Origin of the sequence: Pandoraea commovens, assembly GCF_902459615.1 — a bacterium.
Classification (GTDB): domain Bacteria; phylum Pseudomonadota; class Gammaproteobacteria; order Burkholderiales; family Burkholderiaceae; genus Pandoraea; species Pandoraea commovens.
In genome coordinates, this window is the sequence record NZ_CABPSA010000008.1 from 1 (window position 1) to 230,686 (window position 230,686).

A 230,686-nucleotide genomic window follows, 5' to 3' on the forward strand; every position below is an offset into this window, starting at 1 on the left:
CTCCACGCCGATGATAGTGCGGATACCCGTGTGAAAGTAGGTAATCGTCAGGCTCCCCTTAAAAACCCCTTGCTACAGCAGTAGCAAGGGGTTTTTGCTTTGCGTTGACGTCTTTCATTGGCTGCTCGTGCGCCGAATTCGACGGGGCGTCCACCTAAACCGCGCTGAGATAGTCGCGCAAGAGGACGAGGATAGCGGCCTATTCTCTATTAATAATCGACGCAGTTCCCCGTAAGTCGGTCAATTGGGTTGGCAACGTTTCTTGTAGACCACGACCCGTTCCATTTCTGTGAACCCGAGTGCTTGGTGGATCGTATGGGCGTCGGTATTGTTGATGTCCGCATCGGACGCGAACTCCGCACATCCGTGTGACAGGCCCCATTGCTCGGTCGATGCGCACAAGACTCTTGCCACATCCTTACGGCGTGCAGAAGGAACGACATAGATACCCTCAAGGAAAACGACAGGGGATGTGTCGCAACCATTGACGTAGTCGTGCCGTATCGATGCCTCGGCGAATCCGACGGCGTCTCCCGCCGCTGATTCGGCGATGAGCACTAGATGTCGTTCCGGCTGCGACAAAATGCCCTTCGTTTCCTGCTCATGCTCCTCAGCAGTCGCTTGAGGCCATAGCTTTTCCCTCAGCGAACGCCAAGACGTCACGTCTTCCGAGGCGATCCTTTTGATGTTGAACTGTGTGCGTGCCATCGCTTAAGTACCCGTTGATACAAACGACTAAGCGTACACCCACGAGCGACACCCTTTCGCCCAAAACAAAACGCGCTACCCATTGGGCAGCGCGTTTTTTATTTCGACGAAGAACTAACGTACCAGCGTCTTAAACCGCCGCTCCCGTCTCCGGGAACACCGGTTCGCCCAAATTCAGCATCAGACGGTTGGCCCACGCGAAGATGGCGATGGAGTGGATCAGGTCGAGAATCTCGGCATCGGTCAGGCCGACGTCGCGCAATGCCTGCAATTGGGCCGGACGTACATCGCCAGGCGTCTCTGTCAGCGCGATCGAGAACTGCGCAATCGCCTTTTCGCGATCCGTCGTCCCCGCAGTGCGCGGTTCGTCGAACACTTCACGGATGACGTCGTTACGTTTCGCCAGCTGCTCGAATCGCTGCGCATGCACCGATGCGCAATAGACGCATCCATTGATACGCGAGACGACCGTCGTTGACAGCTCGCGCTCAGCGCGCGGCATACCGCCCGGCGCGTACATGATGGCGTTAAACGCCGAAGAACGTTGACGAAGGATCTCGGGTTGATGCACGAGGAAGAGGTAATAATCCGACGTCTTAGCCTTCGGATGACTCTCTTCCAGCACGGCTACCTGCTCTGGCGTCGCCTTATCGAGTTCGACCACGTCGAGCCATGCGTCCCAGTCCAGCGACTCGTTGGTAAATCCATGCGAACGGATGATCTCGCTCATGCCGTCACCTCCTGCGGAGCCAGTTGTTTGAGTGCTTGCAGTCCTGCAACCAGACGCGTCTGATACGACAGGAACGCAATCAGCTGCGCCAGCGCAACGACGGCCGGTGTCGTCAATCCCGCCGCCGGCAGCTTGTGAAGGGCTTCCTTATCCCCCGCTACCGGGTTCTCGATCAGCGTACGTGTGAACGTCAGAATCGCACGCAGACGTGCTTCCGCCACATCATCCGGCGATCCCGACTCTGCGGCCTTCAACTGCGCCGCATCGACATCATGCTTGCTCAACTCGGCGCGATAGTGTGCCGCGAGCGCAGGCGAGGGCGTCAAGCGGCTCGCGTACAGTCCGACGAGCAAGCGCTCCACAAGCGAGATGCCTTCGAGCGCCGGATCGAACAGCCCGTCGTAGCTACCCTGCGTGGCGACGGCCACCTTGTCGCGCGCATGACGCAGCGTATGCGTAGCCGTCCCCTGTGTCAGACCCGCGACGCGGTCGACGAGATCGTTAGCGATGTCGTATTGAGTGTTGACGGTCATGATTGTCCTTGTGAATGAGCGCGCTCGGCCACAGCCTGCGCGAGGAACGCTTGCACCGCGGCCCACGAACGCTCGTCGGCGATCGCATTGGCGTCCGGCTCGCCACCGCCGGTGCTGATCTTGCCTGAGACGGGATGGGCGTACACGAGCTGCGTGGTCGGTACGAACGGGAACACGATGGCGTGCCCCGCCCGGTCGAAATCGAGATGCTTGACGACATGCGGATGCGCATGCGCTGCGAGCCGCTCCGTCACCATCCGCGAATAGAGACTCGACGGCCACGAGCCATCGTCCTCTGCCGACAGCAACATCACCGGTCCGAGAATCTTCTCGACGGGGATGCGCGCCCGCTCGACGGCATTCGCATCGTCAAGCGCGGTCAGCATGGCCCTGGCGTGACGATGGGGCGGCGGGCCTTCGTCGAAGGGCGCCCACGACGCCGTCCGGTTGTTTTCCCAGATGTGCGGCAACGGCTTGCCGTCGAGCAGCCAGGTCGGACCTTCGCGACCGATGGCCGGATCGCAAGCGTTCTGCGCACTGTGGATCAGTGCGCTCGGCACATAACCGATAACAGCCGAAACCGCTTCGGGGAACGTCGCACCGAGCAATAGCACCAGCTCGCCACCCCGCGATTGCCCCGAGAGGGCGACGAAGTCATGGGCCGGGCGCACCGTCCGGCGCAACCAGTCCATACCCTGCTTGAAGTATTCGAGCGGCGTATTGGAGATGTAGTCGGGCAGCCCCGGTCCCTTGAAGTAACCGAGGGCGAATGCCGCATAACCATGCGACGCATACAACGCAGCGCGCGGCTCGTTGATCCCGCCACCGGACCCGTTGAGGATCATGACGGCAGGATGCGGCCCATCACCCGGCGGCAGATACAGCGTGCCGACGAGTCCGTCCTCGCGCACATCGCGTCGCGTCACGCCTTCGGCGGCGAGCCGTTGCGTGAACGATACCGACGAGTGCCGTGAGGTTTGCGCCTGCGCGGATTGTGCGTCGGCAGTGGAGGCAGCCGATGCCGGGGGAGATCCGTCCGCATGTTGCGCTGCCTCGCCCGAGGCCGACGTCGCGTGCGTAGAGCCCATCGACGCCGCGCCATCGACGTCGACTTCCTGCGCAACCACCGTCGTCACCAGCGGTGCGATGACAGGTTGCGGAAAGACGTCGCGACTCTTGCCGTCTTCCGGCACTTGCGACCAGACAAGGCCCATCGCGGACACGCCCTGATAGCTGCCGCTGACGGGGGCATTGCGCGATACGTCGACCGTGCCGTCGGCATCGGCCACGAACGTTGCCTGCGCATGCCACACCACGCCGCCCGCCCGCGCGGTGCGGGCGGTAAGCGTGACCTGAGCGCCGGGCGTCGCGCCGCGCACCACCAGGTGACGCGGCACGTCGATCAGCGCGTCAGCGGGCGTCGCCGTCAGCATGAGAGATGAGGTCATCGATGACGTCATAACGCGTCGACGCCTTACTTCGCGGCCTTGGTCACTTGCATCGCGACGGTGCGATCGCTCGTGAACGGCGTGACCTTCAGGCCCTTACGGGCAGCCCAGATGTTCTGGTAGTGGTACAGCGGGATCGTGCCGACGTCGTCCGTCTCGACCTTCACCGACTGACGCAGGATCGCTTCACGCTTGCCTTCGTCGAACTCGGCCGTCGAGGCGTCGAGCGCCTTGTCGATGGCCGGGTTGCTGTAGTGACCCCAGTTCGAAGCGCCCAGACCCTTCTTTGCGTCGACCGTCGCCAGCACGTTCACGAGCGCGTAGCTCGCTTCGCCCGTGCCGTTACCCCATGCCAGCATCGTCATGGCGTACTCGTTCTTGTTCGCACGGCTCGAATACACGGCCCAGGGCACCACTTCCACTTGCGTCTTCACGCCGATACGCGTCCAGAACTGCGCCACGGCCTGCGCCGTCTCCGGCCCTTGCGGGTAGCGGTCGTTCGGCACGTGCATGGTCAGCTTGAATCCCTCCGGGAAACCCGCTTCGGCCAGCAGCTTCTTGGCTTGCGCGGCATCGAACGGAATGTCCTTCACGTCCGGGTTGTAGCCGAAGGTGTCCTTCGGCATCCACTGGTTGGCCACGCTGGCCGTGCCTTGCATGATGCGCGAGACGATCGCTTCGCGGCTGATGGCGAGCGACAGCGCGCGACGCACACGCACATCGAGCAACGGGTTCTTCGCGAGCGGCTTGCCAGCGTTATCGGTGATGTACTGGTTGGTACCTTCACGGAACGACGGTTGCAGCAGCATTACGCGCAGACCCGGATACGGGTACACCGTCACGTTCGGCGCTTTCTTCAGGCGCGGAATGTCCGACGCCGAGACCTTGTCTATCACGTCGACGTCACCGGCCAGCAGTGCGGCAGTACGTGCCGCACCATTGTTGATGTAGCGATAGTCGACCTTCTCCCACTCCGACTTACCGGCCCAGTAGTTGTCGTTGCGCACCATCTCCACGCGGTCGCCCGGCGTGTACGAGACGTATTTGAACGGGCCGGTGCCGACCATGGCGCGTCCTGCGTTGTAGTCGTCGGTGTTCGACTTCTCGCCCACGTGCTTGCTGACGATGTGCACCGACGCGAGATTGAGCGGCAGGTCCGGGTTCGGGATCTTGGTCTTGACGACCAGCGTGAGCGGGTCCGGTGCGCTCATCGTGTCGATGGTGCGCAGGTAGCCCGCGAAGGTCGCCACGCTGCCCGGCACGTTACGGGCGCGTTGGTACGAGTAGATGACGTCGGCGGCCGTGAACGGCTGACCGTCGTGCCACTTCACGTTCGGACGCAGCTTGAACTCCCACGTCTTCGAGTCGAGCGCTTTCCACGACACGGCGAGGCCCGGCTGGAGCTTGTTCCACTTGTTCTCGACGAGCAGATCCCAGAAATGCAGATCCACCGAGCGGTCACCCGCGTGGTTGTTCAACTGCGGGTCGAGCGACGAGAGCGGGTCGGCAAAGGCGATACGCAGCGTCGAATTGCTTTGCGCGGAGGCCGCTGCGCTCGTCACGAGCAGGGCAGCCGCCAGAGAGGACAACAAGAAGCGTTTCATTATCAATCGATCCTGGTCGTTGGTGATTCGTTAAAGAGAGCTTTCGGTGATCTGTCGGTGATCTGCGGGTCAGTTGTCGTTCAGATGACACGCACTGACGTGATTGATGGCCACCCCGCGCAGCGTCGGCACTTCCGTGCGGCAACGCGGCATGGCGTGCGGACATCGCGGATGAAAGTGACAGCCGCTCGGCGGCGCAATCGGGCTCGGGATTTCGCCGCGAATCGCGGAGAACGTCTTGTGGCGCACATCGATGCGCGGAATCTCGGCGAGCAGCGCCTGCGTGTACGGATGGTTCGGGCGGCGGAAGACTTCTTCGACCGGCGCGCTCTCGACGATGCGTCCGAGGTACATGATCACCACGCGATCCGAGAGATGCTCAACCACGCCGAGGTCATGGCTGATGAACACGTACGTAAGACGCAGTTGCTCGCGCAGGTCCATGAACAGATTCAGAATCTGCGCCTGAATCGAGACGTCGAGCGCGGCGACTGCTTCGTCGCACACGAGCAGATCGGGATTCACCGCCAACGCACGGGCGATGCCGATACGCTGACGCTGTCCGCCGCTGAACTGGTGTGGATAACGATGACGCAGCGCAGGATCGAGACCGGCGCGTTGCAGCTGCGCGCTCACGTAATCGTCGAACCCGGCGCGATCCGTCAGCCCATGCACGAGCGCGCCTTCGCCGACGATGCGGTCGATGCGCAGTCGCGGGTTCAGGCTCGCGTACGGATCCTGAAAGATCATCTGAATCTTCAGACGCGCATCGCGTTGCTCGTCCGCCGACAATGCTTCGGCGGGCCGTCCGTGAATCTGCACTTCGCCCGAAGACGGCTTGAGCAAGCCCGCGAGCATGCGTCCGAGCGTGGATTTGCCGCAGCCCGACTCGCCCACGAGGCCGACCACTTCACCGGGCTTGACGATGAGATCGACGTTATCGACCGCACGCACGACGGCAGGCGGATGCGCGAGACCGGCGCGCTCCAGCAGGCGTCCGGCAGGGCCGACGTGACGCTCACCGAAACGCTTGCTTACTCCGCGCAGCGCCACGATAGGCGCAGGCAGGGTGGCGCTGGGACTGACCGATTTGCCGAAACCGGCGGTGGCCGGCTGACTTTGCGGCAGCGGCGTGTTCATACCATCTCCTTTTGCAGCGCAGCGCCCGGGTGGAAGCAACGCACGAGGCGACCCGGCGACGTCTGCGTCATCTCGGGACGCTCGCCACAGACCGCCGTGGCGTAGGCGCAGCGCGACGCGAAGGCGCATCCCGCTGGCATGTTCATCAGGTTCGGCGTCATGCCGGGGATCTGCCGCAGACGCTGACCACGCTTGTTCAGACTCGGCAAGCTGCCGATGAGGCCTGCGGTGTACGGGTGTTGAGGTGCGTCGAGGACCGCGTCGACCGCGCCCTGTTCGACGATGCGTCCCGCGTACATCACGGCGAGCGTATCGGCCAGACCTGCTACGACCGACAGATCGTGTGTAATCCAGATGAGAGCGGTGCCGTTCTGACGCGCCAGCTTCTGCACTTCGGAGAGGATCTGCGCCTGAATCGTGACGTCGAGCGCCGTGGTCGGTTCGTCCGCAATGATCAGATCCGGACGGTGCAGCATGGCGATGGCAATCGCCACACGTTGGCGCATGCCGCCCGAGAGTTGATGCGGATACGCGCGCAGACGCTCGTCCGGGCTGGGAATGCCCATCATGCCGAGCGTGTCGCGTGCGAGATCGCGCGCCTGCGATTTAGACATCTTCTGATGCGCGCGCACCGCCTCGATCATCTGCACGTCGACGCGCAGCACGGGGTTGAGCGTCATCATCGGGTCCTGAAAGATCATCGCGATGCGATTGCCTTGCAGGTGACGCAATTCGGCGGCCGACATCTTCGTGAGGTCACGCCCCTGGAATAGCACTTCGCCGCCGACGATGCGGCCCGGTGCATCGACCAGTCCCATGATCGAGAAGCCGGTCACCGACTTGCCCGAGCCGGACTCGCCGACGAGCCCCATGATGTGACCCGGCGGCAGCGAGAACGAGACGTCGTCCACGGCGGGAAGCGTACCGGCGCGCGTGATGAATTGCGTGCGCAGGTTGCGCACTTCCAGCGTGAGCGGTGCGCTGGTGGACGAGGGGGAGGAAGTCACTGCGCCGCTCATTTCTGCAACCTTGGATTGAACACGTCGCGCAGGCGGTCGCCCACGAGATTGATGGCGACGACGGTGATCAGCAACGCCAGCCCCGGATACAAGCTGATCCAGTAGTCGCCGGAGAGCATCGTCTGATAGCCGTTGGCGATGAGCAGGCCGAGCGACGGCTCCGTCACCGGCACACCGAGTCCGAGGAACGACAGCGTGGCTTCGAGCGTGATGGCGCGCGCGACTTGCAACGAGCCGACGACGATCAGCGGCGGCAGGCAGTTCGGCAGGATGTGCCCGAGCACGATGCGCCAGTTCGGAATCGCCTGGCAACGCGCGGCTTCGACATACTCGCGACGTGACTCGACCAACGCCTGCCCGCGCGCAGTTCGCGCGAAGTAGGCCCATTCGAGGACGACGAGTGTGAGCACCACATTACCGATGCCCTTGCCCACGTACGCGAGGATCATCAGTGCGACGAGAATCGACGGGAACGACAGCAGCAGGTCGACCAGACGCATGATGAACGCGTCCACGCGACCGCCTGCATAGGCGGCGACCAGACCGAGGATCGTGCCGAGAATCCCGGCGACGAGTGCCGAGCCGATGCCTACGCCCAGGCTGATACGCAGCCCGTAGATGATGCCGGAGAGCAGGTCGCGTCCCTGACCGTCGGTGCCGAGCCAGTAGGTGTAGTGCGCGTCGACATTTTCCGAGCCCGGCGGCAGACGGTTGTCCAGCACGTTGAGCTGCCCCAGATCATACGGATTCTGCGGGGAGATCCACGGGGCGGTCAGCGCGGCGACGATCAGTACCACAAGCACGACGAGACCGAGTACAGCGCTCTTTGAGCGCAGCAGCTCGCGCAGCCCTTGCTGCCAAGGCGATTCGCGACGCACCGGCACCGGCTCGACTGTGAGCGCTGGCGTTGGCGCGTTATTGGGGGATGGGGTCAGCGACATCAGGCAGCGGCCTCCACGCGCACACGCGGATCGAGCCACTTGTAGAGCACGTCCACGATCAGGTTGAGCGATACGAACAGGCACACCACGACGATGAGATACGCCACGATCACAGGGCGGTCGAGCGCGTTGATGCTGTCGAGAATGAGCTTGCCCGCGCCGGGCCATGCGAACACGCTTTCCGTCACGACGGCGAAGGCGATGGTCGAACCGAATTCGAGACCCAGCACCGTCACCAGCGGAATCAGCGTATTACGCAGCACGTGCACGAGCACGACACGCAGCGGCGACAAGCCCTTGGCACGCGCGAATTTCACGTAGTCCTGCGGCAGCACTTCGGACACGCCGGCGCGCGTCAGACGCAACACCAGCGAAATTTTGAACAGCGCCAGATTGAGCGCAGGCAGGATCAGGTGACGAAGCCCGTCGACGGTGAGGAACGACCATTCCACGCCGAACAGGCGCGCCGTCTCGCCGCGACCGCTCGCAGGCAACACGCCCAGATGCACGGAGAAGAACATGATGAGCATCAGGCCGACCCAGAACGTCGGCAGCGAGAAGCCCACGATGCTGCCCGTCATCAGCAGTTTCGAGATCGGGTTGCGCGGGTAGAGACCGGCGAACAGGCCCAGCGGAATGCCGATGAACACCGCGAGGATGAGGGCGGCGAACGCGAGTTCGAGCGTTGCGGGCAGGCGTTGCAGAATCAGTTGGATAGCCGGGACGTTGTAGACGTAGCTATTACCCAACTCGCCGTGCAGCGCACCGGCGATGAACGACAGGTACTGACGCCACAACGGCTGGTCGAGGCCGAGCTGCGCGATGATGCGGGCGCGGTCGATCTGGTCGACGTCCTGACCGATCAGGATGTCGATCGGATTGCCGATTGCGTGCAGACCGACGAACACGATCAGCGTCATCAGCCACACCACTAACACCGCTTGCAATACGCGGCGCAGAATCCATGCGGTCATGATGCGAGACGCTCCTTGTCGGCAGACGCGGTAGCCGTATCAATCACTGCCGCCGGCGGCGGCGCAGGCGTCCATTCGTCGCCGTAGACTTCGGGCTCCTCATACGCCTCCATGTTGGCGTAGTGGTGCTCGACGTCCTCGCGATAGAACGTGCCCGCCAGTCCTTGTGCGAGACGCTTCGCGCCTTCGCTCACGGCCGGGATGTCGCCTGACAGCGCGCCGTGCGAGAGCGTCGCCGGTGCGCAGAAACAATGGATGCGCTCCAGACCCGGGCACGTGCCCGGCGTCTTCTCCTGAAACTCGAACGTCGGGCCGAGGTCCGGTGAATCCGACAGTTCGACGTCTTCATCACCCGCTGCGGGCGTGTAGCGGTCGCTCCACTTGCGCACGAACTTCGAGAAGGCGGCGAACTCGGGGCGACTGTCGATATCGATGCGGAACCCTGTAGCGAAGACGAGGAAGTCAAGCACGAACGTGCCCTTGGCCGTGCGTACGTGCAGTTCGTCGCCCACCGGGGTGACGTCGAGAATCGGTGCACCGAGGTTGAAGCGTGCGTTGTCGTGACGCGAGACGCGCAAGGTGCTGCCGCGCGGCGGCGGCACCTGCTGCACGTTGACGTAGTGACGGATGCGCCACTTCCAGTCGTCCGGCAGATTGACGTGTCCGTGCGTGAGGCCGGGATTGCCTGCGCCCTTGCCCTTGTTGACGCGCGGAATGTCCGCACGGCGAATCAGCATGTCGACGCTGGCGGCACCCGCTTCGAGCGCGGTGGCGGCGCTGTCCATGGCCGAGGCCCCGGCACCGATCACGCCGACGCGCTTGCCGCGCAACGCTGCGTAATCCATCACGTCGGACGAATGCGCGTAGAAGCGGCGCGGCAATTCGCGTGCGAACGCGGGGACGGTCGGGCCACCGAGGCCATCGCGTCCCGTGGCGAGCACCACGTGACGCGCGTAGACCTTGCGATCGCCTTCGGGTGACGTCACCGACAGCTCGACCAGACCGTCTTCACCACGCGGCGTGATGGCGGTAATGCGATGGTCGTTACGCACGTCGATGGCGAGTACGTCGCGGTACCAGCGCAGATAGTCCATCCATTGCAGACGCGGGATTTTGTCGAGAGCGTCCCAGGCGTCGATGCCGAACTGCGCTTCGAACCATGCGCGGAAGGTGAGCGCGGGCAAGCCGAGCGCCGGGCCGGTGAGCTGCTTGGGCGAGCGCAGGGTTTCCATGCGCGCGGTCGTGGCCCACGGACCTTCGAAGCCGCGCGGCGACTGATCGAAGATCACGGCACCCACGCCGAGGTGCGTGAGCGATGTCGCGGCCGCCAGTCCGGCCATGCCGCCGCCGATGATGGCGACGTCGAGTACGGGCTGACTGTTGTACGAGCGCTCGGGTACCCAGCGTTTGGCAGGCAATTCGAGCCAGGCAAGATCCTGACGCAGACGCGCTTCGAGCGCGGACAGGCCGGTGGCGGAGGTCGGGGTGGTCGTGGACAGGGTCATGACGACTGAGCTTCCTTGGGAGCGGGCAAGTCGCCGTAGAGCGACTGCAAGACTTGAGCGTGTTCGGTGGCGGCGCGTTGTACGAAATCGGGCAACAGCGCACGGGCGGCGTCGGCCAGCGCATCGACGAGGGCGAGGGCGGCGGGGGACGGCGCACGGGCGTCGCGCGTGATGACGCCAAAGAAGAACGGGATGTCGGCGTCGATGGGGCGCACAGCGACGTCGGCCAGCGGCAGACCGTAGGCCGTCACCGGTTCGAGAACGGCCACGCCGAGCCCAGCGCGCACGGCGGTCATCGCATTGATCGACGCATTCGTCTCAATGAGACTGGCCGGTGCGACACCTGCTTGTGAGAACGCCTGATCGAGGCGACGGCGCAGACGATACGGATTCTGCATGGTGATGATGCGACGCCCGGCGCACTCGGCCAGCGGAAGACGGTCATGACGGGCCAGCGGGTCGTCGCTGCGCACGGCTGCCACGCAGGCCGATTCGCCGATCCAGTGCACGACGATGCCGCGATGCTCCAGCGGCAGGCTGGTCACGCCGATATCGGCTGCACCGGTCAGCACGGCATGTACGACCTGCTCGGGCGACGTGCTGCGCATCTGAATCTGCTGGGCGTCGTGGGCGAGGCCGGGCAGCGCGAGCGCGGCGGGCAACAGCCCGGCGGCCAGCGCCGAGGTGGCGGCCACGTGCAACGGACGGGTCTGGCCGCGCGCGATCTCGTCGGCGCGGGCGCGAATCTGCTGCAAACCGGCGAGTACGTGCTCGACGTCTTCAAACAGGAGAAAGCCTTGTTCCGTGGGCGTGACGCGGGGGCCGCTGCGCGTGAACAGGGCGTAGCCGATCTCGGCTTCGAGCTCCTGAATCATGCGGGTGATGGCAGGCTGCGAGCGCCCGAGCAGACGCCCGGCTGCAGTGATGCTGCCGGTCGACATGACTGCCGCAAAGGCTTCGAGTTGGCGTAATTCCATCTGGCTCGGTGTGGGGACGAGAACGGGGCGCGTACCCCTACGCGCCCCATCTCCGGTCATCGACGACGCCAGGGCCGTCGATACCGCAACCTGTTGTATTCGGATTGCGTATTCTTCGACCTACAGCATGCGTCTTGCAAATACTTAATATTTATATGCTCATGACCCGAAGTGGAAAGGAGGGTTTTGCCTAGGTGACGCAAGGGGGAAAAGAAATTGAGTGGGCCGGAAGGCCCTGGGAAGCGTCTCGCCGGGTGAGACGACAGCGTGTCGCTTCAGGCGATTGGGCATGCAGAACGTGGGGTTTTTCGTCTCATGGCCTAAGACGAGAGGTGCGTCGGACTTCCGGCGAGGATGCCGCGTATGCGACGCGTGGGGGGAGCTACCGGACGTCGAACGGCAGCCGAAGCTGGTCGGGATCTTCAGGACGCGGCTGACGGCGACGCAAAAGCGCCACACTTCGCGGTTTCTGGGGCGCGGCGTCGGGTTGCTCGACGTGGCTAAGACGAAACGCAGGTCGGGTGAGGTGCAGCACCGTCAATGCGGCGGGTGCCGTGGATTCTGCATCCCGTGAGGCAGCGAGACGTCGACCCAGCAAGCGGTAGATGTCGGGGTCGAAGCCGGTCGCGGCAGGCATGTTGTCGACCAGCGCGTCCAATGCATCGCGCGACGCAACGCTGCCCAGATACTGCCACCGGTCGATGACGTGGTACTCGACGTTGTTGTCGCCATGCTCTTCGATGGCGATAGGGCCGTCGTAGGGCCACGTTTCGAGTCGCAGCGTCGCGAGAGCTTCGCGCGTGCGCGCTGTGTGGACTGACAGCAGCGCGTCGCCCACGCACACGCCGTCGCAACGTTTGACCTGATAGCCGAAGCAAGGACGCCCCTTCGCGACCTTCTCCAACCCCAGTTGTGCACAGCACAGACGATGTTCGTCGGCCAGCGCACGCAATGCGCTCTCTGCACCGTTGCGCGACGAGAACGTGCCGTACAGCGATTCGGCACCGGAAAAGTCCACCGCCTTTGCGCTCACGAGCTGCGGTGTGTCGCTTTCCTGCGTCAACTGCCAACTGTAAAGACTTGCGGAGCGGCGCAGCATCCGGTTGTGCACCGGTTGCAACTGTTTGACCAACTGCGATTCAAGCAACAGCGCACCGAGTTCTCCGACCGTGCGCCGCACTTCGACGCGCCGGATTTCCTGCGAGATGCGCAGATCCTTGGCGACCTGATGATCGCTGGAGAAGTGCGAACGCACGCGCGCACGGACGTCTACGCTCTTGCCGACGTATAACAGCGTGTCGCCTTCGCCATAGAAGAGATAGACGCCAGGACTGGCGGGCAGCGCGTCGATGGCTTCGTCCGGCAATTGCGGCGGCTGGCTCGACCGCTTCGTCACGCGTTGCACCGCTTGTCCGATCAGGTCGGGCGTATAGAGCGTGTGGAGTTTTTGCCAGAACTGCCAGAGCAGGTCGGCGTCGGCCAGAGCGCGGTGACGGCCTTGCGGTGCGAGGCCGAAGCGCGCGATCAGCGCGTCTAGCCCGTGCCGTGCGGCCGACGGAAACAGCAAGCGCGACAGACGCACCGTACACAGGACATCCGCCTGAAAACCGATACCTGCGCGGCGGAATTCGTTCTTGAGAAAGCCGTAATCGAAGCGGGCGTTGTGGGCGACGAACAGCTTGCCGTGCAGACGCTCGGCAAGCCCTTGCGCGAGCGTGTCGAACGAGGGCTGCCCGCGCACCATCTCGTTGGTGATGCCCGTCAGCTTCTGAATGAAGGGCGGGATCGGCTCGGCAGGATCGAGTAGCGTGCTCCACTGTTCGATGCCGTGGGGGCCGACTTCGACCACGCCGATTTCGGTGATGCGATCCTCAAGCGCATTGCCCCCGGTCGTCTCCAGATCGACGAAGACCATCGGTGCGGGCAGCGAACGGGCGAGCGCGTCCGGATCGATCCCTTCAGGCGGGATGAACACGGCATTGGCGTCTTCGACCACGTTCTCGAACACTTGCAGGACCTCGTTTCCGGTGCGTGCTATTCGCCGCTCAGGCCGGACACGCCGAACCACCGGCGGGGGCCGTGGACATCAGCGCCGACGCACCGGCCATGAACGACGAGGTATCAGCCTCGTCTGCCGCCGGTTCGTCGTCCGCGAGCGCGGTGAATGTGGCTACGATGGCGCGAAAGACGGCAGGCGCCGGGGCGTCAGGCCATTGCAGATCGACGGCCGCGTCGAGCGACGGCAACTCGCCATCGCGGCGCAGAGCTTCGTCGCCGGGCAGACGCAGCAGGCGTGCCAGCACCCACGGCTCGTGACGTGCCTGAAGTCCGATATCCGCTTCCGCTTCGTCGGCAATCGCGACCAGCGTACGCCAGTCGAGCGATATTGTGTCGATGTGGATGTCCCCAGGCACGACGGCCGTCAGACGTTGCTGCGCATAGCGCGCGGCGATCTCGCGGACGATGCCCGCAAGGTCGCGTTCGGCGGCGCTCAGCGCCAGTTGATCCCAGTCGATGGTTTCCATGAGATGTTCCTCGATTGGAGGACATCATACTGTATAAAATCACAGTGTGCACAGCACGTATCCGGAGGGTGAACGCAGTGAAGACAGTGAGGGCTGGGGACAGGCTCGTCGCGGCGGTTCCGTCGTGTAATACTCTGCGCCATTCTTCTCGCACAGGAGCACGCCTCCGATGTTGACTCTGTACACCTTCGGCCCGGCATTCGGGCTGCCCGATGCAAGTCCGTTCGTCGTCAAGGCGGAGATGCTGCTCAAGCTCGCCGGGGTGCCGTACCGCACCGACCGTGGTGGCTTTCGGCGCGCGCCGAAGGGCAAGTTGCCCTATATCGAGGACGACGGCGAGATCATCGCGGACTCGACGCTGATCCGGTTGCACATCGAGCAGAAGTACGGGTTCGACTTCGACGCGAGTCTGACGCCCGAGCAGCGAGGTGCGGCGTGGATGTTCGAGAAGGCGCTCGAGGATCACTTCTACTGGTATGTCGTGCAGGCACGCTGGTGCGACGACGAGAACTTCGCCATCGGACCGGCGTCGTTCTTCCGTTCGATTCCGTGGCCGGTGCGTCCTGTCGCGCAGGCGGTGATCCGTCGCAAGATCCGCAACACGCTACATGGGCAGGGCACCGGGCGTTACAAGCCTGAGGAAGCGAGCCGGATATTGGCGCGGGGTTCGCTGGCGGCCGCGCAGATGCTGGGCGACAAGCCCTATTTCTTCGGCGACAAACCGTGTGGTGCCGACGCCACCGCGTTCGCCTTTATCTCAGGCGCGATGTCGCCGGCGTTCCGTATGCCGTTGCGCGATGAGATCGAGCACCATCCGAATCTGACGGCCTACGTCGCGCGTATGCGTGGTGAGTTTTTCCCTGAGCTTGCCTGAGCGGCACCTGAATGGGGCGGGGGCTGCATCGACGGACCCCGCGCCGTCAGCCCGCTTCGGACGCCGTCTCGTCGCTCGGCAGCACGTCGGATAGCACGAGATTGCGCCCGGAAATTTTCGCGGCGTAAAGCGCCCGGTCGGCGCGCATGCACAGGGCTTCGAGGCTTTCGCGTTCGAGCCAAGTCGCCACGCCGCCGCTCAGCGTGTAATGGCAGACCCCGAAGGGGCCCGCCACCAGATGACGGCTCGCCTGCGTGCGAAGCCGCTCCGCAATACGAATCGCTCCCGGTGTGTCGGTGCCCGGCAAGAGCACCGCGAACTCCTCGCCGCCGAGCCGTCCGAAGACGTCGCCCTCGCGCAGACTGTCGCGCACCAGCTTCACGAACTCGCGCAACACCGTGTCGCCACCCGCATGGCCGTGGGTGTCGTTGATCGACTTGAAGTGATCCAGATCGATGACGACGATGGACAGCGGCCAGCCGCGCGCCACCGCCCGCACCATCTCCTGACGCGCGAGCAGATCGAAGTGCTTGCGTGATAGCGCGCCCGTCAGATAGTCGCGGTTGGCGGCTTCTTCGGCCGTGGCGAGCATCGCATCGTGAATCATCAGCACGGCGCCCATCGTCATCGCGGGCATCACGATGGTGCCGATGGTCAGCATGATGGTGTTGAACAGCGTCGGCGCGAACACGTCCGGACCGGGCGCGGGCGTCCATCCGAAGATCGCGCCCCGCACGATGTGTGCCACGGCAAACGCGGCTGCCATAGCGGCCGTCAGCCAGTAGTTATAACGATGACGGCGCGGTGGCACGTGACGCAGGATCATCACCGACACGGCAAGCAGCCAGATCGCGTGATACGCCGAGACGATCACCACGCGTAGCTGCGGATTGTCGATACCGTAGTAGAAGAAGAGGATTGCCGCCGCGAGTATGCCGAGCGAGGCTCCCAGCGCGTGCCAGTGCGGCCGCTGGCCGAGAAAGCGCGCGCATCCGGCGAAGTAGAGCAGCAAGCCGCCCGCCAGCGTCAGGTTCGCGACGGGGATCGACAGGAAATCGGGAACGACGCCGCGCAGTGCAAACAGCGGTAGCGCGACGAGAACGGCGACATTGGCGAGCGACCATTCCCGAACACCGGCCACGCGCGAGCGTAGCAGGGAACCCACGATCAGCAACATCATGAAGCTGAGCAGTGAGGTGATCGCGAGCAGGGACGTCGTCAACATGGCAATGGCCAATGCGTGGGGGCTGACATGTGTTGAGCATTGTAATGTACGCCGCGACGCGCGTTACATTCCATTAAGGGCGACGCCAGTAGAATGACCGGGTTAGTCATTTCTGCTTCGAGGAATTTTCGTCCATGCCGACGACCCGATTCAACGTATCCCGTCCTTCCCTCCTTTCCCTCGTTTCCCGCCACCGCGTGGTGATTCGCGCGACCGCGCTTGTCCTCGGTGTGTCCGCCGGACTCAGCGCAGTTTCGGTGCACGCGCAGCAGGAGCCGATGCGACGCCGTGCCGCGCAACCACCGTTATTCTCCACGCCAGCGAGCGGTGCCGAGGCAGGCACCGCGCCGGCGGCCGACATCAATCGCGACGTGCGCCCGGCGCTCGAAGCGGCCAACCTGTGGTTGGGGCTTGCCGACATCAACCGTGGGCAACAGAGCTGGGATCAGGCCGCGCCGGTGTTTCAGCGGGCGATTTCGGCCGAGGACTGGACCGCGAATCTGCAAGCCGCCCGTGGGCCGTTGGGGAAAGTGAAGTCACGCAAGACGCTGGACGCGGTCTTTACCCGCACGCTGCCCGGGCAGCCGGATGGGGAGTACGTTGTGATTCAGTACGGGACGGTGTTCGAGCACAAAGCCGAAGCGCATGAGATGGTCACGATGGTCTTCGGTCTGGACGGTCGCTGGCGCGTCGCTGGCTATCTGGTGCGTTGAGTTCAGCGACTGAGCCACTACTCAGCGCGGCAGCGCTGGCTCGACGATGTCCATCGTCGTCTCGACGTGGGTGCGGGCGATCTGCTCGGCAAGCGCTTCGTCATGTGCGCGCAGGGCCGCGACCAGTTCGCGGTGCTGCTGATTGGTGGCGCGCAGTTGCTCGTCCGAGAACATGACGGGCACGCGCAGCGCCCAGTAATAGAACTGCGTACGTTCGTGAAACTGCGCGATCACGACGTTATCTGCCGCCTTCACGATCAGGTCGTGGAATTCCGTATTGAGACGATTGAGCGCCAGACGCGGCAGATTGGCCGTCGGCTCCATCTGTTCGATGAGGGCATCGAGCGCGTCGCACATCTCGGGCGAGATTTTGCGGGCCGCCAGCCGGGCGGTCTCGGATTCGATGGCGATGCGGCTCTCGAAGATGGCGCGCACGGGCAGATGATCGGCCCCCTGGACTTCCCAGCCGCGGTTGCGGGCGATAAAGCCTTCACCTTGCAGGATCAGCAACGCTTCGCGCACAGGCGTGCGGCCAACGCCCAGCAATTGAATCAGATCGTCCTCGATGAGGCGCTGCCCCGGCTTGAGCTCCGAAGCGAGAATCATTCCGCGGATCTTGCTCCGCACTTCACCGGTAATCAGGTTGCTGGGCGCTTTCATCTGATGCTTGTGTCTTCCCTAGAGCCGGCGCGTGCGCCGTGTACTTCGACTTCGGTGAGCGTTGCCGGTCTCGCCGGACCGCTCATGCATGAGGCTGCATGATGTAGGTGTCATGCATGCATCCGGGCGCGTCGTGCGCCCCATCCCCCATGCCGCTGCGGATTTTACCGAGTTTCTTTCCGCACCCCGAAAACCATTCCCAAAAGGTCAAAGTCATGCCGGTTATGGGCGACAGGCATGACGCCGGTCCGGTTTTGCACAATTCTTTTGGTTTCCGAAGCGAGGACTCGCTTATACGCACGTTTGAAGCGTCGGAAAAATACCATAACGCCAGACGTAGCGGGGGTTCGCGCTTACTCACTTGTGGTGTGAGCGCCCACCGTCATAGCGTTGCGGGTGCCGAAACATGCGAGGCGCAGTCGCTTTGGAAAATTGCTAAAGATGTGAAGCAAGCGCCTCGAATAACCCCTCAAAAATGATGGGTATTCGGCAGCCGGTTCGTCCGGGCTTCCGTCCGCGTTTGCCCGTTTTCGTCTGTATTTCCCAGCATGCGGGATCTGGCCGACGCCGCATGCGCTCGATCAGCGAGCAATGACGGCGATTTGTTTGTGAAAACGGGCAAATGAGAGTAATTCAGGGTGATTGTTGGTGGAATCGGTGCAAACCCCGCCGAACATGCGGGTGCCCGATTGCCCTTGACCCCGCCTGTCGCACCACGCCAGCGCTGCCCTTCGGGAAATGGCGTCGCATGGCAGAATCGACGCAGCCGCATTCGTCTTCTTCGTTTTCCTGTCTCGTTGACTCATCGACTCATGCCCTCATCGCTTTCCCAGTGCATGCACCGCCTGTCGCGTCTGTCGCGATATGCCGTTGCGACCCTGCGCGCCGGTGCGCTCGTCAGTTTCGTTTCGCTCGTCGCAACGAGTGGGGCGAGTGCTGCGAGTCCGGACAGCAACGCCGGTCCCGCTTACGGTCCGGAATTGCAGGGCTTCGACTATCCGTATCCGGTCAACCGCTTCGACTTCACGTCGCAGCGCACGCCGCTGCACATGGCCTATCTCGACGTGAAGCCGTCGCAGCCGAATGGCCGGACCGTCGTGCTGCTGCATGGCAAGAACTTCTGCGCTGCGACCTGGCAGGAGACGATCGACACGCTGTCGGGCGCAGGCTATCGCGTCATCGCGCCGGATCAGATCGGCTTCTGCAAATCGAGCAAGCCCGCGCAGTACCAGTACAGCTTCCAGCAACTGGCGAACAATACGCATGCGTTGCTCGCGTCGCTAGGTATCAAGACGGCGACCATCGTCGGCCATTCCACCGGCGGCATGCTGGCTGCGCGCTACGCGCTGATGTACCCGGGCGAGACGCAGCAACTGGTGCTCGTCAATCCGATCGGTTTGGAAGACTGGAAAGCGCTGGGCGTGCCGTCGAAGACGGTAGACGAGTGGTTCGACCGCGAGTTGCGCACGAGCGCACCGGGCATCCGTCGCTATGAACAGGCGACGTACTACGCCGGGCAATGGAGCGAGCGCTACGAGCCGTGGGTGCAGATGCTCGCGGGCATGTATCGCGGCCCGGGCAAGCGCATCGTCGCATGGAATTCGGCGTTGCTCTACGACATGATCTATACGCAGCCGGTCGTGTACGAACTCGGACAGATTCGCGTGCCGACGTTGCTGATGATCGGCGACAAGGACACCACCGCCATCGGCAAGGATTTTTCGCCGCCCGAGGTGCAGGCGCGCATCGGGCACTACGCCGAGCTGGCCAAAACCACGCATGCCCGCATTCCCGGTTCCACGCTCGTCGAATTCCCCGATCTGGGGCACGCCCCGCAGATGCAAGACCCGGCGGCGTTCCACAAGGCACTGCTCGCCGGGCTGGCGGCGCTGCACTGATCGACGCGTAACTGGCGGGCGGCGTCAGAGGTGCTTGTAATAGAACGTAGTTGCGCAGAAGCCGCCGTCAGGCATGAGAGCGAACTTCGGCACGTCGCCCGCGCGCTGCCAGCCGCTGCGCTGGTAAAGACGCTCGGCATCGCCGCCGGTGACGGTGTCGAGCACCAACACGTGGCGCTCAAAGGCACGTGCGACGTCGTCCAACGCTGCCATCAGTTGCGCCGCCACGCCCTGGCGTCGTGCCGAACGGTGCACTAGCATCTTGGCGACGTCGGCGCGGTGCGGCTGATTCTCAGGCAGATCGAGGATCAGTTGCACCGTCCCCACGATGACGCCGTCGTCTTGCTCACCGGGCGCACCGTGTGCTTTGTGACGCGCCACGAGCAAGACCCGTTCTCCACGGTCGACGCTTGCTGCCACCTTGCGCCAGAACGCGGTCGCGCGCTCACGCGTGAGCGGCAACATGAAGCTCACCGACGCGCCGCCTTCGACGCAATCGATCAGCACGTCGGTCAGCGCATCGACGGCGGCCAGCGCCCGATTGCCATCGAGTCGTTCGATAACGAGACTTGCAGGAAGGGGGAGCGGGGCGGCGTCGTTGGACATCAGGGCGTTCTCCGGGGAGCGACGAACGGCAGCGTCACGAGCCCGACGAGATAGCGGGCGGTGGCTGACGTAGGGTTGTGAAAGCCGATCGGTTGATCGAGACGCATCGCAAGGCAATCGCCGGTATCGAGTCGCCACGTGGTGTCGCCGAGCGTGATTTCGATGGTGCCGTCGACGACCCAGATCTGCTGCCAGACTTCGTTGTCCCGCGTGCCGGTGTCGTAAGCGACACGCTCGCCCGGCGGGAACTGCACTTCCACGAACTGGAGCGGCGACGGTTGCGCTGGCGAAAGATTGCGTCTCACATAGCCGGAATCCGGATCGGTCCAAACCGGCTGGTCCGCATGACGGGCGAGCGGCGAGGGCGGCGCGTCGTCCTGCGACTGATCGTCGAAGAGCGATGCCAGCGTGACGTCGAGCGCAGTGGCGAGCTTGTCCAGCACGTTGGCGGTGGGGCTCGTTTGTGCACGCTCGATGAGCGAGATGCTTGAGCGACTCACGCCGCTGCGCTCAGCCAGCGTATCGAGGGAATAGCCGCGCTCGCTGCGCAGATCGCGCACCCGACGGGCAATGCGTTCGTTAATATCCATGCTGTCCAGTTTACTGGAAATTAATTTCTAGTAAAATGGATGTCACTTGATGCGTTGCCCACCTTGCTTGCAGGACCACTGACATGACTTCCCCGACGCCGCTCACGCCGCTGACAATACGCGACGCCCTCGATGCCGATCTTCCGGTGATTCGCGACATCTACAACGACGCCGTCGAGCACACGACGGCCATCTGGAACGAGATCCTGGTGGATCTGGACAATCGTCGTGAGTGGCTGGCTGCGCGTCTGAAGCGCGGGTATCCGGTGATCGTCGCCGAGCGCGACGGCAAGACGGTCGGCTATGCATCGTTCGGCGACTGGAGAGCGTTCGACGGCTATCGTCATACCGTCGAACATTCGATCTATATCGACAAGAACGCGCGCGGCGGCGGCATCGGCGAGGCACTCATGCGTGCACTGATCGAGCGCGCCCGTGCCCTCGACATCCACGTGATGATTGCGGCTATCGAAGCGCAGAACGCACCGTCGATTCGTCTGCATGAGAAGCTGGGCTTTCGGATGGTCGGCACCTTCAGCGAAGTGGGCACGAAGTTCGGCCGCTGGCTCGATCTGACGTGCATGGAATTGCGCATCGCCTGAGAAAAAAATCTGCACCGCACCATCGATTCAATGCCGCTGTGTCCCGTCGGATATAGCGGCATTTCTCATTGGGCATAGGCAACATCACGCCAAGCAAATATCGCCCGTACGCGCCCGTCGCACGGTGTTCCGTACGTTGCGAAGCGCAGGCGTTCTCATGCAGCGCGTCATGTCCAATCTTGTCAATCTCAGAGGTGGCGTGTAGCCTTGGAGCGTCCGGTGTCACTCATGAAGCGTGTTCTTATAGAACTTCACGAGCGCATCACGGCACGCGAATGTCACGCATTGTGAACATGCATCGTGGGTCAGCGGCGTCGTGTTTTTCGTCGTGACCGCGTGAATCGTTGCAGTGCCGTTTTGTCGTTCGGGAGTTGCAGGGCCGCAATCGTGATCGTGGCACGTCCCCCCAAAACAAGACGGACGGAACGCATATGCCGCGCCTGCCAAGAAAACACTGTCCGACAGCGGCTGTGTCGAGCGATGACGCTCGTCATGACGCTGCTTCCGCAACACCCCAAACACTCCCGAATTCCGCCAATCCCGAAGCGTCTGCTGGCTTCGCGATGACGCGTCGCGGCTTTCTCAAGGCGTCGGTCGTTGCGGGCATCTCCGTGTACATCGCGCCGATGGGAAGTCGCGCGTTCGCGGCGCTCTTCGAGGACAAGAACCTCACGCCTGTGGCGTGGGACGCCGCGAAGGGACAAGCCAAATTCCGTATCGACGGTACGGCCAAAGTCACCGGCAGCAAGATCTTCGCGCGTGACGTACGCGCACGCGACATGCCGGGCTGGCCCGCGCAGCAGGCGCATGCGTTCGTGCTGCGCACGACGCTCGCCGACCGTCCGTATCTCGGCTTCGATCTCTCGCGTCTGGACGACGGTCTGCAACCCGACCGCGTGGTGACGGCGGAGGATCTCGCCCGCGACGGCGTCGCGTTCCCCGAGTTCTACGGCGACGACATGCTGCTGCCTGTCGGCAAGACGCCCGCGTATCTCGGCCACGCGGTCGCGATCCTCATCTATCGCGACTTCGCGCGTTTTCGCTTCGCCAAAGACAAACTCAAGTTCCACGACGAAATCATTCGCTACGGCGACGTCACGGGGCCGCTGGAGCGCGACCCGTGGGGCAGCTTCCGCTACGTGCGCGTAGGCGGCAAGACCGCGTATGACGATGACGTCTACTCCAGTCTCAAGGACGCGCCGATCTTCCCGAGCATGATGCGCAAGCACTTGCCGGTGTGGCCCGACGGTAACGATCACGGCAAGCTCGACGAGCAGGGCATGGCGTACGCGGGCAAGATCGGCGAATCGCTCGCGCACCCGCCGGGGAACTGGCTGGTGATGTCGCGCGAGTACCGCACGCAGTCCGTCGACACGGCGGCGCTCGAACCCGATAACGCCAACTGCTGGTACGACGCCGCCACGCAAACGCTGCACATGGTGGTGCCCACGCAGTCGCCGTCCGAAGTCGCGGAGAACGCCGCAGCGATGGCCGCAAAGGGGCATTTCCCCGTGAAGCGGTTGATTGTCTATCCGTGCTACACGGTGGGCTACGGCTCGAAGGACCACTACAACATGCCGTTCTACGGGCTGGCTGCTGCGATGTACGGCGACGGCCTGCCGGTGCGCCTCGCCAACGATCGCTATGAGCAGTTCCAGACGTCGCTCAAGCGTCACGCTTTCACGATGCGCTATCGCATCGGCGTCGACAAAGAGAGCGGCATGCTGCAAGCGTTCACGGCCGACATGGAGTGCAACGGCGGCGGACGCATGAACTTCTCGCCGTCGGTGGCGATGGTGGGCGCGACGGCGGCCCAGTCGATTTACTACTTCCCGCAGAGCGATCTGGCGAGCGTGGCGATTGCGTCGCGCGCCATCGACGCGGGGTCGGCGCGTGGCTACGGCACGTTGCAGTCGATGGCCGCGACCGAAATGATGATCGACGAGATGGCGGCGCAACTCGGCGTCGACCCGATCGACTTCCGTCTCAAGAATGCGCTGCGCTCGGGCATGAAAAACACGCAGGGCGCGATTCCTGCGGGCGCTGTGCGCGTGGACGAAGTGCTCGCCCGTGCGAAGACGCATCCCTTGTGGACGCAGCGCGACAAGAAAAAGGCCGAGTACGAAGCGGCGCATCCGGGCCGTCGCTACGGCGTGGGTTTCGCTTGCGTGCAGAAGGACTTCGGCACGGGCGCGGAGACGTCGTTCGCGCGCGTGGAGTTCGACGAAACCGGCAAGATTTCGCTGCATCACACGGCGGCCGAAATTGGCACGGGTACGTCCACGTCGCAGGCCGTGGCCGTGGCGAAATGGCTCGGCATGCCCGCCACCGAGGTGCATATCGCCATCACCGACTGGCCCGAATTGCCGGTGGTGACCAGCGGCGATCCGTATCTGATGTCGCAGGCCGATCAGGACAAACTCGCGGCCAATCCGCGTTGGTCGCCGGGGTATGCGTCGCCGTCGAGCGCGACGAACTCGGCGTTCTACTTCACGCACAGCACGCGCGAAGCGGCGCGTCTGTTGTTCCTGCAAGGGCTGTGGCCAGCGGCGCTGTCGATCTGGCGTCGCGGACTGGGTGGCGGGCAGGCCGCGCCGCTCGTCGTGCGTGCGGAAGATGCTCGCTGGGTCGACGGCAAGCTCTCGGCCGCCGGACTCGAAGCGTTGCCGCTCGGCATGCTGGCGAAGACGGCCTATGAGCAGGGCTTTGTGACGGGCGCGACGGTGCACGTCTTCAACCGCTGGCAGTGGGCCGAAGCGGACTGGGATCTGGGGGATGGCGTGACGCAGCGTCTGCCGGTGGACGGTATCGCCCTGCGTTTCGGCAAGGGCGGGGCCAACCCGGCGGCTGCCGCTGCGCAAGCGCCTGCCACACAGGCTCCGGCTACCAAGAGCGCGCTTCGCAGCGCGCCCTTCGGAAATGCGCCAGCGAAGTCGGCGTCACCAAAGGGCGCGCCGCAGCCAAACGCCGCAGCGGGGCAGCAAGTGGCCGCCCCCGTGCCCGCGACCGGCTATCGCACGATGGACCGCAAGCGCGTGTATTACCCGCCGGTGCAGCGCAACAATGCGGCCGTCACGTATTACAGCGCCGTGGGCACGCTGGTGGAGCTGTCGGTACACGAAGCGTCGGGCAAGGTCGAATTGCTCACGCACCACTCCATCATGGAGTGCGGCAATCAGATCTCGCCGCAACTCGTTTCAGGCCAGTTGCAGGGCGGTCTGGCAATGGGCATCGGTCATGCCCTTCACGAGTATCTGCCGTTGTATGAAGACGGCCCCGGCAATGGCACGTGGAACTTCAATCGCTATCACCTGCCGCGCGCGGTGGACGTCGCCGTGTGGACGCAGACAGGTGAAGTCCTGCCCCCGATCTCCGAGACGGACGTGCCCAAGGGCATAGCCGAAGTCGTGATGATCCCCGTGGTGGGTGCGATTGTGAACGGCCTCGCACACGCGATCGGCCATCGATTTACAGAGTTGCCGGTGACGCCGGAGAAAATCCAGGAGGTACTGGCATGACGGATACGAGTAGCGCACCGCAGGCCGCGTCGAATGCGAACGCGGATGCAGGTGCCCAAGCCCCAATGAACAACGCCAGCGCGGCGAGTGCCGCTGCCGCAGCGGCACCGGTCGCTCCCGTCGCATCGCCAGCGTCCGCCAACGGGAAGAAGCCGTGGGAGACGCTGCCCGTCACGGTCAAGGTCAACGGCGAGTCGCACGGCCCGATGGACGTGCCTGCCGGTCTCATGATGATCGACTTCCTGCACGAGACGCTGGGCCTGACCGGCTCGCGTCTGGGCTGCGGGCAGGGCATTTGCCACGCCTGCGTGGTGATCGTCGATCACGCCGACGGCACCAGCGAAACGGTGCGCACCTGCATTACCGGCGCGAACTATTTCGACGGCAAGACCGTACGTACGGTGGAAGGCCACGCGACACGCGACACCGACGGCAAGGTCACGCTCGCCCCCATCCAGCAGGCATTCCTCGATCACTTCAGCTTTCAGTGCGGCTACTGCACGCCGGGCTTCGTGAACGCGGCAACGGTGCTGATCGAGCGACTCAAGCGCAACCCGATTGCGCGCGCCGATCTGGAAGCCGCGATCACCGAAGGGCTGAACGATCAGATCTGCCGGTGCACGGGCTATGTGCGCTATTACGAGGCCGTGCGCGACGTCGTGCTGAGGACGCCCGGTTGCATCAAGGACTCGAAGTGAGGGGCGCGAAATGAGGGAAACTGCCATGCACCTGACGCGGGTCGCCCGATGGAGCGTTCGCGCGGCGTGTCTCGCCGCCGTGATGCTCGTGAGCGCGTGCAACGACTCCACGACACCGAAGCCGCCCGAGCCGGGCCAGCCACCGCAGCCGAAGACGTCGATGGTGCCGTCGCTCGTGACGAGCGCGATGGCGGCAGACGCGCCTGCTGCGGCATCGGCGACGGCCGCCGCGACCACGCCCGCCACGACACCGGCCGCGCCGTCCGAGCTGATCGCTCGCGGCAAGTATCTGACGCGCGCGGCCGACTGCGCGGCGTGCCATACGAGTGCGGACGGTGCGCCGTTCGCCGGTGGTGTGCCGCTCAAGTCGCCGTTCGGCACGTTCTACGGCACGAACATCACACCGGACAAGACGAACGGCATCGGCGGCTGGACAGCCGAAGAGTTCTATCGCGCGCTGCACGACGGCGTCGCGCCGGACAAGGCCTTGTACCCGGCCATGCCTTACACGTCCTACCGGCAGATGACGCGCGCGGACAGCGACGCCATCTACGCTTACCTGATGTCGGTGAAACCGGCCGCCGTGCCGAACCGCAAGCACGACCTTTCGTTCCCGTACAACGTCCGCATGGCCATGCGCGCTTGGGACTGGATGTTCCTCAAGGACACGCTGCCCGATGCGGCGAAAGGCCAGTCGGCGGACTGGCTGCGCGGGCGTTATCTCGCCAACGCGCTGGGCCACTGCGCGGAATGCCACACGCCGCGCGGCACGTTCGGTCAACTGGACAAAGCGAAGCCGCTCGGCGGCGCTGCGCTCGCGCGTATCGCGGCCCCCGATCTGACGCCTGAGGCGTTGGCCGCGCGCGGCTGGACGGTGAAGGATCTGCAAACGTTCTTCGGCACGGGCATTGCGCCGCAAGGCTCGGCGTTTGGCGAGATGTATCCGGTGGTGCATCTGAGCACGCAGTACCTGACGCCGGACGACCTTCGGTCGCTTTCGACGTATCTGCTCGGCGACGCGCCGCCCGCACCGAAGCCGCTGCCGGAGAGCCCCGACACGAGCAAGCTGATGGCGGGACGCAATATGTACCTGGCGGTGTGCGCCGGATGCCACGCAGCGGACGGCACCGGCAAGCCCCACGTGGCGGTCTCGATGCTGGGCAATTCGACCGTGCGTCAGAAGGATCCGCGTAATCTCATCGTCACGATTCTCGATGGCGTGGAAGCGCAGAAATTCCCGGGACTGGAAGCGATGCAGGACATGCCGGGCTTCGACAAACGTCTGACCGATGCGCAGATCTCCGAGCTGACCAACTACTTGCGCGTGGCCTACGGCGGGCAGGCAGGCGACGTGAACTCCGAGATTGTCAAACAACTGCGTCAGAAGTAATGCGGGTGGTGTAAGGCGGACGCCGTTCCGACGCACCGCACCGCACCGCACCGCGCGGCATCGCATCAAACGGGACATGGCGCATAATGACGCGCCATGTCCCGCACACAACGTCTCTTCTCCCTCATGCAATTGCTGCGCCGTCACCGCTATCCGGTGCCGGGGGCCGCGCTCGCCAGTTCGCTGGGCGTGAGCCTGCGCACGCTCTATCGCGACATCGCCGAATTGCAGTCGCAGGGCGCGCATATCGAGGGGGCGCCGGGGCTGGGGTACGTCCTCAAGCCGGGCTTCATGCTGCCGCCGCTGATGTTCTCGGAAGAGGAAATCGAAGCGATCGTGCTCGGCTCACGCTGGGTCGCCAAGCGCACCGATGGGGCGTTGGCGGATGCGGCGGCGAATGCGTTGGCGAAGATCGCAGCGGTGCTGCCGTCGGACCTGCGCACGTCGCTTGAGGCGTCGACATTGCTCATCGGACCGGGTGATCCGCTGCCGCCGATGATCGTCGATCTGACCGACATTCGCGAGGCCATTCGCGCCGAGCGCAAACTTCATCTGTCCTATCGCGACGAAGCCGGACGTCTGTCCGAGCGCGTTGTCTGGCCGTTCGCGCTGGGCTTCTTCGATCGCGTTCGAATGATCCTCGCGTGGTGCGAGCTGCGCGACGATTTCCGCAGCTTCCGCGCCGACCGCATCGAAGCCATGACCGTTGCCGACACCCGTTATCCGCGCGGACGCCGTACGTTGCTCAAGGCGTGGCGAGAGACGTCCGGGAAGGGGTGATGCCATGCCTGCGAAGCATGAGAAAAATCTACCTTCGGATGCATCGAATTCACGTTTGAAATCGGCGTTCGACTGCTGACAAAATCTGACAGCATCGCTTCGTACGATGGCGTCCATGGCAGCGCGCAACGGCTTTCACTCCCGAAGTGACCGACGCCGTGCTGTCGATGAGAACGTCATTGATAACGAACGACAGGAGCTTGTCATGCTGCATCCGGATATGGTCAATTTGTATGTCGCGAGTCCCCCCGAAAGCGCAGGCTTCTACGCCGAGCTGTTCGGCATGGAGCCGGTCGAAGCGTCGCCGGGGTTTGCGTTGTTCACGCTGCCTACGGGCATGAAGCTGGGGTTGTGGGCGCGTTATTCGGTCGCACCGACGGTTATCGCGCCACCGGGCGGCAGCGAGGTGGTGTTTCCTGTGCAATCCAAAGCACACGTCGATGCGACGTGGGAAGACTGGAGTGCACGCGGCATCACGATCCTGCAGGCACCGACGGACATGGACTTCGGCCGCACGTTCGTGGCATCGGACCCCGACGGTCATCGTCTGCGCGTGTACAAGCTGTCGGACGAGCGCTAACGGTTGGGGCGACGACTGCCGTGGTGAACTGGCTGCGGTGATATGCCGTGCCAGCGCATGGCCAGCGCGTAGCCGCTGTGATGACCGGCTATGCGCTGGATACTTCGATTACTTCGCCGACGCGGTCTTTACGAGCACAGGCGTATCGCGGTACTGCGTGGGGAAGACACGCTTGAGGTCCTTCACCTTCGGCAGATCGTTGATGACGATGTACGGATAGTTCGGGTGCTCCGTCAGAAAGTCCTGATGGTAGGTCTCGGCGGCATAGAAACCCGTGTACTTCTCCACTTTCGTCGCAATGGGTTTGCTGTAGGCGTGCGAGGCGTCAAGTTGCGCGATGTAGGCGGTTGCAACCTGACGTTGTGCGTCGGTCATCGGGAACACGGCCGAGCGGTATTGCGTGCCGCTGTCCGGACCCTGGCGGTTCACTTCCGTCGGGTTGTGAGCCACCGAGAAGTAGATTTGCAGCAGCTTGCCGTAAGACACCTGCTGCGGGTCGAACGTCACCTGCACCGACTCGGCGTGTCCGGTCGAGCCGCTGCTCACGGTTTCATAGTCGGCGGTCTTGGCGGTGCCCCCGGCGTAGCCGGACTCAGCCTTCGTCACGCCCTTCACGTGCTGGAAGACGCCTTGCACGCCCCAGAAGCAGCCGCCTGCGAAGACCGCCGTTTCGGTGCGTGCGCCGGTCGACGGCTCGTCGAGCTTTGGCGCGGCGATGACGACGGACGGCTCCGCGCCGCCGAAGGCGTACGCGCCGATTTGCCACGCGAATACCCCGGAGGCGACGGCGGCAGCGCCGAGCAATACGCGCCGCAGGCGCGATGCTGGCGACTTTTGACTGTGATGCTTCGAATTGGACTGGATCATTTCAAACTCCCGGCTGTAACCGAAATAACGGAGATGTTGGGTCGCTCAACCAAACGTGAATGCATAAGCCGATGCGCCCGGATCGAGAAACTCGATGGTGAATGTGCGGTCTTGCACGTCGCCCGTCTGGCGCACCAATTGATAAAGACGCTGAGAGGTCACGGTGCCCGTGCCGTCGGCAGCCACATCGGTGCCATGCGCGTTGCCGGGGGCCTGTCCGTCGACCGTCACACGAAAGCGCACGGGTTTGCCGTTGGCGTCCGGCCCGAGCACGAGGTGCAGATCGCGGGCATGGAAGCGATAGACGATGCGCGCACCGGCTTGCGTTGCCGTGGCCTGTTCCGGGCCGACATTCCAGCGTCCGGCAAGCCCCCAGTTGTTCAGCGACGGTGCGGTCGGCGCGCGATAGTCGCTGACGGCGTCCTTTACCGCACCGCCCGGCGACGTGAAGTTCTCGGCGCGTTCATAGCCGACATACGTCTCCGGTGAGCGCACGTCGCTCATGTCGGGCGCTTGCTGGACACCGGCGGCCTTCACATCGGCAATGCCGTCGGCAACTTGTTTCGCACCGGCTTCGCGCAGCAATTGCTGGATCACACGCTCGGACTCGGCGTAATTGCCTTCGCCGAAGTGGTGGTAGCGCACGCGACCTTGTGCGTCGACGAAGTAATGTGCGGGCCAGTACTGGTTGTTGAAGCCGCGCCAGATGGCGTAGTTGTTGTCGATGGCGACCGGATAGTCGACACCCAGATCGTTCACCGCCTTCTTCACGTTGTTGATGTCGCGCTCGAAGGCGAATTCGGGGGCATGCACGCCGATGACGACCAACCCCTGATCGCGATACTTCTGCGCCCACGCCTTCACGTACGGCAAGGTGCGCAGGCAGTTGATGCACGAGTACGTCCAGAAGTCGACGAGGACGACCTTGCCGCGCAGTGCCTGTGCGGTGAGCGGCGGCGAGTTGAGCCATTGGACGGCACCGTCGAGCGAAGGCAACTGCCCTTCGACCGGCAGCGGTGCGGGTTCATTCGCTGCGGTGCGGACCATCGCATTGCTCGCGGCCATCATGGCCGAGCCGTTGGCGGCGTTGTTCGCATCGGCTTGCGGCGCTTGCGGTGCATTGCCGCTGTCGTTGCCATTGGCATTCCGGCGCGCGCCCAACTGATCGACCAGCCGCTGTTCGATGCCACCGGTCGAGGCCGTCGAGACCTGCGCCAGCACGCCCGTATCGAGGCCGAGGGCAATGGCAGCGACACCCGCGAGCATCAGACCGCCGAGCACGCGACGAATCCACTCGCCTGCGCCCAGCGAGCGCTTCATGGTGGCGAAGACGCGTCCGCCGACGAGCAGAGCCAGTGCGAGCGACGTGGCAGCACCTGCGGCGTACGCGACGAGCAGCAGCGTTGTGCCGACGCTCGCACCTTGCAGTGCGGCCCCCGTCAGCACCAGACCGAGAATCGGACCGGCGCACGGTGCCCAGAGCAGGCCCGTAGCAATGCCGAGCAGGAACGACGCACCGGGACCGGTGCCCTTGGACTCGCCTGCGGTGGTGTCGTCGCTCTGTGCGGATTGCGTCAGACGGTTGCCCAGCGACACGAGCGGGTGCGTGAGACGTTCGGCCAGCTTCGGAAAGAGCAGCGTCGCACCGAACACGGCGACGAGGGCGAGCGCGAGCCAGCGGCCGTATTGGTTGGCCTGCACGACCCAGCTACCGCCGACGGCGGCCAGCGTGGCGACCAGCGCGAACATCAGCACCATGCCCGCGAGCATGGGCAGCACGCTGCGCGAGAACGACTGACCGGCACGCGAGAACACGAACGGCAGCACCGGCAAGATGCACGGGCTGACGATCGTCAGAATCCCACCGAGGTAGGCAAGGATGAGCAAAGTCATGGAGCGCTCCTTGAGCGGCGTCCGACGTGCAGACGCTGCGAGCTTTTATTAGGCGTTACGTCTTGGTGGGCCGATATCAGGCGGCTTGCGGATGAAACGTCATCGCAAGGCCATTCATGCAGTAGCGCAGGCCGGTCGGCTTGGGACCGTCGTCGAAGACGTGGCCCAGGTGGCCACCGCAACGGCTGCAATGAACCTCCGTGCGCACCATGCCGAAGCTGCGGTCGGTATGGGTGCCCACGGCCTTGTCGAGCGGCGTCCAGAAGCTCGGCCAGCCGGTGTGGCTGTCGAACTTGGTGCGCGACGAGAACAACGGCTGCGCGCAGCCCGCACAGGCGAAGGTGCCCGCACGGTGTTCGTCGTTGAGCGGGCTGGAATACGGCCGTTCGGTGCCTTCCTGACGCAGGATCTCGTATTGACCGGCGGTGAGGCGCTTACGCCATTCGGCGTCACTGAAGGCCACCTCGAAGTGTTCGGTGGCGTTGGCGCCTTCGGCCGCCACGGCCGGACGCACCAGGCGCGGCACCAGCCCGGCGGCTACGGCAGCGGCGGCGGCCGTCGCGCTCAGCAAAAACAGGCGACGCGCGGGTGTCGGGGCGGCGCTGGCCGCCACGGCACGTGCAGGCTGGGTCGCCGGTGTGGCGGGCTTCCGGGGCTTGGGCGGGTACAAATCGGACAATCTCATGACATCCTCCGGTCAGTAGGACGATCCGGCGCGGGCTGGCCCCGCCACGGCAAGCTGGGGAGCCTGATGCGTGCATTGGCGGTGGTACGGCACAGAGGGGATCCGTGCCGGATCGATGACTGAAGATTAGTCGCCCGGCGATGGCAAAGTCCTCACGTAAAATTAAACAATTCGTGATACCTCCAGGAGCGCGATCTGCGCACAATGGGGCCTTCAAGACTCACTTTCCGGGAGCTTCCCGTCCGATGGAATCGCCGCGCCGTGTCCTGCTCGTCGAAGACGACGTGCATATTGCCGACTTGCTCACGCTGCATTTGCGCGACGAGCGGTTTGAGGTCGTGCATTGCGCCGATGGCAACGAGGGCCTGCGGCGACTGGCCGAAGGCGGCTGGGACGCCCTGATCCTCGATCTCATGCTGCCCGGCGTCGACGGGCTGGAAATCTGCCGCCAGGCGCGGCAGATGACCCGCTACACCCCCATCATCATCACCAGCGCCCGCTCCAGCGAGGTCCACCGGATTCTCGGGCTGGAACTGGGGGCAGACGACTACCTCGCCAAGCCCTTTTCCGTGCTGGAGCTGGTCGCGCGAGTCAAGGCGCTGATGCGCCGCGTGGATGCGCTCGCCCGCAATGCCCGCATGGAAGCAGGCAGTCTGGCGATTGCCGGGCTGTTCATCGACCCGATTGCGCGCGAGGCCACGCTCGGCGGCAAGCTGCTCGATCTCACGCCGCGCGAGTTCGATCTGCTGTACTTCTTCGCGCGTCAGCCCGGCAAAGTGTTCTCGCGCATGGATCTGCTCAACGCTGTGTGGGGCTATCAGCATGAAGGGTACGAACACACCGTGAACACGCACATCAACCGCTTGCGGGCCAAGATCGAAGCCGATCCCGCGCAGCCCACGCGCATCCTCACTGTCTGGGGACGCGGTTACAAGTTCGCGAACGACAGTGCGCCAGAGGGTTCGGGCACTGGTAGCGGCACCGACGCGGGAGTCGCATGATGCGTCGCTGGAATCTCTCCCTGACCCAACGCCTGTCGCTCGTGTTCGCCGTGCTGCTGATCGTGTGCAGCGGCACGTCGGCATGGATGCAGGTGCAGGCGAACCGCATGCACGAAGCCGAAGTGATTCAGGGGCTTTCGCGCGGGCTGGCCGAGCACATCGCCGCCAATGCACAGCTGATGGATGCGAACGGCATGAAGCCGGATGCCGTGCGACGTCTGTTCGGGCAACTGATGGTCGTGAATCCGAGCGTCGAGGTCTATCTGCTCGACGAGCAGGGACGCATCACCGGGCACGCAGCGCCGGAAGGGCGTGTGCGTCGCATGCAGGTCGATCTCGGACCGGTGCATCGTCTGATCGACGGCGAGGCGCTGCCGATCTACGGCGACGATCCGCGCAACGCCGACGTGCGCAAAGTCTTCAGCGCCGCACCTTTGCGCGTGGACGGGCGCGAAGTCGGTTACGTCTATGTCGTGCTGCTGGGCGAGGCGCATGACCGGTTCGCCGAACGCGGGGCGACGAGTGCTGCACTCAATACGGCGCTGTGGTCGATCGGTCTCGTGGCGGCACTCTGTCTGATCGCGGGTCTGGCGGCGTTTGCACTCATTACGCGCCCCCTGCGGCGACTGACGGAGACCGTGCGCGAATTCGACATCGACGCCGCACCGCCGCCGATGCCTGCCTTGTCGGCGGAAGCGCTGGCGGCGGAGCAGGCGCGTCCGAGCGACGAGATCACGGTGCTGGAGCGGGCGTTCCGTCAGATGGCCGAGCGTCTGGGCACGCAATGGCGCACGCTGACGCGTCAGGATCAGGAGCGGCGTGAACTCATCGCCAACATCTCTCACGATTTACGTACGCCGCTTTCGTCGCTGCACGGCTATCTGGAGACGCTTTCGCTCAAGGACGCGACGCTCTCGCCCGACGAGCGGCGGCGCTATCTCGGCATTGCGCTCGATCAGAGTAGCAAGGTCGGTGCGCTGGCGCAGTCGTTGTTCGAGCTGGCGCGCCTTGAGCATGGGTTTGTGCAGCCGGAGCTGGAGCCGTTCTCCGTGACGGATCTGATACAGGACGTCTTCCAGAAATTCGAGCTGAGCGCCGAGTCGCGCGGCGTGGCACTGCGTGCGCAACTCGCGCCACAGATTCCGGCGGCGCGGGGCGATCTCGGTCTGATCGAGCGGGTCTTCACGAACTTGCTGGAAAATGCGCTGCGTTATACGCCGCCGGGCGGCGAGATCACCGTGGCGGTGGCACCGGCCGGTTCGGAAATCGAAGTTCGGGTGAGCGATACGGGGCCGGGGATTCCGGAGAGCGCGCGCGAGGGCTTGTTCGAGCGGCCGTTCACGGTCGGCGGGGCGCGCCGCGAGGGCGGACTGGGATTGCGGATCGTGCATCGCATCCTGCAACTGCACGACCGGCGCATCACGTTGGTGGATACGTCCGGTTCGTCCGGTTCGTCCGATCAGGCAGCGCAGGGCGCGACGTTCCGCTTTACTTTGCCGACGTAAGTTTGTCGCTGGCGGCGGGTGCGGTCGATTCGGCGGCCGCTGCCGGTGAGGCGGTAGGGGGCGCTGGGATAGCGGGCGTCGCCACCGTGGTATCGAAGTACGTCAGCTTTCGCACGAAGACATTCGCGAACGGATCGACTCTGTCGCCGGGCGCGGTAATGACGATGCGCACAATGTTGCCGTGGCTGTCGTACTTGTAGTGGTACTCGGAGACATGGCGCTCGCCGGTGGCCGCGTCGGTGCGGGTCACGCGGACGAGTTCGTGGCGCGGCGAGTACTCCGAGACCTCGTTGTCCCATGCGAGTGGCAGCCATTGGCCGTCGATGAAGGCCGCCGCGCCGTTATCGCGCACGATGCGTCCGCCATCGGGCTTGCGCTCCACGCTGGCGAACGTGCGATACGACACCATCTTCGGTGCCGGGCGCGCACGCCCGTCGGCGGTGATCACCTGACGCGCCTCGTTCGGCGCTTCCCACTGACGCGACAGCGCGAAGCATTCGTCGTCGAACTGACGCGCCTGAAGCGTGCCGGGTCGGCGATGGCGCAGGCTGTTCGAGCTGGACACCAGCGTGCGCGTCCATTCGAGATGCCCGTCTTCCTGACGCACCTGTTCCTTCCATGCGGGATGCCGCGTTGCGTGCACGATCCACTCGTCCGGCCCTTGCCAGTCGACACTGCTGCCGTTGATGCTGTGCAGGCGGCCATCGACGTCGTAGGTGTAGCGCCCGCGATCGGTGCTGGCGAGCAGGTGGCCTTGCGCGTCGAATTCCATCACGAAGCGATTGCCGTTATCGAGCGGGCCGACTTTACCGGTGACGCGGTCGTAGCTCGCGATGAATCGCGTTTCCTCGATCTTGCGAACGCCGGCGGGAATGCCGCCGAAGTTGCGCATGAGGTCGTCTTCTTCACGCAGCGAGGTTTGCACACACCACGGCAGTGGTGCTGCGGCCTGCGGTGTTTCGGTGGACGGGGCGGCAGAGGCGGCGCTCATCGGCGACGTCGTCGCAGCGCGGGGCGTCTGCGGGCTTGCCGGTGAGGCCGGGAGTGCGCCGGGTCGCGTGCCTGCACAACCGGCAAGCACTGCGGTGAGTGCGGCGAGTGCCAGAGCAGCGCGCACAGGACGTAAAGAAAGCATGGATTGGACAGTTCGGGCAGGTGAAGCAGACATCATCGCAACGGATTGCCGGAGGTATTTTTCCTAGATTGTACCGGCTCCGTGTGACGAGTCCGTTTGAGCGGCTGAGGGGAGGGGCACCGGAGGTCGACGCAGGGTCGCCCCCCGGCTCACGTCATTAGCGCCAGAGCGTCCACGCGAAGCCCGTGATCACAAGGATGCAGACGATATTGATGACGAATCCTGCGCCGACCATCGAGCGTTGCGGCACGCAGCCGGTGCCGAACACGATGGCGTTGGGGGGCGTGGCCACCGGCAGCATGAAGGCGCACGACGCGCCGATGCCGATCACCATCGTCAGCAAGGCTTCGGGCATGCCCAGCGAGACCGAAATGGCGGCGAAGATCGGCACGAGAATCGCTGCGCTGGCGGTGTTGCTCGTCAGTTCGGTCAGGAAGATGATGAACGCCGCGGTGATCAGCAGGACCAAAAGGGTCGGGCTGGTGGCGAAGATGCTGGACACGGCGTTCGCCATGACGACGCTCGCGCCCGAGTCGCGTAAGACCACGCTGAGCGTGAGGCCACCGCCGAACAGCAGCAGCACGCCCCAGTCGGTGTGTTCCTGAATCTGTTTCCATGAGGCGACGCCGGTCGTCGCGATGAGGATGGCGGCAAGCAGGGCGATCAGCGTGTCGAGCTGCTTGACGCCGCCGAGCCACACCGAGAGCTGCTGGCTGAAGATCCAGGTCACGACCGTAAATCCGAAGATGCCGACGGCGGCGATGCGCTGGCCGCTCCACGTCATCGGCTCGACGTCGAGATCGACCTTCTGGTCCAGACGCGGGCGCAACACCAGATACATAGTGGCCATCATGAGCGGCAGCAGCACGGCGACCAAAGGCACACCGAATTTGGCCCAGGTCAGGAAGTCGATGCCCAGATGCGACGCGACCATGGCGTTGGGAACACTGCCGACGACAGTGCCCAGTCCGCCGATATTCGCGCTGTACGCAATGCCGAGCAGAAGGAAGGTGAACGTGCGGCGGTCGCGATTGGCGTCGAGTTGCGAGAGGATGCCCATGGCCAGCGGCAACATCATCGCGGTCGTCGACGTGTTGTTGACCCACATCGACAGCATGGCGGTGGTGAGGAACAGCATGATCGCCGCCCGATTCATGCGTCCGCCGGCGAGCTTCAGGAGCCGGTTCGCGAGGAAGCGGTCGAGACCCTGAATACGCATGGCCGTGGCCAGCGCAAAGCCGCCGAAGAAAAGGAAAACGATCGGGTGGGCGAACGACGTCAACGCGGTGGGGACTTCGAGAATGCCGAGCAGCACGGCAAGGACCGGCACCATCAGTGCCGTGGCCGTCAGGTGGACGGCTTCGGACAGCCACAACACGGCGATGAAGATGGTGAGTGCGAGCCCACGGTTGGTCTTGTCGTCAAACGGCAAGAAGGTAATGAGCGCCACCATCAGGATGGCATTGGTCAGCAGCACACAGGCGTCGCGGGCGGACATCGCCCATTGGCGGGTGACGGTTGCGGCAAGTTCGTTCATCTCCTGGTACCTCGGTATGCAATTGTTCTTCGTGGAGCTTCCCGTCGTAGCAAGCTACGTGGGGGCGACGCTGCGCACGATGGCCGGCGGACACACCGACAGTCGCGCGTCCGCCTTTGATGCCAGGAAATTGCAGGAGGTGCCTTAGGAAATCGCTCATACGCAATGTTGTGTGGCGGGAATGTTCACCCGCGCTTGGCACCAGGCACATGACGGTGTCCGTCGCGTTCCCTAAGGAAAAGTTCGCCTGAGCTTACGCTGCGCGGGCGGCCCAGATCTTTTTTCGATTCAAGATGAGCGGGATTGCGCCGATCGCGATCCCGCCCATGCCGACGACGTTCGTCACCCAGTCGAACGTCGGCACGCTGTAGAGCGCAATAAAGAAAAGAAAAACACCGCTGACCACTGGCCAGATAACATGCGTCACGGCCACCCACGGGCCCTGTGTGAGCGTCTTGCGGTAGTACCATCCGCACGCCATCCCCGTCAGCCCCAGATAGAAGCAGATCTGAAAGCCGATCGCGGTGATCGAATCCTGAAGGATGACGTTGATGGTCGGCAGATACGACGACATCAGCAGCAACACCATCCCGGCGACCCAGATGAATAAGATGGCCACGTGTGGTGTCTGCCAGCGCGGATGCAACCGCGCGTAACGCTGGTGCAGCGCACCGTCGCGGCTCTTTGCAAAAAGGGTGCGCGTGAATTGCAGCACCTGCGTCTCGACCGTCCCCACCGTGCTTAGCAAAACTGCGACGATTGCCACGTAGCCCCACGTCGGCCCGAAGAGCTTTTCCGCAATCGCGAAAATGATGTTCGTGTTGTAGTGCTGGATTTCGGCGTCGGATAGCCCCAGCAGCGCGATGACGATGAAGATCAGGAAGAACACCATCAGAAACACCATCGACCAGAACGCCGCACGTCCCGGCGTGCGATTCGAGTCGCGGGTTTCCTCGCTGAGATTCATGGTGACGTCCCAGCCGTAGAAAAAGAAGATCGACACCAGCGCGCTATTGGCGAAGGCCTGTGGTGTGAAAGCTAGCGGGGAGAACCAGGACAGCGAGAACGCGTGCTGTGGCGCATGTGGGAAGACGAAGAAGCTCGCCACGATGATCGCAAACAGGATCACGCCTTCTACAATCGTCATCAATACCTGCACATGGCTCGTCAGCTTGATGCCCTTGACGACGACCACGCTCACGAAGGTGAGCCACGCCGCGGCGATGAGTGTCACGTCGTGGACGTTGTTCATCATGGGCCGGTCGAAGATGAGCAGTGTGGCATTCGCCGCCGGGATCATGGCCGACACCATGAACACGCAGCACAACACCAGCAGCGCCCAGCCCGCGAAGAAGCCCAGCGTGCGCCCGAATACCATGCTGACCCACGAGTAGGACGTCCCGGCGCTCGCCAGCGCCCGATTCATGTTGATGAATGCGTAGGCAATGCCGAACATGATCAGCCCGCACACCAGAATGCTCGCGGGCGACAGGGTACCTGCCGTGCCTATGATCGTGGATGTCGTGATCTCGATGCTGTATGCCGGTGCGGTACCGGCGATCCCCATGATCACGGACTCGGTGATCCCGAGCGAATCGGCGTTGAGCTTGACGGGCTGGTTCATCGGCGCACGACCCTCGGGACGGTGAGTGAGTGATCCGACTTTTACTCCGTGCGTAATAACCCGGCAAGTCAGGGGTTGCCCGAGAGACTCAGCGAGCGTCACCGCAATTCAGGCCAACGGATTTTCCCGTCCAAAGCTTCCCGTCGTAGCAAGCTACGCGGGGGCGACGCTGCGCACGATGGCCGGGTAGTGTCATCAATCCAGCCCGCCCTGGCAGATGTACTTGATGGACAGATAGTCGTCGAGCCCATACTTGGAGCCCTCACGTCCATAGCCGGAGGACTTCACGCCACCGAACGGCGCGGCTTCGCTCGAGACGGCGCCTTCGTTCATGCCGATGACACCGGCTTCGAGACGCCGTGCCACTCGCTCGGCACGGCGCATGTTCTGCGTGTAGAAGTAGGCGGCCAACCCGAACGGCGTGTCGTTGGCGCGTTGAATCACTTCATCCTCGGTGTCGAAACGGAACAGCGGTACCACCGGCCCAAAGGTCTCCTCGCGGCTGACGAGCATCTCGTCGTTCACATCGGCCAGCACGGTCGGTGCGAAGTAGTGCGGCCCGAGCGACGGCAGCGTCGTGCCACCGGTCAGCGTGCGGGCGCCATGCGAGCGCGCATCGTCGACATGACGACTGATCTTCTCCACGGCCCGACGATTGATCATCGGGCCGATTTGCGCCTGCGCGTCGCTGGCCGGTGCCACATGCAGCGCACTCACACGCTGTGAAAGCAACTCAGCGAACCGGTCGTAGACACCTGCTTGCACATACACCCGATTCGGGCACACGCACGTTTGTCCGCCATTGCGGAACTTCGACGCCATCAGGCCTGTGACTGCCGCGTCGAGGTCGGCATCGTCGAACACGATGAACGGCGCATTCCCGCCGAGTTCGAGCGACAGCTTCTTGAGCGTGCCCGCCGATTCGCGTGCGAGATGTACCCCGACCGCAGTCGATCCGGTGAAGGTCACCTTGCGCACGCGTTCGTCGGCGAGCCAATCTGCCACGGCGTCAATGCCTTGTGCGCGCGACGCCGTGATCATGTTCAGCACGCCCGGCGGCACGCCGGCTTCGAGGGCCAGCGCCGCGAGGGCGAGCGCCGTGAGTGGCGTGTCTTCGGCGGGCTTGGCAACCACGGTGCAGCCCACGGCCAGCGCCGGGGCGATCTTGCGGGCGATCATCGCGAGCGGGAAATTCCAAGGCGTAATGGCGGCGACGACGCCAATGGGCTCCTTGACCGCCGACATGCGCTTGCCGGGCTGTTGTTGCGGAATCAGGTCGCCATAGACACGCGTCGCTTCCCCGGCGAACCAGTCGACGTACGACGCTCCATACGCCACTTCCCCACGCCCCTCTGCCAGCGGTTTGCCTTGCTCAAGCGAGATGATCCGGGCCAGATCGTCGGCGTTCGCAAGTATCAGTGCGTGCCAGCGCTTGAGCACCTCGGCGCGTTCTCGCGGCAGCTTGGCGCGCCACGCGGGCAGCGCACGGTAGGCGGCGTCGGTGGCGGCGCGGGCATCGGTGGCCGTACTGTCGGCAACGTCTGCCAGCAACGCATCGCTGGCAGGGTCGTGCACGGCGTAGCGACCGGCATCGCGGGCGTCGGTCCATTCGCCGTTGATCAGGTTCTGACGGCGCATCAAATCGGGGCGTGACAGGGAAAGCGACATTCGAATGAGTCTCCGGGAAAGCGGGGCAGAAGTTATCGGGCGCAGCCGTGGCGCATCAACTGATCCATCAGCAGATCCATCAGCGGACATCAAGCGCGCAAGGCGGCGCGCACATCGGCGGCGTCGAGTACTTCGTCGAGTGTCGTGCGCACGCGGGCGAAGAGTTCGGCGACGTCGTCCGCCGTGTAGCACAGGGCGGGCGCAAAGCCGAGAATGTTGTCGCCGAACGCGCGGAAGATCACACCGTTGCGATAGGCGGCAGCGCCGATCCGCTCGGGGAGCTTTAGCGACGCGTCGAAGCGCTGGCGTGTCGACTTGTCGGCCACGAGTTCGAGCGCACCGAGCAGGCCGCGATGACGGGCGTCGCCGACCAGCGGGTGGTCAAGGAAGGCATCCAGACCGTCGGCGAATGCCTTGGCCTGCGCCTGACCGTTCGCGAGCAAGCCGCCTTCGTCGTAGAGCTTCAGGCAGGCCAGACCGATGGCTGCACTGACCGGATGCGCCGAGTACGTCTGTCCGTGACCGACGGGCGTGCCGCGTGCGGCATCGGCCAGGGCTTGATAGATGGCGTCGGACATCAGCACGGCGCCCATCGGCGCATAACCGGCGGTCAGCCCCTTGGCCAGCGTCATGAGATCGGGAGATACGTCTTCCGCTTCGCAGGCGAACATCGGGCCGGTGCGACCGAATCCGGTGATGACTTCGTCGGCGACGAACAGAATGTCGAGCTTCTTGCAGGCGTCTCGCATGGCGCGCAGCCAGCCCTTGGGCGGCACGATCACGCCGCCGGAGCCTTGCACCGGTTCGCAGAAAAACGCAGCGACATGCTCGGCGCCCAACTCGCCGACCTTGGCTTCGAGCGCGGCGACCGACGCGGCAATGATGGCCTGCGGATCGTCGGGCGTGGCGCTGCGATAGGGATAGGGCGATGCGATGTGATGCTGTGTCGGCAACGGCAGATCGAAGTTGCGGTGAAACGCAGGCAGGGCGGTGAGGCCTGCGCCCGTCGACGACGAGCCGTGATATCCACGCTCCAGCGCGATGAAATGCTTCTTCGACGGCTTGCCGATGGCGTTGTAGTAATGGGTGATAAAGCGCACGGCGGCGTCGACGGCGTCCGACCCGCCAAGCGTGAAATACACGTGCTGCAACGACGGCGGCGTGAGTTCCACGAGCTTCTGCGCCAGCTTGATGGCGGGGGCCGAAGCGAAGCCGAAATAGCCTGTGGCATAAGGTAGCCGGTTCAACTGCTCGGTGGCGGCCTTGACGATAGACGCCTGCCCGTAGCCGGTATTCACGCACCACAGTCCGGCAAAACCGTCGAGCAGCGCGTGTCCGTTGGCATCGTGCAGCCAGGCCCCGTTGCCGCTGGTGAGCACCGTCGCCCCTTGCGCCTCATGCGCGCGGTAGTCGGCCACAGGATGGATCAGGAACTGGCGATCGGCCTCAATCAGCGATTCGATGGACATGCGCGGTACCTCGGGAGGATGGGAGTGGAGAAGTGGCCCCTGAGTCCCCCCAGAACAGGCCACCGTGTCATCCCATTAAAGCCGCGCCGAAAAGAGCGGTCATCCTACGAACCGATGGAGAGGGCGCGCGATGTGTCCTGCGATGTGCACGGTATTGCGACGTGCGACGCGCGCCGGAGCGTTCCGGTTGCCCGCGCAGCAGGTCATCCGTGATCCATTGCGGCAATCATCCGCACGACCCGCCGATTTCGCTCAGCGCAGCACCTGCGCTGCCACATCGTCGACCGCAGCGCGCGCAATGCTCACCATCTCGTCGACGTCCGCCCGCGTGGCGATCAGCGGCGGCGCGAAGCCCAGGATGTCGCCGTGCGGCATGGCACGCGCGATCATGCCGCGTGCGAGCGCAGCGGCCGAGATACGTGGGCCGATCTTCATGGCGGCATCGAACGGCTGCCGCGCTGCACCATCGGCCATGAATTCGACGGCGGCGAGCATGCCGACGTTGCGCACTTCCCCGACGAGCGGATGCGCGTCGAACGCGGCGTGCAGCTTCTCACCGAAGTATCGGCCAACGTCGGCGGCGTTCTGCGTCAGGTTCTCGCGCGTCAGAATATCGAGATTGGCGAGTGCGGCGGCCGCGCAGATCGGATGACCCGAGTAGGTCCAGCCGTGTCCCATCGGGCCGTGCTCGCGGGCACCGCGCTCGATTACGTCCCAGACACGTTCACCGACGATCACGCCCGAGAGCGGGGCGTAGGCGCTGGTCAGACCCTTGGCAATCGTGATGAGATCGGGCGTCATGCCGTAGTGTTGCGAGCCCATCGGCGAGCCGAGACGGCCGAAGCCGCAAACCACTTCGTCGGCAATGAGCAGAATGTCGTGACGACGCAGCACGGCCTGGATGGCGTCCCAATATCCGGCAGGCGGCGTAATGATGCCGCCGGTGCCCATCACCGGCTCGCCGATGAAGGCCGCAATCGTGTCGGCCCCTTCGCGGGCGATGAGCTTTTCGAGTTCCTCGACGCAATGCGCGACAAATGCCTGCTCGCTCATTCCCTGAGGCGCTTTGCGGTACCAATGAGGACACACGGTGTGATGCACGCGCTCAACAGGCAGATCGAAATGCTGATGAAAACTCGGCAGACCCGTCAGGCTGCCGGTCACGATGCCCGAGCCGTGATAGCCGCGCTCGCGCGAGATGATCTTCTTCTTTTTCGGTCGGCCCAGCACGTTGTTGTAGTACCAGACGATCTTGATCTGCGTTTCGTTGGCGTCTGACCCGGAGAGCCCGTAATACACCTTCTTCATGCCCGCGGGCGACCAGTCGATGATGCGTTTGGACAGCTCGATGATGGCGTCCGTCGAATGCCCGACGTACGTGTGATAGTAGGCGAGCGAGGTGGCCTGCTTGTGGATGGCGTCGGCCACTTCGGAGCGACCGTAGCCGATGTTCACGCAGTAAAGGCCAGCGAAGGCGTCGAGATAGCGGCGGCCCTCGTGATCTTCAATGTGCATGCCTTGTGCGGTGCGGATGATCTTACCCGGCAGCGTGCCGCTTGCGTGATCGGCCGCGTGGGTGGACGGGTGCATGAAGTGCGCGCGATCCTGCGCGAACAATTGGTCGGTCGAAGCGGCCATGAGATGTCTCCTTGATGTCGATGAGGTGAAGCAATGAGGTGGATGGGGCGTGATTTCGTCAATGCGTTGAGGACGCGAAGGCGGCAAACCTGGCGTCAGGCGTGATGCACGGGGATGCCGAGATTGCCGAGGCAGAAGTACTTGGTCTCGGTGAACGGTTCGAAGCCGTCGAGGCTGCCCTCGCGCCCGAGCCCGGACGCCTTCATCCCGCCGAACGGCACCGGCGCGCCGGTGAATTTCACGCCGTTCACGCTGACCATGGCGAAGTCGAGCCGCCGGATCAGCGTGAAGATTTCGTCGACGCGACGCCCGCACACATAGGCGGCGAGGCCGTACTCGGTGTCGTTGGCCTTCGCGATGACATCGTCGAGTGAGTCGAACGCGCATACCGCCGAAATCGGGCCGAAGTTCTCTTCGTCGTAAATGCGCATCCCGGGGGCGGCATCGGCCACCACGGTGGGGCTGTAGAACCAGCCACCCAGCGCATGGGCTTCGCCGCCAACGGTGATCTGTGCGCCCTTGCGCCGGGCGTCCTCCACACGCCCGGCGGTCGCATCGAATGCCGCCTGATGCATGAGCGGACCCACGTCGACGTTTTCCGCGAAGGCAGGGCCGACGCGCAGTTTCGCTACGGCCTGCGTGTAGCGATCCACGAACGCACCGTAACGCGCGCGCGCGACGAAGATGCGGTTGGCGGCGCAGCAGTCTTGTCCGGACGTCTGAAACTTTGCAGCGACGGCGATACGCACGGCCTCGTCGAGATCCACGTCGTCGAGCACGATGAACGGGGCATTCCCGCCGAGTTCGAGCGCGAGCTTCTTCACGCCGCTGGCCGCGGCTGCCTGCGCGACCAACTGTCCGACGCGCGTCGAACCGGTGAAGCTCACGGCGCGTACGCGGGCGTCGCCCACGAGGGTTCGCATGGCCATATCGGGCTCGCCCAGCACCACATTGAACAGGCCCGGCGGCAGCCCGGCTTCATCGGCCAATTGCGCGAGCGCCAACGCGCTGAATGGCGTTTCATGGGCGGGCTTCACGACGACGGCGCAACCGGCAGCCAATGCCGCTGCCGCCTTGCGCGTAATCATCGCGAAGGGGAAATTCCAGGGCGTGATGAGTGCGGCGACGCCGACCGGTTCGCGCACGGTGCCCAGTTGCGCGCCGTCGATATGGGAGGTGATGGTGCGGCCATCGAGGCGGCAGGCCTCGTGGGCGTACCACGCGATGAAAGACGCGCCATAACCGATTTCCCCGCGCGCCTCGCGCAATGGCTTGCCCTGCTCGCGCGAGAGAAGGATGGCAAGGTCGTCGGCATGTCGTTCAATCAGCGCATGCCAGCGGAGCAGGGTGGCGCAGCGTTGTGTGGCGGGCGTCCAGCGCCATGTGGTGAAGGCCCGTTGGGCCGCGTCGACGGCAGCGCGAATCTGATCGCGCGTGAGCATCGGCACGTGGCCGAGCGTGGTTTGATCGGCGGGATCGACAACGGCGATGGACGCGGCGTCCTCGCTATGCGTCCAACGGCCGTCGATGTAGCACAGCGATTTGAATAGCACCGGGTGGTCGAGCAGCATCGGCAATCTCCTGGCATGGCATTCGTTCGTCATGCAGAGATTGTCGGGGGCGCGAGGCCGATGTTTTTTCTGATCGGTGGGGGCGGACTGTGGCTTTTTTCTGAGTTGAAGCCGTCACGTAGAAAAATACCTGCACACCCGATAGCGCGAGCGGATCAGTCCGGATCGACCCAGCCGGGAATGGCGTTGCCGTTGTCTTTGACGACTTTCGTGACGATGTACGTGAAGTAGCGCTCGATGCCGAAGTCGGCCATCAGCAGATCGTCGATGAAGCGCTGGTAATGGTCGATTTCGCGCGCGAGCACGTGCACGATGTAGTCGACGCCGCCGCCCGTGGCATGACATTGCACGACTTCGGGGGCTTCGCGAAGGTGGGCTTCGAAGCGATTCATGTCGTGCGCGGTGTGTCGCGCGAGTGTGATTTCTACGATGATGCGGCTAACTTGCACCACGCCGCTCCAGTCGACGTCGGCACGATAGCCGCGAATGACGCCTGCCGCTTCGAGTCGTTGCACGCGCTCCCACGTGGGCGATACCGACAAGTGAATCAGTTCGGCCAGACGCGACTTGGTAATGCGACCCTCACGGGCCAGCACCTGAAGAATTGCGATGTCGAAGCGGTCGAGTTTCACCATAGGCGCAGTGCTGGAAGGAACGGAGGGTCAGGTAAACCTTCAGGTCCTGCGGCGCGTCAGACCTGCACGTCGGCCAAGACACAAAGCATGTCGCCCATGCCGACGCGACCCGGGAAATGTCGGCCGATCAGCATACCATCGCGCGCCGCGCGGTACTCGACCGGGGCAGTGCCTGTGCGTGTCACGTCGTGAATGTGTGCGACGACATCGCCGCGCCGCACCATCGCACCGAGATCGTGACGCATCTCCAGCAGGCCGCCATGCTCACACGTCACGTAGCAGTCGTCGTCCGGCATGGAGAGCTGGACGACCGGCTTGTCGAGGGCGAGGACAGCGCCATCTCGCCGCGCGACATCGACATCCACGATACCCGCCTGCACCAGCACGCCGTAGACGCCGCGATGCGCAATCGCGACGCTTTTCGCGCTGGCCGTCCCACCGCCGCCGAGTTCTGTCGTCACGAACACTTTGCCCTGTGCTTCGGCGGCCGTGTCATAGAGCCCGTGCGGATCGGGGTCGCGCATGCGCAGGGAGTACGGGGCGCCGAATGCCTGCATTGCGGCGTCGGCGCGTGCCTGTTGCGCTACATCGGCCAGTTCGTGGATCGCCGCGAACGGCAGGAAATCGAGCGTGCGGCCGCCGGAATGAATATCGACCACGAGGTCCGCCAACGGTAGCAGGCAGCGCGAGAAATAATCGGCGATGCGCTCGGTGACGGTGCCGTCGGCGCGCCCCGGAAACGCACGATTGAGATTGCCACCGTCGAGCGGCGACGTGCGCTTTCCCGCAAGCACCGCGGGCGCATTCATGAACGGCACGATGATGACGGTCCCGTTTACATCGGGCGCCTTTAATGCATTCGCCAGTCGTGACAAGGCAATCGGGCCTTCGTATTCGTCGCCATGATTCCCGCCGGTGAATAGCGCGACCGGGCCGTCGCCGCGACGAATCACGGTGATCGGAATCATGACGGCGCCCCAGGCACTGGCATCGGTCGAGTGAGGCACCTTCAGGAAGCCATGCTGAACGCCGTCCCGATGGAAGTCGACGGTGGGATAAACGCGCGGCGGCTGCGCTGGCGCATCGTGATTGCGGTGCATGCTCAATACCCCCGCGCCAGATCGACGTTGCCCGGAATGCGACCCGTCGCGCGGAAATCCCGGAGATTGGCGGCGATGACGGTCGCCGCCGTTTCGTGATCGGTCGGGGCGGAGATGTGCGGTAGCACGGTGACCGACGGGTGGTCCCAAAGCGTCGACGTCACCGGCAGCGGCTCTGCGTCGAAGACATCGAGCACGGCATGCGAGAGATGCCCCCGGTCGAGCGCCGCGATCAGGGCGTCGGTCACAACGACGGGACCTCGCGAGAAGTTGATGAGTGCGGCACCCGGCTTCATCAGATTCAGACGCCGGGCGTCGAGCATGCCGCGCGTCTGGGCCGTCAACGGGATCAGGCTCACGACGATGTCGCTCGCGGCGAGCATCGCTTCGAGTCCGTCGTCCCCCGCAAGGGTTTCGATGCCGTCGAGCGCCTTGGGCGAGCGGCTCCAGCCACGAACGGTGAACCCGGCATCGCGCAACCTTGCGGCAGCCGCCTGACCGAGTTCACCGAGTCCGAGTAAGCCGACGCCCGTTTGCGAGGGCTTGCGATACGCCTGCTGCCGCCATTCGTGCCGTGCCTGCTGCTTCGCGTAACGCGGCATGTCGCGTTGCAGGTAGTAGGTCCAGGCGAGCACGGCCTCGGCCATCGTGCGAGACATTTCCGGATCGATCAGCCGCATGATCGGCGGGCTGCCCGCCGGTAGCGTGCTGACGAGCGATTCGACACCGGCCCAGAGACTCTGGATCCACAAAAGGCCGGGGAGATCGGCGAGGTCGGCCGGGTCCGGATTCGCGACGATGGCAACCGACACCTGTTCGCGCTGGACGGTCGAAAGCTCGGCGAGCGGCGCGACGATGTCGCCCGGCAGTGCCGCACGCAGGGCGTCCAGATAGGGACGCTGATACTCGGCGGACATCCGGCTAAGGAAGGCAATGACGGGCGGCATCGTGCGCTCGCTCAGGCAGTAGTCGCTGCGTCGTTCGCCATCTCTTCCATGTCCTGGAATCGGTCGGCGATGCGCGGGTGTACACGACCGCCGTCTGCCGCGCCGATGGCCAGCAGAATTTCGTCGGCAGCCGGTGCGTCCGTCATCTGAAACGTGGCGGTGATGAAGTGCGAGCGTTTGCCGGTTTCCGACTTGTGGATCATCGGCACCGACACCAGCGCGCCGGGGCCGACGCGTGTGTTGGTGAAGGGCAGGAATGCCGTGCCGCTCACCGCGCTGCGAAACAGATTGCCGAAGCGCAGCGTGTGGATGATGGCGGAGGCGTGTTCGATCTCGCCGTTGGTGCCGACGACGGCGGCCTTGCCGTAGGCCTGGACACGATCGCCGGGCATTACTTCGACGAGACGTTGCGTCATGAGTGCGCCAAGTTCGGGCGCCAGACGAAGGATCTCGGGACGCAGGTTCTCTACGAAGCCAAGACCCGCCCACGGATTACGAATCACGGCGGCGACGACGACGGTCGTGACGGGGTCGGCGGCCGCCTTGCCGCCTTCACGGTAGGTCGTCTCGACAAAGGTGGCGATCTTGCGCAGCTCTTGTTTCACGGGTGTCTCCTGTTGCGGTGCAAAAACCCGCCGCGAGTGCGGCGTGGCGGTGTCGGGGAGGTGCGCTGACGAACTGAGGCGCGGGCGGCAAACATCGGAGTCTTGCCGATGTGACCCATGCTATTGCGCAGCGGGGGCCGGGTCTTCCCCCGGATCGTCGGAAGATCTTTTTTTTCTTCCGACGCTTTGGTGTAGATTTTCCGCAGGCAAGGAGACAGACAATGCCGGAACAACACCAGCGGCTCATGGCGTTGCGCCATGTCGCCAGTCAGATCAGCAACGACGAAGACATCGAGGCGCTGTTTCGCGACCTCGTGCGTTGCGCGGTGCAACAAGGCGGTTGGGATCTCGGCTCGGTGATGAGCATCGATCTCGCGCATGGCTACGGACTCGTGATTACGCGCTACGAGACGAGCATGCTGCCGCAGCACGTCGAAGACCGCTGGGAGCTTGCGACCAGTCCTTCGCTCATCGCGTTGCAGACGAACGAACCGGTCTACATTCGCGACGCGCTCGAGAGCACGCAATTCCCCGGCTATCGGCGTGAGGCGCACGAGCGCGGCTATCGCACGGTACTCGTGCTGCCCATGGCGTCGCGCGATACGCAAGGGCACCCGATGGTGCTGACCGTCGCCTCGCGCAAGGTACGCGACGTCGGCGACGACGATCTGACGTTCATGTCGACGGTCGTGCATCTCGGGGCGATCGCCGTCGAGCGGGCGCACCGTCAGCGCGCGCAGGTCATGGCGCACGAGCGACTGCAACGCACGCTCGAAGCGCAACGCACGCTCCTTGGCGACGTGCTTGCGGGCGGCTCGCTCGAGCAGTTGACGTCGTCGCTGGGCGAGTTGCTCGGTCGGCCTGTCCTCGTGATCGATTTCCTTGCGAATCAGTGGCACGCTTCGGCCTCGCCGGTACCGTCGCAAATGGACGATGCCGCCTGGACACGATGGCTTTCCGGCGCGCAGGGGCGAGAGCTCGGCGGCGCCGTGCGCGATGCACTCCAGCGCTACCGACAGTCGCGTCTCGACGTGCCGCTCGGGCGGCAGTCGGGCCAACCCACCGTCAGTGCGGCCATCGAGCCTCTGAGCGTCGACGACGATCTCGTCGGCGCATTGCTTACCTTCGGCGACGAAGCCCCGGGCGACCTTCAGCAATTGCTGCTGGAAAGCGCGCGCTTTGCATTGAGCGTCCAATTGATGCGCAGCGTCGTGCGGTTCCGTTTCGAGACGCGCACGCTGACCGAATTGTTCTTCGAAATCGTCGAACGCCGCTGGCGCGACGAGGACGATGCGCTGGGTCGCGCGCGCCGTCTCGGCGTGGCGCTGGATGCGCCGCTGCGCATGATGGTCGTCGACTATCCCGATCAACTCGGGCAAGCCGAGGTGGGACGGGCAGCAGGTCATTTGTCGCTGGAGAGCCATAGCACGGTGGAGTTGCTGGCGCGTCAGTTGAATGTGTCCCTGCATGTCGTGACGGTGGGAGGCGGGCTGGTGTGTCTGGTGCCGCAGGACAGCGCGTCCGACGATGCGGCGCTTACGCGTTTCGCCCGACGCATGAGCGAGGCGTTGGCGCGCTCGCTGGGGCGTGAGCCCATCGTGGTGATGAGCGACGTGTGCGACGGGCTAGAGCCGTTGGCGCGCGAGTGGGAGCGCTGCTGGCGCATGATTCGCGTGGCGCGCAAGTTTGGCCGCAGCGGGCCGCTCGATATGCCGGGGCTGGGACCGTTGCCCATGCTCATGGGCGCGGCGGACTCGTCCGACGTTCACGGCTTCGTCGATGGCACGATCGGCAAGCTGGTGGAGCACGACAAGCAGTCCGGATCCCCTTATCTGGAGACGCTGGCCGCCTATCTGCGCTCCGGTTGCCGCAGTCAGCCTTGCGCCGACGCCATGGGGCTGCACGTGACGACACTGCGTTATCGGCTCACACGCATTCAGGAACTCTTCGGCATCGACGTCGAAACGCCCGAGCGGCGATTCGCGGTGGAGCTTGCGATTCACTTGCATACGCTCACGCGAGGGGCGTCACCGACGGGATCCGCGGCATCGAAGGAATCGGCGTCTGCCGCGCGCGCTGGCGCTCGCGCGGCGGGGCATCCATGAAAACCCTGCCGCGCAATCGAGAGTAAATGATTTCACTTCTCCTGCGAATCGACGGAAGCTGACAAAAAAGTCCTCGCATATCGTTGACCTCAACGTAATGACGTTTCGAGGTGAACGACATGCAAGCTGTCGCCAAACAGCGCCAGACGGCAGACGCCGACGGCGCGACCGCTCCGGCTAACCCGGACGCTCAGTCCGCACCATCCGCACAATCTGCGATCGATCCGGTCGCGTTGCGCCGCGCACTTGGCACGTTCGTGACCGGCGTCACCGTCGTCACGACGCGCGACGACGAGGGTCGCCCGCGTGGCATGACGGCGAACTCCTTCACGTCCGTCTCGCTCGATCCGCCGTTGTTGCTGGTGTGTGTCGGCAAAGGGGCGGCGAGTTATCCGGTGTTTCAGGGTACTGAGCACTTCGCGGTCAATCTGCTGCATGACGGGCAGACCGATGTGTCGAACCTGTTCGCATCGAAGTCGGCGGAGAAGTTTGCCGCCGTGGGGCACGATGTGGTTCACACCGGCGCCCCCGTGCTCACCGACTGCCTGACGTGGTTCGACTGCACGGTGCACGACCGTGTCGACGCAGGCGATCACGCGATCCTGATCGGCCGGATTCAGGCGTTCGGCACGAGCCCGGCCGCACCGCTCGGCTTCTGCCGTGGTCGCTATGCCCACGTGAAGGACCCGCTGCCGCCGGGCTGGCTTTCGTCACACGACATGATCGTCGGCTATCTGATCGATGCCGACGGTAGCCTGCTGCTCGCGCAGGACGGCAAGGGCGGCTGGGTGCTGCCCAGCGCGCCACGGCGCCTGACCAACGGGCGTCTGCCGCTGGCCGGTGGGGGCGAACTGGCGCTGGTGCCGCACGACACTTTCCTCTACTCGGTGTTCGACACCGCCGAGAACGATCCCGGTTACCTGATGTACCGGGCACGTCTCGCGCAGCCGCTCTCGCAGGCCGAGTTGCCGCCGCAGTTCCGTTTCTTCCCGTTCGACCAATTGCCCTTTGACGACATCGCTTCGCGCGAGATTCGCTCGATGGTGCGCCGGTATGTGCGCGAGACCGCAGGCGGCCACTTCGGCATCTACATGGATTCACACGACGGCGGACGCATCGCGATGGTGAGCGACGCGCAGCCGTGGACCCAACTCTCCCAAGTCTGACCCTGGAGTCAATCGATGCATACGACGATTCAAACGCTGGAGGGCTCTCGCCAGCAGTTGTTTATTGACGGGCAGTTCACCGCGCCGCATAGCGCCGAGTACGTGCCGAGCTATGACCCGACGACTGGCCGTCAATGGTATGAATTCGCACAGGCCGACGCCGTCGATGTGGACCGCGCCGTGCGCTCCGCGCAGGCCGCGCTCGTCAATCCCGCATGGCGTCGCATGACGCAGACCGAGCGCGGCAAGCTGGTGCGCAAGCTCGGCGAACTGGTGCTGGCCAACGCCGATGCGCTCGCCGCCATCGAATGCCGCGACAACGGCAAGCTGCTCAAGGAAATGCGGGCGCAGATGCGCGCAATTCCCGACTCGTATCTGTATTTCGCAGGCATGGCGGACAAGCTGCAAGGCGACACCATTCCCGTCAACAAGCTCGACACGTTGAATTTCAACACGCGTGAGCCGATCGGCGTGGTGGGCATGATCATCCCGTGGAATTCGCCGCTGATGATGCTGACCGGCACGCTCGCTCCTTGTCTGGCGATCGGCAACACCATCGTGGTCAAACCTTCCGAACACGCGACGGCGTCCACGCTCGCGCTCGCGGAACTGGTGATCGAAGCCGGGATTCCGCCGGGCGTGGTGAATGTCGTGACGGGCGATGGCGTGACCACAGGCGATGCGCTGACGCGTCACCCGGGCATCGCCAAATACGTCTTCACAGGTAGCACGGTGACGGGCCGCAAGATCGCAGGCAATGCCGCACAAAACCTCGTGCCTTGCCAGATGGAGCTGGGCGGCAAGTCGCCGCACGTGGTGTTCGGGGACGTGGATATCGAGCGCGCCGTCAACGGCGTGGTGTCCGGCGTGTTCGCTGCGGCGGGCCAGACGTGTGTGGCCGGTTCGCGCTGCTTCGTCGAGGCGTCGGTGTACGACCGCTTCGTCGAGGCGCTGGTCGAGCGCACGCGCCGTGTGCGCGTGGGGCATCCGACGCATGAAGACACGGACATCGGCCCGCTGGCGTTGGCGTCGCAACTCGACAAGGTGGAGACCTACGTCGCCTCCGGCGTGCAGGAAGGCGCGCGCGTGGCGGCGGGCGGTCAGCGTCCGGCACGTGACGACCTCGCAGGCGGCTGGTACTACGAGCCGACCGTCATGACGCAGGCGCGCAACGAAATGCGCTTCATGCAGGAAGAGATCTTCGGCCCGGTCGTCGGTGTGATGCCGTTCTCCGACGAGGCCGAACTGATCTCGCTCGCCAACGCCACGGAATACGGCCTGGCGGCCGGTATCTGGACCCGCGACATTGACCGTGCGCTGCGCTTCGCGCGCGACGTGGAAGCAGGCACCGTCTGGATCAACACCTATCGCTCGGCCGCCTATATGTCGGCCAACGGCGGCACCAAACACAGCGGCTATGGACGTCGTGGCGGCTTCGAAGTGATGCGCGAGTTCTCGCGCCTGAAGAACGTCGTGATCGATTACTCCGGTGCGATGCAAGACCCGTTCGTGATCCGTCTGCGCTGATCTCACTACACGCCACACTCACTGGAGACACACCTCATGAAATTCTCCGTTTCGCTCAGCATGGAGCGCTTCTCGCCGCAGGACACGATGAGCGACGCCGTGCGCAACATGCTGCACCTCGCGCGCATCGCCGACGAAGGCGGCTTCGAGACGCTGTGGACCGCCGAGCACCACACCATCGAATGCACCATCTCGCCGAATCCGTTCATCACGCTGACGTGGCTGTCGCAGCATACCGAGCAGATTCGTCTGGGCACGGCCACCATCGTTGCGCCGTATTGGTCGCCGATCCGCCTCGCGGGCGAAGCGGCGATGTGCGATCACCTGACCGGCGGGCGCCTCGAATTCGGTATCGCCCGTGGGGCCTATCAGTACGAGTTCGATCGCATGGCCGGCGGCATTCCGCAGCAAGAAGGCGTGGCGTATATGAAGGAGCTGGTGCCTGCGGTGAAGAAGCTGTGGGAGGGCGATTACGCGCACGAGGGGCACTACTGGAAATTCCCGCTCGCGACGTCGGTGCCGAAGCCGCTGCAACAGCCGCATCCGCCGATCTGGGTCGCGACACGTGACCCGGGCAGCTTCGACTGGGCCGTGGGGGTGGGCGCGAACATTCTGTCGACGCCGCTCGCGGCGCCTGTGTCGGAGGTGGCCGTGCTCGGCGAGAAATTCCGCAAGGCGGTGGCCGATCATCCGGAGCGTCCACGTCCTCGCTTCATGATGCTGCGTCGCACGTGCGTCTACGACCGTCCTCAAGACTGGGAAGTCGCAGTGCGTCACAGCGTGGACTTCGGCCGCACGTTCGAGAACCTGATGCAGAACATCGGCTCGGTGACCAACGGATTCCCGGAGGCGGTGCCGTATGAGGCCGTTGTCGGACGTGCCAACTACGATCCTGCGTCGATCCGCGAAAACCTGATGTTCGGCACGCCCGACGAGATCGTGCGCAAGCTCGAAGTGTATGAAGCGCAGGGCGTCGACCAGTTCTGTCTCGGCCTGTCGTTCAACCTGCCGTTCGAGTTGCAAGTGAAGACGCTGCGCCTGTTCATCGATGAGGTGATGCCGCACTTTGCTGCGCGCGAAGCTCGCCGCGCCAAGGAGGCTCAGGAAGCGCAGGCGTCGCAGGCAGCGCATTCGCACGCCGCCGAGCGCCCGGCGGCGTTGGCCTCGGCAGGCCGCTGACGCATGGACGCGCGCGCTATGACTCAACCTCCCGAGCATCCTGAACGACCTGAGCGTTCCGAAGCGTCTGAAGCGTCTGAAGCGACGGACGCCCCGCGTGAGCAGACATTGCAAGTGGGCGACGTCACGCTCGCCTATCGTCTGCTCGGGCGTGGCGCTCGTGCGCTCGTTTGCATTCACGGCGTGGGTTCGTATCAGGAAGCGTGGGACGACGTGGCTGCCGCACTGGCCGACGATTTCCGCATCCTGACCTTCGATCTGCGCGGCCACGGCCGCTCGTCGCGGGTGAAGGGACGCTACGAAATCGACGACTTCGTGACGGACGTGCTGGCGCTGGCCGATCACGTGGGCTTCACCACCTTCGATCTGGCGGGCTTCTCGCTGGGCGGGTTGATTGCCCAGCGGCTTGCGCTGTTGCATCCGTCACGGCTGCGCCGTCTGGTGTTGCTCGCGACGGTGTCGGGGCGCACCCGCGAGGAGCGTGAGCGTGTGCTGGCAAGGCTTGCCGCGCTGCAAAGCGGGGCGCGCGGCGCGCATTACGACGCATCGCTCTCACGTTGGCTGACTGAGGATTTTCAGGCGAAGCACCCGGCGCGGATCGCCTACTTGCGCGAGCGCAACGCCCAGAACGACCCGGATTGCTACGCGTCGGCGTATCGCGTGCTGGCGGAGACGGATTTCGGCGGGTTCATCGATCAGATTCGCATGCCGACGCTCATCGTCACCGGCGAAGACGATCAGGGTTCGAACCCGCGCATGGCCCAATTCATGCATGAGTGCATCGTCGGCTCGCAGTTGGCCATCCTGCCGGGCATGCGGCATTCGATTCTGGTTGAAGCGTCAGGGCAGGTGGCGGATCTGATGCGGGATTTCCTTGCCGGTGACAGCGAGGAAGCGGGCGCCAGCGAAGGAGCAGGGAGCGGAGCATGATTGTCGAAGAGCGCATTTACCGTATCCGGAACGGCTGCATGAGTCAGTACCTGAATCTCGTGCGCACTGAGGGATTGGCCATCCAGCAACCCATTCTGGGGCATCTCGTCGGGTACTTCACGACCGATATCGGGCCGTTGAGTCAGGTGACGCATCTCTGGGCGTATCCCAGTCTGGACGAGCGGGCACGCCGCCGGGCGTCGCTCGCGCAGGACAAGCGTTGGCAGGCGTTCATTCCGCGTCTGTCCGAATTGATCGAACAGGCAGAGAACCGCATTCTGATACCGACCGATTTTTCCCCGCTCACGGCGTTCACGCCGCAGGCACCCCAGGCAACTGATGTAAAGGAATCATGGGAGAGAAGCCGTGACTGACCGACTGAGAATCGAAAACCTGTACAAGGTCTTCGCCGACAAGCCGGCGCGTGCGCTGGCCATGTTGCGCGATGGCAAACGCAAGTCCGACGTACTCGAAGCGCTGGGCCAGGTCGTGGGCCTGGACGACGTGTCGCTGACCGTGCCGTCCGGCGCCATCTACATGATCATGGGGCTCTCGGGCTCGGGGAAATCGACGCTTGCGCGCTGCATCAACCGGCTCAACGAGCCGTCCGATGGCCGGATTCTGCTCGACGGTGAAGACATCTGCGCCCTCGACGAACGCGGACTGCGCGAGGTGCGCCGCAATCGCATCTCGATGGTGTTCCAGCACTTCGCGCTGCTGCCGAATCGTCGTGTGATCGAAAACGTCGAGTTTGGCCTCAAGCTGCGCGGCATGCCGACGGCCGAGCGTCGCCGCCGGGCCGAGGAAGTGCTGAGCGTGGTGGGGCTGGCGCGTTGGGCCTATCACATGCCGCACGAACTGAGCGGCGGCATGCGTCAGCGGGTGGGCCTCGCCCGCGCGCTTGCGACCGAAGCCGACGTGCTGATCATGGACGAGGCCTTCAGTGCGCTCGATCCGCTGATCCGTACCGAGATGCAGGACGAGTTGCTGCGACTCCAGCACACGCTCAACAAGACCATTCTTTTCATCACCCACGACTTTCAGGAAGCGCTCAAGCTCGGCACGCGCATCGCGATCATGGCCGACGGTCGGCTCGTGCGCGAAGGCACACCGCAGCAGATCGTGCTGGAGCCGGGGAGCGACTACGTGGCGGCATTCACGCGCGACGTCGACCGTGCGCGGCTATTCGATGCCCGCTCGGTCATGAAGCCGCTCGATGCCGCGCGCGACCCCAATCAGCGAATCGTCTGCGTGCCATCGGACATGCGTCTGGTGGACATCGCCGCACGCGTGCGGTTTGACGAGCCGGTAGGCGTTACCGACGACGACGGCAAGTTGATCGGCGTTCTGGATGTGAATCAGCTACTTGCCCGGATCGGCACCGCTGCGGGCGCAGGAGACCATCATGCTTAATGCCGATCAACTCGCGGTATTCCCTATCGATCAATGGATTCAGGAAGGGGTGCAGTGGATGGCGATGCACATGCGTCCGCTGTTCCTGCTGATCAAATGGCCTGTCGAGCGGTTGCTGACCTTCAACGACAGTGTGATTCACGCCGCACCGTTTCCAGTACTGGTCGTGATCGCCTTCCTCATCTGCTGGCGATTGGCCAGCCTAAGCGTGGCGGTGTTCAGCGCGGTGGTGTTCGTGGCGATCGCCGTGCTCGGTGTCTGGAACGAGGCGATGACGACGCTCTCGCTCATCATGACGGCGATCTTTTTCTGTGCGCTCATCGGCATTCCGATCGGCATCTGGAGCGCGCGTAGCGAACGCGTCTGGCTGGTGGTGCGGCCGGTGCTCGACATCATGCAGACGACACCGACGTTCGTGTATCTCGTGCCGGTGGTGATGCTCTTCGGCGTGGGCAATGTGCCGGGTGAAGTCGCTGTGGTGACCGCTGCGATGCCGCCGCTGATCCGTTTCACGCATCTGGGGATTCGCATGGTCGAGCACGAGATCGTGGAGGCGGGGCTCGCATTCGGTGCGGACAAGCGTCAGTTGCTGTGGGAGGTGCAGTTTCCCTTGGCGATTCCGACCATTCTCGGCGGTCTGAACCAGACGGTGCTGACCGCGATGGTGATGTCGGTCGTGGTGGCGATGATCGGCGCGGAAGGCCTCGGACTGGTGGTGCTGCAAGGACTGGGGCGTCTCGATGTGGGACGTGCGGCTGTTGGCGGCATCGCCATCGTGCTTCTGGCCATGATGCTCGATCGCTTCACGCAGAAGCTTGCGAGAACCCGGCCGCGCGACCAGCAGACATTCCGTGCCGTCATCTGGCGCTTGTTTCGCGGGGAGCCGAAGCGGCAAGGCAGCGCCGGTGTCGGGCCGACGACGCAGGCAGACGCTCGCGAAGCCCTCTGAGCACGAGCCTTGACCCTTTGAACCGCTGAAACCCGGTTTTGCAACAAATGGATGGCTGGCCCTGACGACGGGGTGTTGACGTCAGGGACCGGCACCCGTGCCCGCATGCGCACGTCAGGCGGGCCGATAACTCGACGATCCGATGGATCGAACAAGTCTTGGAGAGCAGCAATGAAAGGATTGGCAAAGGCATTCGCCTCGTTCACGCTTTCGCTCGTCGCGGCGGGCGCGTTGCACGCGCAGACGCTTCCTGGCACGGGAAAGACGATTCGCTACGCGCAGAGCGATAGCTTCGGCGGGAATTACGTCGTCGCGCAGATCGTCTCGAAGGCATTCAAGGGGCTGGGCTACGACGTCAAGCTCAGCACGATGAACACCACGCTGTTCTTCCAGGCGGTAGCGCAGGGCGATATCGATATCGCGACCGACGTGAACTTCCCGCAGCGCGAGCCGGGCTTTCGCGCCGTGGCGGCGCAGGCCATGGTGGTTGGCTCCGGCCTGATTTCGGGCGATGGCATCAACGGCTATCTCATCGACAAGAAGACGGCACTGCAATATCACATCACCAGTCTTGAGCAGATGAAGGACCCCAAAATCGCCGGACTCTTCGGCCGCGACGGCAAGGCCGAGTTGATCAGTTGCGACCCGGGCTGGAGCTGTGGCGATGTCGTCGATTATCAGATCGACAAGTTCGGCCTGAAGCAGACGGTCAAGGCAGTGCGCGGCAAGTATGAAGCGCTGATGGTCGAGGCGGTGACGAAGGTCAAACAGGGCAAGCCCGCATTCTTCTATGCGTGGAGCCCGTCGTGGGTGACGAACGCGCTCGTGCCGGGCGTGGATGTCGTGTGGCTGCCGACGCCGGCAGACGCGCTGCCGCCGAACGTCCCGAACAAGGGCTCGGCGCTCGTGAACAACGTGGAAGGGTGTGCGGGTGGTGCGAATCCGTGCCGCATGGCGATGGCGTCGTGGAACTGGGGTTCGGTAGCGAACAAGCAGTTCATCGCGGCAAATCCGGCCGTGAAGACGCTGATCGAGCAGATTCGCTTCCCGGGCAAGACGTGGTCGCAGTGGGAAGCCGTCATCAGCAAGGAGGGCGGTTCACCGGCGCTGATCACGAAACTGTCCGATGAGTGGATTGCTGCCAACAAGGCGCAGATGGATCAATGGGTGGCGGCGGCGCTCAAGGCGCATTGAGGGATGGCTTGGCCGCTCACGCGGCCTGGCTTCAGCGGTCGTGAATCAGCAGTCAGAACATGAGGAGAGCGTTCGATGAGTTCGGAATTGTTTGAAAGAGGGCTGAAGACACGCCGCGAGGTGCTGGGTAGCGAGTATGTGGACAAGTCAATTGCGTCGGCCGATGCGTTCAATCGTCCGATGCAGGAACTGGTGACGGAGTACTGCTGGGGGGAGATATGGAATCGCCCCGGACTGGACCGGCGTACCCGCAGTCTGCTCAACCTTGGCATGCTCACCGTCATGAACCGTCCGCACGAACTGAAGTTGCACGTGCGCGGCGCGTTGACCAACGGTGTGACGAAGGAAGAAATCTCGGAGGTCTTCCTGCAAGCGGCGATCTACGCGGGGGTGCCTGCTGCGATCGATAGTTTCCGGGTGGCGCGCGAGGTATTCGATACCTTGGCCGCCGAAGCCTGAGCCGAGAGCTCGTCAGGGACCGGTGACGACGTCTGCCGACGTCGTCGCCGGGCGACACTGCCGGGTTCGCGTGGCTATTGCGTCGCTCAACTGACGGAACAACACGCTTCGGTCAGTTGAGCGACCGCATCACACCGGACCTCACCTCGACGGATAGACCATTCCCTGATTCGACGTTTGGAATCCTCCCAGACTGAATCCTCGTTGATTGCTGATCAGCCACGCGACTCCCCAACGGTCGTAGCACCACCCGGACCCGGTTGCCGATGCTCCGCCGCCATTGTTGAAGATGGCGTTTCGGTATCGCTCGGCGTCTTGGGGCGAGTCTGCTACAACCAAGAAGCGCGCGGTCACCGTCGGCTTGGCGTCCGGCGCGCCATTCAGGCCGACGAAGGAGTGCCCCAGTACGGTGAACTCGACCGTCGGCTCGTCATTTTCGCCGACGCCGGGAACAGGCGACGGGTTGCTCGTATCGATGCGACTGTTGGGGGAGGTGGCGGCATAAAACTCTGCGGCCTTGCGGGCATCGCCAATGAACCTTCCACATGTGATGAGACTTGCCATGATTGCCTCCTGATGTGAGTCGAGACGTTGAATCATGAGTCGGCAGCCGTCGTGTGTGTTCGCTCGTCAGATTGAATTCCACGACCTGCATCCCCATCTGCATACGGATCGGCCCGATCCCAATTGGGGGCCGAGACGACCGGATGCAGACCTATCGTATTTCGCGCCCACACCATGGCAAACGAGAGTCCCAAAATGGGCTTGCCATCAAGCGTCGCCGTGGCGGCACGTGCGCACCAGAGTCGGCGACATCAGTCTGATCACGACGCAGTTCCGCGGCCTCACGCTCCAGCGCCTTCAGCCGTTCGCACTCGTCGGTGCTCACGCCACCGCTTCCGCCTTGGTCAATCTGGTCGCGCTTGGCTGGGGTTGTCTTGTAGGTTGTTGATTAAAAAGGTTTGTCTTGGCCGTCGATCTGGCGAGTTCAAAGTTGAGTGAACGAAAATTCAGAACTCAACAAATCTCGTCATCGCGACCGTTAGGGATAAATCTCATCTCCGGGAAAACCCCGCGTCTTGAAATCGTAAAACCCCGTCCCTATAATTAGCACTCGTTGGCGCAGAGTGCTAACGCCATGAATTCACCAAATATGCAAATGTTTGCATATTTAGTTTTGACGATCTCACTGAGAGAAAAGAGGAGCTTGTAATGAACCTTCGTCCCTTGCATGACCGCGTTATTGTCAAGCGCCTGGACAACGAAACGAAGACGGCTTCGGGCATCGTGATCCCGGAAGCCGCCGCCGAAAAGCCGGACCAGGGCGAGATCCTGGCCGTCGGCCCGGGCAAGCGCGATGATCAAGGCAAGTTGATCGCACTCGACGTGAAGGTGGGCGACCGCGTTCTGTTCGGCAAGTACGCCGGCCAAGGCGTGAAGGTCGATGGCCAGGAACTGCTGGTCATGCGCGAAGAAGACATCATGGCCGTCGTGGCCGCCTAAGACTGTCTGCCCCCAGACATCTACGTAAAGAATCCAAGGAGTTAATGCAATGGCAGCTAAAGAAGTCGTTTTCGGCGATGCCGCTCGTTCCAAGATGGTTGAGGGTGTCAACATCCTCGCCAACGCCGTCAAGGTGACCCTGGGCCCGAAGGGCCGTAACGTCGTGCTCGAGCGCAGCTTCGGCGGCCCGACCGTGACCAAGGACGGTGTGTCGGTCGCCAAGGAAATCGAACTCAAGGACAAGCTCCAGAACATGGGCGCGCAAATGGTCAAGGAAGTGGCTTCCAAGACCAGCGACAACGCCGGCGACGGTACCACCACCGCAACGGTGCTGGCTCAGTCGATCGTTCGCGAAGGCATGAAGTACGTTGCCTCGGGCATGAACCCGATGGACCTGAAGCGCGGTATCGACAAGGCTGTCGCCGCTGCTATCGAAGAACTGCGCAAGATCAGCAAGCCCTGCACCACGAACAAGGAAATCGCTCAAGTCGGCTCGATCTCGGCCAACAGCGACACCTCGATCGGTGACTACATTGCCAAGGCAATGGACAAGGTCGGCAAGGAAGGCGTGATCACCGTCGAAGACGGCAAGTCGCTGCAAGACGAGCTGGACGTCGTCGAAGGTATGCAATTCGACCGCGGCTACCTCTCGCCGTACTTCATCAACACCCCGGAAAAGCAAGTCGCGATCCTGGAGAACCCGTTCGTCCTGCTGTTCGACAAGAAGGTGTCGAACATCCGTGACCTGCTGCCGGTGCTCGAGCAAGTCGCCAAGGCTGGCCGTCCGCTGCTGATCATCGCCGAAGACGTCGAGGGCGAAGCCCTGGCAACGCTGGTGGTCAACAACATCCGTGGCATCCTGAAGACCTGCGCCGTCAAGGCCCCGGGCTTCGGCGACCGCCGCAAGGCCATGCTGGAAGACATCGCCATCCTGACGGGCGGCCAGGTCATCGCCGAAGAAATCGGCCTGACGCTGGAAAAGGCCACGCTGGCTGAGCTGGGTCAAGCCAAGCGCATCGAAATCGGCAAGGAAAACACCATCATCATCGATGGCGCCGGTGAAGCTGTGAACATCGAAGCGCGCGTCAAGCAGATCCGCGCCCAGATCGAAGAAGCCACCAGCGACTACGACCGTGAAAAGCTGCAAGAGCGCGTGGCCAAGCTGGCCGGCGGTGTTGCCGTGATCAAGGTCGGTGCTGCGACCGAAGTCGAAATGAAGGAAAAGAAGGCACGCGTGGAAGACGCGCTGCACGCTACCCGCGCTGCTGTGGAAGAAGGCATCGTCCCGGGCGGCGGCGTTGCGCTGCTGCGTGCTCGCGTGGCCGTGTCGGACCTCAAGGGTGCCAACGCTGACCAGGACGCCGGTATCAAGATCGTGCTGCGCGCGATGGAAGAGCCGCTGCGTCAGATCGTCACCAACGGTGGCGAAGAAGCCAGCGTCGTCGTGGCTAACGTTGTTGCAGGCAAGGGCAACTACGGCTACAACGCATCGTCGGGCGAGTACGGCGATCTGGTGGAAATGGGCGTTGTGGACCCGACCAAGGTCACCCGCACCGCACTGCAAAACGCCGCTTCGGTGTCGGGCCTGCTCCTGACGACCGACTGCGCCGTTGCCGAACTGCCGAAGGAAGATGCTCCGATGGCCGGCGGTATGGGCGACATGGGCGGTATGGGCGGCATGGGCATGGGCATGTAAGTCTCGCAAGAGACTGCATGACCGGGGTGCCGCAAGGTGCCCCGAATGCCCGGCTGTCGGGCTTCGCGCCAGGATCTCGATCCGGGTGTCGAAGCCCGCGCCTGAAACGGCAACGAACTCCTCGGAATTCGTTGCCGTTTTTTTATGCGCGCTTCAAATGTCCCGATCAGCGGGATTTGATCGGCGACGGCCGCAAAGGCACCGTGGCCGCAATCTCGTCCTGCATCCAGTCCCAGAAGGCGTGAATCGCCCGCTCGCGCGGATGGTTCTCCCGCCAGCTCACGTGGTACTCCAGACTCGGCGGAATCCGCACGTCGCCAATCTGCACCAACTCCCCTGACGCCAACGTGTCGCGCACCAGCAAGCTACGCGCGGTGGCCACGCCATGTCCCGCCAGCGCTGCGCGCAACAGCAGCCCCGAATCGTCGAAGATCGGTCCGCGCGTCGGCTCATGCGGCGGCAATCCGGCGGCCACTTGCCAGTCACGCCATGATCGGTAGGCGAAGCGCAGCATCGGCAGCTTGGGCGTATCTGCCACCGTGAAGCCCGGCACGCTGGCGATCAGTTCGGGACTGCACACGGCGATCACGAAGTCGTCGAGCAATTTCCGGGTGACGAACCCCGGCGTTTCAACGCGTTGATGCCAGATGCCGACGTCGACGGAATAGGGGTCCGGGGCAGAGATGTCCGCGTGAATGCGCACGACCAGATCGATGCCCGAGTGAAGTTTGCTGAAGCGGTCGAGCCGGGGAATCAGCCATTGTGCGGCCAGATCGGTCATCACGCTGATTTCCAGACGGACGATGGCGGGCGTGGCGTCAGGCGTAATGCCCGCTTTGGCTTCGTTCATCGCCTCGTCCAGTTCCGTCATGCCGATGCGCACCCGCTCAGCCAGACGCGCCCCGACGCTCGTCGGAATCATCCGCGCGCCCACCCGCCGGAACAGCGCCGTGCCCAATTGCTGCTCCAGCGAACGCATATGGTGACTGACAGCACTGTGCGTCAAATTCAATTCCTCGGCGGCGCGGGTAAAGCTCCGATGACGCACGGCTGCTTCAAGCGCACGCAGGGATTGGAGGGGAGGGAGGTGTTGGAACATGATGTCAAATTCTACTCACAATACGAGCACAAAGGTTTCGTTGGCTTCATGCCGCGCTTGCATCGACAATCGATACCCAAGCAATTCACTAGGGTTTACTCCATGTCGAAAGCACTTCGGATTTTCGTGCTGTTCGCCTGCGGATACTTCGTCTCATACGTGTACCGCGGTGTGAACATCGGGTTTGCGCCGTTCATGACGCGTGACCTCGGTCTCTCGTCTGCCGATCTCGGTTTGCTCACGAGCCTTTATTTCCTCGGTTTTGCCGGTGCGCAATTGCCAGCGGGCGTGCTGCTCGACAAGTTCGGGCCGCGCCGTGTGTCGTCGCTAGTGTTGCTGCTTGCGGCGGCCGGTGCGGCGCTGTTCGGTCTGGCGCACGGCGTTGGCGCGCTGATGGTCGGACGTCTGCTCATTGGCGTCGGTGTGTCGGTGTGTCTGGGCAGTGCATTCAAGGCGCTGGCGCAGTGGTTTCCGGTGGCGCGTCTGCCGTTGCTCAACGGTCTGGTGATGGCCGTGGGCGGCATGGGCGGTGTGGTCGTCGGCACGCCGCTGAACTGGTTGCTCGGTCTGACGGACTGGCGCGTGGTGTCGTTCGGACTGGCGGCGCTCACAGTGCTCATGTCCATCGCGCTGTGGTTCGGCGCGCCGGAGAAGCCCGGTTCGCATGCGCAGGGCGGTTTGTCGGAGGCGTTGCAAGGCGTGCGTCAGGTGTTCGGTAACACGATGTTCTGGAAGGTGACGTCGCTCTCGGGCCTCACGCAGGGCGTGTTCTACGCGATGCAGTCGCTGTGGATGGCGCCGTTCATGCGCGACGTCGAAGGGTTGTCGGCGGCGGAGGCGGCATCGCTCGTATCGGTCGTAGGGCTGGCGATGATGGCGGGCAGCGTGGTGTTCGGGGCGGCCGCTCGCTCGCTGGAGCGTCGGGGCGTGAGCGTGTTCGCTTTCTCCGGTGTCGGCATGGTGCTGTTCGTCGTGGTGCAGTTGCTGCTGATGCTGCGCACGCCGATTCCGCCGGTCTGGCTGTGGGCGGCTTACGGCATCTTCGGTGGCACGGGCATTCTGTCGTATGCCGTGCTCGCGGAGTACTTCCACGGTACGCTGATTGGACGCGTCAATACGTCGCTCACCCTCGTCATCTTCCTGCTGATCTTCCTGTGCCAGGTCGGCGTGGGCGCGGTACTCGGCGCGTACGCGGCGCACAGCCCGCAGGGTCACTTCTCGGCGTGGACGGTGCTGGTCGTGCTGCAAGTGGTCGGTGCGGTCTGGTACTTCTGGCCGCAGCGCCAGCGTGTCGGCAAGGTCGCGGCGGCCTGAGCGGGGGGCGATACGCTGCAACTGAAAAGGCTCGCCATCGCGAGCCTTTTTCTTGACGTCGAGACACCCTGACCACCTTGACTCACCGTCTCATTTCACGCCTTCCAGCAGCTTCAGCCAGTCGCTTAGCCCAGACTCGACGCTAATGAGCGTCGCCTTGGTGAGCGGTGCGAGCATGCGGTGTTCGTTGGCCACGTGCGCTTCGACCGCACGCTCGATAAGGGCGAAGCCGTCGTCGGTTAGCTGGACGAGCGTGCTGCGCGCGTCGTCCGGATTCGGCACGCGCGCGATCCAGCCTCGGGCTTCGAGACGCTGCAATCGGTGTGTCATCGTGCCCGACGTCACCATCAGCGTGGAAAAGAGCGCCGTCGGCGCGAGCCGGTAAGGCGCGCCGGAGCGACGTAACGTCGCCAGCATGTCGAACTCCCACCCGCTCATATCGAACTCGGCGAACGTGGCGTCGAGCTGCTGCTGGACGAGCGCCGCGCACCGCTTGAGTCGGCCGATCACGCCCATGGGCGACACGTCTAGATCCGGGCGCTCGCGATGCCACTGCGCGAGGATGCTGTCGACCGCGTCGCTGCTCGTCGACGCTTTGCCCTGCGTCTCGTGCCCCGCCTTCCCCGTTGATCGCTTCGACATGTTGCTGACTCCTTTTATCTTGACATCAAGACAAAAGGATACCAAACTTCAATTTATCTTGAATTGAAGATAAATTGCGATGACCCGAATTTCTGCACAGACGACAAGCACTGCGTGGCTGGATGTGCTCTTCACGGCGCTCGCCCCGATGATCTGGGGATCGACCTACATCGTGACGACGCAGGTGTTGCCCCCCGACCGGCCGTTCACGGCGGCGCTGATTCGCGTGCTGCCCTCGGGATTGCTGCTGTTGCTCTACGCGCGACGCTTGCCTGCGCGCGGCGATTGGGCGCGATTGCTGACGCTCTCCGCACTGAACATCGGTGCGTTTCAGGCGCTGCTGTTCGTCGCGGCGTACCGGTTGCCGGGCGGTCTGGCGGCGGTCGTCGGCGCGATTCAGCCGTTGCTGGTCATGGGGCTGGCGTGGGGTGTGGATCGGCGGGCGCCGCTGCTGACGACGGTGTGGGCGGCGATTGCCGGTGTCGTCGGGATGGGGGTGTTACTGCTTTCGCCGGGGACGGTGTTCGAACCGGTCGGCATCGCGGCGGCGCTCGCTGGCGCGGCATGCATGGCGGCAGGCACTTATCTGACGCGTCGCTGGCGACTGAGCATGCCGGTGCTGGCGCTCACCGGCTGGCAACTGTTGCTGGGTGGCTTGATGCTGACGCCGGTGGCGTGGCTGGCCGACCCGCCGCTGCCGTCGCTCACGTGGTGGCAGACGGCTGGGTATGTCTATCTGTCGATGGCGGGGGCGTTGCTGGCGTATGCGTTGTGGTTTCGCGGCATCGCGCGTCTTGCGCCGGTGGCGGTGTCGTCACTGGGTTTGCTCAGTCCGTTGACGGCCGTCGTACTCGGCTGGGTGCTGCTCGGTCAGACCATCAAAGGACTGGCTTTCGTGGGACTTGCGATGGTCTTCGCGAGCATTCTGGCGGTGCAGTGGACGGCGTCGCGGACGTGATCGGCGCCGGATTTGCCGTCCGATTTTCGTGCGATATTGCGGCGGCGGTGTCGCCGATGCCGTGATTACTCCGCAGCCACCCAGTCACCCGACTTGCCGCCGTGCTTCTCCAGCACGCGAACGTCGGTCATCGTCATGCCGCGATCCACGGCCTTGCACATGTCGTAAATCGTCAGCAGACCGACCTGCACGGCGGTGAGGGCTTCCATCTCGACGCCGGTGCGCCCGATGGTCTCGACCTGCGCGCGGCAGTGCACGGCGTTCGCGCCGTCGTCGACGAGAAACTCGACCGTCACGCGCGTGAGGGCCAGCGGATGGCACAGCGGAATCAGATCGGCCGTGCGCTTGGCACCCTGAATGGCGGCGATGCGGGCGATGCCCAGCACGTCGCCTTTCTTGGCCGTGCCGGTGCGAATGAGTGCCAGCGTTTCCGGCTTCATGCGGATGGTGCCGCGCGCGACGGCGATGCGGTGCGTGCTGTCCTTGCCGCCGACGTCAACCATGTGGGCCTGTCCGGCGGTGTCGAAGTGGGTGAGTTCTGCCATGAGTCGATGCTGAGAAAGTGCGGGAAATCGGTCTGAAATCGTGCGCGATCGTGCGGTCCGCGCCCGTGAATTCGCCGCTGTTTTTATCGTTCGGGCGACGGTGCGGAACGTCCGCGTCTGGCTGCTATCATAGCAGCAGCCTCGAATGATCAGCGCCACGCTGCGCCCACGCCCATGACGTCCATGCCGACGCACGCCCGTCATCCCAATCCCCTCGATTCAAGCGCATACGGTGTCGCCCGTTGGCGGCGCATCGTCGCCGTCGTGATGCTGCCGGTGATGACGGCGACGACGTTCGCCACCGCCGTCATTCCGACGCAAGCGCTCGCGCAGGGCTTGCCCACGCTCGGTCAAAGTTCGGCTGCCGATCTTTCGCCCGCGATGGAGCGCAAGCTGGGGGAACGCGTGATGCGCGAGATCCGCGCCGATCCCGATTACGTCAACGATCTGCTGCTCTCCGACTACGTCAACGCGCTGGGCAGCAAGCTTGTCTCGGCCACCCGCAAGGTCGGCATCGACGCCAGCCAGAGCTTCGAGTTCTTCGTCGTGCGGGACGCCGCGATCAACGCCTTTTCGCTGCCCGGAGGCTTCATCGGCATCAACACCGGACTGATCGTCACCACGCGAACCGAGTCGGAACTCGCTTCTGTGGTCGGGCACGAGACGGGGCACGTCCTTCAGCATCACATCGCACGCATGCTCGGCCAGCAGGCGCAGAACTCGTGGATTGCGCTGGGCGGCCTGCTGCTCGGCCTGCTGGCCGGTATCGGCGCGCGCAGCTCGGATCTCGGGATGGGCATTGCCATGGGCGGGCAAGGGCTGGCCGTCGACCGGCAACTGCGGTTCTCGCGCGACGCGGAGCGCGAGGCCGATCGCGTCGGCTTCCAGTTATTGCAGGCCGCCGGTTTCGACACGTATGCAATGCCGACATTCTTCGAGCGTCTGCAACGCGCCGATTCGATCAACGAGGCCGGTGTGCCGGAATACGTGCGGACGCACCCGCTCACGACCGAGCGCATTGCCGACATGCTCAACCGCTCGCGCACTGCCGGTTATCGTCAGCCGGAGCAGTCGCCGGAATACGCGTTCGTGCGTGCGCGCTCGCTGGTCTTGCAGCAAAAGTCGGCGAGCGATTTTGCGGCCATTGCCGACGCGCAACGTACCGCGATCAGGACGCAGACCGCACCGAACGTGGCCGGGGCATGGTATGCGGTGGCGCTGGCTGAAGTGAAGCAGCGACGCTGGGAGCCCGCGCGCGACGCGCTTGAGCGCGCTCGCACGGCCTTCGGCGGCACAGGGCCGGGCACGCCGAGTCTGGCGGTGCTGGCGTCGGACATCGCAAGGCTGTCAGGCAAGCCGGACGAAGCGCTGCGTATCGCCACGCAGGCGCGCGCCGCGTTCCCGCTGTCACAAGCATCGGACATGGCCTACGCGGACGCGCTCATCGCCAGCCAGCGCGTGCCCGAAGCCACGAAGTTCCTGCAATCGCAGGTCGAGCGCTATCGCAGCGAGCCGATCTGGTGGCGTGCATTGGCTGGTGCATGGGCCGCAGGCGGCAAACGGGCGCGTCAGCATGAGGCGCTCGCCGAACAATATGCGCTGCAAGGTCAGTGGATGGCGGCGGTGAGTCAGCTCAAGCTCGCGCGCGACGCCGGGGATGCCGATTTCTACGAGCTGTCGACCATCGACGCGAAACTGCACGAGTTCCAGCGCCGATACAAGGAAGATAAGGAAGACGAGAAGGAATTCAACAAGCAGTTCGGCTGACGGGCGCTGAGGGCGTCCCGTCGCGAAGTTTGTCCGCGCGTGGCCGAAAATCAGGCGGCCGGTGCCTGCGGATCCCGCTCGAAGCCATACGTCTGCGGCAACGTGCCCGCGTGAACGATGGACAGCGGCAGCGAGTCTTCATTGCGCCAATGCAGACGCACCGCAGCCTTCGCATCGGCGGTGTCGTCCGCCGTCTCCGCCACTTCGAACGCCTGCGCCAGATCCGACACCTGCGTGAGCAGATCGATGTCGTGATCGTGCAGCAGCGCCAGCGGCGCGCTCGCGTCCCCCACGCCCTTCGTCCCCACAAAGGCGACGCTGCCATCCTCGTCGAGCAGACAGGCCTGCGGCACGAACGTCTTGCCCAACTGATCTGTTAGTACAGGCGCGCCGCGTCCGTCGTTCGCTGCGGCATCCCACGTGAGGCGCACCACGAACGGTGCGTAAGCCAGCGAGACGTACACGCGTTGCGGGCCGTTCTGGAAGTACCAGCGACCCGCTTCGTCGCTGGCGTAATTGCGGGCGATGAACGCGATCAGCGCGGTGTGTCGAATCGGGTCGCCCGCCGTGCCTTCCGCCTGCGTCTGTTCGTCGCGCATGCGCCACTGGCCGCGACGATCGAGTGCGAGCCAGCCGTAGCAGTGCGGCACATTGGGCCATTTGGCCATCGCTTGTCGAACGATCTCATCCATTAGGTTGGGAGTCCTTAATGTATGTCGACGCCTTGCGAATACCTCACGCAGCGTTCGGCAGAAATTGACGGAAGTAGTCGACGACGGTGTGTGGCATCCATGTCAGCCCGCCCGGAAACGGCCCGCTCATGAAGCCGACGTGACCGCCATGCGCCGGTTGCAGCAGTTGGACGAAGCGGCCGACGTCGCCTTCACCGGGCAGGGCGCTGGCGGGTTGGAACGGGTCGTTGCGGGCGTTGATGACGAGCGTCGGGACTTCGATGGCGGGCAGAATCGGCTTGCTCGACGCCCGCGTGTAGTAGTCGAACGCGCTGTGATAGCCGTGCAGCGGCGCGGTGACCACGTGATCGAATTCGCCGAGATCGCGCGCGGCCATCATCAGATTGCGGTCATAAAGGCCGGGGTATTGATCGAGTTTGGCGAGCGCCTTCTTCTTGAGCGTGCCGAGGAAGTTGCGCGTGTACACCATGTTGAAGCCGTGCGAGAGCGCCAGACCGCCCGCACGCAGATCGAGCGGGGCGGAGATCGCGCAGGCCGCGCTGACGACTTGCGTCGCGTGCCCCTCGCGCTCGCCGAGCCAGCGCAGCAGCACATTGCCGCCGAGCGACACGCCCGCCGCGAAGATCGGGCCGGACGTGTGGGCGCGCAGGCGTTGCAGCATCCAGTCGATTTCGGTGCTGTCGCCGGAGTGATAGAAGCGCGGGCCGCGGTTCATGCGGCCGCTGCAGCTGCGAAAGTGGGGAATCACGCCGCGCCAGCCCTGCGCTTCGACCTCGCGCATCAGGGTGCGGGCGTAATGGCTGCCCGAACCCCCTTCCAGACCGTGGAACAGCACGACCAGCGGCGTTTCGACGAGACCGTCAGGGGTGGGCGGGGCTTTCTGGGAGGCGGGCGGCGCGACCAGCCAGTCGACGTCGACGAAATCGCCGTCGGGCGTGTCCCAGGTCTCGCGACGGAACTCGACCGACGGGCGGCGGCCCAGCAGCGCAGGATAGATCGTCTGGCTGTGGCCGTCGGGCAGCCACCGGGGCGGCCGGTAATCCTGAGGCAGAAAGACGGCCGGGCGCGCTGTCATGCCAACACCGTACGGCTTAGTGCAGCCCGTCCGGACGCGCGTGCATCATCAGGCTGAATTGCTCGACGGCATGCGGCGGCAGGGGGCTTGAATGGATGTGGGCGAAGCGCCAGTCGCCTTGCTCGTGCACCAGCACGTAGGTCGTGTGGATGAGCTGGGCGGTCGTTTGCCCGGCGTCTTCCTTGCCCACGCGAATGGCCTCGGTCGCGGTATGCACGACCGTGCCGACGGTGTCGTACTCGGTCGTGTCGAGCGAGTCGATCAGCACGACGCTCTGCGCGAACTGGGCGACGAGGCCGCTGCGGATCTGCTCCAGGCCGTCCCAGCGCGTGCCGTCGGCGCGAATGTAGCTGACGAAATCCTCGTTCGCCCAGAGCGTCATCGCGCGATCCGTCTGACCACGGCGCAGCGCGTCATAAAAGGCCGTGATGGTTTCACTGGCGGCATCGAACAGACGGACAAAACGTGGCATGAGGATTTACCGTTGAGTGTTACCGGGATCGAATCGAAAGCTTGCCGTGCGCGGCGCTCAGCGCTGCGTCAGCAGAATGTTGCGCAGATTCGCGAACACATGCTCGGGCATCAACTCGTTCAGGCAACGCGTGTGACCCAGCGGACATTCGCGGGCAAAACACGGGCTGCACTCCAATTGTAGCCACAGGATGTGCGCGTGCTCGGACAACGGCGGCGTGTGGCGCGGATCGGACGAACCGAACAAGGCGATCTGCGGGCGGCGCAGGGCGGCTGTCACGTGCATCAGGCCGGAATCGTTGCTCACCACGGCGTTCGCGCGTGCAAGCAGGGCGCAGGCTTCGGCCAGCGACGTCTGCCCGCAAAGATTGCGCACGAACGGCGCGTCGGCGGCGATTTGCTGGGCCAGCGCACCGTCCTTGCCCGAACCGAGCGCGACGATCTGCGCATACGGGAACGAGCGGCGCACCAATTGCGCGAGCTGGGCGAAGTGTCCCGGCGGCCAGCGCTTGGCCGGTCCGAACTCGGCGCCCGGGCAGAACACCACGAGCGGCACCCGCAGATCGAGGCCGAAGCGCGCGAATACGCGGGCCGATTCGTTCAGGTCGGCTTCGATGCGTGGCGTCGGCAGTGTCTCGGGCAGCTTGGCACCCGGGGCGAACGCGAGCGCAGCGTAATGCCGCACCATCGGCGGGCGCTCGTCTTTGCGCGGATTGGCGTGACGCACGTTGAGCAGGCCGTAGCGCTGCTCGCCCTTGTAGCCGATGCGCAGCGGAATGCGCGCCAGCCATGGAATCAGCGACGACTTCAGGGAATTCGGCAGCACATAGGCGGCGTCGTACCCCTCGTCGGCCAGCACGCTCGCGAGCCGGTAGCGCTCGAGCGGCTGCAACTTGCCGTGCGCGAGGTCGGTGGCGACGACGCGCGAAATCTCCGGCATGCGTTCAAGCACCGGGGCGACCCAGCCGGGCGCGATCGCGTCGATGGTCAGACGCGGATGCAGACGCTTGAGCAGGGTAAACAACGGCTGCGCCATCAGCGCGTCCCCAATCCAGTTGGGGGCGATCACCAAGGCTTTATGCATCGTGGCGGAGACTCAATTCGTTAAGCGTGGCGATGAAACGAGCCCGGCGGCCGGGCCGTTTCACGAGGAAGACGGACGATCAGTGACCCTTGATCACGGTGCCGGGCTTCAGGCGATAGCGCGTGCCGCAATAGGCACAGGCGGCTTCGCCATGGCTCACGTCGATGAACACGCGCGGGTGGCTGCTCCAGAACTGCATCTTCGGGTTCGGGCAGTGGACCGGGAGATCTTCAGCGCCGACTTCGACGACCGGCATTTGTTTGACTTCGCTCATGGGGTTCGGACCGTGGTGATATTCGATGAATTCGCGGTGTGCCGCGAATCCGAAGTTTCGAGGATTGCCCGGACGGTGTCGGTCACTGGGTGACGTCCGCCCGTTTACCAAAAGACGCTATTGTAAAGCAGCCGCCGCCCTTTGCGGACGGCTAGCCGCCCCGATGCCTATGGCAAGGTCCGCGTGGCGCGTATGCCACAGCGGCGGCGTTGCATCAGAAAAAACAGGCGAGTGACGGCTTTTCGCGTACTAAGTAACTATTTACCGTGGCTATAATGGCCTGACGTCCGCCGCCAATGATGAACATATTCACGAGACAATCCGGCAACCCTGGCGGGCGCCGTGACCGCTAGTGGTCATCTCGGGCGTGCCGGGCGCCGTCGGGACCGCTTCGCCCCGCAATGCCAGACACCGCGTCGCTCACCCCGGCGCTGCCCCCCCAGCCGACCATGTCAATGTTTCGTTTGCCTGCCGCTGAACGTGAAGGGTTCGCGGCCGGTTTCCGCATTATTTCGCCGCTTTTGCCTGCCATCTTTTCGTGGGGTCTGGTGACAGGCGTCGCCATGAGTAAATCGGTGCTGACCGTGCCGCAAGCCATCGGCATGAGCCTGATGCTCTACGCGGGGTCGGCGCAACTGGCCTCGCTGCCGCTCTTCGCGGCCGGTATGCCGCTCTGGACGATTCTGCTGACGGTCGGCATCGTCAATCTACGCTTCGTGATTTTCAGCGCGGGCCTCCAGCCGCATTTCTCCTATTTGTCGTTGCCGCGTCGCATCGCGCTCGGTTACGTCAATGGCGATCTGGGCTTTGTGATGTTCATGAACCAGAACTTCGCGAACGGCTATGTGCCGGGCAAAGAGGGGACGTATTACGGCATTACGCTCTCCAACTGGGCGGTGTGGCACGTGTCGTCGATTCTCGGCATCGTGCTCGGGGCACTGGTGCCCGATAGTTGGGGATTGGGGTTCGCGGGCACGCTCGCACTCATTCCCATGATGGTTCACACGATCAACAGCCGCTCGACGATGCTGGCGGTGGCGCTCGCGTCGCTCATCGGGGTGCTCGCGTTCGATTTGCCGTATCGCCTCAATCTGGTGCTGGGTGTGCTCGGCGCGCTGGCCGCAGGCATGGTGTGCGACGAACTGGCGGCGCGCCATGCGAAGCGCCTTTCGCTCGCCAATCCGGTGCGGGTGCCGATTTCGACGGGGGACGACACAGCGGCAAATGCGCCGATGTCCTCGCAGATCGGTGAGCCGCAGCAGGACGCCGTCCATGAAGAACGCCGCACCTCGGGAGAGCGTCGCTGATGAGCACCTTCGAAATCTGGTTCGCCTTCGTCGCGATGACGGCCATCACCATCGTCACGCGCACCTTCTTCCTGCTCGCCGGCGAGCGTGTGACGCTACCCCAGCGTCTGCAACGTGCGCTGCGCTACGCGCCAGCGGCGGCGCTTGCCGTCATCGTCGTGCCGGAGGTCGTGCTACTCGATCATCAGTTCGCCATGCATCTGGGTAATCACAAGCTCGCGGCGGCGGTGGCGGCCACCGGCTGGTTCATCTGGCGGCGCAACATGATCGAGATGATCGTGATCGGAATGGTCGTTTATACGCTGGGCCGACTGTTCCTGTAGGTGGAACGCCGGACCTGCAAAATGGGCATCGGGGCGGTCGGATCAGTTAAAATGCATGTTTTTCCCACCATTTATTCCGGATTCTCATGGCTTCCGTCGTACGTCTTTCCGATTTGATCGCCCAGGGCCGCCTCGCCGGCAAACGTGTCTTCATCCGCGCCGACATGAACGTGCCGCAAGACGATGAGGGCCGAATCACGGAAGACACGCGTATCCGCGCCTCGGTGCCGGCCATCCAGATGTCGCTCGACGCTGGCGCTGCCGTGATGGTCACCTCGCATCTGGGCCGTCCGACGGAAGGCGAATTCAAGCCCGCCGACTCGCTCGCCCCGGTGGCAAAGCGGCTGTCGGAATTGCTCGGCCGCGACGTGAAGCTGGTCTCCGACTGGGTCGACGGCGGTTTCGACCTGGCCCCGGGCTCGGTCGTGCTGCTCGAGAACTGCCGCGTCAACAAGGGCGAGAAGAAGGACAACGACGAACTGGCGCAGAAGATGGCCAAGCTGTGCGACGTCTATGTGAACGACGCATTCGGCACCGCCCACCGCGCTGAAGCCACAACGCACGGCATCGCCAAGTACGCACCCGTCGCTTGCGCAGGCCCGCTGCTCGCCGCCGAACTCGAAGCGCTGGGCAAGGCGCTGAACGCACCGGCGCGTCCGCTCGTGGCTATCGTGGCTGGCTCGAAGGTTTCCACCAAGCTCACCATCCTCAAGACGCTGGCCGACAAGGTCGACCAACTGATCGTGGGCGGCGGCATCGCCAACACGTTCATGCTGGCCGCCGGTCTGCCGATCGGTAAGTCGCTCGCCGAAGCCGATCTGGTCGAAGAAGCCAAGGCGATCATCGACGCCATGGCCGCGCGCGGTGCATCGGTGCCGATCCCGACGGACGTGGTGTGCGCGAAGGAGTTCAGCGCGAACGCCGAAGCGACGGTCAAGGCGTCGGCGGACGTGGCGGCCGACGACATGATTCTCGACATCGGCCCGCAAACGGCCGCCAAGCTGGCCGAGCAACTGGGCAGCGCGGGCACCATCGTCTGGAACGGCCCGGTCGGCGTGTTCGAATTCGACCAGTTCGGTCACGGCACGGAAACCCTGGCGCGCGCCATCGCCGCAGCCAAGGGGTTCTCGATCGCCGGGGGCGGCGACACGCTCGCGGCCATCGCCAAGTACGGTATCGCCGATCAGGTCAGCTACATCTCGACCGGTGGCGGCGCTTTCCTCGAATTCCTCGAAGGCAAGACGCTTCCGGCCGTCGACGTGCTGGAACAACGCGCCGCCCAGTCGAACTGATCGGACGGATTGCGCGGAATGTGTGTTGGGTTTGCTCTGAAACGCGCAAACCCAGGTGGAGCGGGGCTTGCAGGGCAGTCTGTTAGTCCGGAAAACATTCGCAGACGGCGGTTTTGATCGCTTTATTGCGAACGTTAGAGATCGAATCAAACGATTTCGTACGGACAATACAAACTTTTTGGTTAACCTGCGGCGGCCTAATTGCGTTACAAACCTCTAAGCGCCAGTAATGTCGAAAGCGCTGCTACCCAAAGAGGATGAAGAGATGGATGTAATGAACCGCTCCACCAAGATCGTCGCCACCATCGGTCCGGCATCGAGCACGCCGGAAGTGCTTTCGCGCATGATCGCCGCAGGCGTCGACGTCGTTCGCCTGAACTTCTCGCACGGCAAGGCGCAGGACCACATCGAGCGCGCCGAGATGGTGCGCGCGGCCGCTAAGGCGGCGGGCCGCGAAGTGGCCATCATGGCCGACCTGCAGGGTCCGAAGATTCGCGTCGGCAAGTTCGAGAACGGCAAGACCACGCTCGAAGCCGGCGCCAAGTTCATTCTGGACAGCGAGTGCGAACTCGGTAACGACGAGCGCGTCGGTCTGGACTACAAGGAACTGCCGCGCGACGTGCGCACGGGCGACGTGCTGCTGCTCAACGACGGCCTGATCGTGCTGATCGTCGACCGCGTGCTCGGCAGCGAGATCCACACGACCGTGAAGGTTGGCGGCGACCTGTCGAACAACAAGGGCATCAACCGCCAGGGCGGCGGGCTGACGGCACCGGCGCTCACGTCGAAGGACATGGAAGACATCAAGACCGCGATGGCGCTGGGCGCCGATTACGTCGCGGTCTCGTTCCCGAAGAACGCCACCGACATGGAAATGGCGCGGCGTCTGGCGAACGTGGCGGGCGAGCCGTACGGCATCAAGCCGCTGATGATCGCGAAGATCGAGCGTGCGGAAGCGATTCCGGCCCTCGAAGAGATTTTGGCGGCCTCGGACTGCATCATGGTCGCGCGTGGCGACCTGGCCATCGAAGTCGGTAATGCGGCCGTGCCCGCGCTGCAAAAGCGCATGATCAAGCTCGCGCGCGAAATGAATAAGACGACCATCACGGCCACGCAGATGATGGAGTCGATGATTCATAACCCGGTGCCGACCCGCGCCGAAGTGTCGGACGTCGCCAACGCGGTGCTCGACGGCACCGATGCGGTGATGCTGTCGGCAGAAAGCGCGGCGGGCAAGTATCCGGTCGAGACGATCGAGACGATGGCGGCGATTTGCGTCGAAGCCGAGCGCTCGGAAACGGTGGAACTCGATCGCGACTGGTTGAACCAAACTTTTACGCGCATCGACCAAACGATTGCGGCCGGTGCCCTGTTTACCGCGTATCATCTTGGCGCGAAAGCCATCGTGGCGCTGACCGAATCGGGCGCGACCGCGTTGTGGCTGTCCCGTCACAAGATCCATGTGCCGATTTTTGCGCTGACGTCCCAGATGAGCAGCCATCGCAAAATGGCACTGTATCGCAACGTCTACGCGATGCGCGCCGACGCCACGCATGACCGCGATCACGCGCTCAAGCAAGCCGAACAGCTGCTGCTTTCGCAGGGCGTTGTGAAGCGTGGCGACACGATCGTGCTGACGGTAGGCGAGCCGATGGGGCAACCCGGCGGCACCAACACGTTGAAGATCGTTCAGGTGGGCCAGGCATGACCAAGCGGGCCGCGCGAGTGCGGCGAGGCGGTGCGTACAGCACCTGCCGCGCCGGGCGCGAGCTGTCGTCATGTGGGGCGCCTCCGGATCGAAGAAAGATTTGCTTAGTTTTGTGATTCCAAGGAGAACATCATGCCCCTAGTCTCTATGCGACAGCTGCTCGACCACGCCGCCGAAAACGGCTATGGTCTGCCGGCCTTCAACGTCAACAATCTGGAACAGGTTTCCGCGATCATGGCTGCCGCCGACGAAGTTGGCGCGCCGGTCATCATGCAAGCCTCGGCAGGTGCCCGTAAGTACGCTGGCGAAGCGTTCCTGCGTCACCTGATCTCGGCTGCCGTGGAAGCCTACCCGCATATCCCGGTCGTGATGCACCAGGACCACGGCCAGTCGCCGGCGGTCTGCATGGCCGCGATCAAGAGCGGCTTCTCGAGCGTGATGATGGACGGTTCGCTCGAAGCGGACGGCAAGTCGGTCGCCAGCTACGAGTACAACGTCGAAGTGTCGCGCAAGGTGGTCGAGTTCTCGCACTACATCGGCGTGACGGTGGAAGCCGAGCTGGGCGTGCTGGGTTCGCTCGAAACGATGAAGGGCGACAAGGAAGACGGCCACGGCGCCGACGGCACGATGACCCGCGAGCAACTGCTGACCGACCCGGATCAGGCCGCCGACTTCGTGCATCAGACGCAATGCGACGCGCTGGCCATCGCCATCGGTACCTCGCACGGCGCTTACAAGTTCAGCCGCAAGCCGACGGGCGACATTCTCGCCATCGACCGCATCAAGGAAATCCACCGCCGCATTCCGAACACCCACCTGGTGATGCACGGTTCGTCGTCGGTGCCGCAGGAACTGCTCGCCGAGATCCGTGAATTCGGTGGCGACATGAAGGAAACGTACGGCGTGCCGGTCGAAGAGATCGTCGAAGGCATCAAGCACGGCGTGCGCAAGATCAACATCGATACCGACATCCGTCTGGCCATGACCGGCGCGATCCGTCGCTATCTGTTCGAAAACCCGAGCAAGTTCGACCCGCGCGACTACCTTAAGCCGGCTCGCGAAGCCGCCAAGCAGGTTTGCAAGGCGCGCTATCTGTCGTTCGGCTGCGAAGGTCAGGCTGGCAAGATCAAGACGGTCTCGCTCGACAAGATGGCCGAGAAGTACAAGAGCGGCGATCTCGCTCAGATCGTGAAGTAAATACGCGCATTGTCGCCGCGCCGGGTAACCCGGACGGCGAAATGCCCGACCTGCGAGGGGAGGACGCTGACGGACGTCGGACGCCCGCTACCGCTCAGGTCGCAGGCCCGGCTTTCGCCAGCACGCGCTGGAACAGAAGCCGGGCCTTTTCTTTTGGCATCTGCAACTGAAATTTGCCGCCCAGCTCGGAGCGGATGGTCGCGGTAATCATCTCCACGCCGTCGACAATCAGCGTCATCGGTTCGTTCATGTGCTGACGGGAGAAATCGCGCATGCGCGTGGTTGCGCTGTCGCGCAGACTCATCGTGATGATGACGTCCGTGTCCGTCGACCCGGATGATCCCATCGACCCATTGGCCGCCTGCGCCGGAAACTGTAATCCCAGCTGTTCGATGTCGCGCGCCGCGTAGAGAGCGAAGCGCGCGATGATATCGTCGTCTTCGGGCGCGGCGATGGCGATCAGCCGGGGGAGGACGGGGCGCTCGCTGGCGTCGGATGCGCTCCCGGCGGAAGCGACGCGGGGTGGCGCCGCCCGATGGACGGGGGCGTGCTGGGTCTGGGGTGTGGCCGTCGGCGCTGCCGTCTGCGCCAGCACGGGGGCGTTTGGCAGTGAGAGCAGGGCGACGGCAGCGATTATGACCGATGCGAAGCGTCCGAACACGCCTGCGCAGCTGCCTTCGTCAGGCCACCTCGCCATTCGTCCGATGCATGGCTGCCGGACAGTATGCGGTGTCGATGAGATCGTCATGGCAGCCCCCTCGGCCTCGTCAGGCCACTTTGGTCGGGTGAACGTTTCCATTGTAGGTAACATCCGGGCCGGTCGACGGACGTTACAGTGGCTCGTTGCACGGCCCACCCCTCCCGTCCCCCTCCCCAACCCCGATGCAAAACGACAGGCACCCACCCGTTCCCGGAAGTTCGGAGAGATGACGCGTGGCAGTCTCCTGCCTCCCGTCAACCTGCCCGTTCCGGGCACCCCGGAGTTATCGATGCCGTTCAATCGCTTCCCTAAGACAATGACCTGGTGTTTTGGGATTTCGAGACCTGAAGCGTCTCCACCGCCCCCGCGCGCTCATGAGATGGCAAGCACGCTGACCGATGCCCGCCATCCTAATCCGTCGACGGCCGGGCCGAGCGGCGTGTCCCAAGCTCGTCAAGCGCCGTCCACGGCCGACTCGCCATCGCTGGAGATGCGCGTGACGATGGCGGCGGACTGGAAGCGTGCCACGTCGCACGATCTCCGGGACTCGGCCACATCCGGCCAAAGCACCGCCGTCGCGTCTCCGATCTCGCTTTGGGAGTACGACGACCCGGCGCCCGACTGGGCGGTGCCGCTGCGCGAGATGGCGCAAGCGTGGGTCGAGCGCTACGGCGTGAACACGGCGAAACTGATTCGCGTGGGAGGCGAGTGCACTCGCTTCGGCCTGCTGGAACTGGAGGGCTACCGTTTCATCGTGGGGCCGACGGCGACACCGGCCGAAGCGCGCAGCCTCACCCACATGCTCAAGATGAATCCGCAGATCGGCGCGATCTTCTGCGTCGAGCCGGGCACGATGCAGCGGCCATGTAACGGCGGTACATCTGACGGGGCGGGCTATCGGGAGCGTCCGATCGGCGATTACATCGCCAGCGTGACGCGCCGGGGCGGCCGCCGCAGCGCACCGGACTCGGGCGCGCACGCCAGCGAGAGCGCAGGTGAGAGGCTGTCCACCGCCGCCAGCCAACTCGACGGCGGGCTCTCGCACGTGCAGTTCATGGAGTTCACGGGCATGGAGCGCTTCGACACCCAGATCGACGGTGCCGCGCTCTGGCGCGCCGGTCAAGGCGTTGCGAATTTCATGCGGCAGCATCCGGGCAAGATCCCGCTTGTCTGCTCGGAGCGGGGCATCGCCCGTCCGTGCGCCGTGATTGCCAGCGCGGCGCTGCAATTGCGCGGCGGCGACGCCCGGCTGCGCAGCCTCCTCGCGCACGAAGTCGTCCGGCAGCGGGCCGAAGCCAGCGATCATCACATCAACGTGGCGGCGCGCAGCTTCGACCTGATTGCGGAATTGTCCCGGCTCACGACCATGCTGCGCGAGCCGGGAAGGGGCGACACGCGCAGCGAGCGCAAGGTACACATCCTCAGGCAGCAACTGATGGGAAAAGACCTTGGGGTCAAGATCGACTGGCAAAGCCGGGAGGGACGCCGCCGACTCGCCGACTATCTGGAAGCGAACTTCGAGAAGGTGTCGCCGTTGCTGGCGTCGGGTGGCTTGCCAGCCGGTACGGCCATGCTGTGGTTGCGTGACGAACTCGACGTGCTGAACGGCATCCGCTTTCTGTCGGCTGCGTACATCGATGGCCACACGGACCGGATCTCGCAGGAGGCCATCGCCGTCAACGACCCGAATGCCGTGAGGCTCGTGTCGTTCGACGACTACGGCCTCACCTGCGACAACAAGTATTACGACGTAAGTTCGGTGGCTGGCTGGTACCGGCATTGTCTGGGGGCGTCGAAGCTCCTCACGAACCCGGTCTCGCGTGCGCCGGTCGTGGCACTGCTGGTGCAGGCGTCCGAAAAGTCGCGGCTGGAAGCGCAGTTCCGCCGCTGGCCGGTCTAAGCCGCCGAAGGGCAAAGGCGGCGCGCGGCCCACGGAACATGAAGACGACGGCTCCATCGACTCGCCGGACCGACATCTTCGTGAAACGCCCCCCGACACGCGTATAATTACGCCTTTGCCCTTCCTGATATTGGGTCCCGCCGTGACTACCCCCGCTCTGAACGCCCTGTACGAATCCTCCCTCAAGAGCCTGCCGCTGCTCTCGCGCGGCAAAGTGCGCGATAACTACGCCGTCGGCGACGACAAGCTGCTGATCGTGACGACGGACCGCCTCTCGGCGTTCGACGTGATCATGGGCGAGCCGATTCCGGGCAAGGGCCGTGTGCTCAACCAGATGGCCAACTTCTGGTTCGACAAGCTCGCACACGTTGTGCCGAACCACCTGACGGGCGTGGCCCCGGAGACGGTCGTCTCCGCCGACGAAGCCGCGCAGGTCGCTGGCCGTGCGGTCGTGGTCAAGCGTCTGAAGCCGATCCTCGTCGAAGCCGTGGTGCGTGGCTATCTGGCTGGCAGCGGCTGGAAGGACTATCAGGCAACGGGCGCGGTGTGCGGCGTGAAGCTGCCCGCGGGTCTGCAAAACGCACAGCAACTCCCCGAACCGATCTTCACCCCGGCGGCCAAGGCCGAACTGGGCGAACACGACGAGAACATCAGCTTCGACGACATGGTCAGCCGCATCGGTCGCGAACTGGCCGAGCAGATCCGCGAGATCTCGATCCGTCTGTACAAGGAAGCCGCCGCTTACGCCGCTACGCGCGGCATCATCATCGCCGACACGAAGTTCGAATTCGGTCTGGATGACGACGGCAAGCTGCACCTGATGGACGAAGCCCTGACCGCCGATTCGTCGCGTTTCTGGCCCGCCGATTCGTACGCCGTGGGTAGCAACCCGCCGTCGTTCGACAAGCAGTTCGTGCGCGACTGGCTGGAAACGCAGCCGTGGGGCAAGACCCCGCCCGCACCGGCGCTGCCGACGGAAGTCGTCGAGAAGACGGCCGCCAAGTACCGCGAGGCGCTCGAGCGCCTGACCGGCCAGCAACTGGCCTGAGCGGGGCACTGAGACTATGAGCGACAAACAAGCCGTGGCCCCGCGCGTTGGCGTGGTAATGGGGTCCAACTCGGACTGGGAAGTGATGAAGAACGCGGCCGCCATTCTGGCCGAGTTCGGTGTGCCTTACGAGGCGCAGGTCGTCTCGGCGCACCGCATGCCGGACGACATGTTCCGTTATGCCGAAGCCGCACGCGAGCGCGGTCTGGTCGCGATCATCGCCGGTGCCGGCGGTGCCGCGCACCTGCCGGGCATGATCGCCGCGAAGACGACCGTGCCGGTGCTGGGCGTGCCCGTGCCGAGCAAGTATCTGCGTGGCGAAGACTCGCTGCTGTCCATCGTGCAAATGCCCAAGGGCGTGCCCGTCGCCACCTTCGCCATCGGTGAAGCCGGTGCGGCCAACGCGGCGCTGTTCGCCGTCTCGATGCTGGCTGCCGACGACAAGACGCTCGCCGATAAGCTCGACGCGTTCCGTGCGAAGCAGACCGAAGCGGCGCGCGGCATGACGCTGCCCGCGCTGTAAAAGAAAAAACGTCCCCGCTACCGTCTGTTCCTAAACGTCGATGAATTCCGTCTCCGCTGCGCCCGTCCTTCCCGGCCAATGGCTGGGTATGCTGGGCGGCGGCCAACTCGGCCGCATGTTCTGTTTTGCCGCCCAGTCGATGGGTTACAAGGTCTGTGTGCTGGACCCGGACCCGCGTTGCCCGGCCGGTGCCGTGGCCGACCGTCTGATCGTGGCCGATTATCGTGACGAGACGGCACTCGCCGAGCTGGCCGCGCTGTGTCCGGCCGTGTCGACCGAGTTCGAGAACGTGCCGTCGCAGTCGCTCGATTTCCTCGCGCAAACCACGACCGTGAGCCCTGCCGGGCGCTGCGTCGCGATTGCGCAGGATCGTGTGGCGGAGAAGCGTTTCATCGAAAGCTGCGGTGTGCCCGTGGCCCCGCATCTGGTGATCGAGTCGAACGAGGCGCTCGCCGCCATCGGAGACGCGGCCATCGAGAGCGTGTTGCCGGGCATTCTGAAGACGGCGCGTCTGGGCTACGACGGCAAGGGGCAGGTGCGTGTGAACACGTCCGCTGAAGCCCGCGAAGCCTATGCGGCACTCGGCGGTGTGCCGTGCGTGCTGGAAAAGCGTCTGGCGCTGGCCTTCGAAGTGTCCGTGCTGAGTGCACGTGGCGCTGACGGCAAGGTCGCCACGTACCCGCTCGCCCAGAACGTCCACATCGACGGCATTCTCGCGACGACGACGGTGCCTGCTCCCGATGCGGCACCGGCGATTGCCGACGCCGCGCGTGCGGCGGCTGCGGCGATTGCGTCGCAAATGGATTACGTGGGTGTGCTGTGCGTCGAGTTCTTCATCCTGAAGGACGGTTCGTTGGTCGCGAACGAAATGGCGCCGCGCCCCCACAACAGCGGTCACTATACGATCGACGCTTGCGCTTCGAGCCAGTTCGAACAGCAAGTGCGCGCGATGGCCGGACTGCCGCTCGGCGAGACGCGTCAGCACTCGCCAGCCGTGATGCTCAACATCCTCGGTGACATCTGGTTCGACGGCCCGGCCAAAGACCAGCCGCGTACGCCCGCCTGGGCGGCGGTGGCGGCGCTGCCGTCCGCACGCGTGCATCTGTACGGTAAGGAAGACGCGCGCGTGGGCCGCAAGATGGGCCACATCACCTTCGCAGGCGCTACGCTCGACGAAGCCCGCAAGGCGTGCGTGAGCGCAGCGGCCAGCCTCGATATCCCGCTGGAAGACTAAGCGCGCGCGATGTCCACGCCCTCCACGCCCCAGACACCTCTGACGACGTCGCCGTCCGACGCTTCGCGCATTGTCATGCCGCCTGCGGCTGCCATCACGCAAGCGGCCGAGCAACTGGCGGCGGGCGAGTTGGTCGCGTTCCCGACGGAGACGGTCTACGGGCTTGGCGGCGACGCGGAGAATCCAGCGGCTGTGGCGTCGATCTACGCGGCGAAGGGGCGTCCGGCTAATCATCCGGTCATCGTGCACTTTTCGCCGGAAGGCGATCCCGGCTACTGGAGCGACGACGTCACGCCTGCCGCGCGCAAGCTGATGGACGCGTTCTGGCCCGGCCCTCTCACGCTCATTCTCAAACGCGCACCGCATATCCCGGACGCCGTCTCCGGCGGTCAGGATTCGGTCGGTTTGCGTGTGCCGTCGCATCCGGTGTCGCAGGCGTTGCTGCGCGAGTTCGCCCGGATCAAAGGCGGGCAGGGTGGTGTGGCAGGTCCGTCCGCCAACCGGTTCGGTCAGGTAAGTCCGACCGCCGCTCAGCACGTGCGTGACGAGTTCGCCGGATTGCCGGGCGTGACCGTTCATGTGCTCGATGGCGGAGAAGCGGCCGTCGGTATCGAGTCGACCATCGTGGATCTTTCGCGCGGATTCCCGGCGCTGCTGCGTCCGGGGCATATCACGCCGGAACAGATCGCCGAGGCGCTGGGCGAGATGCCGCGTCTGCCGGGGCAGGACAGCAATGCACCGCGCGCCTCAGGCACGCTCAAGGCGCATTACGCGCCGCGCACGCCGTTGTATCTGTGCGACGCCGGGCAGTTCGCGGCGGCGCTGGCCGTGCGTCCCGCAGGCGAACGTGTGGCCGTGGTGGCCTTTGCGCCGACACTCGCGACGCTTCCCGCCGATATCGCCGCCTCCACCGACATCGTGAAGCTTGTGCTGCCTGCCACGCCCGCCGGTCTGGCGACCGATCTGTACGCGATGCTGCGCCGCCTCGACCGCGCCAACGTCACGCACATTCTGTTCGAGCGTCTGCCGGACACGCCCGCCTGGGCGGCTGTCGGCGACCGCCTTGGCCGCGCCGCAGCGGCATTCGAACGCGCTTAGATCTCCTCTCCCGGCTTAGGTCGTCTTTCCCTCCGGCATCGGCGTCGTCTCACGTGCATGACGCCATTCCGGCGGCCCGAACAACGCCATCCACTTGTTTCTCCAGCCCGGCATCGTGGCGACGTCGTGCGCCATCGTGCGCCATTCGTGGAACGTCAATGTGATCGGGTTATGGGTGTGGATCTGATCGACGATGCCGTATTCGCACGGCTCGGCGTCGCTTTCTTCGACGTATGAGCCGAACATGCGGTCCCAGATCACCAGCACGCCTGCGTAATTCCGGTCGATGTAGCGCGGGTTGCGTGCGTGATGTGCACGATGGATCGACGGCGTATTGAGCACGTACTCCAGCCAGCCGAGCTTCGGAATTGCCTGCGTGTGCACGAAGAACTGGAACGCGAGGTTGAGCAGCACCACGCCGACGATCTGGATCGGGGTGAAGCCGATGAGCGCCATCGGCGTCCAGAACAACCACATGCCCGCCACCGGGTACATCAGGCTCTGCCGGAAGGCCGTCGACAGATTCAGCCGCTCGGACGAGTGATGCACGACGTGCGCCGCCCACAACCAGCGAACGCGGTGGCTGGCGCGGTGAAACACGTAGTAGAGAAAATCCTGAACGATGAAGAGCAGCACGAAGCCGACCCATCCGGCGGGCATCGTGTAGATACGGTGATGGTCGTAGAGCCACGCGTAGAACGGCACGATGAGCAGCCATGCGAGCTTGTCCGCGCCCTGATGCATGAGCGCGAGCGTCGCGTTGCTGATGGTGTCCTTCAGGCTGTACATGCCGGGACGGCGGCGTCGCCAGTACCACGCCTCGATGCCGATGCACAGCACGAAGACCGGCGCGAGCGCCAGCAGAATCAACTCGACGTTCATGACCTCGCGTCTCCTCACGATTGGGTCATCTGAACCGGTGTCCCTGCATCTCTTGACGTGCCAATTTACGTGACACGGCCGGTGCAGGTGACACCGATGGAACGTCTATTCTGACGCGAATCACCCTCGCTGGCGCTGCCGTTAGAGGGAAACGTCAAGTGCCGCGCCGGGCCTCGCTTCTGCGTCGATGCACGTCGAAAGCACAACGTAAGCGTGATGCAAGCCCGACGCCAGCTCCACTCAAGGGGCGCTCATGGGGCACTCATGGGGCATTTTCGTACACCCACGAAATCAGCGCGTCGTTGAACGGACGCGCGTTGCTGGCCTTCGGATCGTTGATCAGCGACACCACGACGTAAGTGCTGCCGGAGCGCGTCGCAACGTAGCCAGCTACCGCACCCACATCGTCGAGCGTGCCCGTCTTGATGTGCGCGTTGCCTGCCACGTCTCGATTGGTCAGACGATTGCGCATGGTGCCGTCGACGCCGACCGTCGGCATCGATTCGATGAGCACCTGCCCGGTCGGGCTATTGATGCCGTGTTGCAGCAGTCGCGCCAGTTCCGAAGCGCTGATGCGCTCCACACGTGACAGACCGGAGCCGTTCTCCACGACGAGGCCCGGCGTGGCGATATCGTTCTTCTCGAGCCAGCGGGTGAGCACTTCACGCGAACGGGCGATGCTGGCGGGCGTTTTGCCGTCGGCGGCGAACCCCAGCGTGAGGAACAACTGACGTGCCATCACGTTGTTGCTGAACTTGTTCATGTCGTGCACGACTTCGGCCAGCGTCTGACCGCGGTGCGTGACGAGCAGACGTGCACCCGGCGGGACAACACCCGTACGTACGTTGCCGGTGAACTGGCCGCCCGATGCCTGCCACAGCGCACGGAAGCCACCCAGGAAGAAGCGGTCGCGATCGGGTGCGGCGATGTTCCATCCCTTGTCCTCGCACGACGCAGGATACGTGCCCGAGAAGTGCGCCACATAGGCGCCGTCGGGTGTCGTGCTCAGTGTGGGATGAATCCGCGTGAGCCAGTCGCCGCAATTGCCTGCGGGCGTCGACGACATTTCGTTCGCCACCTGCAGGTTCGCGAGCGGAGGCAGCACGCCGACGTCCACGGTGCCGTTCGGATTGCCGGTGAAGCTGAAGGACATTGCCTTGAACGAGTACAGCAGCGGATCCGGCGCGACGTTGTAGGGACGGTCGGTGTCGCCGTCGATGGGCCCTTGCGCGCCGATGTCCGCGCTATAGGCAGAACGGTCGAGCACGATGTCACCGTTGATGTTCGTCACGCCCGCATTGCGCAGTTCGGTGACGAATTTCTCCATCTCTTCCGGCACCAGCTTCGGATCGCCCGTGCCCTTGAAGTAGAGATTGCCGTTGAGTGTACGACCGTCGGATGCACCGTCGGTGTACGCCTGCGTACGCCAGCGATAGTCGGGGCCGAGTGTGTCGAGCGCGGCAATCGTCGTGACGAGCTTCATCGTCGACGCGGGATTGCGCGGCACGTTCGGATTCACGGCGAGCAGCGGTGCAGGCACCGCGCCACGCGTTTGCAGCGGGTTGTCCACTTTCGCGACGATCACGCTCACGTGCGACGCGGGCACCTTGCTCGCCGCCAGCGCGCGGGCCAGCGGTTGCGGCAACGGTGTGGCATGCGGTGCCGTCACCGGCACCCTCGGCATTTTGCGCTTCGCCTGCTTTTCGGATTTTGCGTGCACGGGCACGCTTGCCAGCATGGCAATGGCCAGCACCGCGCCACAGGCGCGCGCTACGTTAGGCATTGGGGAAATGGCGGAGCGCGACGGAAGTGACGAGTGCGGGAGGGAGCTGAGGCGATGCGGTGCGTCGGACGCGTGACGAAGGCAATGCAAAGGGCGGCGGGGCAGGCGTAGCAAACGCATGACGGGCGGAGTTCTCCAGTGTTGCGCGCTGCGAAACCCCACAGCGCAGTGCGATGCGTGCCATTGTAAGTCCGACGTGCAACGAACTGTCGCTACAATGAGTCGAATTCCGGTGAGTGTCACTCGAAGGCAACATTGAGCGATCCCTCGCGACGCGCTTTGCGTCGTGCAAATAGATGGACGCCCAATGCTGGCGACCGATGTCGGACACCCCGGGCAAAGCCTCAACCGGTGCCAAACCATGCGAATTTTGTTGGTGGAAGACGATACGATGATCGCCACGGCCGTCATGAAAGGTCTGCGCCAGGACGGCTGGACCGTCGACCATGTCGGCGATGGGCAGCGCGCGCTCGACGCGCTCGCCGTGGAGTCGTACGACGCGCTGCTGCTCGATCTCGGTCTGCCGCGTCGCGACGGTATCGACGTGCTGCGCACGCTGCGCGGTCGTGGCCAGACGCTGCCGGTGCTCATTGCCACCGCGCGCGATGCCGTGGCAGACCGCGTCAAGGGGCTGGACGCCGGTGCCGACGACTACCTCGTTAAACCCTTCGATCTCGACGAACTCGCGGCGCGGCTGCGCGCACTGGTGCGCCGTCAGGCCGGGCGCAGCGAGCCGTTGCTGCGTCATGGCGGCATTGTGCTCGACCCGGCAACGCGTCAGATCACCTGCGACGGCACGCCCGTCATGCTCTCGGCGCGCGAATACGCCGTGCTCGAAGCGTTGCTCAATCGCCCCGGCGCGGTGTTATCCAAGTCGCAGCTCGAAGAGCGCATTTACGGCTGGGGTGAGGAAGTCGCGAGCAACGCCGTCGAAGTCCACATTCACGGGTTGCGCAAGAAGCTCGGCGCGGATGCCATCCGCACGGTGCGTGGTGTCGGCTATATGATGCCCGCGCAGACGAACGAGTCCCCGAACGGTGGCATGTCGGCGCCGGAGGCGAACTGATGCGCTCGATTCGTCGCCGTCTGCTCTTCGGCTTGCTCATTACGCTGGCGATTGCGCTGGTGCTCGCAGGCATCGCCATCTTCCGTCAGGCCCGCACGGAAGCCAACGAGTTGTTCGACTTCCAGTTACAGCAGATGGCGTTGTCGCTGCCTGCCGAATCGTTCTCCAGCGTGCCGGGCGAGCACAACGACACGGAAGGTCTCGTCATCCAGATATGGAGCCAGAACGGCGTGGAGTTGTACTACTCGCACCCGCGCACCCCACTGCCGCCGCGTGCCGAACTCGGCTTCACCACCGTGCAGACCCCCGTCGGCGACTGGCGCGTCTACGCGGCGCGCGTGGGCGATAACGTCGTGCAACTGGCGCAGCCGATGGTGATCCGCGACTCACTCGCCGTGTCGATGGCGTTGCGCACGCTGCTGCCGCTGGTCGTGGCGATGCCGTTGCTCGGCTTGCTCGTGTGGATTGTCGTGGGACGCGGGTTGAGACCGCTGCGTCGTGTGACGAAGGCGCTCGATGCGCGTGCGCCGGGCGCATTGGAGGCGTTCCCCGAAGCCGGTTTGCCGGACGAAGTGCGTCCGCTGGTGCGTGCGCTTAACAGCTTGCTCGGCAGGCTCGACGACGCACTGGTCCAACAAAAGGCCTTCGTTGCAGACGCCGCACATGAGTTGCGTACGCCGCTCGCCGCTTTGCAGCTTCAGGTGCAGTTGCTCGAACGCGCGCACACCGATGCAGAGCGTGCCGAAGCCATGCGCGATTTGCGTGAGGGCGTGCGTCGTGCATCACACATGGTCGCGCAGTTGTTGACGCTGGCGCGCCAGGAACCGGATGCCGCGCGTGCGGCAACGGCGTTCACCGACTTGCCGTTGGCTCCGCTGTTGCAGGACGTCGTGGCGCACCATGCGGCGTTGGCCATCGCACGCGGCATCGATCTGGGGCTGGACGCCCCCGACGCGCTGGCGCAGATCAGTCGCGTGCGCGGCGATACGAACGCACTGCAGACGCTCTTCGGCAACCTCGTCGACAACGCGCTGAAATACACGCCGCGCGGCGGGCACGTGGATGTGCGTCTGATCTCGGCAACGCCCTCTCCGGTGGTCGAGATCGAAGACACCGGCCCGGGCATTGCACCGGCCGAGCGCGAGCGCGTGTTCGATCGATTCTTCCGTGGCGGCGCGGCGGCGGCGGATGGCACGGTGCCGTCCGATGCGTCGGGCCAGTACCCGGCGGACGCGGCAAGCGAGCCGGACGCGCCGCGTGCGCAGGGCAGTGGTCTGGGTCTCGCCATCGTGCGAAACATCGCGCAGGCGCATGGCGCACAGGTGGAGTTGCTGGACGCTCGCAACGGTCACGGATTGCGCGTGCGCGTGAGCTTCGGCGGCGCGACCTCGGTGCCGCCTGCGCTGTGAACTCACGAGTAGCGCGGGCATCGCGGGCATCGCGTCTTGCGGTGCCAGCGCTCGCGCCGACACCGCGTTGACGACGGACTGCGCTACTCATCCGCGCGTCACGCCCGTGACCTTGTCGTTTTCAATCGTGAGCGTGCGGCGATCCGGCCGGTGATCGCGCGTCGTCGGCATGGCACGGCCGTCCTGCATGCCGATGCGCCACGGGCACCCTTGCAGCATCGACTTCGCTTCCGTAAGCGACTTGCCGACGATGGCCTGATCGGTCGGCGAATCCTTCGAGCATTCACCGTTCTGGCTTTGCATCTGCCCGGACATCGCCCCTTGCGCTGGCGTCGAGTCCGCCGGGCCCTGCGTGCCCACGCCATTACCCGAGGCGGCCTGCGCAGACATCGCCAGCGTCAGACAGAAAAACGTACCGGCTGCGCCGATCCAGCCTGACGCACGACGCGCATGGCGTACGCGGTGACGGGGCTGGGAGGGCTGTGAGGGCTGGGCGGGCGTGGACGCTGCGGAGGTGCCCAACATATCGATCTTGCGCATCGTGATTCTCCTGTCGATGAAAAGGCGCGGCGCGAAATTGCACCACCCAGCCACCGTAGACAGCGGCACGCGACGTATGCAAGTCGAACGACGCGAGGTGCGCCTTCAAACGCCAGCAACCGTGACGCATAGCAATCGCTGGCGCTCCGAATCGTCTTCGATGAATGACATCGCGGCGTCGACGCCTTTTGCGTCGAATGGCTGCGTTGCCGTCTTAAAGTGCCCCGAATGTTTCTTCAAGTTTCGTCTTAAGGTTCTCTTAAGGGAGCCTCTCTACGATGACAGTCATGTTCAAACGTGGTCGTCGGTAAGGAGAGACTCATGCAGACTTCGAAGCTCACTCGTACGTTGGTTGCCGGTGCCGTGCTCGTCGCCCTGACGGGCGGCTATGTGGCCGGTCGTCAGCACTGGCAGACGCCTCTGACCTCGGAAATGGTCAGCGACGCGAGCGCTGCAAGCTCCCCGGCCGCGACGCCGGTCGCTGCGCAAAATACCCCGAACACCGCGCCCCGCATGCTGGTGCCGGACTTCTCGCAACTGGCGGAACAATACGGACCGGCCGTAGTCAACATTAGTGTGACGCACGATGGGAAACCTTCGGCGCAACGCGGCTCGGCTGCGAATCAGCTCCCGCCGGGCATGGATCCGAACGATCCGCTGTTCCAGTTCTTCCGCCACTTCTACGGCGCACCGGGTAACGACGGAGGCGACAGCGGTGGCGACGACAGCAGCAGCGGGCCGACGCGCAGCCTCGGCTCGGGCTTCATCGTGAGCCCGGACGGCTACATCCTCACCAACGCCCACGTCGTCGACGACGCGAGTCAGGTGACGGTGAAGCTCACCGACAAGCGCGAGTACAAAGCGAAGGTCGTGGGCAGCGACAAGGCGAGCGACGTTGCGTTGCTGAAGATTGCCGCCACGGATTTGCCGACGGTGAAGATCGGCGATCCGTCGAAGTCGAAGGCGGGTGAGTGGGTGGTCGCCATCGGTTCGCCGTACGGCTTCGACAACACTGTGACGGCGGGTATCGTTTCAGCGAAAGCGCGTGCGTTGCCCGACGAGAACTACACACCGTTCATCCAGACGGATGTGCCGGTCAACCCGGGCAACTCGGGCGGACCGCTGTTCAACCTGAACGGTGAGGTCATCGGCATCAACTCGATGATCTACTCGCGTACTGGCGGATTCCAGGGCTTGTCGTTTGCGATTCCGATCGACATGGCGATGAAGGTCAAGACGCAGCTTCAGCAGTACGGCAAGGTGAGTCGCGGTCGCATCGGTGTGGCGATTCAGGAAGTGAACCAGTCGCTGGCGAAGTCGTTCGGTCTGCCCAAGCCTACCGGGGCGTTGGTGTCGTCCATCGACAAGAGCGGCCCGGCGGCGAAGTCGGATCTGAAGCCGGGCGACGTGATTCTGGCCGTCAACGGCGCGACCATCGAAGATTCGGTGCAGTTGCCGGAGAAGATTGCAGATATGCGTCCGGGCCAGACGGCCACGCTCACCGTGTGGCGTAACGGCGCAAAGCAGGATGTGTCGGTGAAGATTGCCGCGCTCAACGACAAGAAGGACGTGGCGAGCACCGACGATTCGGCAACGCACGGTCGTCTGGGTCTGGCGGTTCGTGAACTGTCGCCGCAGGAGAAGAAGGCGGCGCAGGTGACGAACGGTCTGCTGGTCGCCCGCGCGGGTGGTCCGGCGGAGCAGGCCGGGGTGGAGGCGGGCGACATCATTCTGTCGCTCAACGGCACGCCGGTGACGAGCGCCGCGCAACTGAGCGAGAAGCTCAAGAAGGCAGGTAATAATGTCGCGTTGCTCGTGCAGCGCGACGGGCAACAGATTTTCATCCCGGTCGATCTCGGCTAAGCCATAGGGCAACAAGGGCAACACAGGCCCCGAGAACGACGCCAAGGGGTGCCACGCACTACCCGGATACCGACGGCTGCGCTGTCGGTACGAACCGCATCGCTTAAGTCATGCAAGGGGAGGTTGAACATGTGGCAACAACAATGGCAACGCTGGTCGGTGGCCGCCGCCACCGCCGCAGCACTGACGGGCAGTCTGGGCGGCATTTCCGTCGCCCACGCACAAGGCGGCACATTGCCGCCGACGATGCAGCAGGGCAACGTGACATACGTGTCCGGCGGCATCGACAGCGACGAATCGGGCACGTTCAAGCGTGAAGCGTCGCGCTGGCCGCTGTCCATCATGATGGCCGCACGCGGCAATGGCGCGAACGAATACATTGCCGACGCACAGGTGCAGATCATGCATGGCGGCACGACAGTGCTCGATACGCGCTCGAAAGGGCCTTACATGCTGGTGAAGTTGCCCGACGGCGACTACACCGTGAAGGTGACGTACGAGGGCAAGCCCATGACGAAGGATGTGAAGGTTTCCGCCAAGGGTCATGCCGTTGCATCGTTTCTGTGGCCGCACGAATGACGTGCCGATCAGTCGGGCGAATGTAGTGCCACGGATGTTTGACGCGTAAGTTGAAGTTACCCAGGCAGTACCAGGCAGTACCACTCTGCAACGAGTGAGCGAGTTGCGCCGCCATGTTCTTCATGGCGGCGCTTTTTTTGCAGATTCGGAAAAGGTGGGGGGCGACGGGCGGAGCTCTCAGGCGGCGCTGCGGCACGCCGCTGCAGAGGGGGCGTCGTCGTCTGACGCGTCGGATGCATCGTCGGCACGCACGGCAAACGTCTGCGTGACGGCGATGCCGTTTTTGATCGCGGTCATCTCGGCAAGAATCGCCACGGCGATTTCGGCAGGCGTGCGCGCGCCGAGGTGCATGCCGACGGGGCCATGCAGCCGCTCGATTTCCGTCGTGCTCAGATCGAACAGCGAGAGCCGCTCGCGACGCCGTGCATTGTTCACACGCGACCCGATCGCACCGATGTAGAACGCTGGCGACTTGAGCGCTTCGAGCAGTGCCATGTCGTCGAGCTTCGGATCGTGCGTGAGCGTGAGCACGGCGCTGTGGGAATCGAGTTGCAGACGGACGATGAGATCGTCCGGCATCTCGCGCGAAAGTTCGGTGCCCTCGACCTGCCATTCGTCCGCATACTCGCTGCGCGGGTCGCAGACGATCACGTGATAGTCGAGCGCGCACGCCATGCTCGCCACATATTTCGAGAGCTGTCCCGCACCGATCACCACCAGACGATGGCGCGGCCCATGCGACGTGATCAGACGCTCGCCGTCGAATTCGACGGACGGCGTGTGATGTCCCGGCGCCATGCGGACTGCGCCGGTTTTCATGTCCAGTTCGCGCACGACCAGCCGGAATTTACCGATGCTGTCGAGCAGTTCGGGAATGCGCGACGTCTCACGCACGGGTTCGAGCACCAGTTGCAGCGTGCCGCCGCAGGGGAGCCCGAAGCGATGCGCTTCTTCTGCGGTCACGCCATAGCTGGTGATTTGGGGACGGTCCTGTGGCCAGTCGCCGTCGCGAATACGCGCGACGAGATCGTCTTCGACGCAGCCGCCGGACACGGAGCCGACGAGATGACCGTCTTCACGGATCGCAAGCATCGAGCCCACGGGACGCGGGGCGGAGCCCCAGGTGCGCACAACGGTGCCCAGCGTGACGAAAAAGCCTGCGCGGGTCCACTGTACGGCGGACTTCAGCACTTCCAGATCGACACTGTCCATAGCACTCTTCCTTCGCCAATACGCGAGCGGCCGACCGCTGGCCAGGGGACATTGGCTGCGATGGCTCTGATTTTGCGCCGCTCGATGTGATGCGGCGAAGTATATCGCGCCTTGGCTCGCGCTGTATTTCAACCGATACTCCGGTCGGACGGGGTTCCGGCGGCGGCCGGCGTGCGGCGGGTCGGCATCGCCACCCCTCGGACGCAATGCCGCAGCCGTGATCTGACGAGCGGTAACTCGTGTCACAATAGTTTGATGTTCGAGACAACGCCGCAATGCCGCAATATCCGTACGTCGCCATGTTGCGATGCTGCCATGCCACCTGAAGGACCGACGTCCATCGGGCGCAGACGCTAAGGAGAGGGGCAATGGAACTACAGAACAGTCGGCAGTTACCCGTCGCGCGCGATGTCGCGTGGATTGCGCTGAACGACCCGGGCGTGTTGCAGGGATGCATTCCCGGATGCGAGTCGATCGAGCGCGTGGACGACACGACGTGGACCATCGCGATCGCGGCGACGCTTGGCCCCGTGGGCGGACGCTGGACCGGGCGCATCAAGCTGACCGATGTGATCGTGCCGACCTCGTACACACTGCATTTCGACGGGATCGGTTCGTCGGCTGGCCACACACGCGGTCAGGCCACCGTCACGCTGCAACCGCAAGGACCGATGACCACATTATTGACTTACGACCTGAAAGCGCAGTTCGGCGGCGAGTACGCCAAGCTCGATACGCCGCAGGTCGATGGCGCGGCCGCCGCGCTCGCCAACGAATTCTTCCGACGCCTGACGGCCGCTATCGCGCCGCACCACAAGCTGAACGATCCCATCGCCGCCGACGGCGAAGTGGCTGCCGCGCTGGCGACCGACGCCGCGATGCGCGACATGCCTGCGACTCGGGGCAAGCTCTCGCGCTGGTGGCCATGGGTCGTGGCGTTGCTGATCCTGATCTTTATCGTGATGTGGGGCAACCATGCCAGCTGAGCGCCGTCCGGGCAAATCCGCGCCGCCCGCTTCACCGTCACCGCAGGAAGACGCGCAGCGTGACTCGCTCGCGCGCGAGTTGCTGGCGACAGCCGAAGCGCTCGAAGCGGCTGGCAAGGAACCGGTGTCGCCGGGTGTGGCGGGGTACGACGTGCGCGTGCGCATACGTGACGGCGAAACGCCGGTGTTCGGCCCGGGGCGTCTCACGCTGCTGCGCGCCATCGATGCAACGGGGTCGATCTCGGCGGCGGCGCGTCGCATGAACATGTCGTACCGTCGCGCGTGGCTGCTCGTCGAAGCGATGAACCACGAGTTTCGCGAGCCGCTCGTCACACGTCACATCGGCGGTGTATCGGGCGGTGGCGCACAGTTGACACCATTCGCGCAGAACCTCGTCGCGCATTACGACACCCTCATCAAGGAAATTCGCTCGCTGCTCGACGCCCACGTACCAACCTTCGACGCGTATCTCAAAGACGGTCAGGCCGTCGATCCGGACGACGAGTGAACTGCCGCGCGCGGCAAGACCGCAACACCGTTTAGCGCCCGGTATTCCCACTCGCGCCGTTCATCACGAAAAAGTTAATTCTTCGTGAGGACTTCGTCACCGGCACGCGGCGACACTGACTCCATCGAATAACACTTCTGCGATGGAGACCGCGATGACCACGATGACGAAGTCCGTGCCCCCTGTGGCACAGCCTCCGGTGCGTCCCGCTACGGTTCAGCCGTGGTGGCTGCGCGTGACGCACTGGCTCAACGTGCTGGCCGTCGTCGTGATGGTCATGAGCGGCTGGCGCATCTACAACGCGTCGCCGATTTTCCCCTTCCGTTTCCCGAACGAGATCACGCTCGGCGGCTGGCTCGGCGGCGCATTGCAGTGGCACTTCGCCGCCATGTGGTTGCTGGTCGCCAACGGTCTGATTTATCTGACGACGAACGCTGCAAGCGGCCGCTTCTCGCGTCGCTTCTTCCCGCTGACGCCGCGTGGTGTGCTGCGCGATCTCTTCGCGGCACTGCGCGGTCGTCTGACGCACGAGGATCCCCGTCACTACAACCAGGTGCAACGCGCCGCTTATTTGTTCGCGGTGCTGGATCTGGTGTTGCTCGTCGCATCGGGACTTGCCGTCTGGAAGCCCGTGCAACTCGGTTGGCTGTGCACGCTGTTCGGCGGCTTTCAGGGCGCGCGCCTCGTTCACTTCATTGCGATGGCTGGCCTCGTGGGCTTCGTCGTCGTCCACGTGGCGATGGTGGCGTTGGTGCCCCGCACGCTGCGCACCATGATTACCGGACGCTGAACGGGGCTGTCCCCATTCAGCGCACGCCGACACCAAGGAAGCCTCGCCATGACGCCCGAACGCAAGTCCTCGATCCTGATGTCCGACGCCCCGGTCGTGCGCGACGGCGATGCGATTCTTCACGAAGCCCGTGCGCTGATGACACGTCGCGTGTCCGAGCCGTCGCGCCGCGCGTTTCTCACACGGACGTTGTCGCTCGGCGGCGTGGCGTTGCTGTCCGGCTGTTCGCTCGACGACAACGCCAGTGTGGAGTCGGCGCTGACCAGGATCTCACGCTGGAACGATCGCGTGCAGGCCGCGCTGTTCCGAAAGAGCGTGCTGGCCCCGACGTTCCCGGCCTCGGCCATCACGCGTCCGTTTCCGTTCAACGCGTTCTACTCGATGGACGAAGCGCCCGCGGTGGACGAAGCCGAGTACCGGCTGGAGTTGTCTGGCCTGATCGCCGACAAAGCGCCGTGGCGGCTCGACGCCCTGCGTGACTTCGCTGCCCCGCGCGCTGCCGAACAGATTACGCGTCACGTGTGCGTGGAAGGGTGGAGCGCCATCGGACGCTGGGGCGGCGTGACGTTCGCAGACTTCCTGCGTCGCATCGGCGCGGACACCTCGGCGAAGTACGTCGGCTTCAAGTGTGCAGACGATTACTACACGAGCATCGACATGCCGACGGCGCTGCATCCGCAGACGCTGCTGGCGCTCACCTACGACGGCCAGACGCTGCCCCGGGAGTACGGCTTCCCCATGAAGCTACGCATCCCGACCAAGCTCGGCTACAAGAATCCCAAGCATATCCGCGCGATCTACGTGACGAACACGTACTCGGGCGGGTATTGGGAGGACCAGGGATACAACTGGTTCGGCGGCAGTTGATGCGATGGCCGGGGACTCGATTCGCTTCCCGGCTGCGTACCGCTGCACGACTTACGGGACGGACAGGAAACGTCTCACTGGAAATTTCTCACTCTTGGAGCAAACGCAATGAAGACACGATATCTGGCAGTGATGGCAATGGGTCTGGCACTTGGCACGGGTGCCGCATTTGCACAGGACGCCATGGGCAAGGGCGACGCGATGGGCAAAGGCGATGCCATGGCCAAGCACGACGCCATGAGCAAGGGCGATGCCATGAAGAAGGGCGACGCGATGGGCAAGCACGACGCGATGAAGAAGGGCGACGCGATGGGCAAGGGCGACGCGATGGGCAAGGGCGACGCCATGAAGAAGGGCGATGCGATGGGCAAGGGCGACGCGATGAGCAAGTAATCGCTTCCCATAGCGAAAATAGTGACAAGGCGTCGCAGCGGGTTCCGTTGCGACGCCTTGTCCTTTATCGAAAGGCGCAAACGCGCGTCCAGTACCACGTTAGCGTGTCAGCGCCACCGATTTGATGAGCAGGTACACGTCACGTCCCGGCGCGAGTTGCAGTTGATCCGCAGAGAAGCGTGTGATGCGCGCGCGAAGCATGGTATTTGCGGCGTCGCCGGAGAGTGTGGCACCGACCTCGACCGAGTCGCCAAGGTCGCGAAGCGTTGAGACGCGTGCGCGAAGCACGTTAAGCACGCTTGTGTCGACAGGGACGGACGTCGCGACGGCCACATCGCGTTCGCGTACGAGAATGCGGCAGGCGTCTCCCGCTTCGCCACCCGCGCGGGGTACGCGCAACCGGATCGTGTCGCTGCCGTTCACGGCGAGTTCCGTCAGACCGTATTGCGCGTCGTGCGCGACGATGCGCGTCTCCAACACAATGCCCGGTGATTCGGCGATGCCGTCGAGAGCGTCGCGATGCAGATTGAGGACATCGGCCGGTGCGCCCTGAGAGATCGTGCGTCCTTCCTTGAACAGCACCACCTGATCGGCCAGTCGCATGACTTCGTCGAGCGAGTGCGTGACGTACAGCACGGGTAGCTTCAGTTCGTGACGAATGCGGTTCAGGTAGTCGAGGACCTCCAGACGCCTTGCATGGTCGAGCGAGGCCAGCGGCTCGTCCATGAGGAGCATGCGCGGGCACGACAGCAGCGCCCGGCCGATGCCCACACGCTGCTTTTCGCCGCCCGAGAGCGCGCCCGGACGACGGTCGAGCAAGTGACCGAGGTTCAGCACATCAACGACATGTTCGAGGGCGATTGCACCGCTACCTGCCGCAGCGACATCGCGACGTCGCAACCAGCGTCCGAAGAGCAGGTTCTGGCGTACGGTGAAGTGCGGCATCAAGCGTGCATCCTGGAACACGTAGCCGATGCGACGACGCCAGGTCGGCAGTGCGATACCGGCGGCGCTGTCGAAGAGCACGTCAGCGCCCACGACGATGCGTCCGGCGTCGGGTTTGAGCAGACCGGAGACGGCGTTGACCACCGTGCTCTTGCCACTGCCGGACGGGCCGAACAGGGCTGTTACGCCCATGCCTGCGGCGAACTCGGCGTCGAGTACGAAGCTGCCGAAGCGGTGTTGGAGACGAACTTCAACCGTCATGACCCATCGCCTTGCGGTTGCCGAAGCGAATCAGCACTTCGGAGAAGATGAGCGTGGCGACGGCCAGTACGACCGAAATCGCGCACATGCGCCAGACCATCGCGTCGCCATCGGGGACTTGCGTGGCCGTGTAAATCGCCAGCGGCAGCGTCTGCGTCTGCCCGGGAATGTTCGAGACGAACGTGATCGTCGCACCGAACTCACCCAGGGCACGCGCAAAGGCCAGCACGAAGCCGTGCAGCACGCCAGTCGCGGTGAGCGGCAGCGTCACGGTGAGAAAGGTGAGCCAGGGGCCCGCCCCGAGCGTCTGAGCGGCCTGCTCAAGCTTCGTGTCGGACGATTCCAGCGCTTGCCGGATCGCGCGCACGAGCAGCGGAAAGCCCATCACACCCGCCGCGAGTGCTGCGCCCGTCCAGCGAAAAGCGAAGGTGAAGTTGAACCACTCGCGCAGCAGCTTGCCGATTGCGCCTTGCGCACCGAACAGGACGAGCAGCGCGAAGCCCACGACCACCGGCGGCAGTACGAGCGGTAAATGCAGGATGGCATCGAGCAGCGCCTTGCCGGGGAAGTGCCGACGGGCGAGCAGCCAGGCGGCCGCGTAGGCGAAGGGCAGGCTGCAAAGCGTGCCCCACAAACCTACGCGCAGGCTAAGTTCGACGATGCCCCATTCTTCCGGGGTGAGGCCCATGTCGAATTACGGACGGCTGAAACCGAAACGCTGGAACGTGGCCTGAGCCGTCGGCGTTTGCAGGAATTTGAAGAACGGATCGGCGTCGGCGCGGTTGGCCTGCTTCGTCACGGCCACCGGGTAGACGATCGGTGCATGGCTGTCGGCCGGGAACGTCCCGGCGATGCGCACGCGCTTCTCGGCGTTGGCGTCCGTCTTGTAGACGATGCCGTACGGCGCTTCGCCACGGGCGACCAGCAGCAGCGCGTTGCGCACGTTGTCGGCGGCGGCCACCTTGCCCTGCACCTTCGACCAGATGCCGAGTTTCTCGAGCGCAGCCTTGCCATAGAGGCCAGCCGGTACGTGAGCGGGGTCCCCCATTGCAAGCTTGCCGTTGCCCAGCTTCGCGTCGAGATCCGTACCCGACTTGAGGTCGACGTCACCCGAGGTCGTGGCGGGCGCGATCAGCACCAGTTCGTTGCCGAGCAGGTTGGTGCGGGTCTTCGTGTCGATCAGGTCGTGCTTTTGCGCGTAGTCCATCCAGTCCTGGTCGGCCGAGATGAAGACGTCGGCGGGCGCGCCTTTCTCGATCTGACGGGCGAGCGTCGAGCTTGCACCGTACACGAGCACCGGCTTCTTGCCCGTTTCCTTGGTGTAGGCGGCCGACAGGTCGTCGAGGGCATCCTTCATGCTGGCGGCAGCGAACACTTGCTGGGCTGCGGCGTGGCCAGCAAACAACAGGCTGGCGCCGACGGCGGCAACGCCGAGGGCGCGGCGCAGCATCGTGCCGGGGGTATTCGAGGCTTGGGACGTGTGGCTAACAGTGACAGTGGTTGCGACAGCTTTCACGAAAGTGGTCTCCAGCGTGTGGTGGCAAGGCGGACTCGGCGGGCGCGGAATTCGCCGCGCAGCCTTGAGTCGGCTCATGGATACGGTCGGGCAGCGAGGCCGGACCTTCGGCTGCGCGGGGTGCGCAACGCGTTGTGTAGGATTATATATAACGGTGCGGCGCTGTACAGCGATATGCCTCATCACGGCATTCGAATGGCGCAGGGCGCGGCAATGCCGCGTCGCGAAACGGAGAATTCGGGACAATGTGCACGTCCGCCGGACATGGCGAAAGCGAGGATCGGGCGCGACGTCTGCTAATTAATATATGTAGTAAATCGCGACGGGCCGCGAGCGGGCCCCTTCGTCACATCTCAGACGGCTGCCGTCTGCCCGCCCGGGCGCAACATCGCCGGACTGGTGCGCAGCATGTCGAAGAAGCCGTCGACGACGGCGTCGCACTCGGCACCAAGATCGTAGTCCGGCAGGAAGAGCCAGTCCGACATCATGCCGACGACCAGTGCGTGCAGCATGATCGCCGCCCGCCGTGTGTCGAGCGCCGCAGGCAACTGACCGCGCTCGATGGCGCGTTCCATGTCACGCGTAATGCGCTGCTTGCCGTCCGCGCAGGCTTCGCGCTGACGCTCCAGCACCGAGAGCATCTCGTTCGTGTATTCACACTTGTGGAACAGAATGTCCAGCACGCGGCGGCGGCGCTCGTTGCGGGCGGTTTCCTTGAGCACCAGCTTACAAATCTCGTGCATGCGCTGCATCGGGTCGCCGTCTTCCGGCTCGGTGCATTCCTCGTCGATCATGCGCTCCATCGGCAGACGGATGCGATCCGTCATGGCGTTGAAGAGGTCGATCTTGTTCTTGAAGTGCCAGTAAATGGCGCCGCGCGTGAGGCCGGCGGCTTCGGCGATGTCGGCCAGCGACGTGCGCGACACGCCTTTCTGCGCGAACACCGTCTCGGCGGTGTCTAGCAACAGATTGCGGGTCTCGATCGCTTCTTCTTTCGTTCTGCGGGCCATCGTCGTGTCACAGGGGCAGCGGAAATTTGTGAAATGTCATGTAAACCGCGCCGCACTATGGTGCGACGCAATGTGATTTACATACATTCATGAATGTATCTATAATAGCAGCCGCTTGCTCTATTGCACAGGGACCATTTAAGCTGCCTCCTCTAAGGGATAACTCCCTGACCGGAGAGAGCGAATTGATGAAGCCGCGCCGCCTGATTGGGGGTTAGGTGCGTGCGTCAAGGTCGCCTGATGTCCCGGAGCCTGTTCGACGATCTCACACGAGTGCCAGCGTGCGCGGCCTGTGCCGCGCCCGGGGACGTCTTGTTGGCCCGCCCGTCCCATCCGGCGGGCCTGTCTCCGATGGCCCGCTCAACCGGGCCTTTTGGTATTTGCCGCCCGCCTTTGTGCGACGGGATTGCGGACCGGCCTTCGCCGTCGCAATCGTCGCAACGTTATTCGTCATTTTGTTTGACCGCATTCCATTTATCGGGGGCGTATATGCACGTCAAGAGAAGTTCACTGGGGATGGTCACTGCCGTCGCACTCGCGGTATTGACCCTGGCCGCGTGCGGCAAGAAGCCGCAGCAGCCGCAGGCCATGGTGCCGGAAGTCGGCGTCGTGACACTGCAACCCCAGAGCGTCACGCTGACGACCGACCTGCCAGGCCGTACCGCGCCCTACCGCGTCGCCGACGTGCGTGCGCGCGTCGACGGGATCGTGCTCAAGCGCGATTTCACCGAAGGCGGTGACGTCAAGGCTGGCCAGCGTCTGTATAAGATCGATCCGGCAACGTATCAGGCCGCTTACGAGAATGCCAAGGCAACGCTCGCAAAGGCCGTGGCGAATCAGGCGTCGACCAAGCTGTTGGCCGATCGCTACAAGCAACTGGTCGCCGTCGAAGCCGTGTCGAAGCAGGACTACGACAACGCGGTCGCCGCAGCACTGCAAGCCGACGCCGATGTGCAAGCCGGTAAGGCTGCCGTCGATACGGCGAAGATCAACCTCGGCTACACCGACGTGCCGGCTCCGATCTCGGGCCGCACCGGTCTGTCGCAAGTGACCGAAGGCGCTTACGTGCAGTCCGGCGCCGCTACGCTCATGACGACCGTGCAGCAGATCGATCCGATGTACGTGGACGTGACGCAATCGGCCGCCGACGGCCTGCGTCTGCGTCGCGCGCTGGCCGACGGCAAGCTGCAAAGCGCCGGCAAGAACGCTGCCAAGGTCGAACTGACGCTGGAAGACGGCACGAAGTACCCGCTCGAAGGCAAGCTCCAGTTCTCGGACATCACCGTCGACCAGACGACCGGCTCGGTGACCGTGCGTGCCATCTTCCCGAACCCGAACCGCGAGTTGCTGCCCGGCATGTTCGTACACGCCAAGCTCCAGGAAGGCGTGAAGGACGGCGGTCTGCTGGTGCCGCAACAAGGCGTGACGCGCGACCAGAAGGGTCAGCCGACGGCACTCATCGTGAACAAGGAAGGCAAGATCGAACTGCGTCAGCTCGTGACCGACCGTGCGATCGGCGACAAGTGGCTGGTGAGCTCGGGTCTTGCCGCAGGCGATCAGGTGATCGTGTCGGGTCTTCAGAAGGCGCGCCCCGGTTCGCCTGCGAAGGCCGTGCCGGCACAGTTGCCGGGTGCTCAGGCGCAACAGCCGGCAGGTGCGAGCGCACCGGCCGCTGCCAGCGCTTCGGGTGCCTCGCAGGCCGACGCCGCCTCGAGCGCCAAAGCCCAATAACGCGGAGCCTTATTCATGGCAAAGTTTTTTATCGATCGCCCGATCTTTGCTTGGGTGATCGCCATTGTCATCATGCTGGCCGGTGCGCTTTCGATTCTGAAGCTGCCGGTCTCGCAGTACCCGCCGATCGCACCGCCGTCCGTGCAGATCACCGCGACCTATCCGGGCGCTTCGGCGCAGACCGTGCAGGATACGGTCACGCAGGTGATCGAGCAGCAGATGAACGGTATCGATCACCTTGAGTACATGTCGTCGACGTCCGACGGCTCGGGTACCGCCCAGATCACGCTGACGTTCGCTCAGGGCACGAACCCGGACATCGCCCAGGTGCAGGTGCAGAACAAACTGCAACTTGCCACGCCGCTGCTGCCGCAGCAGGTGCAACAGCAGGGTATCAAGGTGGCGAAAGCGACCAAGAACTTCCTGCTGGTGATCGGCGCGTATTCCGATGACGGCAATATGACCGACATCGACCTGGCGAACTACATTGCAGCCAACGTGCAGGATCCGATCAGCCGTGTGAACGGTGTGGGTCAGGTCCAGCTGTTCGGTTCGCAGTACGCCATGCGCGTGTGGGTCGATCCGCAGAAGCTCAACGGCTACAACCTGACGGTCATCGACGTCTCGAACGCCATTCAATCGCAGAACGTGCAGATCTCGGCCGGTGAGCTGGGTGGCGCGCCTGCGGTGAAGGGCCAGCAGCTCAATGCGACCGTGACGGCGCAAAGCCGTCTGCAAACGCCGGAGCAGTTCCGCAAGATTCTGCTCAAGGTCAACAAGGACGGCTCGCAAGTGCGTCTGGGTGACGTGGCGCGCATCGAGCTGGGCGGCGAGTCGTATCAGGTCGTGGCACGTTACAACGGCAAGCCGGCCGCCGGTCTGGCGATTACGCTGGCCACCGGTGCGAACGCGCTGCAGACGGCCACCGCCGTCAAGCAGGCAGTCACCGAACTCGAACCGTACTTCCCTCAGGGCATGAAGGTCGACTATCCGTACGACACCACGCCGTTCGTGAAGATCTCGATCGAGGAAGTGATCAAGACCCTCATCGAAGGTATCGTGCTCGTGTTCCTCGTGATGTATCTGTTCCTGCAGAACCTGCGGGCAACGATCATCCCGACGATCGCGGTGCCGGTGGTGCTGCTCGGTACGTTCGGCATCATGGGTGCGGCGGGCTTCTCCATCAACACGCTATCGATGTTCGGCCTTGTGCTCGCCATCGGTCTGCTCGTCGACGATGCCATTGTGGTGGTCGAAAACGTCGAGCGGGTGATGGCGGAAGAAGGGCTGAGTCCAAAAGAAGCGACGAAGAAAGCGATGGATCAGATCGTCGGTGCGCTGGTGGGTGTGGCGCTCGTGCTCTCGGCCGTGTTCGTGCCGATGGCATTCTTCGGCGGCTCGACCGGTGCTATCTATCGTCAGTTCTCGCTGACCATCGTGGCGGCCATGGCGTTGTCGGTGCTTGTGGCTATCGTGCTCACGCCGGCCATGTGCGCAACGATCCTCAAGCCGATCAAGAAGGGTGAGGTTCACGAGAAGCGCGGCTTCTTCGGCTGGTTCAACCGCAAGTTCGACAGCGGTTCGAAGGCCTATCAGGGTCAGGTGGAGCGCTTGCTCAAGCGCACCACGCCGCTCTTGATCGTCTACGTGGTGATCGTGGCGGTCGTCGGCTTCCTGTTCGTGCGTATGCCGACGGCGTTCTTGCCGGACGAAGACCAGGGTTACTTCTTCAACCTTGTGCAATTGCCGCCGGGTGCGACGCAGGAGCGTACGCTCGACGTCATGAAGCAGGTCGAGAAGCATTACCTCGAGAAGGAAAAGGACTCGGTTCGTTCGATCTTCACGGTGACGGGCTTCGGCTTTAACGGCCGTGGTCAGAACGTGGGTCTGGCGTTCACGATGATGAAGCCGTGGGAGGACCGTCAGGCATCCGACCTCAAGGTGCAGGCCGTGATTGCGCGTTCCTACCAGGCGTTCGCCAGCGTGAAGGACGCCATGATCTTCGCGATCAACCCGCCGTCGGTGCCGGAACTCGGTAACGCGGGCGGTATCGACTTCGAGTTGCAGGATCGTGCAGGTCTGGGTCACGACGCCCTGATGGCCGCCCGTAATCAGTTGCTGGGCATGGCGGCGAAGAACCCGAATCTGGCGAACATGCGCCCGAACGGTCTGGACGACACGCCGCAGTACAAGGTCGACGTCGACGAAGAAAAGGCCGCTGCACTGGGTCTGTCGATTGCCGACGTGTACCAGACGTTGTCGGCATCGTGGGGCTCGTCGTACGTGAACGACTTCATCGACCGCGGTCGTGTGAAGAAGGTGTACGTGATGGCGGAACCGAAGGACCGGATGCTGCCGCAGGACATCAACAAGCTCTTCGTGCGTAACAGCAGCGGGACGATGGTGCCGTTCTCGGCCTTCGCCACGGGCAAGTGGACGTACGGTTCGCCACGTCTGGAACGCTACAACGGTGTGCCTGCCGTGGAAATTCAGGGTATGCCGGCACCGGGCAAGTCGTCGGGCGACGCGATGAAGGCGGTGGAAGAAATCGCGAAGCAACTCCCGCCGGGTATCGGTCTGGAGTGGACGGGGCTGTCGTTCGAAGAGCGTATTTCGGGCTCGCAGGCACCGGCGCTGTATGCGATCTCCATCCTGATCGTGTTCTTGTGCCTGGCTGCCTTGTACGAAAGCTGGTCGATCCCGTTCTCGGTGATTCTGGTGGTGCCGCTGGGCGTGTTGGGTGCACTGCTGGCCGCCACGTTGCGCGGGTTGTCCAACGACGTGTACTTCCAGGTGGGTCTGCTCACTACCGTGGGTCTGTCGGCGAAGAACGCAATTCTGATCGTGGAATTCGCCAAGGATCTGCAAGAGCAGGGCCGCACGCTGATGGAAGCGACGATGGAAGCCGTGCGACTGCGTCTGCGACCGATTCTGATGACGTCGATGGCGTTCATTCTCGGTGTGCTGCCGCTGGCGATCTCCAACGGGGCCGGTTCGGCTTCGCAGCACGCCATCGGTACGGGCGTGATCGGCGGTATGCTCGCCGCGACGTTCCTCGCGATCTACTACGTGCCGGTCTTCTTCGTGTTGGTGCGTAAGCGCTTCGCCCATGAGGATCTGGACACGGTGGAACATCCGGAAGCGCGTCATGAGAACCCGGACGCAACCAACGGTCCCGCCAAGGAAGGAAACTGACCTATGAAGCACAAAGCATTGCCGATGGCCTTGGCGGCAGCGTTCCTGGCAGGCTGTACCCTCGCGCCGCACTATGAGCGGCCCGAGGCACCGGTCGCCACGTCGTTCCCCACGGGCCCGGCTTACAAGACGCCCGGCGCGGCGAACCAGAACGGCGCCGCCGACAGCAATGTCGTGGCTGCCGATCTGGGATGGCGAGATTTCTTCGCCGATCCGCGTCTGCAAAAGCTGATCGAGATCGCGTTGGAGAACAACCGCGATTTGCGTGTCTCGATGCTCAACGTCGAAGCCGCACGTGCGCAGTACCAGATCCAGCGCTCGGCGCTGCTGCCCTCGGTGGGGGCGGCAGGTCAGGCGTCGGTTCAGCGCTCGCCGGCGGATCTGTCGTCGTCGGGTCGCGCGGGTATCAGCCGCAGCTATCAGGTCGGCGTGGGTTTCACGTCATACGAACTCGATCTGTTCGGTCGCATCCAGAGCCTGAAGGATCAGGCGTTGGAATCGTACCTGGCGAGCGAGGACACGGCCAAGGCGGCGCATATCACGCTCGTCTCGGAAGTGGCGACGGCATACCTCACGTGGCTGGCCGATCAGGAGCTGCTCAAGCTCACGTCGGACACGCTCAAGAGCCAGCAATCGTCGTATAACCTGACCAAGCGCAGTTTCGACGTGGGCACGGCCTCCGGGCTGGACCTGCGTCAGGCGCAAACGCCGGTCGATACGGCGCGTGCGAACTTCGCGCAGTACACGCGTCAGGTGGCGCAGGACGAAAACGCGCTGGCGCTGCTTATCGGCCAGCCGTTGCCGGCCGATTTGCCGCCGGCACGTCCGCTCGACGGGCAGGGCCTGCTGGCCGATCTGCCTGCCGGGCTGCCGTCGGACTTGCTGCTGCGTCGCCCCGACGTGACGGCTGCCGAGCACACGCTCAAGGGCGCCAACGCGAACATCGGTGCAGCACGTGCGGCGTTCTTCCCGTCGATTTCGTTGACGGCGAATGCTGGTACGGCGAGTGCATCGCTGAGCAATCTGTTCAAGGGCGGGCAGGGCGCATGGTCGTTCGCACCGACCATCACGCTGCCGATTTTCGCGGGTGGGCAGAACATCGCCAACCTCGATCTGGCCAAGGTGCAGAAGCGCATCGAGATCGCCAACTACGAGAAGGCGATTCAGACGGCGTTCCGCGAAGTGTCGGACGGACTGGCTGCACGCGGCACGTTGGACGATCAGATTGCGGCGCAGGAATCGCTCGTGAAGGCGAGCGACGAGAGCTACAAACTCTCGGACCTGCGCTACCGCAATGGCGTCGACAGCTATCTGAACGCATTGGTCGCGCAACGCTCGCTGTACTCGTCGCAGCAAACGCTGATCGCGACGCGTCTGGCGCGCTGGACCAACCTCGTCACGCTGTACAAGGCGATGGGCGGCGGTTGGGAAGAACGCTCGGCACCTGCGAACGCAGGCACGGCGTCGGCAGCCTCTGCGTCGTGATGTAAGGTTCGATGATCGAGAAAAAGCGCCCGGCCATGCCGGGCGTTTTTCTTTGAGGCGTCCGGTCCGTCGCGATCGTTTCGTAACAATCGACTCAGTTCCCGAGAGGTTTAGACGCGGGGTTCTACGCTGGCCCCTACCTTGCGTAGGCCATCGTCGCTATCCTTGTTCGCGTTGTATTCGCAACATCCCGAGCGTCGACGCATGTGCCGCATTTGATCTGGCGGATTTTGCCCGGTCGTCGCGCGGGTCACTTATAAGCTGACTGTTTTTCCAGGGAGAGACACCATGAGCGATCTTCAAGCCCGCTTCGACGAGGCGGTAGCCCAATCCAAGACGCTGCCCGAACGCCCCGACAATCTGACGCTGCTGCGTATTTATGCGCTGTTCAAGCAAGGTACGGAAGGCGACGTTTCCGGCTCCCGCCCCGGTGCGATGGACTTCGTCGCCCGCGCTAAATTCGACGCCTGGGAAATGCTCAAGGGCAAGTCGAAGGAAGAAGTGCAGACGGCCTACGTCGAACTCATCGATTCCCTCAAGGCGTGATGACGATGCATGGCGCGTTGGCAGTGTGCGATGTGCCATAGGCGAGCATCGATGAGAAGAAAGACGGCGACCTCGGTCGCCGTTTTTTTTGCGCGGCGGATGTGACGTGTTTGAAGAGTGAGGTGGCGCATAACGGGGTGGGTTTTGCGGTGCTGTCCGATTGGTTGGGAGCGGGCGATGCGCGACGATGAACACGTCGTCAACTCGCCATCAACGAGCCAAGGAGCCACGCCATGCAACAGGATCGTCATCACATGCTGCAACGTATCGGGCATCACACGTCACGCGTTGTACGAGGCAATCGTGTGCGTGCATCGTCCCCACCCACACCACTCACACCACCGACGCCACCGACACGCCCGAGACCGCACGTGTGTTGTCGCCGCGCGATGCGAGGGGCGGCGCTGCTCGACGTCTTGTTCACGATGACCGCGCTCGTCGCCGGTGCGCAGGGCTTCGCACACTGGCAAGCGGCGGGCGGCGTGTCGTCGGCCTCAGGGGTTGTTGCGCACAACGTGGTCACAACCGCATTGCCTTCGCCTTCGATGCACGCCCTCATGGCTGTCGACCGTTTGCCATGACGACATCGCCAATGACTTGTCGTCTACCGTCGGGCAAGCGCCGCATACACGGCTTTACCCTGCTCGAATGGGTGATCGCCATGCCGCTGGGGCTGCTGATCGTGATGGCTGCGACCGCGATCTATCTCGCGGGCATTCGATTGTGGCGCGTGCAGGCGGAGCGATACGAGGTGAACGAGCGTGCTGCCTTCGCGCTGAATCAACTCACGCGTGCTGTCGGCATGGCCGGATATCGAAATTGGGATCCTTTGGAAGGCCCGATCCTCAACGCAGATCGATCTGTTCAACCCGGGCTAGGCGATTGGCCTTCACTGCGAGCCAGTGCGGAATGCGCCAGCACGGTCGACACTTGCCCGAAGCGTGGCTGGCAGGGCAGCACGATGCTGGAGGTGCAGTACCACGGTGCGGGCTTCGGAGACGAAAACGGCAATGGCAACGGCGCGGTACAGAACTGCGGCGGGGCCAGCGTCAGAGCGCGAAGCGATGGTGACGACCGTAACGTCAGTGCATTCTACGTCGATAAAGGCGAAGACGGTGTCCCCTCGCTGTTCTGTCGGTACGGCGACCGGGGATACAAGATCACGACGCTGCGTCCTGCGCAGGTGCTGGTCATCGGTGTCGAGGCGATGTATATCCGGCTGGGCGTGCGTGCGGGGGGAGCCGGTCCATTGCGTTGGATGACACCGGTGAAGAACGCGCGACGCAAGCCTCCAAGCGCGCCGGCTGGGTCCGGTGGCTGGGAGAACGTGAGTGCTGTGGCATTTTCGCTAGTGTTGAGGGGGGCGCCGCGACGTGGGGGAAAACAGCGCGCGGGTCGGACCGTCGAAGTCTTCGATGCGGCGTCCGGTGGTCGTGAGTACAAGTGGCTGACCAATGCCGGAGACGTCCATTTGCATGTGTTCACGGTGGTGGCCTACCGGCGCAACGATGGCGGTATTCGCGAGGAGGCGAAATGGTTGGTGTCTTCATCGTGATGTGGCTCGCCGCCCTGATGGCGCTGGCGGTCTCAGGCATGCAACACCGTGAACTGGCAACCCGCTTCATCGCGTACACGAACGACAGGGTGTTCGCTTTCGGCGCAGCGCACGATGCACTCAGGGCCGCACGCGAGCGATTGGTCGGCGGAGCGGACGCACCGGATATTGCCGCAGCGTACGAGTTCGACGAGGGCCCGCATGGTGTCATCGGTGCGCGTTATCGAGACGGAAGTCGCGAGCCCAATCAAATGGCGGGCTGGGTCGGGATCGGCTGGAACGATGTGCGCGTCGTCTCCGTGAGCAGAGCGCGGTACTTCATCGAGCGAATCGCGTTCACCGAGTATCTGCCGGACGCGCGCGAGGCGAAGGCGGCAAGGGCGTCGCTCGTGCGCCGCTACCGTGTGAGTGCGATGGGATGCGGCAAGTTGCCCGGAACGCGGGTCTTCCTGCAAGCGACTTATGAGGTTCGCGCGTCTCGCGGACGCGCGGCGGCGGGAGGTGCTGCACGGATCTCGTTCTCGTCGCGCAGGTTGAACTGGCGCGAAGTCGCGACCTGGCACGACAGCGCGATAACGACGCAGGTGCCCGGTGCCAGACGCGAGCATTGCGATGCGTGATTGGAGCGGTGCGTCACGACAGCTCGGTAGGCGCGACGGGTTCGATAGGCATGTCGCGCGCCCGATGCGCGGCGTCACGCTGATCGAATGCCTGGTGGCGATGGCGGTGTTTGCTATTGCGCTGTTTGCTGTTGCGCCGTCGATAGAGGCGGTGCGGCGTCGTGTGGCGGTGGAGACGACGGCGCGCGCATTTCTGGCGACGATGCAAGCGGCGCGAGCTGAAGCATTGGGACGGCATCGGCGTATCGCAATCGCGCCGCACGACGGTGTGAGTCTGAACAGCGGTTGGGTGACGTTTGTCGACGAGAACCGAAATCACCGGCTGGATGCGGGCGAGACGCTATTGGGGCGTCATGCGCCGTTGCCGCCAGGCGTGAGCATTGAGGCGAGGTGGGGTTTGTATTACACGCAAGGGCTGGCATTCGCCGAAAGTGGCTTCATCCGGACCGAGGCACGCAAGTGGCTGTCGGGCACGGTGCGCATCGCAGGGCATGATCGACGCATCTGCATCACCATCAACGCCTACGGCCGCGCACGTGTCGCAAAGCATTGCGAAGCGTAGGCGGCCGTATGGGTGAGGGGCGCGAATGCTGGCGTTACATCAACGGCGGGGAACCGCGATCGTTGTCTTTGGCAGATGCAGGTGAAGTTGCGGGATTCGTCGACGTCGCGGCGTCTGTCGAAGCGTCGGTTGGTGTCGACGATCCTTTCGTCGATTCCTGCCAGAGCTTGATGCCTTGCCAGGCGAGCACGCCGAGGCTGCCCCACTTGAGTCCGCGACGGGCGATGCGTCCGACCGGCGTGTGCGAGAGGCCCGTCAGCGCAATCGACGCCACCGAGCTGACGAGCGGATAGCGTTCGAGCAGACCGCCGAGCTTAAGGCCGGAGTTGGCGAGGCCACCGAGGCCGCCGAGTCCGGAGAAGCGGGCGAGACCACCGGGCAACAGGTAGCGAACCCAGCGGAAGTTGCGCAGGCGTTCGCGCGTCACACGCGACGCCTGGATCAGCTCGGCACGCTCGACGGCAATGCGCGTGAGTACGATTTCCTTGCGGATCGCGAGGAGTTCGTGACGGGAGCGTCGCGACTGACGCGGGCGACGCGGTCGTTGAGGATGGTTCTGTTCCAGCGGCACGGGCGGGTCTCCTTCAGTCCGGACGCAGGGCGTCGCGGTCCTTTTCGAACTCGGCCAGTGTGGCTTCGAACGGCATCGGGGCATCGCGCAGAATGTTGCGCGCACGCATGGCGCACCAGCTCGCGAGCAAGAGATACACGACGAAGATGCCGGTCATGGCCTGGAGGCGATAGGTGTCCCAGAAAATGACGATGACCAGCGCGGTCAGCGACACGAGGGCGAGAACACCGAAGAGCATTGCGGCAAGACCGAGAAACGCAACGCCCATCAGGCGTTCCTTCTCTTCGGTCAATTCGATGCCGATGAGTTCGATGCGCGACTGAAGGATCTCGAGCAACGCACCGGCGAGGCGCCGCAGCGAAGGCCGCGGCGGGGTCGTGCGATCATTGTCGGTCATGGGCTGGACGGGGCGGCCCACCCGACCCGTCGCACCGGTCAGGCAGGCTCCGCCTTTGGCAGAGTAGGCGAGAAAGTGACTTGTGCTGGTCGCGCTGACTGCGCGTATTCAGCGAGCTTACTTGCGGTTGAGCAGCAGGCCGATCACCACGCCGATACCGGCGGCGATGCCCACGGCTTGCCACGGATGATCGTGCACGTAGTCGTCAGTTGCGCGAGCGGCCATCTTGCTCTTCTCAACCACGACGACCTGAACGTCCGAGGCTTTTTCCTTGGCTTGCTTGAGCAGCGTGAGGGCCTTGTCGCTCAGTTCGGAGGCGCGCTCGCCGGTCGTGTTGGCAGCTTGCTTGAGCAGGTCTTCGGCGTCAGCCAGTACGGATTTGATATCGGTCATGAACTTCTCCTTGTTGATATGCACTTGCGACATAGTCGTTACCCGTTTCTGGGAGGAAAATGCGGGGGGATGTGCGGCTGATATGGGGGTTATCGTACCGCTTTCAACGCGTCGTTGCCAGAAAACAACAGACGGGCTGCGGTATATTTCCAGAAATCATTTGGAACAAATTTTTTATTCGTTCTGACTAAGCTTAGCATCCTTTAGTCTTGATCCCACTGAGTGAAAGGTTCTCAAGGAGACTGTAAATGACATTGCGTTTGGGTGATATCGCTCCCGACTTCGAGCAGGATTCGTCGATCGGCACGATCAAGTTTCACGAATTCCTCGGCGATGGCTGGGGTGTCCTTTTCTCGCACCCGGCCGACTACACGCCGGTGTGCACGACCGAATTGGGTCTGACTGCAAAACTCAAGGGCGAGTTCGAAAAACGTAACGTGAAGGCCATCGCCTTGTCGGTGGACGATGCGGAGTCGCACAAGGGCTGGATCAGCGACATCAACGAAACGCAGAACACCACGGTCAATTTCCCGATCCTGGCAGACGGCGATCGCAAGGTTTCGCAGCTGTACGACATGATTCACCCGAACGCCAGCGAAACCGTGACGGTGCGCTCGCTGTTCGTGATCGATCCGAAGAAGAAGGTGCGCCTGATCATCACGTACCCGGCAAGCACGGGCCGCAACTTCGACGAGATTCTGCGCGTCATCGATTCGCTGCAACTGACCGACAACTACTCGGTCGCTACGCCGGGCAACTGGAAGGATGGCGAAGACGTGGTGATTGTGCCGTCGCTCAAGGACGAGGCCGTACTGAAGGAGAAATTCCCGAAGGGCTACAAGGCCGTGCGTCCGTATCTGCGCCTCACGCCGCAGCCGAACAAGTAATCGATAAGTAGTCGATAAGTAATCGATAAGTGATGGATGTGCGGTCGCATGACGATGCGCCGCACATGTCGCAGCAAGAAACGAAAAAGCCAGCTCGCATGAGCTGGCTTTTTTGTTGGGTACGCGCCGTCACTCGTTGGATTGACGGCCCGCGACATGCGGCTCGAGAAACGACGCGTACCTAACAACGTTGCAGAGAAGTAGGCGCGATTTCGCGCCCACTTCTCAAACTTCAGGGAATCAGAAGAACGCCTGAATACCCGTTTGTGCGCGACCCAGAATCAGGGCGTGGATGTCGTGCGTGCCTTCGTAGGTGTTGACCACTTCGAGGTTCACGAGATGGCGGGCGATGCCGAACTCGTCCGAGATACCGTTGCCGCCGAGCATGTCGCGGGCCAGACGCGCCACGTCGAGTGCCTTGCCGCACGAGTTGCGCTTCATGATCGAGGTGATCTCGACCGCCGCCGTGCCTTCGTCCTTCATGCGACCCAGACGCAGGCAGCCTTGCAGGCCCAGCGTGATTTCCGTCTGCATGTCGGCCAGCTTCTTCTGGATCAGCTGGTTGGCGGCGAGCGGGCGACCGAACTGCTGACGATCGAGCACATACTGACGTGCCATGTGCCAGCAGAACTCAGCGGCGCCCAGTGCGCCCCAGGCGATGCCGTAGCGGGCCGAGTTCAGGCACGTGAACGGCCCCTTCAGACCGGAGACGCCCGGCATCAGGTTCTCTTCCGGCACGAAGACCTGATCCATCACGATCTCGCCGGTGATGGACGCACGCAGGCCGACCTTGCCGTGAATCGCGGGGGCCGACAGACCCTTCCAGTCTTTTTCCAGAATGAAGCCGCGGATCTTCTCTTCGCCGCTCTCGTCGGCGAGCTTGCCCCAGACGACGAAGACATCGGCGATGGGCGAATTCGTGATCCACATCTTGCTGCCGCTCAGTTCATAACCACCGGCGACCTTCTTGGCGCGCGTGGTCATGCCCGCCGGGTCCGAACCGTGGTTCGGCTCGGTCAGACCGAAGCAGCCGATCCATTCGCCGCTGGCGAGCTTCGGCAGGTACTTCTGCTTCTGCGCTTCGCTGCCGAACTCATAGATCGGGACCATGACCAGCGACGACTGCACGGACATCATTGAGCGATAGCCCGAATCCACGCGCTCGACTTCGCGGGCGATCAGGCCGTAGGCCACATAGTTCAGACCGGGGCCGCCATATTGTTCGGGGATCGTCGGGCCGAGCAGACCGATCTCGCCCATCTCGCGAAAGATCGATGCGTCGGTGCGCTCGTGACGGAACGCTTCGAGCACACGCGGCGCGAGCTTGTCGTTCGCATACGCAGCGGCCGCGTCGCGAATCATGCGCTCGTCGGTGGTGAGCTGCGCGTCGAGCAACAGCGGATCTTCCCAGTGAAACTGTGCATTGCCTGCCATGACCCATCTCCTCCAATCAACTTGACGAAAGTTCCGCAATGCGGAACAATGTTCTGAAATCGAAGTTAGTTTAACACTAAAATTTTTCGCCGGGCAACGGCCAGTGCATGCACTGGCCGAATCTGTTTGATCTTGTCCGATCCTGCTTGCCCGGTATGTTCAAAGTGACTGTGAAGTCGATGCGGAGTGCGCGATGGCTGTGATCAAAACGTCCCTGTCTGCCCTTACCGGTGCGCCGGCTCATGGTGTGTCGCCGTCGCACGACGAGCGCAAGTTCGTCACGGCGTTGGCACGAGGCCTCGAACTGCTGCGCGCCTTCGGGCCGGACGACATGCTGCTCGGCAACCGCGATTTCGCAGCGCGCACGGGCTTGCCGAAAGCGACGGTGAGCCGTCTGGCCTACACCCTCACCGAACTCGGCTACCTGCGTTACGACGTTGACCTGGGCAAATATGCACTGGACGCGGGCGTGCTGGCCCTCGGCTATGCCTTCCTGAACGGCACCGATATGCTGACGCTGGCGCGTCCTCATATGCGCGCGCTTGCCAAAGAAATGGGATGTTCGATCTCCCTCGGCTGTCGAGAGGGCGTGGACATGATGTATCTGGAGACGATTCGCAGCGACTCCGCGCATCTCACGCTGGGTCTGACGGCAGGCTCCCGCCTGTCGATGCTGACCAGTTCGATGGGGCGCGTCTACCTCGCGGCCATGACGCCGACCGAGCGCGAGACGATGCTCTCGGATCTGCACGATGCCTACGACGCCAATCCCGCCGCACTGCGCAATGTCGGCTGGGATGCCCTGCAATCGGGCGTCGACAAGGGGATCGAATCCTACAAGCGGGAAGGGCTCTGCTACTCGTTTCGCGAGTGGCATGAAGGCGTCAACGCCGTCGCCGTGCCACTTCGCGACATCCGGCAGAACCGTTGGCTCGCGATCAGTTGCAGCGGGCCGTCCTCCTCGATTCCGGATTCGGTGTTTCGGGATGAGATCGGACCCCGATTGAAACAGTTGGCCGCTCGGCTGAGTGGAAACGCTTAATCGGTCTGTGGTTAATCGGGTTGGGTGTCGCCCGCGGCGCTCCACTACCTTTTAAGTCGCACCGCGGGCGACACCCAACCCGATTCTTCACCGCTATCGATGCGACGACACCGAACGGTCGATCACCGCTCCCGGTTTCGGGAGGAGATCAAACCCCGATTGAAACAATTGGCCGCTCGTCTGAGCGGAAACGCTTAATCGGTCTGTGGTTAATCGGGTTGAGTGTCGCCCGCGGCGCTCCACTACCTTTTAAGTCGCACCGCGGGCGACACCCAACCCGATTCTTTACCGCTATCGATGCGACGACACCGAACGGTCGATCACCGCACGGGGTTTTCGGACATCCGATGGCGGTGATTGTCCGGCCCCTGACGTAGCGACTTAAAAGGTTTTGGAGCGGAGTCAGGGGCCGGGCAAGCGCCGCTGCCCCGGGCATGTGACAAGGGTGCTAAGCGCATTCCAACGATCGGGTAAACGAACAAACGCCGTTGCCCGGGCATCGGGCAACGGCGCTCACTGAATCTAAGCGACCCGTTCCAACCAAACCATTACAGCAATGTCCGCACGTGCCAAAGCTCGGGGAACAACACCACGTCGAGCATCTTGCGCAGATACGGCGCGCCATTGGTACCGCCGGTCCCTTGCTTGAAGCCGATGATGCGCTCAACCGTAGTCACATGACGGAAGCGCCACTGACGGAAAGCGTCCTCGAGATCAACCAGTTCTTCGGCCATCTCGTATAGCTCCCAGTGTTGCGACGGGTTGCGATACACCTCAAGCCACGCGGCTTCGACGGTCGTGTCGTGCGGCGTCGGCTTCGTCCAGTCACGCTCCAGACGCTCCGGTGCAATCGCAAAGCCGCGACGTGCGAGCAGACGCACCACTTCGTCATAGAACGACGGCGCGTTGAGCGCAGCTTCGACCTGCTGATACAGGTCCGGGCGATGCGAATGTGGCGCAAGCATCGCCGCATTCTTGTTGCCCAGCATGAACTCCAGAATGCGGTACTGATACGACTGGAAGCCCGACGAGCTACCCAGCGACGGACGCATCGACGAATACTCCGACGGCGTCATCGTCGCCAGCACGCTCCACGCCTGCACCAACTGCTCAAGAATACGCGACACACGCGCCAGCATCTTGAACGCCGGTGGCAGTTCGTCGTTATGAACGGCTGTGCGCGCTGCCTGCAACTCGTACAGCGCGAGCTTCATCCACAGTTCACTCGTCTGATGCTGGATGATGAACAGCATCTCGTTGTGATCCGTCGAACGCGGATGCTGCGCATTCAGAATCGGATCGAGCGACAGGTAGTCGCCATAGCTCATGCTCTTCGAGAAATCGAGCTGCGCGTCGTGCCACTGCGTGGCGTTGGCAGACGTGCTGGCGGACGTGGCGGACGCACCGCCAGTCGCTTCGCTTCCATGCCCGAACGGGCACCCGCCCTGAGCGGGCGAGGCGGATGAAGATGCGCTCGAGTCAGACGTCGGCGTCGTGGCCTTGGGGGACGGCTTGGTCATGCTGACAACTCCTCGCTCAGGTCACCGCGCCACGGCGGTGGAACTCGGGCTTGTCCCACGAACCGGTGCTCAGCACGTCGCGCAGAATCTCGACCGAATCCCACACGTCGGCAAAGCTCGTGTACAGCGGCGTCATGCCGAAACGCATGATGCGCGGCTCGCGGTAGTCGCCGATCACGCCGCGCGCAATCAGTGCCTGAATCACGGCGAAACCTTCCGGATGCTCGAAGCTCACCTGCGAACCACGCGACGCATGATCGCGCGGCGTCACCAGCGTCAGCGGGAATTCGGCGCAACGCTCTTCGACCAGCTTGATGAACAGGTCCGTCAGCGCGAGCGACTTGCGACGCAATGCGTCCATCGACGTCTGCGCAAAAATGTCCAGACCACATTGCACCAGCGACAGCGAGACGATTGGCTGCGTGCCGCACAGGTAACGGCCGATGCCGTCGTCCGGCGTGTACTCCGGCGTCATCGCGAACGGCGTGCGGTGGCCCCACCAGCCCGACAGCGGCTGCCAGAACGTGTCCTGATGCTTCTTGTTGACCCACACGAACGCAGGCGAACCCGGGCCGCCGTTCAGGTACTTGTACGTGCAACCCACCGCGTAATCGGCGTCAGCACCGTTCAGATCGACCGGCACCGCGCCCGCCGAGTGGCACAGATCCCACACCGCGAGCGCGCCGCTCGCATGAATCTCGGCCGTGCGCGCTTTCATGTCGTACATGGCGCCCGTGCGGTAGTTCACGTGCGTGAGCAGCACCACGGCGACGTCGTCGCCCAGCGCGCTTTGCAGTTCGTCCGGCGAGTCGATCAGACGCAGCGAGTAACCGTCGTCGAGCAGACGCGTCAGCCCCTGCACGATGTACAGATCCGTCGGGAAGTTGCTGCGCTCGGAGATCACGACGCGGCGCTTGGGCGAGCGCTGACGTTGTGCGTCGAGCGCGGCGGCCATCACCTTGAAGAGGTTGCTCGACGTGGTGTCCGTCACCACGACTTCGCCCTTGCCTGCACCGATGATCGGGGCAAGGTTGTCGCCGAGCGTGCGCGGCAACGCGAACCAGTCGGCTTCGTTCCAGCTACGAATAAGGCCCACGCCCCATTCGCCGGTAATCACTTCCTGCGCACGCTTTGCCGACGCGATCGGACGCGCGCCCAGCGAGTTGCCGTCGAGATAGATCACATCCTTGGGCAGGTCGAATTGCGCGCGCAGCGGCGCAAGGGCATCGGCCGCGTCGAGGGCCAGACAATCGTTGCGAGAAGACGTCATGGTTTGCGTAGTTGAGTAATGAGTAAAAGCGTTGGATGAAAAAAGAAAACCGTGTGTGCCGCGATGCTCAGAGGGCGCGAAGCACTGCGCGCACCGGACTCGCATCGAGCCGCATGAACTTCAGCGGCAGCGCGATGAGTTCGTAATCGGCTGGCGCGATGGCGTCGAGCACCAGCCCTTCGAGGATCGCCATGCGATGCGCACGAATGCGGTGATGCGCGTCCATCGTCTTGCTCTGCTGCGGATCGAGCGAGGGCGTATCGATGCCCACGAGCTTCACACCATGCGACGCCAGCAAATCGATCGTCTCCGGAGCGACGGCGCAAAACTCGCTGTCCCAGCGCGAGACGGGCGCTTGCGTGTAGGTGCGCAACAGCACGCGCGGCGGAACGTTGGCGAGGTGCGGCGCGACCATCTCTGGCGTGACGACCGGCGACGCCCCAATGCAATGGATCACGCGGCACGGCCCCAGATACGTCTGAAGGTCGACTTCGCCGATGCAAACGCCCGCGTCGTCGTAATGACGCGGCGCATCGGCATGCGCGCCAGTGTGCGGCGAGAGCGTGATGCGGCCCACGTTGACCGGGCAGCCGGGACCGATCTGCCAGACGGCTTCCTCGGTCAGCGGCGTGTCGCCGGGCCATACGGGGGTGTCTGCTGACAAGGGCGCGCTGATGTCCCACACGCGACGCTCGGTCGTGGTGGCCACTTCTGCGGGGAGGGCCGCTGTATTCGGAGCTTCCGGAGCGTTCGAAACGTTCATACGCAAGCGCTTGATAAGGCGCGTTTTGTGGAGGAAGAAGTCCCAGATAGTGTAGGAAATTCTTCGCCGCAGGTGCTTGCGTATTCGAATGGCCGGGCAGGCTGAATTGAAATCAGGCAAACATTTATGCCGATTTCGTGGTGGATTATTTTAAGTTTTGCGAATTTGATCGAATTCGATGCGAGTTCGCCCAAATTCGTCGGCGGGGTAATACGGGGGGAGGAGGAGAGGGGCGGTGGACGGCGAAGGCGACTAGCGTCGATGTGTCATCTGGTGGATGAGCTCGCGCAGTGCCTCCTTGAGTTGTGCCGACTGCGTCTCGCCGAATCGCGCGAGCACGCTCGCCTCATGATGTCGCGCACCCGCCAGCAGCGGGGTGACGTGGGCGATGCCCGCGTCGGTGAGCGAGACCAGCGATTGCCGACGGTCAGTGGCGCTCTCGCCCCGAACGACGTCGCCCGACGCTTCGAGCCGATCGATGACCTTGGTGACGGTCGGCTGCTTGGCGAGCACGATGTCCGCCAGTTGATTGATGGTGCGCGCCTGCCCGTCGGACAGCGTGGCCAGCACACGCCACTCCAGCACGCCGAGATCGGCAGCGGCCACTTCTCGATGAAACTCGTCCGACACGAGCGCGCTCGCGCGGGCGAGCAGATACAGCAGATAGTCGTCGACGAACGGCGTGTCGGATGAAGTCGGGGTGGCTGGCCGCGCAGCGGACATGATGTGCCTCAGCCCAGCGACTGCGGCTTGTGGAAGCCACCGGCGTGGAAGATCAGGGGCATGCGCTCAGCAACATCCGTATGCACGCCGCAACGCTCCACTTCACCCACGAAGATGACGTGATCGCCTTCGTCGTAACGGCTGCGGTTGTGGCATTCGAACCAGGCGAGTGCGCCGTCCAGCACCGGCGTGCCCGACGCCGACAGCGTGTACGGCACGCCCGCGAACCGGTCGCCCTTCATCGTCGCGAAGCGCTTGCACAGATCGAGCTGGTCGGCAGCGAGCACGTTCACAGCGTAATGTGTGTTCTCACGGAACACGGGCATGCTGCCCGCACGCGTGGCAAGACTCCACAAGATGAGCGGCGGCGTGAGCGACACCGAATTGAACGAACTGGCGGTGATGCCGATGAGCGAGCCGTCGTCGGCCCGCGTGGTGATCACGGTGACACCGGTCGCAAATTGACCGAGCGCACTGCGAAAAGCTGCGCTGTCGAATTCAGGCGCCGAAGCGCGATTGGCGTTCACTTTCCCTGCACTCCCGTCCGGCTAATTTGATCGGGTTGATTTGTATGAATATTCATATACTATGGCACGAACAACAGATCGACAAGACGCGTGACGGCCAACGTTGCCCGGCAAGGGCGCAAGGGTCAGACGCTCAGGAGACGATATGCTGATCGAGCGAATCGAGCATAAGTGGATCGACGTATTTGCCGAGACCTTGCGGCGCTGCGACATACGACCCGGTGATGTGGTGGCGATTGTAGCTGAAACGCAATCCCGGCCTATCAATGTGGAATTGGCGCAGTTGGCCGTCGAGGCGCTTGGCGCAAGGCCGTTCCGGCTGGTGGTGCCCAGTGCGCGTGTCAGTGCACCCGTGCCGGTGCGCTCGACCGGAGCAAGCGACGCGCTGGGGCAACTGGCCCCCGTCGTGGCGGCCCTCAAGGCGGCGACGCTCGTCGTCGATTGCACCGTCGAAGGCCTGTTACATGCCCCCGAACTGCCCGAGATCCTGGGCGGCGGCGCGCGCGTGCTGATGGTGTCCAACGAACATCCCGAGATTCTGGAGCGCTGCGCCACCGACCCGGCGCTGGAGCCGAAAGTGCGCGCCGCGATCAAGCGTTTGCGCAGTGCAGCAGAAATGCATGTGACGTCCGCTGCCGGCACCGATTTGCGCATCGGACTTCGCGACGCGCGTGTGGGGGGCGTCTGGGGCTGGTGCGCCAAACCGGGGCAGGTCGCGCATTGGCCCGGGGGCCTCGCGCTGGCGTTTCCCGCCGCGCATAGCGTCAACGGCCAGCTCGTGCTCGCGCCGGGCGACATCAATCTCACCTTCAAACAATACTTGCGCGATCGCATCGCGCTCACCGTCGAGGACGACTATGTCGTGGCCATCGACGGAGAGGGTGTGGACGTTGATCTCATGCGCGATTACTTCGCCGCGTGGGGCGATCGCGAGGCGTATGCCGTGTCGCACGTCGGCTTCGGGCTGAACCCGCGCGCCCGCTGGGATGCACTCGCCTGCTACGACAAGCGCGACTGCAACGGCACGGAGCAGCGCGCCTTCGCAGGCAACTTCCTCTACTCGACGGGAGCCAACGAGGTGGCGGGCCGCCACACGCTGGGTCACTTCGATCTGCCGTTGCGTAAATGCACGATCGCCCTCGACGGCGACGTCGTTGTGCGTGACGGGCAACTGCAAGGCGAATTCGCATCATGACGTCGCACGCAAGGGCTGTGCCCGCCTACCGGGAGGCGGGCGACGGTCCACTCACGCTCGTCCTGCTGCATGGCATTGGCGGCAACCGTCACGTCTGGCCCGAGCAGTTCGACACGTTCGTCGCTGCCGGTTATCGGGTCGTGGCGTGGGACATGCCGGGTTACGGCGACAGCGCCATGCCCGCAGAACCAACGATGGCGGCGCTTGCCGATAGCCTTCGCGCGTTGCTCGATAGATTGCGTTCGACGTCGCCCGCATCGGAGGCGCCACGCTTTGTCCTCGTCGGACACAGCATGGGCGGCATGGTCGTGCAGGAATTGATGGCGCGCGGCGCACCCGCGACCCGCGACGTCGCTGGGCTCGTGTTGTGCGGCACGTCACCGGCTTTCGGCAAGCCCGACGGCGACTTCCAGCGCGAGTTCGTGCGTCAGCGCACTGCACCGCTCGACGAGGGTAAGACCCTGCGCGAGATGGCCGAAGCGATCGTGCCGGGCATGCTCGGCGAGCCCGATGACGCGACACGCGCGAGCGCACACGCACTGGCCGTCGACGCAATGGGCGCGCTCACACCGCCCGCCTATCGCGCCGCGTTGCAAGCACTCGTCGGCTTCGAGCAGCGCGCGGCACTTGCGCGTCTGAACGTGCCGGTGTTGCTGATCGCGGGCGAACACGACACCAATGCGCCGCCGAAAGTGATGGCGCGCATGGCCGAGTCGATTCCCGACGCCCACTACGTCTGCCTGCCCGGCGCAGGCCATCTCATGAATCTGACACACCCGGCTGCCTTCGACGCCGAGGTGCGCACCTTCCTCGCAACGCTCTAGAACAAACATCAGGAGACAACCGTGGCCTATCAGCCTCCCTCGATCGTCGGCGAGCACTTCCCGCTCACGGACAAGCAGCGGCGCCTGCTGGCGCTGGCAGAACAGGTCGGCCGTGAGTCGCTCGCCCCGCGCGCCGCGCGCTGGGACCGCGAAGCGTCGTTCCCGTTCGAGAACTACGACGACATGCGCGCCGCCGGTCTGCTGAAGTTGTGCATCCCGGAAGAAGACGGTGGGTTGGGCGCTGACTTCGCCACGTACATGATGGTGTCCGCCGAGCTGGGCCGCCATTGCGGCGCGACCGCGCTCACGTTCAACATGCATACGTGCTCGATGATGTGGACCGGCATTTTGTCGGACGATCTCGACATGACGCCCGAACAACGCGCTGAGCACGCGGGCTATCGCAAGCATCACTTCGAACGTGTGATTCAGGACGGCGCGATCTACGCGCAGCCGTTCTCCGAAGGCAGCGCGGCGGCCGCAGGCAAAGCGCCGTTCGGCACCACGGCGACGAAGGTCGACGGCGGCTGGATGATCAACGGTCGCAAGATCTTCGCATCGCTCTCCGGTGCGGCGAATTACTACGGCGTGCTGTGCACGGAAGACAAGCCCGAACTGTCGATGAAGGACACCTTCTACATCGCCGTGCCGGGCAACGCCCCGGGCGTGACCGTCACCGGCGACTGGGATCCGCTCGGCATGCGCGGCACCGTCTCGCGTACGCTGCTCTTCAAGGACGTGTTCGTCCCGGACGAACTGCAACTGATGCCGCGCGGCGTCTACTATCAGGCTGCGAGCCGCTGGCCGCATATGTTCATGACGCTTGCGCCGACCTATATGGGGATCGCGCAGGCCGCGTACGACTTCACCGTCAAATATCTGCGTGGCGAAGCCGAAGGCATGGGCGCGCCGGTCAAGCGTCGCATGTACCCGACCAAGCAGATCGCCGTCGCGCAGATGCACATCATGCTGGAGCAAACGCGCGCGCTGTTCCTGCGGGCTTTGCAGGACGGTCGAGCCGATCCGGGCAAGGAGGCCCGCCTGCGCGCGTATGCAGCGCAGTACACGATCATGGAGAATGCCAACGAGTTGTGCCGTCTCGCGATTCGCACGTGCGGCGGGCAGTCGATGCTCAAGACCTTGCCGCTCGAACGCATGTATCGCGATTCGCGTTGCGGCGCGCTGATGTTGCCGTGGACGGCCGAGCTGTGCCTCGATCGCATTGGCCGCGAAGCGTTGTACGAGCCGGGCGAGCGCGACGAGTAAGCCATCCCGGGGCGAGGCGATTGCGTTGCCCATTCGGAATGCAGTGGTTCAGCGAATCGGCGAGGTCGCCAGGTGGCGATTACCTCGCCGTCTCTCTTGTGACGGAGAAGAAGTTGACGCCTTTTGTAGAAGCGCTTGCCCGTCATGCGCGCGCCACGCCCAAACGGCTGGCGCTGCGCTGCGGTTTCGGTGACGAAGCTCTCACGACAGACTACGCCGCGCTGTGGCGACGCGTCGAGCGCGTCGGCGGCCATCTGCGCGAGACGTGGCGCATCGCCCCGGGCGACCGCGTTGCCTGTCTCGGTTTGAACGACGAATTGCAACTGGCGCTGCTGTTCGCCTGCGCGCGCGCCGGTGCCATCTTTCTGCCGTTGAACTTTCGGCTCGCCGTGCCTGAGCTGGCCGCCATCGTGCGTCATGCGGGCGTGCGCGTGCTGTGGTTCGACGCCGTCCATCGCGACGCTGCACGTCAGATTCGCGACCTGCTCGAACAGGACGCCATCACCGATCTGCCGCCGCCCGCCATCGCGCCCATCGACGGCCTGATTGCGGTACCGTCGGTCAAGCCGGTCAACTACCCGGACGTGTCGGCCGATGCGCCTGTGCTGCTCGCCTACACGTCGGGCACGACAGGCGAACCCAAGGGCGCATTGCACACGCAGGCCGGGCTGCTGGCCAATGCCGAGGCAAGCTGGTGGTCGCACGACATGCGTGCCGACGATCACATTCTTTCGACGCTGCCGATGTTTCACGTCGGCGGTCTGTGCATTCAGACGCTGCCCGCGCTGCTTTGCGGTGCGAGCGTCACCTTGCATCCGCGCTTCGATCCGGCGGCGTGGCTCGCCGACGTCGCACGGCATCGTCCGACGCTCTCGCTGATGGTGCCCGCCACCATGCGCGCCGTGCAGACGCACCCCGCGTGGGGCTCGAGCGATCTCTCGTCGTTGCGGGGTGTGATGGCGGGATCGAGCGTCGTGCCGATGTCCGCCATCGATGCCTTCCACGCGCGGGGTATTCCGCTCGGGCAGGTGTATGGCGCAACGGAGACGGGGCCGGTGTCCATCGCATTGCGCTTCGGCGAGGCGAAGGCGCACCCCGGCGCGGTGGGGCGTGCGTGTCCCGGCGTGGAAGTGCGTCTGGTCGACCCGGCGGGGCAGGACGTGTCACCCGGTGACGTCGGCGAAATTCTCGTGCGGGCACCGAACGTGATGCGCGAGTACTGGCGTGCGCCCAGTCACGTGTCGTTCGCCGAAGGCTGGTTCCACTCCGGCGATCTGGCGCGCTTGCGCGTGGACGGTTGCTTCGAAGTCGTCGGCCGCAGCAAGGACATGATCATCTCGGGCGGCGAGAACATCTATCCCGCCGAAATCGAGAACGCGCTGGTCGATTGCCCGGGCGTGCTCGAAGCGTCGGTCGTCGGCGTGCCGGACGAACGCTGGGGCGAAGTGCCGGTCGCCGTGGTCGTGGCAACACCGCAAGCGGGTGCGACCCAGACCTCCGTACTCGACTTTCTCGGCACACGCATCGCGCGCTTCAAACTGCCGCGACGCGTCGTCATTTTTGAGAGCCTGCCCAAGAGCGCACTTGGGAAAGTGCAGAAACCGATTCTCATCGAGTGGCTATCGGATGCGCCGAATTCGCAAATGACTACCAAGAGTCGCTAATCAGAAGCTTTATTCAAATTTTGCTTAAAAGCGCCGGATGCCTTGTCACACAAAGGCTCCGGCGTTTTTTTACGATGAGCTTCCGCGATGCATAAGGGAAAGTCCCTATGCGTAATCTCCCAATTTGTTACCATCCGCTGAGAATTGCATTTTTTACTTTGGGAATTGCATCGCAAGATAGCGCCCATGTCGTCATCGGCGGCACAGCCTGCTGATTTTTTTGCTTTCTTTGGTTTTTGAAGACGATGGACACCACCGAAGCTCATTCGGTCTCCGAGCGCGTACTGCAAGTCCTTGTGACTGTGGCGCGTCATGGACGCCCGATCGCGGCACGCGAGATCGCCGCGCAAACGAGCCTGCCGCTCTCTACGGTTTACCGCCACCTCGTTCCGCTCAAGAAGTGGGGGCTGGTACAAGAGCACGCCCATGAGGCGCTCTACGAACCGGGTCCGGTCGGCGTGCAATTGGCGTGGGGTTTCGACCACAACTCGCATCTTGTGACTCAGGCACGTGAAGAGATCGACGCCCTCGTGCAGCGCACCGGGGAGACGGTCGGTCTGCTCGTCGCCGCCAACGGTCAGGTCGTCTGCCTCGACATGCATGAGAGCGAGCAATCGCTGCGTTGCTCGTTCGCGAAAGGCCGCGCGCACCCGCTGGTGCACGGCGCTTCGGCCAAGGCCTTGCTCTCCTTCCTGCCCCAGACCACCCGCGAGAATCTGATTGGCCGTCAACTGGCCGGCCAGCCGGTCGCGCAAGAGCGTCTTGCCGCGCAGATCGAAGAGATTCGCAAGCAACGGTATGCCGTGTCGGAGAGCGAAGTAGATTTCGGCGTCTGGGGTGTGTCGGCCCCGGTCTTTGCCGCGAAGGAACGTCTGGAGGGCACCATCACGCTGATGGCGCCGGCCGTACGTGTGGCGCAGCGCCACGAAGAGCTGATCCGCCTCACGGTGGCGGCAGCCGAGCGTATTTCGAATCGATTGCAGTACTTTTAACCGGTTTTTCCGAACCGAGACTACACGAAGGAGTACCAGATGAAATTGCGTCACATCCTGTTCACGATGGCGCTGGCCGTCACCTGCTCGAGCAAGGTCTTCGCTGCTGACGACGTGCTGCGTGTTGCCACCGACGCCACGTTCCCCCCGTTTGAATATGTGGAAAACGGCAAGCGCACCGGCTTCGACGTCGAAATGATCGAAGCGCTGGGCAAGGCCATGGGCAAGAAGGTCGAGTGGACGGATATCGACTTCAAGGGTCTGATCCCGGCCGTGCTGTCCAAGCGTGTCGACGTGGCGGCTTCGGCCATCTACATCACCGACGAACGCCTGAAGGCCGTGAACTTCACGCACCCGTACTACACCGGCGGTCTGGCCATCATGGTCAAGGCTGACAACACCAGCATCAAGGAACCGGCCGATCTGAACGGCAAGAAGGTCTCGGTGCAGGTCGGTACGAAGTCGGTGCAGTTCCTGACGGAAAACTACCCGAAGGTCTCGCGCGTGGAAGTCGAGAAGAACGACCAGATGTTCGAACTCGTGAAGATCGGCCGTGCCGATGCCGCTGTGACGGGCAAGCCGGCAGCGCTGCTGTACGCAAAGGCCAACCCGAGCGTCAAGGTGCTCGACAAGACTCTGACCGTCGAGCGTTATGGCTTCGCGCTGCGCAAGGACGACAAGGCGCTGACCGAAGAAATGAACAAGGCGCTGGAAAAGGTGCGTGCTGACGGCACCTACGCCGCGCTGGTGACGAAGTACTTCGGCAGCTCGAAGTAAGTCGCATCATTCGAGAGTTAGTCGCATCACGTATTACCTAAGCAATACCGGGCGGGCTGGCCGTCACCTGAGTTGGGGTGACGTCGCCCGCCCAAGTAATAAAGCAATAGCGCAGCAGAGCAACTGACGGAGTACGCATGGAACTCGATTTTTCGCCGGTGTGGGCAAACTGGACGGACCTGGCGCGTGGCGCGCTGGTGACCGTCGAAGTCACCGCCTGCGCCCTGGCCCTGGGCTGTGTCCTGGGTTTGCTGGTCGGCATGGGCCGACTCAATCCGGCCAACCGCATTCGCTACGGCATCTGTACCGCTTACGTCACGTTCATTCGTGGCACGCCGCTGCTGGTGCAGCTCTTCATCCTGTTCTTTGGTCTGCCTCAGTTCGATATTCTGCTGCCGGCGTTTGTGTGCGGCGTGCTGGGTCTGGGCATCTATAGCGGTGCTTACGTCTCGGAAATCGTGCGTGGCGCCATCCAGTCGATCGAGCGCGGTCAGATGGAAGCCGCCCGCTCGCTCGGCATGCCTTACGGTCAGGCCATGCGCTCGGTGATTCTGCCGCAGGCAGTGGTGCGCATGATCCCGCCGCTGGGCAACGAATTCATCGCACTGATCAAGAACTCCGCCCTTGTCTCGCTGCTCACGATTCATGACGTGATGCACGAAGGTCAGAAGATCATCAGCGTGTCGTATCGCTCGCTGGAAGTGTATCTGGCAATTGCCTTTGTTTATCTGATTCTGACCGGTGTCACGACGCTGTTGCTGCAGCGCGCCGAGAAGTCCCTGCGTGCCGGAGGTGCCGTGCAATGAGCGAAGTGAAGACAACCAACGGCGCCCCGATCCTCAAGATCGAAGGGCTGGGCAAGGCTTACGGCAGCCATCAGGTGCTCAAGGGCATCGACTTCGAAGTGCAGCCGCGTCAGGTCGTCGTGGTCATCGGCCCGAGCGGTTCGGGCAAGAGCACGTTCCTGCGTTGCTGCAACGGTTTGGAAACGGCCGAGCAGGGCACCATCGAGATCGTCGGCAAGAAGCTCGTCGATCACGGCAAGATGATGGGCGAGAACGCACTGAACCATCTGCGCACGGAAGTGGGCATGGTGTTCCAGTCGTTCAACCTGTTCCCGCATCTGACGGTGCTCGATAACGTGACGCTCGCACCGCGCAAGCTGCGCGGCATGAAGAGCGCCGACGCAGAAAAGCTCGCGCGTGAACTGCTCACCAAAGTGGGTCTCTCTGCGAAGGCGGACGTCTACCCGGGCACGCTGTCCGGTGGCCAGAAGCAGCGCGTGGCGATTGCCCGCGCGCTCGCCATGCAGCCGCAGGTCATGCTGTTCGACGAACCGACGTCGGCACTCGATCCGGAACTGGTCGGCGAAGTGCTGCAAGTCATGAAAGCGCTCGCGAACGACGGGATGACGATGCTCGTCGTCACGCACGAAATGGGCTTCGCCCGCGAAGTCGCCGACGTGGTGGTCGTGATGGATCAGGGCCGCATCATCGAAGCCGGCTCGCCGGAGCAGATTTTCACCGCGCCGCGCGAAGCGCGTACGCGTGAATTCCTGCAAGCGGTCATTTCGCGTTCGGCGTAAGACATTCGGTGGCACCGGCAGTACCGGTGCAAGTCGATGTCCCTCGACGCAAAGCGCAGAGTAATTCGGTAACGAGCAGGCAAGGCAGGAAAACGTATGACAATCGATCGAGCGGTCTGGCAAGGCCGTGTGGATACCGGCGAAACAGGCCACACACTGCGTTTGCATCAGGTGCTGCGCGACTACGATGCTTGCGAAGCATCGGAAGTGGCGGGCGGCGCAGTGGTGCTGGGTTTTTGCAGTGACGAAGGCGTGCGCCGTAATCATGGACGTCAGGGCGCAGTGGCCGGTCCGGACATGCTGCGCCGGGCACTGGCGAGCCTGCCCGTGCAGGGCACGCCGTCCGTGTTCGACGGCGGCAATATCGTGTGTGCCGACGAACGGCTCGAAGCGGCGCAAGCCGCGTTGGGCCACCGCGTCGCCGAAGTATTGGCGGCGGGCGCGCGTCCGGTGGTGCTGGGCGGCGGACACGAGATCGCTTACGGCACGTTCCTTGGCGTGGCGGAACACTACGGTGACCGTCTGCGCGACGAGCCGATTCTGATTCTCAACTTCGACGCCCACTTCGATCTGCGCGCACAGCCCACGGCCAGCTCCGGCACGCCGTTCTGGCAGATCTCGCAGTTGCTGGCGGGCCGTCAGGCGCCGTTCCACTATGCGTGTCTCGGTGTGAGCCGTTACAGCAACACCGACGCGCTGTTCGAGCGCGCCACCGCGTTGAACGTCGACTACTGGCTCGACTCGACGATGCTTGCGCACCGCCTGCCGGAAATGTGCGACCAGTTGGAGAAGAAGCTGGCGAAGGTGAGCCACGTCTATCTGACCATCGACATGGACGTGCTGCCCGGCGAGAAGGCCCCGGGCGTGTCGGCACCGGCAGCGCACGGTGTGGCGTTCGAAGTGGTGGAAGCGCTCATCGGCGTGGTGCGTCGTTCGGGCAAGCTGCGCGTGGCGGACATCGCCGAGTACAACCCGACGTACGACCGCGACGGCCTCACGGCACGTGTCGGTGCGCGTCTGCTGCACCCGCTGATCACACAGTTGCAGGGCTGAGCGACTGGGTTAAACGGGCAGTTGGGCGAACGGGCCAAGCGAGCGGGTTAAGTGCGGGCAAGCGAGCCGGGCAAGCGAACGAATGAGCGACGTAGGTGTGCTGCGCTACGCGCCGCGCAATGCCTAAGGTTATTTGCGCCGTTCGCGGGACTTCTGCGCGACAATAGGGCGGGCGATCGAGAGTTCGATCGCCCGCCCTATTTGTTTGGTGCACTGCGGCATGCCAGTCCGACGCAAGTGCGCGCAATCGCAGTCGACAAGCGAGGTCAAGATGACAGAGCAGACGAACTCCCCGAGCGATACCCGTACCGAAGTCGCCACGCTGGCCGGTGGCTGTTTCTGGTGTCTCGAAGCCTGCTATCAACAACTGGACGGCGTGAAGTCTGTCGTCTCGGGTTATGAAGGCGGCCATGTCGACAATCCCACGTACGAACAGGTGTGCGAAGGCGACACGGGCCACGCGGAAGTGGTGCAGGTGACCTACGACCCGGACGTCGTCACGTACGAAGAAATCCTGATCGTCTTCTTCCAGATCCACGACCCGACCACGCTCAACCGCCAGGGCAACGATGTCGGCACGCAATATCGCTCGGCGATCTTCTATCACAACGACGCACAGAAGACGGCGGCCGAACATCTCATTGCGGAGCTGATGGCGGAGATGACGTATCAGCATCCCATCGTCACCGAGGTTGTCGCGACGCAGACGTTCTGGCCCGCCGAGGCGTACCACCAGAACTACTTCCGCCAGCATCCCGACCAGGGCTACTGCGCCTACGTCGTTGCGCCGAAGCTCAAGAAATTCCGCGAGAAGTTCGCCCGCCGGTTGAAGTCGGCGGCGTAAGTCGCGAGACAACACGAAGTCGCTCACAGGATCGTGCAGTTGTAGAGCGGGTCGTGCTCACGCGACAGCGGATAAGGCGGATACGGAGGACGAGGCGGCGGACTACTGTTCGCTGCCTTACGACGCGCGCGCTGTGCGTCCGGCCCTGCCGAAAGCGGAATCCGGCCCCACGCACTGCCGCTACTGCTTCGTAAGGGCGGTGGTTCTTTGCCCTGCCGACATCGTTCGAGATGCCCGACGAAGGTGGTGATACGGTATTGCTGGTGCCGCGCATTTCTCAGACGTTGATCCAGTGGCACATCAGGCTTTGCCACGGCAGCCGCGATTGCCGCTGCCTCCGATTTGAAGGGGGCCTTGAGTTGTACGGATGACGGAAAGGCCGTGCGCCTCATGGCTTCAAGCGGTTGAAGGGCTTCATCCGCTTCAAACGAATTAACCCCCGCTGCGCCGTAATGGAAGTCGAGAATGCGTCGGTGGTCGCGCAGGACTTCCGCTGCGTGTGGGCTGTCGTTGTCGAGGTAGGACAGTTCACGCGCGCCTGCCTCATGTAACGCGCTATCCGCCGGCGTATCGACGTCCGCAAGATCGGGTAGCTCGCTTCGCCCGATGGCCACGATCTGTGCGCCCACGTCATAACGTAGCGCTTCCAACGTGCCCGGCAGATATTGCGGCTCGTCACGGAGCAACGAGGGCAGTCCCAACGATTTCAACCTCGCTTCGAGTAACGCCGCGCCGCCCTCCGGATGCAGCGCCAGCGCGGTCGCAACCGAATGCCGAAGCTCCGCATTGCGCGCATAGCGTCGTGACGGACATCCCTCCTTGGGCGTGACTAACGCTGCGAGCACGTTGTGCATGTAGTCGTCCAAATGCACGCCCTGACACGGCGTTTCCGTCGGGATGGCCTGACTTTTCCTTGCCAACGACGCCGTGCGAATAGCGTGCCCTTCAGGAAGACGATTCCTGATGCTGGTGAACTGTGACGCCGGATGGGCGTTGCCGGGTGCCTCACCCGCCTGGATTTGCCAGTTCGACAATTGTGGCCAGTAACCCGGAAGCGGTTGTGACGGTGCGGGCATGAAGTCCTCTCTCAAAGTCTGTCGTTGCTGTAGTCACGCCATCGCCCCGGCGGGGCGCGGCGCTCGCGAGATCGTGCGAAGCATCAGAGAATGACGCAGGCGGGACCGGTTTGCATCGTGTCGAGCGGTGAGACGGGATACACGCGCAATCGGCTTGCCAGGATGGAACGGGAAGGGCGCTCGAGGCGTCGGCAACGCGTGAGGTGCGCAGTGAAATCCGAGAGATGTGTTTCGTCTTGCGCAGCGTTGATATAGCCCGTCGGAGGTAGCGCCGTGTGGCCTCGCATGCCCGCGGCCCGATAGTGGAAGTCGAGGATCGACGCATGGTCCTCTCTGACCAGCGGGGCGATGGGGTCACCTTTGCGAAGATGGGCCAACTCGCATTCGCCTGCAAAACGAAATGCTGCCGCCTTGCTGTAGGGGTCGGTCTGCGGGAGTTTGAATCGCCCAAGACGAATGGCGTTTGCCCCAACGTCATAACGCATCGCACCGAGCGTGCCGGGTAAATACTTCGGATCGTCGTCACGCAACAGCGAGGGGAACCCCAGCGCCTCAATTCGTTTAGCCACGCTCACCCCTTCGCCATCCGGGTGAAGTGCCAGCATTTCGGCAAGTTCTGCGCGAAGCGCAGCATTGCTCGCGAACGTTCGAGGCGCGCATTCGCCGCGGGGCGTGATGAACCCGGCGAGGGCATCCGCGAGGTATTTGTCGACCGGTGTCGGTTGGCATCCGAAAACGCGTCGAGTCGATTTGACGAATGCGTCGCCCTGATCCGCTGACGATTCCCTGTCGATGACCGGGGCAATGTCTCTGACCACCTGCGTTTCGATCGCGGTCGACGGGATGGCGGGGAAGTCGCCATTGGACGTGGCCGAAACAACGTTTCTGACCGCTTGTATCTCGATGGCGGTCGACGGGATGACGAACTCGGCGTTAGACGTGGCCGACGCAGCGTTTGCGCGGGCCTGCGCAAGCGAGGCCCCAAATGTGAGAAACGGCATGGTCAAAGCTCCCTGAGCGTGGATACATCGTGGAGGAAGATGTGACGGCACGAGGAGGAACCTCGTGACTTGTGCAAACGCCAACATCGCGTCGTGTCCGCCTGCGGACCCCTCAAGCGTCTACCGCATCTACCCGGCGACGCTTGCCGCGCCACCTGTCACCGAAGCAAACAGGATCAGACACGGTTCGCCCACGTCTGCCGCATGTCCATAGGCAGCGTCGAAGTGATCGAAGTAGAACGCTTCGGCCGGGCTGGGTACTTGCTGCGTGACGATGGCGAACTGGTGGTGATCGAAACGAATATCGAGATAGGTGAGGCTTGCGTAAAACCAGACGACATATCCGGCATACGGCAATGTCGCGGGAAGTTCCGGAAGTGCGGCCGTTGTCTGAGCCGCCTCCTGTGCGTCAGCCGATGTCTCGCCGCGTTGTGCGTTCAGCCAGCGTCGGTAATCTTCGCGCGCAGGGCGATGTTTCATGGGCGTATCTCCAGAAAAGTGACGACGACGCTTTCCGAAGCGTCGAGCGATGGTGCGGCCGTTGTTAAGGCGCGGTTTTGGCGAATGCGCCGGGAATTGACGCATTTGCTGCGGTGCGCGCCCGGTCAGGACACATCGATGATGCCCGCCAGCAGGTGGCGTGGGGTTGTGGGGCGTCCGAAAGGGGGATCGGACAACGCCCAGATTTGAAGGGGGGGCAGGGGCAATGCGAGTCGTGAATCGGACTTTGGTTGAATTTATTGTTGATATTCGTTGAATTTATTTCGTCGTCAACTTTGCAACAGAAGAAGAGGCAGGGGATCGACGCAGAACAAGACATACCGGGGGCTTTCGGCCGGAAATGCGCGCTATGCATAACCGTTCATATATTCATTATTTTTCGCATAAAATGGCGGCTTCCCTCCATGAAGTCTTCAGGTAGTTTGCCGTGCGCCCCCTGCCTTTCCGCGATGCGTTGATGGCCATGATCGGCATCGCGCTCGTCAACATGCTGGTCGCCCTCGACCAGACCGTCGTCAGTACAGCACTTCCCTCCATCGTCGCCGAGCTCAAGGGTTTCGAGTATTACGCCTGGATTGCGAGCATTTACTTGCTGGCTTCCGTCGTGACCGTGCCGGTATTTGGGCGGCTCGGCGATTACTTCGGTCGACGCAAGTTCGTTATCGCGTCGGTGCTGACGTTCACGTTCGCCTCGCTGCTTTGCGGCCTCGCCCCCAACATGCCGTTCCTCGTGTTCGCGCGCGGCCTGCAAGGCATTGGCGGCGGCATGATGGTCGGCACGGCGTTTGCGTCCGTTCCGGACCTCTTTCCGGACGCCCGTTCGCGCGTGCGCTGGCAGGTGGTGATCACTACGGCCTACGGCATCGGTACGGCGGCTGGCCCGTCGCTGGGCGGTCTGCTCTCCGAGCATTTCGGCTGGCGGTCCACCTTCTTCGTCAACCTGCCGGTGGGACTGGCGGCGCTCTACTTCGTATGGCGCTATCTGCCGAAATTCCCCCCAGCCCATAAGGGTGACGTTCGCGTCGACTGGCGTGGTGCGCTTTGGATCGCGGTGGTGCTGGGCGGCTTTCAGGTGTTTATCGAGAGCGTGCCCGAGCACGGCGCGTCACTCGTCAACCTCGCGCTGATCGCGGCTGTTGCTATCGGTTTCTGGGCGTTGCTGCGCACCGAACGGCGCGCGACGCATCCAATCGTGCCGCTCGACATGTTCAGGCACCCGCAGCTCGTGGTGCTGTTCACGCTCTCCGTACTGATCGGCTTTGTGATGTATTCGCTGATCTTCTTCGCGCCGCTGTTGTTGCAGGGTGGCTTCGGCCTCAGCCCGCAGGCCGCTGGGCTGATCGCGACGCCGATTGCGGCGTGCATTGCGCTGGGTAGCTTTATCAATACGCCGGTGGTCGTCCGTCTCGCTCGGCCGACGAACATGCTGGTCATCGGCTTTTGCCTGCTGGCGGTCGCTGCGGCGGGCGTAGGGCTGGCGCACAACACCACGCCGCACGGCCTGCTCGCGTTGGCGATGGCCTGCGCGGGCATCGGTATCGGTTTCATCCTGAACAACATGAACGTGTTCGGGCAGGAGATCGCCGGGCGCGAGCGCTTTGGCATCACGACCGCGCTGCTGCAATCGACGCGCATGGTCGGCGGCATGCTGGGCACGACCATCGTCGGTACGCTGGTCAATCACTGGTACGCGCGCGGTGTGGCGGGTGCCGTGACGAGCTACGACGGCACGCCCGCAGCCCACGCCGTGGCGCGCGCCCTCGATCCGCGCATCCTGATCGATCCGGCGTTGCGCGCGGATTTGCTGACGGACCTTCGTGCCATGGGCATCGACGGCCTGCCGCTGGTCGAAACGGCACGTCAGACGCTGGTGAACGCTGTGCACGCCGGTGTGCTGCTCACGGGCGTGGCCGCGATCGTGGCGGCCTTGCTGGTGCGCCGCATTCGTCAGATTCAGTTCCCCAAGCGGGTCGACCGTACGGTCGTCGTTGCACCGGAATAGCACCGGAATAGCACCGGAATCATCCGAATATCGTTCGGCGCTGTCCGACCGGACATTGCCGAACGGCGGAAAGTGGCCGGAAATCACGCCGCAGGCCGGGCAAAAGCGGTCTCAAACTGCCGGGCCCGGCCCGACCTCGTTTACAATGCGCGGTGTTTGCCGGGTGAGCCGGCATCACCGAATTTTGTGAACGAGGTTTCCATGATCATCAAGCCACGCGTGCGCGGCTTCATCTGCGTCACCACCCATCCCGTCGGCTGCGAAGCCAACGTCAAGCAACAGATCGAGTACGTGAAGGCGCAAGGCCCGATCGCGAACGGCCCGAAGAAGGTGCTCGTGATCGGCGCGTCGACCGGCTACGGTCTGGCCGCACGGATTACCGCCGCTTTCGGCAGCAACGCCGACACGCTGGGCGTGTTCTTCGAGCGCGCGGGCAGCGAGACCAAGCCGGCCACGCCGGGCTGGTACAACACCGCCGCCTTCGACAAGTTCGCCACCGAAAAGGGCCTCTACGCGAAGAGCATCAACGGCGACGCCTTCTCCAAGGAAATCAAGGCCAAGACCATCGAGACGATCAAGAACGATCTCGGTCAGGTCGATCTGGTCGTGTATAGCCTGGCCGCGCCGCGCCGCACGCATCCGGAAACGGGGCAGGTGTTCAACTCGGTGCTCAAGCCGGTCGGCAAGTCGGTGACGCTGCGCGGCATCGATACGGACAAGGAAGTCGTGAAGGAGTCGGTGTTCGAACCGGCCTCGCAGGAAGAAATCGAGAACACGGTCGCCGTCATGGGCGGCGAAGACTGGCAGATGTGGATGGACGCGCTGGCTGAGGCCGGTGTGCTCGCCCCGGGCGCCAAGACGACTGCCTTTACGTATCTCGGCGAGAAGATCACGCACGACATCTACTGGAACGGCTCCATTGGCGCGGCCAAGAAGGATCTGGACGAGAAGGTGCTGGGCATTCGTGCGAAGCTTGCCCCGAGCGGTGGCGATGCGCGTGTTGCCGTGCTCAAGGCACTCGTCACGCAAGCCAGCTCGGCGATCCCGATGATGCCGCTGTATCTGTCGCTGCTGTTCAAGGTCATGAAGGCCAAGGGCACGCACGAAGGTTGCATCGAACAGATCTACGGTCTGTACAAGGACAGCCTGTACAACGCTTCGCCGTTGCTCGACGAAGAAGGGCGCGTGCGCACCGACCAGAAGGAACTGTCGCCGGAAGTGCAGGGCGAAGTCTCGGCGCTGTGGGATAAGGTGACGAACGAGAATCTGTACGAACTGACGGACTTCGCGGGTTACAAGCACGAGTTCCTGCGTCTGTTCGGCTTCGAGATCGAAGGTGTGGACTACGACGCCGACGTGAATCCGGACGTCGCGATTCCGCACCTCGTCGCGTAAGCGCTTCAAGCACTTCAAGCACTTCGCGTTCGAATGACGATGGCCTGAGCCCGGCGTAACTGCCGGGTCAGGCCATTGTTGTTTCCGGCGTCTGCGACAACTCGGAAATGCGCTCGGCCAGCGCCTTGCACGACAACGGCGACGAGCCTTCGGCCTTGTTGTTGACAATGACGTAGACGGGGTGCCCGGCCATTGCATAGTGCGTGGCCAATGCGGCGAGCACGTCGCGCGTGGTCGGATCGGGATCGACGATTTTGTCGAACGGCGCGTACTTCGCTTTCGCCTGCTCGTACTTGTGGCCGCTGTTCAGATTCCAGCGCACGACAAGCGGCCCTGCACCCATCTCGTCAAGCAATGCCAGTGCAGCGGCCTGACGCTCCACATGCGGCATGCGCGCGTGCAGACCGATGCAGTAACGCACACCCAGTTGCCCCAGCGTGCGCATGAGACGCGGCGTCAGCAGTGCGCCGTCGCGAATCTCCAGTGCGTAGCACGGGCCGGGCGCCGTCGTTCCGTCGGGCAGCGCCTCGCCTTGCGGTAACGGCGGGAGGGCGGAGAAAAACGTCTCGAGGCGTTGAATCAACGTGGGGATGTCGCGAAGAAGCTCCATCGGCAGCGGCGACACCTGAAACACCAGCACACCGGCCTTCGGACCCAGCCCCGCGAGACACGGTGCTACGAACTGTTCGGCGGCGATGCGCGCGTCGAGAAAACACGGATTCGCGCTGAGACCTTCGCCTTTTTCCCCTCGTACAACGGCATCTGTCACGACACTCGGCGCTTTGACCAGAAACCGAAAATCCTTCGGAACCTGCTCGGCGTACTTCTGGTACTCGACGATTGACATCGGCTTGTAGAACGACCGGTCGATGCCGACGCAACGCAGCACGGGATGGCTGGCGTAGGCGGTGAGTCCCTGACGCGAGAGTTTGGTGTCGCTGTAATCGTCGTCCCAGACGATGCCTTTCCAGCCCGGGAACGACCACGACGAAGTGCCAAGACGGATATTGCCGGGCAGTTGTTCGCCCAGCGTTTGCACTTCAGGGGGGAGGTTGGCCGCGCCGACGGCGTTACGAGACGGACGCCGCCCGCCCTCGGACGACCCCGCAGAGGCGCGGGCTGCGGGCGAGGTGGAAGCGGCAGACTTGCCGTCGACCTGCCCGGCACGTCCGCCTGGCGGCGGGTCGTCAGGCGGCGTGCCGAACAGATCGATCTGACTCATTGCTTGTTGCGATTCTCGTACATGTAACGGCGTGACCACGGAAGCTGCTTCGCCGATTGTCCTGCCTTGCGGCACACGACCTGATAGATCGAGACGTGATCGTGCTCGAACGCATAGGCGCATCCCGCAAGATACACGCGCCAGACACGGAAGCGTTCTTCCCCAGCCAGCTCGCGCAGACGCGGCGCGTTCGCTTCGAAGCGCTCCGACCACAGCGTAAGCGTTTGGGCGTAGTGACGGCGCAGACTTTCCACGTCGCTCGCCTCCAGTCCGCCGCGCTGCATCGACTCCAGCGCCAGGCTGATGTGCGGCAGCTCGCCGTTCGGGAACACGTACTTGTCGATGAACTCGCCGCCGCCCATCGCCGTCTCGCCGCTATCGGGATCCGTCGACGTGATGCCGTGGTTCATGGCGACGCCATCGTCCTTAAGCAGGGAAGCCATCTTCGCGAAGTAGTCCTTCAGATTCTTGCGCCCGACGTGCTCGAACATGCCCACGCTCGTGATCCGGTCGAACTGACCTTCCACGTCGCGGTAATCCTGAATGCGGATCTCGATCTTGTCTTCCAGACCGAGCTTTTTGACGCGCTCTGTCGCCAGTGCGAACTGATTTTCCGAGAGCGTCACGCCGAGACACTTCGCTCCGAACTTCTGTGCGGCGCGAATTACCAGTGCGCCCCAGCCACAGCCGATGTCGAGCAGTGTCTGGCCGGGTTGGAGTCCGATCTTCGTGAGGATGTGATCGATCTTCTTCTCTTGCGCCGTGTCGAGGTCTTCGTCGCCATTTTCGAAATAGGCACACGAATAGACCATGTTCTTGTCCAGCCAGAGCTGGTAGAACTCGTTCGACACGTCGTAGTGGAACTCGATCGAGCGCTTGTCGGACTTCTTGGTGTGATTGAAGTGACGCACGGCACGCTCAAGCGGACCGATGGTCGTCAGACTGCTGCCCGCGAGCGCGTAGCTCATGTCGATGACGTCGGCCAGTCGGCCTTCGACATCGATCTCACCCTTCACATACGCCTCGCCGAGATTGTCGAGGCTTGGACTCAGTAGACGCGTCATGGCCGCAGGGCCATTGATGCGCAACGTTACGCTGGGGTTGTCGAAGGCACCAAAATCGTAATGCTGACCGTTCCAAAGCGCGAGGCGTATGGGCAGGTTCGAAGAGGTCTTGACGCCGCTGACCCAGTTTTCGAGTTTTTTCTCCCACAACATGGATGTGCTCCAAGTGTCACCAAAAAAACTTTCATCCGTACCGTCGGCACGGTGACGTCTCCTCGTCAAACGGGCGGGCAGGCGTACCGCGTCGGCGTAGCCGACACAACAACGTTCAGGGGGACAGGCGCGCGACGCGCCACGCTCCATCGGCAAGCCGGAAAAATTTGATGCGATCGTGCAGGCGCGATTCGCGGCCCTGCCAGAACTCGATGGTTTCCGGCACGAGCCGGTATCCACCCCAGTGCGGCGGGCGCGGCGGGGCGTCGCCGAACTGGCGCCGGAACTCCGCTTCGCGTTGCTCGATGATGGTTCGGTCGGCGACTTCGGCGCTTTGCACCGAGGCCCAGGCGCCCAGGCGGGAACCCACCGGGCGCGAGTGGTAATAAGCGTCGCTTTCTTCTGCGCTCACTTTCTCGACGCGTCCCTCGATACGCACCTGACGCTCAAGCTCGATCCAGTGAAACAGCAGACAACCGTAAGGCGTAGCTGCCAGTTCCTGACCCTTGCGCGAATCGTAATTCGTGAAGAACGTGAACCCGCGTTCGTCGGCGCCCTTGATCAGCACGATCCGTGCATCGGGGCGGCCATCCGGCGTGACGGTGGCGAGCGTCATGGCATTCGGCTCGGCCAGTTGGGCGGCGAGCGCTTGCTCAAACCAGAGTCGGAATTGGTCGAACGGGCTGGACGCGACGTCGGTCTCCGAAAGTGAGCCGAGGGCGTAGTTTTTGCGCAGGTCCGCGAGAGAAAGCGTCTGGGTCACGACGATCGTAATCGGTCTGGTGCGTTGGGGGTTGCGACACAGTATAGCGAAGAGTTAGGGAAATTGCGCACGTGGCGATTTGTCGCATCGCGCGCGCAACGATCCGCCGAATGCCCCGTGGAACGGGCATCTCGCGCTATGTGCTTGATATTTAATGAGTGAAGTATTTCCGTCCGGGGCCGCACCCTGTCCCGAAAATCACCCCGAAAGGCGGCGGCAAATCCATCACGTTGGCATGGGCATTGCTTCGCATTGTGTGTGCCGTTGGCCGTGCGACGCCCATGCAACGCGAATCGGTCAGGGCTTCTCGCTGAGGGTAGCGGCCGACGGTGACGACTGCGGGGCGCGCCCCCGGCCACCGGGCTTACCGCCGGAGGCGTTGCCCGATCCGGTGCCGGTGCCGGTGCCATTGGCGTCGGGCACCGATTTGACGTTGGCGGGGTTGCGGCTCGGCGGATGTTGCAGCTTGGCCAGCAGTTCGCCGCAAGGGCTGTCCTTGCCGGGGCCGAGTTCGAGCAACGGAATGAGCGCGGTGTACGGGGCGAGCACGCCCAGCGCAATCGCGCCGCCCGCGCGGGCCACCAGTGTCGGCACGTTCACTCCCACGTCCGGATGCTTGAAGGTGCCGCGCACATACAGCGGCGAGCGCAACGACAGCAGGCCGAAGTGCTTCGGCTCGGGCCGGATCGTCAGGTTGAAGTGTTCTCGCTTGAGGTCGACCTGACCCGTCACCCCAATGCTCGTATCGTCGGTGTCGATCACGAAGGTGCGGGCGTCCATCAGGCCGTCGCGCACGGCAAAGTCGGCGGCGGCGCAGCGCATTTCGATCTGCTTGTCGCCGAAGAGCTTCGTCAGCACGATGTTGCCGACGTTAAGCCCCATGTATTGCAGCAGCAGCTTGCTGACCGAGCCTCGGTCGATGAGCGTCTTGATCTCGCCGTTCGACGAACCCGCCAGCGCCGCAATCGAGTTGCCGGTGGCGGTCAGTGCCGCGTCGCCGTTCACTTCGCCGACACTCGTCTTCATCAGATCGACATCGGGCAGCAACTGCTTCATCTTCAGATGGCGCAGCGAGACCTGCGAATCCACCTTCATCGGTTCGGCCTGTCCGTTGAGGACGAGCGTCGATGTGATGCGCCCGCCTGCTACGCCGAATTCCAGCGGACGTAGCGAGAGCACGCCGTCGTCCAGCGCGAGGTGCGTGACGAGGTTGTCGATCGGCAGGCTCTTGTCCTTGATGATCTTGCGGCCGGTGAATTGCACGTCCGCATCGATGGCGCGCCAGCGGTCCGTCTTGAACGGATCGACCGGCAGCACCTTGTCGGACGGCGGCGCTTTCGGCTTGCCCGACAGGTCGCTGCCGCCCGACGGATTCTGTCCGCCGATGGCGGGCCCCAGATCGACCAGACGCAATTGATTCGACACGACCGCGCCTTGCAGAATGTTGCGCGGCTGGCGTTGACGGAACACGAGCGTGCCCGAGAGATCGCTCTGGCCGACCTTGCCCTGGAAGCGCTCGTAGCGCCAGACACCCGCCGTGTGCAGCAGGTGCCCGTTGGTCTCGTAGGACGGCGTCTCCGGCAGCAGCACGCCGGTGATCGGATACAGGTCGGCCATGGTCGGCCCGGCCAGACGTAGATGCATGTCGAGCGCCGAGAGGGTGGCCGGATTCGTGAACGTGCCCTTGGCAGCAATCTGCGTGCGGCCGATGCGCACGCTCGCGTCGAGCGGATAGGGCTCGCCCGAGTCTTCGAGCGAGAGGACGTCGCCACCTCGGGCCTTACCGGTGACAGCGACCTTGCGGAACGTGCCTTTCAGGGCGACGCCGATGCCGTACGGCGCCTGACCGTCGATGGTCGCGATGTTGGCCGTCAGATCGAGTTGTTGCGGCACGAGGTTGGCGCGTACTACGCCGTCTTCGAGGATCAGACGTCCGATGCGGAATTTCCATGGCGATGGCTGGCCGTCGCCCTTCGTGAAGGTCCAGTTATTGCGCCCGTCCGCCAACTGCTCGATGACGACCTTCGGCGCGGACAGCGCCACTTCGGGGAGGACGACGCGCTTGTCGAGCAGCGGCAGCCACTCCAGCGAGAACGTGAGTCGGCCGACGGAGACCATGTTCGGCTCCTGACTCCACGCAACGTTGCCTAACACGATATCATTCGCGATCAGGCGAGGCCGTGGTAGCCAGCGCCCCAAACCCGGGGCCTGCGCATTCGGGGCCAGCCAGTGCAGCGAGAGGTCGCCCCGGATGGCAAACGGGCGGCCCGTCGCGGTGCTCACCTCCCGGTTAATAAAGGGCCGGGCGTAGTTCCAGTCAAACCACGTGATGAACGCCGCGAATGCCAGCACGATGGCGACTATCGTGATCGCCAGCCATTTCAAGGACGTTACCCATCGCATCATGAACAGTACCCCGTCGATCGTTGTAGCTCCGGTGCCTGCCACGCCATCGGAGAAGGATTATGACGCGAACCGCCGTTTCGGCGGCCTCGCGCGCTTGTACGGTGACGACGGTCTCGCGCGTCTGCGTGAAGCCCACGTGGCCGTCATCGGTATCGGCGGCGTTGGCTCGTGGGTGGCCGAAGCGCTGGCGCGCAGCGCCGTGGGCCGACTCACGCTTATCGATCTCGATAACGTCGCCGAAAGCAATACCAATCGTCAGGTGCACGCACTCGACGGCAACTACGGCAAACCGAAAGTTGCCGCGATGGCCGAACGGATCATGGCCATCAATCCTGGTTGCCAGCTTACGCTCGTCGAGGACTTCGTCGAACTGGAAAATCTCGACGCCATGTTGGGCGGCGGCTTCGACTGGGTAGTCGACGCCATCGACAGCGTTCGGGTGAAGACGGCGCTCATCGCATGGTGCGTGGCGCATAAGCAGCGTCTGATCACCGTAGGCGGTGCGGGCGGTCAGATCGATCCGACACGGATTCGCATCGACGATCTCGCCCGCACGATCCAGGACCCGCTGCTTGCGAAAGTGCGTGCGCAATTACGCAAGCAACATGGATTTGTCCGTGGTCCGAAAGCCAAGTTCAACGTGCCGGCCGTGTACTCGGACGAGCCGTTGCAATATCCGGACGCCGTGTGCGCGCCGGGCGAAACACCCGATGCTGCTGCGGGACCGCAGGGCCTGAATTGCGCCGGTTTCGGTTCGAGCATGTGTGTCACAGCGACGTTTGGCATGGCAGCCGCAGCTCACGTTTTAAAGCTGGTGACGAAGGTCGGACGTTGAAATAGGCTCGGTGCGGGCACTCACGTGCCCGAGATTTTCCCAAGCCCCGCGCGTGGCGTCTGTAACCAAAAGTTACGAAACGGTGCCGGGCGATGGATGACCGCTGACTGGCTTGTAGGAAATACCTCTCGATCAGTCTCTCGATATCCAAAACAACAACGGCCGGAGAATCTCCGGCCGTTGTTGTTCGTAGCACGTTGTTTCGTTGTGCATAACGAATCAACGTGAATGCGGCACTGCCGCAATGAAAGCGTCTTAACGCAACTCGCGACGCAGCACCTTACCGACGGGCGTCTTCGGCAGTTCGGTTCGGAACTCGATGACGTGCGGCACCTTGTAGTTCGTCAGATGCTGACGGCAGAAGTCGATGATGGCCTTCTCCGACAGGTCCTGCGACTTCTTGACGATCACCGCCTTGACTGCTTCACCGGTCCGCTCGCTCGGCACCCCCACGACCGCCGATTCCAGCACGCCCGGGCACATCGCGAGCACGCTTTCGACTTCGTTCGGATAGACGTTGAAGCCCGACACGATGATCATGTCCTTCTTGCGATCGGTAATGCGCACGTAGCCTTGTTCGTCGATCGTGCCGATGTCGCCGGTGCGTAGCCAGCCGTCCGGCGTAATGGTCTTGGCCGTCTCGTCGGGGCGATGCCAGTAGCCCTTCATCACTTGCGGGCCGCGCACACAGATCTCGCCTTCCTGGCCGAAGCCCAGCGCTTCGTTCGCATCGTTGCGAATGCTGACTTCGGTCGATGAAATCGGCAGACCGATGGAACCGTTGAACTCGCTGCCGAGCGGGTTGATACACACGGCGGGCGATGTCTCCGTCAACCCGTACGCTTCGATCAGCGGGTGCCCGGTGACCTTCTGCCAACGTTCGGCCACCGCGCGCTGCACGGCCGCGCCACCGCCCAGTGCGCATTTGAGCGCGGTGAAGTCGAGCTGATCGAACCCCGGCGTGTTGAGCAAACCGTTGAAGAGCGTATTCACGCCCGTCATGAACGTGAACTTCCACTTGCCCAATTCCTTCACGAAGCCGGGCATGTCGCGCGGGTTGGTGATGAGCAGATTGAGTGCGCCGAGCTGGAGGAACACCAGGCAGTTCGCCGTCAGACAGAAGATGTGATACAGCGGCAACGCCGTGACGATGATCTCCTTGCCTTCTTCAAGACCCGAGCCGATCCACGCGCGTGCCTGCAACATGTTGGCGATCATGTTGTAGTGCGTGAGCATCGCGCCCTTGGCCACACCTGTCGTGCCGCCGGTGTACTGGAGGAAGGCGATGTCGTCGTGACCGAGCTGCGCTTCGTTCAACTTGGCGCGTGCGCCTTGTGCCATGGCGGTGCGAAAGGGCACGGCGTGCGGAATGTTCCACTCGGGCACCATCTTCTTTACGTGACGCACGACGTAGTTCACGATCCAGCGCTTAGGCGCGGGCACCATATCGCCGATGGCCGTGGTAATGACGTGCTTGACCGGCGTATTCGGCAACGCCTTTTGCAACGTGGCGGCGAAGTTCTCGATCACGAGGATCGCGCCGCAATCCGCGTCCTTCAATTGATGTTCAAGTTCACCCGCCGTATAGAGCGGGTTGACGTTCACGACGACCATGCCCGCGCGCAGGATGCCGAACACGGCGACCGGATACTGGAGCAGGTTCGGCGACATGATGGCCACGCGCGACCCGCGTTGCAATCCGGGCAGGCTTTGCAGATACGCGGCGAAATCGCGTGACTTGCGCTCGAGGTCGGCGAACGTCAGCGTGACACCGAGATTGGTGAACGACGGACGATTCGCGAACTTCTGGCAGCTTTGCAGGAACACATCGTTCAGCGAACGATACGTGTTGACGTCGATCTCGGCCGGTACGCCGGGCGGATAGCTTTTGAGCCAGACTTTATCCATGAGCGCCTCCTTGGACTGGTTTTTATCGCATCTGGCGCGCCGGGGGAAGTACCAGTGAAAAAGTACAGGGCGACCGATGCATCGTTTCATCGCATGTCGTGTGGGGGTGCGAGCGGGGCGTCTCCTTGCCCGATTCTGCCTCGCGTGCGCAGCGGGTGCGCCATTCGATGCGTTGCAAAAAGCCGTAGCATACCGTGCCGTCTCCGGCGCGAGCACATGGAAAGCCCTGATTTGATGCGGGTTTGCGTGGAGTAATTGTTCTAGCGGCAAAGGCTTGCCAGTGAGGGGGATTCCGCGCTAATCCCGCATGAATTGCCCGATGCGGCGAGAAAACTGGGGATATGACAAAAGAATTGCAAAAAACACTTGCGTGGTGAGTTGGTTTCTTACATAATTCTGTTCTCACAGCGCGGCTGTAGCTCAGTTGGATAGAGTACTTGGCTACGAACCAAGGGGTCGTGGGTTCGAATCCTGCCAGCCGCGCCATCAATTTCGAGGGTCTCCTCACGGGGAGACCCTTAGTTTTTCGGGAGAGTCCTTCCGTTGATACACCGAGTGTCATGCACCGGTCAGTATCGATGAAAGGCAAGCCGACAGCAGCAGGATCGTCTGATCGGTGTCTCGTGCAGTAAGTGCGGCTGTAGCTCAGTTGGATAGAGTACTTGGCTACGAACCAAGGGGTCGTGGGTTCGAATCCTGCCAGCCGCGCCAACTCAGTTGGCAAAAACGCTCCAGAGGCGAAAGCTTCTGGAGCGTTTTTCGTTTACGTTTCGTTTTCCACATCCGCAGCGTGTGACGGCATCCCCATCGCGAATGCCGTCACTGCAACGACGATCAGCTCGTCGTTTGTCCCACCTGCCAACCCAATCCCAGCGCCTTTTGCAACGTCACGAACGACTTGAGCAGTTGTGCGTCGCCTGCAATCCGGTCCTGCTCGGCGGAAAAGCGTGTGCGTTCGGCGTCGAGCCAGTCGAGCGTGCTTGCCGTGCCCGCGCGGTAACGCTGGCGTGTGAGCGTTGCCGCACGCGTGGCCGATGCTTCCACACTGCGCAAACGGTAGACGTTCTCGCGCTGATGGCCGTAGCGCGCAAGCGCAACGTCGGCGTCGCGCAATGCTGTGAGCACCGCGCTTTCATACTTGGCCTGTGCCTGATCGCGCCCCGCCTTTGCACCGTCCACGCCCGCTTGCACGCGTCCGAAGTCGAGCACGTTCCATTGCAAGCGCGGCAGCGTCATCCAACTGAAGTTGTCCTTGCGCACGAGATGTCCCGGATCGAACGCGGAATATCCGAGTTCGCCCATGATCGAGAGCTTCGGAAACCAATTGGCGGTCTGCACACCGATCTGCGCGTTCTGTGAGGCGAGACGCCGCTCGGCCGCACGAATGTCCGGACGCGCCTGCAACAACGCCGACGGATCGCCGATGGCCACCTTCGCGGGAACGCTGGGCAACGCCTTGGGCGACTTGAGCGTGTCGTCCAGCGAGCCCGGTGCACGCCCCGTCAGGAGCGCCAATTGATCGAGCGATTCGATGACGTCGGCTTCCAGCGGCAGCACGCGCGATTGCGTCTGTTCCACCTGCGTGAAGAGTCGTTCGACATCCAACTCCGAGGCGACACCGCCTGCACGACGCTGACGCGTGAGTTCGAGCATCTCGCCTTCGAGTTGGGCCGAGTCGCGCACCAGCGCAAGCCGGGCCTGCTGATCGCGCAGCGCGACGTAGTTCTGCGCGACTTCCGCCGCCAGTTGCACGTGCGCGTCGGCGAGGTCTTCCGACGCGGCGTCGGCATCGGCGCTCGCGGCTTCCACTGCGCGACGCGTGCCGCCGAACAGATCGATCTCCCAACTGGCGTCGAAACCGGCGACGTAAAGGTCGAGCGGTCCGCGTCCGCTACCACCGCCGTTGCCGGTCAGCATGCCGAGATCCGGCGAGCGCGTGCGTAGCATGGCAGCATCGACGGTGCCCTTCGGCAGCAAGTCCGCCTGATGGCTGCGCAGACTGGCGCGCGACTGACGCACCTTTGCCTGCGCTGCGCGGATATCGGGGCTATGGGCGATGGCGTCGTCGATCAGTGCGGTGAGTTGCGGATCGTCGAGCGCTGTCCACCAGCGAGCCACACCGGGCGCGTGCGCTTCGACACCTTCGCCCGCGTGAGCGAATGTCGCGCCGGTGCGCAGCGCGTCGCGTGCCACTTCGGGGGCACCGCGATAGTCGGGGCCGACGGTGCAGCCTGCGACGAGAAAGGCGGCCGCCACGGCCAGCGTTCTGAGATGAAAAGTCATGATCGTTCAATGCCCGCCGGAGCTGAAACCGGCCGGTTGCTTGAGCATCAGGGCGAGCGGCACGCAGAGCAGCAGCGCGATCCCCAGTGCATAAAAAGTCTCGGAAAACGTGATGACGCTGGCCTGTCTGGCGATCTCCGCCGCGAGTTGCGCTGTCGCCTGCAATTGCGCGTGAACCATGTCGCCCGTCTGCGCAAAAAAACCCGCTGCATTGGCCGAGAGATGCTCCTGTCCCATCGGATTATTGGCGGTGAGCGACTCGCGCAGAATGGCGTCGTGATAGTCCGTGCGGCGATCGATCAGCGTGCCCAGCAGCGCGAGGCCGACCGAGCCGCCGAGGTTGCGGGCCATGTTGTAGAGCCCTGCGGCGTCACCGGCGTCTTCTGCAGCCACTGCCGCCATCGACGCCTGATTGAGCGGCATCATCGCGAGCATCTGTCCGACGCCGCGCAGCAATTGCGACAACGTGAAATCGTGCCCCACGCTTTGTGCCGTCAGATCGATGTCGAGCATGCAACTCGCGAAGAAGCAGAGCAGCCCGAGAATCACCAGCAGACGGATGTCCACGCGACTGATCAGGCGCGGCAAGAACGGCATCATCCAGAACGCAGGCAACCCGGAGAGCAGCATGATGTTCCCGGACTGCTGCGCGTTGTACCCCGCGATCGTGGCGAGGAACTGCGGCAACAGATACGACACGCCATAAAGCCCTGCGCCAACGGTGAACACGATGTAGATCACGCTCGCGTAGTTCTTGTTGCCTAGCAGCGCGAGTTTGACGATGGGCTTCTCGGCGGTGAACTGCGCCACGAGCATCATGCCGATGCCGATGACTGAGAACACCGACAGCCAGATGATCATGTGCGAATCGAACCAGCGCTCGCGCTGTCCTTCTTCGAGCACTACGGTGAGCGTACTCAGTCCGATGGTCAGCCCCACGATGCCCAGCCAGTCCGCCTTGAGGAAAGCCTGCAAGTTGGTCGGTTCGCGCTTGAGGCCGAGGCCGAGCAACGTCACGATGGCAGCGGAGAGCGGCAGGTTCAGAAAGAAGCACCAACGCCAGTTCGCATTCTCGGTGAGCCAGCCGCCCACCACGGGGCCGAGCAGCGGGCCGAGCAACACGATCAGGCCGAACATCGCCATGCCCACGCTCATCTGATGCCGGGGCAGGCGCGTGCGAATGATCATCTGCGCCGTCGGAATCATCGCGCCGCCTGCGAAGCCCTGACCGATACGGCCGACCACCATCTCGGTCAGGCTGCTCGACGCACCGCACATCATCGAGAACAGCGTGAAGAAGACGGCGTTGAGCATCAGAAAGCGACGCAATCCGAGCACGCGTGTGAGCCACGCGGCGAGCGGAATCATGACGATTTCGGACATCAGATAGCCCGTGGAAATCCACGTGCCCTCGGTGCCCGACGCGCCGATCTGCCCCTGAATCTGCGGCAGTGCCGAGTTGGTAATCGAAATGTCGAGCGTGGCGAGCAGCGCACCGAGCGCCCCGGCGGCGACGGCGATCCAGTCCGACGCGCTAGCGTTGGCCGGTTTGGCTGCTGCGCTAGCGAGGCCAGCCGCACCGGTGTTAGCCACGTTGGACCCCGTTGGCCGGTGCCGTACTGGCGTTCGACGGCATGTTCATCGCAGGGCCGACGCCTGAGCCGAGCGGCGCGCTGAGCGACACGCTGGTCGGTGTTGCCGCGGTCTTTTGGGTCGTTGCGTGCGTGTCGACGTCTGCCGTCACCGACAGCCCCGGCAGCAGCACGGCGCGCAGCGATTCCGGTGCATCGAGGCGGATGCGCACCGGTACGCGCTGCACGATCTTCGTGAAGTTACCGGTGGCGTTCTGCGTGGGCAGCAGCGCGAACTGCGAGCCGGTGCCCGGGGAGACGGAATCGACCATGCCGTGGATCGGCTCGCCAGGCAGCGCGTCGACGTGAATCGTCACGGGCTGACCGGGGCGCATATGACCGACCTGCGTTTCCTTGAAGTTCGCCGTCAGATAGACGTTCTGCACCGGAACGACCGTCAGCAGACGGGTGCCGGGCTGTGCGAACTGGCCCACGCGAACGGCGCGGTCGCCGACGCGTCCGGCCAGCGTGCTCTTGACCACGGTATCGGCGAGATCGAGTTCGGCCTTGCGTGCGCTGGCCTGTGCCACGGCCAGTTGAGCCTTGGCCTGCGCCAGCGCTGCGGTCAGCGTATCGGTTTGACGTTCGGTCGACTGAAGGCTGGCTTCGTTGCTCTTGAGCGAGGCGTCGGCGCGGGTGCTGGTGTTGCGCAGCTCGGCCAGACGTTCGTCCGTCTCCGCACCTGTCGCCACGAGCGGGGCGTAGCGCTTGACCTGACCGGCGGAGTAGGCGGCGTTCGCCTTTGCGCTATCGAGTTCGGCGCGGGCCTGCGCAATGGTCGCAGCGTGCTGCGAAAGCTCGGCCTGCGCGCGGGCGACATCGGCCTCACGCGCCACAACGGTCGCTGTTGCTTCGTCGTAAGCGGCCTGATACTGACGCCCGTCCAGCCGTACGAGCGGTTGTCCGACCGCCACCGTTTCGTTGTCGCGCACCAACACTTCGGTAACGTAGCCGCCCACCTTCGGCGCGACGGTCATGCTGTCTGCTTGCAGATAGGCGTCATCGGTAGATTCAATGAAGCGACCCACCAGCCACCAGTGCGCGGCCCAGCCCAGCCCCGCAACGACGCCCAGCGCAAGCGCACCCAGCAGCAGCTTCTTGCGACGCGGATTAGCCGTGGCCTTCGTCTGGCCGGGCTTTCCGGCGCTTTCCATCGCTTTGGCGGCGGGGGCGTCTGCCGGACGCTCCAACGTGTGGACCGGTTCCGACGGTTTGACCTGTGTTGCGGTATTCATGGGAAATTCCCCAAATTATTCCAATTGGCAGAATTATTCCAGTTGATCGATTTATGTCAAGTGTTATATTTTTGACGAAAGTTTTTGGAAGCAAGGAGAGTCATGACAGGGACATCACGTGCCGGGCGCGTTCGCATGCAGAGCACAGCCGCGCGCCCGCGGCATGCGGTCGATACCGGCTATCAGCGTGGCGAGGAAACGCGTGCGCGCATCATCCTCGCGGCGATCAAGTGTTTCGGCGAGTTCGGCTTTGCCGGGGCGTCCACGCGCGACATCGCGAACGTGGCAGGCGTGAATGCGCCTGCGCTTCAGTACTACTTCGACAACAAGGAAGGGGTGTACAAGGCGTGCGTCGAGTACATCCTGGGGCTGGTGCTCGGGCAGATGGGCGAGGCAATCGAGTCGGCTGAGCGCGTGATGGCCGATCCCGACGCCACGGACAAGCAGCTCATCGACGCCTTTTGCGAGCTACAGAATCGCAAGGCGGGCTTCATGGAAGAAGTGCCGGAGATCGAGGGCTGGAACATGTTCATGGCGCGCGAGCAGGCGGGTCTCGGGCCGGAAGCGGGATTCAAGGTGTTTCACGACCGCTTTTCGCGCCGTCTGGCGTCGGTTGGCGCGAACATTGTGACGCGGCTCGCTGGCGTTGCGCCCGACGACGAGGCTATGCGGATACGCGCCGTGTGTATCAGCACGCTCGGGATGGCGTTTCGCGTGATGCGCCGTTCCGTCGACAGCTCGATGGGATGGGACTCGGAGCCGAATCCGGAGCGCAACCGGATGGTGCGCGAAGCCGTGCTGGAGCAGACGCGTTACTTGCTGGAGCGCACGGTGCGCCAGCGCAAGGCGGCCGCGAAGTCGTGAGGGTCTGAACGACGCTTCACGCTCCGATGCGTGAATCTGTGAGTGGATCGGAAAAGAGGCGGAGCCTCCATGGGTGCCCCGCCTCTTTTCATCTCTGCGTGCGGTGAGCGCTTACGATTGCGTCGCCGTGCGCGCCTGCGGCTCCCCGTCGCGCTTGCGATACCACAGGAAGTAGATCAGCAGCACGGCGGCCACGAACGGCACCCCGAAGATCATCGTCATGCGGAACACGCCGGTCAGGAGCGTCGTGATCATGATGGCGGCCATGAGTGCGGCCCCCAGCAGCGTGAGCCACGGAAAGCCCCACATACGAAACGCCAGCGGCGGGTGGTTCTCGCGTCGCCATGCGCGACGGAAGAAGAAGTGCGTGACGAAGATCATCATCCACGTGAGCATCGCGCCGAACATCGAGATCGCCATCATGAACGTGAACGACGACTCGGGATACAGGAAGTTCACGAGTGTGGCGAGCGCAATGCCGACCGTCGAGAGCAGCAGGGCGGCCAGCGGCACGCCGCGCTTGTTCACTTCACCGAAGCGGGCGGGCGCATAACCGGCGCGCGAGAGCGAGAACATCATGCGAGTCGTGATGTAGAGCTGGCTGTTCATCGATGAGAGCGCCGCGATCAGTACCACGAAGTTGATCACGCCTGCTGCACCCGGAATGTTGATGGCCTGCATGACCTTCACGAACGGGCTTTCGTCTTGCCCGGCGGCGGTCCACGGCACGATGGCGAGCATCAGCGCGAGCGTGAGCAGATAGAACAGCACGAGGCGCACGACCGTCGAGCGGAAGGCGCGCGTCACGGCACGCTCCGGGTTCTCGGCTTCACCGGCGGCTACGGCGATCATCTCGATTGACAGATAGCTGAAGATCGAAATGATGACGGCCACCCACATGCCCCAGAGTCCCTTCGGGAAGAACCCGCCGTGCGCGGTGTAGTTTGCGAATCCGGCGGGCGAATGCGCGCCGTCGGCCACGGAACCCGGTGCAATGAACACCACGTAAGCGCCGATCAGAATGAATACGACGATGGCCGTGATCTTGATGAGCGAGAAGCCGTACTCAATCGCGCCGAACAGATTCACCGACATGGCGTTCACGAGTACGAGTGCGGCGGAGAAACCCGCGACCCAATACCAGCCCGGCACTTGCGGGAACCAGTACTTCATGTAGACGGCGATGGCGCTGACCTCGGTGCCCACGGCCAGCACGATGCACGACCAGTAGGCATAACGCACGAGAAAGCCCGCCCACGGCCCGATGTAATGCTCCGCGTACGCGCCGAACGAGCCCGACGTCGGATGCGCGACGGTCATCTCGGCAAGGCATCCCATGAGCATGAGCGCGATGAGCGCCCCGATGGCATAGGAGATCAGCACGCTCGGTCCGGCGAAGCCGATGGCGAAACCGCTGCCGAGAAAGAGCCCGGTGCCGATGGCGCCGCCAATGGCGATCATGGCCATCTGGCTGGCAGTGAGGGAGCGTCGCAAGCCTTGTTCGCGGCGCGTGATGTGCGAGAAATCGCGCTTGCCGGACGAAGGTGACGAAGCCGACGAAGCCGACGATGAAGACGATGGGGGCTGGGGAGTACGCGTCATGACACACCTTTCACTACAAAAGTTGAAGCGTGCTGCGGGAAGGGGGGAGGGGGGCGCGAGCCCGTCCAAAACAGAACGACGCTCGCGCCTGCCGCTTAGAAGATGTGGCGGATACCCGTGCCTACACCGACTTGCGTCGAGTTACCCGGCAGTTCGACGCGTGCTGCGCCGCTGACCTTGTTGTAATCGACCGTGCCATAGAGTTGCGTGCGCTTGGACAGCGCGTACTCGGCGAGCAGCACGTACGTATAGCGACGACCCGAACCGGCATCGCCCGCCTGGGCGTTGATGTTCTTGATGTCGTCGAAGTACGCGGCGCCGGTGATGGCGAGGTTCGGCATGGCCTGAATGGTCGTGCCGAGGTAGAACGTCGTGTCCTTGCGCGGGTTGTCGTTCAGGTTGCCCGTCGTGACTGTGTGCGCCGGATCGTTGAGCGTGCCGTCGAGCCAGCCGCTGCGATCGCGTCCGCCCATGTAGCCCACGAACACCTTGGCGATGGAGACGCTGTAAATTCCGCCGAGGCCCCACATCTGCTGCACGCGCTTGGCTGCGTCGCGCGCTTGCTGATACACCCCGGCGACCTGGAACGGGCCCATCGCGTAGGCGGCGCGTGCGCCCCAGTAGTTGCTGGCGGCCATCGTGCCCGCCGTGTTGCCGAAGCCGTAGGTTGCGCCGACCGACAGGCCGCCGAACGTACCGGCGTAGCTCACCGCGTTATCCACACGACCGCGCGTGATGTTGTACATCCACGAGTTGTTCGCGTAGTTGCCGATGGTGAGCGGGTCGAAGTCGCCATAGACGTTGAACGCCTCGGTGGCCTGACGCCCGATCTTGATCGTGCCGTACTGGTTTTGCAGGCCGACGAACGCGTAGCGGTCGAACAGACGCGGACCGTTGGCGAGCGTGCCGTTTTGCGGGTTGATACCCGACTCCAGCTGGAAGATCGCCTTCATGCCGCCGCCGAGGTCTTCCGTGCCCTTGAAGCCGAAGCGGCTATTGGTCACGGCACCGTTGGCGACTTGCCACAGGGCGTCGTTGTTGGCGTTCGAGTTGGTCTGATAGCGCACGCTCTGGTCGACGATCCCGTACAGGGTGACGTTGCCCGAGCTTTGTGCTGCGGCGGTGGTGCTGAAGGCGAGGCCGCAAGCGGCCGAGAGGATGGCCAGACTGGCCGGAATTGCAGACTTCATGGGTCTCCTGGTGACGCCTTGTAAACGTTTTATGAATGCTCTTTAAAACGATCCGCCGTTCCTTCCGATATAGGAGACAGCGGATTCTTCTCGGCACGACGACTGCAATATCTGAAAGCACCCGACAGGAAATGTCTCGCCCTTCCGGCGCGGGGCCGAGGGCTATCATATCAACGCAAAAATTGAATTTGCTTGCTATTTCTATCAAGCAACTGGCGGTAAATCGAAGGATCTGCCAGAATCCTGGGAAACTTGATGGATTCTGCCGATGAACCTCGACCTTGCCGATCTGCGCATCCTCCGCCATCTCGAACTCAATGGCCGCATTTCCAACCAGGAACTGGCGGATGCCGTCGGCCTGTCGCCGTCGGCATGCCTGCGCCGGGTGAAATTGCTGGAGGATCGGGGAGTGATTTCCGGATACCGCTGCATCGTGGACGCACAGCATATCGGGCTGGAGTTCGAAGCGCTAGTGCAAATCACGCTGCGTCCGGACGTCGATCAGTGGCACGAAAAGTTTCTGGCGGCGGTGCAGAACTGGCCCGAAGTGGTCACTGCGCGCATCGTCACCGGATCGGCAAATTACATCTTGACGGTAAGAGCGCGCAACCTCGCGCATTACTCCGACTTTATCGTCAATGAGCTGTACCGCGCGCCGGCCGTTATGTCGATTCAATCGAACATTGTCCTAAAGACAATCAAGAATACGCAATCGCTTGTCGACCTCGTGAAGCAGAAATAAAAAATCTAGAACATATTAACTATTCTCAAAGTACGAGAGAGAATTCTTAAAAGAAGAGACGCAGCATGGCAGTGATTACCACCATCGAGGACTTGCGAGTTCTCGCGCAACGGCGCGTACCGCGCATGTTTTACGAGTATGTCGATTCCGGCTCGTGGACCGAGTCCACGTATCGGGCCAACGCCGACGATTTCGGTGGTATCGGTTTCCGTCAGCGGGTGGCGGTCAACATCGAGCATCGCAGCACGCGCACGACGATGCTCGGTCAGCCGGTGGCGATGCCTGTCGGGCTGGCCCCTACGGGCATGACGGGGATGCAGCATGCCGACGGGGAGATTCTGGCGGCGCGCGCGGCGGAAGCCTTCGGTGTGCCGTTCACGCTCTCGACCGTGTCGATCTGTTCCATCGAGGACGTGGCGGCACACACGAAAGCGCCGTTCTGGTTTCAGCTGTATGTCATGCGCGATCGCGACTTCATCGAGCGTCTGATCGACCGGGCGAAAGCGGCCGGATGTTCGGCGCTGATGGTGACGATGGATCTGCAAATCAGCGGCCAGCGCCACAAGGACATCAAGAACGGGCTGTCGGCCCCGCCGAAACTCACGCTGCCGAACATCGCCAACATGATGACCAAGCCGCGCTGGTGCATGGGGATGTTGGGTACGCGTCGTCGCACGTTCGGCAATATCGTCGGGCACGCGAAGGGAGTGGACGACATCGGTTCGCTGGCCGCTTGGTCCGCAGCGCAGTTCGATCCGTGTCTGTCGTGGGACGACGTCGAGTGGATCAAGAAGCGCTGGGGCGGCAAGCTGGTGCTCAAGGGGGTGCTCGATCCGGAGGATGCGCGCGCGGCACGCGACACCGGGGCGGACGCCATTGTGGTGAGCAATCACGGCGGACGACAACTGGACGGTGCGATCTCGTCGATCCGCGCGTTGCCGGACATCGTGGCGGCGGTGGGTCGCGATACGGAAGTCTGGCTCGACGGCGGTATCCGGTCGGGGCAGGACGTGATCAAGGCGATGGCGCTGGGCGCGAAGGGCACGCTGATCGGGCGTCCGTTCCTGTATGGTCTGGGCGCGATGGGGGAGGCCGGTGTGCGTCGCGCGCTGGAGGTGATTGCGAAGGAGATGGACGTGACGATGGCGCTCACAGGTCGCACGACCGTTGACCGTCTGGACCCGTCGATGCTGATCCCGGGCAGCTACCCTACGGGCATCGGCCCGTACTTGGCGGAGCCGGGTGGCCGCTAACACCGCCAACACCCGCGTCAATCAGAAAAGCCGCAGCTACCCGCTGCGGCTTTTTTCGTTTCCGTAGGGCCATTCCGATAAATCGACAACCACGCACCCTGGCAGCCGACGCTCAGGGATGATGTGCAGCAAATATTCGAGGCGCACCATGTTGACCTATCCCATCACGCTTAAGCGAGATACCAATGGCACGTTGCTGGTAACGTTCCCGGACGTGCCTGAAGCGATCACGGTCGGCGAGACCGAAGAGGACGCGCGTGAACAGGCGCTCGAAGCGCTTGAGGCGGCATTGGCGTTCTACTTCGCACAGAAGACACCGATTCCGTGGCCGTCGCGTCCGAAGCGGGGGCAGGCAACGATTACGCTGTCGACGCCTTGAAGTTCGGGCGGTCTGAGGTCAGACACGCCCGACCGCCTGCATCAATGATGATGCTTGCGATGACCGCGACGCTTGCCGCGGTAGTGATCGTCGTCGTACGAGCTGGAGCGGGACATATTGCCGCCGAGCGCCGCACCGGCACCGCCGCCGACGGCCGCGCCGATCAGGCCGCCCGAGCGTCCGCCCATGGCATTGCCTGCGGCCGTGCCCGCGCCGCCACCCAGGGCGCCGCCGAGGATTGCGCCCGTGCGCTCGCGGCGGTTCGACGTGATCGCGCCTCCTGCGCCACCGCCGACCGCACCGCCCAGCACCGCACCGGTGCTACCACCCAGCGCGCCGCCCACGGCTGCGCCTGCCACGCCGCCCAGCGCACCGCCGAGGGCATTGTTCATATCGCTGGCGCTCGCCGTCAGAGAAGTCGTTGCAGCCAGCGTGGCCATCGCCACGATCGGAAAAATTCGCTTGAACATGAGTCTTGATGAGAATTCGGATTATCGCGACGCAAGTATAAAGAGACCCCGCCGCGCCGCCGTCTCCCCAATGTTTCACTTCTCGTAAGACGGGTAACAAAGTGTTTCGGTGCGTGCAATCAGGTCACATCGACGCTACCGCCGCTCTCGGTGCCGTCGACATCAGACGTCTCCGTTGTGCCCGCGCGCCGTCGTGACGCGACCTTCATCTCTGCCACGAAGCGGTATAACTGCGCCGCCGCAGGCGAGAGCGGACGCGCCTTGCTGCGAATCATCCCCATGCGGCGCGTCACCACCGGATCGATCAGCGGCACACTCGTAAGCAGCGGATGGCCGCTGCCCGGCATCGCCATCGTTGGTACCGCCGCGACCCCGAGGCCTGCTTCCACCAGCCCGATCATCGTCGTGACGTGCTGCGTCTCGCAAATGCTCGGCGGACGTTGCGGCAACCCGGTCAGCGCCTGATCGAGCAACAGCCGGTTGCCCGACGCCTTGCCGACGGTGATGTAGTCGTATTCGTATAGCTCGCGCCACGTCACCCGCTTCTTGCCCGCCAGCGGATGATCGCGACGGCACGCCGCCACGTACCGTTCCTGCAACAGCAGCTTGAACTCGATGTTCGGCTCCTGACTGCCGATGAAATTCAGCCCGAAATCGGCATCGCCGTTCACCACGGCCGCCAGCACTTCGTTGGCGCTCGCATCAAGCACCGAGACACGAATGCGCGGGAACGCCCGGTGATAACGCGAGATCACTTGCGGCATGAAGTAGTAGGCGGCCGACGGCACGCAGGCAATCGTCACGTGCCCGAGACTCGACGATGCGACGTCGCGAATCCCCAGCAGTGCGTTGTCGAGATCGTCGAGGATCCGCTCCGCATCGCGGGCGAAAGCGCGACCGACGTTGGTCAGCGCCACGCGACGCGTACTGCGCTCGAACAGTTTGACGCCCAGCGCCTCTTCTAACTTATCGATGCGACGCGACAACGCGGGCTGGGAGAGATGAATCGATTCGGCCGCGCGTCGAAAGCTCGCGAGTTGCGCGACCGCGCGAAAGGCCTGCAGATCGTTCAGATCGAAGTTGATCGCCATGACATGGGGGAGTGAATGCCGTACAAGCACACGGCGGACCCTGAAACCCTTGATGGCAAGGGGCGGCGGGCAGCGACCGGTGCGGCGCAGAGTGTAACGTGTTACCGCTCGGTAGGTGCATAAGCATCCTGCCATTGATAGCGTGTGCGCATCAATCTTTCCAAAAAATGCAATTCACAAGCGCGGAACTTCCGGCGCACCATTAGCGGCTTCATCAAGCGTCCGTGACGGCTCGACACGTCCCTGGCAGAGACGCAGTGCGACGATTAATCTCGGCCCGACCCCCCGGGCCGCAGGCAACACGGAGACAGCGCATGTCACAGCGCCCCCAAGACGCGGTTTCGCGTCGCCCCTCGAAAGTCGGCGCGGTCATTCGCGTCACCGCCGGTAACTTCCTCGAACAATTCGATTTCTTCCTGTTCGGTTTCTACGCCACCCAGATTTCCCGCGTCTTCTTCCCGACGGACAGCGAGTTTGCGTCGCTCATGCTGACCTTCGCCGTCTTCGGCGCAGGCTTCCTGATGCGTCCGCTCGGCGCCATCGTGCTGGGCGCTTACATCGATAACGTCGGTCGTCGCAAAGGGCTGGTCACGACACTGGCCATCATGGCGAGCGGCACGATCCTCATTGCCTTCGTGCCCGGTTACGAAACCATCGGTCTCGCTGCCCCCGTGCTGGTGCTGATCGGCCGGTTGCTGCAAGGCTTCTCGGCCGGTGCCGAACTCGGTGGCGTGTCCGTGTATCTCGCGGAAATCGCCACCCCAGGCCGCAAGGGCTTCTACACGAGCTGGCAGTCGGCCAGCCAGCAGGTCGCCATCGTCGTCTCGGCGGCGCTCGGCTTCACGTTGTCGCTCACGCTCACCGCGCAGCAGATCGCGGCATGGGGCTGGCGTCTGCCGTTCCTCGTGGGCTGCATGATCGTGCCGGTGATCTTCGCGCTGCGCCGCTCGCTTCAGGAAAGCGACGAGTTCAAGGCACGCAAGCGTCACCCGTCGGTCGGCGAAGTGTTCCGCTCGATGGCGGCGAACCTTGGCGTCGTGATCGGCGGCACCATGCTCGTGGCGCTGACCACGACGGCGTTCTACCTCATCACCGTCTACGCCCCGACGTTTGGCAAGAGCGTGCTGCACCTGTCGAGCGCCGACGCGCTGCTCGTCACGCTGTGCGTTGGCGTGTCGAACTTCATCTGGCTGCCGATCGGCGGCACTCTGTCGGACCGTATCGGCCGTCGTCCGGTGTTGCTGCTGTTCGCCGGTCTCACGCTGCTGACGGCTTACCCGGTGCTGTCGTTCCTCGTGCAGGCCCCGAGCTTCACGCGCATGCTGGTCGCGCTGCTGTGGCTCTCGTTCCTGTACGGCATGTACAACGGGGCGATGATCCCGGCGCTGACCGAAGTCATGCCGCCTGACGTGCGTGTCGCTGGCTTCTCGCTCGCGTATAGCCTTGCGACGGCGCTCTTCGGCGGTTTCACGCCTGCCCTGTCGACGTATCTGATTCACGCGACGGGCGACAAGGCCGCACCGGGCTACTGGATGAGCTTTGCTGCGCTGTGCGCCATCTGCGCGACGCTCGCGCTCTATCGTGGTCGCAGCAGCAGGCAGAACCCCGCCGGAGTCGCGGCTGGTTGATATCCCCCGATACCGGACGCCGCAAAACGACGGCGTCCGCGTCATCCCAATTCACAATAACGAGAGACAGGTCACACCATGAAAGGCATTTCGACGCGACGTTTGCTGAGCGCACTGAGCGTGGGCATCGTCCTGACGGCGGCGCTGGGCGCAACACCGGCGAGCGCAGAAAATCTGAACGTGATGAATTCCGGCGGCTTCACGGCGGCGTACAAGCTGCTGTTGCCAAAGTTTGAAGCTGCCAGTGGCGATCACGTCGACACGGCGTGGGGCCCGTCGATGGGCAAGGCGCCCGAGGCGATCCCGAACCGGCTGGCGCGCGGCGAATCGGCCGACGTCGTGATCATGGTCGGTTACGCGCTCGACGACCTGATCAAGGCGGGCAAAGTGCGTGCGGACTCGCGCGTCGATCTGGCCGACTCGCGCATCGGCGTCGTGGTCAAAGCGGGTGACGTCGTGCCCGACGTCAGCACGCCGGAGAAGCTGAAGGCGGCGCTGCTGGCGGCCAAATCGGTCGCGTACTCGGACAGCGCAAGCGGCGTGTACGTCGAGCGCGAACTGTTCAAGAAGCTGGGCATTGCCGAGCAGATGCAAGGCAAGGCGGTGATGGTGCAAAAGACGCCGGTGGCCGAAAAGGTCGCCGCGGGCGATTACGCACTGGGTCTGCAACAGGTCAGCGAATTGCTGCCGGTCAAGGGCATCGCCTTCGCGGGCAAGATTCCCGAGTCGCTGCAATCGGTCACGCGCTTCGCCGGGGGGGTGCCCGTGAGCGCACCGCATCCGGAAGAAGGTAAGAAGCTGCTGACGTATATGGCGGCACCGTCCGTGGCCAAAGATGTTGAGTCGACCGGTCTTGATCCGCTGACGCACTGATTCGGCGGTTGTTTCGCAGGAAAGCCAACGCGGCCCGATGAACGTCGGGCCGCGTTTTTTTGTGCCTCGCAACGTCGGTGCGGATGAGCAAATCTAGATAGCGAATATGTGAAATAATTTTTTCGCTTCGGTATCGGGCCGGGATTGGCCGACAATGACGCATCAGATAAAGACGTCGCACCGGACGACGTCGATACCATCGAATTCATCGATAGCGAGGAGAGAGACATGGCCGCAGTGCCAAACCTGAACGACATCGTCGCGCTCGACGCGCTGGCGCTGTCCGACGCCATTCACCGTCGTCGCGTGTCCTGCCGCGAGGTGATGCAGGCGTATCTCGCGCACATCGCGCAGTACAATCCCGAGGTCAACGCCATCGTGTCGTTGCGCGACGCGCAGACGTTGCTGGCCGAAGCCGACGCACGCGACCGTCAACTGGCCAGCGGCGAGTCGCTCGGCTGGATGCACGGCATGCCGCATGCGGTGAAGGACATCGCGTCGTGCGCCGGATTGCCCACGCGCAAGGGGTCGCCGTTGACATCCGACGCGCCGGACACGCAGGACAGCATCAGTGTGTCGCGCATTCGCGCGGCCGGGGCCATCTTCATCGGCAAGACGAACGTCTCCGAGTTCGGACTCGGTTCGCACAGCTACAACCCTGTTTTCGGCACCACGGGCAACGCCTATGCCCCCACGCGCATTGCCGGTGGCAGCAGCGGCGGCGCGGGCAGCGCGCTGGCGCTGCGCTTGTTGCCGGTGGCCGACGGAAGCGACTTCATGGGCTCGCTACGCAACCCGGCGGCGTTCGGCAACGTCTACGGATTCCGGCCGTCGCAAGGCCGAGTGCCGTACGGTCCGGCACCGGAAGTCTTCGTGCAGCAAATGAGCACCGAGGGACCGATGGGACGCACGGTCGCCGACGTCGCGCAACTGCTCGACACGCAGTCCGGCTACGACCAACGCAGCCCGCTGTCGATTGCGAACGGCGCATCCCGCTTCGCCGGCGCCTTGCAGCGTGACGTCAAGGGACTCAAGCTCGGCTGGCTCGGTGACTACGGTGGCTATCTGCCGATGGAAGACGGTGTGATGGCGCTGTGCGAGGCGTCGCTGAAGGATTTCAGCGCGATGGGATGCGAGGTCGAGGCGTGCGCGCCCGACTTTGCGCCTGACCGGCTTTGGCAGACGTGGCTCACGCTGCGTCACTGGATGGTGAACGGCTCACTCGGTGAGATGTACGCCGATCCGGCGCGTCGCGACAAGCTCAAGCCGGAAGCGCGATGGGAAGTGGAAGGCGGTGCGTCACTGCGCGCGACCGACGTCTTCCGTGCATCCGTCGACCGCAGCGAATGGTACCGGTCGCTGGCGCGTCTGTTCGAGCGTTACGACTTCCTGCTGCTGCCGTCGGCGCAGGTGTTCCCGTTCGACACGCAGACGCACTGGCCTTCCGAGGTTGCGGGCAAGTCGATGGACACCTATCACCGCTGGATGGAGGTCGTGATCGGGCCGACGCTCGCAGGCTTGCCCGCGATCAGCGTGCCGGTCGGGTTCGATGCACGCGGGCTGCCGATGGGCTTGCAGATTATCGGACCGGCGCAGGCCGATCTTGCGGTGCTGCAACTCGCGCATGCGCACGAGCAGCAGACGCAGTGGGTGCAACGTCGTTTGCCGCCGATGCTGGCGGGGCGCTGACACGTCGCGCAGCCCCGATCTGCGCAAAACCACGCAGGCAAACGTCTTACTTAGGACGCGACGCCTGCGCGCGTGCCCGCAGCGGCTTGAGTAAGTCACCGAGCGCGTTGTGGTCGATCTCGTGCATCAGCGCGAGCAGACGGCCGATCTCGTTGGGGGGAAAGCCTTCGCGGGCGAACCAACTGAGGTAGTTGCCCGGCAGGTCGGCGATCATCGTGCCCTTGTGCTTGCCGTAGGGCATGGGCGTGGTTACGAGGCGCATCAGCGCGTCGGCGTCGAAATTAAGCATGAGCGCAGGTATAGCTCAAACCCGCGACGTCAGCAACTGCCACCCTGCCGCACCGAAGACGACGGCCAGACAGCCATCGAGCCAGCGGCGGATTCTGAGGTACACGCGCCGCGCGGTTTGGGTCGAGAACAACATCGCGTAGCCGCAAAAGATCATCAGCCCGAGCACCGCGCAGCCGGGCACGACGGCCACCGGCATGCTCCCGTCCGGTCCCGACGACAACGCGACCACAGACATCCACCCCAGTACCGCCTTCGGATTGGTGAGATGGAATAGCGTGCCGCGCACGTAGAGGCGCTTGAGGGACAACACCCCGTTGGCGTCCGTGGGTACGAACGTCGCTGCCTTTGACGGACGCAGCGCCGCACGCCCCGACTTGAACGCCAGCCACAGCAGATACGCACCGCCGAAGAGCTTGAGCGCGACGAGGAACTGCGCGTAGGCAAGCAGCGTCGCCGAGATCCCGAGCATGGCGACCGTCGCCCAGAACAACGAGCCGGACATGACGCCCAGTGCGAACGTGAGCGCCGGACGGCGTCCATGGTTGGCCGCGATGGACATGATCGCGAGATTGCTCGGCCCGGGACTTGCGGCGTTGACGAAGTACGCCGTGAAGGCGACCAGAAGATGGGCGGAGAGCGCGGTGCTGACGATCATGGCGGACCCTATGGACCTTATGGACATTGGGCCCGATGACCGATACCCGATGTGGGGCAAGCCGACGGGCACTCTGACGGGGAATCGTCAGAGTGTCGGGTCGCACCCCGCCTCGCGCCATAGACAGTTCGCGTGATTTCTACCGAGCCAGTTGTCGATGCGGCTGCCCTACGCCCGTGCGCTTAAGTGTTCCGCCTCGTTACACCTTGACGGAGAAGCGCCGGTCGAAGGTCGGCCGGACGTCGAGCGGCTGACGCAACAGCCCGACCTGCGCGTAGAAGTCCGCCGTGCGTTGTTGCTCGGCGACGAGTGCGTCGTCGATGTTGCGCCATTTCGTCGCGCGCCGCGAGAACTGGAGTTTCGCCGCTTCGACGGGAATGCCGATGATGCGCGCCATCGCGGCTGAGTACGCGTCCACGTGCTGGTACGACCAGACTTGCGCGCGCACGACTCGGGCCAGAAAGTCGCGCAGCACTTCCTGTTTGGCGGCAATGGCAGCGTCCGTTGCGGCGAGATAGCTCAGCCCCGACCAGAGCCCTCGACCGTTCACCAACACCCGCGCACGCCCCGTTGTTTCCGCCACAGCCGTATAGGGTTCCCACGTGGCCCACGCGTCGACCGAGCCGCTTGCCAGTGCGGTGACCGTATCGGCGGGCGGGAGGAAGCGGAAATTGACGTCGCCCGGCGCGAGCCCTGCTGCCGTGATCGCCTTGAGCGTGACGAAGTGCCCGATGGAGCCGCGCGTCGTGCCGATGTTTTTGCCCTTGAAGTCAGCGGCGGTGCGCAGCGTCGCGTCGGGGCGCACGAGCACGGCGGTGCCGAAAGCGTCCGAACGATTGGCGCCGATGATTTTGATGGCCGCCCCGGCGGACAGCGCGAAGATCACCGGCGCGTCGCCGATCGGTCCGCAATCGACGGCACCGGCGTTGAGCGCTTCGGCCAGCGGCGCGGCGGCGGGGAACTCCGTCCATTGGATGTCGTACGGCAACTGCTTCAGTTCGTCGGCCGCTTCGAGCAGCGCGCGCAGTCCGCCTTTCTGGTCGCCCGCCTTGAGGACAGGGCGTCCCGATTGAGCGAACGCGGTGCCCGGCAGCGCAATCGTGGTCAGCGCACCAGCGGCGCTGGAAGTCGTGACGTACTGCAGGAAACGGCGTCGGGAAATCGTCATGATGAAGGCCTGTGAGGGATCGGAAGGGTCTTGAGGTTGAGGTGTTGTGGCCGTGCGTGTCAGTGCACGAAGCCGCCTTTGACGAAGCGCACCGGGTCGCTATCCATCTCGCGGAGCGTGGCGGTGAGCGGGTCGCGTGCAGACGATTTGTCGCCGTCTTGAAGTGAGGTCGACGTCGTGCACATCAGGCCGCCGTCGGCCCAGCCGCGACGTCCTGCCGGGGCGAGCGCGCGCAGCCAGCCGTCGCGATCCGCCAGCCACTCCGTGCCCGCCAGACCCGATGCCGATGCGCCCGCAATCTGTGCGAAGACTTGCCACGCTTCGCTCGCATCGGCAACACAGTCCGCACGGGCACCGAACAGCGGCGTGACGTTGCCGGGTGTGCGCTGAGTCGTCACCGTGGCCACGGTAGCCACCTTGCGTACGGACGCGGCCGCCATCCCCGTCGCCTGAACATCGTCTCGCCGGATCAGCAGCGTGAGGAATCGCGGGTCTTCGAAAGGCGGGGGATGGGCTGCGTCGACTGCCACTACGCGAACGCGCTGATTGCCGCGCCATGCGTCCAGCGTGCGGTCGGGACGTCCCGCGCATTTCACGGCGACCGATGGCAGCGCAATCGGCACGGGCCAGCTGCCTCCGGCGGCCACGCCTGCGGACGCGGACAACACGCGCATGTAATCGAGGGCGGCCCACACTTCGCGGTCGCTCAGTCGACCGACGAAACCCGGCATGGTGACGCCCTGATCGTCGCGCATGCCGTACAGCACGTGCCAGAACAGCTCCCCGTCGGCGCGACGGCTCAGCAGCGCACTCGCCATCGTGGGCGGCCAGCGTCTGAGCGTTGCAGCGAGCGGCCCCTCACCGCGTCCATCCGCGCCGTGGCAGGCGGCGCATTGCGCCGAATAGATACGTGCGCCGCGCGCGATGCTGTCGACGGTGAAGTCCGTCGGACTCGTATGAAAGCTGGTCGGCACGGCGGCCGTCAGCCACAACTGAGGCGATGGCCACGGCGCGAAGACGAGCGCACCGATGGCCGCCACCGTCAGCCAACGCCACGCACGTCGCCAACACACGGCGAGCAGCAGGCAGACGACGGCGAATGCGATAGCCGCGAGCATCCACGCGAACTGTCGGGCGAGCGCCACGTCGATGACGAGGTTCTCGCCCGCAATGCGCTGCGCCCACGGCCACGCGGGCGCGCCGTGCGAATCGTCGGTGATGCCGAGCGCATAGAGCGCGCTCAGCCACGTCGATTGCACGAACTGCAAGGCTTGCAGCAACGCATTGAGCCAGAGATGCGAAGGCGGCGAGGTCATCGGTGCAGAGGCGACTTCAACGACATCGCAGTACGGCGAACCAATAGGCTAACGACAGCACCCAATTCAGAATTACCAGCTTGCATCGAGCCCCAGATGTCGGAGCGCTTCGTGGCGCAGTTCGGTGATGCGGGCGTCGCCGCGATGACGCGGGTAGGGCAGATCCACATGCAGCTCCGCCACGATCTTCGCCGGGCGCGGGCTGAACACGATCACGCGTTGCGCAAGGAACAGTGCCTCCTCCACGTCGTGCGTGACGAGCAGCGCAGAGAACCCTGCGCGCTGCCACAACTCGACCAGTTCGCTCTGCATCGCCAGCCGCGTGAGCGAATCGAGCTTGCCGAGCGGTTCGTCAAGCACCAGCAGGCGCGGGTCGTTCACGAGCGCACGAGCGAGCGCGACCCGTTGCGCCATGCCGCCCGAGAGTTGATGCGGGAAGGCGTCGGCGAACTCGGAGAGGCCCACGCGCGCGAGCGCCGCATCGACGCGATGACGTTCCTTCCTAAGCACGCCGCGCGCTTGCAGACCGAGCGCCACGTTGTCGCGCACAGTTCGCCAGGGGTAGAGCGTCGGGTCCTGAAACACCACGATGCGCGACGGATCGGGGCGCGTGATGGCCGCGCCGTCCTGCGAGATGGCGCCGCGCGTGGCCGTCTCCAGACCGGCGACAAGGCGCAGCAACGTGGACTTGCCGCATCCGCTCGGGCCGAGCAGCGCGACGAACTCACCGGGCGCGACTTTCAGATCGACGCCGTCGAGCACCTGCAATGGCGACTGACGTGAGCCGAACCAGTGACTTACGCCCTGAATGTCGATCTGCGCGCCGGTATCGTTGGCCGGATGTGCACCGTTGTGAATCGAAGGCGATGGCAAAGCGGCATCCGCACCTGCGAACGTGGGGGAAGAAGTTGACGAGGAAGTTGAGGACGAAGCGGCGGCGCTTACCATTTGACGGTTCCTTTCTGCCAGGCGAGTGCACGGTCGCGCACGGTGAAGAGCAGCGTGATGACGCCGGAGAAGAGCAGGGCCATGACGATCAGCGCGGCGTACATGTTCACGTAAGACGCCCAGCCTTGCGCCCATGTGAGATACCAGCCGAGGCCGGACTTCACGCCCATCATTTCGGCCGTCACCAGCACCGAGAACGACGCGCCCAGCCCCATGAACAGGCCGACGAAGACGTTCGGCAGCGCGGCCGGAATCGCCACGCGCAGCACCAGAAACGCTTCGGACGCGCCCAGCGTGCGTGCCACGTCGTAATAACTCTTGTTGACGCCTGCGACGCCCGACCACGTGAGCACGGCAACGGGAAAGGCCGTCGACAAGGCGATGAGGAAAGCCGCTGCGGAATAGCTCGAGGGGAAGAAGTAGAACGTGAGTGGCAACAGCGCCGTGGCGGGCACGGGGCCAAGCACGCGAAGCACCGGGTGCACCCAGTAACCAATGGCGCGCGACCAGCCGATCGAGACGCCGATCAGAAAGCCTGCAATCGCACCGAAGCCGAAGCCCAGGCCTAGCAGCTTGAGCGTGTTCGCGGCGCTGTCACCGAGACGTCGCCAGTCTTCCGTGTAGACCTCGATGAGCGCCTGCGGCGGTGCGAAGAACGGCGTAGGCAGCGAGCCAGTCTTCGCAGTCAGGATTTCCCAGGCGGAGAGCGCCACCGCAATGGCCACAAGCCACGGCCCGGCACCCGTCAGGGTTTCACGCAAGCGCAGCAGCGGCGGCGTCGCGCGACCGGCGACGGATAGCACTGCAAGCAAGGCGGCCACAGCCAGCGCAAACACGCCCAACTCGTCGGTGAAGGCCCAGTCGGAGAAGCCGACGACCTTGTTCGGCCAGCGCAGCGTGAGCGCACCGAAGGCGGCCCACGCCAGCGCTGCGGCGAAGCCCACACCCCACAGCGCAGACGTGCGCGGGGCGGCGAACAACTGGTCGATTTCGGTTTCGTCGAAGGCCGGGATGCGCGGCACGGAAGCGGCGCTCGCCGCACTGGTCCGCAGCGCGGAGCCTTCGGTCTGTTCCGTCAGCTCAAGCGCACTGGCGGGCGATGCACCGCGCAGTGCGGCGTTGTCGAGAATGGCACTCATGGTCACTTGTCCAGTGATGCGCGCTTAGCCCAGCACGTTGGCGTAGACGTGTTGCGCGAGTTTCTGCGGATCGGTCGTCTTCTTGAGCACACCGATGCGGCGGAAGTCGTCGGCGAAGTACGCGATCTCATCGCGCAGATCCACGCCGGTCGGGTGATGCGAATAGGTCAGCGTGGCGTAGAGCTTGCGCAGATCCTCGGGGCTGATCTTGGGCGAATACTTCGCGAAGATCTTCGCGGCCTCGTTCGGGTTCTCGTTGACGAATTCGGTGGCCTGCACGATGGAGCGTGCCAGCGCACTCGCCGCCGCGCGGTCGTTGCGCACCAGATCGCCGCGCGCGCCGATCACGCAGCACACCTTGCGGGCGTACTCGCCGGAGAGGTTCGTCGCCAGTTCGACGTAAGCGCCGTTGGTGCGCTTCTCCAGCAGATAGAGGTTCGGATCGCCGTCGGCAATCGCCTGGATCTCGCCCTTGTCGACGGCGACACCGAGCAGGTCGGCCGGGTACTGACGCCAGGTGATGTCGCGCTCGGCGTCGATACCGTTTTTCGCCAGCAGAATCTGGAAGAAGTGCTTGCCCGGTGCAGCCAGATCCGACACGCCGACCGTCTTACCCTTGAGGGCGGCGAGCGACGTAATGCCCGCCGCCTTCGAGCCGAGCAGGCGCACGCAGCCGCCGTGCGAGCTACCGATGATCTTCACGTCGAAGCCCGATTCGAGCGGTTTGAGCCAGCGGTGAATCATGCCCACGGCCGCGTCGGCCTTGCCGGTAGCGATGGATTCGAGCAACTGGTCCGTCGAGCCGCTGTAATTGATCAGGTCGACTTGCAGGCCGTTCTTCTCGAAGAAACCACGCTCCTGTGCGGCAACGATGGGCGTCAGGCAGAACGAGTTCTGATTCCACGCGAAGGTGAGCTTCTTCGGCTGCGACCAGGCCTGACGGCCAAGCAGCAGGGCGGGCGCGGCAAGCGCGACAGCGGTGCCTGCACGTAGCACCTTGCGGCGACCGGCGTGCACGTCGGCCTTGGTGGTGGTGCTGCTGATACCGGTAATGCCGGTGGTCTTGTCGGTGTGGCGGAACTTCATGGGTACGACTCCCCTGTTGATTGCTGATGTTTGTGTGTCTGGCGCTTTAGTCGATCACGTCTGTCGATCACGTCAGTCAAGCAGATCAGGCTCGGCTTCGACGAGACCTTCGTAAAGACTCTCGAACGAATACAGCGCGCCTTCCGGGCCGCCGACCTGACTGTGCGTGTGACGTGCCGTCGAATCGTCTATGGGTTGCGGCGTGCCAGCCGCCTCGGCGAGCAATTGCGTGTGCGCCACGTTCTCCAGCGCGATGTACCACCACGCGGCGGCTTCGACGCTCGGACCGGCGGTGAGAATGCCGTGGTTCTTCAGAATCACGCCTTTGACGGTGCCGCTGCCATCCGGCTTGTTCAGCGCGTGCGCAATGCGGTCGCCTTCGCTGCCGTCGACCACCATGCCGGTGAAGTCGTCGAACAGCGCGTGGTCTTCGAAGAAGCCGCACGAATCCTGCGTGAGCGGATCGAGCGGACGGCCCAGCGTCGACCACGCTTTGCCGTAGGTCGAGTGCGTGTGCGCGGCGGCGACCAGATGCGGATGCGCTTCATGGATGGCCGCATGAATGGCAAACGCCGCTTTGTTCAGGGGACGGTCGCCGACCACGGTCTCGCCTTTGGCGTTCACCAGCAGCAGATCGGAGACCTTGATGCGCGAGAAGTGCACGCCCAGCGGATTGACCCAGAAGTGATCGGGCAACTCCGGGTCTCGTGCGGTGATGTGACCGGCCAGCCCGAGATCGAAGCCGTGGCGCGCGAAAATGCGGAACGCGGCGGCGAGCCGTGTCTGACGATGGCGACGCTCGGCGAGGATGTCGCTGCGCACGGGCGGCGCGTCGAACCAGAAGCGCTGCTGCGGCGCGGCGTTGAGCACGAGGCCGGTCGGTGTGGTCTTGGTCTGCGCGGGTGGGGTGGACGTGGTGCGTCCGAAACTATGTGTGTCGACGGGCAGAACGGCTGCCATAGTGATTTCTCCGTGTCGTGTGGTGACGCCGCTCAGGCGGCGCGGCGCGTGGCGTCGTTCTGACGGTCGCGCTCGGCGACCAGCGTGCGCAGACGCGGAATCAGCTCGCGGCCGTAGTCGATGGCGTCGCCCAGCGGATCGAAGCCGCGAATGAGGAACGTCGTCACACCGAGGTCGTAGTAATCGAGCAAGGCGTCGGCGACTTGCTCCGGCGTGCCGACGAGGGCCGTTGAGTTCGAGCGTCCGCCGATCAGCTTGGCGATCTCCGTCCACAACACTTTGTCCAGACGCGCGCCCTTGTCGGCGGCCGCGAGCAGACGTCGTGCGCCTTCGCTTTGCAGCGCCGAGCCTTGCGGGACACCGGCGGCTTCACGGATCGCCTTGGCTTGCGCCAGAATCTTGTCGGCACGTTCCCACGCCTTCGCTTCGGTCTCGGCCAGCACCGGGCGGAACGACACCGAGAAGCGCGGCGTGCGGCCCTGCACGGCGGCGGCGGCGCGTACGCGTGTAGTGATGTCGCGCACCTGATCGAGCGATTCGCCCCACAGCGCGTAGATGTCGGCATGTTTGGCCGCGACTTCCAGAGCAGCGTCGGACGCGCCGCCGAAGAAGATCGGCACATGCGGCTGCTGCACGGGCTTGACCTCGGAGAAGCCCTGTTTGAAGCGGTAATACTTGCCGTCGTGATCGAACGGCGTGTCTTCCGTCCAGACGCGACGCAGGATGCTCAGGTATTCGTCGGTGCGCGCATAGCGCTCGTCATGCAGCAGGAAGTCGCCGTCGCGCTGCTGTTCTTCGTCCGATCCGCCGGAGATAAAGTGGACGCCGAGGCGGCCGCCACTGAACTGATCGAGCGTGGCGATCTGACGTGCGGCCAGCGTCGGCGCAACGAAGCCCGGACGATGCGCGAGCATGAAGTGGATGTTCTCGGTCACTGTGGCCGCATAGGCAATCGTGAGCGTGGCCGACGGGCTCGTGGAGTGATGGGGCACCAGAATGCGGTCGAAGCCGGATTGCTCGTGAGCGCGCGCAAAGTTGCGCACGTAGTCGCGGTCGACAGCGGCCCCCTTCTTGGGATGAATTTCGGACTGCTTACTGCTCTGAATCATGCCGATGATTTCTACGCTCATGACGACGTTCTCCTTGTGGGGTAAGGGACGCGTGCACGGCGACGTGGGTCGGTTTGCGCTACACGCCCATCGATCGGAACAGACGGTGAATGGGAGTGAGCCTACGCAAACAATCATCGAGCGTTAAATAATCATTTACGCAAAGATTATTCGATATGGATGGTTGGGCGCGGCATCGCCGAGCTTTACGCTAGGGGCACTGCGTAGATCGGCGCATTGTGCGTCGAACGCGTATTTGCTTATTCCAAAATCATGGCTTCTTCAGGTCTCGCATCTTCCGGGGCGGTGCTGCCACTGCCGCCCCAGCCACGTGGAGACGGCCCCGCACGTCACGCGCAACTCGATGCGCTCCTGCCTCCGATCACCCGCGCGCTGGCCGAGAGTGCGACAGCGCTCGATCGCGATGCACGTTTTCCATTTGACAATTTCGCGCTGCTGCATCGCCACGGGCTGATCTCGGAAGTGGTGCCGCGTGCGGCGGGCGGGGGTGGTGGCGGTCTCGCGACGGCACGTCGCATCGTCGGTGCCGTTGCCAAGGGGGAATCGGCCACTGCACTGGTGCTGACGATGACGTATCTCCAGCACCGCTCGCTCGTGCGGGAAAGCACGCGCTGGCCGCAGGCGCAGCGTCGCGCGGTGTTCGAGAGTGCGGTGCGTGAGGGTGCGCTGATCAACGCGCTGCGCGTGGAGCCGGATCTGGGCACGCCCGCCCGGGGCGGGCTGCCCTCTACGATTGCACGACGCACCGAGACAGGCTGGCGTTTGTCCGGCCGCAAGCTCTATTGCACGGGCATTCCCGCGTTGCGCTGGCTCAATGTGTGGGCACGCACGGACGAGGCGGAGCCGCGCGTCGGGGTGTTCTTGGTGCCACGTCCCGCCGGTCCGACGGATTCGCCAGACCGCCCGGGCATTCGCGTCGTACAGAACTGGGATCACCTCGGGCTGCGCGCGTCCGCCAGCCATGAGGTCGTGCTGGAGGACATCGATCTGCCGTTCGGTAACGCCGTCGATATTCGTCCACCGAACGAATGGGCACCGGCGGGGATCGGTCAGCGTGACAACGATGCACATATCGAACAACAGGCATGGATGAGCGTGCTGCTGGGCACGCTTTACGATGCGGTCGCGCGCGCTGGCGTCGACTGGCTCGTGACGTTCCTGAACACCCGTGTGCCGGGCAATCTCGGCGCGCCGCTGGCCACTGTGCCGCGCATTCAGGAGACCGTCGGAGAAATTGCCGCGTTGCTGCACGTCAACCAGCGTCTGCTGGACGCGGCGGCGCAGGCGGCCGATGCGGGAGAACCCGATGACGATATCGCCAGCGGTGCGCTAAAGTTCACGGTGACGGGCAATGCGATCCGAGTCCTCGAACTGGCCTTGCAGCTTTCGGGCAATCACGGGCTTTCGCGCAACAACCCGCTTGAGCGCTATCATCGCGACGTGCTGTGCAGCCGTATCCACACGCCGCAAAACGACACCATTCTGGGCGCTGCCGGTCGGCAGACGCTCGCTGCTTTCCGGGAATTCGCATGACGGGTACGACCGAAGTGCTGGATGGCATCGCCTTGTCGCGCGACCTGCCAGCTCACGATTACGACGCGCTCGATCCCTTGCGCACCTTCGTCGCCGGGTTCTCGCGACTGTTGGATCGACGTCCCAATGAAACCACGCTACTTGAAGAGGGCGCGGGCCTGCTCGCTCAACTGGTGGCGCGCGACGACTGGCTGCCCGACGCATTCGCCACGCCGCATCCCGACCATTACCAGCAGTTCTTGCTGCACTGCGACTCGGCGCAGCGTTTCTCCATCGTGAGCTTCGTCTGGGGCCCTGGGCAGCGCACGCCGATTCACGATCACACCGTATGGGGGCTGATTGGCATGCTGCGCGGCTCGGAAGACTCGCAACCTTATGTGCTCGACGCGAAGGGTGTTCCCGTCGTGGCAGGCGAGGCGGTGCGGCTACTGCCGGGCGACGTGGAAGTGTTGTCGCCGCGTCTGGGCGACATTCACCGCGTGAGCAATGCGTATGCGGATCGCGTGTCGGTGAGTATCCACGTGTATGGCGCGAACATCGGCGCGGTGCATCGCAGTGTCTTTACCGAGACGGGCGAGCGCAAGGGCTTCGTGTCCGGCTACGCCAACGCGCAGTTGCCCAATCCGTGGGGCAAGGCCGCGCCACCTGCCGACAAACAATAGACAAGCCTCAACGTTTCGACTTCTGAAGAATTCAAGGAATGACCGTGTCCGAGCATCCGAACCACACGACCCCCGATGCACCGTCGCAGGCCGCAGACTTCCCCGAACTGACCTACGCCGAAGTGCGCGCCGCGCTGCTCGCGCGTGAGGAAATTGCACTGCTCGACGTGCGTGAAGAAGACCCGTTCGCGCAGACGCACCCGCTGTGGGCCGCGAACCTCCCGCTTTCGCGCGTGGAGATCGACGCATGGGCGCGTATTCCGCGCCGCGACACGCGCATCGTCGTCTATGGCGTGCACGGCGGCGAGGATCTCGCACCGCGCGCAGCCGCCGTGCTGCGCAAGCTTGGCTACACGGACGTCAATCTGCTGGCGGGCGGTCTGGACGGCTGGATTGCCGCGGGCGGCGAAGTGTTCCGCGACGTGAACGTGCCGAGCAAGGCGTTCGGCGAGTGGGTCGAAGGGCTGCGTCACACGCCGTCGCTCTCGGCGCAGGAAGTGCAGGCGTTGCTCGACGCGGATGCCGACGTCGTGGTCGTCGACGCCCGTCGCTTCGACGAATATCAGACGATGAACATTCCCGGCTCGACGAGCGTGCCCGGTGCCGAACTGGTGCTGCGCGTTCGCGAGCTTGCGCCGGACCCGGCTACGCGCGTGATCGTCAACTGCGCGGGGCGCACGCGCAGCATCATCGGCACGCAATCGCTCGTGAACGCGGGGCTGCCGAATCCCGTCGCAGCGCTGCGTAACGGCACCATCGGCTGGACACTTGCCGGGCAAACGCTGGAGCGCGGCGCGGACCGTCGTCACCCGGCAACTGTGCGAGAGGCCACGCTGGCCGTTGCCCGAGAAGGCGCGCGCGCTGTGGCGGATCGTGCCGGTGTGCGCCGCGTGGCGCTTGAGGACGTGCCATCGCTGAATGCGCCCGGACGCACGGTCTACCGCTTCGACGTGCGCACGCCGGAAGAGTATGCGGTGGGGCATCTGCCGGATTTCGCAAACGTACAAGGCGGTCAGTTGGTGCAGGAGACGGACCATCAGGCACCGGTGCGCGGCGCATGGATCGTGCTGGCGGACGACGATGGCGTACGCGCCGACATGACCGGCTCGTGGCTCGCGCAGATGGGCTGGACGGTGTATGTCGTGGAGCCGCACAGCGCTCATGCCCGTAGCGCGCAAGGCGGCTGGCCGCTGCACACGCCGAGTGCACCGGAAGTCGCCACCGTCACGCCCGCGTTGCTCGCGCGCTGGCTCGACGAAGCGGCGCTGGGGCAGATCGCGGTGCTGGACTTCACGTCCGGCGTCAATTACGTCAAGCGGCATATCCCCGGCGCGTGGTTCGTGATTCGTGCGCGTCTGGCCGAAGCCCTGCGCACCATCGGGCCGGTGCAACGCTATGTGCTGACGTGCGGCTCCAGCTTGCTGGCACGTTTCGCGGCGGCCGACCTGCGTCGTCTGACCGATGCCGAGATCGTAGTGCTCGACGGCGGCACGCAGGCATGGATCAACGCCGGGTTGCCGCTGGAGTCCGGTGAGACACATCTGGGCAGCGCGCGCGATGATCGCTATCGCCGTCCGTACGAAGGCACCGATAATGCGGCCGAGGCCATGCAGGCCTATCTCGACTGGGAGTTCGGTCTCGTCGACCAGTTGCATCGCGACGGCACGCATCACTTTCAGGTGGTGTAAGCCGTCAACGTTCAGGGCATTCGACCGAGTCTGCCGGGGCGCACGCCGTCCCGGCGGTGCGCCCGTGGCATACTCCGGAACTTCCGGCGCTGCCCTGCTTTCGATCCGACCATGCCACTTCCGCGTTTCATCACCCGCCGACTGGAGGCGCTCACCGAGCCGAGCACCCGTATTCCGTACGCGTGGGTGTATCACGAGCCCGACGTCTTCATGCAACGCACGTCGGCGTTCAAAGTCGCCAAAAAATATCTCCACCGCCGTCTGCGTCTCGCGATGAGCGGACAACTGCGCCATGAGGTGCAGCACGTCGCACCGCAAGCGCGCGTGTTGTGGATTTACGGTGGAAAGCATTCCGTGGGCGATGCCGTGATGGATATGTCGGGCCGTGCGCTACTGCGCGGACGCGAAGGCCCCATCGATCTGCTCATCAGCACGGGACTCAAAGCGGTCTTCGAGGGCGACGACATCTTCCGAAATGTCTTCGACGATCCGGCCGCGGTGAATCCGGCCGAGTACGACGTCGTCGTCATGCAGGAATTCAACTACCCGACGTTGCGCATCAAGCGCCGCTTTTTCGCGACGCTCCCCTTCGCGTGCCTGTTTCGCTTTTTCCACGGCCCGGACCGGAATCAGACGCAATTCAGTCTGGCAGCCGTCAACGATGTTTTCGGCCTGGAACTGGCGCCGGACGAACTCTTTACACAGGCGAAGCCGTATTTGCGCGATGAGACGGACTTGCCTGCGGCTGTCGTGAATCAAATGCCTGCGGGACCGTTCATCGTGCTGGCGATGGGGGGCGTGGAGCCGCGCCGCACCTATGCGCATTGGCGCGCGTGCCTCGATGCCTACGATGCGGCGTACGCGCCCGGTCTACCCACGGGTATCGTGCTGTTGGGTTCGGGCAACGGGGCCGATGCCGCCCGGGCGCTCATGGAAGCGAAATTCCGGCATCTCGAAATGGTGTCGTTCGTCGGCCAGTTGACGCTGCGCGACGCGAAGCGCGTGATCGCGAATGCCGCACTGTTCGTCGGCGCCGATGGGGGGCTGATGCACGTGGCCCACACCACGCGAGCGCCAAGCGTGTCGCTGTTTGCTGCTGCGGAGCCGCCGTATCTGCGTCTCACACCGCGCTGTCAGTCGACACCTTTGCAAACGCAAAGCGACGTGAGCGCCCTCGATCCCGCCGAGCTTGCCGAGACCATCATCGCGACCCTCGCCAGTCATCCCCCACGCCTTCGGTAAGGCGTTCATCGCGCGTTCGCGAGCGCTTTGCGCGTCGCGGGTCCGCTCCATCCCCACACCACACAACAGCGCTGTCACCCCTCCACAGAGGTCGGTGGCGGCGCTGCTTCGCCTGCGCCGCGCACATTCGCGACCGGCGCATCTTCGGCTCACGTTGCCCTTTTTGTGTCGCCGAAGCAACAAGGGTGACGTCCGATTAATTCGAGTGAATTGCCGTGAAAACCAACGTATGCGATCGCCTTTCGGCGGCGCTGACGCTTATCGTTTGCTTCGATCGTCGTCGAGCAAAGAGGATTCAATAACGATTTGTCAGGCACGCAGGTGGAAGTCGGTGAGGTTGTGCCTTATCGATGCAGAAAGAGAATATCTGCGGGCGTGTCGGGATGCTTGTAGTGCGGCGACGAGTGTCCCGACATGCCTTGGGAAGTGCGCGTAGGGGTGCGTGCACTGCCCTACCACTGGCTTGACGTGGCCTGAGAGCTGGTTCCCCTAACCTGGCTTCCAGGACCCTTGTTCCCCGCACAGTTTCGGCTGTGCGGGGATTTTTTCGTTGCCGGTCACCTGTCAACGTTGACAGGTGACGCATTGCCATGTGTCGCCTAAGGTAAGTCGAAATGACTAGGTGTATGCACGTCACGGGTGGTTTTTCTGCATGACGAATCGGATTTTGGCCGCTCAGATGCGAATTTGGCGCATGACAAGAGACTTCGAATAACAACTCGATTGCGCGCAACGCAGACTGAAATGGCATGGCGAAGGGCAACGCCAAGGAACTCGTTTTCTTGAAGTTGTGAGCTGGGATGGCGGAGGCTAGCCCGGTCTTTGGGAGCCAACGATCATGCGTAACTCTATCTCCGTGAAACCTCGGCAGCGCGTGCTGGCGTCGGCTGTCGGGCTGGCCGTCGCGTCGCTCGCTATCCCGGCTCAGGCCGGTACGGTGACATCGGGCACTACCACGGTGGCCGCTCCGGGCGATGCCAATACCACCTGGACGGTGACTAACAACTCCACGTTGAACGTCCAAAGTGGCGCATCGACCAACTGGATATCGTTGAAGGGCGATCCACCCTCGACGGGACGGCCTCAACTGATCATGGACGGCGCGACCGTTATCTCGACGCTGCCGCCGCTCCCCACTTCCCCGCCCGGCTCGACGCCGCCACCGGCGATCAGCGTACGCAACGCCTCGGCAACCATCTCCAACTCTACGATCTCCAGCCCGAACAACATCGGTATCGAATTCGTCACTCAACTGACAGCCGGGCTCCAGCCCTCGACGGGGACGATCACCAACAGTACGGTTTCCGGATTTCAGTACGGCGTGGCGGCGAGCGCCGGGGCGACCGTGACGATCACCAATTCGACCCTGAGCGCTGGCACCGGGACTAACGGCGGGATCAATGGCGGGCTGATCAATTTCGACTCGAACGTGACCGTCAACGGCGGTTCCATCAGTGGCAATCTGGCCGGTGTCGGTGCCATCTCGCTCAATACCGGGCTCTCGATCATCTCGAACACGACGCTCAACGGCGTCGCGGTAAGCGCGGCCAGCGGCCCCGCGATTCTCATTGCACCGGGGCGTCCCATATATACCGGTCACACCGCTAATGTCTTGGTGCAAAACGGCACGACGCTACAGGGCAGCAATGGATTCGCGGTGCAGGCGAACGGCAGCGTGACAGGCAACGTGACCATCGACGGCGCGAACACGGTGATCGGCGGGAATGTCGGCAGCGACGGCACCGCCACGCTCAATCTCACGCTTCAGAATGCCGCCTCGCTCACCGGCAATCTGACCAATCTGAATTCGCTGGCGGTCAACTCGAGTGCCGTGTGGCGTCAGGCAGGCGACAACACCGTTTCCAACGTGACGATGAATGGCGGCACGATCGACGTCTCCGGTACCGCGCTCGGTACGTCGACGCTGCGTACCTTGAACATCGGCACGCTGGCGGGTAGCGGCACGTTCCAGATGAGCACGAATCTGGGCACACATTCGGGCGATCTGCTCAATGTGACCGGCGCCGCCACCGGCGACTACCAGGTTCTGGTGCGCAACACCGGCGCGCAGCCGACCAACTTCTTGCCGCTGACCATTGTGCAGACCGGCGGAGGCGGTGCAGGCTTCGGGCTGGTCAACGGCAAGGTCGATATCGGCGTGTACACCTACAAGTTGCAACAGCAAGGCAACAACTGGGCGCTCGTGACCGACACCGGTACCCCCGTCGACCCGCGCACGGGCGAGGAGACGCTCGATGTCGTGACGGGAGATCCGGGCGATCCGGCGACCGGCGATCTGTCACCGAGCACGCAGACCGTGCTGGGGCTGTCGTCCGCTGCGCCCTCCGTCTGGTATGGGGAGGCGACAGTCCTTCGCACCCGCATGGGCGAGTTGCGAATGGACGATCAGCGCAATAGCGGTGTCTGGGCACGCACCTTCGGCAAGCAATTCAATGGCAAGCCCAATGCGGGAACCAGCTATCGCCAGACGCAATATGGCGTGGTGGCGGGCGTGGACGGGGTGGTCGGGCAGACATGGGGCGGCTCGTGGCTGGTAGGCGCGATGCTCGGCACCAGCCACAGCAAACTCACCTTCGAGAATGCCTCGACGGGGGGCGTGAATAGCTATTCCGCCGGACTCTACGCGACCTGGCTTGGCCCGACGGGATGGTATTTCGACGGTGTGTTCAAGTACAACCGTTTCCAGAACACTGCCGACGCTGTGATGAACGATGGCGTCGCCGCGCACGGCAGCTTCAACAACAATGGCGTGGGGCTGCAACTGGAGTTCGGCCGACATCTCGAGTTCGGCGATCGCTGGTTTGTGGAGCCTTATGTTCAGTTCTCGGCGCTGGGGGTGAGCGGGGCCGATTACGGACTGACCAACGGGATGGTGTCCAACTCGGCGCACAGCGGGTCCGTACAGGCGCGCGTTGGCGCTGCGTTCGGCAAGACGCTGACGCTGCCCGGTGGCGGCGCGATTCAGCCGTATCTGAAGATTGCGCTGGTCCAGGAATTCATCAAAAGCAACCAGACCACCATCAACGGCATTGTGTTCAACAACGACTTGTCAGGCACGCGCGCGGAGTTTGGCGCCGGGGTGGTCGGGCAATTGCGGCGCAACGCTCAGGTCTATGTGGAAGCTGAGACTGCGGTGGGCAAACGTCTCAACCAGTCCTGGGGAGCGCAGATCGGCGTGCGTTACACCTTCTGAGTCTTTCAACAAAATCTGTGATGATGCTTCAAAATCGATGAAATTTTATTAAATTCACTGATATTCGTCTTAAGTTGACGTAGATTCGCGGTTCTTGCGCATATCGTTCGCCTTGCTTTTTTACCCCGACAAGGATTATCGATATGCCATCCCAAGCCCAGACACCTTTTCGTGTCCGCCTTTTAGCGGCCGCCGCGTCCGCTCTCGTTTTCGCGCCTCTGGCGCACGCGCAAACCAACCCGGTCATGATGATCGACACGCCCGGCCCCGGCGGCATGGCCCACGTTGTCTCGGCGACCGACAACATGGGCGTGACCGTGACGGGCGCAGGAATTGCGAACATCGGCGGCGGGGGCAGAATCTCGATCGATGGCCGGACCCCGATGTCGTACCTGCGTACGACGAATGGCGGCACGAGTTTCATCAGTGAAATCAACATTACGGGCTACGCCGGCGTAGCACCGAGTTCTGCGCTGGCGACCGCGATGTATGGATCGACCGTCACGCTCATCGATTCGACGATCAGGAACTCCGGCGATGTCGCCTTTTGGGCGGCGCGCGGCAATACCGACATGAACGTGCCGGGTTCGACCGTGCACATGGATAACGTGATCCTGGAAGGTAGCGGCCGCGCGCTCGTGGTGGCTGGCGACAGCACGGTCGACGTTAAGAATTCGCACATCTCGGCAACGCGTCGCGACGGTGCGCGCATGAATTACGCCGTGCAGGTGACCGATTCCCAGTTCACTGCCGTCGATACGACGATTTCAGGGTCGGACGCCGCTGTGAAGATCACCACCGAGTCGCGCCCGCAGCGGGCCGGTTCGACGGTCGTGCTGGACAACGCGCGTCTGCTTGCCGAAGGTGCGGGCATTCGAATCGAGCGCGGCGTTCTGAGTGCGCCGGGCGATTTCATGATCGACGTCGATATCAGGAACGGCACGACCATCAAGGCTGACAGTGGCACGCTTCTCAGTGTCACGTCGGTGCCGAATGCGACGACGCCGTATCACGTCAACGTGAACGTGGACAACAGCGTTCTCGAGGGCGACATGATGTTCCATCCAGAACACATGACGAACGAGCCTGTCGACACACGTCTGCGCCTGGACAACCACGCGATCCTGACCGGCCGAATCGACGGTCTGGCCCATCTGCACGTCAACAACGACGCCGAGTGGCGTCTTGTCGACAACCAGGTGCTCGCGGGCGAGGTGATCATGGGCGGCGGCGTGATCGATCTGCGTCATGGCGAGGTCCCCGGTCAGTTCCGTACGCTGGAGATTGCCACGCTTGCGGGCGAGGGCACCTTCCGCATGCAAACGGATCTCGAGCACGGTGGTGCCGACCAACTGCACCTGACCGACAACGATTCGACGGGCCAGTTCAAACTCGACGTGCGCAATACGGGCGCGTTCGCCGCAATACCAGTGCAGCAACTGGTGCAGGACGATGGCGGTGCCGCAACCTTCTCCGTCGTCGGCGGCAAGGTCGATCTCGGCACTCGCGCCTATGAACTGGCGGCGCGCGAGGAAGATGGCAAGCGCTATTGGGAGTTGGTGCGCACCGAAGAGCAATCCAATAGCACCGAGACGGTTCTCGGCGCGGCCAGCGCCCTGCCGACAGTGTGGCTCGGCGAGATCACAACCCTGCGTGCGCGTCTGGGCGAAGTCCGCCTGAACGAAGGCAAGGGCGGTGGCGTGTGGGCGCGTACGTTCGGCAACCGATACAACGCCAAACCGGCGGGCGGCCACGGTTATTCGCAGGATCAGTGGGGCGTGCTCGCTGGCGCCGATGGTATCGTCGCCAGCAACGGCGCGGGCCAGTGGCTCGTCGGTGGGATGGCGGGTACGTCGACCAGCCGGATGAAGTTCGGTGTCGGCTCCACCGGCAGCGTCGAGAGCTACACGGTAGGCATGTACGCGACGTGGCTGGGCAAGAACGGCTATTACTTCGACGGCGTGCTCAAGTACAACCGTTACGCATCCGACCTCGATGTGATGATGCGCGACGGTCGCCGCAGCAAGGGCGACTACCATGCCAATGGTCTCGGTCTATCGACGGAATTTGGCCGCAAGCTGTCGTTCAACAACGGCTGGTTCGTCGAGCCTTATGCGCAAGTCGCCGCCATGATGTCGAGTGCCTCCGACTACACGCTCGATAACGGTATGCAAGTCGACGCGGGGCGTGGCCGTTCGGTGCAGGGCGCGCTGGGTATCGGCGTGGGTAAGACGATCGAAACGAAAATGGGGACGTTCGAGCCTTACGTTCGCGCCGCGGTGGTGCAAGAGTTCGCGAAGAACAACGCGGTCGTGATCAACGGCGAAGCCTTCAATAACGACTTGTCGGGTACGCGCGCAGAGTTCTCCGTCGGTCTCGCGGCCCAGATGCAGAAGAACCTTCAGGCCTATATCGATACGTCGTACGCCGTGGGCAAGCGTCTCGAAAAGCCTTGGGGCGTCAATGTGGGCGTGCGCTACACGTTCTGAAAATAACGAGAGGCGAAGATACGGCCGGGTGTCGACATGAGCGAACACCTGGCCCGGATCTTCTTCAACCCTGTGCGACGTGATATCGCACAGGGTTTTTTTATTGCCGCTCGCAAAAGAGGCGGGGCTGGTCGACGAACGCCATCGCCGCGTTGTTCTTCACGCGCACGATCTGGAAGTAATCGGTGTTGCCGGGACGAAAACGCGGCAGCAGATGTCGCAAGACTTTCTCCTCGTCCGAGTTGTCGCTCAGCATTCGGGCGCTACGCGTGGTGGTCATGCGCACGGTGTCGGCGAGCGTCTGATAGTCGAACTCCATCGCGCGATGAATTCGCGTCGACGAGCGGCCGTCGGCGATGTAGCCGGCGAAGCGGGAAAACCCCGTGCCGTCCCGGCCAAACGCCGTGTCGAGTTCTCCCCAGACCCGCACCATGCCGGGTTGGGGCGTATCCGAATGTGTCACGATTTCAATGTCGGAGTGACATTGCCAGGGCATGCGCTGCGGCGTTGTGGTCAGCCACACGACCACCCACGGCACGATGACGGCGAGTGCCGTTCCGAGCACAACGTGGCGCAGGCGAATTCGGAGTCTCATTGCAATCACCGGTTGCCCGTCTCCTGCATGACCAGATACGAAACACAGTTCGCATCGGGACGATCAATGGGTTGTCGGCAGAGGAAGTAACTGTACAAATCGTTGTACGCAGTGCCGTTGATGTAGACCAGCCGTTCGGGAAAGTCGACGATCGATTTGGGAGGCTCCTTTTCGATCATGCTCACGCGATTCGCGAGGAACTGGGCGTCACCCGCGCGCTCCGGCGTCACGAAGTAGCGATGGGTCTCGTCGCTCGGCACGGGGACCCATTGGCCCGAACGCGCATGTTGATACAGATTTCCGAGCAACGGCGGAAGCGTTCGGAAAGCATAAATGGCACTTGCCAGCGCGATGATCGTCCAGAGGCCCATCGCGAAGAAGAGATGCGTGGTGCGTACCGGCCGCACAAGCATGCGGTGCCGGGCAAGGGGGGGGACATCGTGGGACGAAGGGATTGTCACCGGCGATGTCGTTGCCACCACGGCGTCCGAGGGGATGGGCGTAAGCGCAGGAACACCGTCTGTCGTCAACGGGATGTCGCCTGGCAATCCCGCTTCCGATGCGGTTGCGGATGCCGTTGGCGACATCGGTGCGAGATCGGATTCAATTTCGCGAACGATCGCTTCCGTGATGGGAAAAGAATTTTCTGGTTCCGAGTCACTTTGGGATTTTTCATCGAAAAAGTGAGGTATCGGAAGCACCGGAGAGGCCGGAAGTACGCTTTCGACTGCGCTGGCGTCGACGAACGGACTGACCTTCACAACGCTGTTCAGGCGATAGCCGATGCGCGGCACGGTCACCAATAGCGAGGGGTCGGCACCGGCTTGCTCGAAGGCGCGCCGGATCTGCATGATTGCCTGGCTCAAATTGTTGCTCGTCACGACGGCGCCGTATTGCTCCCATGCCTTGCCGAGCATTGCACGCTTGGTGACGATTTCGCCGTTCGCTTCGAGCAGCACCAGCAAGCACCGGCCTGCTGCCGCGCCCAGTGGGAGCGACACGTTGGGATTCCCTTTGGTAGCAAGCGCAAACGTATCGCTGTCGAAACGTACGGCGTCGCCGATCAGGAACTTGGCCATCTATGAATGTAAGAAAGCGGCGTTGCGCGTCTGCCACTGGCGCTGCGTCGCGGTGCTGTCGGGGGGACTTCGTTACGTGCATCTCGCGCTTGTGGCAACAGCCGGACGCACTGGTTTTCAACCATAGTACGCCGAAAACGTAGCTTCGGAGTTGGCCCGCCCTTCGACGCCCCGAGTTGAAAAAACGGACCGTTTCCCGATGATCGGGGAAACGGTCCGGCGTGCCGCAATGTACCGGCGAAGCCGTTGAACGAGCGTCCGATCAGGTCGGGCGACTCGGGTCGGTTGGCGGGGTCCTGTTTGCCCGCGTATCGGCGAAGATCATCGGCGCCTGCGGCGACGTGACCGAACCGCGGAGGTTGGTGACCGTCACCCGGGCCGTGACCTGACAGATCGAGTAAAAATATTGCTGACGAGACCATGGGTACCTGAACTCGATAGGTTGTCCCGGCGTGGTCACCGTGACCTCGAACGGTGTCCCGGGAAGCAACGTGTCGCCGACATGGCCGAATTCGGCGAGTGCAACCGGTCCCAGATCGCCGTTTCTGCCAAAGAAGCCGAAAACGTGAATACGCACGCGGTCGCCGACCTGCATATTGAGGTACGGCAGGACGCGAACGATCGAGCCCCCGGCCGCGAACGAGCGCGTGTAATCGAGGTTGTTGTTGGGCGCGCCGACTAGCGGCATGAACACCGGCACCGGTAACCCGCCGCCGCCGCCGGGAAGTTCGGCCGCGCTTTGCACCGTGACGTTCTGCACGCGGGAGTACGACGTATTGGCGACCTCCGTGATGCCGTTAGCAGGGTCGGCTGCACGCACCACGCGTGTGGCGGTGTACGCGGCGGGAATCGCTCCGCTGCCGAACTCGGTGATCTTTGCGAAGGGCAGCACCTGCGTGAGGTCGACGCCGCTCGTCACATCGGCCGGGGTGACGGTATACGTCGCAAATGGCGTGGCGGCCGGCGTGACCAGAGGATCGACGCCGTAGAAGAGCGAGATGACGTCGCCTGCCTGGAACGAGGGGGTACCCGATGCGCCTAGCCACGGGATGACGAAAGTCGCGTCCCTGAGCGAGTCTTCCACCGGAATGTCGTTGATGGGAGCGGGGGCGACCCAGCCTCCCTTGCGCACGATTGGCAGACCGAGGTTATCGTTGGTCGGCGTGTTCGGATCGGCATCGTCTCCGCCCGGCTGCGACAGATCGACGACCACGGTGGCCGCCATGGCTGGCGTACCGAGCAATTCGCCGTTGCGAAGGACCTCGTAGGTGACGGCAATGTTGCCGCTACCCTCGGCCTGAACCGTCGCATACGGGATCGAAATGCTCATGAGCGGCTCGACCGTCCCATCCGCGTTGGTCACGGCGACCGGTGCACTGCGTGTGTTTCCCCAGATGACGACAATCCGGTCGCCGTTCTGAATCTTCGCGTTCAGCGGAATGTCCACGCCGACCGGCGTGCGGGCGTCGGCCTCGCCGATGAGACCGTCATCGTCGAACAAGGGGACGACCGGCGGTGCGAGATCGGTGATGCCTTCCTGAAGACGAATGACGGACGGCACGCCGGGCGAAGTGGTCGACGTGTTGCCCGCCAGATCCTCGATCGTGTAGGTGAACGATACGGGGCCGTCCCCCAGAGAGAGCAACTGGTCGCGGGTGAACGGCACTTGGATCAGATCGTCCTGGCCGCCCAGGGGAATGCGATAGGTACTCGTCGCGGTGGAGCCGTCGGCACCGGTCGCGACGACGGTGATGACATCGCCCGGAAGCCGGTCGGAGTAGCTATGGATGGTGGCATTCACCACATCGCCGAGTGCGGTGAGTACGGCGTCAGTAATGCCGTCGGGCAGGACCTCTGGCGGAAGACTCAGACTGCCCGGATTGGGCATCGCCGGGCGTCTCGTGTCGACGAAGAAGAACACAGGGTCGCTGAAACCCGATTCGTTACCGACGAGATCGGAGATGAGTTGATACCGCACCTGATAATCGCCGTGGGCGCGCGGCGCGGGAATGACGATGGTGATTTCTGCGGCATCGCTTTCAGCCCGGGTAATCGCACGCTGCAGCTGAAGCTCGCCGTTGATCGACACTTCGACCAGATCGCCTTCAAAGTAGCCGTCAATGCTGGCGCGATCGAGCGTCGCCCTGAGCGTAAGCGGCTTGTCGTTCGCCGATGCCAGCAGCAGTCCATTCGCAGGAAATCCGGGGGGCAACGGTGCCAGGAGTTCTACGGGAAGTGTCGGCGTGTAGATGTCGATCCCGGAGTCGCTTTGCACCTTGATTCGAGGGGCCGCGACCTGATCGCCTACCGGCACGATCAGTGGCGTATTTTCATCGGTTCTCATAACAGAACTCCTTACCAGTGGAAGTCGGCGCGTGCGCGTTGCTTGCTGGCTGTCGGGGCCATGCCTCCATGCTCGCGACTCGCGAGCAGATCCGCCGGGCGCACACCGTTGGCGGGTGACCATTGTTAATCCGCAGTCTGCTGCCGGGTAACTGTCAACCTTGACAGTTGGCGCACACAAATCAAGCGTGGCTTGATGGAGCTCCGGAGTGCCGGGTGCGCTATCGTCGCGCCCGGGCATTCGACGGCTCATCGAATTCCTGCGGAGACGAACCATGCCGACGACCGACGTTCTTTTCGCGCTGCAACCCGAGACATCGACAAGCGACGCGCTTGTCTTTGCGCCTGTGCAGCGCGATCTCATTTCGATTAATACCGACCTTCAATCGATTATCGTGCCGGTGGTCCTGGCATACGGCGGCGTCGGCTTTCGCGATGTTCAGCAACCCGACGCAAAGCTCCTCGTGACCATTGCGCCGAATGTGCTTTTCGAGCTCGGCGACGTCTTCAGGGTGTTCTGGGGTACTGACCAGTTCGCTGCGGCCGTGCACACGATGACGCCGGAAGACAGGAACCTGCCCATCACGCTCGAGATCGACGTGACGTTGATTCAACGTATCGGCGACGGCCTGATTCCGGTCTGGTTCACGCTGACGTCTGCCTTCACTGGCGACGTGCAGCGCTCCCCGGATGCGCTGGTGCGCGTGAAGATGACGGTGCCGGGCGGTCGCGATCCGAACCCGGTCGATACGCCTTACACCAACGAGAACCTCGCCGCGCCGACCATTCCGCCGGGCATCATCGGCGTGCCGGAAGCGGAAACCGGCGTGCCTGTCACGGTGCCCCCCTGGCTGAACATGGCCGTAGGCGATCGGCTGCGCATTCGCTGGGGCATCGAGTCGGTGCGTCACCCGCCGCTCACGCAGGCGGAAGTCGGCAAACCGGTCACGGTAGTTATCGACAAGAACACGATCCTTGCTGGCGGGGATAGCGAGAATCTGATGGTCACGTACGACATCGACGACGTGGTGAGCGAATGGTCGTTTAACTCGCCGCCGGCGTTCGTCAACGTCGAAGCGAGCGGCGCGACGCTTGCCGTGCCGTACATCCTTCAGGCGCCCAGCGGCGACCTTGACTATGCCGCGCTAAGTGGCCGCGACGCGGATGTCGTGGTGATGTATCTGAGTCCGCCGATGGCTATCGGCGACACCGTGCTCGTGGTCTTCGAAGGACTCTCCGGCGACGGCATTACGGTTCGCCACGAAATGACGGCGCGCGTCACCACAGCCGGTGCGCTCATCACGACCAAGCTGCCGAATGCCGTGGTGCGCACCATCACGCCGGGTACCGCGTCGGTCTATTACTTCGTGCGTAGCGGAACGACGGAGAAGGGGCGTTCGCGGCGGCTGTACTTGCGCGTACTCGGTGAGCGGGGCGGGCTGGCAGCGCCGCGCGTTCGCGAGGCAACCGCCAACCGCCAACTCGATCCCATCAACACCCCCAACGGTGCCAACGTGGAGATCGACCCCTACGTGGGAATGAGCGAAGGGGATCTCGTGTCATTGCGTTGGGAAGGCACCCGTGCGAACGGCACGCCGATGGTGTACACGTCGTGCAGGACGCTGACGGCGGCCGATATTCAGAATCGCGTGGACTTTCTGGTGCCGCCGCTCTATGTCGATACCCTGTTGGGCGGCACGGTGGACGTGTTCTACACGGTGACGCCGGCTTCGGGCGACAGACTCACGCGCGTGTCGGATGTCCTCACGCTCAACGTGGTCGGCGCGAATTTGCTGCCACGCCCCGAAGTGGCGGGCGTGACCAATGGACAACTGACGCCGCCGACGAACCCGACGCAAGGTGTCGAGTTGACCGTGTTGCCCTACACGTTGATGAGCGCGGGCGACGTGATCGAGTGGTTCTGGGACGGTCCGACCACCGCGGGTACTACGCGCGGGCGCGTCGTCGTCACCGACCCCAGCCGGGCTGTCACGGTGACGGTTCCCCGTTCGGTCGTCGATGCGAATTCCGCCGGGCTCGCCTCGGTCGACGCGCATTACCGCGTGACGCGCGCCGGTCAGGCCACGACGCAGGATTCGGTCATCAATCGTTTCACCGTACTGGCTGCCCCGCAGCCGGGGTTGCCCCCGCCGCTGGTCGACGAGGCACCGATGGGCGTACTGGACCCCGAAGCGCTGACGGGCAGTTTCGTCACGGTACGCATCAAACCGTATCCCGGCATGCGCAACGGCGACCGTGTGACCGTGCGATGGGGGGAGGGCACCGGCGGCGGCGAGCAGATTCGCGTGATCGACATCACGACGAACATCGAGAATATGGATATCACGATGCGCGTGGACAGGAGCCGGGTGGACTTCTTCCAGGACAGCTCGGTCGTCGTGAACTACACCGTCAATCGCCTTGACGGTACCCGCCAGGATTCCGAGGACTTTACGGTAGTCGTGCGCACCGAGCGTCGGTGGCCGGCACCGCGCGTTGTGGACGCAGTCGGCGACTTCCTCGATCCTGCACTGGCCGCCCTTGGTGCGGAAACCATCGTGCTGCGCTACGCCGATATGATGCGCAGCGATCGCCTCATCATGCATTGGGGCAATCCGGGTGACGTCGGGTTCTACACCGACAGCATTACGGTGAGCACCGTCCGCGATTATCACTTCCTGCTCAGTGCCGCCACGGTCGCGCCGTGGATCAATCGCACCGTACCGGTCTGGTACGAAGTGCAGCGCGGCGGGGTGGTGCGATTCCGTTCCGAGGTGCTCCAGTTGCGCATCGGCATGAACGAACAGCCGGCGCTGCCCGCACCGTCGGTGCCGGAAGCCGACGGCACCGTGCTCGACCCCTCGAAGCTCACTACCGGCGCGACCGCGACGATTCCGGCCTACCCCGGCATGGCCAGTGGCGACTTCATCGTCATGACGTGGGGTGGCGGGCCGGGCAGCGGCGGGTTGGAGTGGGAGATCGACGTGTCGGCTGCCATGGTCGGGCGGCCGATCACGCGGCCGATCCCGATGGCGAACATCACACCGTTCGAAGGACGAGACGTCACGCTGCAATACAGCGTCGACGGCATTCGGCCACCCCGCCGCGTGTCAGATCCCCTGACGCTGACGGTGCGTCGTCAGTCGCTTCAGATCGGCGCTCCGCGCGTGCCGTCCGTACAGAATGGCGTGCTGGATCCGCGCGAGGTGCTTCAGGGCGCGCAGGTGCTGGTCGACTTCAGCAACGTCATGCGTCAGGGCGACACCATCCGCCTGCATTGGGAAAACTCGATTGCGGCGGGTAGCGACGAGCGGACTGCGACCGTCGGCAGCACGCAGAATCCCATTGCGTTCACCATCGGCGCGGACAAGGTTCAGGCGGGCACGGGGGGCAATGTCTCCGTCTGGTACGAAGTGGTGCGTCTGAATGCGGTCATCGCGACGAGTGCGCGGCTGGATTTCGTCGTCCGCCGTTCGGCGCTGCCCTTGCCGATCATCCTGCAGGCCGTCGGGCAGGTCCTGGACCCGACCGCCGTGCCAGCCACGGGCGCCACCGTGCGGCTCGCGGCGACAGGGTTATTCCGGGCCAACGATCGGATCGAATTGCGGGTGGTCGGGGCCGCTGGCGCGGGTTCCGGGACGTTCACGCACGTGGTGCTGGCGTCGCAGGAAGGTTCGCATATCGACATTGTCGTGCCGAAGAGCGTGATCGACGCGAACAATGGCGGCGCGCCCATGACACTGAGCTATTCGGTGACGCGTGGCACCCTCGTCGAGAATTCCGGACCGAACGTGTACGACGTGCGGCGTGAGCTGGGCGTCGGCGATCTGCGCGTGGTCGGCGCGCGTAACAACGGTACGTCCTACCGGTCGTCGTCGATGCCGCAGTATCTGCGCGCCCTCGATCGCACGACGCGCAACGATATGTTGGCCGAATGGCGGTATTCGGACGAGCAAGCCTGGACCTCTGCCGTTTCGTTCAAGGACACGCGCCCGTGGATGCCGCTGCGCGTGCGCTCAAGTACCAATCAAGTCACGATCAATCCGGTGAATCTCTTCGGCAACGGCTCCGACAGCGTGACGGCGAACGGTGTGGCGGCGCTGAGCGCGATCTTCGCGCGCAGGAACATCGATGCCTGGGGGGCCGACGCGCACGGCGGCGTGGTTCGTCCGACGACCTATCTCACGCTGGATGACATCGTGGAAATTTCGGCAACACGAAGTGCGTTCGCCATCCGTCGCGCGGGCGGACAGATCGCCGGTTGGGGCAATAGCGCCGAAGGCGGGGCGAGCGCCCTCTTCACGAGTGTCAACGATGCGGTGCGTATTCACGGCAACAGCCGGGCATTCGTCGTCGTGCGCGGGCAGGGTTACCTGAGCGCATGGGGCACCGGCGCATCAGGGGCATCGCTCTCGACGGCCGCAGCCAATCTGAGAGACGTCAGGTCGGTGGCTGTCGCAGGCAACGCGTTCTGTGCCCTGACCAGCCGTCGCACGGTCGTCGCCTGGGGCGAGCAAGCCAACGGCGGTAACCCCAGTCAGGCGATCACCGGTCTGAACGACATCATCGACATACGCGGCAATTTCACGGCGTTCTGCGCCTTGCGCGCGAACGGCTCGGTCGTGGCATGGGGCGCGGGCGTCGACGATGGCAGGCAGATCGCCGGTCGGTTCGACATTGTGGAACTGGCCAGCGCCACGGCGCGCGCCTTTGCGGTGCGCACCCGAGCGGGCGGGGTCCTCGCGTTCGGCCTGGGCGCGTACGGCGGCACGCCTGACAACTCCATAACCAGTCTGACCAATGTCGAAGAGGTGACGGCGACATGGGGCGCGTTCGCGGCCCGGCTCAGCAACGGTGCTGTCGTTTGCTGGGGCGACGGCGCCCGTGGTGCGACCGTGCCGGATGCGATCGCGCGCCGTCGCGACATCGTCCACGTCGTCGGCACAGCGGGCGCCTTCGCTGCGCTCACGCGTAGCGGCACGGTGGTTGCCTGGGGGAATCAGTCGCAAGGCGGTAACGCCGTGCCGGTCGCCGGTCAGTTGACGGACATCGTCGCGCTCTATTCCACCACGGAAGCATTTTGTGCGGTCAGAGCAACGGGGGGCGTCGTGACCTGGGGCGTAGCGAACGGCGGGGCAACCATTCCGGCTGCGATCCGCGCGAATCTCGATACGAACTTCTTCTATCAGGCGACTGCGGGGGGGTTGTCATTGGCGACCCCGCAAGGAAAGGCTGCGATGTTGGCTACGGTATGACCCACGCTGCGCTGGCGCGGTCCATGCGAGCCGTGTGGACCCGCTGACGCTAACAGGAAACGTTTCGGGAGATCGATCATGGACGATGGCAAGAGCAGTGTTGACCCGGCAGGCGCGGGTGCAGGCGGTGCGCCGCTGCCCCCGCCGATGTGCAACGACGCAGTGAACGGCACCCTTCCGCTCGGCGAACTGGGCATGCGCGGCGCGTGCTTCTCAGTCGCCGCGTACCCAGGCATGCGCGAGGGCGATTACGTGTCGCTGCGTTTCGACGGTGGCGCTTCGGGGGCGGGCGCCATCGACTTCGATGTGACATCGAATTGGGTCGGAAAGGACCTGGAGATGTGGGTGCCGTGGCCCAGACTCAAGACATTGGCCGCCCGTAACGTGACGGTGGACTATGTCTTGCAGCGAGTCGGCAGCGGCGTCGGCGAAGCTTCGACGGCGGTCACGTTGAACGTCGAAGCGTTCCCGGTTGGTGGGGCCGGGCGTCGACGTCGCAGTGCCGATGAAGACGACGAACCGCGCGTGCGCGGCGAACGGAAGGACTTCCGAAATCGCACGCGGTGGCAGAGCTAGGCCCGATCGCGTCATTCGCTGACATTCGAAAGTAGTAGGAGGTAATCATGGCAGAAGGCACTCTGGTCGCTGCTGCGGCAACCCTTGCGGCGCCGGTTAGCAACGAAGCAAAGAATGGGGCGGTCAACCCGCCGGACTTGTCGGCGCGTGGCGCGACCTTCACAGTCAAGAGCTATCCGGCGATGGCCGACGGCGACTACGTCCAGTTGTTCTTCACGGTCGATGGCGTCAGGACGCAGGTCGGGGAGTACGACGTCTCGGATACCAAGGTCGGTACAGACCTCGTCATTACGGTGCCAAAGGCGACGATGACCGCAGCACTGAACAAGACGATCAGCGTCGACTATGTGGTGTCGCCGTTCGAGGGAGACGACCTGACGTCGGCGTCATTGCCGCTGTACATCGGGGTTCGGGCGGTGACTAAGCTTATCGCGCCTGTTGTGGTGGAGGCGACGGGAGACCAGCTGGACGTCGAATACCTCGACTACGGCATCTCGGTGCGCATTCCGATCTACTCGGGCATGGCGATTAACGATGAGATTCGTCTGCTGATCGGCACACCGGGCGAATCGACGTTCTACACGGACAAGATCAAGGTCCGGGCAGTGCGAGCGGTGACGTTCTCGGTGCCGCCGGAGGCCATCGCGCCGTTCAAGAACAGGAAGATGCCGGTGGCCTATGAGGTGGTGCGTGCGGGCGTCGCCGCGCCGATTCCCTCGGAGGTACTGGGTCTGAAGGTCGGCGAAGTGGAAGATCCGAATCTGCTGGCCGTGCCGGTGATCAGCGAAGCGACCGGCAGCATTCTTAACCCGGATCTGGCGCCCACAGGGGTGACGGCGCTCATCGGCCCGTACGCGGGCATTGCGGACGGCGACTACGTGCATGTTGTGTGGGCGGGTGGCCCGCCCGCAGGCGCGGAGTGGTATCTGGACATCTCGGAAAAATACCTGAACGCGCCGTATCCGCTGCGCATTCCGGTGAACAAGATCACACCGTTCCTCGGGCAAAGAGTGACGTTGTCGTACTCGAAGGAAATGCCGGACGGGTCGTGGCAACCGTCAAAGGCGCTAGTGCTCGACGTCAAACGGGAGTCTGCTGCGGTGGCCGCGCCGGTGGTGCCGTCGTCGGCGAACGGGCAACTGGATCTTCGCGATGTGGACCCGGCCGCAGGCGTAGTCGTGACGGTGCCCGCCAACGCGGGCATCCGTCAGGGCGATGTGATCACGCTGTACTGGGACAGTGAAGTCGATGAAGGCGATTACACGAGCAATCCGTATATCGTCAAAGCGACGGACGTGGGTCAGGACATCCGTTTCACGGTGCCTTACTCGCGGGTGAGGGACGGTGGCGAGAAGATGGCGGATGTGAGTTACGACATCACGCGCGGTGCAGCGGTGGTCTTCACTGGGGAAGTGACGGAGTTGGTGGTTCGCAATGCGGTGACCCCGGCGGCGGAAATTGTCGAGGCGGTGAACGACCGACTGAATCCGGACGACTGTCCGAACGGCGTGCATGTGCGCATCCCAGCCACGGCAAAGTTGCGACTGAACGACGAGGTGACGGTGACGTTGCGAGGTGCGCCGGGCGGGGGCACGATGACGCAGACGGCGAAGGTGACGCAGACGCAAGCCGGGGGCGAGCTGATCGTAGTGCTGCCCAAGAGTGTGGCGCAAGCCAACATCGGGCGAACCATCTCGTTGGAGTACTCGCTCAAGCGCGCAAATGGCGGCACGCAAGAGGTGGCACCGCCTGCGCGCTTCGATGTGGTGGCGGTGCCGGGCAAGGGGCAACTGCTGGTAATGGGGGCGCGCAATTTGTTCGGCGATCCTTTTTCGTCTCAAACGCCGCAATTCGTCAGCAGCTTCGTGCGTGCCACGCGCCAACCGGTCAAGGCGCTGTGGAAATACGACGATGAGAGCGAGGTGACACTCGCGACGACGTTCCGTGACCGGCGTCCGTGGATGACACTTCAGGTCAGCACGCAGGACGATGTTGTGACGTTAAATCCGGTCAACATTTTCCCCGTTGGGACTGCGCAGAACGCTGCGGGCCAAATGATGGCCTTGACCAATCGCGGGAGTGTGGTGACCTGGGGGGCAAATTCGCCCGCCGCCACGGGCGTCATGCCGTCGACGCTGTACACGCTTGACGACGTGATCGACATCGCTTCGACCGGCTACGCCTTTGCGCTGCGTCGGCTGAACGGCCGCATTGCGGTATGGGGCCATGCGTCCTACGGTGGTGTGCTACCGACGGATTTCTCGGTGACGGATGCCAGACGGATTGTGGGCACGCACGGCGCCTTTGGCCTTGTGCGCAACAACGGTCAATTGGCGGCATGGGGGCATTCGACCTACGGCGGACAACTTAGTGCGGCGGCCAAGGCGGTCACGGACGGGCGTATGGTCTATTCCACCAACAGCGGCGCGTTCGCCTGTGTGCGGGCAGGGGGGAATGTGACCTGCTGGGGGCATGCTTCGTTCGGCGGCAATCCGGGGCAGGACATTCTGGCCTTTACCGACATTCTCGGCGTGCGCGGCAATGCGTACGCCTTCGTGGCCTATCGCCGAAACGGTACCGTCGTGGCGTGGGGGCACGCTGGGCTCGGCGGAACCGTGCCGCCCAACATCGCGGCGCGTTTCGATATCGTTGTGCCTGGGGCGGCGACACTGGGAGCGTTCACCGCCATCACGGCGAACAAGGAGGTTGTGGCGTGGGGGCATGCTTCCTACGGCAACATCGTGCCTGCCGATATCGCGAGCTTTACCGACATTGAGGAAACGACGGCGACGCACAGTGCGTTTTGTGCGCGTCGCAGCAATGGCTCGGTGGTGGCCTGGGGCGCAGGGTTGGCGGCGGTCGTACCCGCCGAGATTGCTCGCCGCAATGACATCGTGCAGGTGGCAGCCACGCATACTGCGTTCGCTGCTCTGTGCCGGGACGGCACGGTCGTGGCATGGGGGGATCAGAACAACGGCGGCAACACGGCACCGGTCGCAGGGCAGCTGAGGAACGTTGTCGCGGTGTACGCCGGATCCCAGTGTTTCGTGGCTGTACTCGAACAAGGCGGCATCGTGACGTGGGGCCTTGCCGCTTCCGGCGGCAACAGCGCTTCTGTTCAACAGTTTCTCGGCACGAACCTCACGTATCTCGCCACGGCAGCCTCGCGTGGCCGGATCGTCGTGGCGTCCTGATCGTCAAGGAGAGTCATCATGGCAGAAGGCACTCTTGTCGCTGCGGCGGCCACCCTTGCGGCGCCGGTTAGCAACGAAGCAAAGAATGGGGCGGTCAATCCGCCGGACTTGTCGGCGCGTGGCGCGACCTTCACAGTCAAGAGCTACCCGGCGATGGCCGACGGCGACTACGTCCAGTTGTTCTTCACGGTCGATGGCGTCAGGACGCAGGTCGGTGAGTACGACGTCTCGGATACCAAGGTCGGTACGGACCTTGTGATCACGGTGCCCAAGGCGACGATGACTGCGGCTCTGAACAAGACGATCAGTGTCGACTATGTGGTGTCGCCGTTCGATGGAGACGATTTGACGTCTGCGTCATTGCCGCTGTTCATCGGGGTTCGGGCAGTGACCAAGCTCATTGCGCCGGTAGTGGTGGAGGCGACGGGAGACCAGCTGGACGTCGAATATCTCGACTACGGCATCTCGGTGCGCATTCCGATCTACTCGGGCATGGCGATTAACGATGAGATTCGTCTGCTGATCGGCACGCCGGGCGAATCGTTCTACACGGACAAGATCAAGGTCCGTGCAGTGCGAGCGGTGACGTTCTCGGTGCCGCCAGAGGCCATCGTGCCGTTCAAGAATCGGAAGGTGCCGGTGGCCTATGAGGTGGTGCGTGCGGGTGTCGCCGCGCCGATCCCCTCGGAGGTTCTGGGTTTGAAGGTCGGCGAGGTGGAGGATCCGAATTTACTCGCCGTGCCGGTGATCAGCGAAGCGACGGGCAGCATTCTGAACCCGGATCTGGCTCCGACAGGAGTGACGGCGCTCATCGGCCCGTACGCGGGCATTGCGGACGGCGACTACGTGCACGTGGTGTGGGCGGGTGGCCCGCCAGCGGGTGCGGAGTGGTATCTGGACATCTCGGAAAAGTACCTGAACGCGCCGTATCCGCTGCGCATTCCCGTGAACAAGATCACCCCGTTCCTCGGGCAAAGAGTCACGTTGTCGTACTCGAAGGAAATGCCCGACGGGTCGTGGCAACCGTCGAAAGCGCTGGTGCTCGACGTCAAACGTGAGTCGGCTGCGGTGGCCGCGCCGGTGGTGCCCTCGTCGGCGAACGGGCAACTGGATCTTCGCGATGTGGACCCGGCCACGGGCGTAGTCGTGACGGTGCCCGCGAACGCGGGGATCCGGCAGGGTGACGTGATTACGCTGTACTGGGACAGCGAGGTGGACGAAGGCGATTACACGAGCAATCCGTACATCGTCAAAGCGACGGACGTGGGGCATGACATCCGTTTCACGGTGCCTTACTCGCGGGTGAGGGACGGTGGCGAGAAGATGGCGGATGTGAGTTACGACATCACGCGTGGTGCGGCGGTGGTCTTCACTGGGGAAGTGACGGAGTTGGTGGTTCGCAATGCGGTGACCCCGGCGGCGGAAATTGTCGAGGCGGTGAACGACCGACTGAATCCGGACGACTGTCCGAACGGCGTGCATGTGCGAATTCCAGCGACGGCGAAATTGCGAGTGAACGACGAGGTGACGGTGACGTTGCGAGGTGCCCCGGGCGGGGGCACGATGACGCAGACGGCGAAGGTGACGCAGGCGCAAGCCGGAGGCGAGTTGATCGTGGTGCTGCCCAAGAGTGTGGCGCAGGCCAACGTCGGGCGAACCATTTCGCTGGAGTACTCGCTCAAACGCGCGAACGGCGGAACGCAAGAGGTGGCGCCGCCCGCGCGCTTCGATGTGGTGTCGATCCCGGGTAAGGGGCAGTTGCTGGTGATGGGCGCACGCAACGTGTTCGGTAGTCCTCTTGCGTCTCAAACGCCGCAATTCCTCAGCAGCTTCGTGCGTGCCACGCGCGAACCGGTGAAGGCGCTGTGGAAATACGACGACGAGAGTGAGGTGACACTCGCCTCGACATTCCGGGACCGGCGTCCGTGGATGACGCTTCAGGTGAGCACGCAAGACGATGTTGTGACGCTGAACCCGGTCAACATTTTCAGTATCGGAAGCGCGAGTAACGCCATGGGTCAAATGATGGCCCTGACTAATCGCGGAAGTGTCGTGAGCTGGGGGGCGAACGCACCCGCCTACACGGGGGCCATGCCGTCGACGCTTTACACGCTTGACGACGTGATCGATGTTGCTTCGACCAACTATGCCTTTGCGCTGCGTCGGCTCAATGGCCGCATCGCGGTATGGGGCCATGCATCCTACGGCGGTGTGCTGCCGTCGGATTTATCGGTGACGGATGCCAGACGGATTGTTGGCACGCAATTCTCCTTTGCCCTTGTGCGCAACAACGGCCAATTGGCGGCATGGGGACATCCGAGCTATGGCGGCCAACTGAGCGCAGCGGCCAAGGCGGTCACCGACGGGCGCATGGTTTATTCCACATATTCCGGCGCGTTCGCCTGTGTGCGGGCGGGCGGTAATGTGACCTGCTGGGGGTGGGCTGCGAGCGGCGGCAATCCGGGGCAGGACATTCTCGCCTTTACCGACATTCTCGGCGTGCGAGGCAATGCAAATGCCTTTGTCGCTTACCGCCGTAACGGCACCGTTGTGGCGTGGGGCGCCGCTGGAGAGGGTGGGACTGTGCCACCCAATATCGCGGCGCGTTTCGATATCGTCGTGCCCGGGGCAACGACATTGCACGCCTTCTCCGCCATCACGGCGAACAAGGAGGTCGTGGCGTGGGGGCATGCTTCCTTTGGAGGCACCGTACCTGCTGATATCGCGAGCTTTACTGACATCGAGGAAACGACGGGGACGCTCGGTGCGTTTTGCGCGCGTCGCAGCAATGGCTCGGTAGTGGCCTGGGGGAACGCAACACAGGGGGGAGTCGTACCCGCCGAGATTGCACGTCGCAGCGACATCGTGCAAGTGGCAGCCACGAATACCGCGTTCGCCGCACTGTGTCGGGATGGCACGGTTGTGGCATGGGGAGATCAGAACAACGGCGGCAATACGGCACCGGTCGCGGGGCAGTTGAGGAACGTTGTCGCGGTGTACGGGGGATTCCAGTGTTTCGTGGCTGTACTCGAACAGGGAGGCATCGTGACCTGGGGCCTGGCCGCTTCCGGTGGCAACAGCGCCGCTGTTCAACAGTTTCTCGGCACGAACCTCACGTATCTCGCCACGGCAGCCTCGCGTGGCCGGATCGTCGTGGCGTCCTGATCGTCAAGGAGAGTCATCATGGATGAGAGCAACACCAACAGCAACACCGAGGCGACCGACACGGTGCCGGTCGCGGAGATCCCGGGCATTGCACCCGCCGCAGATGCCGCAGTTGTGGCACAGCCGTCCACATCCGCTACCGAACCGCTGCTCGCGCCCACGGGCGTCGACGTGGAGGACGGCAAGCTGGTCTTGCGCACGGTCGGCATGCGTGGTGCGGCGTTCACGATTGCGCCTTATAGCGGTATGAGCGAGGGCGACAGTGTGTCCCTGCGTGTGAGCGGCGGGGACGCGGGCGTCGTCTCGACCGATTTCGACGTGACCGAGAACTGGATCGGCGAGGACATCACGCTATGGGTGCCGTGGCCGAAGCTCAAGGCACTCGCGGGGCGTGATATCACGGTGGACTACATCGTGCGCCCGGCCGCAGGTGGCGCGCAACGGGTGTCGGACACGCTCGGCGTGCACGTTGAGGCGCTGGGGAAGGAGGGTCTCGGCGAGCGGCGCTCACGATGGGTTGCTGGGGGAGGGAATGCCGACGATGGCGATAGTGACGCCGCACGACGTCGCGCACGCCGCGAGGCGAGGGCCGACCGAACGCGCTGGGCGAGCTAGCCGATGCGGCCCGGGCGACGTGCATGGCGGCACGACGACCGGGCGCGACGCGAGGCACTTTCCCGGCCATCATTCTTGAGTGGAGCACGATCATGGATCGCGACGACGTATCGGTGTTGGCAGCCGCTGCGGCAGTCCTTGAAGCGCCGAGAGTTACCGAAGCGACCGGTAACAATCTCGACCCTGCGACGGACCCGGCCACAGTGGAAATTCCCGTGTATACGGGCAAGGCGTTGGACGACCTCGTCACCCTGAATTGGCGAGGACGCTCGGCAGCCGCAAACTTTTCAGATGCGTTACGGGTGAGCGCGTCTGCCGTGACGCGAGTGCAGCGTTTCTCCGTGCCGGGCACTGTCATCCTTGCGGGCGAGGGCGGGACGGTCAGCGCGACCTATACCGTGACACATCGTAACGGGGTGACGGACACGTCCCGCGCGCTCACCCTCCAGATCGGTGAGCCTGCGCCGGAGCCGGGGCTCGTCGATCCGCCGGTCATCGACGGCGTTGTGGGCGGAGTGTTGAATCTGGAGAGCGTGCCCGCACAAGGCGCATCGGCGACGATCAGGCCGTACGCGGGAATGGCGCGCTTCGATGTCGTGTTCATCAACATCGACAACGCCAGGTGGGAAGACGCGAAACGCATCGAACTGCCCACCGACGTCAACCAGCCGGTGCGATTCACCATTCCTCGCGAGGTACTTGCCAGCATCTCCGGCCGCGAAGTCGTGGTGAAAACGCAGGTCATGCTGGCGAACGGCACGCTCATCCACTCGAACGATTCGAGGATACGGGTGCTGGAACCGGTCGGCGCGCTGCCTGCCGTCGACGTGCCGCAGGCCCAGTCCCAGACGATTGATCCCGTCACGCTCAGTACCCCCACGGTGCAAGTGCGGGTCAGGCCTTATCCGGGCATTGCAACGGGCGACGTGGTGGAACTCTCCTGGACCAACGCCAGTGGCGCACCGGCCCCGTTCGTGGCGCGCAGCACGGTGGGTGCGACACCGCAGGATGACATCCTCTTCGAAGTCCCGCGCATTCACGTCGACCAGAACGTCGATCGTTCGGCGACGATCTCATACGCCGTAGTGCGCGGCACGGCCATGCCCGTGCGCTCGGCGGCCTATCTGTTGTATGTGGGCGCGCCCTTCGATGCGCCCGCGACGATCGATCTGGCCGTACACGGCTACATCATCGGCGAGCGGCCTCCGCTTGCGCCCCCCAATTTCGCCATGCTCACGCGCGAGGCGAGATTCGGCACGGCGCCGTACACCTATCGCTCGGACGACACTACAGTGGCGCAGATCGATGCCAATGGGCGCGTGACGGCAACCGGCAACGGGACGGTGAGGATTACCGCGACAGACGGCCTCGGACAGTCGCGCAGCTTCACCCTGACGGTGCGCGGCGCACGACAGATGTTTTTCGTCAGCGGCAATCAGACCCAGGCGGGCGCACGCATCGCATGTACGACTGCAAGGCTGGTGTTGCCGAGCGTCGAAGAGATGCAGGCGTTCTGGCGAACTTATTTCCCCAGCAGCGGGCCAGTGGGGCGTTATATGGGGTGGCAAAGCTACCATTTTTGGACGAGTACGTCGCTAGACGCGGCGACCGCAGTCACCTACGACCTGAGCGGCGGATCCGAGGAGAGAAATGTGAGCGGCCGCCGCCTGACCGATCGGCTTCAGGTGGTGGGCATCACGCCTCCGTGACGTCCGGCGTTGCCCATGCGACGCGCAATCGTGCCCTTGTGACGCTTGCCTGACGTCGCTTCGATTCCTGTCTGATATTCCCGAAGGATTGGACCGCCCGGTGGAGCGGCCATGACCCCGGCGTGCGTTCGCGCGCGCCGGGTGGACCGGTTCACGCGCAGAATTCACACCGAATTCGCGCCGATTCCACGCAGGGCTTTCGTATGGAGGTTCCTCATGACGCGCTTATTCCGATGGCTGACGAGGGTCGGTTGCGTGCTGACGCTATGGCTTGTCGTGGGGGCAGCGCATGCGCTGGCGCCCGACGATATCGATTTCGGCACACTCAACGACACCGCCGCAATCGATGCCGCCGACGCGGCGCAAATGAGCGGTGCCGACACCGCACGGCTCATCAACGCGCGATACGCGAAAGCGGTGCCCCGATGCTTTGCGGAGAGTCCGACCTACGAGTGCTCCGGGCTGCTGCTGCGCGTGGCCCCACCGAACGGGGTGGGTAATACGTTCTGGCGTCAGAGTCCTGCCGAGACGGCGGCGGGGTATGCCGAACTGACGTATGTGCGTCGGGACACACCGGCTGCGCGCCCGCCGGGCTCGGTGGGCTTCGTGCTGGCAGACCGGCCAAGCGCGGCAGGCAACTTGAAGCCGTATTCGCTCATGTGCGGTTGCCCGCCATACGGCCAGACATTGCCCACGTGCGCAGCGTGCGCGCGCAGCCCGAACGCCGTGGGCGTGAGTCTGTGGAACGTCAACACACCGGCCACGCTCGACGTGGAGGCGATCTACTACGACGTGAGCGCGGGCGGTCAGCTCATGCAGGCGCTGCGGTACCAGAACGATTACTTCGCCGCGACCGGGCAATGGGTTCCGATTCTGCGCGCGTCGCTTACTGGCGGTGACGGCACCGCCTTCGGCTTCGATGAACGGGACCAACTGATGTGGGGCTTTACCGTCGTGAGGGATCTGGAAGCGCGGTATGCCGATACTCGCATGGTGTGTCCGGGCAACACGCCGGGCTACCAGTGCTCCGGCGTGTTGATACGCGTGACGGGATACGGTCCCACATTCAGGTCATGGAATCCGAGTCCGGCGGCTGTCAGAGACGGTGCTGTGTCCTGGTCGTACGTACGCAGGGACATGAACATGACGGTCACGGCGGGCACCGGGCCGGGGCTCCTGCTGCACGAATTGCAATATCCGTCGGCCTACACGCCGCAATGGCGGTGCGCTTACGCGGTGAACGGGAGTACGGCGGGCAACCCGGGGCGGTGCTCGCGTCCGGGCGCGTTGCCTGCGGGCGCTGCCGGATTCCAGTCGTTGGTGACCGCCCGGAGAACGATCCGCGACCAGCACAACGAAATCATTCTTGCCGCATGGCCGCAGAACATTCCCGACGATCTGCCCTTGCAGGGCATCTTCTATACGGTTGACACATCTCGCGGCGGCGCACAGTCCATTCAGCAGGACTACATGGGGACGACCGGGCACTTCATGCCGGTCCTTTCCGTGCGTCTGACGATGGCGCCGGGAGCGATCTTCCGATTTGTTCCAGCGGAACAAACGGGGTCGATGAGCACGACGGCTATCGGAAACTGAGTCCTCACAGGACTTTCGCAGGGAGGTTCCTCATGACACGCTTATTCCGATGGCTGATATGGGGCGGCTACGTGCTGACGTTATGGTTTGCCGTGGGCGTGGCGCATGCGCTGGCACCCGACGATATCGGCACCCTCAGCGACACAGCCGCAATCGATGCCGCCGAAGCGGCACAAATGAGCGGTGCCGACACCGCCCGGCTCATCAACGCGCGATACGCGAAAACGGTGCCCCGATGCTTTGGGGAGAGTCCGACCTACGAGTGCTCCGGACTGCTACTGCGCGTGGCACCGCCGAACGGGGTGGGCAATACGTTCTGGCGTCAGAGCCCTGCGGAGACGGCGGCCGGGTATGCCGAAATGACGTATGTGCGTCGGGACATGCCAGCGGCGCGCCCGCCCGCCTCGGTGGGCTTCGTGCTGGCCGACCGGCCGAGCGCGGCAGGCAACGAGAAGCCGTATTCGCTCATGTGCGGTTGCCCGCCATACGGCCAGGCATTGCCGACGTGCGCGGCGTGCGCGCGCAGCCCGAACGCGGTAGGCGTGAGTCTGTGGAACGTCAACACACCGGCCACGCTGGACGTGGAGGCGATTTACTACGACGTCAGCGCGGGCGGTCAGCTCATGCAGGCGCTGCGGTATCAGAACGATTACTTCGCCGCGACCGGGCAATGGGTGCCGATTCTGCGTGCGTCGCTCGCTGGTGGCGACGGCACCGCATTCGGCTTCGATGAACGGGACCAACTGATGTGGGGCTTTACCGTCGTGAGGGATCTGGAAGCGCGGTATGCCGATACTCGCATGGTGTGTCCGGGTAACACGCCGGGCTATTACTGCTCCGGTGTGGTGATTCGGGTGACGGGATACAGTGCCGGGGCCCGGGCATGGAATCCGAGTCCGCAAGGCGCCAGAGACGGTGCGCTGTCCTGGTCGTACGCCCGCCGGGACATGAGGATGACGAATGCGGCGGGCACCGATGCGGGAATGCTGCTGCACGAACTGCGATATCCGTCGACATACACGCCACAATGGAGATGCGCCTACACGTACAACGCCGGGACTTCGGGTACGCCGGGACGGTGCACGCGTCCGGGTGCCATGCCTGCGAGCGTCGCAGGATTTCAGGCGTTCGTGAGCTCCCGGCAATCGGCTGGCCCCGCGCACAACGAAATTATTCTTGCCGCGTGGCCGCTGGACATTCCCAACGATCTGCCCTTGCAGGCCTTCTTCTATCAGGTAGATGCAACGCGCAGAAACGCGCAGTCCATTCAGCAAGACTACATGGGGAGAACCGGACACTTCATGCCGGTCGTTGCCATGCGCCTGCCGATGGCACCGGGGTCGGTTTTCAGATACGTACCGGCAGAACAAACGGGAGCGATGAGCACGACGGCCGTCGGCAACTGAGTCGCAGGATCGAGGGATTTGCCCACCTGGCGGCGTGGCCGCGCCCCTGGTGGACCGGGTCGCGCTGTTTCTTCCCAGGGCTTTTGAATGGAGGTTCCTCATGACGCGCTTATTCCGATGGCTGACGAGGGTCGGTTACGTACTGACGCTATGGCTCGCCGTGGGGGCAGCTCATGCGCTGGCGCCCGACGATATCGGCACACTCAGCGACACAGCCGCAATCGATGCCGCCGAAGCGGCACAAATGAGCGGTGCCGACACTGCCCGGCTCATCAACGCGCGATACGCGAAAACGGTGCCCCGATGCTTTGGGGAGAGTCCGACCTACGAGTGCTCCGGGCTGCTACTTCGCGTGGCGCCACCGAACGGGGTGGGTAATACGTTCTGGCGTCAAAGTCCTGCGGAGACGGCGGCGGGGTATGCCGAACTGACGTATGTGCGTCGGGATACGCCAGCGGCGCGCCCGCCCGCCTCGGTGGGCTTCGTGCTGGCAGACCGACCGACCGCAGCAGGCAACGAGAAGCCGTATTCGCTCATGTGCGGTTGCCCGCCGTATGGCCAGACATTGCCCACATGCGCGGCGTGCGCGCGCAGCCCGAACGCGGTAGGCGTGAGTCTGTGGAACGTCAATACACCGGCCACGCTCGACGTGGAGGCGATTTATTTCGACGTCAGCGCGGGCGGCCAGCTCATGCAGGCGCTGCGGTATCAGAACGATTACTTCGCTGCGACCGGGCAATGGGTGCCGATTCTGCGTGCGTCGCTCGCAGGCGGCGAGGGCACTGCGTTCGGCTTCGATGAACGGGACCAACTGATGTGGGGCTTTACCGTCGTGAAGGATCTGGAAGCGCGATATGCCGACACCCGCATGGTGTGTCCGGGCAATACGCCGGGTTATCAGTGCTCCGGCGTGTTGTTTCGAGTGACGGGATACAGTGCCGGGGCCCGGGCGTGGAATCCGAGTGCGGCAGGCGCAAGAGACGGTGCGCTGTCCTGGTCGTATGCACGCCGGGACATGAATATGACGAACGCGCTGTACGCCGATGCGGGGATGCTGCTGCACGAGCTGCGATATCCGTCGACATACACGCCGCAATGGCGATGCGCCTATGCGCGCGATGCCGGGACTGCGGGCACGCCGGGGCGGTGCTCGCTTCCGGGGGCCATGCCTGCGAGCGTCGCAGGATTTCAGGCGTTGGTCACCGCCAGGCAATCGATCCGCGGCACGCACAACGAAATCATTCTTGCCTCGTGGCCGCTGAACATTCCCAACGACCTGCCCCTGCAGGCCTTCTTCTATCAGTTCGACACACTGCGTACAAACGCGCAGTCCATTCAGCAGGACTACATGGGGAGGACGGGGCACTTCATGCCGGTCGTTGCCATGCGCCTGCCGATGGCACCGGGGTCGGTTTTCCGATACGTACCGTCAGAACAAACGGGAGCGATGAGCACGACGGCCGTCGGCAACTGAGTCGCAGGGCGGCGAAGCAACGGGAACGACGCGCCCGTGCCGACGCGCGTCCGTCCGCGTGGATACGGGGCGACGACGTACCGTGAAATGCTCACTTTCTGAAAGCCAATCTCCCAAATTTTTCAACGGACGACTGTCAACCTTGACAGTTTTCGCTCATAGGTCCGGTCGATACGCTGAGCTCTCCTATTATTTTTTATTGGAGAGATTCGATGCGAGTGGATGTGATCACAGGTGCCCAGATGATGCCGGCCATGCGAGCCGAATTGGCGCGCTTCAGGCACCGGGTATTTGTGGAGCGGCTCGGTTGGCGCGTGCCGGATCAGCGGGCTGCGGATGCCGCTTCGCGTGGCGAAGAGGCCGACGAATACGATCACGAGGAAACCGTGTATGTCACGTTGCGCGGCCCGGGCGAGGAGATCGTCGGCTGTGCCCGTCTGTTGCCCGCGACCCGGCGTTTCCTATTGAAAGACCATTTCCAATATCTCGTCGACGACCTACCGGCGGCTCTGTCGCTCGGAGTTCCCGCAAGCATCAAGCGAGGCGCAAATGGGGTCACCTGCGGCAGTGATGGGGGCAGCGAACATTTCTCGCCGGACGACACGGCTTGCGCCTCGGTGTGGGAGCTGTCGCGTTTCGCGCTGTCGCTACCGGTTGCGCAGTCGCACAGTGCAATTCAGGGGGCGCGCGAACTGTTGCGTGCCGCAATGTTCGCAGCCCTGGCGCTAGGCGCCAAACGCCTCGTCGGCGTGACGTATGTCAGTCTCGCGCGGCTGTTCGTGCGATTGGGTGTGCCGACGCATCGGCTGGGGAAATGCCATCGCATCGACGGTCGTTGGGTGGCGGCCTATCGCATCGATGTCGATGCGATCGCGCTCGCGGCGCTGGGCCTGACGTGCGCGGCAACACCTGCCGCCGATATGACACTGCCGCCGGGGATGCCGGAGATGTCGGGGATGCCGGTGAGTGCCCCGGCATCGATACCCGATCCGCGTCAACGCCACATGACAAGCCGAATGGCACTTTGAACCTTGTTACGGCATCCCGTTTTGTCGAGACAGTTGCGGATGTGAAAATTGACCGTTCGAGCGGAAATGCCGAGGATTTCGCCGATCTCGTCGGCCGTCTTCCCCTCTGCGGTCCACAGTAGCACTTCACGTTCGCGCATCGAGAGAGAATCGATGTCGAAAGGGGGGCGCTTCGGCCGTAGAAGGCGACTCATGGCCTCGTGCGTATAGTTCGCTATCGCCCCCATCCCGACACGCAACGAAGCGATCTCAGCGGCATTGAGTGGGGGCTGCGTGCGTCCGAAATTCAGCAGCCCGAATTCGCCGTGCGGCCCCCAGCTCGATCGCGCGACACCATGATTGAGTCCGAATCGCGAGGCGGCTTCCCAGAAGGCGTTCGCCGACGGTAGCGTCGGATCGCGCCAGATCAACAGACGGTCGCTGTGCTGACCCACGACGACGGTCGGGTCGACTTCGATGAAATTATGCTTTGCGTAATAGTCCATCCAACCCGGCGGATACGTGTCGAAGATATGCAACTCCGACTGCGTTGCGCTGCGATGGCTGCGAAAGCCGTAACACGTGTAATCGAAGCCGATTCGTTTGGAGAACTCGTCGATGCGCTGAAACAAGATTTGCGCATCTGTAATGCCGTTGCAGTCCTTATCCATTGCTTCGAGCAAATGCATCAAGGCAGACATGATGTCTCCAGGGGGAAGTCGGATGCTTGTGCGCTTAACTGCTTATTTTAGAGACACCGATTCCGAAAGCGCGCACGACGCCACCATGGCGAATTACGCCATGTCGGCCCCTGGGTCATGCTGATGCGTCGGAGTTTTTAATTGAACACTGCGAATAAGATGGTGTCGCTTACGTTGGCAATCGTTTCGCACGCCGTGGCAAATGCAATAAATCGAAAGCACTACGTACCGGTGTCGGGTGGCTCTGGCCACATGTATGAACTTGGTTCCGTACACCGATGCGCTGAAGAATATCAACGAGTTAACGGTATTTCAATGAATGCATCGAAAATATTGAAAAACGAGACTTCTCGAATTTCAAGATATTTTTTTGTTGTTTTTTATCGTCTAAGATCGAAGATTTTGTCTGAAACGGATCCTGTTTTTCGCGCCTTTTTTATTGATGTTTTTGGCTTTTTGTTTTTTTGAGAATCGTTGTCAGGAATTCTAATCGACGCTTCTGAAGCGCGCAATCATTAATTAAAAGGTTACTGATTTCGCGTGCCGCGCATTACCCGCGATTCGCCTTGATGGCTTCGCGAATAAGATGGGCTAGCGCTTTCTCGTCAATGTCGACGCCTTCACGGAAATCGATGGCGCGGCGGGTATTGCCTTCGAGGCTGGCGTTGAATAGACCCGTGGGGTCGGGGAGCGAAGCGCCTTTAGGGAAGGTCAGTTTGACGGCCGCCTTATAGGTTTCCCCGGTGCATAGGATCCCGTCACAGGACCAGACGGGCACGCGCCACTTCCATTCCTCGACGATATCGGGGGCTGCGCGCGTCACGATGGCGCGCAGGCGGGCGAGCATATCGCCACGCCAGTCTGCGAGCTCAGTGATACGGGCGTCGATAAGTGCTGAGGCTTCGTCGGGTGAGGGAAAGGCCTTCTTCATGTCGAGCGTCTCCAATAGGGAAAGAAACCGCGCGTAGAAAAAGGCCTCATTCTAACGAGATCAGAACGCTGCCGAGTAGATCGCGAAGGCGTCGGCTTCGGAGACTTCGCGGGGGTTGTTGACGAGAAGGCGCGTCTGAAGCATTGCGTCGCTGGCCATACGTGCGATGTCATCCTGCTTGACGCCCACTTCGCGCAGCGTGCGCGGAATGGCGGTGTCGACGATCATCGACTCGATGTGCCGGATCAGCGCATCGGTTTTCGCTTCATCGCTGCCGGTTGCCTTGACGGGAAGGATCACGTCTGCAAGTTCTGCGTAAAGCTTGCTGGCTGCGGTTGCATTGAAGCGCATGACGTGCGAGAGCACCAGCGCGTTCGACAGACCGTGGGCGACGTGAAAGATGCCACCGATCGGGTAGGCGAGCGCGTGGACGGCGGCTACCGGCGAATTGGCGAACGACTGCCCGGCGAACATCGCGCCGACCAGCATGGCTTCGCGTGCTTCGCGGTTTGCGCCATCGTTGCAGGCGGGCAGGAGATTGCGCGAGAGCAATTCCAGGGCCTTCACGGCGAGCATGTCCGAGATCGGATTTTTCAGGTGTGCCGACGTATAGGCTTCGATCGCATGCACCATCGCGTCGATACCCGTGGCGGCGGTCGCCGCGCGCGGCAGGCCGAGCGTGAGTTCTGCGTCGAGGATCGCGAGATCGGCAAAGAGTTGCGGTGCGACGACACCCATCTTCGTTGTCTCGCCGGTCGTCACGATCGACACGGCCGTGACTTCCGAACCGGTGCCTGCGGTCGTCGGCATTTGGACCAGCGGCAGGCGCGTGCCCGTCACCTTCTTCACACCGTACATGTCCTTGAGCGATTGCTTGCCCGGCAGCAGCACTGCGAGCAGCTTGGCCACGTCCATCGACGAACCACCGCCCAGCCCCAGCACGATTTCGGCGTCTGCCGCGCGAGCACGCTCGGCGGCTTCGAGCACCACGTGTTCGGGCGGATCGGCGATCACGTCGTCGATGACCGACACTTGCCAGTCGTGCTTCGTCAGATCGGCCAGCGCCGGGGCGAGCAGACCGCTCTTATGCAAAAAGCCGTCCGTGACCACGCACAGGCGTTTGGCCGACGGAAACTGCTCGCGCAGGAGAGCGCCCAGGCGGCGCGCTGCGCCGAATTCCACGACGACGGTGGGGACCGTCTGGAAACGAAATGCGTTCATGATCGCTTTCCTATTTTCCTATGAAGACTTGATAAGACTTACGCGACCATCTGGCCGCGATCGATCCGGTAGACGTTGTCGAGCACCGCACCGGCGTGCTGCAAATCCGCACCCGAGAGAATGACGGCGAGGCCTTCGCCGCGCATCTGGCCGATCACTTCGGCAATGCGCTTCGACAGGGCCGGGGCCACGCCTTCGAACGGTTCGTCGAGCATCAGCAGTCGCGAACTCGTCATCAGCGCGCGGCCGACGGCCACCAGTTTCTGCTGGCCACCCGACAATTGCAAGGCGCGGCGCGGGGCCCACTCGCGGGCCTCCGGAATGATGCGATACACCTTGTCCAGACGTGCCTGTACATCCTTCGCCTTGAGTGCCCACGCAGGCACGCAAAGGTTTTCTTCCACCGTCATGTCAGGGATCAGACGACGATCTTCCGGCGCATAGCCGATACCCAGCGAAGTACGTTCGTGCGACGGCGCTTTGACCAGATCCACACCATCGAACGTCAACGTGCCGCCGTTGGCCTTCACGAGGCCCATGATGGCGCGCAACGTCGTCGTCTTGCCCGCGCCGTTGCGTCCGATCAGCCCGACGATGGCGCCCTTGGGCACCGAGAACTGCACGCCCCGAAGAATGTCCGTCGCGCCGAAGCGCACATTCAGATTTCCGACTTCAAGCATGGGCTACCTCGCCAGCCATATTTCCCGACGCTGGCGTTGCTGCCACCGTCTCGCCAATGATCAACTCGCGCACCTGCGGGTCGGCCAGCACCACGTCGGGTGTCCCGTCCGCCAGAATGCGGCCGTCGCAGAACGCCAGCACGCGGTCGCTGTAGCGGCGCACGATTTCCATATCGTGTTCCACGAACAGCACCGTGATGCCCAGTGCACGCGCGGCATCCAGCACGCGATTCATCACGTCGAATTTCTCTTCCGCTGCAACGCCTGAAGTCGGTTCGTCGAGGAGAAGAACTTCCGGTTTGCAGACCATTGCGAGCGCGATATCGAGTAGTTTGCGCACGCCTTCAGGCAAGGTGCCTGAGATCATGTCGGCAAACTCCAGCACGCCCAGACGCGCCAGACTCTCGTTCGCCAGCTCCGCCGACAAACCCGAAATCGCCAGCGCAATCTCGATGTTCTCGCGCGCCGTCTGCGAGCCGAACAATTGCGGAATCTGGAACGAACGCGCAATGCCCAGACGCGTGATCTTGCGCGGTGCGAGGCCCGTGATGCGCTTGCCACGGAACATGATCTCGCCGCGATCCGGCTTGATGTAGCCCGTGAGCATGTTCACGAACGTCGTCTTGCCTGCGCCGTTCGTGCCGATCAGACCGACCACGCTCTGTGCGTCGATGTTGACGGTGATGTCCTTCGCGGGCGTCACGCTCCCGAAGGTCTTGTGCAGGCCCGTAGCCTCAATGATGTGTGTCGATGCCATCTCGTGCCTCTTATGCTGCGTCGGCCGAAGCGTTGACTTTCGCGGTCGCCGTCTGCGTGACGGGATGTGCAACTGCCGCCTTGCGACGCCCCAGACCCAGACTCGTGAGACCGCCCGGCAGGAAGGCGATGATCGCGAGCATGATCGCGCCCATCACGATTTGCCACGTGTTCGGTGCGTAGCGATACGCCATCGCCCGCGCCACTTCGAGCAGCAACGCGCCGATGAACGGCGAGAAGGCGAAGCGGGTGCCCGAGAGCACGGCGATGAAGACGAATTCGCCCGAGGTCGTCCAGAACGCCATGTCCGGATCGATGTGGCCGATGTTGAACGCTTGCAACGCACCCCCGAGACCGGCGAGCGCGCCTGCGATCACGTACGTCAGGTGAATGTTGCGACGGGCGGAAGTGCCCAGATACTCCACGCGGATCTCGTTGTCCTTGATCGCGGGACCGAGGCGTCCCTGCGTGGAGCGCATGTACACCGCCACGGCCATCACGCAAACGATGGCAGCGATGAAGCCCACCGCGAACAGGTTCGTGCCCGTGAGTTGCCACGGCTCGGCACTGCTGCCGAGGGTGGGTGCGTTCACGTTGAAGCCGTCGCTGCCGCCGAGTTCGACGTTATTGAGCAGCAGGCCGTAGCAGATCATCGACAACGCCAGCGTGAGCATCGCGAAGAAGATGTCGCGATAGCGTGCCAGCAAAAAGCCGAGCACGAAGGCCAGCACGGCCGACACGACCATCGACACGGCGAGCAGCGCGAACAGCTCCGTCAGACCGTAGTAGTTCATGCCGAGGCCCACGCAATACGCGCCGACCGCGAAGAACAACGCCTGACCGAACGACGCGAGCCCCGTGCGCAGCAACAGCGCCAGACCCAGTGCGACGATGCCCTTCGATAACGCCACCGACACCAGAAATTGCCATTGGGGCAGGGCGAGACCTGCTGCGCCGATGACGACGAAACCGACCACCGCGAGCCACGTGCCGGGCGCGCGCAGTTGGGAACAGATTGCGGAACTCATATCTTGCGAGCCTCCAGCGGAGCGAAGATGCCTTTCGGACGCACAGCCAGCACCAGCGCCATGACGATGTAGATGGAGAACAGCTCGCCTTGCGGCCAGTAATGCACGGCACTCGCGCGCACCAGACCCACGAGCAACGCACCGAACGCCGCGCCGGGCAGCGAACCCAGCCCGCCGATCACGACGACGGCGAACGTAAGCACCACGATCTCCACGCCCATGCCGGGCGCGACCGACACGGTCGGTGCGGTGAGTGCGCCACCGATGGCGGCGAGCACCGCGCCTGCCATGAACGTCACCACGAAATAACGGCTCACGCGAATGCCCATCGCCTGACTGACTTCACGGTCGTGAATCACCGCGCGCAGCAAGCGGCCGCTGCGGGTGAACTTCAGGAACGCTGTGAGGCCGATGCCCGCGACGAGCGCCACACCCACGATCAGGAAGTTGTAGTTCGGGTACGAGAGATCGCCGAGGTCGAAGTTACCGAGGAAGCTGTACGGTTCCGAGACCGAGTACGGATCGACGCCCCAGACGAGTTTGATAGCGTCTTCCATGATGAGGAAGAGCGCATAAGTGACGAGCAGAAGCACCACGGGGTCCTGCCCGTAGAAGCGCTTCAGAATGCCGCGCTCCATGATGAAGCCGATGGCTCCGCCCGCGACGATGGCCGCCAGCACGAGCAACAGATAGCTCACGTAGAGATTGCCGCCCTGGGCAACCCACGGGCCGATCAACGTCACGCCAGCATACGCGCCCAGCGCGTACAGGCTGCCGTGCGCCATGTTCAAGATTTTGAGCACGCCGTAGACGAGGGTCAGTCCCAGAGCAACCAGGAACAGCCACGCGGCGTACATCACCCCGTCCACCAGGACGGCGTAGATCTGCGACATCTCGCATTCTCCTTGGAACGCAAGGCCGGACGCAGTCAGCGCCACGACACCGGCCTTGCGGGTACCGCTTTATTGCGAGGGGGACGAAGACTTGCCCGTCCTCCCGAACTTGATGCTTAAGTGTTACGCGACAGGATCTGCCGGGGGATGGCTTAGTGCTTCAGGCCGCCCTTGATCCAGTCGGCCGACTTCACGCCTTCCGGCGGCGTGACTTCGGCGATCGCGTACTGCTTCACGTCGGTCACGGTGACCTTGCCGTTCACGTTCTTCACGATGCCGAACGCGGTGCCTTGCGCGGCCTGGTGGCCCTTGCCCAGCGTCAGGCCGATCTTGCCAGCCGGTGCTTCGAAGGCGAGGTGTTCGAACGACGCGATGACCTGCTCGGGCGTGGGCTGCTTGCCGCCGTTCGCGGCTTGTGCCTTCTCGTAAGCGGCCTTGAGCGCGAGGATGCTCTGGTTCATCTTGTACGACGGGTAGCTCGGCGTGTCGTTGAACTTGGCGCTGTAGGCGGTGCGCAGCCAGCGGTTCAGGGCGTTGTCCGGCGCGAACATGCCGTACATGCCGCGAGCGCCGATGATCACGCCGTCCGGCAGACGCGTCTTGCCGTGCGTGGCCGTTTCACCGGCGGTGAGCACCGTGAGCGACTTCTTGAACAGGTCGCGCGGACCGGCCTGCACGACGAGACCTTCGAGGTCGCCGCCCCAGAAGCTCGAATGCAGCACGTCCGGGTGGGCGGCGAGCAGGCTGGAAATGCCAGCGTTGTACTGACCTGCGCCCAGTTGCGGCATTTGCGAGCTGACCGACTTGGCGTTCGGCTTGAGCGACTTGAGCGTGCCTTCGAAGTCGGCCCAGGCGTCCTGACCCCAGGCGTAGTTCTGGTTGATACCGGCGTACGTTTGCAGATCCGGCTTGCGTTCTGCGACGTAGCGGGCAGCGCCCACGTTGTCCATCGTGGCGGTGGCCACCGGGCGGAAGACGTACTTGAAGCTCGCGTCTTCGAACACGCGCGGCGTGCCGCAATCGAAGAACAGCGTGACCTTCTTCATTTCTTCGGCCACCGGTGCAATCGCCAGGCAGTTGCCCGACGAGGTGTAGCCGACGACGTAATCGACGCCTTGGTTCAACAGGTTGCGGTACTCGCTGACCTGCTTGCTCGTGCTGCCCGCTTCGTCGATGTAGACGAGTTCGATCGGTGCGCCGCCGAAGCCCTTCGTGGCATACGGGGCAGGCACCTTGCCAGCGTTAAGCTCGGCAGCGGTGACTTCGGCGGCGTTCTTGGCCGGCACGCCGAAGGGACCGGCGGCAGCGCCCGACATGAACGTCACGATGCCGATCTTGATCGGCTTGGCATCGGCGTGTGCCGTGGTGGCAACCGAGGCGATCGCGGCGCCGGCCGCAAGTGCGAGAGCGAGCGGCTTCATGCCGCGCTGGATAACGCGCTTCATACTGGTTTCCTTTGGTGGTGTTACGACGTGTATGTCGACGGGTGTCGATGAGTGTCGATGTATGTCGATTTATGAACGTGCGGAGTCTGATGCCCCGGTGCGGTGCCCGGGCCTGCCAGGGGTTTGCCGATGGCTTGCCCGGCAGGCCGCCTACCTCACACTTGCAGGCACAGGTACTTCATTTCGAGGTATTCCTCGATGCCGTAGCGCGAGCCTTCGCGGCCCACGCCCGATTGCTTGATGCCGCCGAACGGCGCGACTTCGTTGGAGATCAGGCCGGTGTTCAGGCCGACCATGCCGTATTCGAGCGCTTCGGACGTGCGCCAGGCACGGGCGATGTCGCGCGTATACAGATAGGCGGCGAGGCCGAATTCGGTGTCGTTCGCGAGAGCGATGGCGTCGGCATCGCGCGTGAAGCGGAAGAGCGGGGCGACCGGGCCGAAGATTTCTTCGCGGGCCATGCGCATTTGCGACGTGGCGTCGGCGATCACCGTCGGTGCGTAGTAGGTGCCACCCAGTGCGTGGGCTTCGCCGCCCACGAGCACGCGCCCGCCACGCGACTTCGCGTCTTCGACCAGCGTGACGACCTTGTCGACAGCCTTGCCTTCGATCAGCGGACCGATGACCACACCGTCTTCCAGACCGTTGCCGACCTTCATTTCCGCGACGCGCTTGGCGAACTTTTCCGCGAACGTGTCGTAGACACCGTCCTGAATGTAGAAGCGGTTCGCGCAGACGCACGTCTGACCGCCATTGCGGTACTTCGCGGCGAGCGCGCCTTCGACTGCAGCGTCGATGTCGGCATCGTCGAACACGATGAACGGCGCGTTGCCGCCCAGCTCCAGCGACAGGCGCTTGACCGTGGGGGCGCACTGCGCCATGAGCAGACGGCCCACACCGGTCGAGCCGGTGAACGACAGCTTGCGCACGCTCGGGTGCGACGTCAGCACGCCGCCCACAGCGCGGGCGTCGCCCGTGACGACCTGGAACACGCCGCCGGGAATGCCCGCGCGATGTGCCAGCTCGGCCAGTGCGAAGGCAGACAGCGGGGTGAGTTCGGACGGCTTGACCACGATGGCGCAGCCCGCCGCCAGTGCCGGTGCGACCTTGCGCGTGATCATCGCGGCCGGGAAGTTCCACGGCGTGATGGCGGCACACACACCGACCGGTTGCTTGATGGTGACCAGACGCTTGTCGGCGGCGGGCGTGGCGAGCACGTCGCCGTCTACACGCTTGGCCTCTTCCGCGAACCATTCAATGAAGCTGGCCGCGTAGGCGATCTCACCGCGAGCTTCGGCCAGCGGTTTGCCTTGTTCGCGCGTCATCAGGTACGCGAGGTCGTCGGTGTTCGCGATCATCAGATCGAACCAGCGGCGCAGCACATTGGCGCGCTCCTTGCCAGTGCGGGCGGCCCACGACTTCTGGGCGGCCTCGGCAGCGCTCACGGCGCGCATGGTTTCCTCTGCACCGAGCTCCGGCACTTTGGCCAGCACTTCGCCGGTCGCCGGGTCGAGCACGTCGAACGTCTTGCCGCTGTCGGCCGAGATCCATTGACCGTCGACCCACGCAAGGGTCTTGAAAAGATTGGTGTCTTTGAGTTGCATGGCAGTAGGCCGGGAGGACCGGCGTTTCCTATGGGCAGTGTCTCGGGTTGTTGCTTGCCGTTCTATCTATTGAACGGTATTCTATGTATTGAATGTGATTCTACGTATTGAACGTTTTAGGTGCAACTAAGGGGTTTTCCCTAGGCCGGAATGAGAATGACTTGCCCGTACCATGCTGGCGGCGAGTTGCTCGTCACCCGATCCATCCCGACAAAATCGACGCCGTTTCCTGAGATTCCCGAGATCCCCGATTCATGCCAAAGCGCAAACTCGATCTGCCTGCCAACGCTTCTGCGGCGAATGCCGCCGCCCAATCCGACGAGCCGCTCAAGACCACAGCGCCTGCCGTGGTGCGGGCTGTGCATGTCCTCGATGTGATTGCGGCGTCGTCTGAACCGGTGGCGCTGGCCGATCTTGCGCGCGAGACGGGCGTGCCGAAGAGCACGCTGCACGGGCTTTGCGACACGCTGGTCAAGCTGCGTCTCGTGAAGCGTCATGCCAATGGCGGCATGACGATGGGGTCGTATGTGATGGGATGGGCGAACGCGTTCCTTTCGCAGACCAACATTACCGAGGAGTTCCGGGCGGTCTGGGAGGCATCGCGCGCGTTCTCGGAGGAAACCGTCACGCTCTCCATACTCGATGGCGCGGAAGTGATCTATCTCGCGTGCCACAACGGTAACCGTCCGCTGGGCGTGACGTTCCGCATCGGCATGCGTTTGCCCGCGCCCTATACGGCGACCGGCAAAGCCATGCTCTCGACATTGCCGCCGGGCGAGGCGGGCGATCTGCTCGCGGGTGCATGGCCTGCACCGCTCACGCGTGCGAGCGTCGGGACCTATCCCGCATTGGCCGAGGAGATGGCGCAGGTGCGTCGTGACGGTTATTCGATCGACAACGGGCAGATGCGCGAAGGCATGATCTGCTTCGGCGCGCCGGTGTTCGACGCGAGCGGCGAGCGTGCAGTCGCCGGGTTGGCGGTGAGTTTCCTCACGAATGAGATCGATGCGCAGACCGGACAACGCATCGGTCGCCAGATGCGTGAACTGGCCGATCAGTTGTCTGTGCGACTTGGGGCACCCGCCGGGGCACTGTCGCGACGCTGAACGCGCATCGTCGACGAAGAAAAAACGCGCACGGAATATTCGTGCGTCGTTGAGTCGAACTCACGCGGTTTGCGGGAACTGTTTGCCGTCTGTTGGCGCACCCTGCACTGTCGACAGCCTCGAATCTTCCTATAATTGCCCCTGCCGTCGGTGGGGCCATGAGCATTCGGCTCAGCCTGGCGGGGCGACTCGGCCCATCGACCTCTCGCGCCTTGCTGCGCGGGGCTTTCCGGTCGGTGGCGTCCACGGCGGCGCACCGTCAGCGCCGCGTCATTTTCCTGTCAGTTTCGCGCTCGCGAAGTGACAGCGTCCTGCATTCGTTCGATTGTTATCTTTAGCGGAACAGTCATGTCCACGAATGCGGGCTATTCCCTAGGGGTTATCACTGGCATTATCTGGCCTTGACTGATGTCCAGACAGCCAGAGGAAGCGTAGGGAAGCGCGATCCCGGCGGTGCCATGGGGCGGACATCCAATAGGGAAGCACTACGCCATGTCCAATATCGCAATCGTCTATTACTCGCAGGGCGGCGCAACCGCCATGATTGCCCATTCGGTCGCCCAGGGTGTGAATGACGCGGGCGCACACGCCCAACTGTTCAGCATCGAGCCGCATCAGCTTATCGGCAATCAATGGCACGACGAAGTCATGCTGTCGCGTCTGGCTGCGGCCGACGCCATCATCTTCGGTGCACCGGCATTTCAGGGCGGCGTTGCCGCCGCATTCAAGGCTTTCGCCGACGCGACCACAGGCATGTGGCGCGCGCGCAGCTGGCGCAACAAGGTCGCGGGCGGATTCTCGTTCAGCTGCCGCTCCGGCGAGGACAAACGCAACACGCTCGATTACTTTGCCGCGCTGGCCGCACAGCACGGCATGGTGTGGGCCGACGCGCAAGCTGACGACGCCGACTTCGAGATGCGCGGCTCGGCAGGATCGATGGTCACGCGCTTCGCTGGCGATTTCCCGGCGGTCACGGCGCCGGGCGTAGAAGTCGACGCGGCCTACGCGCTCGATCCGGCCGATGTCATCGCTGGCAAGCAGTACGGTCGTAACGTGGCGTCGCTCGTCGCGCGTCTTGCGGGAGAAGTGCTGGAGTCACCGGCAGTCCTGGCTCGTCGTGCACTGGAAGCGGCAGAGCGTCGGCTGTAAAGTCGTGCGGAGGTGAAGCGTCGGTGAGTCCGGCGCGAAGCGAAGCGTTGCGCGGCAAAGGTCGTCGTAAAAGCAGCCGCAGAGAAGGTCGCGACAAATTCAGTCGCAAAGCAAACGGCACGTTGAGTGGATGCACTCACGTGCCGTTTGTCGTTTGGCGCGATGTCGGCGAGATGCCGTGCGTCAGTTGCTCGGGGCGTCGCTCGCCGGTTCGGCGTGAATTTGCAGGACGGCGTCGCGTTTGGCAAGCAAGTGCTTGCGCAGAATCTCACCGAGCCGTTTGCCGTCGCGTTGCTCCAGTGCGTCGATCATCTGCTCATGCTCGTGGATGGCGCGATCCCACTTGTCCGAATGGAAGTTCGAGCGAAAGCGCAGCGCCATCAGCCGACGGTTGATGGCCACATAAGTCTGTCGCAATGCCCCGTTGCGCGCCGCTTCGTTGATGCGATCGTGAATCGCCTGATTCCGCGCGTAGTAGCCCGGCAGGTCTTGCTGCGCCCGGCACGCGAGCATGGCGTAATGCAACGCCTTGATCTCGGCGAGTTCGACGGCTGTCATACGCTCGGCCGCCAATTCCCCCGAGAATGCTTCGAGCGCGCTCATGAGCTCGAACATCTCGCGGATTTCCTTCTCCGTCATGCGCGCGACGCTCGCGCCGCGATTCGGTGCGATCTCGATAAGCCCTTCGGCCGCCAGCACCTTGAATGCTTCGCGCAACGGCGTGCGCGAGATGCCCAACGTCTCGCACAACTCGCGTTCGTTGAGCTTGACCCCGGGGGAGAGCACCCCCTCGATGATGAGGCGGCGCAGGTGCTCGACGACGGTGTCGTGCAATCGAAGGCGCTCGACTCGCGGGATTTCGGGGGCGGCAATCGTCGACGTGTTATCCATTTTTTGCATTCAAAATCATAAAATCGGCATCAGGCGTCATAGGCGCGATTGTAACGCACGGTATCAGGCACCCGTATCTAGGGTCTGTCCCCCCCTAAATCCGGACTCGTGAACGTGTTCTACCGACTGGCTGGCAAGGCGCCCGCAGCGCCGCTTGGTCGCTCCAAGCAAGCTGCGGGCAACGCCGCCAGACGGCCGGTAGGGGACGTTCCCTTCGGGTTGCCTACCCAAAGGGGCGATCGCCGCGTCATGACCCTCGCGAATATTCCCGATATTCGCTTCGGCTCATTCCTTGCGTTCGCCCCGTTCGCCCCTTTGGCCAGGCAACACGAGTCCGGATTTAGGGGGGGACAGACCCTTCGGGTAAACGACTGTATTAAAAGCGCTTCTCACCCCTTGCGAAAGTCATCCGCTCTGCTAAAGTATTTTGAATGCAAAATTCAAAACAGAATTTTTCAAGAGGAGATAGACGTTCATGTTGAAGCTCGATTTCCATCCCTCGGGTCGCCATTTCCTGCAGATCCCTGGTCCGAGCCCGGTGCCCGATCGCATTCTGCGCGCCATGAGCTATCCGACGATCGACCATCGCGGCCCGGAATTCGGGGCGCTCGGTCGCAAGGTGCTCGCCGACATCAAGAAGATTTTCAAGACCGAGCAACCGGTCGTGATCTATCCGGCTTCGGGCACCGGCGCGTGGGAAGCCGCGCTGACGAACACGCTCTCGCCGGGCGATCACGTGCTGATGTTCGAGACCGGACACTTCTCCACGCTGTGGAAGAAGATGGCCGAAAATCTCGGCCTGAAGCCGGAGTTCATTGGCCTGCCGGGCACCGAAGGCTGGCGTCGTGGCGTGCAGCCGGACATGATCGAAGCGCGTCTGCGCGAAGACACCGGCCACGCCATCAAGGCCGTGTGTGTTGTGCATAACGAAACGTCCACCGGCGTGACCTCCGATATCGCGGCTGTGCGTCGCGCCATCGATGCGGCCAAACACCCGGCGCTGCTGCTCGTCGATACGATCTCGGGCCTCGGCTCGGCCGACTACCGCCATGACGAGTGGGGTGTCGACGTCACCGTCTCGGGCTCGCAAAAGGGTCTGATGCTGCCGCCGGGTATCAGCTTCAATGCCGTCTCGCCCAAGGCGCTGGAAGCCGGTAAGCAGGCCAAGCTGCCGCGCGCCTTCTGGGGCTGGCAGGAAATCATCGAAGCGAACAAGAACGGCTACTGGCCGTACACGCCGAACACGAACCTGCTGTACGGCCTGTCCGAAGCGCTCGATATGATTCTGGAAGAAGGGCTGGATAACGTGTTCGCGCGTCACCAGCGACTGGCCGAGGCGACGCGTCGCGCTGTGAACGCCTGGGGGCTGGAGATCCAGTGTCAGGACCCGGCGGTGTACAGCCCGGTGCTCACCGGTGTGGTCATGCCGCAAGGCGTGGACGCCGACGAAGTCCGCAAGCGCATTTACGAACGCTTCGACATGTCGCTCGGTCAGGCGCTCGGCAAGATTCGCGGCACGATGTTCCGTATCGGCCATCTGGGCGACTGCAACGATCTGACGCTGATGGCAACGCTCTCGGGCTGCGAAATGGGCCTTCAAATTTCCGGCGTCAAGCTGGCGGGTTCGGGTGTCGTCGCTGCGATGGACTATCTGGCGAAGGCAAAAGACACGCCGTCGCTCAAGGTCGCCGCGTAACCTGCCGTTGTAGGGTCTGTTTCCCCTAAATCCGGGCTCGCGTTGCCCGGCCAAAGGGGCGAGCGCAAGGAATGAGCCGAAGCGAATATCGGGAATATTCGCGAGGATCATGACGCAGCGATCGCCCCTTTGGGTGGGCAACCCGGAGGGAACGTGCCCTACCGGCCGTCTGGCCGCGTTGCCCGCAGCTTGCTTGGAATGACCAAGCGGCGCTGCGGGCGCCTTGCCAGCCAGCCGGTAGAACACGTTCGCGAGCCCGGATTTAGGGGAAACAGACCCTAAGTCCTAACCAGGAGACGAGGGGTGCCGGTGATTTGGATGGAGGATCACCGGCGCTTCTGAAGTAAAACGCTTTAATTGTCATTCAAGCGTCACAGAGCCTCACAACAGAAGCGCTCGTGACGCAGCAACACCTTTGCGCTGCCAGCATGCTGCGGGCGCGCTTCACAGGATGTTTCAGGAGACATGCAATGAAGCTTTTCAAGGCGACAAGGGTCGTGCTGGTGATGCTATGCGTCATGTATTTCATCACCTACCTCGATCGCGTCAACGTCAGCACGGCGGCAGCCGGCTTCGGCAAGGAATTCAATCTCAACAAGACGGAAATCGGTCTTGTCTTCTCGGCATTTGCCTATCCCTATCTGGTTTTCCAAATCATCGGCGGTTGGGTGAGCGATCGCTTCGGTGCGAAGCGCACGTTGCTGGTGTGCGGCGCATTGTGGGCGGTGGCGACGATCCTGACCGGTATGGCCGGTGGCCTCGTCACGCTGCTGCTTGCCCGCTTGCTGCTGGGTCTGGGCGAAGGGGCGACGTTCCCGGCGGCCACCTCGGCCATGTCGCGCTGGATTCCCAAGGAAAAGCGCGGCTTCGCGCAAGGGATCACGCACGCGGCCTCGCGTATCGGTAACGCCGTGGCCCCGGCCGTGGTGGTGTTCATCATGGCCACGCATGGCTGGCGCGAGTCGTTCTACCTGTGCGGGATCGTGAGCCTGATCTGGGTGGCGCTGTGGGCATTCACGTTCACCGAACGTCCGCAAGACCATCCGCGCATCACGACCGAAGAACTCGCCGTGCTGCCTGCGCTCAAGGCCAAGAGCGGCTCGGTGCCGTGGGGGCCGCTGTTCAAGCGCATGATGCCGGTCACCGTTGTGTACTTCTGCTATGGCTGGACGCTCTGGCTGTTCCTGTCGTGGATTCCGCAGTACTTCCTGCATAGCTACGACCTCGATCTGAAGAAGTCGGCGCTGTTCGCTTCGAGCGTGTTCTTTGCCGGTGTGATCGGCGATACGCTTGGTGGGATCGTCACCGACAAGCTGTACGAGCGCACCGGCAACCTGAAGCGCGCCCGTAGCTGGATGGTCTCCGTGTGCATGCTGCTCACGCTGATCTCGCTCGTGCCGATGATGTTCACGCACCATCTGTACGTATCGATGGCGTGTCTGGCGTCGGGCTTCTTCTTCGCCGAAATGACGATTGGCCCGATGTGGGCGATCCCGATGGACGTCGCACCGGAATACTCGGGCACGGCCAGCGGCATGATGAATACCGGTTCGGCACTCGCGGCGATCATCTCGCCGGTGCTCTCGGGCTATCTCATCGACCGCACGGGGAACTGGGAGCTGCCGTTCGTGGGCAGCATGATTCTGATGGCCGTCGGCGTGGTGCTGGCCTTCCGCATGCAGCCCGAGAGCAAATTCTCGCTTGCAGGCGATGCCGCTAACGCAAGCAACGCCCGTCAGCCTGCCTGACGTGCACTTGATGTCTGCCTGATCTGTCGGATCGTGAGGGGCGTGGTGAGCGAGCGTCCGCACGATCCGCACGATCCGCAAGACAAGCGACATCTTCCGCAAAACACCTGCCGGACGGGCCTCGTGTCCGTTCGCCGCAGGCCCGTCCCCGATGCCTTTTGCATCTTCTTCGGTACGGCCAGCTCAACGCCAGCAACGTCATGAATTCCCAATCGAATGCCCGCGCGACGCCTCAAGGCACCCCTCCGACTTCTCCCGCGTCCCCGACGTCCATCAGCCAGCCCGTGCATCTGATGCCGATGCAGCGCGGCGGGGTGACGCTCACGCCATTACAGGACCGCCTGCGCCGCGAACTGCGCGGTGACGTGCTGTTCGATCGCGCCAGTCGTGGCCGCTATGCGACGGATGCGTCGATTTATCAGATATTCCCTATCGGTGTGGTGGTGCCGCGCGATCAGGAAGACCTGATTCGCGCGCTCGATATCGCACGCGACCAGAAGGTGCCGGTGCTCGCGCGCGGCGCGGGCACGAGCCAGTGCGGACAGACCATTGGCGAAGCGCTCGTCATCGACAACAGCAAGTGGTTGAACCGTGTGATCGACTTCGACGCCGAGGCGCGCACTGTGACCGTCGAGCCGGGCATCGTGCTCGATCATCTGAACGCGTGGCTCAAGCCGCACGGGCTGTGGTTTCCGGTGGACGTTTCGACCGCCGCGCAATGCACCATCGGCGGCATGACGGGCAACAATTCGTGCGGTTCGCGCTCCATCGAATACGGCAACATGGTGCACAACGTGCTGGCCATCGACGCGGTGCTGGCCGATGGCGCGCAACTGCACTTCGGCTCGCTGCACACACCGCCGACGGACGCACGTACGAAGGCGATTCTCGCGAGCGTTCACGACATCGCGATGCGTGAACAAGCGGAGATGCGCGAGCGCGTGCCGCGCGTGTTGCGTCGTGTAGCGGGCTACAACCTTGACTTGTTCGATTGCCTGAACCCGCGCGCGTACACCGACGACGGCGTGGCCAACCTCTCGCATCTGCTGGTGGGTTCGGAGGGCACGCTGGCGTACAGCCGTCAGATCACGCTAAAGCTCGCGCCGCTGCCCGCCCACAAGACGCTTGGCGTGGTGAACTTCCCCACGTTCTATCAGGCGATGGACCTCACGCAGCACATCGTGAAGCTGGGGCCGGTGGCCGTGGAGCTGGTCGATCGCACGATGATCGATCTGGCGATGGACAACGCCGCGTTTCGTCCCGTCATCGAGAAGGCGCTCACGGGCGATCCGCAGGCGATCCTGCTGGTCGAGTTCGCGGGCGACGATCCCGCCGCACTGCGCGCGAAGCTCGACGATCTCGCCACGCTGATGGGCGATCTCGGCTTACCCGACAGCGTTGTGAAGATGCCGGACGCCGGGCCGCAAAAGGCGCTCTGGGAAGTGCGCAAGGCGGGCCTTAACATCATGATGAGCATGAAGGGCGACGGTAAGCCCGTGTCGTTCATCGAAGACTGCGCGGTGCCGCTGGAGCATCTGGCGGAGTACACGCGGCGGCTGACCGAAGTGTTCCATCGCAATGGGACGGAAGGCACGTGGTACGCCCACGCGAGTGTGGGCACGCTGCACGTGCGTCCGATTCTGGACATGCGCCGCGACGGCGCAGCGAAGATGCGCGACATTGCCGAGGAAGCGGCGGCGCTCGTGCGCGAATACAAGGGCGCTTATTCGGGCGAGCACGGCGACGGACTGTGTCGCGGCGAATGGGTGGCCTGGCAGTACGGGCCGCGCATCAATGCGGCGTTTGGCGAGATCAAGGATTTGTTCGATCCGGAGAATCGCTTTAACCCGGACAAGATGGTGCGCCCGCCGAAGATGGACACGCGCGAGCTGTTCCGTTTCGCACCGGGCTATGCGGCAAAGCCGGTCATCCCTGCGCTCGACTGGACGGCCTGGAACGTGAAGCGCGATGCGCTGACCGGCGAGCAGAGCGCGCCGGACACCGGGACGGACGCCACGCACGGCCTCGCATCGGCCGTCGAGATGTGCAACAACAACGGCCACTGTCGCAAGTTCGACGCGGGCACGATGTGCCCGAGCTATCGCGTGACGCGCGACGAGCAGCATGTCACGCGCGGACGGGCGAATACGTTGCGTCTGGCCGTCTCCGGGCAACTGGGCGACGAAGGGCTGGCGAGCGACGAGGTGAAGGCGGCGCTCGATCTGTGCGTGTCGTGCAAGGGCTGCAAGCGCGATTGTCCGACGGGCATCGATATGGCGCGCTTCAAGATCGAGGCGCGGCATGCGCGGGCGAAGCGCCACGGCGTGTCGTTGCGCGACAAGCTGATCGCGTACCTGCCGCGTTACGCGCCGTGGGCCAGCCGAGTGAGCGGGCTGCTGGATGCGGCGCAGCGGCTGCCCGGCAGCAACGTGGCGAAGCGTTGGCTCGGGCTCGCACTGGAGCGCTCGGTGCCTGCGCTCACCGGCTCGTTCCTGGCGCGTCAGGCGCCGCTGGGCCATCCTGTGGATGCGGAGAATTCGCGCCAGGTGCTGCTCTTCGTCGACACGTTCAACAACTATATGGAGCCGGAAAATGCCCGCGCGGCGAAGCAGGTGCTCGAAGCGGCCGGCTACACCGTCCATGTGAATCAGCGCGCTGGCGAGCGGCCGCTGTGCTGCGGCCGGACGTTCCTCGCGGCAGGTCTTGTGGACGAAGCGAAGGCGGAAGCGCGACGCCTGCTCGACGCGGTGATGCCGTTCGTCGAGCGTGGGGTGCCGATTGTGGGGTTGGAGCCGTCGTGCCTGCTCTCGCTACGCGACGAAGTGCTCGGGTATGGCTTCGGTGATGCGGCCCGCAAGTTGGCGGACAACGCGTTTTTGTTTGAGGAATTTCTGGTTCGCGAGAAGGCGGCAGGGCGCCTGGATGTGGCCTGGCAAGCGCTGCCGGAGGGCGTGGGCGAGGCGCTGGTGCACGGCCATTGCCATCAGAAGGCGTTCGACGCTTACTCTCCCGTTACAGCGGTCCTTGGTTGGGTGCCGGGGCTGAAGGTATCATCGATCGAATCGTCGTGCTGCGGCATGGCAGGCAGTTTCGGTTACGAAGCGGAGCATTACGACACGTCGCGCGCCATGTCGGAGTTGACACTGTTGCCGGCGATTCGTCAGCGCAGTGAAAACGCCATCGTGGTGGCCGACGGCACCAGTTGCCGCCATCAGATTCACGATGGGGCGCAAACGGATGCGTTGCACGTCGCACGCGTATTGGCGCGGGCGTTGCCGGGCGGGGTGGCGTAAGCGGCGACCGCCATTTTCTGCGAACGCCCATCAAAGGATTGAGGATTGTGATGCCAGATTCAGTCAATACGGTTTCGACGTCGGCGAGTGCTGCCAACACGGCCACTGGCAGCATCGCCGTGCCGCCCGTGGCGCGTGTGGGCGATACGCTCGCACAGGTGGCTACGCCGTCGCTGCTGCTCGATCTCGACGCGTTCGAGGCGAACGTCGAACGCATGGCGAGCGCCGCGGCAGCGCGCGGTGTTGCGGTGCGTCCGCATGCCAAGGCGCATAAGTCTATCGCCATCGCGCGTGCACAAATGGCGGCGGGCGCAGTCGGCATCTGCTGTCAGAAAGTCACGGAGGCTATCCCGTTCGTCAACGCGGGCATCGGCAACATCCATATCAGTAACGAGTTCGTCGGCGAGGCGCGTGTGGCGCTGGCTGTGGCGATGGCGGCGCACGTCACGCTGTCGGTGTGTGTCGACGATGTGCGGCAAGTCGCACCGCTCGGTAAGGCCGCGCAGCGCGCAGGCGTGCGCATCGCTGTGCTGCCCGAAGTGGATGTGGGGCAGGGGCGTTGCGGCGTGGATTCGACAGATGCCGTGGCGCAACTGGTCGATGCCATCGATCATTACGAGGGGCTGCGTTTCGGCGGATTGCAGGCGTATCACGGCAGCGCGCAGCATGTGGACGGCTGGGAAAAGCGGCGCGATACCGCGCGTCTTGCTGCCGACCGTGCATCGGCCTACGTGCGCTTTCTCGAAGCGCGCGGCATTGCTTGTCCGGTCGTGACGGGCGGTGGCACGGGCACGGCCGAGTTCGATATCGAGAGCGGCGTGTACACCGAAATTCAGCCGGGGTCGTATGTGTTCCTCGACGGTCATTACGGCTCGCTCGAATGGCGCGACGACTGGCGCTTTCGCCACGGCCTGTTTCTCGCATCGACGGTCATGAGCACGGCGCGCAGCGGGATCATCGTGTGCGATGCGGGGCTCAAGAGCGTAGCGATCGATTCGGGCTTGCCGCGCTTCTGGTCGTCGCAACAGGCGAGCAAGCCGCATTACCGGACTGCCTCGGACGAACATGGCGTGCTGGAGCTCGCCTCTGCGGACGAAGACAGCGCACCGTGGCTGGGCGAGCCGATTCTGCTGGTGCCGGGACACTGCGATCCGACGGTCAATCTCTACGACCGCTACGTGGCGGTGCGGCACGGACGGGTCGAAGGTCTCTGGCCCATCGAGGCGCGTGGACTAAGCCAGTAAGGCGGGGGAGTGGCGGCGCTGGCGTCATCTCGGTGACATCCGGCCCCGTCAAAATATTTTGATGCAGGGGCTTCCCAAGGTCGGAAAAGCACGCTATAGTCTCACTTCTTCGCCGTACGGGGGTATAGCTCAGCTGGGAGAGCGCTTGCATGGCATGCAAGAGGTCAGCGGTTCGATCCCGCTTACCTCCACCAAAACGGAAGACTTTAGGTCCCCTTCGTCTAGAGGCCTAGGACATCACCCTTTCACGGTGAGTACAGGGGTTCGAATCCCCTAGGGGACGCCAGATTTAGTGGCGTGATTCTCGGAAAGCTCCAGAAACACGACGCACGATCGGTTGTCGACAAACGCGCTTGGCTTCACGGCCAAGCGCGTTTTGTTTTTTGTGCTGCCGATTCGTACGCCCGGCTATTTTTCAGCGCACCGGCGTGCTTGCCATCTTGCCGACGACCGTCTTCCACGGCCGTACGCGCCACGATTTCACCAGACCATTCACCACGTACGGATCCGTTTTCGCGAAGGCTTCTGCCGCCGCAGGCGAGTCGCTTTCGAAGAGTAGGGCTGCCGTGTCGACGGGCGACTCCAGCGCGCCCGCAAGCAACAATTCGCCGCGCTCCGATGCGGCCCAGGCGAGAGCCAGATGGGCATCGCGGTACTGGCCGCGACGCTCGAGGTAATCGTCCACGAGTTCGTAAGTGAGCAGGTAATGCATGGTGTGATCTCCGTGATTTTTTGCGCGCCTGACGCCGTGACGAAGTTGTGCAGTCGCTTCGACACGCGTCGTACTCGTCATTATCGATAAAACGCCGACGGTGGTACGCCGAAGTGCCGTTTGAACATCGCCGCAAATGCGCTCTGGCTGGCATAGCCATGATCCAGCGCCACGTTCACGATTTTTTCGCCGCGTGCCAGCGCTTCCAGCGCTTGAAGCAGGCGCGCTTGCTGACGCCAGCGGCCGAACGTCAGGCCTGTCTCCGTGGAAAAACGCCGCTGAAACGTCTTCGGTGAGAGGCCCGCTTCGCTGGCCCAATGGTCGATGATGGCGTCGTCGCAAGGGCTTTGCATCAGACGATCGCAAACGCGTGCCAGACGTGCGTCTCGTGGCCACGGCAGATAGAGCGGCAGGACGGGCAGGGCGATCAGTTCGTCTAGCAGAAGACGCATGAGGCGCGCGTCGCGAGAGTCAGGCGCGTAGTCCGGTGGCACATGGATGGCGGCGAGAATCAGTTCGCGCATCAGTGGCGTGATCTCCACGACACAACTGGTGTCGGGCAACGGCTCGCTGCCCGGTTCGACGAACACTGTGCGCATCTTGACATTGCCGCTCATGCGCACCGTATGTTCCAGCCCCGCCGCGAGCCAGACGCCACGTGTCGGTGGCACTACCCAGCGACCCGACGACGACGCGATGATCATCACGCCCTCAATCGAAAAGAGCAGTTGCGCGCGCCGATGCGAATGCGAGGCGATGAACTCGTTGTGCGCGTAATCGACCGCCATCGCCGCCATCGGCATGGGGGTGCTTTCGAATCGCAGGTGATCGGTCAGACGCGGATCGATGACGCGACGCACAGCCTTTTCGGTAGCCACGAGTGTCCTTTTTGAGACAGGTTTTGGAATTTTAGCGTGAGACGGTCCTGTGTGACATCCCTGACGATGGCGCTTCCTTTGTCAAACCTGTGGGAAATCGTCATGGGGTACTTTCTGTATCCGCTCGGCGCCATGTTGTTGTGGGCCGGCAATGTCATCGTTTCGAAGCTCTCGGCCACGACCATCGCGCCATCGGCCATCACGTTCTATCGTCTGGTGCTGGCGCTAGCCGTCATGACGCCCTTCGTCATCCGTCCGCTACTGCGCAACTGGCACCATGTGCGTCCGCAGCTCGCCAAGCTCGGCTTCCTCGGCTTCCTGAGCATGTCGTTCTATCAGAGCCTGTCGTATCTCGCGGCGCACAGCACCACGGCGACCAATATGGCGATCGTGACGGCATTGGCCCCGCTACTGACCCTGCTGTGGAGCGTGGTGCTGCTGCGCGAGCCGCCGACCCTCGGCATGCTCGTGGGCGGTCTGCTATCGCTCGCAGGGCTGGTGTACCTGATCGGGCAGGGGCATCCGTCGCAGTTGCTTGACGGCGGCATGCATCTGGGGGACATCCTGATGCTGATCGCCTCGGCATCTTACGGGTTGTACAGCGTGTTGCTGCGACGCTGGCACGTGGCGGTGCCGCCCGCGCAGTCGACCTACGTGCAGGCGTGGGCGGCGCTGATCACGATGATTCCGATGCTCGCGATGGTGCCTGCCGGTCAGGCGCAGCTGAATGCGGCGACGGTGCCGCTGGTGCTGTACGCCGGATTGGGGGCGTCGATCGTGTTGCCGATTCTGTGGATTCAGGGCATCCGGCATCTCGGGCCGAACCGTTGCAGCATGTTCATCAATGTGCTGCCGGTGATGACGGCCGCAATTGCTGTCGTGCTGCTGGGTGAGCAGTTGCACACGTTCCACGTGATCGGCGGCGGGGTGGCGCTCGTCGGCGTGTTCATCGCGCAGCGCTGGCAGCGCCCGCTGCCCGGCTTCGGCGGTGTGGAAGATTCGGACGAAGTGCCTGCGTGATTTTTTAGAGGGCTTCCGTCCAGCGTAAGGTCCAGTCAGGTTGCCATTGACTGGACCTTCGACATTCAGTCGCTGGGAACGAGCGGAACCACGAAGTCTTTCGCCACCGCGAGGTTTGCCGTCGCGAGATTCTTATACTCATCCGGGATCGGCAAAGAACAAGCCCCTTGTTGCACGCTTTCCCAGAATGCTCTGGCGGCGGAATAGGCCTTGCCCCAAACGGTCGGCCTCGCACCAATGGCCCCAATTTTGGGGGTGATCGGCAAAAGATCGGGATCGACGCCTGCGCCCAACGGCGCGTAATTCATAGGGAGAATGTCATACGCGGGGGCCACTCGATCAATCCGGCCATGCTCATTAAAGAGAAGCGAGATGTTCTCGAAATGTCGGTCTCCGTTACCGATAAGCTCGCTAAATGCGGCCATCACGTGAATCTTCGTGGTTTCGGTTGCCGGAAGGATTCGTGCTTGCTCGCATCGCGTCGCGAATGCGGACCAATTGTCTCGCTTCCCAAAGTACTCGTCGTCTATCGCCCCCGCAGAGAGCATTCCTACGCGACCAAAGCGTCCGATCCGGTCGAACCGCTGCACCTCAAGAAACGTATAGCTGTCGGTCGCGAGGAGGTGCGTCGAAGCTGACGGGATGTCCGCGTTAATCAGCGCCCGGAGGGCCAGATGCTCAAGCGATAGCAGTTCCGCCATGCGACTACCACGCTTTGCGAACTTTACGATCACATGGCCGACATCTTCGGTCAGAGAGAGAAACTTTGGTTGCTCGCCGCCCGCGCTGGAGCCGTAGGAGGCGTCCTTAAGCTGATTGGCCATCGCCTCGTACGACTCTAGCTTTTGTGCAGACGGCACTGGCAGTAACTGGCGGAATTCCATCTCCCTTTGGAGGGAGGTGTCGCCGTAAATCAAGTTGCCCGGAAGATTCAGTCCTCTGGAGAAAAGATAGGCAACACGATGTTCGTCGCTCCAATCCCGAAGGCTCTCCGGAACCTTCATTTCCACAGCAACCGTTCGGGCGACCTGGCGGCCCAAGAATCCCGATGGCGTAGCGAACGTCATATACGGGGGCAGGCCTTCGTATAGCGCATTCCGGGAATTACCGAGTTCGAGCGTCGCCCCGCCGGTCAGAAATTCGACGCGGATGAACGGTTCAATCGCGCCTTCGGCTGAAACCCGATAGACGGCTTGACGGGAAGACAACCCGCCGGGCAGCGGACGCAAAGTCCCGTACTTTGGGGTGCGATCCCCAGAAATTCGAAACGTTGTGAATAGTTCAGGAGCTTCCCGAATGACTCGTGAGAGGGTCGGCTGGCTGATCGATAAATCAGCCATGATCTCCTGTGCAGTAAGCGGTCCAAGCCTTAGCAGGCGGCGTATTTCCTCAATTCGAAGTGATTGATCGGCCATCTGAACCCTCGGTTTGAACGCGTCCATGAATATTTCATGAATAGTTCAAGAATAGCACATGTGCAAGTATGAGATGCCTTTCGACCGTGCCTTCATCTGAGGTTGCCCTACCGATGCTCGGTCCCAAGCGGGTGGGCGAGGGGCAGGGCGCTTACGTATTACGTACCGCGACCCCGTAAGTACTCACTATGCGACGGTCTTGTTCTGCGGCGGAGAAGGCTTCCCACAGCAGGCCATTGCAGTCCGTGCTGCTGGCGTACTCGGGAGCATCGTCGTCTTCGAAGCCGACGTGGCGAAGCTCGCCCGCGCGCGACGGCGACTGATTGATCGAGAAGTTCAGCAGGTCGGTGCGCCACATGGCGTAGGCGCCCGGCACGACCGCTGCGGGCGGCTGTCCGAGACGCGCGGAATAGTCGGTGATGGATTCGTCGAGATCGCGCACGGCGAGCGCGATATGAAAGCGTTTCATGGGGTCTCCTGACGCCGGATTCGATGGGAACGCCGCCGCTGCACTGTGTGAGCGCCCGCTCGCATGTTGCAGCGCATACGCGGATCTTGCTGTGCAGGCGGTATGTCGGCGAAATCCATCTTAGGCGTCGTCAGGCACGCTAACCAGACGGGCAGTTATCCCGGTATCCGCAGTGATGGGATGGGAGGAGACAGGGTTAGCGGGTGCTCACTGGGGACGTTGAAAGTCGTTCTCGACCCAGGCGCGCGCACTGTTGCGCGAGAGCTTGAACGACGGTGGCACTTTGACCGTCGCAATCGTTTCGCCGAAGCGGTCGATGGCGCTCAGCATGGCGTAGGGATCGTAGTCGTCGGGCACGATATCGAGCGTGACGTCGATTTCGCCGTCCGGTCCGTCCACACTGATGCGCTTGTGCAACTGCGCGCGCAGTTGCTGTTCGTGACGCCGCAACACCTCGGCCGCCGTTTTCACCAGCGTATGGAACGCCCCGACGT

General features: G+C 63.5%; 196 protein-coding genes, 4 tRNA genes and 1 pseudogene (1 of these 201 cut by a window edge). 102 read left to right on the top strand and 99 right to left on the bottom strand.

The features are described from left to right. Window positions 1-240: 240 nt before the first annotated feature. The 12 genes and pseudogenes from aac(6') to PCO31010_RS20405 all read right to left on the bottom strand — a co-directional run bounded on the left by aac(6') (window position 241) and on the right by PCO31010_RS20405 (window position 14,104). Entirely contained in the window at window positions 241-708 is a 468-nt protein-coding gene (gene aac(6') / locus PCO31010_RS20345) for an aminoglycoside 6'-N-acetyltransferase (protein WP_150665888.1), read from the bottom strand. Between the two features lie 130 nt (window positions 709-838). After that, window positions 839-1,438 (bottom strand): peroxidase-related enzyme, encoded by a 600-nt coding sequence (locus PCO31010_RS20350; RefSeq protein ID WP_150665889.1) that lies wholly within the window; start codon window positions 1,436-1,438, stop codon window positions 839-841. Beyond that, a pseudogene (locus PCO31010_RS20360) lies at window positions 1,435-3,431 on the bottom strand (acyl-CoA thioester hydrolase/BAAT C-terminal domain-containing protein). Before PCO31010_RS20360 ends, PCO31010_RS20350 begins: the two are co-directional and overlap by 4 nt. A gap of 14 nt (window positions 3,432-3,445) precedes the next feature. After that, entirely contained in the window at window positions 3,446-5,023 is a 1,578-nt protein-coding gene (locus PCO31010_RS20365; RefSeq protein ID WP_150665891.1) for an ABC transporter substrate-binding protein, read from the bottom strand. A 69-nt stretch (window positions 5,024-5,092) separates the two neighbouring features. After that, a complete protein-coding gene (locus tag PCO31010_RS20370; RefSeq protein WP_150577305.1) occupies window positions 5,093-6,091 on the bottom strand; it encodes an ABC transporter ATP-binding protein in 999 nt (332 codons plus the stop codon). A 68-nt stretch (window positions 6,092-6,159) separates the two neighbouring features. Continuing rightward, complete coding sequence (locus PCO31010_RS20375) at window positions 6,160-7,170, bottom strand: ABC transporter ATP-binding protein (RefSeq protein ID WP_246184703.1); 1,011 nt, start codon at window positions 7,168-7,170, stop codon at window positions 6,160-6,162. Window positions 7,171-7,178: 8 nt separating this feature from the next. Continuing rightward, window positions 7,179-8,123 (bottom strand): ABC transporter permease, encoded by a 945-nt coding sequence (locus PCO31010_RS20380; protein WP_150665893.1) that lies wholly within the window; start codon window positions 8,121-8,123, stop codon window positions 7,179-7,181. Then, on the bottom strand, window positions 8,123-9,097 hold the full coding sequence (locus tag PCO31010_RS20385) for an ABC transporter permease (RefSeq protein WP_039396445.1): 975 nt from the start codon (window positions 9,095-9,097) through the stop codon (window positions 8,123-8,125). The genes PCO31010_RS20380 and PCO31010_RS20385 overlap by 1 nt, the downstream gene beginning before the upstream one ends. Continuing rightward, complete coding sequence (locus tag PCO31010_RS20390; protein WP_150665894.1) at window positions 9,094-10,602, bottom strand: flavin-containing monooxygenase; 1,509 nt, start codon at window positions 10,600-10,602, stop codon at window positions 9,094-9,096. The genes PCO31010_RS20385 and PCO31010_RS20390 overlap by 4 nt, the downstream gene beginning before the upstream one ends. After that, window positions 10,599-11,579, bottom strand: a complete 981-nt coding sequence (locus PCO31010_RS20395; RefSeq protein ID WP_150665895.1) for a LysR family transcriptional regulator — start codon at window positions 11,577-11,579, stop codon at window positions 10,599-10,601. The genes PCO31010_RS20390 and PCO31010_RS20395 overlap by 4 nt, the downstream gene beginning before the upstream one ends. Before the next feature lie 382 nt (window positions 11,580-11,961). Then, the gene (locus PCO31010_RS20400) at window positions 11,962-13,587 is read right to left on the bottom strand and encodes an exonuclease domain-containing protein (RefSeq protein ID WP_246184704.1); all 1,626 of its coding nucleotides are present in this window, start codon (window positions 13,585-13,587) and stop codon (window positions 11,962-11,964) included. Between the two features lie 37 nt (window positions 13,588-13,624). Then, window positions 13,625-14,104, bottom strand: coding sequence for a DUF2471 family protein (locus PCO31010_RS20405; RefSeq protein WP_150665896.1), 480 nt, complete (start codon window positions 14,102-14,104; stop codon window positions 13,625-13,627). Window positions 14,105-14,273: 169 nt separating this feature from the next. Between PCO31010_RS20405 and PCO31010_RS20410 the strand changes: the two genes are divergently transcribed. Continuing rightward, window positions 14,274-14,978 carry a glutathione S-transferase C-terminal domain-containing protein gene (locus tag PCO31010_RS20410; RefSeq protein WP_150665897.1) on the top strand — a complete coding sequence of 235 codons (705 nt, stop codon included), beginning with the start codon at window positions 14,274-14,276 and terminating at the stop codon, window positions 14,976-14,978. Between the two features lie 46 nt (window positions 14,979-15,024). On the opposite strand, the gene PCO31010_RS20415 is transcribed toward PCO31010_RS20410, so the two are convergent. Continuing rightward, entirely contained in the window at window positions 15,025-16,203 is a 1,179-nt protein-coding gene (locus PCO31010_RS20415) for a GGDEF domain-containing protein (protein WP_150665898.1), read from the bottom strand. Window positions 16,204-16,337: 134 nt separating this feature from the next. On the opposite strand from PCO31010_RS20415, the gene PCO31010_RS20420 reads away from it, so the two are divergent. Continuing rightward, entirely contained in the window at window positions 16,338-16,916 is a 579-nt protein-coding gene (locus tag PCO31010_RS20420; protein ID WP_150665899.1) for a DUF4019 domain-containing protein, read from the top strand. Window positions 16,917-16,937: 21 nt separating this feature from the next. Here PCO31010_RS20420 and PCO31010_RS20425 read toward each other — a convergent pair whose 3' ends face one another. Beyond that, complete coding sequence (locus PCO31010_RS20425; protein WP_150665900.1) at window positions 16,938-17,576, bottom strand: GntR family transcriptional regulator; 639 nt, start codon at window positions 17,574-17,576, stop codon at window positions 16,938-16,940. 812 nt (window positions 17,577-18,388) lie between these two features. Between PCO31010_RS20425 and PCO31010_RS20430 the strand changes: the two genes are divergently transcribed. Then, window positions 18,389-19,474, top strand: a complete 1,086-nt coding sequence (locus PCO31010_RS20430) for an alpha/beta fold hydrolase (RefSeq protein ID WP_150665901.1) — start codon at window positions 18,389-18,391, stop codon at window positions 19,472-19,474. 24 nt (window positions 19,475-19,498) lie between these two features. On the opposite strand, the gene PCO31010_RS20435 is transcribed toward PCO31010_RS20430, so the two are convergent. Together PCO31010_RS20435 and PCO31010_RS20440 are read right to left on the bottom strand one after the other, a co-directional pair. Further along, complete coding sequence (locus PCO31010_RS20435) at window positions 19,499-20,080, bottom strand: GNAT family N-acetyltransferase (protein WP_150665902.1); 582 nt, start codon at window positions 20,078-20,080, stop codon at window positions 19,499-19,501. Next, window positions 20,080-20,670: a helix-turn-helix domain-containing protein gene (locus PCO31010_RS20440; RefSeq protein WP_150665903.1), complete on the bottom strand. Its 591-nt coding sequence runs from the start codon at window positions 20,668-20,670 to the stop codon at window positions 20,080-20,082. The genes PCO31010_RS20435 and PCO31010_RS20440 overlap by 1 nt, the downstream gene beginning before the upstream one ends. An 83-nt stretch (window positions 20,671-20,753) precedes the next feature. Between PCO31010_RS20440 and PCO31010_RS20445 the strand changes: the two genes are divergently transcribed. The 6 genes from PCO31010_RS20445 to PCO31010_RS20470 all read left to right on the top strand — a co-directional run bounded on the left by PCO31010_RS20445 (window position 20,754) and on the right by PCO31010_RS20470 (window position 28,238). After that, a complete protein-coding gene (locus PCO31010_RS20445) occupies window positions 20,754-21,272 on the top strand; it encodes a GNAT family N-acetyltransferase (protein WP_150665904.1) in 519 nt (172 codons plus the stop codon). Between the two features lie 563 nt (window positions 21,273-21,835). Beyond that, entirely contained in the window at window positions 21,836-24,790 is a 2,955-nt protein-coding gene (locus PCO31010_RS20450) for a xanthine dehydrogenase family protein molybdopterin-binding subunit (protein ID WP_150666115.1), read from the top strand. Beyond that, window positions 24,787-25,488, top strand: coding sequence for a (2Fe-2S)-binding protein (locus PCO31010_RS20455; RefSeq protein ID WP_150665905.1), 702 nt, complete (start codon window positions 24,787-24,789; stop codon window positions 25,486-25,488). Before PCO31010_RS20450 ends, PCO31010_RS20455 begins: the two co-directional genes overlap by 4 nt. A 160-nt stretch (window positions 25,489-25,648) precedes the next feature. After that, window positions 25,649-26,878 (top strand): c-type cytochrome, encoded by a 1,230-nt coding sequence (locus tag PCO31010_RS20460; RefSeq protein WP_150666116.1) that lies wholly within the window; start codon window positions 25,649-25,651, stop codon window positions 26,876-26,878. A 96-nt stretch (window positions 26,879-26,974) separates the two neighbouring features. Next, window positions 26,975-27,658, top strand: coding sequence for a helix-turn-helix transcriptional regulator (locus PCO31010_RS20465; RefSeq protein WP_150665906.1), 684 nt, complete (start codon window positions 26,975-26,977; stop codon window positions 27,656-27,658). 205 nt (window positions 27,659-27,863) lie between these two features. Further along, entirely contained in the window at window positions 27,864-28,238 is a 375-nt protein-coding gene (locus PCO31010_RS20470) for a VOC family protein (RefSeq protein ID WP_039402439.1), read from the top strand. Window positions 28,239-28,346: 108 nt separating this feature from the next. Here the strand turns inward: PCO31010_RS20470 and msrA (PCO31010_RS20475) are convergent, their stop codons facing one another. The 3 genes from msrA (PCO31010_RS20475) to msrB form a co-directional block, all read right to left on the bottom strand. Continuing rightward, window positions 28,347-29,105, bottom strand: a complete 759-nt coding sequence (msrA, locus tag PCO31010_RS20475) for a peptide-methionine (S)-S-oxide reductase MsrA (protein WP_150665907.1) — start codon at window positions 29,103-29,105, stop codon at window positions 28,347-28,349. A 45-nt stretch (window positions 29,106-29,150) separates the two neighbouring features. Continuing rightward, complete coding sequence (locus PCO31010_RS20480; protein ID WP_150665908.1) at window positions 29,151-30,998, bottom strand: cytochrome c biogenesis protein DipZ; 1,848 nt, start codon at window positions 30,996-30,998, stop codon at window positions 29,151-29,153. Window positions 30,999-31,074: 76 nt separating this feature from the next. Beyond that, window positions 31,075-31,683: a peptide-methionine (R)-S-oxide reductase MsrB gene (gene msrB / locus PCO31010_RS20485; protein WP_217426184.1), complete on the bottom strand. Its 609-nt coding sequence runs from the start codon at window positions 31,681-31,683 to the stop codon at window positions 31,075-31,077. A 245-nt stretch (window positions 31,684-31,928) separates the two neighbouring features. Here msrB and PCO31010_RS20490 point away from each other — a divergent pair, with 245 nt between their 5' ends. Continuing rightward, entirely contained in the window at window positions 31,929-32,684 is a 756-nt protein-coding gene (locus tag PCO31010_RS20490) for a response regulator transcription factor (protein WP_150665909.1), read from the top strand. Then, a complete protein-coding gene (locus tag PCO31010_RS20495) occupies window positions 32,681-34,189 on the top strand; it encodes a sensor histidine kinase (RefSeq protein ID WP_150665910.1) in 1,509 nt (502 codons plus the stop codon). Before PCO31010_RS20490 ends, PCO31010_RS20495 begins: the two co-directional genes overlap by 4 nt. Here PCO31010_RS20495 and PCO31010_RS20500 read toward each other — a convergent pair. From PCO31010_RS20500 to PCO31010_RS20550, 11 genes are all read right to left on the bottom strand, one after another. Beyond that, complete coding sequence (locus tag PCO31010_RS20500; protein WP_150665911.1) at window positions 34,173-35,324, bottom strand: hypothetical protein; 1,152 nt, start codon at window positions 35,322-35,324, stop codon at window positions 34,173-34,175. The genes PCO31010_RS20495 and PCO31010_RS20500 overlap by 17 nt on opposite strands. Before the next feature lie 157 nt (window positions 35,325-35,481). Further along, window positions 35,482-36,861: a DASS family sodium-coupled anion symporter gene (locus PCO31010_RS20505; protein WP_150665912.1), complete on the bottom strand. Its 1,380-nt coding sequence runs from the start codon at window positions 36,859-36,861 to the stop codon at window positions 35,482-35,484. Between the two features lie 253 nt (window positions 36,862-37,114). Further along, window positions 37,115-38,485 (bottom strand): APC family permease, encoded by a 1,371-nt coding sequence (locus tag PCO31010_RS20510; protein ID WP_150665913.1) that lies wholly within the window; start codon window positions 38,483-38,485, stop codon window positions 37,115-37,117. Between the two features lie 195 nt (window positions 38,486-38,680). After that, window positions 38,681-40,153, bottom strand: a complete 1,473-nt coding sequence (locus tag PCO31010_RS20515) for an NAD-dependent succinate-semialdehyde dehydrogenase (RefSeq protein ID WP_150665914.1) — start codon at window positions 40,151-40,153, stop codon at window positions 38,681-38,683. Between the two features lie 89 nt (window positions 40,154-40,242). Continuing rightward, a complete protein-coding gene (locus PCO31010_RS20520) occupies window positions 40,243-41,622 on the bottom strand; it encodes an aspartate aminotransferase family protein (protein WP_150665915.1) in 1,380 nt (459 codons plus the stop codon). 252 nt (window positions 41,623-41,874) lie between these two features. Further along, window positions 41,875-43,260: an aspartate aminotransferase family protein gene (locus PCO31010_RS20525; RefSeq protein ID WP_150665916.1), complete on the bottom strand. Its 1,386-nt coding sequence runs from the start codon at window positions 43,258-43,260 to the stop codon at window positions 41,875-41,877. Window positions 43,261-43,355: 95 nt separating this feature from the next. Beyond that, entirely contained in the window at window positions 43,356-44,831 is a 1,476-nt protein-coding gene (locus PCO31010_RS20530) for an NAD-dependent succinate-semialdehyde dehydrogenase (RefSeq protein WP_150665917.1), read from the bottom strand. A gap of 155 nt (window positions 44,832-44,986) precedes the next feature. After that, on the bottom strand, window positions 44,987-45,466 hold the full coding sequence (locus tag PCO31010_RS20535) for an Lrp/AsnC family transcriptional regulator (protein WP_150665918.1): 480 nt from the start codon (window positions 45,464-45,466) through the stop codon (window positions 44,987-44,989). 56 nt (window positions 45,467-45,522) lie between these two features. Further along, window positions 45,523-46,566, bottom strand: a complete 1,044-nt coding sequence (gene doeB, locus PCO31010_RS20540) for a N(2)-acetyl-L-2,4-diaminobutanoate deacetylase DoeB (RefSeq protein WP_150665919.1) — start codon at window positions 46,564-46,566, stop codon at window positions 45,523-45,525. Window positions 46,567-46,568: 2 nt separating this feature from the next. Continuing rightward, a complete protein-coding gene (locus PCO31010_RS20545) occupies window positions 46,569-47,513 on the bottom strand; it encodes a 2-hydroxyacid dehydrogenase (RefSeq protein ID WP_150665920.1) in 945 nt (314 codons plus the stop codon). A gap of 11 nt (window positions 47,514-47,524) precedes the next feature. Further along, window positions 47,525-48,118: an amino acid synthesis family protein gene (locus PCO31010_RS20550; protein WP_150665921.1), complete on the bottom strand. Its 594-nt coding sequence runs from the start codon at window positions 48,116-48,118 to the stop codon at window positions 47,525-47,527. A 221-nt stretch (window positions 48,119-48,339) separates the two neighbouring features. On the opposite strand from PCO31010_RS20550, the gene PCO31010_RS20555 reads away from it, so the two are divergent. The 10 genes from PCO31010_RS20555 (at window position 48,340) to PCO31010_RS20600 (ending at window position 59,040) form a co-directional block, all read left to right on the top strand. Then, window positions 48,340-50,223, top strand: coding sequence for a helix-turn-helix domain-containing protein (locus PCO31010_RS20555; RefSeq protein WP_150665922.1), 1,884 nt, complete (start codon window positions 48,340-48,342; stop codon window positions 50,221-50,223). A gap of 119 nt (window positions 50,224-50,342) precedes the next feature. Then, the gene (locus PCO31010_RS20560) at window positions 50,343-51,389 is read left to right on the top strand and encodes a flavin reductase (RefSeq protein WP_150665923.1); all 1,047 of its coding nucleotides are present in this window, start codon (window positions 50,343-50,345) and stop codon (window positions 51,387-51,389) included. 15 nt (window positions 51,390-51,404) lie between these two features. After that, a complete protein-coding gene (locus tag PCO31010_RS20565; protein WP_150665924.1) occupies window positions 51,405-52,916 on the top strand; it encodes an aldehyde dehydrogenase in 1,512 nt (503 codons plus the stop codon). A 36-nt stretch (window positions 52,917-52,952) separates the two neighbouring features. Then, window positions 52,953-54,095, top strand: a complete 1,143-nt coding sequence (locus PCO31010_RS20570) for an LLM class flavin-dependent oxidoreductase (protein WP_150610865.1) — start codon at window positions 52,953-52,955, stop codon at window positions 54,093-54,095. Window positions 54,096-54,113: 18 nt separating this feature from the next. Next, complete coding sequence (locus tag PCO31010_RS20575) at window positions 54,114-55,025, top strand: alpha/beta fold hydrolase (RefSeq protein ID WP_150665925.1); 912 nt, start codon at window positions 54,114-54,116, stop codon at window positions 55,023-55,025. Beyond that, window positions 55,022-55,399: an NIPSNAP family protein gene (locus PCO31010_RS20580; RefSeq protein WP_150665926.1), complete on the top strand. Its 378-nt coding sequence runs from the start codon at window positions 55,022-55,024 to the stop codon at window positions 55,397-55,399. The genes PCO31010_RS20575 and PCO31010_RS20580 overlap by 4 nt, the downstream gene beginning before the upstream one ends. Next, entirely contained in the window at window positions 55,392-56,438 is a 1,047-nt protein-coding gene (locus tag PCO31010_RS20585; RefSeq protein WP_150665927.1) for a quaternary amine ABC transporter ATP-binding protein, read from the top strand. Before PCO31010_RS20580 ends, PCO31010_RS20585 begins: the two co-directional genes overlap by 8 nt. Continuing rightward, window positions 56,431-57,387: an ABC transporter permease gene (locus tag PCO31010_RS20590; RefSeq protein ID WP_150665928.1), complete on the top strand. Its 957-nt coding sequence runs from the start codon at window positions 56,431-56,433 to the stop codon at window positions 57,385-57,387. Before PCO31010_RS20585 ends, PCO31010_RS20590 begins: the two co-directional genes overlap by 8 nt. Before the next feature lie 171 nt (window positions 57,388-57,558). Beyond that, window positions 57,559-58,581 carry a glycine betaine/L-proline ABC transporter substrate-binding protein ProX gene (gene proX / locus PCO31010_RS20595; RefSeq protein ID WP_150665929.1) on the top strand — a complete coding sequence of 341 codons (1,023 nt, stop codon included), beginning with the start codon at window positions 57,559-57,561 and terminating at the stop codon, window positions 58,579-58,581. A 75-nt stretch (window positions 58,582-58,656) separates the two neighbouring features. Continuing rightward, on the top strand, window positions 58,657-59,040 hold the full coding sequence (locus PCO31010_RS20600) for a carboxymuconolactone decarboxylase family protein (protein ID WP_150665930.1): 384 nt from the start codon (window positions 58,657-58,659) through the stop codon (window positions 59,038-59,040). 141 nt (window positions 59,041-59,181) lie between these two features. Here the strand turns inward: PCO31010_RS20600 and PCO31010_RS20605 are convergent, their stop codons facing one another. Further along, window positions 59,182-59,604, bottom strand: coding sequence for a VOC family protein (locus PCO31010_RS20605; RefSeq protein WP_174984990.1), 423 nt, complete (start codon window positions 59,602-59,604; stop codon window positions 59,182-59,184). A gap of 648 nt (window positions 59,605-60,252) precedes the next feature. Here PCO31010_RS20605 and PCO31010_RS20610 point away from each other — a divergent pair. Together PCO31010_RS20610 and groL are read left to right on the top strand one after the other, a co-directional pair. Then, a complete protein-coding gene (locus PCO31010_RS20610) occupies window positions 60,253-60,543 on the top strand; it encodes a co-chaperone GroES (RefSeq protein ID WP_039396568.1) in 291 nt (96 codons plus the stop codon). A gap of 49 nt (window positions 60,544-60,592) precedes the next feature. Next, window positions 60,593-62,239 (top strand): chaperonin GroEL, encoded by a 1,647-nt coding sequence (gene groL, locus PCO31010_RS20615; protein WP_150577223.1) that lies wholly within the window; start codon window positions 60,593-60,595, stop codon window positions 62,237-62,239. A gap of 166 nt (window positions 62,240-62,405) precedes the next feature. On the opposite strand, the gene PCO31010_RS20620 is transcribed toward groL, so the two are convergent. Further along, a complete protein-coding gene (locus PCO31010_RS20620; protein WP_150665932.1) occupies window positions 62,406-63,338 on the bottom strand; it encodes a LysR substrate-binding domain-containing protein in 933 nt (310 codons plus the stop codon). A gap of 102 nt (window positions 63,339-63,440) precedes the next feature. Here PCO31010_RS20620 and PCO31010_RS20625 point away from each other — a divergent pair, with 102 nt between their 5' ends. After that, window positions 63,441-64,652: an MFS transporter gene (locus tag PCO31010_RS20625; RefSeq protein ID WP_150665933.1), complete on the top strand. Its 1,212-nt coding sequence runs from the start codon at window positions 63,441-63,443 to the stop codon at window positions 64,650-64,652. Window positions 64,653-64,742: 90 nt separating this feature from the next. Here PCO31010_RS20625 and PCO31010_RS20630 read toward each other — a convergent pair whose 3' ends face one another. Continuing rightward, on the bottom strand, window positions 64,743-65,294 hold the full coding sequence (locus tag PCO31010_RS20630; protein ID WP_150665934.1) for a MarR family winged helix-turn-helix transcriptional regulator: 552 nt from the start codon (window positions 65,292-65,294) through the stop codon (window positions 64,743-64,745). A gap of 79 nt (window positions 65,295-65,373) precedes the next feature. On the opposite strand from PCO31010_RS20630, the gene PCO31010_RS20635 reads away from it, so the two are divergent. Then, window positions 65,374-66,252 (top strand): EamA family transporter, encoded by an 879-nt coding sequence (locus PCO31010_RS20635; protein ID WP_150665935.1) that lies wholly within the window; start codon window positions 65,374-65,376, stop codon window positions 66,250-66,252. 65 nt (window positions 66,253-66,317) lie between these two features. Here PCO31010_RS20635 and moaC read toward each other — a convergent pair whose 3' ends face one another. Beyond that, window positions 66,318-66,797 carry a cyclic pyranopterin monophosphate synthase MoaC gene (gene moaC / locus PCO31010_RS20640; RefSeq protein ID WP_150665936.1) on the bottom strand — a complete coding sequence of 160 codons (480 nt, stop codon included), beginning with the start codon at window positions 66,795-66,797 and terminating at the stop codon, window positions 66,318-66,320. Between the two features lie 174 nt (window positions 66,798-66,971). Between moaC and PCO31010_RS20645 the strand changes: the two genes are divergently transcribed. After that, entirely contained in the window at window positions 66,972-68,564 is a 1,593-nt protein-coding gene (locus PCO31010_RS20645; protein ID WP_246184705.1) for a M48 family metalloprotease, read from the top strand. Between the two features lie 50 nt (window positions 68,565-68,614). On the opposite strand, the gene PCO31010_RS20650 is transcribed toward PCO31010_RS20645, so the two are convergent. From PCO31010_RS20650 to PCO31010_RS20670, 5 genes are all read right to left on the bottom strand, one after another. After that, a complete protein-coding gene (locus PCO31010_RS20650) occupies window positions 68,615-69,256 on the bottom strand; it encodes a DUF2946 family protein (protein WP_150665937.1) in 642 nt (213 codons plus the stop codon). A gap of 43 nt (window positions 69,257-69,299) precedes the next feature. After that, window positions 69,300-70,331 (bottom strand): YheT family hydrolase, encoded by a 1,032-nt coding sequence (locus tag PCO31010_RS20655; RefSeq protein ID WP_150665938.1) that lies wholly within the window; start codon window positions 70,329-70,331, stop codon window positions 69,300-69,302. A gap of 16 nt (window positions 70,332-70,347) precedes the next feature. Beyond that, window positions 70,348-70,803: a nuclear transport factor 2 family protein gene (locus PCO31010_RS20660; RefSeq protein WP_046292789.1), complete on the bottom strand. Its 456-nt coding sequence runs from the start codon at window positions 70,801-70,803 to the stop codon at window positions 70,348-70,350. A 57-nt stretch (window positions 70,804-70,860) separates the two neighbouring features. Continuing rightward, complete coding sequence (waaF, locus tag PCO31010_RS20665) at window positions 70,861-71,886, bottom strand: lipopolysaccharide heptosyltransferase II (RefSeq protein WP_046292788.1); 1,026 nt, start codon at window positions 71,884-71,886, stop codon at window positions 70,861-70,863. Between the two features lie 79 nt (window positions 71,887-71,965). Then, entirely contained in the window at window positions 71,966-72,160 is a 195-nt protein-coding gene (locus PCO31010_RS20670; RefSeq protein WP_039396595.1) for a zinc-finger domain-containing protein, read from the bottom strand. A gap of 455 nt (window positions 72,161-72,615) precedes the next feature. Here PCO31010_RS20670 and PCO31010_RS20675 point away from each other — a divergent pair, with 455 nt between their 5' ends. From PCO31010_RS20675 to fba, 5 genes are all read left to right on the top strand, one after another. Beyond that, window positions 72,616-73,467: an AzlC family ABC transporter permease gene (locus tag PCO31010_RS20675; protein WP_246184717.1), complete on the top strand. Its 852-nt coding sequence runs from the start codon at window positions 72,616-72,618 to the stop codon at window positions 73,465-73,467. Further along, window positions 73,467-73,790 carry an AzlD domain-containing protein gene (locus PCO31010_RS20680; protein WP_046292787.1) on the top strand — a complete coding sequence of 108 codons (324 nt, stop codon included), beginning with the start codon at window positions 73,467-73,469 and terminating at the stop codon, window positions 73,788-73,790. The genes PCO31010_RS20675 and PCO31010_RS20680 overlap by 1 nt, the downstream gene beginning before the upstream one ends. Before the next feature lie 86 nt (window positions 73,791-73,876). Beyond that, window positions 73,877-75,082, top strand: coding sequence for a phosphoglycerate kinase (locus PCO31010_RS20685; protein ID WP_150665939.1), 1,206 nt, complete (start codon window positions 73,877-73,879; stop codon window positions 75,080-75,082). 274 nt (window positions 75,083-75,356) lie between these two features. Continuing rightward, the gene (gene pyk, locus PCO31010_RS20690; RefSeq protein WP_150665940.1) at window positions 75,357-76,790 is read left to right on the top strand and encodes a pyruvate kinase; all 1,434 of its coding nucleotides are present in this window, start codon (window positions 75,357-75,359) and stop codon (window positions 76,788-76,790) included. 132 nt (window positions 76,791-76,922) lie between these two features. Next, entirely contained in the window at window positions 76,923-77,987 is a 1,065-nt protein-coding gene (gene fba / locus PCO31010_RS20695; protein WP_039396607.1) for a class II fructose-bisphosphate aldolase, read from the top strand. A 94-nt stretch (window positions 77,988-78,081) separates the two neighbouring features. On the opposite strand, the gene PCO31010_RS20700 is transcribed toward fba, so the two are convergent. Continuing rightward, window positions 78,082-78,582 carry a hypothetical protein gene (locus PCO31010_RS20700; protein WP_150665941.1) on the bottom strand — a complete coding sequence of 167 codons (501 nt, stop codon included), beginning with the start codon at window positions 78,580-78,582 and terminating at the stop codon, window positions 78,082-78,084. Between the two features lie 544 nt (window positions 78,583-79,126). On the opposite strand from PCO31010_RS20700, the gene PCO31010_RS20705 reads away from it, so the two are divergent. The 5 genes from PCO31010_RS20705 to PCO31010_RS20725 all read left to right on the top strand — a co-directional run bounded on the left by PCO31010_RS20705 (window position 79,127) and on the right by PCO31010_RS20725 (window position 84,490). After that, window positions 79,127-80,587 (top strand): hypothetical protein, encoded by a 1,461-nt coding sequence (locus PCO31010_RS20705; RefSeq protein ID WP_150665942.1) that lies wholly within the window; start codon window positions 79,127-79,129, stop codon window positions 80,585-80,587. Between the two features lie 157 nt (window positions 80,588-80,744). After that, window positions 80,745-81,635: a phosphoribosylaminoimidazolesuccinocarboxamide synthase gene (locus tag PCO31010_RS20710; RefSeq protein WP_039402467.1), complete on the top strand. Its 891-nt coding sequence runs from the start codon at window positions 80,745-80,747 to the stop codon at window positions 81,633-81,635. Between the two features lie 16 nt (window positions 81,636-81,651). After that, window positions 81,652-82,158, top strand: a complete 507-nt coding sequence (gene purE / locus PCO31010_RS20715) for a 5-(carboxyamino)imidazole ribonucleotide mutase (protein ID WP_069342641.1) — start codon at window positions 81,652-81,654, stop codon at window positions 82,156-82,158. Between the two features lie 40 nt (window positions 82,159-82,198). Continuing rightward, window positions 82,199-83,392 (top strand): 5-(carboxyamino)imidazole ribonucleotide synthase, encoded by a 1,194-nt coding sequence (locus PCO31010_RS20720; RefSeq protein ID WP_150665943.1) that lies wholly within the window; start codon window positions 82,199-82,201, stop codon window positions 83,390-83,392. Window positions 83,393-83,467: 75 nt separating this feature from the next. Then, window positions 83,468-84,490 (top strand): L-threonylcarbamoyladenylate synthase, encoded by a 1,023-nt coding sequence (locus PCO31010_RS20725; protein ID WP_150666119.1) that lies wholly within the window; start codon window positions 83,468-83,470, stop codon window positions 84,488-84,490. Window positions 84,491-84,505: 15 nt separating this feature from the next. Here the strand turns inward: PCO31010_RS20725 and PCO31010_RS20730 are convergent, their stop codons facing one another. Both PCO31010_RS20730 and dacB read right to left on the bottom strand, forming a co-directional pair. After that, a complete protein-coding gene (locus tag PCO31010_RS20730; RefSeq protein WP_150665944.1) occupies window positions 84,506-85,372 on the bottom strand; it encodes a sterol desaturase family protein in 867 nt (288 codons plus the stop codon). 262 nt (window positions 85,373-85,634) lie between these two features. Beyond that, window positions 85,635-87,155 (bottom strand): D-alanyl-D-alanine carboxypeptidase/D-alanyl-D-alanine endopeptidase, encoded by a 1,521-nt coding sequence (gene dacB, locus PCO31010_RS20735; protein ID WP_150665945.1) that lies wholly within the window; start codon window positions 87,153-87,155, stop codon window positions 85,635-85,637. A 361-nt stretch (window positions 87,156-87,516) separates the two neighbouring features. On the opposite strand from dacB, the gene PCO31010_RS20740 reads away from it, so the two are divergent. Together PCO31010_RS20740 and PCO31010_RS20745 are read left to right on the top strand one after the other, a co-directional pair. Further along, window positions 87,517-88,221 carry a response regulator gene (locus PCO31010_RS20740; protein WP_150665946.1) on the top strand — a complete coding sequence of 235 codons (705 nt, stop codon included), beginning with the start codon at window positions 87,517-87,519 and terminating at the stop codon, window positions 88,219-88,221. Further along, complete coding sequence (locus PCO31010_RS20745) at window positions 88,221-89,630, top strand: ATP-binding protein (RefSeq protein WP_150665947.1); 1,410 nt, start codon at window positions 88,221-88,223, stop codon at window positions 89,628-89,630. Before PCO31010_RS20740 ends, PCO31010_RS20745 begins: the two co-directional genes overlap by 1 nt. A gap of 87 nt (window positions 89,631-89,717) precedes the next feature. Here the strand turns inward: PCO31010_RS20745 and PCO31010_RS20750 are convergent, their stop codons facing one another. Next, on the bottom strand, window positions 89,718-90,170 hold the full coding sequence (locus PCO31010_RS20750) for a hypothetical protein (protein WP_150665948.1): 453 nt from the start codon (window positions 90,168-90,170) through the stop codon (window positions 89,718-89,720). Between the two features lie 321 nt (window positions 90,171-90,491). Here PCO31010_RS20750 and PCO31010_RS20755 point away from each other — a divergent pair, with 321 nt between their 5' ends. Next, window positions 90,492-92,033, top strand: a complete 1,542-nt coding sequence (locus PCO31010_RS20755; RefSeq protein ID WP_150665949.1) for a DegQ family serine endoprotease — start codon at window positions 90,492-90,494, stop codon at window positions 92,031-92,033. 129 nt (window positions 92,034-92,162) lie between these two features. Further along, window positions 92,163-92,612, top strand: coding sequence for a carboxypeptidase-like regulatory domain-containing protein (locus PCO31010_RS20760; protein WP_150662261.1), 450 nt, complete (start codon window positions 92,163-92,165; stop codon window positions 92,610-92,612). 177 nt (window positions 92,613-92,789) lie between these two features. Here the strand turns inward: PCO31010_RS20760 and PCO31010_RS20765 are convergent, their stop codons facing one another. Beyond that, window positions 92,790-93,824: an XdhC family protein gene (locus tag PCO31010_RS20765; RefSeq protein WP_150665950.1), complete on the bottom strand. Its 1,035-nt coding sequence runs from the start codon at window positions 93,822-93,824 to the stop codon at window positions 92,790-92,792. A gap of 368 nt (window positions 93,825-94,192) precedes the next feature. On the opposite strand from PCO31010_RS20765, the gene PCO31010_RS20770 reads away from it, so the two are divergent. From PCO31010_RS20770 to PCO31010_RS20790, 5 genes are all read left to right on the top strand, one after another. After that, complete coding sequence (locus PCO31010_RS20770) at window positions 94,193-94,810, top strand: SRPBCC family protein (protein WP_150665951.1); 618 nt, start codon at window positions 94,193-94,195, stop codon at window positions 94,808-94,810. Continuing rightward, window positions 94,800-95,318, top strand: a complete 519-nt coding sequence (locus PCO31010_RS20775; RefSeq protein ID WP_150665952.1) for a winged helix-turn-helix domain-containing protein — start codon at window positions 94,800-94,802, stop codon at window positions 95,316-95,318. Before PCO31010_RS20770 ends, PCO31010_RS20775 begins: the two co-directional genes overlap by 11 nt. A 163-nt stretch (window positions 95,319-95,481) precedes the next feature. Then, a complete protein-coding gene (locus PCO31010_RS20780) occupies window positions 95,482-96,108 on the top strand; it encodes a cytochrome b/b6 domain-containing protein (RefSeq protein WP_150666120.1) in 627 nt (208 codons plus the stop codon). 48 nt (window positions 96,109-96,156) lie between these two features. Continuing rightward, window positions 96,157-96,975, top strand: coding sequence for a molybdopterin-dependent oxidoreductase (locus PCO31010_RS20785; RefSeq protein ID WP_217426185.1), 819 nt, complete (start codon window positions 96,157-96,159; stop codon window positions 96,973-96,975). 108 nt (window positions 96,976-97,083) lie between these two features. Continuing rightward, entirely contained in the window at window positions 97,084-97,368 is a 285-nt protein-coding gene (locus PCO31010_RS20790) for a hypothetical protein (protein WP_150665953.1), read from the top strand. A gap of 99 nt (window positions 97,369-97,467) precedes the next feature. Here PCO31010_RS20790 and modC read toward each other — a convergent pair whose 3' ends face one another. The 4 genes from modC to PCO31010_RS20810 all read right to left on the bottom strand — a co-directional run bounded on the left by modC (window position 97,468) and on the right by PCO31010_RS20810 (window position 101,100). After that, window positions 97,468-98,574 (bottom strand): molybdenum ABC transporter ATP-binding protein, encoded by a 1,107-nt coding sequence (modC, locus tag PCO31010_RS20795; protein WP_150665954.1) that lies wholly within the window; start codon window positions 98,572-98,574, stop codon window positions 97,468-97,470. Then, a complete protein-coding gene (gene modB / locus PCO31010_RS20800; protein WP_039396645.1) occupies window positions 98,564-99,262 on the bottom strand; it encodes a molybdate ABC transporter permease subunit in 699 nt (232 codons plus the stop codon). Before modB ends, modC begins: the two co-directional genes overlap by 11 nt. A 6-nt stretch (window positions 99,263-99,268) precedes the next feature. Further along, a complete protein-coding gene (gene modA, locus PCO31010_RS20805; RefSeq protein WP_246184706.1) occupies window positions 99,269-100,090 on the bottom strand; it encodes a molybdate ABC transporter substrate-binding protein in 822 nt (273 codons plus the stop codon). Between the two features lie 353 nt (window positions 100,091-100,443). Beyond that, window positions 100,444-101,100 carry a TetR family transcriptional regulator gene (locus PCO31010_RS20810; RefSeq protein WP_150665955.1) on the bottom strand — a complete coding sequence of 219 codons (657 nt, stop codon included), beginning with the start codon at window positions 101,098-101,100 and terminating at the stop codon, window positions 100,444-100,446. A 489-nt stretch (window positions 101,101-101,589) separates the two neighbouring features. Here PCO31010_RS20810 and PCO31010_RS20815 point away from each other — a divergent pair, with 489 nt between their 5' ends. The 8 genes from PCO31010_RS20815 to PCO31010_RS26785 all read left to right on the top strand — a co-directional run bounded on the left by PCO31010_RS20815 (window position 101,590) and on the right by PCO31010_RS26785 (window position 110,794). Continuing rightward, window positions 101,590-102,831: an efflux RND transporter periplasmic adaptor subunit gene (locus tag PCO31010_RS20815; protein WP_150665956.1), complete on the top strand. Its 1,242-nt coding sequence runs from the start codon at window positions 101,590-101,592 to the stop codon at window positions 102,829-102,831. A 15-nt stretch (window positions 102,832-102,846) separates the two neighbouring features. Then, the gene (locus tag PCO31010_RS20820; RefSeq protein WP_150665957.1) at window positions 102,847-106,026 is read left to right on the top strand and encodes an efflux RND transporter permease subunit; all 3,180 of its coding nucleotides are present in this window, start codon (window positions 102,847-102,849) and stop codon (window positions 106,024-106,026) included. A gap of 3 nt (window positions 106,027-106,029) precedes the next feature. Beyond that, a complete protein-coding gene (gene adeC / locus PCO31010_RS20825) occupies window positions 106,030-107,511 on the top strand; it encodes an AdeC/AdeK/OprM family multidrug efflux complex outer membrane factor (RefSeq protein WP_150577190.1) in 1,482 nt (493 codons plus the stop codon). Between the two features lie 288 nt (window positions 107,512-107,799). Beyond that, complete coding sequence (locus tag PCO31010_RS20830) at window positions 107,800-108,057, top strand: acyl-CoA-binding protein (RefSeq protein ID WP_150665958.1); 258 nt, start codon at window positions 107,800-107,802, stop codon at window positions 108,055-108,057. A 233-nt stretch (window positions 108,058-108,290) separates the two neighbouring features. Further along, a complete protein-coding gene (locus PCO31010_RS26695; protein ID WP_174984996.1) occupies window positions 108,291-108,638 on the top strand; it encodes a hypothetical protein in 348 nt (115 codons plus the stop codon). Window positions 108,639-108,649: 11 nt separating this feature from the next. Then, window positions 108,650-109,612 carry a PilW family protein gene (locus PCO31010_RS20835; protein WP_174984999.1) on the top strand — a complete coding sequence of 321 codons (963 nt, stop codon included), beginning with the start codon at window positions 108,650-108,652 and terminating at the stop codon, window positions 109,610-109,612. Continuing rightward, entirely contained in the window at window positions 109,591-110,232 is a 642-nt protein-coding gene (locus PCO31010_RS20840; RefSeq protein ID WP_150665960.1) for a pilus assembly PilX family protein, read from the top strand. The genes PCO31010_RS20835 and PCO31010_RS20840 overlap by 22 nt, the downstream gene beginning before the upstream one ends. A gap of 64 nt (window positions 110,233-110,296) precedes the next feature. Continuing rightward, entirely contained in the window at window positions 110,297-110,794 is a 498-nt protein-coding gene (locus PCO31010_RS26785; protein ID WP_217426186.1) for a GspH/FimT family pseudopilin, read from the top strand. Between the two features lie 34 nt (window positions 110,795-110,828). Here PCO31010_RS26785 and PCO31010_RS20850 read toward each other — a convergent pair whose 3' ends face one another. The 3 genes from PCO31010_RS20850 to PCO31010_RS20860 all read right to left on the bottom strand — a co-directional run bounded on the left by PCO31010_RS20850 (window position 110,829) and on the right by PCO31010_RS20860 (window position 112,188). Further along, window positions 110,829-111,365, bottom strand: a complete 537-nt coding sequence (locus tag PCO31010_RS20850) for a DUF3318 domain-containing protein (protein ID WP_174985002.1) — start codon at window positions 111,363-111,365, stop codon at window positions 110,829-110,831. A gap of 13 nt (window positions 111,366-111,378) precedes the next feature. After that, a complete protein-coding gene (locus tag PCO31010_RS20855) occupies window positions 111,379-111,762 on the bottom strand; it encodes a phage holin family protein (protein WP_046292761.1) in 384 nt (127 codons plus the stop codon). Between the two features lie 117 nt (window positions 111,763-111,879). Beyond that, a complete protein-coding gene (locus tag PCO31010_RS20860; RefSeq protein WP_150665963.1) occupies window positions 111,880-112,188 on the bottom strand; it encodes an ElaB/YgaM/YqjD family protein in 309 nt (102 codons plus the stop codon). A 215-nt stretch (window positions 112,189-112,403) separates the two neighbouring features. On the opposite strand from PCO31010_RS20860, the gene PCO31010_RS20865 reads away from it, so the two are divergent. Next, on the top strand, window positions 112,404-113,042 hold the full coding sequence (locus PCO31010_RS20865) for a peroxiredoxin (RefSeq protein WP_150577184.1): 639 nt from the start codon (window positions 112,404-112,406) through the stop codon (window positions 113,040-113,042). A 240-nt stretch (window positions 113,043-113,282) separates the two neighbouring features. Here the strand turns inward: PCO31010_RS20865 and PCO31010_RS20870 are convergent, their stop codons facing one another. Further along, on the bottom strand, window positions 113,283-114,476 hold the full coding sequence (locus PCO31010_RS20870) for an acyl-CoA dehydrogenase (protein ID WP_150665964.1): 1,194 nt from the start codon (window positions 114,474-114,476) through the stop codon (window positions 113,283-113,285). Window positions 114,477-114,669: 193 nt separating this feature from the next. On the opposite strand from PCO31010_RS20870, the gene PCO31010_RS20875 reads away from it, so the two are divergent. Beyond that, a complete protein-coding gene (locus tag PCO31010_RS20875; RefSeq protein ID WP_224796617.1) occupies window positions 114,670-115,518 on the top strand; it encodes an IclR family transcriptional regulator in 849 nt (282 codons plus the stop codon). Between the two features lie 548 nt (window positions 115,519-116,066). On the opposite strand, the gene kynA is transcribed toward PCO31010_RS20875, so the two are convergent. From kynA to PCO31010_RS20900, 5 genes are all read right to left on the bottom strand, one after another. After that, entirely contained in the window at window positions 116,067-117,038 is a 972-nt protein-coding gene (gene kynA, locus PCO31010_RS20880) for a tryptophan 2,3-dioxygenase (RefSeq protein ID WP_246184707.1), read from the bottom strand. A gap of 16 nt (window positions 117,039-117,054) precedes the next feature. Continuing rightward, entirely contained in the window at window positions 117,055-118,308 is a 1,254-nt protein-coding gene (gene kynU / locus PCO31010_RS20885) for a kynureninase (protein WP_150665965.1), read from the bottom strand. A 67-nt stretch (window positions 118,309-118,375) separates the two neighbouring features. Next, a complete protein-coding gene (kynB, locus tag PCO31010_RS20890; RefSeq protein WP_150665966.1) occupies window positions 118,376-119,071 on the bottom strand; it encodes an arylformamidase in 696 nt (231 codons plus the stop codon). Between the two features lie 252 nt (window positions 119,072-119,323). Continuing rightward, entirely contained in the window at window positions 119,324-119,794 is a 471-nt protein-coding gene (locus PCO31010_RS20895) for a MarR family winged helix-turn-helix transcriptional regulator (RefSeq protein WP_150665967.1), read from the bottom strand. Window positions 119,795-119,802: 8 nt separating this feature from the next. After that, a complete protein-coding gene (locus PCO31010_RS20900) occupies window positions 119,803-120,321 on the bottom strand; it encodes a flavin reductase family protein (protein WP_150665968.1) in 519 nt (172 codons plus the stop codon). Between the two features lie 145 nt (window positions 120,322-120,466). On the opposite strand from PCO31010_RS20900, the gene PCO31010_RS20905 reads away from it, so the two are divergent. The 10 genes from PCO31010_RS20905 (at window position 120,467) to msrA (PCO31010_RS20950) (ending at window position 130,521) form a co-directional block, all read left to right on the top strand. Further along, window positions 120,467-121,516 carry a 2,5-dihydroxypyridine 5,6-dioxygenase NicX family protein gene (locus PCO31010_RS20905; RefSeq protein WP_150665969.1) on the top strand — a complete coding sequence of 350 codons (1,050 nt, stop codon included), beginning with the start codon at window positions 120,467-120,469 and terminating at the stop codon, window positions 121,514-121,516. Next, window positions 121,513-122,340, top strand: a complete 828-nt coding sequence (locus PCO31010_RS20910) for an alpha/beta fold hydrolase (RefSeq protein ID WP_150665970.1) — start codon at window positions 121,513-121,515, stop codon at window positions 122,338-122,340. Before PCO31010_RS20905 ends, PCO31010_RS20910 begins: the two co-directional genes overlap by 4 nt. Window positions 122,341-122,361: 21 nt before the next feature. After that, complete coding sequence (locus PCO31010_RS20915; protein ID WP_150665971.1) at window positions 122,362-123,606, top strand: acyl-CoA dehydrogenase family protein; 1,245 nt, start codon at window positions 122,362-122,364, stop codon at window positions 123,604-123,606. A 113-nt stretch (window positions 123,607-123,719) separates the two neighbouring features. Continuing rightward, on the top strand, window positions 123,720-125,270 hold the full coding sequence (locus PCO31010_RS20920) for a class I adenylate-forming enzyme family protein (protein ID WP_150665972.1): 1,551 nt from the start codon (window positions 123,720-123,722) through the stop codon (window positions 125,268-125,270). Between the two features lie 245 nt (window positions 125,271-125,515). Next, window positions 125,516-126,262, top strand: a complete 747-nt coding sequence (locus PCO31010_RS20925) for an IclR family transcriptional regulator (protein WP_039396700.1) — start codon at window positions 125,516-125,518, stop codon at window positions 126,260-126,262. 39 nt (window positions 126,263-126,301) lie between these two features. After that, window positions 126,302-127,039, top strand: a complete 738-nt coding sequence (locus PCO31010_RS20930; RefSeq protein WP_150665973.1) for a transporter substrate-binding domain-containing protein — start codon at window positions 126,302-126,304, stop codon at window positions 127,037-127,039. Window positions 127,040-127,176: 137 nt separating this feature from the next. Beyond that, window positions 127,177-127,845, top strand: a complete 669-nt coding sequence (locus tag PCO31010_RS20935; RefSeq protein WP_150665974.1) for an amino acid ABC transporter permease — start codon at window positions 127,177-127,179, stop codon at window positions 127,843-127,845. Next, window positions 127,842-128,624, top strand: coding sequence for an amino acid ABC transporter ATP-binding protein (locus PCO31010_RS20940; RefSeq protein WP_039396706.1), 783 nt, complete (start codon window positions 127,842-127,844; stop codon window positions 128,622-128,624). The genes PCO31010_RS20935 and PCO31010_RS20940 overlap by 4 nt, the downstream gene beginning before the upstream one ends. Before the next feature lie 96 nt (window positions 128,625-128,720). Further along, window positions 128,721-129,677 (top strand): formimidoylglutamase, encoded by a 957-nt coding sequence (gene hutG, locus PCO31010_RS20945; RefSeq protein WP_150665975.1) that lies wholly within the window; start codon window positions 128,721-128,723, stop codon window positions 129,675-129,677. A gap of 271 nt (window positions 129,678-129,948) precedes the next feature. Then, a complete protein-coding gene (gene msrA / locus PCO31010_RS20950) occupies window positions 129,949-130,521 on the top strand; it encodes a peptide-methionine (S)-S-oxide reductase MsrA (protein WP_150665976.1) in 573 nt (190 codons plus the stop codon). 23 nt (window positions 130,522-130,544) lie between these two features. Here the strand turns inward: msrA (PCO31010_RS20950) and PCO31010_RS20955 are convergent, their stop codons facing one another. The 3 genes from PCO31010_RS20955 to PCO31010_RS20965 form a co-directional block, all read right to left on the bottom strand. Continuing rightward, window positions 130,545-131,597 carry a hypothetical protein gene (locus tag PCO31010_RS20955; RefSeq protein ID WP_150665977.1) on the bottom strand — a complete coding sequence of 351 codons (1,053 nt, stop codon included), beginning with the start codon at window positions 131,595-131,597 and terminating at the stop codon, window positions 130,545-130,547. Window positions 131,598-131,680: 83 nt separating this feature from the next. Continuing rightward, window positions 131,681-132,598 (bottom strand): hypothetical protein, encoded by a 918-nt coding sequence (locus PCO31010_RS20960; protein ID WP_150665978.1) that lies wholly within the window; start codon window positions 132,596-132,598, stop codon window positions 131,681-131,683. A 129-nt stretch (window positions 132,599-132,727) separates the two neighbouring features. Continuing rightward, the gene (locus tag PCO31010_RS20965; protein WP_150665979.1) at window positions 132,728-133,078 is read right to left on the bottom strand and encodes a hypothetical protein; all 351 of its coding nucleotides are present in this window, start codon (window positions 133,076-133,078) and stop codon (window positions 132,728-132,730) included. Between the two features lie 484 nt (window positions 133,079-133,562). Between PCO31010_RS20965 and PCO31010_RS20970 the strand changes: the two genes are divergently transcribed. Together PCO31010_RS20970 and fabV are read left to right on the top strand one after the other, a co-directional pair. Next, entirely contained in the window at window positions 133,563-135,101 is a 1,539-nt protein-coding gene (locus PCO31010_RS20970; RefSeq protein WP_150666124.1) for an MFS transporter, read from the top strand. 201 nt (window positions 135,102-135,302) lie between these two features. Then, window positions 135,303-136,496 (top strand): enoyl-ACP reductase FabV, encoded by a 1,194-nt coding sequence (fabV, locus tag PCO31010_RS20975; protein ID WP_150665980.1) that lies wholly within the window; start codon window positions 135,303-135,305, stop codon window positions 136,494-136,496. Between the two features lie 67 nt (window positions 136,497-136,563). Here fabV and PCO31010_RS20980 read toward each other — a convergent pair whose 3' ends face one another. From PCO31010_RS20980 to PCO31010_RS20995, 4 genes are all read right to left on the bottom strand, one after another. Then, window positions 136,564-137,793: a DUF72 domain-containing protein gene (locus PCO31010_RS20980; RefSeq protein ID WP_425495026.1), complete on the bottom strand. Its 1,230-nt coding sequence runs from the start codon at window positions 137,791-137,793 to the stop codon at window positions 136,564-136,566. Continuing rightward, window positions 137,715-138,935 (bottom strand): SAM-dependent methyltransferase, encoded by a 1,221-nt coding sequence (locus PCO31010_RS20985; protein ID WP_150665982.1) that lies wholly within the window; start codon window positions 138,933-138,935, stop codon window positions 137,715-137,717. The genes PCO31010_RS20980 and PCO31010_RS20985 overlap by 79 nt, the downstream gene beginning before the upstream one ends. Before the next feature lie 115 nt (window positions 138,936-139,050). After that, complete coding sequence (gene pdxH, locus PCO31010_RS20990) at window positions 139,051-139,698, bottom strand: pyridoxamine 5'-phosphate oxidase (protein ID WP_150665983.1); 648 nt, start codon at window positions 139,696-139,698, stop codon at window positions 139,051-139,053. A gap of 297 nt (window positions 139,699-139,995) precedes the next feature. After that, window positions 139,996-142,104 (bottom strand): AsmA family protein, encoded by a 2,109-nt coding sequence (locus PCO31010_RS20995; protein WP_246184708.1) that lies wholly within the window; start codon window positions 142,102-142,104, stop codon window positions 139,996-139,998. Here PCO31010_RS20995 and tcdA point away from each other — a divergent pair. Next, window positions 142,103-142,939, top strand: coding sequence for a tRNA cyclic N6-threonylcarbamoyladenosine(37) synthase TcdA (gene tcdA, locus PCO31010_RS21000; RefSeq protein ID WP_150665984.1), 837 nt, complete (start codon window positions 142,103-142,105; stop codon window positions 142,937-142,939). The genes PCO31010_RS20995 and tcdA overlap by 2 nt on opposite strands. Window positions 142,940-143,194: 255 nt before the next feature. Here tcdA and PCO31010_RS21005 read toward each other — a convergent pair whose 3' ends face one another. Then, window positions 143,195-144,847: an AMP-binding protein gene (locus PCO31010_RS21005; protein WP_150665985.1), complete on the bottom strand. Its 1,653-nt coding sequence runs from the start codon at window positions 144,845-144,847 to the stop codon at window positions 143,195-143,197. Between the two features lie 409 nt (window positions 144,848-145,256). Between PCO31010_RS21005 and PCO31010_RS21010 the strand changes: the two genes are divergently transcribed. Further along, window positions 145,257-145,333, top strand: a tRNA-Arg gene (locus PCO31010_RS21010). A 148-nt stretch (window positions 145,334-145,481) separates the two neighbouring features. After that, window positions 145,482-145,558 (top strand) — tRNA-Arg (locus tag PCO31010_RS21015). 123 nt (window positions 145,559-145,681) lie between these two features. On the opposite strand, the gene PCO31010_RS21020 is transcribed toward PCO31010_RS21015, so the two are convergent. Genes PCO31010_RS21020 through PCO31010_RS21030 form a run of 3 tightly spaced genes read right to left on the bottom strand, consistent with a single transcriptional unit; the run spans window position 145,682 to window position 149,996 of the window. Next, complete coding sequence (locus PCO31010_RS21020; protein WP_150665986.1) at window positions 145,682-147,130, bottom strand: efflux transporter outer membrane subunit; 1,449 nt, start codon at window positions 147,128-147,130, stop codon at window positions 145,682-145,684. Window positions 147,131-147,136: 6 nt separating this feature from the next. Beyond that, entirely contained in the window at window positions 147,137-148,723 is a 1,587-nt protein-coding gene (locus PCO31010_RS21025; protein WP_150665987.1) for a DHA2 family efflux MFS transporter permease subunit, read from the bottom strand. Continuing rightward, complete coding sequence (locus PCO31010_RS21030; protein WP_150665988.1) at window positions 148,716-149,996, bottom strand: HlyD family secretion protein; 1,281 nt, start codon at window positions 149,994-149,996, stop codon at window positions 148,716-148,718. The genes PCO31010_RS21025 and PCO31010_RS21030 overlap by 8 nt, the downstream gene beginning before the upstream one ends. 102 nt (window positions 149,997-150,098) lie before the next feature. Between PCO31010_RS21030 and PCO31010_RS21035 the strand changes: the two genes are divergently transcribed. Continuing rightward, window positions 150,099-150,860: a CerR family C-terminal domain-containing protein gene (locus tag PCO31010_RS21035; protein WP_246184709.1), complete on the top strand. Its 762-nt coding sequence runs from the start codon at window positions 150,099-150,101 to the stop codon at window positions 150,858-150,860. A 111-nt stretch (window positions 150,861-150,971) separates the two neighbouring features. Here PCO31010_RS21035 and PCO31010_RS21040 read toward each other — a convergent pair whose 3' ends face one another. Continuing rightward, window positions 150,972-152,462: an amino acid permease gene (locus tag PCO31010_RS21040; RefSeq protein ID WP_174985005.1), complete on the bottom strand. Its 1,491-nt coding sequence runs from the start codon at window positions 152,460-152,462 to the stop codon at window positions 150,972-150,974. Window positions 152,463-152,557: 95 nt separating this feature from the next. Next, window positions 152,558-153,652: a porin gene (locus PCO31010_RS21045; RefSeq protein WP_150665989.1), complete on the bottom strand. Its 1,095-nt coding sequence runs from the start codon at window positions 153,650-153,652 to the stop codon at window positions 152,558-152,560. A gap of 268 nt (window positions 153,653-153,920) precedes the next feature. On the opposite strand from PCO31010_RS21045, the gene PCO31010_RS21050 reads away from it, so the two are divergent. The 3 genes from PCO31010_RS21050 to PCO31010_RS21060 all read left to right on the top strand — a co-directional run bounded on the left by PCO31010_RS21050 (window position 153,921) and on the right by PCO31010_RS21060 (window position 156,026). Further along, the gene (locus tag PCO31010_RS21050; protein ID WP_039396747.1) at window positions 153,921-154,394 is read left to right on the top strand and encodes an Lrp/AsnC family transcriptional regulator; all 474 of its coding nucleotides are present in this window, start codon (window positions 153,921-153,923) and stop codon (window positions 154,392-154,394) included. A 65-nt stretch (window positions 154,395-154,459) separates the two neighbouring features. After that, on the top strand, window positions 154,460-155,647 hold the full coding sequence (locus tag PCO31010_RS21055) for an alpha-hydroxy acid oxidase (protein ID WP_150665990.1): 1,188 nt from the start codon (window positions 154,460-154,462) through the stop codon (window positions 155,645-155,647). Window positions 155,648-155,795: 148 nt separating this feature from the next. Then, window positions 155,796-156,026 carry a type II toxin-antitoxin system HicB family antitoxin gene (locus tag PCO31010_RS21060; RefSeq protein WP_246184710.1) on the top strand — a complete coding sequence of 77 codons (231 nt, stop codon included), beginning with the start codon at window positions 155,796-155,798 and terminating at the stop codon, window positions 156,024-156,026. A 41-nt stretch (window positions 156,027-156,067) separates the two neighbouring features. Here PCO31010_RS21060 and PCO31010_RS21065 read toward each other — a convergent pair whose 3' ends face one another. Both PCO31010_RS21065 and PCO31010_RS21070 read right to left on the bottom strand, forming a co-directional pair. Next, window positions 156,068-156,496 carry a hypothetical protein gene (locus tag PCO31010_RS21065; protein ID WP_039396756.1) on the bottom strand — a complete coding sequence of 143 codons (429 nt, stop codon included), beginning with the start codon at window positions 156,494-156,496 and terminating at the stop codon, window positions 156,068-156,070. Window positions 156,497-156,615: 119 nt separating this feature from the next. Next, entirely contained in the window at window positions 156,616-157,587 is a 972-nt protein-coding gene (locus tag PCO31010_RS21070) for a LysR family transcriptional regulator (protein WP_150665991.1), read from the bottom strand. 314 nt (window positions 157,588-157,901) lie between these two features. Between PCO31010_RS21070 and tcuC the strand changes: the two genes are divergently transcribed. The 3 genes from tcuC to PCO31010_RS21085 all read left to right on the top strand — a co-directional run bounded on the left by tcuC (window position 157,902) and on the right by PCO31010_RS21085 (window position 161,777). Beyond that, window positions 157,902-159,215 carry an MFS transporter gene (tcuC, locus tag PCO31010_RS21075; protein ID WP_150665992.1) on the top strand — a complete coding sequence of 438 codons (1,314 nt, stop codon included), beginning with the start codon at window positions 157,902-157,904 and terminating at the stop codon, window positions 159,213-159,215. 78 nt (window positions 159,216-159,293) lie between these two features. Then, window positions 159,294-160,088 carry a substrate-binding domain-containing protein gene (locus PCO31010_RS21080; protein WP_150665993.1) on the top strand — a complete coding sequence of 265 codons (795 nt, stop codon included), beginning with the start codon at window positions 159,294-159,296 and terminating at the stop codon, window positions 160,086-160,088. Window positions 160,089-160,316: 228 nt separating this feature from the next. Beyond that, the gene (locus PCO31010_RS21085) at window positions 160,317-161,777 is read left to right on the top strand and encodes an amidase (protein WP_150665994.1); all 1,461 of its coding nucleotides are present in this window, start codon (window positions 160,317-160,319) and stop codon (window positions 161,775-161,777) included. A gap of 46 nt (window positions 161,778-161,823) precedes the next feature. Here PCO31010_RS21085 and PCO31010_RS21090 read toward each other — a convergent pair whose 3' ends face one another. The 9 genes from PCO31010_RS21090 to PCO31010_RS21130 form a co-directional block, all read right to left on the bottom strand. After that, window positions 161,824-162,066 carry a DUF3820 family protein gene (locus tag PCO31010_RS21090; protein ID WP_150665995.1) on the bottom strand — a complete coding sequence of 81 codons (243 nt, stop codon included), beginning with the start codon at window positions 162,064-162,066 and terminating at the stop codon, window positions 161,824-161,826. Between the two features lie 15 nt (window positions 162,067-162,081). Then, entirely contained in the window at window positions 162,082-162,723 is a 642-nt protein-coding gene (locus PCO31010_RS21095; protein WP_150665996.1) for a LysE family translocator, read from the bottom strand. Between the two features lie 199 nt (window positions 162,724-162,922). Beyond that, complete coding sequence (locus tag PCO31010_RS21100) at window positions 162,923-163,891, bottom strand: ABC transporter substrate-binding protein (protein WP_150665997.1); 969 nt, start codon at window positions 163,889-163,891, stop codon at window positions 162,923-162,925. A gap of 59 nt (window positions 163,892-163,950) precedes the next feature. Continuing rightward, window positions 163,951-165,207 carry a c-type cytochrome gene (locus PCO31010_RS21105; RefSeq protein WP_150665998.1) on the bottom strand — a complete coding sequence of 419 codons (1,257 nt, stop codon included), beginning with the start codon at window positions 165,205-165,207 and terminating at the stop codon, window positions 163,951-163,953. A gap of 72 nt (window positions 165,208-165,279) precedes the next feature. Next, the gene (locus tag PCO31010_RS21110; RefSeq protein WP_150665999.1) at window positions 165,280-166,155 is read right to left on the bottom strand and encodes an ABC transporter ATP-binding protein; all 876 of its coding nucleotides are present in this window, start codon (window positions 166,153-166,155) and stop codon (window positions 165,280-165,282) included. Beyond that, window positions 166,149-167,294, bottom strand: coding sequence for an ABC transporter permease (locus PCO31010_RS21115; protein ID WP_246184711.1), 1,146 nt, complete (start codon window positions 167,292-167,294; stop codon window positions 166,149-166,151). The genes PCO31010_RS21110 and PCO31010_RS21115 overlap by 7 nt, the downstream gene beginning before the upstream one ends. Window positions 167,295-167,318: 24 nt before the next feature. After that, complete coding sequence (locus PCO31010_RS21120; protein WP_150666000.1) at window positions 167,319-168,380, bottom strand: ABC transporter substrate-binding protein; 1,062 nt, start codon at window positions 168,378-168,380, stop codon at window positions 167,319-167,321. Window positions 168,381-168,452: 72 nt separating this feature from the next. Continuing rightward, window positions 168,453-169,340 carry a class II aldolase/adducin family protein gene (locus PCO31010_RS21125; protein ID WP_150666001.1) on the bottom strand — a complete coding sequence of 296 codons (888 nt, stop codon included), beginning with the start codon at window positions 169,338-169,340 and terminating at the stop codon, window positions 168,453-168,455. 32 nt (window positions 169,341-169,372) lie between these two features. Further along, window positions 169,373-170,470 carry an LLM class flavin-dependent oxidoreductase gene (locus PCO31010_RS21130; RefSeq protein ID WP_150666002.1) on the bottom strand — a complete coding sequence of 366 codons (1,098 nt, stop codon included), beginning with the start codon at window positions 170,468-170,470 and terminating at the stop codon, window positions 169,373-169,375. Between the two features lie 252 nt (window positions 170,471-170,722). Here PCO31010_RS21130 and PCO31010_RS21135 point away from each other — a divergent pair, with 252 nt between their 5' ends. The 6 genes from PCO31010_RS21135 (at window position 170,723) to PCO31010_RS21160 (ending at window position 181,298) form a co-directional block, all read left to right on the top strand. Further along, window positions 170,723-172,003, top strand: coding sequence for an acyl-CoA dehydrogenase family protein (locus PCO31010_RS21135; RefSeq protein WP_150666003.1), 1,281 nt, complete (start codon window positions 170,723-170,725; stop codon window positions 172,001-172,003). Continuing rightward, window positions 172,000-172,665: a cysteine dioxygenase family protein gene (locus PCO31010_RS21140; protein ID WP_150666004.1), complete on the top strand. Its 666-nt coding sequence runs from the start codon at window positions 172,000-172,002 to the stop codon at window positions 172,663-172,665. Before PCO31010_RS21135 ends, PCO31010_RS21140 begins: the two co-directional genes overlap by 4 nt. A gap of 107 nt (window positions 172,666-172,772) precedes the next feature. Then, window positions 172,773-174,353: a rhodanese-related sulfurtransferase gene (locus PCO31010_RS21145; protein WP_246184720.1), complete on the top strand. Its 1,581-nt coding sequence runs from the start codon at window positions 172,773-172,775 to the stop codon at window positions 174,351-174,353. 111 nt (window positions 174,354-174,464) lie between these two features. Then, the gene (locus tag PCO31010_RS21150) at window positions 174,465-175,595 is read left to right on the top strand and encodes a glycosyltransferase family 9 protein (RefSeq protein ID WP_150666006.1); all 1,131 of its coding nucleotides are present in this window, start codon (window positions 174,465-174,467) and stop codon (window positions 175,593-175,595) included. 838 nt (window positions 175,596-176,433) lie between these two features. Then, window positions 176,434-178,809: an autotransporter outer membrane beta-barrel domain-containing protein gene (locus tag PCO31010_RS21155; protein ID WP_150666007.1), complete on the top strand. Its 2,376-nt coding sequence runs from the start codon at window positions 176,434-176,436 to the stop codon at window positions 178,807-178,809. Window positions 178,810-179,054: 245 nt separating this feature from the next. Next, complete coding sequence (locus PCO31010_RS21160) at window positions 179,055-181,298, top strand: autotransporter outer membrane beta-barrel domain-containing protein (protein ID WP_174985007.1); 2,244 nt, start codon at window positions 179,055-179,057, stop codon at window positions 181,296-181,298. A 100-nt stretch (window positions 181,299-181,398) separates the two neighbouring features. Here PCO31010_RS21160 and PCO31010_RS21165 read toward each other — a convergent pair whose 3' ends face one another. From PCO31010_RS21165 to PCO31010_RS21175, 3 genes are all read right to left on the bottom strand, one after another. Then, window positions 181,399-181,893: a hypothetical protein gene (locus tag PCO31010_RS21165; protein WP_150666009.1), complete on the bottom strand. Its 495-nt coding sequence runs from the start codon at window positions 181,891-181,893 to the stop codon at window positions 181,399-181,401. 5 nt (window positions 181,894-181,898) lie between these two features. Then, a complete protein-coding gene (locus PCO31010_RS21170; RefSeq protein WP_150666010.1) occupies window positions 181,899-182,972 on the bottom strand; it encodes a winged helix-turn-helix domain-containing protein in 1,074 nt (357 codons plus the stop codon). Window positions 182,973-183,234: 262 nt separating this feature from the next. Next, window positions 183,235-185,316 (bottom strand): hypothetical protein, encoded by a 2,082-nt coding sequence (locus tag PCO31010_RS21175; RefSeq protein ID WP_150666011.1) that lies wholly within the window; start codon window positions 185,314-185,316, stop codon window positions 183,235-183,237. Window positions 185,317-185,590: 274 nt separating this feature from the next. Between PCO31010_RS21175 and PCO31010_RS21180 the strand changes: the two genes are divergently transcribed. The 10 genes from PCO31010_RS21180 (at window position 185,591) to PCO31010_RS21225 (ending at window position 205,333) form a co-directional block, all read left to right on the top strand. After that, window positions 185,591-190,570, top strand: coding sequence for an RCC1 domain-containing protein (locus tag PCO31010_RS21180; protein ID WP_150666012.1), 4,980 nt, complete (start codon window positions 185,591-185,593; stop codon window positions 190,568-190,570). A 78-nt stretch (window positions 190,571-190,648) separates the two neighbouring features. Further along, window positions 190,649-191,146, top strand: a complete 498-nt coding sequence (locus tag PCO31010_RS21185) for a hypothetical protein (RefSeq protein ID WP_150666013.1) — start codon at window positions 190,649-190,651, stop codon at window positions 191,144-191,146. 47 nt (window positions 191,147-191,193) lie between these two features. Next, window positions 191,194-194,340 (top strand): RCC1 domain-containing protein, encoded by a 3,147-nt coding sequence (locus PCO31010_RS21190; protein WP_150666014.1) that lies wholly within the window; start codon window positions 191,194-191,196, stop codon window positions 194,338-194,340. A gap of 18 nt (window positions 194,341-194,358) precedes the next feature. Beyond that, window positions 194,359-197,505: an RCC1 domain-containing protein gene (locus PCO31010_RS21195; protein WP_150666015.1), complete on the top strand. Its 3,147-nt coding sequence runs from the start codon at window positions 194,359-194,361 to the stop codon at window positions 197,503-197,505. A gap of 18 nt (window positions 197,506-197,523) precedes the next feature. Continuing rightward, entirely contained in the window at window positions 197,524-198,120 is a 597-nt protein-coding gene (locus PCO31010_RS21200) for a hypothetical protein (RefSeq protein WP_150666016.1), read from the top strand. Between the two features lie 92 nt (window positions 198,121-198,212). Further along, window positions 198,213-199,829 (top strand): Ig-like domain-containing protein, encoded by a 1,617-nt coding sequence (locus PCO31010_RS21205; protein WP_150666017.1) that lies wholly within the window; start codon window positions 198,213-198,215, stop codon window positions 199,827-199,829. Between the two features lie 216 nt (window positions 199,830-200,045). Then, window positions 200,046-201,425, top strand: a complete 1,380-nt coding sequence (locus tag PCO31010_RS21210; protein ID WP_150666018.1) for a hypothetical protein — start codon at window positions 200,046-200,048, stop codon at window positions 201,423-201,425. 32 nt (window positions 201,426-201,457) lie between these two features. Next, window positions 201,458-202,831 carry a hypothetical protein gene (locus tag PCO31010_RS21215; protein ID WP_150666019.1) on the top strand — a complete coding sequence of 458 codons (1,374 nt, stop codon included), beginning with the start codon at window positions 201,458-201,460 and terminating at the stop codon, window positions 202,829-202,831. A gap of 100 nt (window positions 202,832-202,931) precedes the next feature. Further along, a complete protein-coding gene (locus PCO31010_RS21220; RefSeq protein WP_150666020.1) occupies window positions 202,932-204,305 on the top strand; it encodes a hypothetical protein in 1,374 nt (457 codons plus the stop codon). Between the two features lie 212 nt (window positions 204,306-204,517). Beyond that, the gene (locus PCO31010_RS21225) at window positions 204,518-205,333 is read left to right on the top strand and encodes an acyl-homoserine-lactone synthase (RefSeq protein WP_174985011.1); all 816 of its coding nucleotides are present in this window, start codon (window positions 204,518-204,520) and stop codon (window positions 205,331-205,333) included. On the opposite strand, the gene PCO31010_RS21230 is transcribed toward PCO31010_RS21225, so the two are convergent. The 9 genes from PCO31010_RS21230 to PCO31010_RS21270 all read right to left on the bottom strand — a co-directional run bounded on the left by PCO31010_RS21230 (window position 205,300) and on the right by PCO31010_RS21270 (window position 214,571). Further along, entirely contained in the window at window positions 205,300-206,013 is a 714-nt protein-coding gene (locus PCO31010_RS21230; RefSeq protein ID WP_150666021.1) for an autoinducer binding domain-containing protein, read from the bottom strand. The genes PCO31010_RS21225 and PCO31010_RS21230 overlap by 34 nt on opposite strands. Window positions 206,014-206,563: 550 nt before the next feature. Next, a complete protein-coding gene (locus tag PCO31010_RS21235) occupies window positions 206,564-206,944 on the bottom strand; it encodes a DUF1801 domain-containing protein (RefSeq protein ID WP_150666022.1) in 381 nt (126 codons plus the stop codon). Between the two features lie 60 nt (window positions 206,945-207,004). Beyond that, window positions 207,005-208,165 (bottom strand): iron-containing alcohol dehydrogenase, encoded by a 1,161-nt coding sequence (locus PCO31010_RS21240; protein WP_150666023.1) that lies wholly within the window; start codon window positions 208,163-208,165, stop codon window positions 207,005-207,007. A gap of 38 nt (window positions 208,166-208,203) precedes the next feature. Further along, window positions 208,204-208,845, bottom strand: coding sequence for a branched-chain amino acid ABC transporter ATP-binding protein (locus tag PCO31010_RS21245; RefSeq protein WP_150666024.1), 642 nt, complete (start codon window positions 208,843-208,845; stop codon window positions 208,204-208,206). Further along, window positions 208,838-209,602, bottom strand: a complete 765-nt coding sequence (locus PCO31010_RS21250) for an ABC transporter ATP-binding protein (protein WP_150666025.1) — start codon at window positions 209,600-209,602, stop codon at window positions 208,838-208,840. The genes PCO31010_RS21245 and PCO31010_RS21250 overlap by 8 nt, the downstream gene beginning before the upstream one ends. 10 nt (window positions 209,603-209,612) lie before the next feature. After that, complete coding sequence (locus tag PCO31010_RS21255; protein WP_150666026.1) at window positions 209,613-210,629, bottom strand: branched-chain amino acid ABC transporter permease; 1,017 nt, start codon at window positions 210,627-210,629, stop codon at window positions 209,613-209,615. After that, the gene (locus PCO31010_RS21260; protein WP_039396822.1) at window positions 210,626-211,522 is read right to left on the bottom strand and encodes a branched-chain amino acid ABC transporter permease; all 897 of its coding nucleotides are present in this window, start codon (window positions 211,520-211,522) and stop codon (window positions 210,626-210,628) included. Before PCO31010_RS21260 ends, PCO31010_RS21255 begins: the two co-directional genes overlap by 4 nt. A gap of 152 nt (window positions 211,523-211,674) precedes the next feature. Beyond that, complete coding sequence (locus PCO31010_RS21265) at window positions 211,675-212,967, bottom strand: ABC transporter substrate-binding protein (RefSeq protein ID WP_246184712.1); 1,293 nt, start codon at window positions 212,965-212,967, stop codon at window positions 211,675-211,677. Between the two features lie 155 nt (window positions 212,968-213,122). After that, complete coding sequence (locus PCO31010_RS21270) at window positions 213,123-214,571, bottom strand: NAD-dependent succinate-semialdehyde dehydrogenase (RefSeq protein ID WP_150666027.1); 1,449 nt, start codon at window positions 214,569-214,571, stop codon at window positions 213,123-213,125. 254 nt (window positions 214,572-214,825) lie between these two features. Here PCO31010_RS21270 and PCO31010_RS21275 point away from each other — a divergent pair, with 254 nt between their 5' ends. Both PCO31010_RS21275 and PCO31010_RS21280 read left to right on the top strand, forming a co-directional pair. After that, entirely contained in the window at window positions 214,826-215,677 is an 852-nt protein-coding gene (locus tag PCO31010_RS21275) for an IclR family transcriptional regulator (protein ID WP_150666028.1), read from the top strand. 492 nt (window positions 215,678-216,169) lie between these two features. After that, window positions 216,170-216,826, top strand: coding sequence for a flavodoxin family protein (locus PCO31010_RS21280; RefSeq protein WP_150666029.1), 657 nt, complete (start codon window positions 216,170-216,172; stop codon window positions 216,824-216,826). A 183-nt stretch (window positions 216,827-217,009) separates the two neighbouring features. Here the strand turns inward: PCO31010_RS21280 and PCO31010_RS21285 are convergent, their stop codons facing one another. Then, window positions 217,010-217,726 (bottom strand): GntR family transcriptional regulator, encoded by a 717-nt coding sequence (locus PCO31010_RS21285; RefSeq protein ID WP_039396830.1) that lies wholly within the window; start codon window positions 217,724-217,726, stop codon window positions 217,010-217,012. A gap of 466 nt (window positions 217,727-218,192) precedes the next feature. Between PCO31010_RS21285 and PCO31010_RS21290 the strand changes: the two genes are divergently transcribed. From PCO31010_RS21290 to PCO31010_RS21315, 6 genes are all read left to right on the top strand, one after another. Then, a complete protein-coding gene (locus PCO31010_RS21290) occupies window positions 218,193-219,413 on the top strand; it encodes a pyridoxal-phosphate-dependent aminotransferase family protein (protein ID WP_150666030.1) in 1,221 nt (406 codons plus the stop codon). A 470-nt stretch (window positions 219,414-219,883) separates the two neighbouring features. Beyond that, window positions 219,884-221,161 (top strand): MFS transporter, encoded by a 1,278-nt coding sequence (locus PCO31010_RS21295; RefSeq protein ID WP_150666031.1) that lies wholly within the window; start codon window positions 219,884-219,886, stop codon window positions 221,159-221,161. A gap of 200 nt (window positions 221,162-221,361) precedes the next feature. Beyond that, the gene (locus tag PCO31010_RS21300) at window positions 221,362-224,454 is read left to right on the top strand and encodes an FAD-binding and (Fe-S)-binding domain-containing protein (RefSeq protein WP_150666032.1); all 3,093 of its coding nucleotides are present in this window, start codon (window positions 221,362-221,364) and stop codon (window positions 224,452-224,454) included. A gap of 50 nt (window positions 224,455-224,504) precedes the next feature. Then, on the top strand, window positions 224,505-225,698 hold the full coding sequence (locus PCO31010_RS21305) for a DSD1 family PLP-dependent enzyme (RefSeq protein WP_150666033.1): 1,194 nt from the start codon (window positions 224,505-224,507) through the stop codon (window positions 225,696-225,698). A gap of 118 nt (window positions 225,699-225,816) precedes the next feature. Next, window positions 225,817-225,892 (top strand) — tRNA-Ala (locus PCO31010_RS21310). Between the two features lie 16 nt (window positions 225,893-225,908). Further along, window positions 225,909-225,984: transfer RNA gene (locus tag PCO31010_RS21315), tRNA-Glu, on the top strand. 129 nt (window positions 225,985-226,113) lie between these two features. Here PCO31010_RS21315 and PCO31010_RS21320 read toward each other — a convergent pair. Continuing rightward, on the bottom strand, window positions 226,114-226,410 hold the full coding sequence (locus tag PCO31010_RS21320; RefSeq protein WP_150666034.1) for a YciI-like protein: 297 nt from the start codon (window positions 226,408-226,410) through the stop codon (window positions 226,114-226,116). An 80-nt stretch (window positions 226,411-226,490) separates the two neighbouring features. After that, on the bottom strand, window positions 226,491-227,318 hold the full coding sequence (locus PCO31010_RS21325; RefSeq protein ID WP_373275415.1) for an AraC family transcriptional regulator: 828 nt from the start codon (window positions 227,316-227,318) through the stop codon (window positions 226,491-226,493). A gap of 72 nt (window positions 227,319-227,390) precedes the next feature. Here PCO31010_RS21325 and PCO31010_RS21330 point away from each other — a divergent pair, with 72 nt between their 5' ends. After that, window positions 227,391-228,308 (top strand): DMT family transporter, encoded by a 918-nt coding sequence (locus PCO31010_RS21330; RefSeq protein WP_150666035.1) that lies wholly within the window; start codon window positions 227,391-227,393, stop codon window positions 228,306-228,308. Between the two features lie 65 nt (window positions 228,309-228,373). Here PCO31010_RS21330 and PCO31010_RS21335 read toward each other — a convergent pair whose 3' ends face one another. The 3 genes from PCO31010_RS21335 to PCO31010_RS21345 all read right to left on the bottom strand — a co-directional run. After that, window positions 228,374-229,750 carry a HipA domain-containing protein gene (locus PCO31010_RS21335; RefSeq protein ID WP_150666036.1) on the bottom strand — a complete coding sequence of 459 codons (1,377 nt, stop codon included), beginning with the start codon at window positions 229,748-229,750 and terminating at the stop codon, window positions 228,374-228,376. Window positions 229,751-229,874: 124 nt separating this feature from the next. Beyond that, on the bottom strand, window positions 229,875-230,192 hold the full coding sequence (locus PCO31010_RS21340; protein ID WP_150666037.1) for a VOC family protein: 318 nt from the start codon (window positions 230,190-230,192) through the stop codon (window positions 229,875-229,877). Between the two features lie 207 nt (window positions 230,193-230,399). Beyond that, window positions 230,400-230,686: the 3' portion of a hypothetical protein gene (locus tag PCO31010_RS21345; RefSeq protein ID WP_150666131.1), read on the bottom strand. The gene runs 199 nt beyond the window's last position; only the last 287 of its 486 coding nucleotides appear in the window; the start codon falls outside the window, past its right edge; the stop codon is at window positions 230,400-230,402.

What these genes read in the sequence shown, in the direction of transcription:
- PCO31010_RS20350 (WP_150665889.1), bottom strand. Translation starts at nt 1,438, where the DNA reads ATGAGCGAGATCATCCGTTCGCATGGATTTACCAACGAGTCGCTGGAC.
- PCO31010_RS20365 (WP_150665891.1), bottom strand. Translation starts at nt 5,023, where the DNA reads ATGAAACGCTTCTTGTTGTCCTCTCTGGCGGCTGCCCTGCTCGTGACG.
- PCO31010_RS20380 (WP_150665893.1), bottom strand. Translation starts at nt 8,123, where the DNA reads ATGTCGCTGACCCCATCCCCCAATAACGCGCCAACGCCAGCGCTCACA.
- PCO31010_RS20385 (WP_039396445.1), bottom strand. Translation starts at nt 9,097, where the DNA reads ATGACCGCATGGATTCTGCGCCGCGTATTGCAAGCGGTGTTAGTGGTG.
- PCO31010_RS20390 (WP_150665894.1), bottom strand. Translation starts at nt 10,602, where the DNA reads ATGACCCTGTCCACGACCACCCCGACCTCCGCCACCGGCCTGTCCGCG.
- PCO31010_RS20395 (WP_150665895.1), bottom strand. Translation starts at nt 11,579, where the DNA reads ATGGAATTACGCCAACTCGAAGCCTTTGCGGCAGTCATGTCGACCGGC.
- PCO31010_RS20405 (WP_150665896.1), bottom strand. Translation starts at nt 14,104, where the DNA reads ATGGAAACCATCGACTGGGATCAACTGGCGCTGAGCGCCGCCGAACGC.
- PCO31010_RS20410 (WP_150665897.1), top strand. Translation starts at nt 14,274, where the DNA reads ATGTTGACTCTGTACACCTTCGGCCCGGCATTCGGGCTGCCCGATGCA.
- PCO31010_RS20415 (WP_150665898.1), bottom strand. Translation starts at nt 16,203, where the DNA reads ATGTTGACGACGTCCCTGCTCGCGATCACCTCACTGCTCAGCTTCATG.
- PCO31010_RS20420 (WP_150665899.1), top strand. Translation starts at nt 16,338, where the DNA reads ATGCCGACGACCCGATTCAACGTATCCCGTCCTTCCCTCCTTTCCCTC.
- PCO31010_RS20425 (WP_150665900.1), bottom strand. Translation starts at nt 17,576, where the DNA reads ATGAAAGCGCCCAGCAACCTGATTACCGGTGAAGTGCGGAGCAAGATC.
- PCO31010_RS20430 (WP_150665901.1), top strand. Translation starts at nt 18,389, where the DNA reads ATGCCCTCATCGCTTTCCCAGTGCATGCACCGCCTGTCGCGTCTGTCG.
- PCO31010_RS20435 (WP_150665902.1), bottom strand. Translation starts at nt 20,080, where the DNA reads ATGTCCAACGACGCCGCCCCGCTCCCCCTTCCTGCAAGTCTCGTTATC.
- PCO31010_RS20440 (WP_150665903.1), bottom strand. Translation starts at nt 20,670, where the DNA reads ATGGATATTAACGAACGCATTGCCCGTCGGGTGCGCGATCTGCGCAGC.
- PCO31010_RS20445 (WP_150665904.1), top strand. Translation starts at nt 20,754, where the DNA reads ATGACTTCCCCGACGCCGCTCACGCCGCTGACAATACGCGACGCCCTC.
- PCO31010_RS20450 (WP_150666115.1), top strand. Translation starts at nt 21,836, where the DNA reads ATGACGCGTCGCGGCTTTCTCAAGGCGTCGGTCGTTGCGGGCATCTCC.
- PCO31010_RS20455 (WP_150665905.1), top strand. Translation starts at nt 24,787, where the DNA reads ATGACGGATACGAGTAGCGCACCGCAGGCCGCGTCGAATGCGAACGCG.
- PCO31010_RS20460 (WP_150666116.1), top strand. Translation starts at nt 25,649, where the DNA reads ATGGTGCCGTCGCTCGTGACGAGCGCGATGGCGGCAGACGCGCCTGCT.
- PCO31010_RS20465 (WP_150665906.1), top strand. Translation starts at nt 26,975, where the DNA reads ATGTCCCGCACACAACGTCTCTTCTCCCTCATGCAATTGCTGCGCCGT.
- PCO31010_RS20470 (WP_039402439.1), top strand. Translation starts at nt 27,864, where the DNA reads ATGCTGCATCCGGATATGGTCAATTTGTATGTCGCGAGTCCCCCCGAA.
- msrA (WP_150665907.1), bottom strand. Translation starts at nt 29,105, where the DNA reads ATGATCCAGTCCAATTCGAAGCATCACAGTCAAAAGTCGCCAGCATCG.
- PCO31010_RS20480 (WP_150665908.1), bottom strand. Translation starts at nt 30,998, where the DNA reads ATGACTTTGCTCATCCTTGCCTACCTCGGTGGGATTCTGACGATCGTC.
- msrB (WP_217426184.1), bottom strand. Translation starts at nt 31,683, where the DNA reads ATGAGATTGTCCGATTTGTACCCGCCCAAGCCCCGGAAGCCCGCCACA.
- PCO31010_RS20490 (WP_150665909.1), top strand. Translation starts at nt 31,929, where the DNA reads ATGGAATCGCCGCGCCGTGTCCTGCTCGTCGAAGACGACGTGCATATT.
- PCO31010_RS20495 (WP_150665910.1), top strand. Translation starts at nt 32,681, where the DNA reads ATGATGCGTCGCTGGAATCTCTCCCTGACCCAACGCCTGTCGCTCGTG.
- PCO31010_RS20500 (WP_150665911.1), bottom strand. Translation starts at nt 35,324, where the DNA reads ATGCTTTCTTTACGTCCTGTGCGCGCTGCTCTGGCACTCGCCGCACTC.
- PCO31010_RS20505 (WP_150665912.1), bottom strand. Translation starts at nt 36,861, where the DNA reads ATGAACGAACTTGCCGCAACCGTCACCCGCCAATGGGCGATGTCCGCC.
- PCO31010_RS20510 (WP_150665913.1), bottom strand. Translation starts at nt 38,485, where the DNA reads ATGAACCAGCCCGTCAAGCTCAACGCCGATTCGCTCGGGATCACCGAG.
- PCO31010_RS20515 (WP_150665914.1), bottom strand. Translation starts at nt 40,153, where the DNA reads ATGTCGCTTTCCCTGTCACGCCCCGATTTGATGCGCCGTCAGAACCTG.
- PCO31010_RS20520 (WP_150665915.1), bottom strand. Translation starts at nt 41,622, where the DNA reads ATGTCCATCGAATCGCTGATTGAGGCCGATCGCCAGTTCCTGATCCAT.
- PCO31010_RS20525 (WP_150665916.1), bottom strand. Translation starts at nt 43,260, where the DNA reads ATGGCCGCTTCGACCGACCAATTGTTCGCGCAGGATCGCGCGCACTTC.
- PCO31010_RS20530 (WP_150665917.1), bottom strand. Translation starts at nt 44,831, where the DNA reads ATGCTGCTCGACCACCCGGTGCTATTCAAATCGCTGTGCTACATCGAC.
- PCO31010_RS20535 (WP_150665918.1), bottom strand. Translation starts at nt 45,466, where the DNA reads ATGGTGAAACTCGACCGCTTCGACATCGCAATTCTTCAGGTGCTGGCC.
- doeB (WP_150665919.1), bottom strand. Translation starts at nt 46,566, where the DNA reads ATGCACCGCAATCACGATGCGCCAGCGCAGCCGCCGCGCGTTTATCCC.
- PCO31010_RS20545 (WP_150665920.1), bottom strand. Translation starts at nt 47,513, where the DNA reads ATGCCGCCCGTCATTGCCTTCCTTAGCCGGATGTCCGCCGAGTATCAG.
- PCO31010_RS20555 (WP_150665922.1), top strand. Translation starts at nt 48,340, where the DNA reads ATGCCGGAACAACACCAGCGGCTCATGGCGTTGCGCCATGTCGCCAGT.
- PCO31010_RS20560 (WP_150665923.1), top strand. Translation starts at nt 50,343, where the DNA reads ATGCAAGCTGTCGCCAAACAGCGCCAGACGGCAGACGCCGACGGCGCG.
- PCO31010_RS20565 (WP_150665924.1), top strand. Translation starts at nt 51,405, where the DNA reads ATGCATACGACGATTCAAACGCTGGAGGGCTCTCGCCAGCAGTTGTTT.
- PCO31010_RS20570 (WP_150610865.1), top strand. Translation starts at nt 52,953, where the DNA reads ATGAAATTCTCCGTTTCGCTCAGCATGGAGCGCTTCTCGCCGCAGGAC.
- PCO31010_RS20575 (WP_150665925.1), top strand. Translation starts at nt 54,114, where the DNA reads ATGACTCAACCTCCCGAGCATCCTGAACGACCTGAGCGTTCCGAAGCG.
- PCO31010_RS20580 (WP_150665926.1), top strand. Translation starts at nt 55,022, where the DNA reads ATGATTGTCGAAGAGCGCATTTACCGTATCCGGAACGGCTGCATGAGT.
- PCO31010_RS20590 (WP_150665928.1), top strand. Translation starts at nt 56,431, where the DNA reads ATGCTTAATGCCGATCAACTCGCGGTATTCCCTATCGATCAATGGATT.
- proX (WP_150665929.1), top strand. Translation starts at nt 57,559, where the DNA reads ATGAAAGGATTGGCAAAGGCATTCGCCTCGTTCACGCTTTCGCTCGTC.
- PCO31010_RS20600 (WP_150665930.1), top strand. Translation starts at nt 58,657, where the DNA reads ATGAGTTCGGAATTGTTTGAAAGAGGGCTGAAGACACGCCGCGAGGTG.
- PCO31010_RS20605 (WP_174984990.1), bottom strand. Translation starts at nt 59,604, where the DNA reads ATGGCAAGTCTCATCACATGTGGAAGGTTCATTGGCGATGCCCGCAAG.
- PCO31010_RS20610 (WP_039396568.1), top strand. Translation starts at nt 60,253, where the DNA reads ATGAACCTTCGTCCCTTGCATGACCGCGTTATTGTCAAGCGCCTGGAC.
- groL (WP_150577223.1), top strand. Translation starts at nt 60,593, where the DNA reads ATGGCAGCTAAAGAAGTCGTTTTCGGCGATGCCGCTCGTTCCAAGATG.
- PCO31010_RS20620 (WP_150665932.1), bottom strand. Translation starts at nt 63,338, where the DNA reads ATGTTCCAACACCTCCCTCCCCTCCAATCCCTGCGTGCGCTTGAAGCA.
- PCO31010_RS20625 (WP_150665933.1), top strand. Translation starts at nt 63,441, where the DNA reads ATGTCGAAAGCACTTCGGATTTTCGTGCTGTTCGCCTGCGGATACTTC.
- PCO31010_RS20630 (WP_150665934.1), bottom strand. Translation starts at nt 65,294, where the DNA reads ATGTCGAAGCGATCAACGGGGAAGGCGGGGCACGAGACGCAGGGCAAA.
- PCO31010_RS20635 (WP_150665935.1), top strand. Translation starts at nt 65,374, where the DNA reads ATGACCCGAATTTCTGCACAGACGACAAGCACTGCGTGGCTGGATGTG.
- moaC (WP_150665936.1), bottom strand. Translation starts at nt 66,797, where the DNA reads ATGGCAGAACTCACCCACTTCGACACCGCCGGACAGGCCCACATGGTT.
- PCO31010_RS20645 (WP_246184705.1), top strand. Translation starts at nt 66,972, where the DNA reads ATGACGTCCATGCCGACGCACGCCCGTCATCCCAATCCCCTCGATTCA.
- PCO31010_RS20650 (WP_150665937.1), bottom strand. Translation starts at nt 69,256, where the DNA reads ATGGATGAGATCGTTCGACAAGCGATGGCCAAATGGCCCAATGTGCCG.
- PCO31010_RS20655 (WP_150665938.1), bottom strand. Translation starts at nt 70,331, where the DNA reads ATGACAGCGCGCCCGGCCGTCTTTCTGCCTCAGGATTACCGGCCGCCC.
- PCO31010_RS20660 (WP_046292789.1), bottom strand. Translation starts at nt 70,803, where the DNA reads ATGCCACGTTTTGTCCGTCTGTTCGATGCCGCCAGTGAAACCATCACG.
- waaF (WP_046292788.1), bottom strand. Translation starts at nt 71,886, where the DNA reads ATGCATAAAGCCTTGGTGATCGCCCCCAACTGGATTGGGGACGCGCTG.
- PCO31010_RS20670 (WP_039396595.1), bottom strand. Translation starts at nt 72,160, where the DNA reads ATGAGCGAAGTCAAACAAATGCCGGTCGTCGAAGTCGGCGCTGAAGAT.
- PCO31010_RS20675 (WP_246184717.1), top strand. Translation starts at nt 72,616, where the DNA reads ATGTTTCGTTTGCCTGCCGCTGAACGTGAAGGGTTCGCGGCCGGTTTC.
- PCO31010_RS20680 (WP_046292787.1), top strand. Translation starts at nt 73,467, where the DNA reads ATGAGCACCTTCGAAATCTGGTTCGCCTTCGTCGCGATGACGGCCATC.
- PCO31010_RS20685 (WP_150665939.1), top strand. Translation starts at nt 73,877, where the DNA reads ATGGCTTCCGTCGTACGTCTTTCCGATTTGATCGCCCAGGGCCGCCTC.
- pyk (WP_150665940.1), top strand. Translation starts at nt 75,357, where the DNA reads ATGAACCGCTCCACCAAGATCGTCGCCACCATCGGTCCGGCATCGAGC.
- fba (WP_039396607.1), top strand. Translation starts at nt 76,923, where the DNA reads ATGCCCCTAGTCTCTATGCGACAGCTGCTCGACCACGCCGCCGAAAAC.
- purE (WP_069342641.1), top strand. Translation starts at nt 81,652, where the DNA reads ATGAGCGACAAACAAGCCGTGGCCCCGCGCGTTGGCGTGGTAATGGGG.
- PCO31010_RS20720 (WP_150665943.1), top strand. Translation starts at nt 82,199, where the DNA reads ATGAATTCCGTCTCCGCTGCGCCCGTCCTTCCCGGCCAATGGCTGGGT.
- PCO31010_RS20725 (WP_150666119.1), top strand. Translation starts at nt 83,468, where the DNA reads ATGCCGCCTGCGGCTGCCATCACGCAAGCGGCCGAGCAACTGGCGGCG.
- PCO31010_RS20730 (WP_150665944.1), bottom strand. Translation starts at nt 85,372, where the DNA reads ATGAACGTCGAGTTGATTCTGCTGGCGCTCGCGCCGGTCTTCGTGCTG.
- dacB (WP_150665945.1), bottom strand. Translation starts at nt 87,155, where the DNA reads ATGCCTAACGTAGCGCGCGCCTGTGGCGCGGTGCTGGCCATTGCCATG.
- PCO31010_RS20740 (WP_150665946.1), top strand. Translation starts at nt 87,517, where the DNA reads ATGCGAATTTTGTTGGTGGAAGACGATACGATGATCGCCACGGCCGTC.
- PCO31010_RS20745 (WP_150665947.1), top strand. Translation starts at nt 88,221, where the DNA reads ATGCGCTCGATTCGTCGCCGTCTGCTCTTCGGCTTGCTCATTACGCTG.
- PCO31010_RS20750 (WP_150665948.1), bottom strand. Translation starts at nt 90,170, where the DNA reads ATGCGCAAGATCGATATGTTGGGCACCTCCGCAGCGTCCACGCCCGCC.
- PCO31010_RS20755 (WP_150665949.1), top strand. Translation starts at nt 90,492, where the DNA reads ATGCAGACTTCGAAGCTCACTCGTACGTTGGTTGCCGGTGCCGTGCTC.
- PCO31010_RS20760 (WP_150662261.1), top strand. Translation starts at nt 92,163, where the DNA reads ATGTGGCAACAACAATGGCAACGCTGGTCGGTGGCCGCCGCCACCGCC.
- PCO31010_RS20765 (WP_150665950.1), bottom strand. Translation starts at nt 93,824, where the DNA reads ATGGACAGTGTCGATCTGGAAGTGCTGAAGTCCGCCGTACAGTGGACC.
- PCO31010_RS20770 (WP_150665951.1), top strand. Translation starts at nt 94,193, where the DNA reads ATGGAACTACAGAACAGTCGGCAGTTACCCGTCGCGCGCGATGTCGCG.
- PCO31010_RS20775 (WP_150665952.1), top strand. Translation starts at nt 94,800, where the DNA reads ATGCCAGCTGAGCGCCGTCCGGGCAAATCCGCGCCGCCCGCTTCACCG.
- PCO31010_RS20780 (WP_150666120.1), top strand. Translation starts at nt 95,482, where the DNA reads ATGACGAAGTCCGTGCCCCCTGTGGCACAGCCTCCGGTGCGTCCCGCT.
- PCO31010_RS20785 (WP_217426185.1), top strand. Translation starts at nt 96,157, where the DNA reads ATGACGCCCGAACGCAAGTCCTCGATCCTGATGTCCGACGCCCCGGTC.
- PCO31010_RS20790 (WP_150665953.1), top strand. Translation starts at nt 97,084, where the DNA reads ATGAAGACACGATATCTGGCAGTGATGGCAATGGGTCTGGCACTTGGC.
- modC (WP_150665954.1), bottom strand. Translation starts at nt 98,574, where the DNA reads ATGACGGTTGAAGTTCGTCTCCAACACCGCTTCGGCAGCTTCGTACTC.
- modB (WP_039396645.1), bottom strand. Translation starts at nt 99,262, where the DNA reads ATGGGCCTCACCCCGGAAGAATGGGGCATCGTCGAACTTAGCCTGCGC.
- PCO31010_RS20810 (WP_150665955.1), bottom strand. Translation starts at nt 101,100, where the DNA reads ATGGCCCGCAGAACGAAAGAAGAAGCGATCGAGACCCGCAATCTGTTG.
- PCO31010_RS20815 (WP_150665956.1), top strand. Translation starts at nt 101,590, where the DNA reads ATGCACGTCAAGAGAAGTTCACTGGGGATGGTCACTGCCGTCGCACTC.
- PCO31010_RS20820 (WP_150665957.1), top strand. Translation starts at nt 102,847, where the DNA reads ATGGCAAAGTTTTTTATCGATCGCCCGATCTTTGCTTGGGTGATCGCC.
- adeC (WP_150577190.1), top strand. Translation starts at nt 106,030, where the DNA reads ATGAAGCACAAAGCATTGCCGATGGCCTTGGCGGCAGCGTTCCTGGCA.
- PCO31010_RS20830 (WP_150665958.1), top strand. Translation starts at nt 107,800, where the DNA reads ATGAGCGATCTTCAAGCCCGCTTCGACGAGGCGGTAGCCCAATCCAAG.
- PCO31010_RS26695 (WP_174984996.1), top strand. Translation starts at nt 108,291, where the DNA reads ATGCAACAGGATCGTCATCACATGCTGCAACGTATCGGGCATCACACG.
- PCO31010_RS20835 (WP_174984999.1), top strand. Translation starts at nt 108,650, where the DNA reads ATGACTTGTCGTCTACCGTCGGGCAAGCGCCGCATACACGGCTTTACC.
- PCO31010_RS20840 (WP_150665960.1), top strand. Translation starts at nt 109,591, where the DNA reads ATGGTTGGTGTCTTCATCGTGATGTGGCTCGCCGCCCTGATGGCGCTG.
- PCO31010_RS26785 (WP_217426186.1), top strand. Translation starts at nt 110,297, where the DNA reads ATGCGCGGCGTCACGCTGATCGAATGCCTGGTGGCGATGGCGGTGTTT.
- PCO31010_RS20855 (WP_046292761.1), bottom strand. Translation starts at nt 111,762, where the DNA reads ATGACCGACAATGATCGCACGACCCCGCCGCGGCCTTCGCTGCGGCGC.
- PCO31010_RS20860 (WP_150665963.1), bottom strand. Translation starts at nt 112,188, where the DNA reads ATGTCGCAAGTGCATATCAACAAGGAGAAGTTCATGACCGATATCAAA.
- PCO31010_RS20865 (WP_150577184.1), top strand. Translation starts at nt 112,404, where the DNA reads ATGACATTGCGTTTGGGTGATATCGCTCCCGACTTCGAGCAGGATTCG.
- PCO31010_RS20870 (WP_150665964.1), bottom strand. Translation starts at nt 114,476, where the DNA reads ATGGCAGGCAATGCACAGTTTCACTGGGAAGATCCGCTGTTGCTCGAC.
- PCO31010_RS20875 (WP_224796617.1), top strand. Translation starts at nt 114,670, where the DNA reads ATGGCTGTGATCAAAACGTCCCTGTCTGCCCTTACCGGTGCGCCGGCT.
- kynA (WP_246184707.1), bottom strand. Translation starts at nt 117,038, where the DNA reads ATGACCAAGCCGTCCCCCAAGGCCACGACGCCGACGTCTGACTCGAGC.
- kynU (WP_150665965.1), bottom strand. Translation starts at nt 118,308, where the DNA reads ATGACGTCTTCTCGCAACGATTGTCTGGCCCTCGACGCGGCCGATGCC.
- kynB (WP_150665966.1), bottom strand. Translation starts at nt 119,071, where the DNA reads ATGAACGTTTCGAACGCTCCGGAAGCTCCGAATACAGCGGCCCTCCCC.
- PCO31010_RS20895 (WP_150665967.1), bottom strand. Translation starts at nt 119,794, where the DNA reads ATGTCCGCTGCGCGGCCAGCCACCCCGACTTCATCCGACACGCCGTTC.
- PCO31010_RS20905 (WP_150665969.1), top strand. Translation starts at nt 120,467, where the DNA reads ATGCTGATCGAGCGAATCGAGCATAAGTGGATCGACGTATTTGCCGAG.
- PCO31010_RS20910 (WP_150665970.1), top strand. Translation starts at nt 121,513, where the DNA reads ATGACGTCGCACGCAAGGGCTGTGCCCGCCTACCGGGAGGCGGGCGAC.
- PCO31010_RS20925 (WP_039396700.1), top strand. Translation starts at nt 125,516, where the DNA reads ATGGACACCACCGAAGCTCATTCGGTCTCCGAGCGCGTACTGCAAGTC.
- PCO31010_RS20930 (WP_150665973.1), top strand. Translation starts at nt 126,302, where the DNA reads ATGAAATTGCGTCACATCCTGTTCACGATGGCGCTGGCCGTCACCTGC.
- PCO31010_RS20935 (WP_150665974.1), top strand. Translation starts at nt 127,177, where the DNA reads ATGGAACTCGATTTTTCGCCGGTGTGGGCAAACTGGACGGACCTGGCG.
- PCO31010_RS20940 (WP_039396706.1), top strand. Translation starts at nt 127,842, where the DNA reads ATGAGCGAAGTGAAGACAACCAACGGCGCCCCGATCCTCAAGATCGAA.
- hutG (WP_150665975.1), top strand. Translation starts at nt 128,721, where the DNA reads ATGACAATCGATCGAGCGGTCTGGCAAGGCCGTGTGGATACCGGCGAA.
- msrA (WP_150665976.1), top strand. Translation starts at nt 129,949, where the DNA reads ATGACAGAGCAGACGAACTCCCCGAGCGATACCCGTACCGAAGTCGCC.
- PCO31010_RS20955 (WP_150665977.1), bottom strand. Translation starts at nt 131,597, where the DNA reads ATGCCCGCACCGTCACAACCGCTTCCGGGTTACTGGCCACAATTGTCG.
- PCO31010_RS20960 (WP_150665978.1), bottom strand. Translation starts at nt 132,598, where the DNA reads ATGCCGTTTCTCACATTTGGGGCCTCGCTTGCGCAGGCCCGCGCAAAC.
- PCO31010_RS20965 (WP_150665979.1), bottom strand. Translation starts at nt 133,078, where the DNA reads ATGAAACATCGCCCTGCGCGCGAAGATTACCGACGCTGGCTGAACGCA.
- PCO31010_RS20970 (WP_150666124.1), top strand. Translation starts at nt 133,563, where the DNA reads ATGATCGGCATCGCGCTCGTCAACATGCTGGTCGCCCTCGACCAGACC.
- fabV (WP_150665980.1), top strand. Translation starts at nt 135,303, where the DNA reads ATGATCATCAAGCCACGCGTGCGCGGCTTCATCTGCGTCACCACCCAT.
- PCO31010_RS20985 (WP_150665982.1), bottom strand. Translation starts at nt 138,935, where the DNA reads ATGTTGTGGGAGAAAAAACTCGAAAACTGGGTCAGCGGCGTCAAGACC.
- tcdA (WP_150665984.1), top strand. Translation starts at nt 142,103, where the DNA reads ATGAACAGTACCCCGTCGATCGTTGTAGCTCCGGTGCCTGCCACGCCA.
- PCO31010_RS20995 (WP_246184708.1), bottom strand. Translation starts at nt 142,104, where the DNA reads ATGATGCGATGGGTAACGTCCTTGAAATGGCTGGCGATCACGATAGTC.
- PCO31010_RS21005 (WP_150665985.1), bottom strand. Translation starts at nt 144,847, where the DNA reads ATGGATAAAGTCTGGCTCAAAAGCTATCCGCCCGGCGTACCGGCCGAG.
- PCO31010_RS21020 (WP_150665986.1), bottom strand. Translation starts at nt 147,130, where the DNA reads ATGACTTTTCATCTCAGAACGCTGGCCGTGGCGGCCGCCTTTCTCGTC.
- PCO31010_RS21030 (WP_150665988.1), bottom strand. Translation starts at nt 149,996, where the DNA reads ATGAATACCGCAACACAGGTCAAACCGTCGGAACCGGTCCACACGTTG.
- PCO31010_RS21035 (WP_246184709.1), top strand. Translation starts at nt 150,099, where the DNA reads ATGACAGGGACATCACGTGCCGGGCGCGTTCGCATGCAGAGCACAGCC.
- PCO31010_RS21040 (WP_174985005.1), bottom strand. Translation starts at nt 152,462, where the DNA reads ATGACGCGTACTCCCCAGCCCCCATCGTCTTCATCGTCGGCTTCGTCG.
- PCO31010_RS21045 (WP_150665989.1), bottom strand. Translation starts at nt 153,652, where the DNA reads ATGAAGTCTGCAATTCCGGCCAGTCTGGCCATCCTCTCGGCCGCTTGC.
- PCO31010_RS21050 (WP_039396747.1), top strand. Translation starts at nt 153,921, where the DNA reads ATGAACCTCGACCTTGCCGATCTGCGCATCCTCCGCCATCTCGAACTC.
- PCO31010_RS21055 (WP_150665990.1), top strand. Translation starts at nt 154,460, where the DNA reads ATGGCAGTGATTACCACCATCGAGGACTTGCGAGTTCTCGCGCAACGG.
- PCO31010_RS21060 (WP_246184710.1), top strand. Translation starts at nt 155,796, where the DNA reads ATGTTGACCTATCCCATCACGCTTAAGCGAGATACCAATGGCACGTTG.
- PCO31010_RS21065 (WP_039396756.1), bottom strand. Translation starts at nt 156,496, where the DNA reads ATGTTCAAGCGAATTTTTCCGATCGTGGCGATGGCCACGCTGGCTGCA.
- PCO31010_RS21070 (WP_150665991.1), bottom strand. Translation starts at nt 157,587, where the DNA reads ATGGCGATCAACTTCGATCTGAACGATCTGCAGGCCTTTCGCGCGGTC.
- tcuC (WP_150665992.1), top strand. Translation starts at nt 157,902, where the DNA reads ATGTCACAGCGCCCCCAAGACGCGGTTTCGCGTCGCCCCTCGAAAGTC.
- PCO31010_RS21080 (WP_150665993.1), top strand. Translation starts at nt 159,294, where the DNA reads ATGAAAGGCATTTCGACGCGACGTTTGCTGAGCGCACTGAGCGTGGGC.
- PCO31010_RS21085 (WP_150665994.1), top strand. Translation starts at nt 160,317, where the DNA reads ATGGCCGCAGTGCCAAACCTGAACGACATCGTCGCGCTCGACGCGCTG.
- PCO31010_RS21090 (WP_150665995.1), bottom strand. Translation starts at nt 162,066, where the DNA reads ATGCTTAATTTCGACGCCGACGCGCTGATGCGCCTCGTAACCACGCCC.
- PCO31010_RS21095 (WP_150665996.1), bottom strand. Translation starts at nt 162,723, where the DNA reads ATGATCGTCAGCACCGCGCTCTCCGCCCATCTTCTGGTCGCCTTCACG.
- PCO31010_RS21100 (WP_150665997.1), bottom strand. Translation starts at nt 163,891, where the DNA reads ATGACGATTTCCCGACGCCGTTTCCTGCAGTACGTCACGACTTCCAGC.
- PCO31010_RS21105 (WP_150665998.1), bottom strand. Translation starts at nt 165,207, where the DNA reads ATGACCTCGCCGCCTTCGCATCTCTGGCTCAATGCGTTGCTGCAAGCC.
- PCO31010_RS21110 (WP_150665999.1), bottom strand. Translation starts at nt 166,155, where the DNA reads ATGGTAAGCGCCGCCGCTTCGTCCTCAACTTCCTCGTCAACTTCTTCC.
- PCO31010_RS21115 (WP_246184711.1), bottom strand. Translation starts at nt 167,294, where the DNA reads ATGAGTGCCATTCTCGACAACGCCGCACTGCGCGGTGCATCGCCCGCC.
- PCO31010_RS21120 (WP_150666000.1), bottom strand. Translation starts at nt 168,380, where the DNA reads ATGAAGTTCCGCCACACCGACAAGACCACCGGCATTACCGGTATCAGC.
- PCO31010_RS21125 (WP_150666001.1), bottom strand. Translation starts at nt 169,340, where the DNA reads ATGGCAGCCGTTCTGCCCGTCGACACACATAGTTTCGGACGCACCACG.
- PCO31010_RS21130 (WP_150666002.1), bottom strand. Translation starts at nt 170,470, where the DNA reads ATGAGCGTAGAAATCATCGGCATGATTCAGAGCAGTAAGCAGTCCGAA.
- PCO31010_RS21135 (WP_150666003.1), top strand. Translation starts at nt 170,723, where the DNA reads ATGGCTTCTTCAGGTCTCGCATCTTCCGGGGCGGTGCTGCCACTGCCG.
- PCO31010_RS21140 (WP_150666004.1), top strand. Translation starts at nt 172,000, where the DNA reads ATGACGGGTACGACCGAAGTGCTGGATGGCATCGCCTTGTCGCGCGAC.
- PCO31010_RS21150 (WP_150666006.1), top strand. Translation starts at nt 174,465, where the DNA reads ATGCCACTTCCGCGTTTCATCACCCGCCGACTGGAGGCGCTCACCGAG.
- PCO31010_RS21155 (WP_150666007.1), top strand. Translation starts at nt 176,434, where the DNA reads ATGCGTAACTCTATCTCCGTGAAACCTCGGCAGCGCGTGCTGGCGTCG.
- PCO31010_RS21160 (WP_174985007.1), top strand. Translation starts at nt 179,055, where the DNA reads ATGATGATCGACACGCCCGGCCCCGGCGGCATGGCCCACGTTGTCTCG.
- PCO31010_RS21165 (WP_150666009.1), bottom strand. Translation starts at nt 181,893, where the DNA reads ATGAGACTCCGAATTCGCCTGCGCCACGTTGTGCTCGGAACGGCACTC.
- PCO31010_RS21170 (WP_150666010.1), bottom strand. Translation starts at nt 182,972, where the DNA reads ATGGCCAAGTTCCTGATCGGCGACGCCGTACGTTTCGACAGCGATACG.
- PCO31010_RS21175 (WP_150666011.1), bottom strand. Translation starts at nt 185,316, where the DNA reads ATGAGAACCGATGAAAATACGCCACTGATCGTGCCGGTAGGCGATCAG.
- PCO31010_RS21180 (WP_150666012.1), top strand. Translation starts at nt 185,591, where the DNA reads ATGCCGACGACCGACGTTCTTTTCGCGCTGCAACCCGAGACATCGACA.
- PCO31010_RS21185 (WP_150666013.1), top strand. Translation starts at nt 190,649, where the DNA reads ATGGACGATGGCAAGAGCAGTGTTGACCCGGCAGGCGCGGGTGCAGGC.
- PCO31010_RS21190 (WP_150666014.1), top strand. Translation starts at nt 191,194, where the DNA reads ATGGCAGAAGGCACTCTGGTCGCTGCTGCGGCAACCCTTGCGGCGCCG.
- PCO31010_RS21195 (WP_150666015.1), top strand. Translation starts at nt 194,359, where the DNA reads ATGGCAGAAGGCACTCTTGTCGCTGCGGCGGCCACCCTTGCGGCGCCG.
- PCO31010_RS21200 (WP_150666016.1), top strand. Translation starts at nt 197,524, where the DNA reads ATGGATGAGAGCAACACCAACAGCAACACCGAGGCGACCGACACGGTG.
- PCO31010_RS21205 (WP_150666017.1), top strand. Translation starts at nt 198,213, where the DNA reads ATGGATCGCGACGACGTATCGGTGTTGGCAGCCGCTGCGGCAGTCCTT.
- PCO31010_RS21210 (WP_150666018.1), top strand. Translation starts at nt 200,046, where the DNA reads ATGACGCGCTTATTCCGATGGCTGACGAGGGTCGGTTGCGTGCTGACG.
- PCO31010_RS21215 (WP_150666019.1), top strand. Translation starts at nt 201,458, where the DNA reads ATGACACGCTTATTCCGATGGCTGATATGGGGCGGCTACGTGCTGACG.
- PCO31010_RS21220 (WP_150666020.1), top strand. Translation starts at nt 202,932, where the DNA reads ATGACGCGCTTATTCCGATGGCTGACGAGGGTCGGTTACGTACTGACG.
- PCO31010_RS21225 (WP_174985011.1), top strand. Translation starts at nt 204,518, where the DNA reads ATGCGAGTGGATGTGATCACAGGTGCCCAGATGATGCCGGCCATGCGA.
- PCO31010_RS21230 (WP_150666021.1), bottom strand. Translation starts at nt 206,013, where the DNA reads ATGTCTGCCTTGATGCATTTGCTCGAAGCAATGGATAAGGACTGCAAC.
- PCO31010_RS21235 (WP_150666022.1), bottom strand. Translation starts at nt 206,944, where the DNA reads ATGAAGAAGGCCTTTCCCTCACCCGACGAAGCCTCAGCACTTATCGAC.
- PCO31010_RS21240 (WP_150666023.1), bottom strand. Translation starts at nt 208,165, where the DNA reads ATGAACGCATTTCGTTTCCAGACGGTCCCCACCGTCGTCGTGGAATTC.
- PCO31010_RS21245 (WP_150666024.1), bottom strand. Translation starts at nt 208,845, where the DNA reads ATGCTTGAAGTCGGAAATCTGAATGTGCGCTTCGGCGCGACGGACATT.
- PCO31010_RS21250 (WP_150666025.1), bottom strand. Translation starts at nt 209,602, where the DNA reads ATGGCATCGACACACATCATTGAGGCTACGGGCCTGCACAAGACCTTC.
- PCO31010_RS21255 (WP_150666026.1), bottom strand. Translation starts at nt 210,629, where the DNA reads ATGAGTTCCGCAATCTGTTCCCAACTGCGCGCGCCCGGCACGTGGCTC.
- PCO31010_RS21260 (WP_039396822.1), bottom strand. Translation starts at nt 211,522, where the DNA reads ATGTCGCAGATCTACGCCGTCCTGGTGGACGGGGTGATGTACGCCGCG.
- PCO31010_RS21265 (WP_246184712.1), bottom strand. Translation starts at nt 212,967, where the DNA reads ATGAAGCGCGTTATCCAGCGCGGCATGAAGCCGCTCGCTCTCGCACTT.
- PCO31010_RS21270 (WP_150666027.1), bottom strand. Translation starts at nt 214,571, where the DNA reads ATGCAACTCAAAGACACCAATCTTTTCAAGACCCTTGCGTGGGTCGAC.
- PCO31010_RS21275 (WP_150666028.1), top strand. Translation starts at nt 214,826, where the DNA reads ATGCCAAAGCGCAAACTCGATCTGCCTGCCAACGCTTCTGCGGCGAAT.
- PCO31010_RS21280 (WP_150666029.1), top strand. Translation starts at nt 216,170, where the DNA reads ATGTCCAATATCGCAATCGTCTATTACTCGCAGGGCGGCGCAACCGCC.
- PCO31010_RS21285 (WP_039396830.1), bottom strand. Translation starts at nt 217,726, where the DNA reads ATGCAAAAAATGGATAACACGTCGACGATTGCCGCCCCCGAAATCCCG.
- PCO31010_RS21290 (WP_150666030.1), top strand. Translation starts at nt 218,193, where the DNA reads ATGTTGAAGCTCGATTTCCATCCCTCGGGTCGCCATTTCCTGCAGATC.
- PCO31010_RS21295 (WP_150666031.1), top strand. Translation starts at nt 219,884, where the DNA reads ATGAAGCTTTTCAAGGCGACAAGGGTCGTGCTGGTGATGCTATGCGTC.
- PCO31010_RS21300 (WP_150666032.1), top strand. Translation starts at nt 221,362, where the DNA reads ATGAATTCCCAATCGAATGCCCGCGCGACGCCTCAAGGCACCCCTCCG.
- PCO31010_RS21305 (WP_150666033.1), top strand. Translation starts at nt 224,505, where the DNA reads ATGCCAGATTCAGTCAATACGGTTTCGACGTCGGCGAGTGCTGCCAAC.
- PCO31010_RS21320 (WP_150666034.1), bottom strand. Translation starts at nt 226,410, where the DNA reads ATGCATTACCTGCTCACTTACGAACTCGTGGACGATTACCTCGAGCGT.
- PCO31010_RS21330 (WP_150666035.1), top strand. Translation starts at nt 227,391, where the DNA reads ATGGGGTACTTTCTGTATCCGCTCGGCGCCATGTTGTTGTGGGCCGGC.
- PCO31010_RS21335 (WP_150666036.1), bottom strand. Translation starts at nt 229,750, where the DNA reads ATGGACGCGTTCAAACCGAGGGTTCAGATGGCCGATCAATCACTTCGA.
- PCO31010_RS21340 (WP_150666037.1), bottom strand. Translation starts at nt 230,192, where the DNA reads ATGAAACGCTTTCATATCGCGCTCGCCGTGCGCGATCTCGACGAATCC.